Here is a 228,283-nt window from a genome sequence, read left to right on the forward strand (position 1 = left end):
CTCCCGCAGCGGATGGCGGGCCAGCACCGCGTCCACCTCCGGCGTCAACGCCGCCGCCAGACGGGTGGCGACCGGCAGCGAGTCGTCGCGCAAGGTCTCCGCCGCCGCCAGCACCGCGGCACGCCCCGGACCCTCGGGCACACCGGCGGCCAGCTTCTCGTGCAGGTCGCCGCCCTCCTCCAGCACCAGCCCGGTGTCGATGCCCGCCGGGATCTTGATGCGGGCGGTGCGCCGCCAGGTGGCCACCGGATCGCTCCAGGCCTCCACCCGATACGTCCAGTGACCTTCGCAGGTGGGTGTGACCTCGGCGCCCCAGCGGTCGGAGCCGGGGGCCAGTTCCCGCATCGGCGTCCACGGGCCGTGCTGGCCCTCCGGATCCGTCAGGACGACATTGGCGGCGACCGCGTCATGACCTTCTCGGAACACGGTCGCGGTGACCTCGAACGTCTCCCCGACGACCGCCTTGGCCGGGCGCCTTCCGCACTCCACCGCCGGGTGGACGTCCCGCACCGGGATGCGGCCGATGGCCGGAATCGAACTCATGGGTCTCACCTCCGCCGTGCTGGAGACCGGGCCTTCGGCCCGGTCGAGGGATACAAACTGCGACATATGCGTTGAGCCGCAGGGGGGATCTACCTCCCTGCGGCGAGATGCTGTTGTGCCTGCGGGGGCCCGCGCCGCTCGGCCGCACCCGTTCGGGGCCGCTCGTTCTGCTCCCGGAGATAGGCGCCCAGGGTGGACCCCAGATAGCGCTCGGCGGCGTCCGCGGCCTCGCGGGCGCAGCGCTTGCCCATCAGCACGCACAGGGTGTAGCCCGAGTCCTCGAAGGTGGCGCGCACCGCGCGGTCGGCGGGGGACGCGAGCATGACGCGTTCCCAGGCCCGGTACCGCCGCAGTTGCCGGGCCACTTCGGCTTTGGCCGGTAGCAGCATGACGCTCTTCACTTTCTCCGGGGCTCGATCGCACGTCTCCCGACCGTCGGGCGGCCGCGCGTGGGCACGCACGGATCCGTTACGGGTATCGAGGTCTTCACACATGGTGCACGGGTGGCGACTCAGCGTCTTGTTGGATCTTCAACCATGTCTGGCGGGCGTCCTTCGCCCCGGGTGCGCTCGTGTTGCACGAATGGTCTAGTTCGCCCACCCTTGAGGTGACTCAGAAGCGATCAACGCTCACGCTTCGCGTTCGGGGCTCGTCCCACAGGGGCGAGAAGGAGCGGGAGCTTCGCGGGTGAGGAGCCAACGAAGATGAAGACCGCAGTGCCCTGCTACTACCACCTCGATGTGGAAGTCAGCCCCGAACGGGTCGGACAGGTACGGCGCATCCTGGCCGCGCATCTCCGGCTCTGGGACCTCGAGACACTGGTCGAGCCCGTCACCAGCGGCGCCGAGCTGCTGCTGAAGGCCATCGACGAGCACGCCACGGACAAGAACACGTCGGTCGAGATGTGGTGGAACGGACAGCATCTGATCACCGCCGTGGGGGAGAACGACTGCGACCTGCGTCCCGACCAGGACCTGCGGACCTGTCTGCAGCGGATCGCCGCGATGAGCGACGGCTGGGGCTGCTGCGCCACGGACACCGGCAGCAAGGTCATCTGGTTCTCGCAGCGGGCCAGGGCCGGCGAACGCGTGCCCCTGGTGCCCCTGGCGCCCGCGCCGAGTCTGCGCGAGGTGCTCCAGGTGCCCCGCGAGATGCCGGCCCTGGCTCTCGCCGGGCAGGTGCGCGAGCCGGACGGCATCCTGGAGGATGCCCGGTGACGGCGAAGCGCCGCCGCAAGCCAGGGGTGCCCGTCTGGAGCGGGCACCCCTACCCATTGGGTGCCTCCTACGACGGGAACGGCACCAACTTCGCGCTCTTCAGCGAGGTGGCCCAACGCGTCGAACTCGTCCTCGTCGACGACGCCGGTGAGCGCCGCGTCCCGGTGACCGAGGTCGACGGCTTCGTCTGGCACTGCTACCTGCCGGACATCGGGCCGGGCCAGCGCTACGGCTACCGGGTGCACGGCCCATGGCATCCGCAGCTGGGCCACCGCTGCAACCCGGCGAAACTCCTCCTCGACCCGTACACCAGGGCGGTCGACGGGCAGGTGGACAACCACCCCTCCCTCTTCGAGCGCGCCCCGCACGGCCGGTCCCGGTCGGACAGCGCCGGGCACACCATGCTCGGTGTGGTCACCGACTCGGCCTTCGACTGGGGTGACGACCGGCCGCCGCGGCAGCCGTACGCCGACAGCGTGATCTACGAGGCCCATGTACGGGGCCTGACCCGCACCCACCCGGACGTCCCGCCCGAACTCCGCGGCACCTACGCCGGACTCGCGCACCCCGCGGTCGTCGAGCACCTGACGAAGCTGGGCGTGACCGCGGTGGAGCTGATGCCGGTGCACCAGTACGTCCAGGACGGGGTGCTGCAGGGCCGCGGTCTGTCCAACTACTGGGGCTACAACACGATCGGGTTCTTCGCCCCGCACAACGCCTACGCCGCCCACGGCACCCGCGGCGGACAGGTCACCGAGTTCAAGTCGATGGTGAAGGCGCTGCACGCGGCCGGCCTCGAAGTCATCCTCGACGTCGTCTACAACCACACCGCCGAGGGCAACGAGAAGGGCCCCACGCTCTCCTTCCGCGGCATCGACAACGCCTCGTACTACCGTCTGGTGGACGGCGACTGGGGCCATTACTACGACACCACCGGCACCGGCAACAGCCTGCTGATGCGCCACCCCTACGTACTGCAGCTGATCATGGACTCGCTGCGGTACTGGGTCACCGACATGCATGTCGACGGTTTCCGCTTCGACCTCGCGGCCACACTGGCCCGGCAGTTCCACGAGGTGGACCGGCTGTCGGCGTTCTTCGACCTGATCCAGCAGGACCCGGTGATCAGCCGCGTCAAGCTGATCGCGGAGCCGTGGGACGTGGGGGAGGGCGGCTACCAGGTGGGCAACTTCCCGCCGCTGTGGTCGGAGTGGAACGGCAAGTACCGCGACGCCGTGCGGGACTTCTGGCGCGGTGGCGAGCACACGCTCGGCGAGTTCGCCTCCCGGCTGACCGGTTCCGCGGACCTGTACGCGCACAGCCGGCGCCGCCCCCGGGCCAGCGTCAACTTCGTCACCGCGCACGACGGATTCACCCTGCGCGACCTGGTCTCGTACAACGACAAGCACAACGAGGCCAACGGGGAGGGCAACCGGGACGGCGAGAGCGTCAACCGGTCCTGGAACTGCGGCGTCGAGGGCGACACCGACGATCCGGGCGTGCTGGAGCTGCGCGCCCGCCAGCAGCGCAACTTCCTGGCCACCCTGCTGCTCTCGCAGGGCATCCCGATGCTCTGTCACGGCGACGAGCTCGGCCGCACCCAACGGGGCAACAACAACGCCTACTGCCAGGACAACGAGGTCTCCTGGGTCGACTGGGAGCTGACCGAGGAGCAGCGGGAGCTCGCCGAGTTCACCCGGTATGTCATCGCACTGCGGGCCGCCCACCCGGTGCTGCGTCGCCGCCGGTTCTTCCGTGGCGAGACCACGACCCATGCGCGTCAGCCGCTGCCGGACCTGGTGTGGCTGGCGCCGGACGCGCAGGAGATGACGGAGGAGGACTGGCAGCGCTCCGACGCGCACTCGGTCGCCGTGTTCCTCAACGGTGACGCCATCGCCGAACCGGACCCGTGCGGCCGTCCCGTCGTGGACGACTCGTTCCTGCTCCTGCTGAACAGCTACTGGGAACCGGTGGAGTTCCGGCTGCCCGACGTCATGTACGGCGAACGCTGGACGACCGTGATCGACACCGCCGAGCCGCACGGGCCGCCGGACGAGTCGGAGTTCAAGGCGAACACCGGGCTCCTGGTCGAGCGCCGCAGCCTGGTGCTCCTGTCGAGACCACCCTGTGCCCCGAAGCGGCGCGGGGCTGTGTCGGAACATGGCTCCGCCGCGGGGCGCGACAAGCCACGACGGCGCTAGAAGACGACCCACGAGACCACGTGGCACTTCTGTAGTCGCCCGGCGGACCCGGGGAGCGTCCCCTCAGCGCTCGCGGCGCGAGGTGACCGTGAACTGCGCGCCGTCGGCGTCGCGCAGCACGGCCTCGTCGCTGCCCTTCGACAGGACGCTGCCGCCGTGCACCTCGGCGGCCCGTACACAGGCCGCCACGTCCTCGACCGCGAAGTGGATCTGCCAATGGGGCCGGATGGTGGGGTCCGGCGCCGCCCCCAGCGCCCCGGACTCGATGCGCGCCACGATGTCGCCCTGGCTGCGCAGCACCACCTCGCCGCCCTCGTACTGGACCTCGCAGCAGCCGGGCCGCTCCGAGGCCCAGTCAAGGACCTCGCCGTAGAAGATCGCGGCGTCGAAGGCGTCGCGAGTGTGGAGTCTGATGAATGCCGGGGCCGCGTGCCGCCACTTCTCCCAGTCGGCGATCAGGACCCCCTCCCAGATCCCGAAGGTCGCCCCGTCCCGGTCGGCGAGCAGGGCCGCCCGCCCGGGTGGGAACGAGATCGGGCCGACCGCGGCCGTCCCGCCCCGCTCCTGAGCGCGCGCCGCGGCCTCGTCCGCACTGGGCACGGCGAAGTACGGCGTCCACGCCACCGCCATCTGCCACATGTCGGCGACGGCGGCGATCCCGGCGACGGGCGTGCCGTCCACCATGGCCATCCGGAAGCGGTCCCCGAGCTTGGCGGAGCGCCACTCCCAGCCCAGCACGGCCCCGTAGAAGTCCTCGGTGGCGTCGACGTCACGGCTGGTCAGGCTCACCCAGCACGGCGCTCCGAACACGGAGGCCGAGGTGACGATGCGCGTCACGCCGCGCGGGCGTGAGGAGTCGTGGTTCATGGCAGTTGCGTCCTGGTCTCGTCGATCGGCGGCCACCGGTCTGGTACCAGTGTCCAACCGGAACCGCACGATGCGCCTGCCGAGTACCCCGTGAGTGGTGGCGAAACGGGTGCCCGGGTGGCTGTCGCCGGTGGCGGCGGGCCGGGTGAGTGCCACTATGGACGAGTGGCACAGGTACCGCATGAGCCTGCCGACGAGACGGATCGCATCTTCGCGCTGCAGGAAGAAGTCGATCAGCTGAAGGAAGCCATCGTCTCGCACGCCGTCGTGGACCAGGCGATCGGGATGATGGTCGCGCTGGGCCGGGTGACGCCGGAACAGGGATGGGCTGTGCTGAAGGACGTCTCCCAGCACACGAACATCAAGCTCCGCAATGTCGCCGAGCTCATTCTCATCTGGGGGCGCAACGGGGACCTGCCCCCAGAGATCAAGGCCGAACTCGAGGACGCCCTGGACCGCTACGGCCCCACGCAGATCCCCGAGGCCCCACCGGAGCGGTGAGGCGACGGGGTCGCGTGCGGCCGAACGGCAGGGCGCTCAGCTGGTCTCCGCGAGGAGCTCCTCGCGGAGCTGGTCGAAGCAGCCGCTGAGCAGCCGGGAGACATGCATCTGCGAGATGCCGAGCTGCTGGGCGATGCGGCTTTGCGTCATGCCCCCGAAGAAACGGAGATACAGGATGGTGCGCTCGCGCTCGGGGAGCGCCTGCAGACAGGGCCTGACCGCCACGCGGTCGACGACGACGTCGTAGGCCGGGTCGGGGCCGCCGATCGCGTCCGTCAGGGCGTATCCGTCGGTGCCTGGCATCTCGGCGTCCAGCGACAGCGCGGTGAAGCACTCCAGCGCCTCCATCCCGGTGCGCACCTCGCCCTCGCTCAGGTGGGCGTGCCGGGCGATCTCGGTGACGGTCGGTCTGCGCCCCGGGGTCGTCTGGGACAGTTCCTTCGCGGCCTGCCGCACTCTGTTGCGCAGGTCCTGGACCCGGCGCGGCACATGGAGCGTCCACATGTGGTCGCGGAAGTGCCGCTTGATCTCACCGGTGATGGTCGGCACCGCATACGCCTCGAAGGCGTGACCGCGGGCGGGGTCGTAGTGGTCGACGGCCTTGACCAGTCCGAGGGCCGCCACCTGGTAAAGGTCCTCCAGGGATTCTCCGCGCCCCTTGAAGCGGACGGCGATCCGCTCGGCCATGGGCAGCCAGGCCTGGACCAGTTGGTCCCGCAGCTGCCTGCGTTGCGGCCCTTCGGACAGCCGTGCGAGCCGGGCGAAGGCCTCGGCGGTGTCGGGGGCATCGTCGTGCGGATGGGGTTTCGTGCTGGCGCTGGCGACACGCATGGTGCGCACCTCCCTGAGGCGGTGCATGGGGGGACGGGCGCCATGGGAGATGCGGCTCGGACCTGCGGAGACATCCGGGGCCCGACCGGCTCCCACGGACGTGCCTCCTGTCCGAAGCACTACATACTGATGCCCGTAATCTGTGCATCACAAACAAATGCGGACATTACGGACGGACTGTTGTCGGCTTGACCGCTCCCCTTGGGTTCATTACCTCTGCTAAAGAGATAATCTTCGTGATGTGGAACCGGAAACCTTCCCGGACGAGCTGATCGACGCCCTCCTCGGCGTCCAGCGGCTCGTCCGGCGCCGCCTGCGCCCGCAGATCGCCCCGCAGCTGCGCGGCGCCGAGGTCGAGCTGCTGCGCCTGGTCGTCACCCGGCCCGGCATCGGCATATCGGACGCCGCCAAGGAGCTGTACCTGGCGGGCAATTCCGTCTCGACGCTGGTCAACCAGCTGTCCCGGCAGGGCTATCTGGTCCGCGAGACCGACCCCGCCGACCGGCGCGCCGCCCGGCTGATGCCGACGCCCGCGGCCGAGGCCCGGCTCGCCGAATGGCGCAAACGGCGCGCCGAACTCGTACGCGGCGGGCTGTCCCGTCTCGACGACACGGACCGCGAGGCACTGCACACGGCGATCCCCGCCCTGTGCAGGCTGGCCGACACCCTGCACGAGGAGGCCGAGAAGACATGACGCGGAACGCCGACACCGGGCAGGCCGAGGCCGTCACCTGCAGCGGACTCGCCTACGCCTTCGGCGAGACGAACGCGGTCGACGGACTCGAACTGTCGGTGGCCGAGGGCGAGGTCTTCGGCCTGCTCGGACCCAACGGAGCCGGAAAGACGACCGCCATCCGCTGCATCACCACCCTGCTGCCGGTCCCCGCCGGAATGGTCCGCGTGTTCGGCCACGACGCGGCCAAGGACCGGATGGCCGTACGGCGCCTGCTGGGCTACGTGCCGCAGCAGCTGTCCGCCGACGCCGGACTCACCGGCCGCGAGAACGTGGCCCTGTTCGCCCGTGTCTTCGACGTGTCCCGCGCCGAACGCGCCGAACGGGTGGGCCAGGCCCTGGCCGCCGTCGGTCTCGCAGATGCCGCCGACCGACTGGCCGGCACCTACTCCGGCGGCATGGTCCGCCGCCTCGAACTCGCGCAGGCGCTGGTCAGCGCCCCCCGGCTGCTGATCCTCGACGAGCCGACCATCGGCCTCGACCCGATAGCCCGCACCGGAGTGTGGGACCACATCAACGCCGTGCGCGCCGCCACCGGCATGACCGTGCTGGTGACCACCCACTACATGGACGAGGCCGACCAGTACTGCGACCGGGTCGCCCTGATGCACCGCGGCCGCATCCGGGCCCTCGGCACCCCGGAGGAGCTCAGGGAAGGGCTCGGGCAGCGCCGGCGCGCCGCGGGCGCGGCGGCCACCGACCCGCTGCCCACCCTGGAGGACGTCTTCCGTGACGTCGCGGGCAGTGGACTCGACGACCAGGCAGGAGGTTTCCGCGATGTCCGAAGCACCCGCCGCACCGCGCACCGCGTCGGCTGACCCCGACCGCGCACCCGGCATCGACCTGTTGCTGCGGCCGCCCCGGCCCCGCGCGGGCTGGCGGCTGCTGCCCGCCCGCGTGTTCGCGATGTGCGCCGTCGAACTGCAGAAGCTGCGCCACGACCGCACCGAGCTGTACACCCGCGCCGTGCAGCCCGCCCTGTGGCTGCTGATCTTCGGCCAGACCTTCACCCGCATCAAGGCGATCCCCACCGGCGGCATCCCCTACGTGGACTACCTGGCGCCCGGCATCATCGCCCAGTCCGCGATGTTCATCGCCATCTTCTACGGCATCCAGATCATCTGGGAGCGCGACGCCGGCATCCTGAACAAGCTGCTGGTCACGCCGACCCCCCGCTCGGCCCTGATCACCGGCAAGGCGTTCGCGGCCGGAGTGAAGTCCCTGATCCAGGCCGTCGTCGTCATCCTCATCGCCGCGGTGCTCGGAGTGGCGCTGACCTGGAACCCGCTGAAGCTGCTCGGGGTCGCCGCGATCGTGGTCCTCGGATCCGCGTTCTTCTCCTGCCTGTCGATGAGCATCGCCGGCATCGTCCTCAACCGCGACCGCCTCATGGGCTTCGGGCAGGCCATCACGATGCCGCTGTTCTTCGGCTCCAACGCCCTGTACCCCGTGTCCGTCATGCCCGGCTGGCTCCAGGCCGTCAGCAAGGTCAACCCGCTGAGCTACCAGGTGGACGCCCTGCGCGGCCTCCTCCTCGGCACCCACGCGCATGTGGCCCTCGACTTCGCGGTGCTGCTCGTGGCCGGCGCACTCGGCATCACCGCGGCCTCCTCGCTCCTCGGCCGGCTGGCCCGCTGACGACGGCCCGCGGAACGTGATGTGCCCCACGCACATGTACACGTCCGTGGGGCGTGTTCCGACCGTTGTTCCTGCGCACGGCTTGATCAGTGATCAAAGGGGGTGAATGCGCTGGCCACAGCGCATTCTGCTCATTTGACAGTGCCCTGAGCGCACAGATAGGAAGCAGCTCTCTGAGGTCGATGAGGTGGATTGTGTACGAGCCGAACGTGGTCGGGGACTGGCAGGAGTACGACGAGCATGCCGGCCTGCGTGTCCGCGTCCACCGTCTGGAAGCCGCCGAGCCCCCACGCGGCCGCGACGACGCAGCGGCCGGGCTGACGTACTTCAGCCTCCGGGTCACCGTCGAGAACCGCGGCAGCCGCTCCTTCGGCATCCACCTCGAGGACGGCCAGATCGACGTGCGCCTGGGCCCCGACGGGGAGGCCGCGTTCATCGACTGGCGCAACTCGCAGTTCATCGAGGGCTTCGACGTCTACCCGCTGCGCCGGGCCACCGCCGTGCTGTACGCGGCCGGCCCGGACGCCTGCCTGAGCCAGGTCGACGTGCAGATCCAGCTGCGGGTCGAGGAGGAGTGGACCGACCGCCGGCTGTGGACGGGCGGCATCGGCCTGCACGAGGAGCCCGTCGGCGCCCACACCTGCGGAACCCGGGACGGCGGGCTGGCGCACCAGGTCAGCAACTTCCTCCGCGACCAGGCCGAAGAGGGAACCGCCTGACCCCGGCCCCGCCCCGGAGCACGCTCAGTGCGGGATGCCGTCGATGATCTCGCGGGCACCCTGACGCAGCAGCGCCACGGCCACCGACGTGCCCAAGGTGGCCGGGTCCAGCCGTCCGGCCCATTCGTGGGCATTCAGGCGGGTCTTGCCGTCCGGGGTGAACACACAGGCCCGCAGCGACAGTTCGCCACTCGCCTCCACGCGCGCGTACCCGGCGATCGGGCTGTTGCAGTGGCCCTGCAGGACGTGCAGGAACATCCGCTCAGCGGTGGCCTCCTGGTGTGTGTGCGGGTCGCCGAGCCCGCTGACCGCGTCGATCAGTTCGCGGTCGCCCTCACGGCATTGCAGGGCGAGGATGCCCGCGCCGATGGACGGCATCACCGTGTCCGGCGACAGCACCTCGCTGATCACGTCCTGGCGCCCGATGCGTTCGAGACCGGCCGCGGCCAGCAGCAGCGCGTCCGCCTCGCCGGCCGCCAGTTTCGCCAGCCGGCGGTTGGCGTTGCCGCGGAACGGCACGCACTCCAGGTGGGGGTGGGTGGCGGACAGCTGCGCCACCCGGCGCACCGCGGAGGTGCCGATGCGGGTGCCGGCCGGCAGCTCGTCCAGGGTGAGGCCGTCCGGGTGCACCAGGGCGTCACGGATGTCGTCCCGCTTCAGGAACGCGGCGAACGTCGTGCCGGCCGGCAGCGGCCGGTCGGCGGGCACGTCCTTGAGGCAGTGCACGGCGAGATCGGCCTCGCCCGCCAGCAGCGCGGCATCCACCTCCTTGGTGAACGCCCCCTTGCCCTCCACCTGGGACAGGACGCCCATCCACTTGTCACCGGTCGTCTTCACCGGCACGACCTCGGTGCGTACGCCGGGATGCAGGACCGCCAACTCGGCGCGCACACGCTCCACTTGGGCCAGCGCCATGGGCGAGTCACGGGAGACGATGCGGATCATTTCGGGGACGGACATGCGGCCACGATAGACCGTCACCAACGGGTCTTTGACCACTACCGCCCCATTGGGGATCCGTATCACTCGGCAGGGACGACGGGCGTGCGCACACTCGCCGACGACGCGCGGGGACCCGGCCGGACGAGCAGCGCGAGCGCTCCCGCGCTGAGCAGCCCGCCGGCCAGAAAGGCCCCGCGCACTCCGACGACGGGCAGGAGAGCGCCCCCCAGCAGGGACCCGGCGGCCACGCCCACGTTGAACGCGGCCGAGTTGACCGCCAGCGCCGACTCGGTACGGCCCGGCGCCACCCGCAGCACCTGGCTCTGCGTCGCCATGAAAACGGGCGCGACCGATGCGCCGAGCAGCATGAACAGCGCGACCGCCGCCACTTGACTGCTCCCGGCCGCACACAGGCCGAGCAGCGCCGCCGCCTGGGTCGCCACCGGCACGGTGAGCGTGGCGCGCGGGAAACGGTCGAGGAGCGGCCCGGTGAGCGCGACACCGGCCAGGGCGGCCGCCCCGAACGCGAACAGCACGCCGCCCACCGCGTCCTTGCCGAAGCCGCCGACCTCGTCCAGGAAGGCGACGACATAGGTGAAGCCCGCGAACACCCCGGTCACCGACAGGGCGGTGGTCGCGACGACGACGAGAAACCGGCGCCGGTCCGGATCGGCACCGTACGCCGCATGACTCTCCTGGGGGCGGGAGGCCGGCAGCAGGGCGGCGATGACGACGAGTGACACGAGCGCGAGCGCACCGAGCACGACGAACGGCGCCCGCCAGCCGCCGTGTCCGCCCAGCCAGGTCCCGGCCGGCACGCCGAGCACCGTGGCCAGCGAACCGCCGACCGACAGCAACCCCATGACGCGGCCACGACGTTCCGGCGGGAACAGACCGACCGCGACCGGCCCCATCACCACCCAGAACGATGCCTGCGCCAGCGCGGTGACCACCCGCGCCGCCAGCAGCAGCCCGTAGGAGACACTCCCCAGCGCCGACACCCAGCTGGCCGCGCACAGCAGCCCCAGGAGCCCGGTGAGCAGGTACCGGCGCGGCACCGAGCGGGTGATGCGCGCGGCCGGCAGCGACACCACGGCCACCGTCAGGCCGTATCCGGTGACCAGCGTGCCCACCTGGCCGAGCGGCACCCGCAGATCGGCCGCCATGAGCGACAGCAGCCCCACGGGAAGGTTCTCGGCGGTGTTGAAGGTGAACGCCGCCAGCATCAGTGCCGCGACGACGGCGGCCCTGCGCCGCGCCGCGGGACGTACGCCGCCCATTCAGGTGTCCTCCGGGGTGTCGGGAAACAGCCGGGCAAGCGTGCCGCAGGCGCCGTGCAGCTTCTACTGTTTCGATCCGGACCGAATCGGATCCGCCGGGAACCGCTCACGGAGGCCGCCTTGCCGCTGACCCTGCACCTGGGCGCCGACGATCTGACCCGCTGCCGGTTCGCCATCTCGCCGATGTGCCAGACCCACGAGGCCCTGCGCATGCTGCGCCGACCCGCCCGGCACGGCTACCACCGCGCCTGGCTGCGCCGTCTTCGCCGTACGCTCGCCGGGCTCGACCTGTCGCCCCTGTGGCTGTTCGTGCCCCGCGCCGGCGGCTACACCCCGGACTTCCTGGGTGCGCCTCCCGAGGAGCCGTATCCCTCCATCGACGACGAACTGGCCCGGATGCGGGCCACCGACCCGGCACTCGCCCGCGCGGAGATGGTGCGCTCGCTCGCCGGCACACCGGGCCTCGCCGAGTCACCGCAGGGCCGCGCCGCACTCGACGACCCGGCCCGGGCCGTGCACCGCCTGGCCGACCTCACCGAACTCGCCTGGCACGCCCTGATCGCTCCTGACTGGCCGCGCCACCGTGCCGTCCTGGCGGCCGACATCGCCCATCGCTCACGGCAGGCGGCGGACGGCGGCCTCGACGCGCTGCTCGCCGGCCTGCACCCCGGAATCGGCTGGGCCGGCCAGAGGCTCACCCTGCACATGTACGGCGACCACGCGGACGCCCAACGCCCCGACGGACGCGGCATCCTCCTGATGCCCAGCGTGTTCGTCTGGCCGGACGTGGTGAGCGGCTTCGCCCGGCCCTGGCAGCCCACGGTCATCTACCCGGCCCGCGGCATGGGCCGCCTGCACGTCACCCCGGCCCCGCATCCGCCCGCCGCCCTCGCCCGCCTGCTCGGTCACCGCCGCGCCGCGCTGCTGGCCGACTTGAGGGTTCCCGCCTCCACGACGGAGCTCGCCGCGCGACACGGCCTGGCTCCCTCCAGCGTGTCGTCCCACCTGGCGGCCCTGCACACGGCGGGACTGCTCGATGCCCGGCGTCAGGGCTACTACGTGCTGTACGAGCGGACGGCCCTGGGGGACCGTCTGGCGGCAGGGGCGTAGGGCGATCCTGCCGGGTTCGGCCGCAGTGGGACGGGAACCCGGTGGCCGTCCGGACCCACCCCCAGGTCAGGAGGCCGACGTGCCCGATGCGCAGCACACGCAGCAGGATCCGACGACACAGCACCCGCGCCCTGAGTTCCCGGCTCAGGACCAGCCCCATCCGGGGTGGACCGGGCCCATGGACCCGCCCCCCGACCACGGGGAGAAGACGTATCGCGGCGCCGGCCGCCTGAAGGACCGCAAGACCGTCATCACCGGCGGCGACTCCGGCATCGGGCGTGCGGTCGCGCTGGCCTTCGCACGCGAGGGCGCCGATGTGCTCTTCACCTATTTGGAGGACGAGGCGGACGACGCACGCGAGACGTCCAGGCTCGTCGAGGACGCCGGGCGCAAGGCGGTGGCCGTCGCCTGCGACATCCGGGAGGAGGACAACTGCCGGGCGCTGATCGAGCGCGCCGTCACGGAGTTCGGGCGCATCGACGTCCTGGTGAACAACGCCGCCTACCAGATGTCGCAGCCCGACGGCATCGAGGCGATCACGACCGAGCAGTTCGACCGGGTCATGCGCACCAACGTCTACGGCATGTTCTGGCTGACCAAGTTCGCCCTGCCGCACATCCCGAAGGGCGGCAGCGTCATCAACTCGACGTCGGTGCAGGCCTACAAGCCCAGTCCGCACCTGCTGGACTACGCGACGACCAAGGGCGCGATCGTGACCTTCACGCAGGGGCTGGCCCAGATGCTCGCCGAACGCGGCATCCGCGTCAACGCCGTCGCGCCGGGCCCGGTGTGGACGCCGCTGATTCCCGCGACCCTGCCCGACACGGTGGAGTTCGGCAAACAGAGCCCGCTGGGCCGCCCGGCCCAGCCCGCCGAACTGGCCCCCGCCTACGTCTACCTGGCCTCCCAGGAGGCCGGCTTCGTCACAGCGGAGATCCTCAACGCGACGGGAGGCACCCCACTGCCCTAGCCGCCCCTGTATCCGGGGCATGGGAGGCGCCTGGGCGGGAACCCGCCCGGCCGTCCGGAACAAGGGAGTGGGAAACATGCATCATGAAGCGCATAGGCCGCCGCAGCGCATGTCCGCTGTCCGGGCCCATGACGACAGCGGGTCGGTGGTGGAGCGGTGGTCGCCGGTGGTGCGCAGCGTCATGACGGTGGCAGCCGCCGTCGTGGTCATGGCCGCGCTGTGGGCGACGGCCGTGTCCCGCTGAGACGCTCCGTCAGCGAGGGTCGCTGAGTACGTCCGTCAAGGGCACCGTGCGCTGGACGAGACCGTGGGCGACCTCGGTGAGCCGGCGGCCGTTGCGGGTCGCCCAGCTCCCCAGGGCCGAGCGGGCGTCGGGCAGGGACAGGCCGCCGTACTCGGCGATCATGCCGGTGGCGATGTCGACGGTCGCCTTGGCGGCCACGGCCCTTTGGACGCTGCTGCTGACGTCGGTGGGGCGCAGCGGGTGCGGGCTCCAGTTGACGAGGGCGACCGTGGTCACATCGGCCAGTGCCTGAGCCAGGTGCAGATCGAGCGCGGACAGTCCGCCCGGGGTGGTGACAAGGAGGTTCAGCGCGCCCACCGTCTGGTGATGCACGCGCATCGGCAGCGCATGCGCGGCCCGGAACCCGTGCTCTCGGGCGTACGGTGCCACATGCGGCCAGCGGTGGGCGCTCTCGCCGAGGTCCGGAGCGTCGATACGCTCGCTCTTGCGATAGCAGTCCACACAGGGACCTTCGTCGATCTGGAGCTGGAAGAACTCCGTCAGAGCCGCCCGCTGGTCGGTGACGGCCATCAGGCGCAGCTCGCCCCGCACTCCGGCGATCATGACCCCGACCGCGTCGGCGCCCACGAGGTCCAGGCAGTTCAGAGCCAGCCGATCGAGGAGTACGACGGGGTCGACGTCGTCGGCAAGGGAGTCGGCCAGTCCCACGAGCGCCTCGGCGAGCTGCTGTTCCCGGTTCATCACCGATCGCTCTCCCGTCAGTCGTCACCAGCGTCCCGCCGGCCTGCGTCCTCGGCGCCGCCCTCGGTCTCGGACCCGAGCCGAAGCGTGCGTACGAGGATGTCATGCGCCACCTCGGTCACCGTCCGGCCCTGGGCGAAAGCCCGCGCGCGCATCCGGTCCAGAGCCTGTTCGGCGCCCAAACGCAGCTGCACCATCACCATGCCGACCGCTTGGTAGACCTCACTGTGGTCGGACTCGGAAGCCTCCATCCACGACGCTACTCCTTCTCCGACCGCTCGTTCGTCCGCGTCGTATCCGGCATGAAGGTTCACGAGGGCGAACGTGACGGCGTCCCGCGCCCACAGCGCGATCCGCAGGTCCCGCGACGACAGCGCGCCGGGCGTGTGGCGATACAGGTCGAGCGTGCCGATCGTCGCCCCGCCCAGTCCGAGCGGCAGCGAGAACACCGCCCGCACGCCCAGCTCGACGGCCTCGTGGGCGAAGACGGGCCAGCGCCCCGAGTCCGGTGCTTTCGTCAGATCGTCCGCCAGCACCGCCGCGGCACGTTCGATCGCGGACTGGCAGGGGCCGTCCCCGAGCGTGTACTGCGCCTCCGCCAGCCGGGCCGCCGTCGAGTCGCTGGCACACCAGGTGGCACGCACCGTCCGGCCGCTCGCGATCGACACGGACGCGCCGGTGACGGGCAGAAGTTCCACGCAGGCGCGGCACAGCGCCTGGGGGACGTCGTCGGGACTGAGGCCCTTGGCCGCGGCCGTCAGCGTCTCGGTGACCCGCGCGCGCTCCTCGGTCTCGGACGGCTCCCTGTCACCGCTGGCTCCGTCAACAGACATGATCCACCAGTACTCCAACCGATGGCGCCGGGAGAACCGACACTTGTGTCGTGCCGGACGAGTGCCCTTGCCCCCCTGCACAAAACGGCATGCCGCTTCAGATGTGGCCCGGGGGAGCCTCCTGCCGTGCCGAGGCCTCGAGGTTTCCGGCCAGCCGCTGGGCCTGCAGCAGGAGGGCGCCGTAGGCCGAGGCCTCCTCGGGCTCGCCCCGGACCAGGTCCGGCAGCTGCCGGCGCAGGTCGTCCATCGCCGCGCGCATCTCCCGTACGGCCTGCCGCAGAGTGTCTTCCCGGCCCTGGCCGGCTCCGCCGTCCGCGGAGAGCCGCACGATCCGGGCCGCCTGGGCCAGGAAGTCGGCGTAACCGCGGATCAGGGGCAGCCGGGACCAGTGCGCCTGCCGGTCCCGGGCGGCCGCCTCGTGCAGGGTGCGGGTGAGTTCCGTGGTGTGTACGGCGGCGTGGTCCAGTACGGCCGTCGCCTCCTCGTAGTCCTTGTTCGGCCGTGACGAGGCGAGGGTGCGGCGGCGCACGTTGCCCCACAGGCTCTCGCGGCTCCAGCCGACGGCCGACCGGCACTGCGTCACGAGGTGCTGAAGGTGCAGGGCCTGCCGATGCCACGCCTGCGTCTCGTCGACGCCCCACTGCCCGTCGACGAGACGGCCGCCCGCCGTTTCGAGGAGCCTGCCCGTCTCCTGGGCGGCCTCATGGATCGTGGCGTGCGCATTGCGCAGGTAGACGGGTGGCCGGATCAGTGCGTTGACGGTGATGCCGACCGCCGCTCCGAAGACGGCCTCGCCGATCCGGGCGGCGCACCCGGTCAGGCTGACCTGGGTGTCGGTGAGGACGAAGAGTGCGCCGGTGGCCGTGTATATCCCCTGCCGTCCGAGCCGTGACCACGAACTGAGGAGCACCACCAGGGGGAGGACGAGACCCATGGCGCCCATCCTGTTGTGCATCAGCAGCACCAGCAGCGTGGCCATGACCGTTCCCGAGGCGATCGCCGCCAGCTGCTGCAGGGCATGGGCGACGGACTGGTAGACCGTCGACTCGACGAGCAGGATCGCAACCCAGGGCGCCACGAACGCCATGGGCGCGTGCAGCCACCAGCCCACCACCGCCCAGGACGCCCAGGCGGCGAAGGCGGCCTTCAACGCCTGCGCGGCGAGGTCCCGTTCCCTGCCCGGTTGTTTCCATGCGCGTTGTACGGCCCGTGCTGCGCTCCGCATCTTCTTGGACAAGGTGAGAACGATCAAAGGACGAGGGCCAGGGCGAAGGCGAGGAAGAACGCCGCCACGAGCACGGTCACCACGAGGATCACCGCCAGCGGCGCCTTGGCCCAGCCCTTGGTCGGGTTGTGCACTTCGCGCGGACCGGCCTCGGGCAGGCTGCTCTCCGCAGGAGGCGTCTCGCCCGGGGGCACACCGCCTCCGGGTTCCAGCCCCGTCGTACGTTCGGGCTCGGGGTCAGGGTTTGTGAAAGTCATGGCATCCGAGTCCCCCTGCACTGATCGGATATCACCAAAACGGGACGATTGGGCTCTCCGTCCCCGGCCCCGCGCCCGTCGGCCGTCCCCTGCTTTGGGTGGATCCACCTGGGCACTCGTCGGATGTTCGACAGGAGGTGCTGTGACGCAGAGCGACGCTACGGCGGATGTCGCACCCGAGTCGGTCGACACGGCGCTGCTGGACGTGGTCCGGGACTGCGGGGCGTCCAGGGGCCTGCTCTACGTCCTGCCTCGCAACGGTGACGCCCTGTGGCTGGTGGCGTTGACGGGGGCTCCGCGTGAAATGGCCGTTCCGTGGACCCGGGTGGGCGTGGCGGACTCCCTTCCGGTGGCGGACGCCGTGCGGTCCGGCCGTCTGGTGTGGATCAGCGACATGGAGGACATGGCCCGCCGCTATCCGCGCACCTCACTCGTGCTGCCGTACGCCTTCGCGCTGGCGGCCGCGCCCCTCGCCGCCCGGGGTTCGGTCGTGGGCGGACTGGTGCTGCTGTGGCCCGCCGCTCATCCGCCGCGGCTCAGCGGCACGGAGCGCGCTGTCATCGATGCCGGCTGCCGGCGGCTGGGCCGCCGGCTGCACGAGGCGGCGGACCGCAACGCCCTGCCCCCGCCGGGTGAACCGCGGATCCTGCCCCACCCCTCCCGCGCCAGTGCACTGCGCGCCGAGGGCAGCGAACAGGCGGCGTTCATCGCCCGGCTGCCGGGCGGTGCCTGCGCCCTGGACGACACCGGCCGGTTCACCTTCGTCACCCCAGAGGCGGCACGCCTGCTCGGCGCCGACGCCGACACCCTGCTGGGCGCCCTGCCGTGGGAAGCGCTGCCGTGGATGGACGTCCCCGAGATCGAGGACTCCTACCGGTCGACGCTGGTGAGTGAACGGCCCACCACCTTCAGCGCAGTGCGCCCGCCGGACACCCGGCTGGTCTTCGCGCTCTACCCAGACCCGTCCGGCATCAGCGTGCGGATCACCCGCAGCGACCCCCGCGACGAACTGTCGCCGAGCCCGGCCAGCTCCCACACCGCCCCCGCCGACCCCGCCGGGACGACCGAACCCGCCGTGCGCGGACCGAGCCGGGCCGGCTCCCTGTACCACCTGATGCACATGGCCGCCACGCTCACCGAGGCCCTGGGTGTCCAGGACGTGGTGGACCAGGCCGCCGACCAGCTCATGCCCGCGCTCGGCGCCACGGCCATGGCCGTCATGGCGCCACGGGGCGGCAGACTGAGAATCCTCGGCCACCGCGGCTACGACGCCGAACTCATGGAACGCTTCGACCACATGCCGCTGAACGCCCACACGCCCGCCGTGCGCGTGATGGAGACCGGCAGTCCGCACTTCTTCCGGGGCTTCGACGAACTGAGGCGGTCGTATCCCGAAGCCGTCCACTTCGACGACAAGACGTCCTGGGCGTTTCTCCCGCTGATCGCCTCAGGGCGGGCCGTCGGCTCGCTCGTCCTCGCCTACGACCGCCCCCGGCACTTCCCGCCCACCGAGCGCGCCGTGATCACCGCGCTGGCCGGCCTCGTCGGCCAGGCCCTCGAACGGGGCCGCCTCTACGACACCCAGTTCGCCGTGGCCCATCAGCTCCAGGCCGCGCTGCTGCCCCGGCATCTGCCCTCCCTGCCCGGGCTGCGGGTCACCGCCCGCTATCGGCCGGCCGGCCACGGTGTGGAGGTGGGCGGTGACTTCTACGACCTGATCCGTCTGAACGACACCACCGTCGCGGCCGCGATCGGTGATGTCCAGGGACACGACATCGACGCGGCGGCCCTGATGGGCCAGGTCCGTACCGCCGTGCACAGCCAGGCGGCGGCCGGTGCCTCCCCGGGGGACGTGCTCGGGCGGACCAACCGTCTGCTCGTCGGCCTGGACCCCGGACGGTTCGCCAGTTGCCTCTACGCTCACCTGGATCTGGGCCGCCGCGGCCTGTGCCTGGCCAGTGCCGGCCACCCGCCTGCCGTGCTGCGCCATGCCGACGGCCACACCGAGGTCCTGAGTCCGCCTCCCGGACTGCTCCTCGGCATCGACGACCAGGCCGACTACCAGGCCGCCGAGTTCCCCCTGCACCCCGGCTGCGTCCTCGTCCTGTACACGGACGGACTCATAGAACGGCCCGGCGTCGACCTGGACGACGCCGTCCGCACGCTCGCCGAACTCATTGCACGCACCGATCCGGAAGACCCCGACGCCATGGCCGACACCCTCGTTCGTCACGCCTTTGCCCCCGCCGACGACGTGGCCCTGCTCATCGTCCACCTCAACGGGGCCACGTCCGGCCAGGCCGGGGGCGGCTGAAACCGTGTCGCCCCGGCGGCCCGGGGGTACCCGGACGTACGCACGGGCGGGGGCGGACAGATCCGCTCGTGTCCCCTGACGCCGGGAATCGTGAAGGGAGCGCCCATGGTGCACGACGCGCACGGCGCGGCCCGCGCCGACGACTCGGGCCCCACCGGCCTGCGCCTGGCCCCGGGGGAGTCCTCGCCCGCCCCGGGGCCGGACGAGGACGACCTGCCCCGTGACCGTACCCAGGCGATCCTGGAGGCGACCAAACAGGTTGCCGCCCTGCTCAAGCAGAAGGAGCACAGATTCGCCCTGGCCGGAAGCGTGGCGGCCTACGCCCACGGCGTCAGCCGAAGGCTGCAGCACGACGTCGACTTCTGCGTCCTTCGCGAGGACGCCGACACCGTGGCGGCCACGCTGCGCGAGGGCGGTCTCACCGTCCACCATGCCCCGGAGGACTGGCTGCTGAAGGCGCGCTGTCTCGGCCAGAGCGTCGACATCATCTTCGAACTGTCCGACCACCCCGTCACCCCCGAACTGCTCGCGCGTGCACGGGAGTTGCCCGTCGACTCGGTCCGTATGCCGGTGCTTTCGCCGACGGACCTGCTGGTGAGCCTCCTCAAGGCCTTCTCGGAACACCACTGCGACTTCGGGGCCGTACTGCCGATCGCCCGCTCGCTGCGGGAGAAGGTCGACTGGCAGGAGGTACGGCGAACCTGCGGCGACCGGCCCATGCCCGCAGCCTTCCTGTTCCTCCTGGAACGCCTGGATGTCATCGATGCCGAGCCGGGGCAGCGAGCCGAATCCTTTAAGGAACAGCCATGAGCGAGCACACGGCCCCGCCCTCCTCCGGCGCCCCGGCCGGCCTCGACTACCGGGTTGCCCACCTGACCGAACGTTTCGCGGAAGGGCTGCCCGGCGAACTGGGTGTACGGGCCGAACTGCGCGGCGAGGCCGTTCTGCTCACCGGCACGGTCCCCTCGGCCCGGTGCCGTGAGGACATCCTGCGCATCGCCCGCGAGGCCTTCCCGGACGTGCCGCTGCACTGCGACATCGTCACGGCGCGAACCACACCGCCCGACGACGCGGAGGACCTCGCATGACCCGGGTGGCGGCCGTCGGCGACATCCACCTGGGGGCGGAGAGCCACGGTCTGCTCCGCCCCGCGTTCGAGACGCTGCCCGAGTGCGCGGATCTTCTGCTGCTGGCCGGCGACCTCACCCGCCACGGCACACCGGAGGAGGCCTTGGTCGTCGCCAAGGAGATCGAGGACCTGGCGGTGCCGGTGGTCGCGGTCCTCGGCAACCACGACCATCACGGCGGGTGCCCGGACGCGGTGACGGCCGTGCTCGAGGAGTCCGGCGTACAGGTGCTGGAAGGGCGGTCCACCGTGGTGACCTGCGGCGACACCCGTGTCGGGATCGCGGGGACCAAGGGGTTCGGGGGCGGGTTCGCGGGCAGGTGCGCGGGAGAGTTCGGCGAGCCCGTCATGAAGGAGTTCGTCAGGTACTCCCGCCGCTGCGCGGACGGCCTGCGGGCCGGGCTCCGGGAACTGGCCCGGGCGGAGTGCGACGTGCGGATCGCACTGACCCACTTCTCACCCGTGCCCGACACGCTGGCGGGTGAGCCGCTGGAGATCTATCCGTTCCTCGGCAGCTATCTGCTGGCCGAGGCGATCGACGACGAGGGCGCCGACCTCGCCGTCCACGGACACGCCCATTCCGGCACCGAACACGGGATGACCAGCGGCGGAGTACAGGTGCGGAATGTGGCACAGCCGGTCATCGGGCGGGCGTTCCACGTCTACAACCTTCCGGCGCGAGAAGCGAACCGGTCGGCGGACCACGCGTGAGCCGCTGGGCATTCCGCAGGCGGTCGTCTCAGATGTCGCGCCGCTCCAACGGCCGTACCGCCGGGCCCTGCAGGATCTGCCCGTCGGGGGCGAAGCGGGAGCCGTGGCAGGGGCATTCCCAGGCCTGTTCCGCGCGGTTGAACGCCACGAGGCAGCCCAGGTGGGTGCAGCGGGCCGACACCGCCTGCAGCTGACCGTTCTCGTCACGGTGCACGGCGCACTGCTGCCCGCCCACCCGCACCACGGCACCGCCGCCCCGCGGAATGTCCGCCGTCGAAGGCCCCGTCGGCGCGGGCAGCCGGTCGCCGACGAAGTGGCGAGCCACCTGCGCCTGATGCTTCAGGAACGAGCCTCCCTCGCGGACCACGGAGAGCAGCCGGCGCGGATCGTAGAGGCCGGCCCAGGGGACCTCGCGGCCATTGACGAGGTCGCTGAGCAGACGGCCCGCCATGATGCCGCCGCTCAGCCCCCAGCCGCCGAACCCGGTGGCCACGTAGGTGTGACGGCTGCCCAGCCAGAGCGGTCCGACGAGCGGCACGGAGTCGGTGGCGTCATTGTCCTGCGTGGCCCAGCGGTGGCTGATCGCGAACCCCGGGAAATGGCCCACGGCCCAGGTGGAGAGCCGCGCGAACCGCTCCTCGACATCGGCGGTGCCGGGCGTGAAGTGCTCGCCGGTGACGATCAGCAGGCGTTTCCCGTCACGGTAGGGCGCGCTGCGTACGGACCGGGTGTTCTGCTCCGGAGTGATGTACATGCCGCGCGGCGCCCGGTCCTCGTCGATGGTGCCGGCGACGACCAGCTCGCGGCGCGGGGAGAGCCGGGTGAACAGCAGAGCACGGTCGAAGACCGGGTAGTGGGTGGCGACCACGACCTTGTCCGCCCGCACCGACACCCCCGCATCCGTCGCCAGGACACAGGGCTCGCCCTCCGTGAGGCCCACGACGCGTGTGTGCTCGTACACGGCGCCGCCCCGCCGACGCAGGTCCTCGGCGAGGGCCAGCAGGTATTTGCGGGGATGGAACTGGACCTGTTCCGTCACCCGGACCGCACCGGCGACCTGGAAGGGCAGCTCGGTCTCGGACACGAACTCGGCCGCCAGACCCGCCTCCCGCGCCGCTTCCGCCTCCGCCTGCAGCTTTCCCAGCAGCCGGGGCTGCTCGCCATAGGTGTAGGCCGCGGCCTCTTCCCAGTCGCAGTCGATGCCGAGTTCGTCGACGATCTCGGCGGCGTGCCGGATCGCGGCGCTCTGCGACTCCGCGTACAGGCGTGCCCCCGTCGGGCCGCGGGTGCGGCGCAGATGGTCGTAGGTCAGCGTGTGCAGTGCGGTCAGCTTGGCGGTCGTGTGCCCCGTGACCCCGGCCGCGAGGCGGCCCGCCTCCAGGACGGCCACCTTGCGTCCCTGCTGGACCAGCTCCCACGCCGTACTCAGGCCCGCCATGCCACCGCCGACCACGGCGACGTCCACAGCGACGTCACCGGACGGCGGGGGAGCGGGTTCACCGGGCGGCGCCGTCTCGAGCCAGTACGATCCGTGAACGTGCGTCTCAGCGGTCATGAACGCCGAGTTCCCGCCCCGGTGCCCCGGACACACCTGCGGGGGTCACAGCCACGAGGTGAAGCGCTCTCCGCCCCTCTTGGCACGGCACAGCAGCCGGAAGGCCTGCAACAGCGTGAAGGGCCACAGGCCGGCGAAGCACCAGATGACGACCGGATCCGAGGTGAGGATCCCCATGACGACGAGGAACAGCGAGGCGCACGCCAGCAGGGCCACCGACAACGGGAGCCAGAGCCGGGAGCCCGGCTCGCCGCGCATGCTTCGGGCGAGGCGCCGGTCGCAGCTCAGTTCCGCTTCGATACTTCGCAGGGCGAGCCGTTCGTGCGGCGACAGCACGACATCATCGGGGTCCGGATGCTCAGCCATGGCCCATCGAGTTCCCCGCACGGGCTGACTGACGCCTTTGCTGGGTACCCGGTGCCACGCGCACACGCGCAGGAGGCCGGTCGCCCGGCGCGGCCGGCCCCGGCAAGGAGCGGGCAAGGAGGCATCGATGGGCACGGTCAAGGAAGCAGTGGACGTGGAGGTTCCGCTGCACATGGCGTACAACCAGTGGACTCAGTTCGAGGAGTTCCCGAACTTCATGGAGGGCGTCGACGAGGTCAGGCAGCTCGACGACCGGCACAACCACTGGACCACCAGCATCGGCGGGGTGCGGCGCGAGTTCGACACCGAGATCGTCGACCAGCTGCCGGACGACCGGATCACCTGGCGGTCCGTCGGCGGCGACACGCAACAGAGGGGATCGGTCCGGTTCGAGCGACTGGACGACACGCACACCCGCGTGGAACTGGTGATGGAGGTCGAACCCAGCGGGGTCGCCGAGCAGAGCGCGGACGCGCTGGGCCTGATCGACCGGCGGGTGAAGGGGGACCTGCGCCGCTTCAAGGACTACGTGGAGGGCGAGGGCGGCGCCACCGGCGGCTGGCGTGGCCGCATCCGGCCCGAGGACCCCGGCACACCGCTGTGACGGTTGGCTGCCGGTCCCGCGAGGGCTCGTGATGCGTTGACGAGGGAGAGGAGCGAGGGGACATGACAGACCTGGACGCGTTCATGAGTCGGCTGAGTCCCGATATGTGTGTCGTCACGGCCGCGGCGGGCACGCAGCGGTCGGGCTGTCTGGTCTCCTTCTCCTCCCAGTGCTCGATGCGGCCGGTGCGGTTCGTGGTGTGGATCTCCAGGGCCAACCACACCTACTCGGTGGCCCGTGCCGCGGACTGCCTGGCCGTCCATCTGCTCACCCGTGAACAGCACGAGCTGGCAGCCCTGTTCGGCGGGGAGACGGGTGATCGGACCGACAAGTTCGCGCATGTGCCCTGGACGCGCGGACCCGGCGGCTCGGTCGTCCTGGAGCAGGCCGCCGCCTGGTTCGTGGGCAGCGTCGAGCAGCGTGTCGAAGGCGGCGACCACATCGGCTTCGTCCTGGCCCCCGAGGACTGGGGCAGCCGCGCGGACGGCCCCCTGCTCCGGCTCGACGACGTCCGGGACATCAGCCCCGGCCACCCCGTATGACGGCGTATCCCCCCAGGTTCACCGTCCCGTGACGGTGTCTCAGACGGCAGGGGTCAGACCCGGTCGTCCGGCATGTCCGCCGACGCGTCCTCGGGGGCCAGGTCGGGCCTCAGGCGCAGCCAGGACGGCTGGCGCAGCAGTCCCGCCCGGGTGCGGGTGCTGTAGCGGACCTCGCCCACCAGCCGGGGTACCACCCAGTGGGCCCCCGCGACCGACGGCGCGGGATCGAAGGGGCACACATCGGTCGCGGCGGCCCGCAGCAGCGCGGCGAGCTGCGACCGCTCGGCCTCGCTCCAGCCGGTGCCCACACTCCCGACGTACCGGAGGCGCCCAGCGGCCCGCTGCCCCACCAGGACGGCGCCGGGCAGCCCCGACAGCCGTCCCTTGCCGGGCAGCCAGCCGCCCACCAGGACGTCCTCGCTGCGCATGTTGCGGATCTTGATCCAGGCCCGGGAGCGCACCCCGGGCTCGTACGCCGAGTCCAGCCGCTTGCAGACCAGGCCCTCCAGACCGTGCTCACGGGTGGCCTGCAAGGCCTGTTCACCGTGCCCGACCAGGGCGGCCGGGGTGGACCAGAACGGGCCGTGGAGCCCCAGCAGCTCCAACTGCTCGCGCCGCCGGGCATAGGGGAGAGCCGTGAGGTCCTGGCCGCCCAGGTGCATCACGTCGAACAGGATGAGGTGCACGGGCGCCTTCGCTGCTTGCCGTGCCGCCCTGGCGGGTGCGTGCGCCAGCCCCATGCGGGGTTGCAGCAACTGGAAGTCGGCCCGGCCCTGTTCGTCCAGTGCCAGCACCTCCCCGTCGAGCACCGCAGGCGTCGTGCCGAGCGCCTCGCCCAGCGGTCGCAGCTCGGGATAGGCGGCGGTGATGTCCTCTCCGGACCGTGCCCGCAGCAGGATGCTGCCGTTCCCTTCGAGATAGGCCACCACGCGCTGGCCGTCCTGCTTGGTCTCGTAGGCCCAGCGGGAGTCCTGCCCGGCGGGGGGCAGGGAACCGGGGGTGGCGAGCATGGGCGGGATCAGGGGGAGCGTCACGGGGTGAGTTGTCGACGGTGTGGTCCGCCGCCATTCGCCCCGACGGCCGGGTTCCCCTGAACGGCGCTGCCGGAGGCCGGCTGCGAACGGCGCCGCCTACAGGCTGCTTGCCGGCGTCAGGAGGTCGTCGAGGCCCACCCTGCGGAAGAACTCCGCGCGGACACGGTCGGCCACGGCGGAGACGACCTCGCTGCCGTCGCGGCTCGGATCGACGTGAACACGCAACGGCCGTCTGCCGGGCGGCAGTTCGACGGTCCGCACGACGGCGTCGGCCACCTCGGTGACGTCGGCGTCCGGCGGTATCAGCCCGGACAGTCGCACGTTCACGTCGTTCATGAGCGTCTTGTAGCGGGCGTCGTAGGCGGCGGCCCGGTCGGCGTCGGCCGGTGAGCCGGCGTGGGCGAAGTGGTTCGTGCCCGAGGTGAAGGCGCCAGGTACGACGATCGAGGTGTCGATCCCGAACCGTATGAGCTCGGCGGCATAGCTCACCGCGAGGGCGTCCATGGCGGCCTTCGCCGCGAAGTACGGGGCGAGGAAGGGCGGGCACCCGCCGCGCGTGCTGGAGGAGCCGATCCACACCAGATGTCCCTGTTCCTGCGCGCGCATCCGGGGCAGGGCCGCCCGGTTGACGCGCTGGGTGCCGAGCACGTTGGTGTCGTAGACATCCGCCAACTGCTCGGGGGTGAAGGCCTCGGCCGGGCCGAGCACCATGTGCCCGGCGTTGTGGACCAGGACGTCGAGGCGGCCCTGTTCGTCGACGACGCGAGCGACGGCCGCGTCCGCGCTGTCCTGCCGGGTCACGTCCAGTTCCACGGCATGCAGGTCGACTCCGTGCTCGACCGCATGGGCGGCCAGGTCGGCGGCGGCTTGAGCGTTGCGGCTGCCGAGGGCGCGCATGCCCGCGTACACCGTGTGGCCGCGCTCGGCGAGCGCGCGGACGGTGAGGGCGCCGAAACCGCTGGAGGCGCCGGTGACGAGAATGACCTTGCTGTCACTCACGACTGTTCCTTTCCTGCTTTCGAACTCCGGGATTTCGAAGGACGGAGCGGGCCGTCAGATGATGCCGCCGTTGGCCCGCACCACCTGTCCGTTGATCCAGCGGCCCTCGGGGCCGACCAGGAAGGACACGACGCCCGCGATGTCCTGCGGCGTCCCCAGGCGTTCCAGCGGCGGCTGCGCGGCCAGACGGGCGATCGTCTCCTCGTCCTTGCCGTCGAGGAAGAGCTCGGTGGCGGTGGGCCCCGGCGCCACCGCGTTCACGGTCACGTCACGGCCGCGCAGCTCCCGGGCGAGTATCAGCGTCAGCGCCTCGACCGCCCCCTTGCTCGCGGCGTAGGCGCCGTAGCCCGGGAAGGCGAGACCCACCACCGACGTGGAGAAGTTGACGAGCGCCCCGCCCGGGCGCAGGCGGCGGACGGCCTGCTGGTCGACGACGAACGTGCCGCGGATGTTGGTGTGGTACAGGGCGTCAAGCTCACCGAGGTCGAGTTCGGCAACAGGGGAGAGGAGCATCCGTCCGGCCGCGTGCACGACCGCGTCGATGCCGCCGTAGGTGGCCTCCGCCAGGTCGAACAGGGCGGCGACCGCCGTCTCGTCGCCGACGTCCGCGCGGGCGGCGTACGCCGAGCCGCCTGCGGCCTCGATGGTCTTTACGACGTCGTCGGCCGCGTCCTTGTTGCCCGCGTATCCGACGACGACGGCGAACCCGTCGGCGGCGAGCCGCTCGGCGACCTGCCGGCCGATGCCGCGCGACCCGCCGGTCACGATCGCGACGCGCTGGTCCATGGGGGACTGAATGGGCATGGTTGCATCCTTTGCGTGTATCGCTGCTACGCACTGTTCGTATCGACGATAACACGGGTTCGTAGCGTCGGTACCGGCAATTTCGTATCGACGCTACGGATGGCGTACCGTGGACCCATGGATGCGAGGGAAAAGATCCTGGAAGCGGCCAGGGACCTGCTGGCCAAGGCGCCGGTCGCCGATGTCTCGACGCGTGCCGTGTGCGAGGCGGCCGGGGTGGGGGCGCCGATGCTCTACCGGCTGTTCGGCGACAAAGCGGGGCTGCTGGCTGCCGTGGTCGACCGGGGCTTCGAGGAATACCTCGCGTCCAAGCGGGCGGCGCGGCCCAGCGACGACCCGGTCGCCGACCTCAGGAACGGCTGGGACAACCACATGCGTTTCGCGCTGGAGCACCCCAACCTCTACCGCCTGATGTACTCGCCAGAGCTGACGGCCCCGCCCGCGGCGGCCCAGGAGGCGCACGCCCTGCTGCACGGCATCCTCGAACGCTGCGCCGCCGCAGGCCGGCTCACCGTCCCGCCCGCCCTCGCCACCCAGATGATCATGTCCGCCAATGTGGGGGCGGCCCTGTCGATGCTGACCAGGCCCGAGCAGTACCCGGACCCGCAGTTCTCCGAGCGGCTGCGCGACAGCGTGCTCGCCTCGCTGACCCGCCCGGCCGGCACGGCCGAGCCGGGAGAGCAGGACAGCGCCGTCCCGGTCGCCGCCGCCACGCTCGCGGCCCGCCTGCGGGCCGCACAGTCCCCGGTCTTCACACCGGCGGAGTCGGCTCTGCTGGAACAGTGGCTGGACAAACTCTCCGCAGGCTGAGCCCGCAGCCCGCAGCCCGTGGTGCTCAGCGCTGCGCGGGTCGCGACGCCTGTGCGAGCCCCGACTGATAGGCGATGACGACGAGTTGGGCGCGGTCGCGGGCGCCCAGCTTCGTCATCGCGCGGTGCACATGGGTGCGTACCGTCAGCGGGCTGACGAAGAGTCTCTCGCCGATCTCCTCGTTGGAGTGGCCCTCCGCCACCCAGGCCGTCACCTCCCGCTCGCGGGCGGTGAGCGCACCGAGGTCCTCGGACGCCCTCGGCGGGGCACCCTGTGCGGGGGCGGACAGGAAGCGCGTGATCAGCACGCGCGTGGCGAGCGGGGAGAGCAGTGAATCGCCCGCGGCCACGGTCCGGATGCCGTCGAGCAGCGCGTCCGCGGTCACGTCCTTGCCGAGGAACCCGCTCGCGCCGGCCTGGAGCGCCTGGGCGACGTGCGCGTCGATCTCGGAGGGGGTGAGGATCAGGACGCGCGTGCCCGACAGTTCGGGGTCGGCGCAGATCGCTGTGGTGGCGGCCAGGCCGTCGGTGCCGGGCATGCGGATGTCCATCAGGACGAGGTCGGGGCGGTGCACGCGCGCGAGGGCGACGGCCTCGGCGCCGCCGGTGGCCTCGGCGACCACCTCCATGTCGTCACAGGAGTCGATCAGGATCCGGAACGTGGCCCGCAGAAGGGCCTGGTCGTCGGCGAGCAGCACGCGGATGGTCATGGTGTCCGTTCTTGTCGTCTCATGGTCCCCGTTCCGAGGGGCACGGGGTTCTGGGCGTCAGGGAGCGGTGGGGTGCAAGGGCGGGCGGGTGATGACCTAGAAGCCGCCCTCCAGGTGGCGACCGGCCGGGAGGGTGCCGACGGACTGGGCACGCTCGCGCATGCCGATCAGTCCGAGGCTGCGTTCCGGGTCGGGGCCCGTGGTGTCCGGCCGGTGCGCGCCGGGCAAGCGGATCTCGCTGCCCGGGAGGAAGGCGGCGACCAGGAACGCAGCCGTCATGGTGTCGACGGTGCGCGCAGGTTCGCCCGCGTATCGCTGCCAAGGGATGCTCATCGCGTCTCTCCGGTCGGGTCCTGGAAGCCATGGTGGGCGATGCCGGCCGGGAACGACGGGCGAGACCGCCCGTGTCCTGCCCCGCGGGTGACCCTCTCGGAGGAAGGGCACGAGGTCAGACGCAGACGGACTCCTGTACGACGGCCTCGGCCGCGGGCGGATCGTGCAGGCCCTTGCGGGTGAGTGCCCCGCCTGCCTATGGGGTTGTTTGCGTCAGGCAGGCGTGGGTGGATTACTTGAGTCAAGCAATAGAATGAGATTTACTTGAGTTAGGCAAGTAGAACGGTAGGGTGAGTGACATGCCTCCCTCGTCCCTCAACGGCACCATCGGAGACAGGTCGGCGCTCGCTCGCGGGGCCGGACAGCATGTCCTGGTCGTCGCGGGTGAACCGGACCTCGCCGAACTGCTGTCGACCACCCTGGAGTTGGCGGGCTACCGGATCAGCCTGGCCGGCACCGGGGCGGAGGCGCTGGCGCGGGCCATGGAGCAGCGCTTCGACCTCGTCGTCCTCGATGCCACGCTGCCCGACCTGGCGGGCCTCGGACGGGAGCGCCGCCCGCCGCCCGCCCACCGCCCGCCGGTCCTGTTCCTGACCGCGTACGACTCCCTGGACCGGCTGCTGCCCGAACTCGGACTGGGGGAGAAGGACTACGTCACCAAACCGTTCCGGGTTGCCGAGGTCCTGGCCCGGATGCAGGTCCTGCTGCGCGGCCCGAACCGCGGCCCGCGCCGGGACGGTGCCTTCGCCTACCGTGACCTCGTCCTGGACGACGCCCGATGTCAGGCACGGCGCGGGATACGGGCGTTGAAGCTCACGCCCGCCGAGTACCGGCTGCTGCGCCATCTCCTCGTCAATGCGCACCGGGTGCTGTCCAAGGAGCAGATCGGCCGCTACGTCTGGGGCGACTTCCGCGGCGGCAATGCGATCGAGCAGCTTGTCTCCCGTCTGCGCCGCAAGGTGGACCGCGAGACACCGGTGCTGATCCATACCCGCAGGGGCTTCGGATACTGGCTGGGTGTGGCGGACGGGGAGGAGTGACGGGGCGGCCCGGCGGATGAGAGCAAAGGGTCGGCGGGGTCTGCGCGACCTGTGTGAGGGCAGTGGTATGTGACATGCCACTGCCCTCATGGCTTCCGTGTAGGCACTCGCTCGCTCCTGTCAACTCAATTCGTACCTAGGGAAGTTGGCAGGGATCAACACGCTGTCTCGGCACCGGCCCGCCCCCAATTCGCGATGTGATCAGGACCACGTCAGCCTCCTGTCAGGGAACTGACCGGAAGGCGTCAGCCCCCTCTGTTTGCATGTGCTCATCGAGGCCTCGACCACCTCACCCCGGCGCTCCGCCCCGATCGGAGCCCCCACCACCGAGGAGAACCATGGCCGACACACCGGCCGGACTCGCGCCCGAAGCGACGGCCGCCGTCCCGGAGTTCCCGATGCCCCGCGCGAGCCGCTGCCCCTTCGACCCGCCACCCGCCCTCAAGCACCTGCAGGAACAGGCACCGCTCACGAAGGTGCGGCTGTGGGACGGCAGTGAGCCCTGGCTCGTGACCCGTCATGCCGAGCAGCGGGCCCTTCTCGGCGACCCCCGGGTCAGCGCCGACACCGGCCGGCCGGGCTACCCGACCAAGGCCTCGCCCGAGGCGGGGGAGGGCAAGCTCAGCTTCATCATGATGGACGACCCCGAACACGCCCGGCTGCGCCGGATGGTGACGGCGCCGTTCGCCATCAAGAAGGTCGAGGCGCTGCGGCCCGCCGTACAGCGGATCGTGGACGGACTGATCGACGACATGCTGGCCGGCCCCCGACCCGTGGACTTCGTCGAGGCGTTCGCCCTCCCGATCCCCTCGCTCGTCATCTGCGAACTGCTCGGCGTGCCCTACGACGACCACGCCTTCTTCCAGGACAACACCAAGACCATGGTCCACCGCGGGGCCACCCCCGAGCAGCGCGGGCAGGCGAGCCGGGAGGTGGCCGGATACCTGGCGGCCCTCATCGGCAGGCGGCTCGCCGAACCGAAGGACGACCTGCTGTCGAGCATCGCCGGACGCATCACGGCCGGCGAGATCGACCACCAGCAGGCGACGGAGATGGCGCTCCTGCTGCTGATCGCGGGCCACGAGACCACCGCCAACATGATCGCGCTGGGCACCCTCGCCCTCCTGGAGAACCCCGGCCAACTCGCCCTGCTCCGCGAGAGCGACGACCCCAAGCTCGTCTCCTCCGCGGTCGAGGAACTGCTGCGCTATTTGCACATCACCCACCTGGGACGACGTCGTGCGGTCACCGAGGACATCGAGATCGCCGGCCAGGTCATCAAGGCGGGCGAGGGCGTCATCATGGTCAACGAGATCGCCAACCGCGACCCCGAGGTCTTCCCCGACCCGGACCGGCTCGACATCACCCGCGACGCCCGCCGGCACGTCGCCTTCGGCTTCGGCGTTCACCAGTGCCTGGGGCAGCCGCTGGCCCGGATGGAACTCCAGGTCGTCTACGGCACCCTCTACCGGCGCATCCCGACGCTGAAGCTCGCCTGCGCCCTCGAGGACGTCAGGTTCAAGAACGACGCATTCATCTACGGCGTGCACGAACTGCCCGTCACCTGGTGACGGTTCCCGCTCCGCAAAACCGCGGCGAACTCCGCGAACGAACAACAACTCATGTGAGGAAGGGGATTGACATGAAGGTGGAACTGGAAGCCGACAAGTGTGTCGCTTCGGGGCAGTGCGTGCTCGCCGCGATGGACGTCTTCGACCAGGACGAGGACGGCATCGCGATCCTGCTGGAGGACACGCCCGCGCCCGAACTCCTCGACGACGTCAAGGAGGCCGTCGCGGTCTGCCCGGCCGCCGCGATCCGGCTGGTCGTGCAGTGAAGCGGATCGCCGTCGTGGGTGCCTCGGCCGCGGGACTCGCGGCGGCCGAGACGCTCCGGCGCGAGGGTTACGACGGCACCCTCACCCTTGTGGGCGACGAGCCGCAGGCCCCCTACGACCGCCCGCCGCTGTCCAAGCAGGTGCTGGCCGCGGAGTGGGAGCCCGAGCGGCTGGCCCTGCGCCCGCCCGCCGACCTGGCCGCGCTCGGCCTGGACCTGCGCCTCGGCGTCGCCGCAAGAGGCCTCGAACTCGCGGGGCGCACGGTGCAGTTGGCCGACGGCACCGAAGTGCCGTACGACGGGCTGATCGTGGCCACCGGCGTACGTCCGCGCCGACTGCCCGGTGCCGACGCGCATGTGCTGCGCACCCTCGACGACGCACTCCTGCTGCGGGACCGGCTCGAGCCGGGGGTGCGCCTGGTCGTGGTGGGCGCCGGGTTCCTCGGCGCCGAGGCCGCCGCCGTGGCCTGGCGGCTGGGCGCCAAGGTCACCCTGCTGGAACCCGCGCCCGTGCCGCTGGCCCACGCCGTCGGCGCCGAGGTCGGCTCGATCCTCACCCGCGCGCATGCCGAGCGGGGCGTGGACCTGCGCTGCGGGGTCACCGCGAGCGAGGTGACGCAGAACGGGGTGCGGCTCGCGGACGGCGAACTCGTCGAGGGCGACGAGGTGTTGGTCGCGATCGGATCGCAGCCCAACACCGAGTGGCTGGAGGGCAGCGGCCTGGCCGTCGGTGACGGCGTGGTCTGCGACGAGTACTGCGAAGCCGCCCGGAACGTGTACGCGGCCGGTGACGTCGCCCGCTGGCACAACCCCTTGTTCGGCACCTCGATGCGGATCGAGCACCGCACCAACGCCGCCGAACAGGGCATGGCCGCCGCCCGCAACCTACTGCGCCCCGTCGCCCGCAAGCCGTTCGCCCCGGTGCCGTACTTCTGGTCCGACCAGTACGACATGAAGATCCAGGCCTACGGCTGTCTGCGCGGGCACGACGAAGTCGCCGTCGTCCACGGGGACCTGACCGAGGGCAGGTTCGTCGCCGCCTACCGCACCGGCGAGCGGGTGAGCGGTGCGCTTGCGGTGGGCATGCCGTCCAAGGCCCTCCGGCCGTGGCGGCAGGCGATCGCTGCCGGAGCCGTCTGGGGCGAGGCCGTGCGCACCGACGCGACCGTGCCGGGGGTCTGATCCTCAAGGGGCGGCGGGGCCGGTGAGGTACCGTCCTCGCTCGTCGTACGGCCAGACATTGGGCACACAGCCGTGCATGCCCTTGATCTGCTGCATCATCGCCGGGGCCGGCTGACCCGGGCCGGGACAGGTGACGTGGCCGTGTCCGAGGAAGTGGCCGACCTCGTGGTTGATGATCAGCGCGTGGTAGGCGGTGACGTCCTTGGCGTAGACGGGGGTGGCGAGCAGCCAGCGTTCCAGATTGACCATCACCTTGTGGTTGACGCTGCAGTTGTACGTGCCTTCGGTGTCCAGACCCGCCTCGGCGACGCACGTCTTGTCCACCGTCCCGGGGGTCGCGACCCGTACGACGAAGTCGGTGGTGCCGCCGGAGACCCGCTGGAACGCCGAGTGGCCGTCGGCGGTCCAGCCGCGCCGGTCGGCGAGTATGCGCTCCACCTCCTTGGCGACGGCGGCGGCGGACACGTCGATGTCCTTCTCGACCTCCACCCGGTAGCGCAGCGCCGTGCCGGTCCCGACCTCGGCGCTCCCACCGGCCGCGGTGACGAACGTGCCCGGCCCCGTGGCCGGGATCTTCGGGGCGGGCGGGTTGGAGGCGCTGTGGGACGGGCTGGGCGACGTCGTGACGGGGCGGGGTGAACGGGAGGACTCGGAGCCCGACTTCGCGTGTGCGGAGGGCCGGGGCCGGTCGTGGTGCGTGTCGGCTGACGTCCAGCCCACGGCCGCGAAACCGGTGATGCTCAGGACGGTCAGCGCGGCCAGGCCTCCCCACATCTTCGTCCTCGGGCGACGAGCGGCGGCGTGCGAGACACCGCCCCGACGACGGCGACTGGGAGAGCGAGTTGCTTTGTGCGCGGTCATGGTCGTTCAGGTTGTGATCGATATGTGATCGGATCTGGCCCGAGTGATAACGAAAAGGTAACGCCCTGTCGGCTGCGGGCACATATGATCATCCGGTAACAGAGGCCCGGAGGGCCGGGGGAGATACAGATACTGAGCCCATGCCGCGAGTTCTGCTGATCGAAGACGACCGTGCCGTGCGGGAGGGCGTCGCCCTTGCCCTGCGCCGTCAGGGGCACGAGGTCGCCTCCGCCGTGACGGGGGAGGAGGGGCTGGAGCTGGTGCGCTCCTTCCGGCCCGATGTCGTGGTGCTGGACCTGATGCTGCCTGGTATGCCCGGCCTTGACGTGTGCCGTGCGCTGCGCGCCCTCGACCAGACGCTGCCGATCATCATGGCCACCGCGCGGGGCGACGACGAGGACATCGTCGTCGGGCTGGAGGCCGGAGCCGACGACTACGTGGTCAAGCCCGTGCAGGCCCGGGTGCTGGAGGCGCGCATCCGAGCCGTGCTGCGCCGCGTGGCCGGCGCACCCGGCGAAGGCATACCCAAGCTCGACAGCTACGGGGACCTGACCGTCGACCGGGCCGGCTTCTCGGTCACCCTGAAGGGCGCGCCCGTGGCGCTCGCCGCCTCCGAACTGCGGCTGCTGATGACCCTGTCCGCCTCACCCGGCCAGGTGTTCAGTCGGCAGCAGCTCCTGGAAGCGGTCTGGGAACACAGCTACCACGCCGACGCGCGCCTGGTGGACGCCTGCGTCAAACGGCTGCGCGCCAAGATGGGCGAACCCCGCTACATCGAGACGGTGCGCGGCTTCGGCTACCGGTTCGCCTCCCTGTGACGCGTACGCCGAAGGCCCGAGGCGCGGTCGCGAAGCGCTTCAGGATGCCCCAACTGCGCGGCCTGCGCACCCGGTTGGTCGTCGCGTTCGCGCTCGTGGCGGCGCTCACCGCGGCGACCACCGGCGCCCTGAGCTTCCGCGAGGCGCGCACCGGTCTGCTCCAGCAGAGCCAGGACACGGTGATCGCGCAGCTGCGCGCCCAGGCGAACCGGCTCGCCCCCGAGGTCGTCGCGCCGCCGGACGAGGCCGAACTGCGGCGGTTCGCGGCCGCCATGGCCGCAACCGACCCCTCCGGGACCTGGCGCGTCATGGCCACCTACCGCAATCTGAGCGCGACCTCCTTCACAGGCGACCGGTTCGAGGAACTCACACCGGCTCTGCGCAAGGCGGTGGACACCCGGCCGGCCACCGTCTTCCAGCGGGTGAACAGCGGTGACCACACCGCACTCGTCGTCGGCATGTCGGTCACCTTCGCCGGAGGCGTGGGCGACTCGGGCCTGCAGGTCTTCCTGATCGTCGCGCAGACCAAGGAACAGGCGTACGTCGACGCCCTGGTCACCGCCATCGAACGGGCCACCGTGCCCGCCCTGGTGCTGGCCGTGCTGCTGGCCCTGCTCGCCGCGCGCGGGGTGCTCAGGCCGGTGCGGGCGCTGCGCGGCGCCACCCGCAGCATCGCCGAGGGGCGGCTGGACACCCGGCTCGCCGTCGACGGCTCCGACGAACTCGCCGATCTGTCGCACACGTTCAACGAGACCGCTGCCGCCCTGGAGGCGTCGGTGGCCGAACTGCGCGGCATGGAGGCCCGGGCCCGCCGGTTCGCCGCGGACGTCTCGCACGAACTGCGCACCCCGCTGGCCGCCATGTCCGCGGTCACCGACGTCCTCGACGAGGACGCCGCCCGCCTCGACCCGGACACCGCCACCGCGGTCCGGCTGATCAGTGAGGAGACCGTGAAGTTGGCCCGTCTGGTGGACGATCTGATGGAGATCTCCCGCTTCGACGCAGGCGCCGCTGCGCTGCACCTGGACGAGATCGACCTCGCCGAGTCGCTGCGGCGCACCCTCGCCGCCCGCGGCTGGACCGACCTGGTGGACACCGAACTGCCGCCGTCCGACGCACTGCGCGGGCGCGTCGACCCCCGCCGCCTCGACGTCGTCGTGGCGAACCTGGTCGGCAACGCCCTGCGGCACGGCGCCCGCCCCGTCCTGGTGCGTCTGGCCGAGGCGGGACGGCACGCGGCGGAGCGACGGGCGGTCATCGAGGTACTGGACAGCGGACCCGGCATCCCCGACACCGTGCTGCCCCATGTCTTCGAGCGCTTCTACAAGTCGGACGCCGCCCGCACCCGCACCGAGGGCAGCGGCCTGGGCCTGGCGATCACCGCCGAGAACGTCCGAGTGCACGGCGGCAGCGTGCGCGCCGCGAACCGGCCGGAGGGCGGCGCCGTCTTCACCGTCGAACTCCCGCTGCACAACGAGCAGTCGGCGCAGGGGAAGGCCGGCGGCGACGCGTGGGGACGGGGGAGCAGACCATGAGAGCCGCACGCAGATCCGCATTCCTGATGTGGCTTCCGATGCTGGGCGCGCTCACCTCCTGCGGCATTCCCACGACCGGCGTGGTGGAGGCGGGCGGACCAGCGAGCGGGGTCGCGCCGAGGCTGCAGGTCTACTTCGTGGCCGGCCGCACGCTGCGCGGTGTGGACCGCAGGCTTGCCGGGCCGGTCGATGTCGAGTCGGCCGTACGCGTGCTGTTGAAGGGGCCGACCCGGGCGGAACAGGCCGAGGGCCTGTACACGGTGCTGCCGCCCGAGGCGTCCATGATGTCCCGGGTGACGGTGACGTCCCGCGGCGGTCGCGTGACCATCCGGCTGTCCGCCGTTCCGGGAGACTCGGGCAACCTCGCCGCGGCCCAGCTCATCTGTACGACCGTCGCGGCGCAACGCGTCATCACTCCGGAGGCCGGCCCCGAGCCGGTGACCGTCACCGGCCCAGGCGGACTCGACATCCGGGGAACGGGAACACAATGTCCCGCCGGGCCGGGGGCGTAGTGCGGTCCTCGTCGTGGGGCCGCAGTACGCAGGGGAGACGCCCGCAGCCGATTACTTGAGTTACGCAACAAGATGGTAAACTGGAGCGCATGTCCACTCCACCGCTCCCCGAGATCCCCGACACCCCCGCCTCGGACGAAGTGATCGAGATCGAGCGGGCGCTCACCCGCATCACCTACCTGAGCACGCGCGCCAGGCAGCACGACCGGCTGATGGCCCTGGCCGGTGTGCCGCTGGACCGCGCGGCCGTGGCACTGCTGCGGCAGGTCGCCGATTCGGAGCCGCTGCGCCCGGGGGAGCTGGCCGCCCGGCTGGGAGTGGAGGCGTCCCACGTCACCCGCACCGTGCAGCAGCTGCAGAAGTCCGGCTATGTCACCCGCGTCCCGGACCCCGACGACCGACGCGCCCAGCGCATCGAGCTGACCGAGGCCGGGCAGCAGGCCATCGACCGCATCCGTGAGGCCGGTTCCCGGGGCATGCAGGTGGCCCTGTCCCACTGGGAGCCGGAGGAACTGCGCCAGCTGGCCACCCTCTTCCACCGCATGGTCGACGACTTCCTCGCCGCCGCCGTCGAGATGGAGACGCGGGAGCAGACGACCGCGCCGGCGGGTACCGCCTGATCCCACGCAGACCTCACCCGGAGGCCGCGCGGGGGCGCCGCCGCACGGCCTCCGAGTCCACGGCCGCAGCAGGCTCCCGCAGACCGCACAGCAGAAGCCGGCCCAGGGCGGGCAGCACGATCAGCGGGACCAGCGCGGTCCGCAGGGAGGTGGCGTCGGCCAGCGCCCCCAGGGCAGGGGCGGCCAGCCCGCCCACGCTCACCGTCAGCCCCAGGGTGACCGCGCTCGCCGTACCAGGCCGCCGCGGCAGGAAGTCCTGGCCGAGCGTGATGTGCAGCGCGAAGGGGACGTACAGGCCGGCCGAGGTGAGCGCCACGAAGAGATAGACCACCGGGCCGGGTACCAGGATCACGCCCGCGACGGCCAGGACGGTCAGCGCGTACGACCGGCGCACCACCGCGACCCGCCCGAACCGGTCGGCGAACCGGCCCCCGGCCACCGTGCCCAGCGCACCGCCCCCGTACAGCACCAACAGCGCCGCCGTTCCGGCCGCCTCCCCGCCGCCCGTCCGCTCGCGGACGTAGAGCGAGACGAAGGCACTCAGTGCGACGAAGACGATCGAGCGGCACCCGATCGCACCGGAGAGCCGCAGGAAGGAAGCCCAGCAGCAGCCGATGCGCCTGCCCACCCCCACCGACCCGCGGCTGGTCGCCGTCTGCGCGCTCGTCCACGCCCACCCCGCCGACCCGCGCACCCTCGCCGCCCTCGGCGCCGCCACCGGGGCCGGCGAACGCACCCTCAGCCGCCTCTTCCGCCGAGAGTTCGGCATGACCTTCCCGCAGTGGCGCACCCAGTCCCGGCTCTACCACGCCCTGCGCATGCTGGCCGACGGCACCCCCGTCACGACCGTCGCCCACCACTGCGGCTGGTCCTCGGCCAGCACCTTCATCGACGTCTTCCGCCGCTCCTTCGGCTACACCCCGGGCGCCCACAACCGTCGCACGCAGGACCCGACTTCCGGCCGGACCCGGCCGCCGGAACCACCCCTTCTACCCTCGGGTAACATCCGGCAGCAGGTCATCAGAGGAGGAACCGTGCCACGGTCCGAACGCTCGCCCCTGCTGCTCGCCGGCCTGCTGGCCGCCGCGGGTGTCGCCCACTTCGCCTCGCCGCGCCAGTTCGACGAGACCATCCCCCGGGCCCTGCCGGGCAGGCCCAGGACCTGGACATACGCCAGCGGCGCCGCCGAGCTGGCCCTCGCGGCGGGCATCGCGCTGCCCCGCACCCGCAAGCCCGCGGCCCTCGCCGCCGCCGCGTTCTTCGTCGGCGTGTTCCCCGCCAACGTCAAGATGGCCGTCGACTGGCGGCACCGCCCCACCCCGCAGAAGGCAGCGGCCATCGGACGGCTGCCGCTGCAGGTGCCCCTCGTGCTGTGGGCGCGCAGCGTCGCGAAGAGCGGGGAGGGCCGCTAGGTGAGCGAGCCCGTGAAGGTCGGCGACAAGATCGACGACTTCGAGCTGCCGGACGAGACCGGCACCACCCGCACCCTGTCCGAGCTGCTCGCCGACGGACCGATCGTGCTGTTCTTCTATCCCGCCGCCCTCACCCCGGGCTGCACCGCGGAGGCCTGCCACTTCCGTGACCTGGCCGCCGAGTTCGCGGCCGCCGGCGCGCGGCCCGTGGGCATCAGCGGTGACTCCGTCGAGAAGCAGCAGGAGTTCACCGGCCGCCACGGCCTCGGCATGCCGCTGCTGTCCGACGGGGACGGCACCATCCGCGAGCGGTTCGGCGTCAAGCGCGGCTTCAGCCTGGCCCCCACCAAGCGGGTCACCTTCGTCATAGCGGAGGACCGCACCGTCCTGGAGATCGTCCGCAGCGAGCTGCGGATGAACACCCACGCCGACCGGGCCCTGGCCGCCCTGCGCGACCGGCAGAAGTGACGGCAACCGAAGCGGAGGGCCCGTCCGGCCCTCCGCTTCGGTTGAAGCGGTGCGACAAAAGAACCATCCTGAACTATATGGAGCACGTCCCCGCTGCGGCGATCGTCGATGCCCGGGGCATCGTGACCGGGTGGAGCGAAGGTGCCCGGCGGCTGACGGGATACCCGGCCGAGGAGGCCGTGGGCCGCGCAGTCCAGGACCTGCTCGCCGAGGACCCGCCGCCCGGCGCCGTGGCTTCCATGGCCGGCACCGTCGTCCTCCGGCACCGTGACGGCTCCTCGGTGCCTCTCGCCCTCCGCGCATGCGCCCTGTCCGGCGGGGACGACTCACCCGACCGGTACGTGGTGACCGCCGAGCGGCCCGGCAGGCCGGAGCCGACGCTCGCCGGGCAGGCCTTCCAGCAGGCCTCCATGTCGTTGTCCGTGTTCGACACCGACCAGCGCTATCTGCGGCTCAACGACGCTTCCTGCCAGGTGATGGGCGTGCCCGCCGAGGCCCTGGTCGGCCGGTACTTCATGGACACCGTTCAGGACGTCGGGTACAACCGGGGATTTCTGCGGCATCTGGAGCTGGCCGTCGAGACGGGCAGGCCGGTCCGCTACGAGAGCTACGCGCACGCGCCGTCCTCGAACCGGGAGCACGCCTGGACCACCGAGATGTGGCCGGTCCGGGACGCCGACGGCAATGTCATCGGAACCGGCATCGCGGCCTTCGACAGCACCGAGCAGTACTGGGCCCGGGAGCGTCTGGCGCTGCTGAACGAGGCGGCGGCCTCCATCGGCACGACACTGGACGTGGTGCGCACCGCCGAGGAACTCATCGAACTGCTGGTGCCCCGCTACGCCGACTTCGCCAGCGTCGACCTCCTCGACTGGGTCCTCGGCGCCGATGAGCATCCCGAGATGCCGGGGAGAGACGTCTTGCTGCGCCGCGTCGCCCACGGCTCGGTCACCGAGGGCACGCCCGAAGCGGCCGTGCACGTGGGCGACACCGACTTCTACCCGTCGTTCTCGCCGCCCGCGAAGGCACTGGGAACCGGGCGGGCCGTCCTCAGCCACGCGGGCGAACCGGATTTCCTTCGCTGGGTCGCCGAGCGCAACGCGCGAGCCCCCGGGGGACGCCCCCACCGCAGGGGCGTGCACTCGATGCTCGCAGTACCGCTTCGGGCTCGCGGCACCACGCTCGGCGTCGCGGTCGCCGTCCGCATCGCCCATCCGGACGACTACGGCGCCGACGACGCCGTCCTCGCCGAGGAACTCGCCAGCCGCGCCGCCGTCTGCATCGACAACGCCCGCCGCTTCTGCCGCGAACGCACCACCGCACTGGCCCTGCAGAACAGCCTGCTGCCGAAAGGGCTGCCCGGACAGGCGGCGGTCGAGGTGGCCCACCGCTATCTGCCCTCCGATTCACTGGTCGGCATCGGCGGCGACTGGTTCGACGTGATCCCGCTCTCCGGCAGCCGTGTCGCCCTGGTCGTGGGCGACGTGGTGGGACACGGCATCGCCTCCTCGGCGACCATGGGCCGCCTCTGCACCGCCGTACGCACCCTCGCGGACGTGGACCTGCCGCCGGACGAACTCCTCACCCACCTCGACGACCTGGTCACGCACCTGGCGTCGGACGACACCGGCGACGAGGTCGCGGAGCTCGGCGCCACCTGCCTCTACGCCGTCTACGACCCCGTCTCGCGCCGCCTCGACCTCGCCGCAGCCGGCCATCCGCCGCCCGCCCTGCTGCTGCCCGACGGCACGGTGAGCCTCGTCCCCATGACGGCCGGACCGCCGCTCGGCGTCGGCGGACTGCCCTTCGAGTCGACGGAGCTGGAACTGCCCGAGGGATCCGTCGTCGCCCTGTACACGGACGGTCTGATCGAGGACCGCGACCGCGATGTCGACCACGCACAGGCCGAACTGTGCCGCGCGCTGGCCGCCCGCGCCGACACCCTCGACATGATGTGCGACACGATCCTCAAGGCGGTGCTGCCGGAGGAGCCGAGCGACGACGTGGCGCTGCTGCTGGCCCGTACCCGGGCGCTGGGCGAGGACCGGGTCGCCACCTGGGACATCACCCCCGATCCGGAACACGTGGCCGCGGCTCGGCAGGCGGCCACCGAGCAGCTGACCGCCTGGGGCCTGGACGAGGCCGCCTTCGTCACCGAACTGGTCGTCAGCGAACTGGTCACCAACGCGATCCGGTACGGCGCGCCCCCCGTCCAGTTGCGGCTGATCCGCGACCGCAGCCTCATCTGCGAGGTCTCCGACGGCAGTTCCACCTCACCGCATCTGCGCCGGGCCCACGCCTTCGACGAGGGCGGCCGCGGACTGCTGCTGGTCGCCCAGCTCACCCAGCGCTGGGGCAGCCGCCAGACGGGCCGGGGCAAGACCATCTGGGCCGAACAGACGCTGCCCCCGGTCTGAGAGCCCGTGTCACTGGAAGGGGCAGCCCGGGTTCGGCACGTCCTCCGAGTAGGGCGCGCCGTGCGGGAGGATGTACAGCACGTCGAGGACGAGCGGCGTGTCGCCCTCGTTGCGCCCGAGGTGGACGTCGCCCGGCCCGCCCGGCTCGCGGACGGTGGTGCCGGTCTTGTACACGCCGTCCTCGGAACAGTCCGAGTGGTAGTGGCTGAGCGTGCCCTGCCGGACGAAGCCGTAGACCGTGCCGTCGTGGTAGTGCCAGCCGGTGGCCTGCCCGGGCGGGACGGTGATCTCCCGTATGACGTAGTCGGTGTTCCCGACGGTGGTGGTGCTGATCAGCTTGGCGGTCACTCCCGGTCCGGGAGGAGTGGCGCCGGCGGAGCCACAGGTCAGGACGGTGCCGGCGACGACCGCGCCGACGACGGCGGTACGGAGCGCGTTGCGCATGCGGAAAGGCCTCCCGGGACGAGGGACGAAGATCGAGTACCGCCGTGAAGATAGAGGCCCGGGCGGCCTGGTGGGGCCGGAACGAGTCAATCCGCCCCGGAACTCCTCCAGTTGGCCATGCCCCGCGCTCTCAGATGGCCGGCCGCTCCCGCACGACGTCCTGCGGCTTCTTGTCGTCCCGCAGGCCCAGGAACCGCGGATGGCGCAGCATCCCGTCCCGCGTCCACTCGGTGAAGTCGATCTGCGCGACCAGCTCCGGCCGCACCCATCGGGCGCCCGCCTCACGCACGCGGCCCTCGAACGGCGGGCCGTCGGTGCGCAGTTCGTCGAGCCGCTCCCGCAGCGAGAGCAGGGTGGCGCGGTCGAAGCCGGTGCCGACCTTGCCCGCGTACCGCAGCTTCCCGTGTTCCTGGTAGCCGAGGAGCAACGCCCCCAGGCCGACCCGGCTGCCGGACGGTTCGGTGAACCCGCCGACGACGAACTCCTGCCCCTGGGAGCACTTGAGCTTCAGCCAGTCCGTGGACCGGCGCGGCTGGTAGTCCCCGTCGGCCCGCTTGGCGATCAGGCCTTCCCAGCCGTGGGCGCAGGAGACGGCCAGCAGGTCGGCGCCGCCCTCGTTGCGATGGGAGGTCAGCCGCAGCGGAGCGCGGTAGGTCAGGGCGCGGCGCAGCAGGGACTTACGGGTCCTGAGCGGCAGCCGGGTGAGGTCGGCTCCCTCCAGCCCGAGCAGGTCGAACACGTAGTACGTCACCGAGACTCCGCTCGCCTCGATGTCCGCTCGGCGTGTCAGGCCCATGCGCTGCTGGAGCCGGGCGAAGTCGGTGCGGCCCCGGGTGAAGGCGACGACCTCCCCGTCCACGGTGAAGTCCGTGCAGGACTGGGCGGCGAGCGCCGCCACGATCTCCGGATACGTGTCGTTGAGGCGACGCCCCGTCCGCGACAGCAGCGTGACCCGCCCGCCGTCCCGCACCGCCAGCAGACGCACGCCGTCCAGCTTCCGTTCGAAGATCCACCCGCTGTCGAAGTCCCGCCGGTCACTGAGCGTCGCGAGCATCGGCCGGGCGGCCAGCTCCACGCCCGGGCGCCCCGTGCGCAGCAGCCCCTGCTCCTTGTCGGGGAGCGAGCCCAGCAGGCCGGACACCGACGCTCACTGCTCCCCGGCGGCCGCCGCGACCTGGGCGAGCGTACGGCCGCTGCTCACCGAGCGGGCCCGCCGCGGATCCGGCGTGCCGTGCCCGTGGGCCGCTCCGCCCGCCTTCACCAGCAGCCAGGCCTCCTCGGTGTCCCCGTCCTTCCCGCCGCGGAAGCGGGTGAGGGCGTACTCGCCGTGCAGCTTCGACCCCTTGAGGCGGAAGCGGGCATGCCCGCGCTCGAGCGACTCCCCGAAGTCGACGGGCCGCCCCTTGCGGTCGTGGCTGAGGGGCTCGTAACTGCCGTGGTCCCACACGATGACGGTGCCGCCGCCGTACTCGCCCTGAGGGATCACACCCTCGAACTCCTCGTACTCCAGCGGATGGTCCTCCGTGGGTACGGCGAGCCGCTTGTCCTGCGGATCGCCGGAGGGGCCCTTCGGGATCGACCACGACTTCAGCACGTCGCCGACCTGCAACCGGAAGTCGAAGTGCATGGTGCTGGCGTCATGGATCTGCACCACGAACCGGGGCTCGGCACCCGAGGCGGCCGACCGCCCCTGCGGTTCCTTGGTCCGCCCGAAGTCGCGCTTGCCGCGATACTCCCGCAGCCGGTCCTGCTCACCCACCTCCGGCTCCTTTCGTGCGCCCTGCCTCGTGGGCCCCGGGTACCCCGCGGGCGGCTCAGAACTCCTCGTGCACCTCGGGGTCCCCGCCGAGCCGCCGGTGGGCCCGGTCGGCGATCGCGTCCAGCTGGGCGGGGTCCAGTTCGAAGCCGAACACGTCGAGGTTCGCCCGCTGCCGCCCGGGGTCGGACGACTTCGGGATGGGCACCGCGCCCAGCTGGGTGTGCCAGCGCAGGACCACCTGGCCGGGCGTCACGCCGAGGGCTTCGGCGATGCCGATGACGACGGGGTCGTCGAGCAGGCCCTTGCCGCGGCCGAGGGGCGTCCAGCTCTCGGTGCGGATGCCCTTGGCGGTGTGGAAGGCGCGCAGCTCCTCCTGCGGGAAGAACGGATGGAGTTCGATCTGGTTGACGGACGGCAGCACCCCGGTCTCCTTCTCCAGCCGCTCGATGTGCTCGACGGTGAAGTTGGAGACGCCGATGGAGCGGACCAGGCCCTCCTCGCGCAGCTTGATCATGGCCCGCCACGAGTCGACGTACTTGCCGACGCGGGGGAGCGGCCAGTGGATCAGATACAGGTCGATGTACTCCACGCCCAGCCGGCTGCGGGACTCCTCGAAAGAGGCCAGGGTCTCCTCGTAGCCGTGGTGCCGGCCCGGCAGCTTCGTCGTCACCACGACCTCCTCCCGGGGGACACCGCTGCGGGCGACGCCCCGCCCGACCCCGGTCTCGTTGCCGTAGTTGGTGGCGGAGTCGACCAGGCGGTAGCCCAGGCGGAGGGCCTCGGAGACGGCCCGTTCCGCCTCCGCGTCGGACATCGGCCAGGTGCCCAGGCCGAGAGCGGGGAGAGTCGTGCCGTCGTTGAGCGTGTGCGTGGGGACACTGATCACCGTCAGGCCTTTCCTCGACTGTGCCGTACCCCCAGCGTCACGGATAGGGTGAGCTGTGATCAACCGGACGGGTGGGGGATGAAGGCAGCGCACGGGATGGGCAGCACCGAGGACAAGGGGGCGGGGGGATCCGGACGGCCCACGTCACGCGACGTCGCCCGGCTCGCCGGTGTGTCGCACACCGCCGTTTCCTTCGTCTTCAACGGCCGCGCCGAAGGCAACCTCTCGCCCGCCACCCAGGAGCGCATCCGCCAGGCCGCCGCCCAGCTCGGCTACCGCCCCGACCCCGTCGCCCGCGGCCTGCGCCGCCGCCGTACCGCCGTGATCGGCCTGATCACCGACGAGATCGCCTCCTCGCCCTTCGCGGGCCGGCTGCTGCGCGGCGCCATGGAGACCGCCTGGGGCAGCGAGCACCTCGTGCTGACCGTCGACTCCGGCGGCGACCGCGCCAAGGAGGACGCGGCCGTCGCCGAACTCCTCGACCGCCGGGTCGACGGCATCATCTACGCCGCCATGTCGCTGCGCCGGGTCCGCGTCCCCGAGGGCCTGCACCGCACCCACTCCGTCCTCGCCAACTGCCTGCCCGAGGACGACTCCCTGCCCGCCGTCATCCCCGCCGAGCGCGCCGGGGGCCGCACGGCAGCCCGGCTGCTGCTGGAGGAAGGCCACCGCAGGGTCGCCATGATCGGCGGCTGTGACGACATCGCGTCGACGGAGCGGCTGCGCGGCTTCCGGGACGCCCTGCGCGCGGAGGGGATCACCGTGCCCAAGGAGTGGGTGGTGCGCAGCGGCGGCGAGATCTCCGGCGGGTACGAGGGGGCGCTGCGCATCCTCGACGGCGCCTCGGCCGACGGGCGCCCGACCGGCGTCTTCTGCTACAACGACCGGGTCGCGGCGGGTGTACTGCACGCCGCGACCCGCCTCGGCATCGCCGTCCCCGGCGACCTCTCGGTGGTCGGCTACGACGACCAGGAGCACATGGCAGCCTTCCTCTCCCCGCCCCTGACCACGGTCGCCCTGCCGCACCGGGCCATGGGCGAGGCGGCGGCCCGGCTGCTGCTGGACGCCATCGACACCGGCCGGACGCCACCTGCCACCGTGCGACGCCTGGCCTGCCCGGTGATCAATCGGGCGTCGCTGGGGCCAGCTCCCACCAGGTGACGGCGGTGACCGGCTGTGCCCAGGTCGCGTCGGCCGCGGGTGGACCCGCTCGGTGGCCCCTCGGGCGCCGCTCCGGCCTCCGCCGGTGACGGCTTCGGCATTCCCTGCTGTGGCCAGGTCGCGCCGGTCGCGGGGCGCAGGTGGGCCCGCTCGGTGATTACTCGGGCGTGGGTGGGCCCGATTTCCACATGGCGACGGCGTTTCTTGCTCGTGCCAGGTCGCGGGGGGCGCGGGTGGGCCCTTTCGATGATTACCGGGGCGTGGGTGACCCTGGTCTACACGTCGCGACGGCTTCCGCGTTCCCTGCTGCCCCCACGTCTGCCCCTCGCGGGGGCGCAGGTGGGCCCCTTCGGCTGTCACGCGGGTGCTGGACCGGCTTCCGCCCGGTGAGGCTTCCGCGGTCCCTGCTGCGGCCAGGTCTGCCCCTCGCGGCGGCGCAGGTGAACCCGTTCGGCTGTCACGCGGGTGCTGGACCGGCCTTCGCCCGGTGAGGCTTCCGCGTTCCTGCTGCGGCCAGGTCTGCCCCTCGCGGGGGGCGAAGGCGGACCCGCTCGGTGATCACTCGGGCGTCGGTGGGACCAGCTCCCACGCCGTGACGGTTTCCGCGTTCCTGCTGCGGCCAGGTCTGCCCCTAGCGGCGGCGCAGGTGAACCCGTTCGGCTGTCACGCGGGTGCTGGACCGGCCTTCGCCCGGTGACGGCTTCCGCCTTCCCGCTACGGTCAGGTCTGCCCCTCGCGGGGGCGCAGGTGGGCCCGTTGGGCTGTCGCGCGGGTGCTGGACCGGCTTCCGCCCGGTGAGGCTTCCGCGTTCCCTGCTGCGGTCAGGTCTGTCCCTCGCGGGGGCGCAGGTGGGCCCGTTCGGCTGTCACGCGGGTGCTGGACCGGCCTTCGCCCGGTGAGGCTTCCGCGTTCCCTGCTGCGGTCAGGTCTGTCCCTCGCGGGGGCGCGGGTGGGCCCGTTCGGCTGTCACGCGGGTGCTGGACCGGCCTTCGCCCGGTGAGGCTTCCGCGTTCCCTGCTGCGGCCAGGTCTGCCCCTCGCGGGGGCGAAGGCGGACCTGCTCGGTGATCACTCGGGCGTCGGTGGGACCAGCTCCCACCCTGTGACGGCTTCCGCGTTCCCCGCTACGACCAGCTCCCGTACATCGCCCGCGCCCAGATAGACCCGCTCGGTGACGGTGACCCGGTCGTCGACGAACAGCTCGAACAGTGAACCGTCGACGAGCACCCGCACCTGCCGTGCGGGTGCCCGCACCACGATCGGTGCCGACCCGTCGGGCCGGGCCCGCGGCCAGTCGCCGCGATCCAGCGTCACGGTGCCCTCGTCCGGGTCCAGCCGGACCGTGAGCCGCGCGCCGGACGCCGACCGCAGCAGGCCCACGGTGGTGCGCCCGTGTGCGGTGACGGTCAGGTCGTACGACGGAGGGAGCGCCACCTGGGCGGGGGCGGTGACGAACGGCTCGGCCGCGCGCAGGAGTTGCAGCTCCGGTGCCGGTGCGACCCGCAGCGCGCCGTCGGGATGGACGTCCACGACGCGTGGTGCGGTGAGCACCCCGGCCCAGCCCGCGTGCTCGACCTCGCCCTGCGCGCGGGCCTCCCAGGACCAGCCCCACATCAGGGCCCGGTCCGGCTCCTGGAGCACGGCAGGCGCGTAGAAGTCCCGCCCATGGTCGAGCCGTCCGCCGGTCCGCGCCTCGAACCGCAACTCCCCTGAGTCGTACGGCTGAAGACGGCCCGTCAGGTAGCCCGTGGCGCAGGGATCGCCGTCCCACAGCGACAGCACGAGCACCCACTCGCCGCTCGCCGTCGCGTACAGCTGCGGGCACTCCCAACCGACCGCCTTGTCGCCGAAGACGTCCGCGGCGACAGGGTCGTTGCCGTCGAGGAGCACCCCGGCGAAGCGCCAGTCGAGCAGTTCGTCGCAGTCGAAGAGCAGGACCGAAGGGGTCCCGTCCGCATGACCTGCCCCGACCAGCGCCCACCGCCTCCCGCCGTGGCGGAACACGAACGGGTCGCGGAACATCACCACGTCCAGACCGGCGGGCGGGCCGGTCACCACGGGTGTCGGCAGCGGCTTCCAGTCGGTCAGCGTCTCGTCGTCCGGCACCACCGCCCGCGCCAGACAGATGGCGCCCAGTCCGGCGTGATCGCGGTCGACGCCGGTGTACACGGCGGTCGGCACCCCGTCGTCGTCGACCACGCAGCCGGACCAGCAGCCCGCCTCGTCCGGGCCGTCGGGCGTCGGCGCGAGCGCGACCGGATGGTGCTCCCAGTGCGCGAGATCGGCGCTGGAGGCGTGACCCCAGTGGACGTTCGTGTGCACGGGCGCGTCAGGGTTGTGCTGGTAGAAGAGGTGGTAGCGGTCCCGCCAGCGGAACGGCCCGTTCGGGTCGTTGATCCAGCCTGCGGGCGGACGGACCCTGAAGCGCGGGGCGTCGGTGCTCAACGATTGACTCCTGCGGACGTGATGCCCTCGCGCAGAGGGCGCTGGCCGACGACGAACACGGCGACGGCGGGGATCATGGACAGGACGACACCGGCGAGGACCACCGAGATGGAGCCGGTGCCCAGGTTGCCCTGGAGGGAGACCAGGCCAAGCGGCAGCGTGTAGTTCTGCCCGGAGGTCTCCAGGATCAGCGGCCGGAAGAACTCGTTCCAGTGGTAGTTGAAGGCCAGCACACCGACGATGGCGAGGCCGGGAGCGGCAAGCGGCGCATACACCGACCGGAAGATCCGCCAGGGCCCGGCACCGTCCAGCATGGCAGCCTCGCCCAGGTCCTTGGGCATGCCCAGGAAGTACTGGCGCATCAGGAAGGTGCCGAACGCCGTCGGGAAGGCCGGAATGATCAGGCCGAGCAGGGTGTCGGTCAGGCCCATCGACTTCAGCACCAGAAAGACCGGCACGATGGTCACCTGCAGCGGCACCATCATCGTCGCCAGCACCAGCCCGAACAGGGGCTTCTTGAAACGGAATTCGAGACGCGCGAACGCGTAACCGGCAAGCCCCGCCGTGACCATCTGGCCGACCGCGATCAGCGCGGTCACCAGTGTCGAGTTCAGGGCGAGCAGCCACACGTCGATCTGGTCGAACACCCCGCGGTAGGCCTCGGCCGTCGGATGCGTCGGGATGATCTTCGGGGGCAGGTCGAAGGACTGGGCCGGGGTGCGCAGCGAGGTCGACACGGTCCAGATGACCGGGCCGAGGGTCAGCAGCGCACACACCGCCAGGGCGGCGATCCGGGCCCACGGCCCGAGGGAGTACCGGGCGCGGCTCAGGGACAGGGTTGCTTGGCTCATGGAGGTCACCCGGCTCACTGGTAGTGGACGAAACGCCGGCTGAGCCGGAACTGCAGAGCGGTCACCGCCATGATCAGCACGAACAGCAGCACGCCCACCGCGGACGCCTCACCGAAGCGCAGCTGCTCGAACGCGGTCTCGTAGATGACCATCACGACGGTGCGGGTGGAGTCGCCGGGCCCGCCGTTGGTCAGCACATACGGCTGCTCGAAGACCTGCAGCGCGTTGATGACACCGACCACGGTCGCCACCAGCAGCGTCGGCGACAGCAGCGGCAGCGTCACATGCAGGTGCTTGCGCAGACCGGTCGCACCGTCCAGGGAGGCCGCCTCGTGGATCTCCTTGGGGATGTTGTTCAGACCGCCGATGAACAGCAGGAACGAGAAGCCGAACTGCTGCCACACATAGACGATGATCACGGTCGCGAGCGCCGCGTGCTCCGAGGTCAGCCAGGGCACCGGCGAGATCCCGACCAGCCCGATCAGCCAGTTCACCACCCCGAAGTCCTGGTTGAACAGGTACTTCATCACCACGGAGATCGACGCGGCGGACAGCACCAGCGGGAAGAAGAACGCCGAGCGGAACACCGAGCGCAGCCACCCCGGCATCCGCCCGTTCAGGGTGAGCGCCAGCGCGAGGGCGATCAGGAGCTGCGCGGCGACCGCGAAGACCATGAACACGAGCGTGTTGAGGAAGGAGACCCGCACGGTCGAGTCGGTGAAGACCTCACGGTAGTTGGCCGTCCCCGCGAAACTCGGCGAGTCGATCACGTTCCAGTGGAACAGGCTCAGCACCACCGAGCCGACGATCGGCACGACCGTGAACACGACGATGCCGACGATCGTGGGTGCGAGGAAGAGGGCGGCGAGCAGTCGGGTGCCGCGGGTGCGCAGAGGTGAGGGCCGCGAGACGTCCACGGCCGGCGTGGCGGCCCGCGGCCGTACGGCGGGCACCTGGGTGTTCGTCATGCGTCACGCTCCATGGCCTTCTCCAGGTCGCCCTGCATCCGGCGCAGTGCGGGGCGCACCGAGCGCGGTGAGGCAAGGGCGGTGCCGGTGTGCTTGAGCAGCACCTCGGTCACCTCGGCGACCTGCGGCGGGGCCGGGATCGGCCCGGTGTCCGGGAACTTGTCGAGGGTGTCGTAGAAGACCTGCCAGTGCTTCGGGCCGGTCTCCCGGTAGCGGGCGGCGGTCAGCATCGAGCGGCGCGCCGGGGTGGTCTGGTTGGTGTCGAACAGCCGCATGAGGGTGTCCCGGCGGGCGGCGTACTTGATGAACTCCCAGGCCTCCTCTTGCCTCTTGGAGGTGCGCAGCAGCGCATAGCCCGCCGCGCCGAACTGGTGGCGCTGGGTGCGCCAGCGCGGGAAGAACTGCACGTCGAAGCCGTCCGCCTTCATCCCGGCCAGGTGCAGGCCGCCGGCCCAGAAGCCGCCCGCCGGGGTGACGCCGACCCGGCCGGTGGAGAACACGCCGACGAGGTTCTGGCCGTTGCCGCCCTCGGGGCGGGTGCACAGGCCCTCCTGGATGAGGGAGGCGAGATAGTCGTACGTCTCCTCCACGCGTCCGGCCGTGGCCTGCGGGCTCGTCCAGCGGAAGCCGCCGCCGCGGCCCTGCCGCTGGGCGGCCGGATAGAAGGAGTCCCACAGCCAGGCGCCGCCCGGCGCCTTGGACTCCGTGAGCAGGTTGGTGCCGCCCGCGAAGAGCCAGGGCACCACGCCGCCCCACAGCCGGTTGGTCCAGAAGTACGGCGTGAACTGCGAGCCGCTCGATCTCTTCATGGCCCGCAGCAGCGTGGTGAAGTCGTCGCGGGTCCAGTCGGGCGCCGGGAAGTCCGCGCCCGCCCGCTGGAGCACCTGCCGGTTCAGATACATGTCGGCCGCGTTGAACTCGACGGGCAGCTGGTAGAGGTGCCCCTCGTACATCATCGACTCCACCAGCGAGGGGTGGACGTCGGCGAAGTACTCCTTGAGTTCGGCCGCGTCCCGCTGCACCCAGCGGTCCAGCGGGACCCCGAGGCGCTGCGCGAACAGCTGTACGCCCTCCGTGGCGACGTAGACGAGGTCGGGCGCGGTGCCCGCCGCGATCTGGGTGAGGATCTTCGCGAAGAAGTCCGACCAGTCGACGGCCTGTACGGCGTTGATCCGCAGCTTGATGTCGGGGTGCACCTTCCGGAAGCCTTCGGTGAGGGTGCGGATGGCCTCCGGGCCGTAGGCGGGGCCGAGGGTGGCGACGACGAGGGAGCCGTCGTCACGGCCGGGGATGTCGGCTCCGGTGAGCCGGTCCCAGCTCGCGGCGGTGCCTGCCAGCGCGGCGGCCCCCGCTCCGTAGGCCCCGTACCGCAGCAAGGTGCGGCGGGTGACGTGCGAGTCGGTCATCCAACATGCCTAACTCGTGTTAGATCAGGGTCGATGCCCCAGATGATGGAAAGCCCGCGACGGGCCTGTCAAGATGCGTGCACCCCTTGACCTTTAACGAGTTAGGCCGCACAGTCCTGCACCACATGAGCCGCCGTTCTCCACTCGACGACGAGAGGAACGAAGAGTGATGCGTGGGATGTCCCGGAGAGCCCTGCTGGCCGGCACCACTGCCGGTGGAGCCGCCGTGCTGTTGCCTGCGGCGCGGGCCACCGCCAAACCCAAGGCGACCAAGGCGGGTTGCGCGAGCTATCGCGCCGCCTACCACTTCACGGTCCCCGACGCCTGGAAGAACGACCCCCAGCGGCCGGTCTGGATCGACGGCGAGTACCACTACTACTACCTCTACAACGCCGACTACCCGACCGGCCCCGTCGGCACGGCCTGGCGCCTGGCCACCAGCACCGACCTGGTCTCCTTCACCGACCGCGGCGTCGCCGTGCCGAAGGACACCACCTTGAACGGTGACGTCTGGTCGGGCTCGGCGGTCGTGGACACCGACAACACGGCAGGCTTCGGCGCCGGTGCGGTGATCGTCATCGCCACCATGTCGCCCGGTGGCGGGACCGACCACCAGGAGCAGTTCCTGTACTACTCCACCGACGGCGGCCGCACCTTCACCAACCACGGCACCGGCCCGGTGCTGCCCAACCCCGGCGTCGCCGACTTCCGCGATCCCAAGGTGATCCGCGACGAGGAACGCGGCCGCTGGGTGATGGCCCTCGCCGAGGGCACCAAGGTGGGCTTCTACCACTCCGCCGACCTCAAGTCCTGGACGTACGCCGGTGGGTTCGTCAAGGACGGGATCGGCACACTGGAATGTCCCGACCTGTTCCGCATCACCGCCGAGGACGGGACGGTGAAGTGGGTGCTGGGCGTCAGCGCCAACGGCAAGGGCTCGGGGCTGCCCAACACGTACGCGTACTGGACCGGCGCCTTCGACGGCAGCGCCTTCACCGCCGACACCCCCGACCCGCAATGGCTCGACCACGGCTGGGACTGGTACGGCGCCGTCACCTTCGAGAAGCGGAACACCAACGGCACGCCGGACCCCGGCGGACGCTACGCGATCGGCTGGCTGAACAACTGGGACTACGCCAACACCACGCCCACCATCGACTGTGACGGCTTCAACGGCACCGACTCGATCGTGCGCGAACTCACCCTGAAGCGGGACTCCGCCGGCACCTACTACCTCGCCTCCCGGCCGGTCGCCGCCCTCGATGCATACGTCTCCCGCACGGTGAACCTGGGCGATGTGACCGTGGACGGCACCAAGGTGCTCGACTACACGGGCATCTCCTACGAGCTCACCACGGAGATCACCTGGAACCAACTCACCGGCGCCGGGCTCCAGTTGCGCCGCTCGCCCGACGGCGGACGCCATATCGACGCCGGCATCTACAACGACTACGCCTTCCTGAACCGCCGCAACACCGTCAACCCGGACGCCTCCGGCAAGTGGCAGGAGAGCCACACCCCGTTCAGCCGTTCGGCGGGCACGGTGAAGCTGCGCATCCTCGTGGACCGGACGTCCGTGGAGATGTACGTCGACGACGGCCGGTACGTGCACTCCAGCGAGGTGTTCCCGTACCTGGTCGACACCGGTCTGGCGCTGTTCACGATCGACGGGACGGCGGTGTTCCGGAACACGGTCATACGGGAGTTCGACATGTGAGCACGACCGCCTCGCGCCGCGGAAAACCCTGTGGAGCCATCGCGGCCGGACGCGCAGACTGGACGAGGCAGGAAGGAGGACGACATGCCGACGGCCGAAACCGTCGCCCTCGTCGACGCACTGGGCAGTGAGCCACGGCGACCGGGTGCCTTTCGTGAACTCCTGCGGCGCGGGGCGGAGGCCGTGCCCGACATCCGCCGAGGCCTGAGGCACCCGCTTCCCCGGGTGCGGGAGGAATGCTGCAGGCTGCTGGACCAACTGCTGGTGCCCGAGGCGCTGGACGAGCTGACCGCCATGCTCGACGACCCGGACGCCCGGGTACGGGTGGCGGCGCTCCACGCCCTGTCCTGCGACCGCTGCAAGCCGGACGCGGACGCCTGCCGCCCCCACCGTGCCGCGCTCCAGCCGCGCGCGATCCAGCTCCTGCACCACGACCCGCACCCCCACGTCAGGGCCATGGCCACGGAACTCGTCGGACTGTGGGTGCACAGCTCCCCGCAAGCAGCAGCCGCCCTGGCCCGCGCCCACGACGAGGACCCCTCACCGGCGGTGCGCAAGAAGGCGGGCTGGTACGCGCCGGGCGGCACCGTCCATCGCCGGACGGTGCCGAAGACTGCGCGTATGTCCCGGGCTTGATCGGCAGGCGGTCTCATACGTCCGGCAGTTGGGGGCGGGTCGGCCTCGCTGGGCGAGTCGGGTGACGTCTTGGCGGGGGCCGTGGCGCATGCGGAGGAGCGGGATGGGGGCGCAGGGTGGCCGTCGTATGGGAGGGCGGGGTGGTGTGCGTCCGGCGGTGCCGTCCATCGCCGGACGGCGCCGAAGCCCGCGCGTAGGTCGGGCCGGATCGGCAGGCGGTTTCACACTTCCGGCAGTTGGGGGCCGGGTCGGTCTCCTCGGGCGGGTCGGGTGGCGTCTCGGTAGCGGCCCCGGCGCGTCCCGAGGTGCGGGATGGGGGCGGAGGGGGTTGTCGCGTTGGACGGTGGGTTGGTGCGGGTGATCGCCGGACGGCGCCGAGGCCCGCACGTATTTTGCGGGCCTGCTCGCTAGAGCCTCGAACGTCCCGCAGTTGGTGGCCGGGTCGGGTGGCGTCTCGGCAGCGGCCCCGGCGCGTCCCGAGGTGCGGGATGGGGGTGGAGGGGGTTGTCGCGTGGGACGGTGGGTTGGTGCGGGTGATCGCCGGACGGTGCCGAAGCCCGCACGTATCTTGCGGGCCTGCTCGCTAGAGCCTCGAACGTCCCGCGGTTGGTGGCCGGGTCGGTCTCCTCGGGCGGGTCGGGTGGCGTCTCGGCAGCGGCCCCGGCGCATGCGGAGGAGTGGGATCGGGGCGCAGGGTGGCTGTCGCATTGAAGGCGGATGCTACGCGCCCGGCGGTGCCGTCCATCGCCGGACGGCGCCGAAGACTGCGCGTATGTCCCGGGCTTGATCGGCATGAGGTTTCACACGTCCGGCAGTCGGGCCGGGTCGGCGTCACCGGCGAGGAGGGCCTCATCTCCCAGCGCGCCCCCCGAGCCAGTGGAGGAGCGGGACCGGGCGCAGGACGTTCGTCGTAGTCCCTGCGAAGATCGGATACGGCGACCGGCCGAGCGGAGCCGGTCCGGGTGATGGCGGAGTGCGCATGACGAGTGAGCGGGATGCGGTGGCGGGTGTCGAACGGACCGCGGGTATTGAGGTGACACCGGTTGCCGGGCACATCGGGGCCGAGATCGCGGGCGTCGACCTGGCCGGTGACCTGGACGAGGCCGTGGTCGCCGCGATCCGGGCGGCGGTGCTGCGCTGGAAGGTGGTGTTCTTCCGCGGGCAGCGGCTGGACCACGCCGGGCACGTGGGGTTTGCGCGCCGGTTCGGAGAGCCCGTCGTGCTGCGCAAGCGGGGCGGCGCCTCGCCGCCGGACTTCCCCGAGGTGGAGACCACCGCCGACCGGCTGGAACTGGGCGGGAAGTTCGGCATGGAGCACGAGGAGTGGCTGCAGCGCCGCCGGCACACCCTGCTGCGCGGCTGGCACTGCGACCACGGCGCCCGCATCGACCCGCCGGCCGCGACGATCCTGCGCGCGGAGACCGTCCCGCCGTACGGAGGCGACACGACGTGGTCGAACCTGGCGGCCGCGTACGCCGGACTGTCCGGACCGGTACGGGAGTTCGTGGACGGGCTGCGGGCCGAGCACCGGCTGGGCGTCGGCTACCAGCCGAGGCCCGGCGACGACGCCTATCTGCGCCACCTGCTGGACCATCAGGTCGCTTCCGTGCATCCACTCGTGCGGGTCCACCCGGAGACGGGGGAGCGGGTGCTGTTCGTCAACGGCTACTACCTTGAGCAGATCACTGACGTCTCCCGCCCGGAGAGCCGGGCGCTGCTTGACATGCTGCTGGAGCAGGCGGTGCGGCCCGAGTACACGGTGCGGTTCCGCTGGGAGCCGGGCAGCGTGGCCTTCTGGGACAACCGGGCCACCATCCACCTCGCTCCCAGCGACAACGCCCACCTGGGCTTCCCCCGGATCATGCACCGGGTGATGCTCACGGGGGATGTCCCCGTCGGCGTGGACGGCAAGCCGTCGCAGCCGCTCGTCGGGACCGAACCCGGCCGCTGGTGACGCAGGGCCTCAGGCGGCGGGCTGCCAGCCGAGCGCCGGCCCGAGCCGCGTGGCCATGTCGGTGAGGATCTGCACATAGTCCTCGTGCTCGAAGGTGAACGGCAGCGCGAACGCCACCTCGTCCACCTCGCGGAACGCCGCATGGGCGTGGAGGCGTTCGGCGATCTCCTCGGAGCTGCCGACGATGTCCGGCGCGAACATCAGTCGGGCCGGGCCCTGCGGCGAGGCCGTGCGAGGGGTGCGCTTGGCCGCGAACTCCTCGTATTTCGCGCGCTGTTCGGGCGAGGCGGAGTCGGTGGGGATGACGACCAGGCCCTGTGAGACGCGGGCGTCGTCGCCGTCGGGGTGATGGGCTCGGAAGGCCCGGATGTGGGACAGCTGGATCTCCGCGAAGTCCGGGTCCGCCTCCCCGCCCCCTCCCTGCGGGCTCTCCGCCTTGACGACACTGCTGGTGAGGAAGTTCATGCCCTGCTCACCGGCCCAGCGCGCCGAACTCAGGCTCCCGCCGCCGTACCAGAGACGCCGGCCAAGACCGGGGGAGTGCGGCTGCACCCGGTCCGAGAACACCTCGAACCCCTCGACCCCGCTGAAGTCCGTGGCGCTCTTGCCGCGCACGAAGTCCAGCAGCCGCCGCACCCGCTCGTAGGAGAAGTCCTCGGCCTCCGCCGTGTCCGGATACAACGCCTCCTTGACCTGGTCGTAGTGCATCGGCGGGCCGACGCTCACGCCGGGGTTGATGCGGCCCCCGGACAGGATGTCGACCGTCGCCAGGTCCTCGGCCAGCCGCAACGGGTTCTCCCAGCCCAGCGGGATGACCGCGGTGCCGAGCTCGATACGGCTGGTGCGCTGCGAGGCCGCCGCCATGACGGCGACGGGGGACGAGATGCCGTACTGGAGATGCCGGTGGCGCAACCACGCGCTGTCGAAGCCGAGCCGCTCGCCCAGCTCGATGATCTCCAGCGTGGACTCGTGGCCGCGCCGCGGATCCGCCTCGTCGAACAGGCCGATGGTCAGGAAACCGAGCTTGCGCAGGGGGCGTGAGGTCGGCGGCACGGGCTCCTCCATGGTTGTTTGATGTATCAAGTATTACGGCTGTGCCAACCAGGCGGGCATGGGAACTGTTCCCCGTGCGCGGGTCAAGATCAGGTCATCTCAGGTCAGCGGAATCGTGACCTCGTCCTCCAAGGGAGGTTCGATCTCCTGCGCGCGGTTGCCGGTGGCCGCGTAGCAGCGCAGGTGGATCGCCTCCGGGGTGACGTCCAGACGCAGGAACTGCTTGAAGAACGGCGGGCTGTACGTCGCCGAGCTCGGCGAGAACAGCTGTGTGTAGATCTTGCGCACCGGGAGGCGGAAACGCGACGTGCGGTCGGGGCGGCCGCCGGCGCCGAGCAGACTGGCCACGATGCGGATACGGCGGGTGACGCGAACCTCTCCGCCCGGCGTACGGGTCGGCGGTATGCCGAGCCGCTCGGCGATCACGGCCATCGCCTCGTCCTCGGTGAGGGTGAAGAAGCGGCGCAGGTGCAGCCGCCGCCCGTAGAGCCTGCTGTAGAAGGCGAGGGAATCACCGCGCAGCGGATAGCAGCGGAAGTCCCTCTCGGTGACGCCCGCGATGCCGATACGGGGGATGGTGTGCGTGGCGTGCATGAACGCCCCGCCGCCGCCGGAGACGACGTACTGGATGGTTCGGCCGTCCACCTGGACCGGGTAGCGCTGGTAGTTGTGGATGTCGCCGCCGATCGCCGCCACATAGTGGTGGTCGGGGTCGCGGACGATGTCGTCGACGGTGCCGTGGCCGCCCTCGATGGTGCAGGGGTGGTGTTCTCCGTCGACGTACAGGGGCGATCCGGTGATGAGGATCTTGGGGCGGGGGCCCTGGGAGACCTCGCGCAGCCACGCGCCCTGTTCGGCGTCGATCGTGCCGAGCAGGCCGGTGTCGATGCCTATGATCCGCAGGGGTCCGGCGTCGATGGCCCAGTACGGGCCCGGCTGGACGGCCTGCTGGGCCTGCGCGGAGCGCAACTGGCGTGCCTCGTCCAGGTGTTGACCGTCAGTGGGGCGCGGCCGGTGCCACAGGAGCGAGCGCACCCAGGCCCGGCTCAGGGGGCGCGGTGCCGGCTCGGGGGCGAGGGGCGGGGCGTCCCCGCAGAAGACGCGCATGAAGGCGCCCAGGTCCTCGTACCAGTCGTGGTTGCCGGGTATCGCGTAGATCGGCGCCTGATAGTCCCGGTAGGGGCGGAAGAACTTCGTGGCGTAGTCGTCCGCGCTGCCCACCGGGTAGATCACGTCGCTGGCGACGACGGCGAAGTCCGTGCCCTGACCGATCTTCAGGAACCCTGGTACGACGGCGTACTGGGGATCGTCGCCCTCGCCGGTGTCACCGATGACCATGAAGGAGAACCGGTCCGCATCCGTGCGCCGGATTACCTTGTCGGCGGGCGCACCGGCCGCCTCGCGCTGTGCCACCCATCTGCTGCGCGTACGGCCCGTGGGGTCCCCGAACCAGGAGGCCACTACGCCATTGCGGGCGGACCACAGCGTCTTGGGATTGAGCCAGGAGAGCTTCTCGACGTGCTGCGGCATCAGCCGCTTGTAGTCACCGCGTTCTGTGGTGCCCCAGCCGGCGCCCTGGGCGGTATCGCGTGAAGAGTCAGACACCGGTGAACCGTAACAACGGTCAAGTGGCGGACGGGAAGAGGGTCTCGGCCTTCGGCGCGCCGGACCGGGCATGCCTGCGGGCGTCTGGGCCGCGCGCGGCACGGGACGGCGCTTTGCGGTAACCCGCCGGGGAACTACGGCAGTCGGACCGCCGAAGCTGCCAAGGAGCCGGCCTGTGGACGGCCTGTCATCCGACCCGGCGTTCGGTGCGCCTCGAACCGCCGTCGCGGGTGCCGCCCGGCGCACCCGGCTTGGCCCTGCCGTCTCCGCCGCCGCGGCACCCGGCGGCAGTTCACCACTCGCGGCTGGGCGGCGGTGCCCACTGGGGCGCGGGCGGGGCGGCGGTCCCGTACTGATCCTGCCGGGGCCGTGCAGGAGCGGCCCGCCCGCCGTACGGGTCGATGCTGTGCTGGGGTGCGGGCTCTGCAGCCTTGTCGGCGACGGAGGTTCGCCGCGCTGGGGCCGACCTGTTCCACTCGCCGTCGCCCAGTACCAGAAGCGGGTCGAACATGACCACCACACCGGCCAGCAGCAGGAAGACGGTCGGCCCCAGGAGCATGGGCAGCAGTAAGGAGGTGGGCGAATCGCCCGTCCAAGCCCCGCTTCTGTCGCCGTGGACATGGACGCTGACGGCGGCCATGGCCGTGTAGTGCATGCCGGAGACCGCAACCCCCATGACCAGACTGGCCCCGAGACTCGTCATGAAGCCCCGGACAGTGACAGCCGCCCACAGTGCGGCTGTCGCGGCGACGATCGCGACGGCGACGGACAGGGCGACGGTGAGCGGGTCGTACCGGACGTCCCCGTTCACCTCCACCGCCGCCATGCCGAGGTAGTGCATCGCGGCCACGCCGAGACCGGTGACCACGCCCGCGACACCCAGCGTGACCTTGCCGGCACCCCGATAGCCGACGATGAACACGCCGATGCCGACCACGACGATCGACACGGCCAGGCTCAGCAGCGTCAGCCCGGTGTCATAACGGATCCCGGTCTCCTCGACCTTGAATCCGAGCATGGCGATGAAGTGCATCGTCCAGATCCCACAGCCGATCGAGGCGGCCCCGAGCGCCAGCCAACCCGGCTTCCAGGACCCCTCGTTCAGCAGGGACCGCACGATGCACCGCAGTCCCAGCGCCCCTCCCAGGCAGGCCATCAGATAGGCCGCCACCGGGGTCACCGCACCATAGCGGAACCCGTCAATCGTGCCCTGCATCTGCCAACTCCCCCCAGAGCCCTGGCAATTTGTGGAGCCAGGTCTACGGGTAAGAGCCGCGTAAATGCAAGGGCTTACCATTGGTAACTGAATAACTCTCAACTATCAGGGGTTGACCCCGGTCGCAAAGGGGCGAGTTCCAGCCAGCCGTCGACGCCTTCGGGCCATGCACGGCTTGCGACCGTCACCTCCAGGGCGCGTACCCGGCGCCCACGCGCGCCGGACTCCGCGGAAGTCGCCGTCCTGCGTGCCACCAGAGCCCGCTCGACCCCCTTGCGGCCGCCCGAAGCGCTGAACCACGAGTTACCACCATGTTATCGAACACCCAAGCGCACCCCAGGCGTTGGGTGGCCGGAAGCCAAGGGGTGGCAAGGATTCAGTGAGGTCATTGATTCTTCACTTTGTATTTCTACCCGCATAGACCCGGTGGTGCTGTCATGCACACACCCGCCCGGAATCCCGGGCCCATCGCGGGAGAACCCCCATGCGTGCCATGCGCCGCCTCACCGCCACCACGGCATCCCTCACCCTCTCCGTCGCCGGCCTCATCATCGGCACGGGCTCGGCCGCACACGCGGCCGACTGCTCGCAGTCCTACCTGCCGCTGCCGGACCCGACCTGCCAGCCCGGCGCCTACAACCCGGACGTCACCCAGTCCACGATCGACTCGACGATTTGTGTGTCCGGCTGGACCGCCACCGTGCGCCCCTCCAGCTCGTACACCAACGCCCTGAAGGTCAAGCAGATAGCGGAGTACGGCTACTCCGACACCAGTACGGCGGACTACGAGGAGGACCACCTCGTCCCGCTCGAGCTCGGCGGCGCTCCCAAGGACGCGCAGAACCTGTGGCCGGAGCCGCGCTACGGCGACGAGACCGCCGCCAGCAAGGACTCGGTGGAGACCAAGCTCAAGAAGGCCGTCTGTGCCGGCACGGTCACCCTCGACGACGCGCGCAGCGCCATCGCCAGTGACTGGACCACCGCCCTGTCCTCCCTCGGCCTCAGCTGACCCTTCGGCGGCACCACCCGGCGGTCTGCCCGCATCCCCAGCGGGCAGACCGCCTGGTCGTACAGGGCCGTACAGAGTCGCACGCGTCAAACAGAGGGATAACCCTCGAATGACCGGAACCCTGCTGACATGGACCGGTCAAGACTGTCATCCTCCTCCCCAACCGCCGCGCCCACCCCCCACGTTCTCACCACGCAGTGACGATCCCGCACAGCTCGGCTCGTCCCGGTCAGTACACCCGTCTGCCCGGTCTGTCACCGGCCGCCCCACGCGGCCGCAGCAGTAGGAGAACGAGTGAGACGCATCCCCCGCAAGCGGACAGCGGTCGCAGCCCTGGTCTCCACCGCGGCCTGCCTCGCCGTCGGCATCCAGTCGGTCCCGGCGAACGCGAAGCCCGCCGCCCCCCATCCCAGCCCCCTCCGCGCCGGGGGACTGGAGGCAAAGCTGACCCCGGCGCAGCGCAGCGCACTCATCAGGAGCGCCAAGCAGAAGGCGACCGCGACCGCCCGCACGATCGGCCTCGGCGCCAAGGAGAAACTGGTCGTCAGGGACGTCGTCAAGGACAACGACGGCACCCTGCACACCCGCTACGAGCGGACCTACGCCGGTCTCCCCGTCCTCGGCGGCGACCTCGTCGTGCACACCCCGCCGGCCTCCCTGGCCGCCGGGACGGTGAGCACGACCTTCAACAACAGGCACACCATCAAGGTCGCCTCCACCACAGCGAGCTTCACCAAGGCGGCCGCGCAGACCAAGGCCCTCAAGGCGGCCAGGTCCCTCGACGCCCGGCGGCCCACCGCCGACAGCGCCCGCAAGGTCATCTGGGCGGGCACCGGCACCCCGAAGCTCGCCTGGGAGACGGTGGTCGGCGGCTTCCAGGACGACGGCACGCCCAGCCAGCTGCACGTCATCACCGACGCCACCACCGGCAAGGAGCTCTACCGCTACCAGGGCATCAAGACGGGCACCGGCAACACCCAGTACAGCGGCACGGTCACCCTGAACACCACGCTGTCGGGATCGACGTACCAGCTGTACGACACCACCCGCGGCGGCCACAAGACGTACAGCCTCAACAACGGCACCTCGGGCACCGGCACCCTGATGACCGACTCCGACGACGTCTGGGGAACCGGTTCGGGGTCCGACACGCAGACGGCGGGCGCGGACGCGGCCTACGGTGCGCAGGAGACCTGGGACTTCTACAAGAACACCTTCGGCCGCAGCGGCATCAAGAACGACGGCGTCGCCGCCTACTCCCGCGTCCACTACAGCACGGCGTACGTGAACGCGTTCTGGGACGACAGTTGCTTCTGCATGACCTACGGTGACGGCTCCGGCGGCACCCACGCCCTGACCTCGCTGGACGTGGCCGGCCATGAGATGAGCCACGGCGTCACGTCCAACACGGCAGGGCTCGATTACACCGGTGAGTCCGGCGGCCTCAACGAGGCGACCTCGGACATCTTCGGCACCGGCGTGGAGTTCTACGCCAACAACGCCTCCGACCCCGGCGACTACCTCATCGGCGAGAAGATCGACATCAACGGCAACGGCACGCCGCTGCGTTACATGGACAAGCCGAGCAAGGACGGCTCCTCGGCGGACAGTTGGTACTCCGGCGTCGGCAACCTCGACGTGCACTACTCCTCCGGCCCCGCGAACCACATGTTCTACCTGCTGTCCGAGGGCAGCGGCACGAAGACCATCAACGGCGTCACCTACGACAGCCCGACCTCCGACGGCGTCGCCGTCACCGGCATCGGACGGGCCGCGGCCCTGCAGATCTGGTACAAGGCGCTGACGACGTACATGACGTCCAGCACCGACTACGCCGGAGCCCGCACCGCCGCCCTCAATGCGGCCGCCGCGCTGTACGGAACCGGCTCCACCCAGTACGCCGGTGTCGGCAACGCCTTCGCCGGCATCAACGTCGGCAGCCACATCACCCCGCCCTCCTCGGGCGTCACGGTCACCAATCCGGGCAGCCAGTCCTCCACCGTCGGCACGGCGGTGAGCCTGCAGATCTCGGCCGGCAGCACCAACAGCGGCGCGCTGACCTACGCCGCGACCGGACTGCCCACGGGTCTGTCGATCAACAGCTCCACCGGCGTGATCTCCGGGACCCCGACGACGGCCGGCACCTACAGCACCACCGTCACGGTGACCGATTCGACCGGCGCCACCGGCACCGCCTCCTTCACCTGGAGCGTCAGCTCAAGCGGAGGCGGCGGCTGCACCTCGGCCCAACTCCTCGGCAACCAGGGCTTCGAGTCGGGCAACACCACCTGGACCGCCACCAGCGGCGTCATCACCAACGACAGCGGTGAGTCGGCCCACGGCGGCTCGTACTACGCCTGGCTGGACGGTTACGGCTCCACCCACACCGACACGCTGTCCCAGTCGGTGACCATCCCGAGCGGCTGCAAGGCCACGCTCACCTTCTATCTGCACATCGACACCTCGGAGACCACCAGCAGCGTCGCCTACGACAAGCTGACGGTCACCGCCGGATCGAAGACCCTGGCGACGTACTCGAACCTCAACGCCGCCTCCGGGTACACGCAGAAGTCCTTCGACCTGTCGTCGCTGGCGGGCTCGACCGTCACCCTGAAGTTCAGCGGTGTCGAGGACTCCTCGCTCCAGACCAGCTTCGTCGTCGACGACACCGCGCTGACGACCGGCTGATCCCGCCCACGGATCCGGGCCTCACCCTCGTCCGCCGCGGGGTGAGGCCCTTCGTCGTCAGTTGAACGGGTCAAGGGTCAGGTCCGCCTGCTGGGGGCTGCCGTCGTGGACGAGCGACTCGTGGTTGCCGACATCGTCGAAGGCGAACGCGTAGGCCTTGCCGTCGGCCATCTGCGCGTGGATCGCGCGGGCGTACTGGTTGGTCACCGAGTCCTGGTAGAAGTTCACCGAGGACGTGTCGGGCTGGTTGGGGTCGACCAGCAGAGTGGAGCGGTTGAAGCCGGCGCACAGGGTGCGTGAAATGGGGCCGCGTACCTGGTCGTTGGGTGCGTCGAGCAGTTTGTGGCAGCCGAAGACGCTGTCCGCGTCCGGTTTCTGGAAGGTCGTGACCACGGTGCCGGAGCCGTCGGTGAAGTTCATGACGCCGCCCGAGACCCTGCCGTAGTACTTGGTGTTCGGCTGGTCGCCGAACGGTGTCACGGTGAGGGTCGCCGATGTGTACTTCTGCCAGACGCGGTTGATGTAGTCGTCCATCACGGACGCCGGCAGCGCGCCGGACTCCAGTCCGTGTCCTGGTGCCAGCGCCCGCAGCACCGTCCCGTCGGAGCGGGTCTGGATCAGCCCGGCCCAGCCGCCGGGCTTCCCGCGCAGATCGTTCAGGACGCCGTTGTAGCCGCCCGGCTTGAGGTGTCCGGTGGTGGTCGTGCTCCCGCCCGCCCCCTGCACGCCCACCGCGTAGGGCGCGGAGAACATGTCGACCTGTGTGCTGTTCAGCCACAGGCCGGAGTCGTTGAGTGTGTACTCGGACCAGTTGAACAGCATGTCGTGGTTGGGGTCGCTCGGATTCTGCACGGCGGGCTGCACGAGACCGCCGGTGGTCAGCTTGAACACCAGCTTCTGCCCGTAGGAGAAGTAGATGCGTCCCGAGAACTTGGGGATCCGGATCGTCTTCGACTGGCCGGAGGCCGGTCCCGCGATCGACGCGTCCGGCGCGGGTGTCGGCGGATTGCCGCCGGCCGGCCAGGCGTGGAAGGTGCCGTTCGCGTCCGCCCAGCCCTGCTGTCCCGTCGAGAGCAGGGTGCCGATCGTGTAGACGTAGACCGCGTCACCGCGGCCGGAGTTGTTGGTCACCTGCAACGGGATCGTGTCGGGCACCGCCGCCTTGGCGGACGAGGGTGCCTGGATCGCGATCACCGCGGCGACGAGTGCGGCTGCGGCTGTGGGGGCCGTCAGACGACGAGTGAGCTTGTGGTGCACGCTCCACCTCCGTGTGTGGGGTCACTCGAGGGGATGGGCCGAATTGGTCCGGACCTGTTGTGAGAGCGCTCTCAAACTGGCACCGGAGTTGCATGCATGTCAATAAGGGTGACGTGAGGGAAAGAAAAGGCGCCCGCGGGATGAACCCGCGGGCGCCTGCGGCAACTTGTCAGAACGTCCGCTGAAGAAGGTCGAGGAGCGCTTCCCAGTGACGCTCGGCGGCCTCCTTGTTGTACGAGGAGGTGTCGGCCTGCGTGTACCCGTGCTGCGCGCCCGGGTAGACCTCGCAGCGGTGCCGGACACCTGCCGCGGTGAGCGCGTCCTCCAGGCGCTGGATCTGCTCCGGGGGAAGCGACGGATCGTTGTCGGCGTGCCCGAAGTACACCTCGGCGGTGATGTGCTCGACCACGGAGTGCGGGCTGTCCGGCGCCTCCGTCGCCAGCTGACCGCCGTGGAACCCGGCCGCGGCGGCGACCCGGTCCGGGTAGGTGCCGGCGGTGATCAGGGACAGCCGCGCCCCCATGCAGTAGCCGGTCAGTGCGACCGGGCCGTCGGCGACGAGGGGCGATTCGGCCATCCACTGCAGATACCCGGCCGCATCGCGCTTCGCCAGGTCAGGGGTGACGGACATGACCAGCGGGCCGACCTTGCCCCAGATCTCCGGGCGGGCGGCCGGGTCGATGAACTCGGGCAACTCGACGACGGGCGTGCGGCCGTGCCGGTAGAAAACGTTGGGCACCAGCACCGTGTAACCGGCCTCGGCGAGCCGGTCGGCCATCGACTTCAGGTGGGGGCGGATCCCGAACGCGTCCATGTAGAGCAGGACGCCGGGCCGGGCACTGCCGTCGGCCGCGTGCGCCACATAGGCGTCCGCGACGCCGTCCGCGGTGGGGATGTCAACGGTGGTTCCTTGTACGGAGGTCATGGGGGCTGCCTCTCTGCGCGCTCGGCGCCGACCAACTCATGCGGCCCGACGGGCCGGTCGCGGTCATCGTTGCACGTGCCACCCAATCCGACGAAAGGGCCCCCGGCCTGGGGAGACGCTGGAGTTCACTCGAACCGCGAGGTGTCCCCGGCTCCCCGCCGTACGATCTCCGCCTCGCCGCCCGAGAAGTCGATGACCGTCGTCGGCTCGGTGCCGCAGTCCCCGGAGTCGACCACCCCGTCCAGCACATGGTCGAGACGGTCCTTGATCTCCCAGCCCTGGGTCATCGGCTCCTCCTCGTCCGGCAGGAGCAGCGTGCTGGACAGCAGCGGCTCGCCGAGCTCGGTGAGCAGGGCCTGGGTGACGACGTGGTCGGGGATGCGCACACCGACCGTCTTCTTCTTCGGGTGCTGCAGCATCCGCGGCACCTCCTTCGTCGCCGGCAGGATGAAGGTGTAACTGCCGGGCGTCGACGCCTTGATGGCGCGGAACACGTCGTTGTCGACCCGTACGAACTGGCCGAGCTGCGAGAAGTCCTGGCACACGAGGGTGAAGTGGTGCCGGTCGTCCAGGCGGCGGATGGTCCGGATCCGCTCGATGCCGTCACGGCTGCCCAGCCGGCAGCCCAGCGCGTAGCAGGAGTCCGTCGGATACGCGATGAGCGCATCCGCGCGGATGCTGTCGGCGACCTGGGCGATGGTGCGCGGCTGGGGGTTTTCGGGGTGCACGTCGAAGTACTTCGCCATTCGCCGAGCTTATGCCGTGCCGACCTTGGCGACGAACGCGGCGACGTTCGCCACGGTGCGCCGGATCTTCTCCTCCAGGGTGATCGTCTCGTGCAGCCGCGCCCCGACGCCCGCGTCCCGCTTGCCCCGCACATACAGCGAGCAGGCGAGGTCGCTGCAGATATAGGCGCCGATCGAGTTGCCCTGCTGCCCGGCCTTGCCCGCCTTGGGCGCGACCATCAGGGAAACGCCGCCGGAGTGGGTGGTCAGGCACATCGAGCACATGCTGCGCCGTGCGTGGCCCACGGTGGCGCCGGCGCCGCGCAGTGCGACGGCTCTGGGCCTGCCGTCGCTCCACTCGGTGACGAGGTAGGCGCGGTCGGGTGCCTGGGGGTCGCGCCAGCCGAGGAAGTCCAGGTCGCCCCAGGGTCGCTCGGCCAGGTCGCGGGGCACGGACAGACGCTTGGCCTCGCCCTTGGTGCAGTTCAGGAAGGCGGCGCGGATCTCTTGCTCGGTCAGCGGTTCCATAACCCCACGCTAATTTGCCTAAATGCTTTAGGCAAATGCATAATCGGCTCGGGGACTGAGTCTGGCGAGAGAGGAGGGCGGCCATGGTGCGCGTCGGGCTGACCACGGAACGTGTGGTGCGGGCAGGAGCGGAGCTGGCGGACGAGGTCGGCTTCGACCAGGTGACCGTCTCCGAGCTGGCCCGCCGCTTCGACGTCAAGGTGGCGAGCCTGTACTCGCATGTGACCAGCTCCCAGGACCTCAAGACGCGGATCGCCCTGTTCGCCCTGGAGGAGCTCGCCGACCGGGCCGCCGACGCCCTCGCGGGCCGCGCCGGCAAGGACGCCCTGATCGCCTTCGCCAACGCCTACCGCGACTACGGCAGGGAACACCCCGGCCGCGCGGCCGCGGCCCGGCTACGGCTGGACCCCGAGACCGCGGCTGCCAGTGCGGGCGTCCGGCACGCCCGGATGACACGCGCGATCCTGCGCGGCTACGACCTGACGGAACCGGACCAGACGCATGCCGTACGGCTGCTTGGCAGCGTCTTCCACGGCTACTCGAGTCTGGAGACGGCGGGCGGCTTCAGCCACAGCGCCCCCGACTCGCAGGAGAGCTGGACGCGGATCCTCGATGCCCTCGATGCCCTCCTGCGCAACTGGCCCACCGCCCCGACCCTTTGATCGACAGGCTGAGGACATGCCCACCGAGCACGACTGGATCACCACGCCCGTCACCGCCGAGCTGCTGCGCGGCGCCCTCGACATCGAGCGCACCGAGCACGGCGTGCTGCCGCACCGGCTGCCCGCTTGGGCCCGCGCCCAGTGCACCGATCCGCAGCTGGCCAGCGCCGAGTCCCAGCCCACGGGCGTACGGCTGGCGTTCCGCACCCGCGCGACGGCCGTCGAACTCGACGCCCTGCCCACCAAACGCGACTACGTCGGCGCCCCGCCCCGTCCCGACGGCGTCTACGACCTCCTCGTCGACGGCCGCCCGGCCGGCCGGGGCAGTATCGCCGAGGGCAACACCGTGACCATCGACATGGTCGCCGGCACGGCCGAACTGCGGCCCGGCTCCGTGGGCACGCTCCGCTTCCCCGACCTGCCGGACGGGGAGAAGGACGTCGAGATCTGGCTCCCGCACAACGAGACCACCGAACTGGTGGCCCTGCGCACCGACGCCCCCGTGGAGCCCAGCCCGCCCAGCGGCCGCAAGGTGTGGCTGCACCACGGCAGTTCGATCAGCCACGGCTCCGACGCCGCGAGCCCCACCACCACATGGCCCGCATTCGCCGCCTCCCTGGGCGGCGTCGACCTGATCAACCTGGGTCTGGGCGGCAGCGCCCTGCTCGACCCGTTCACCGCACGCACCCTGCGCGACACCCCGGCCGACCTGATCAGCGTCAAGATCGGCATCAACCTGGTCAACACCGACCTGATGCGCCTGCGCGCCTTCACCCCCGCCGTCCACGGCTTCCTCGACACCATCCGCGAAGGACACCCCACGACACCGCTGCTGGTCGTCTCGCCCATCCTGTGCCCGATACACGAGGACACTCCCGGCCCCACCGTCCTGGACTTCACTTCCCTGAGCGACGGTCAACTGCACTTCCAGGCCATGGGCGATCCCGGGGAACGAGCGAGCGGGAAACTGGCCCTCGGCGTCATCCGGGACGAGCTGGCCCGTATCGTGACCCAGCGGGCGGTCGAGGACCCGAACCTCAAATACCTTGACGGCCGCGAGCTCTACGGCGAGTCGGACCACGACGAACTGCCCCTGCCCGACCAGCTCCACCCGGACGCCGACACCCACCTCCGCATCGGTGAACGCTTCGCCTCGCTGGCCTTCGCTCCGGGCGGCGCCTTCGCAGGCCACATCGCCTGAAAGGCCCTCTCCCGTCGCACGCACCCGTAGGCACGCAACCACCGGGCACCCGTGAGGTAACGTCCCCGACCGAAACGCCGAGGTCGATGCGATGGACGAGGAGAAGGCCGAGATGGCAGGCCGAAAGGACGGGGCCCGCCCTGACGAGGTGACGGGCGCCGACGGCGGGCCGACGTGGGCGCAGGAACTGCTCGACCACCTGCGCCCCACGGGCCGGGACATCCGCAGGGTCGTCGCCTGGCTCGCCGACGCGGTGCAGGGGACGGCCTGGCTGCAGGACGGCACCGGTCGGCTCCTCGCCGGAACGCCGACACCGCTGGACGAGAACCTCCTCGCGGACCTCGTCTCCGGCCGGATCGCCTCCGCGGCCTGGGACGACACCGGACGTCATCTGCGGCTCGTCCGGGTGGAGCAGCCGCAGCCCGCCCCCGTCGGCGTACTCGCCGTGTGCCGTCCGGCCCCCTTCGACCGCCGGGCCTCCGAGATCGTGACCCACACCGCCCAGGTGGTCGAACTCCTGCTCAGGGCACGGGAGTCGACCACCGCCGGACGCCGCCTCCAACGCGCCACCTCCGATCTGCGCCTGGCGATCCTGCAACTGCTGATGGTCGAGGACACCGTCTCCGCCCGCCGCGTCGCCGCAGGTCTGTGGCCCGGCCTGCTCGACACCGACACCGCCTGCGTCTACGTCCTCGAGGGCTGTGCCGAGGACCGCGACCGGCTCGCCGAGGAATGCCTGACCGCGACGGAGGAGCAGGTGCTGGTCGTGCGCTGTCCCGCCGTCGATGCGCACGTCATCGTCGTCGCTCCCGACGACACGGCCGCCGGGGAACTGCGCTCCCTGATCGGCCGCTGGCCGGGCACCTTCCTGGGCGGCAGCGCCCCGCAGAACCTCGCCCGCACCGCCACCGCCTACGGACAGGCCGTGAGTGCGCTCGCCGTCGCCCGCTTCCGGTCCGACAAGCAGGCCGTGTACGCCGAACGCACCCACCCCGAGCGCCTCATGGACCCCGCGCAGCTGCACGGCTGGACGACCCATGTGCTGCGTCCGCTGGACACCCTGGCGCACCACACCCGCGCCGAACTCCTCGCCACCACCCGGCTGGGCCTGGAGTTCACCGCCGTCAACGCCGCCAAGGTGCTCGGCGTCAGCCGCAACACCGTGCGCGCCCGCATGGAACGCGTCGAGGCACTGCTGCAGACGGACTTCTCCGATCTCGCCGCCCGCGCCGTCGTGCACCTCGCGCTCAACACCTGGATCGGCCTCGCGACGGAACACCACGAGACCGGCCCCGCCGCAACGGGGCACCCCCGGCTCGGCGAGCTGCTGTCCGGGCCCGCCCTGCGCGCCTGGGCGAGCGACCTGCTGGCACGTCTCGATGCCGACGCCCGTGATCTGCGGCGTACCCTGCGCACCTGGATCGCCGCCGGGGGCAACGCCGAACGCGCCGCGCAGATCCTGGGCGTGCACGCGCAGACGGTACGGGAGCATGTGCGCAGCGCGGAACCCGTCCTCGAACGCCAACTGCTCGCCGCCGGCAGCGACCTCTACGAGGTCGTCCTCGCTCATCTGGCCCTCGGCGACCTCGACCATCCCGACGTGCGCCGGGCGAACCGGGACCATCCGGACTCACCTGTGCACGGGTGAGCCGTGCGGACACCGCAGCGGGCATCGACGCGGTTCACAACGGATCCACCCGGCACGTAAGTTCGACGAACCGCGGGGGCACGACCGGAACGGGGGACCGGTCGGGCCCCCTTGCGTTTCTCCGCGCGCAGCCGCACCGGCACTTCCTGCCGGCCGTACGGCACCTGCCGCAACTCGCCCTCGCGGCCCCTTCACCCGGGTGCACCGACGCACCGATGCGCACCGATCCCGAACGAGCGGCGAACCGAACCGGCAGCGAAGCGTTCCCCTGCCCGCATCTCGTCGGTACGCCGCCCCGGGCGAGGTCGCGCCTCGGACGCGCGATTCGATCGTCACAGCAACAGATTCCGCATCTCACTCTTGATGAGTCAAGGATTTCCGTCGTACGCTCCACATATTCCGTCGTTCTCAGAGTTCGGGGATCCCATGGACCGCGCCCGTTTGCAGGACCTGCTCGCCCGTGAGATGGAGCAGGCCGCCCATCGCTGTCCGCGTTCGAAAGACGCCTATGCACAGGCCGACCACCTCTTCGGGCGAGTGCCGATGACCTGGATGAACAAGGCGGCGGGCGCCTTCCCCCGCTACCTGGCCACCGCCCGCGGCGCCCGCGTCACGGACATCGACGGGCACGAGTACGTCGACTTCTGCCTCGGTGACACCGGAGCGATGGCCGGTCACTCCCCGGCGGTCGTGGCCGATGCGGTCCAGCGGCGGTTCGCCGACCTGGGCGGGGCCACGGCAATGCTGCCCACCGAGGACGCCGAATGGGTCGGTGCCGAGCTGACCCGCCGCTTCGGCCTCGCCCGCTGGAGCTTCTCGCTGACGGCGACCGACGCCAACCGGTGGGCGATCCGGCTCGCCCGCGCCGTCACCGGCCGCCCCAAGATCCTGGTGAACAGTTACAGCTACCACGGCACCGTCGACGAGTCGCTCATCGTCGTCGGCCCCGACGGCAGGGGAGCGGCCCGCCCCGGAAACGTCGGCGCCCCCTGCGACGTCACGCTGACCAGTCGCGTCGCGGAATTCAACGACCTGGAACAACTGGAGCGCGAACTCGCCCATGGTGATGTCGCCGCCGTCCTGATGGAACCCGCCCTCACCAACATCGGCATCGTGCTGCCCGAACCCGGCTACCTGGAGGGCGTCCGGGCGCTGACCCGCCGCCACGGCACCCTGCTGATCAACGACGAGACCCACACCTTCTCGGCCGGCCCGGGCGGCTGCACCGCCGCCTGGGACCTGGAGCCCGACCTGCTCACCATCGGCAAGGCGATCGGCGGCGGCATCCCGGCCGGCGCGTACGGCCTGTCCGCCGAGCTCGCTGACCGTCTCCTCGACCGCGCCGACCTCGACCTGGTCGACATGGGCGGCGTCGGAGGCACCCTGGCCGGCAACGCCCTGTCGGTCGCCGCCATGCGCGCCACACTGGAACACGTCCTGACCGAGGACGCGTTTGCCCGTATGACCAAACTGTCCGAACGCTTCGAAGCGGGGGTACGCGCGGGCATCGACGCCCACGCGCTGCCCTGGTCGGTCAGCCGGCTCGGCGCCCGCACCGAATACCGCTTCGCCTCGCCTGCACCCCGTACCGGCACCGAGTCCGCGGCCGCCACCGACCCCGAACTGGAGGACTTCCTCCACCTCTACCTGGCCAACCGGGGCATCCTGCTGACCCCCTTCCACAACATGGCGCTGATGTGCCCGGACACCACCGACCAGGACGTCGACCTGCACACTGAGGTCTTCGCCGCCGCCCTGGCCGACCTGGCCGGCTGAGCGGCACCGACGGGACCGGGCAAGCAGAGCCGGAACAAGGAGAGCGACGCACGTGGACGACATCGACCGGGCCATCCTGCGCGAACTGCAGACCGACGGGCGCATCGCCTACGCCGACCTCGGCCCCAAGGTCGGCCTCTCGGCCTCCGCGGCCCGCCAGCGCCTGCAGCGGCTGCTGGACACCAAGGCCGTGCAGGTCGTCGGCGTCACCGACCCGATGTCCATGGGCGGGCAGGCCATGGCCCTGCTCGGCATCGGCGTCGACGGCGACCCGCGCGCGGTCGCCGACGAACTGGCCGCTCGCTCGGAGGTCGTCTACGCGGTGCTGACCTCCGGCGGCTTCGACCTGTTCGCCGAGGTGGTCGCGGCGGGCCCGCGCGAACTGCTGGACTTCGTCAACGACGTCGTACGGCCGATCGAAGGGATCCGGCAGATCCAGTCGTTCCCGTACTTCGGCATCCATACGCACCGTTTCCTGTGGGACGTCGGCTGATTGCCTGGTGCGGGACGGGTACTCGGACAGCTCCGGAAGGACTACCGCTGGAGGAGGCCCGCATGACCAGCAGCACGGAGACCGGCGGCGTGACCGGTACGCCGGACAAGGACTACAACCTCATCTGGTACGTGGAGGCGTGCCTGAGCAACGCCCTGCGCCTGGAGACCTACATCCAGGACGCGGAGCGCGAGAAGGACACCGAGGTGGCCGACCTGTTCCGCAAGGCCCAGGCGGACAGCCGCAAGGGCGCGGAAATCGGCAAGGGGCTGCTGCGCGGACGCCTGAACGGCGGCTGACACCGGCTTCCCGACCTCAGGCCCGGCCCCCGTGCACGCCACGGGCGGCCGGGCCTTCCGCATGCCCAACTCCCGTTCGATACCCAGCGTTTACAGAGTTCGGGTCGACGGGCCGAACAGAGTTGCTACAGTGCTACTCGCCGGTAGCAAGTCGTACGGGGCACGGGGAGCCGGCGTGTCGCCACTCCCCGGACGGATGGTCGAGTCGCGCAGTCCGGCAAGGGGGCCGGGCCGCTCGCGGCTGCTGTGCACACGTCTCGCGCAGCCCTCGAACTCCAGTTCCCCGCCCGCCGATTCAGACAGGTGAGACTCTTCCCATGGCCCGTTCCCTGGTCGACTTACTGACCGAGCACGCCACGCAACAGCCCGACCGGACCGCATACCGCTACCTCGTCTCCGGCGACTGCGACGGAGAGATCCAGGAGATCACCTACGCCCGGCTCGCCCGCCGCTGCCGGGCCGTCGCGGCCTGGCTGCAGGAGCGCGGGCTGACCGGTTCCCGCGCCATGCTGCTGCACCCGCCCGGCCTGGGGTTCATCGCCGACTACCTGGGCTGCCTCGCCGCCGGTGTGGTCGCCGTGCCCGGCGTGCCCCCGCAGGGCCGGGCGGACAACCATCGCGCCCTGACCCGTATGAGGCGTCTGCTGGCGGACGCGGACGTCAAGGTGATCCTCGGCGGCCGTGACGTGGTCACCGCCCTGGCCGGCATGGCGGAGCACCTTCCCGAGCTGGCCGACATCACCTGCCTCACCACCGAGGACATCCCCGACGAGGCCGCCGACGCCTGGCGCGCCCCCGACCTCACCCCCGACTCGGTCGCCTTCCTCCAGTACACCTCCGGCTCCACCTCCGCCCCCAAGGGTGTGGCCGTCACCCACGGCAACCTGCTCGACAACGAGCGGATCATCACCGAACGGATGGGCCACACCCCGCAGGTCATCGAGGAGTACGACCGCGAACTGGTCGTCAGCTGGCTGCCCGTGTACCACGACATGGGTCTCATCGGACCGGTCCTGAACACCGTCTACCTCGGCCTCACCACCACCCTCTTCTCCCCGCTGCACTTCCTGCAGCAGCCCGACCGCTGGCTGAAGGCCATCAGCCGCTACCGCCCGCACACCAGCGGCGGACCCAACTTCGCCTACGAACTGAGCCTGAAGCACGCCACCGACGAACTCGTCGACGGCCTCGACCTGAGTTCGTGGAAGGTCGCCTTCAACGGCGCCGAACCGATACGCGCCGCCACCCTGCGCCGCTTCACCGAGACCTTCGCCCCCGCGGGCTTCAGCCGCAAGGCCTTCTACCCCTGCTACGGCCTCGCCGAGGCGACCGTGATGGTCACCGGCGCCTCCGTGGATGCCCCGCCCACTCTCCTCTGGGCCCAGGACCTCGGGCCGCACGCCGGCGAGGCGGATGCGGCCGCGGTCGGCTGTGGCCGTCCCGGCCCCGGCCTCACGGTGACGATCGCGGACCCGGAACAGGGCACGGAACTCCCCGAGGGGCATGTCGGCGAGATCTGGGTGAGCGGAGCCAGCGTCGCCAAGGGCTACTGGCGCAACGCCCTGGCCACCCGCGAGACCTTCCGCGCCACCCTGCCCGGCCGCGAAGGCCGCTTCCTGCGCACCGGTGACCTCGGATTCCTGCGCGACGGCGAACTCTTCGTCACCGGCCGCCTCAAGGACCTGATCGTCATCGACGGACGCAACCACTACCCGCAGGACCTGGAGCTGTCGGCCGAGATGTGCCACCCGGCACTGCGCCCCGGCTGCACCGCCGCCTTCTCCGTCCCCGCAGACGACGGAGCCGAAGGGGAGCAGGTCGTCCTCGTCGCCGAGGTGGCCCCGGACGCCGCGGGCGACTCGGAGAAGATCACCGACCTGATCCGCAGCGCGCTCGGCGAGGCCCACGGCCTGTCCGTGCGCGAGGTCGTCCTGGTGCACCCGGGCACCATCCCCAAGACCTCCAGCGGGAAGATCCAGCGCCACGCGACCCGGACGGCCCACCTGTCCGGCTCCCTCTCGTCGGTCACCGCACCCGCCGCGCGCTGACACCACGCGCCTGCCCGCGCCGCCCAGCGGCACAACTCCCGTACAACGCCCGTCCGGCCACCGGCGGCTCCGTCATGCCCCCACGCGGCCGTATCGCTCGTACGGAAAAACACACCGAGCCCGAGTTCACGAGGACACCTGCCCCGATGCCTGCCAACGAGTCCGCGAAGCGGCCCGCCGAGCCGTCCCTCACCACACCGCAGAGCGTGCGGACCTGGCTGATCTCCGCGGTCGCCGAGACGGCCGGGCTCGACCCGCTGACCGTCGACCCGCACCGGCCGATCGCGGAATTCGGCCTGGGATCACGCCAGTTGGTGACGCTGGCGGCACAGCTGTCCGAACGGATCGGTCGGAGCCTGAGCCCGTCGCTGATCTTCGACCACCCGACCGTCGCGGCGCTGGCCGAGGCGGTGCTCGGTGACGCTCCCGACGCGACGGGGACGGCCGGCCCCCTGCGGTCCGACCGGTCCCCACGGACGGACGACGACATCGCGATCATCTCCATGGCGTGCCGCTTCCCGGGCGGCGCGGACGACCCGGAGGCGCTGTGGCAGCTGCTGGCCTCGGGTGAGGACGTCCTCACCGAAGTACCGCCCGGCCGTTGGAACAGGCAGGGGCTGTACGACTCCGACCCGGAGGCCACCGGCACGGCGTATTCGCTGCGCGGCGGCTACCTGACCGGCATCGACCGTTTCGACGCGGCCTTCTTCGGCATCTCCCCGCGCGAGGCAGCGGCCATGGACCCTCAGCAGCGGCTGCTGCTGCAGACCGCCTGGGAGACCGTCGAAGGCGCCGGAATCGTGCCGGACACGCTGAACGGCAGCTCGACCGGGGTCTACGTCGGCCTGTACGACAGCGGCTACCTCGCCTCCGCCTCACTGGGGCAGCTCGACGGCCACGTCGGCACGGGCTCGGCGTCCAGTGTCGCCTCCGGACGCATCGCCTACTCCCTCGGTCTGCAGGGACCGGCGGTCACCGTCGACACCGCCTGCTCGTCCTCGCTCGTCGCCCTGCATCTGGCGGCGCGGGCGCTGGCGGGAGGCGAGTGCGACCTGGCGCTCGCGGGTGGTGCCTCGCTGCTGGTGACGCCCCGGGCGCATGTCGAGTTCAGCAGGCTGCGCGGGCTGTCGCCGTCCGGGCGGTGCAGTCCGTTCTCCGCGGATGCGGACGGGGTGGTGTGGTCCGAGGGCTGCGGGCTGGTGCTGCTCAAGCGGCTCGCGGACGCACGCCGCGACGGCGACCGCATCCTTGCCGTGATCAAGGGATCCGCGATCAACCAGGACGGGCGCAGCCAGGGACTGAGCGCCCCGAACGGTCCGGCGCAGGAGCGTGTGCTGCGCGCGGCCCTGGACGCGGCCGGACTGCAGCCCGGCGACCTGGACCACGTCGAGACCCACGGCACCGGCACACCCCTGGGCGACCCCATCGAAGTCCGGGCGCTGGCCGCCGTCTTCGGCCCCGACCGCCCCGCGGACCGGCCCCTCGGCATCGGCTCGCTCAAGTCCAACATCGGTCACGCGCAGGCCGCGGCGGGCATCGGCGGCATCATCAAGACCGTGCTGGCCCTCCAGCACGGCGTCCTGCCTGCGACACTGCACGCCGCCACTCCGACCGGGCACGTCGACTGGGCGGACAGCGGCCTGAGCCTCGTCACCAGCCCCCGGGCGTGGCCCCGCGACGAGGAGCGGGTGCGGCGGGCCGGGGTGAGCGCGTTCGGGATCAGCGGGACGAACGCGCATGTGGTCCTGGAGGAGGCGCCTCAGGACCCCGGCCGGCCCGGCGCCGACGAGCCGACGGGGCAGACCCTCTTCCCGGTCTCCGCCCGCAGCCCCGAGGCCCTGCGTGGACAGGCGGAACGCCTCCGGCAGGCGCTCGCCCGGCAACCGCGGCTGCCGTTGTCCGCCGTCGCGTCGACACTCACCCATCACCGCACCCACTTCGAGCATCGGGCCGTCCTCCAGGCCGCCGGCCACGACGAACTGCTCGACGCCCTGCGCGGACTTGCGGCGGCAGAACCGGACCCAGACCTGACAATCGGCCCCCAACAGGCGCTGACAAGCGGAAAATTGGCCTTCGTCTTCCCCGGCCAGGGGGCCCAGTGGGCGGGTATGGCCCGTGATCTGCTCGACAGCGACCCGGTGTTCGCCGACGAGCTCGACCGCTGCGACGCTGCCCTGCGCCCGTTCACCACCTGGTCGGTCACGGCGGTCCTGCGGGGCGATGCCGCCGCGCCCTCGCCCGCGCGCGTGGATGTCGTCCAGCCGGTCCTGTTCGCCGTGATGGTGTCCCTGGCCGCCGTGTGGCGGGCGCGCGGCATACGGCCGGACGCGGTGATCGGGCACAGCCAGGGAGAGGTCGCCGCGGCCTGTGTCGCGGGGGCGCTCAGTCTCAACGACGCCGCCGCCGTGGTCGCGCTGCGCAGCCAGGTCCTGACCGAGCTGTCCGGCACCGGAACGATGGCGGTCGTCGCCCTCCCGTACACCGAGGTCGAGTCCCTCCTGGCCGCACTGGACGGCCGGGTGTCGGTCGCCGCCGTGAACAGCGGCCGCTCCACGGTGATCGCCGGCGACGCCGCACCAGTCGAGACCCTCCTCGCCGACCTCGACCGGCGGCAGGTGTTCGCCCGCCGTCTCGACGTCGACTACGCCTCCCACACGGCCCACGTGGACCCGGTCCGCGCGTCGATCCTCGACGAACTCGACGGCGTCACCACCTGTCCGACGTCCGTCGCCTGGTACTCGACGGTCACCGGCGAACCGGTCACCGAAGAGCTGGAGGCCGGCTACTGGTACAGCAACCTGCGCGAACCGGTCCGCTTCGGGCCGACCGTGCAGCGGATGGCGGCCGACGGTTACCGCTGCTTCGTCGAACTGAGTCCCCACCCCTCCCTGCTCACCGCCGTCACCACCGTCGGCGAGGAAGACGGCCACGACCTGGTCGCCGTCGGGTCGCTGCGCCGCGACGAACCCGGCCCCGCCTGCCTGGACCGCGCGACCGCCGAACTCCACGTCCAAGGCCGCCCGATCGACTGGCGGCGCCTCGTGCCCGACAGGGGTGCCGCCGACCTGCCGACGTACGCCTGGGACGCACAGCGCCACTGGACCGAACCCGACACCACCGCGAACGGACCCGCCCTCTTCGACCGCGCCCCCCACCCGGTCCTCGGCATCCAGTTGCAGTCGGCCGACGCAACCCGCTGGACCTTCCGCAACGAATGGTCCCCGGCCACCGCCGCTTGGCTGCCGGACCACACCGTGTTCGGACAGACGGTGGTGTCCGGCACCACCCTCATGGAGCTGTGCCGCGCCGCGCTCGCCGTAGCCCGACCCGATGCCCGCGACGATCTCGCCGACCTGCTGCTGCTCGCGCCCCTGACGCTGCCCGTTTCCGGCACGGTCGAGGTGTCGGTGGAGGTGGACACCTCCGCCCCCGTGCCGGAGATCACCGTGCACAGCCGCCCACGCGGCCAGGAGACGGCCGGCTGGACCCTGCACGCGACCGCGTCGGCGGCCGGACCCGGCCCCGAGGAGCCGAGCACGCCTGCGCCCGTGTGGCCGCAGGCGGCCGATGAGGTCTGGGGCGAGGACACGTACGAGCGGCTCGCCGCGCTCGGGCTCGGCTACGGCCCGGCCTTCCGAGGCGTGCGGTCGGTCGTCGCGACCGGCGAGGACGAACTGCTGGCGCGGCTCGCCCTGCCATCCGGGACCGGGGATGCGGCCGAGGCGTATCCGCTTCATCCGGCGCTCCTGGATGCCGCGTTGCAGGCGGCCGCCGCCTTCGACACGTCCGCGGGCCGGGCGCTGCTGCCCGTGGCGGTGGGCCGCTGCGTCCTCCCTCCGGGCGGGGCCGGCGAATTGACCGCGGTGGTGCGGCGTACCGGTGGCTCCGGGACGGACCTCGTCCTGGACGTGGCGCTGTGGGACGCGGACGGCATCCCGGCAGGCCGCCTGGAAGGCGTACGGCTACGGGCCGCCGACCCGTCGGACCTGCGCGCGGGCTCGGAGCACGCCCGGCACCTGTACGAAGTGGCGTGGACGGCACTGCCCGCAGCGCCCGCCGCAGGCGAGCGGGCGGCCTGGACGGTGATCGGTGACCACTCGGACCCGGACGTCGAGGCGATCGTACGCGGCCTCATGGCGGCGGGAGTCGAGGTGCGCGAGTCGGGTGCCGACACCGTCGTACGGCTGTGGCCGCGCCCGGCAGTGGACGCCGAACAGGCGGCCGTGGCAGGCGAGTTGGCGGCTCAGGCCCTTATGGAAGTGCAGGAGCTCATCGCCCTCGCGCCAGGCGAGGCGCCCGCGCGGACCCTCTGGGTGACCCGTGGTGCGGTCGCGACCGGCGACGCCGACACTGTGCCGGGTCTGGCGCAGTCGGTGCTGTGGGGCTTGGCCCGCAGCACCCGCAGCGAGCACCCCGATCTCGGACTGACTCTGCTCGACCTCGACCTCGACGGCGACCTCGACAGCGCTCACGCCGCGACCGCGATGGTCGCTGCCATCACGTATGCCGAGGAACCGGAAATCGCCTTGCGAAACTGCGAGTTGCTGGCCCCGCGACTGGTGCGCGCCCGCCCGGCCGACGTGCTGCGGATCCCGGCCGGGGACTGCTACCAGCTGACCGGCATTCCGGCCGAGGTCACCCTGCGCCCGGCGGTGCGTCAGGCGCTCGGGCCCGCCCAGGTGCGGATCGAGGTGCACGCCCTGGGCCTGCATTCCCCACACATCTCCTGCGCCGGTGTGCTCGCCGAGGTCGGCCCCGAGGTCGAGGGCCTGGCGTGCGGTACGCGGGTCGTCGTCCTCGCCGAGGCCACGCCCGGGTCCGAGCTGGTCGCGGACGCGCGGCTGGTCGCCGTGGTTCCGGAGGAGCTGTCGTTCACGGCCGCCGTCGCCGTGTCACCCGCGGCCGGGGGTGAGCGGTTGGCCGAGGCCCTGCGTGCTGCCGTCCATGCACCCGGGCACCCCCAGGTCTTCCCGGTCACCGCCGCGCGCGAGGCGGTACGCCGCCGAGAGGTGTCCGGGCGCTCCGTCATCCTCGACCTCGTCGGCCGACCAGCTCTCGTGCCCACCGACGGCACGGTGCTGATCACCGGCGGCCTGGGCGCCGTCGGCCGGCAGATAGCCCACCTGCTGGCCGAACACGGAGTTCCGCGGCTGCTGCTGGCCTCACGTCAGGGGACAGCCGACCCGCGCGCCGCCGAGGTCGTCGAGGAGCTGGCCGCACTCGGTGTCGACGTCGAGGTGGCCGCCTGTGATGTCGCGGACGCGACCGCCGTGGCCGATGTGCTCGCCGGCGTCGGCGACGCGTTGCCGCTGCGCGGTGTGGTGCACTGCGCCGGAGTCCTGGCCGACGGCGTGATCGCCGAGCTGACTCCCGAACGACTCGCGCAGGTGCTGCGCCCCAAGGTCGACGGCGCAGCCCATCTGCACCAGCTGACCGCCGAGCTGCCGCTGGAGCTGTTCCTGCTGATCTCGTCGGCCGCCGGCGTCGTCGGCAACGCCGGGCAGGCCAACTACGCGGCCGCCAACGTCTTCCTCGACCAACTGGCCCACCACCGCAGGGCGCTGGGCCTGCCCGCCGTCTCGATCTCCTTCGGCGCCTGGGCCGGCGAGGGCCTTGCCGCCGAACACGCCGACCTGGAGCGGATGGCCCGCCTGGGCCACCACGCCCTCACCCCCGAGCAGGGCCGCGCCCTCGCGGAGCTCTCCCTGCGCCGCGGCACGCAGCACCTGCTCGCCTGGCACCTGGACCTGCCCCGCCTGCGCGACAACGCGGCGGCCACCGGCGCGCTGTGGACCTCCCTGCTGTCCTCGCCGCGCCCCGACCGGCAGGCAGGCCGGGGACTGGCAGACCGTCTGGCCCGGCTGCCGGAGACCGAACGCGCCGCCCGGGTCCGGGAGCTGGTGTGCGAGGAGGCCGCCCGCGCCCTGGGCCTGCCCTCGCCCCGGTCGGTCCGCCCCGACCAGCCGCTGCGCGACCTGGGCATGGACTCCGTGACGGCCGTCGACCTGCGCAACCGGCTCGGCAGCCGCATCGGGGTCCGGCTGCCCGCCACCCTGCTCTTCGACCACCCCACTCCCGCCCGCCTCGCCGATCACCTGCTCGGCACCGTGCTCGCAGCGGACGGCGGCAGGCTGCGCCCCAGTGTGCCGGACGGGCCGCAGGCCCGCACGACGGCGGCCGCGTCCGACGAACTCGTGGCCGTCATCGCGACGGCCTGCCGCCTGCCGGGGGCGGTCGGCTCCCCGCAGGAGCTGTGGCGGCTGGTCGCGGAGGGCCGTGACGCGGTGGGCCCGTTCCCCGCCGGGCGCTGGGACGTGGAGGCGCTCTACGACCCCGACCCGGAGGCGCCGGGCAAGTCGTACGCCCGCGAAGGCGGCTTCCTCGACGACATCGACTCCTTCGACGCGGCGTTCTTCGGCATCACACCGAAGGAGGCCGAGGCCATGGACCCGCAGCAGCGGCTGCTGCTGGAGACGGCCTGGGAGTCCGTGGAACGCGCCGGGATCGTGCCCGCCGAACTGGCGGGCAGCACCACCGGCGTGTACGTCGGCATGTTCGCCGGGGACTATCTGGCCGGGGCGCGGCTCGACCAGCTGGACGGTTACGTCGGCACCGGCTCGGCCCTGAGCGTGGCCTCGGGCCGGCTCGCCTACACGCTCGGGCTGAACGGCCCGGCCCTGACCGTGGACACGGCCTGCTCGTCCTCCCTGGTGGCGGTGCACCTGGCGGCGCAGGCGCTGCGCTCCGGCGAGTGCGACCTGGCCCTGGCGGGCGGGGTGACGCTCATGGTCACCCCGCAGACCTTCGTGGAATTCAGCCGGCTGCGCGGTCTGTCCCCGACCGGCCGGTGCCGGTCCTTCTCGGATGCAGCCGACGGCGCGGTCTGGGCCGAGGGCGCCGGAATGGTCGTACTGAAGCGGCTGAGCGACGCCCGCCGCGACGGGGACGAGGTGCTGGCCGTACTGCGCGGGACCGCGGTGAACCAGGACGGCCGCAGCCAGGGGCTGTCCGCACCGAACGGTCCGGCGCAGGAACAGGTGATCCGGCGGGCCCTGGAGCTGTCCGGACTCGCCCCGGCCGACATCGACTACGTGGAGGCCCACGGGACCGGCACCACACTCGGCGACCCCATCGAGGCGAACGCCCTCGCGGAGGTCTTCGGTGCCTCGCGCCCCGCCGGTCGGCCGCTGTACCTGGGTTCGCTCAAGTCCAACATCGGCCATGCGCAGGCGGCTTCGGGCGTGGCCGGGCTGATCAAGGTGATCCAGTCGCTGCGGCACGGGCTGCTGCCCCGCACACTGCATGCCGACACCCCCAGCCGCCATGTGGACTGGGCCGACAGCGGGCTGCATGTACTGCGGGAGGCGGTGGCCTGGCCGGCGGGCGAACGGCCGCGGCGCGCCGGAGTGAGCGCCTTCGGTATCAGCGGAACCAACGCCCATGTGATCGTGGAGGAGGCGCCGCCGGTCGACCCGCCCGCTGCGCGGGGCGAACCCGCGCCGTCCAAGTGGCTGTTCGTGCTGTCGGCGCGCACGGACGACGCGGTGCGTGGGCAGGCCGCACGGCTCGCCGAGCACCTGAGCGGTGACACGGCGCTGCCGGACGTGGCCCACACTTTGGCCAGGCACCGCAGCCACTTCGAGCGGCGCACGGCGCTGGTGGCAGGTGACCGGGACGAACTGCTGGCAGAACTGAAGGAGTTGGCCGGTGGGCGACGGCCCGTGGCGGCGCGTCGTGAGGAGCTGTCCGGCAAGGTGGCCTTCGTCTTCGCCGGGCACGGCGGCCAATGGCCCGGTATGGGCGTGCAGTTGGTGGCCGACTCGGATGCCTTCCGCGAGGAGTTGGCCCGCGTGGACGAGGCGGTCCGCCGGCACGCCGGCTGGTCGGTCCTCGACGTCCTGCGCGCCCCGGAGGAGCTCGCCCCACTCGGCCGGACCGAGTACCTGCAGCCGACCCTGTTCGCCGTCAATGCGGCCCTGGCCGCCGCCTGGCGCGCGCTCGGTGTCGCCCCGGACGCCGTGGTCGGGCACAGCCTGGGCGAGATCACCGCCGCCTACAGCGCGGGCGCCCTGACACTCGGGGACGCCGTGGCGGTGGTGTGCGGGCGCGCCCAGACGGCCGTACCGCTGGTCGGCAAGGGCGGCATGCTCGCCCTGGAGCTCTCGCGCACCCGGGCGGAGGAGCTGCTGGAGCCGTATGCTGGGCGGCTGTTCGTCGCGGCGGTCAACAGCGGGCAGTCCACGGCCGTGTCCGGCGACGCGGACGCGCTGAGCGACCTGCTCGGCCAGTGCCAGGAGCTGCAGATCCCGGCGCGGCGGCTGTCCACCCCCTTCGCCTCGCACACCCCCCTGATGGCAGCGCTGCGCGACGAGCTGCTCGACCGCATCGGCACCGTCCGGGGCACGCCGACCGCGACGCCGCTGTACTCGACCGTCACGGCACAGTCCGTGCCGGGAGACCGGCTGGATGCCGGTTACTGGTACCGCAACCTCAGTGAGCCGGTCCGCTTCGGGGACACGATCCGGCGGATGCTGGACGACGGGTACCGGTACTTCGTCGAGCTCAGCCCGCACCCCTCGCTCGGCTCCGCCATCGAGTCGGTCGCCGCAGAGGCCGGATTCGACGCCGTGAGCGTCGCGTCCCTCCGCCGCGAGGAGGGCACTCTCGAGGACCTGCTGCACAGGGTGGGGGAGTTGTACACGGCCGGGCACATCCCCGACTGGCAGGCCCTCTTCCCGGCCGGCCGTCGCGTCGACCTGCCCACCTACGCATTCGCCCGCGAACGCCACTGGCGTACACCGGCCTCCTCGACGGGCGGCCTCTCACCGCTGCTCGGCACGCACATCGAGGCCAGCGACGAGGCGGACCGCCACATCTTCCAGACCGAGATCGACCTGCGCGACCACCGCTTCGCCTATCTCACCGACCACCGCGTCACCGGCGAGGTCTGGCTGCCCGCCGCGGCCTTCCTGGACATGGCGCTTGAGGCCGCATCGGCCGTGCAGGGCGGCGGCGAAGTGGCCCTGGCCGACGTCCGGTTCGACCAGCCGCTGCGTCTGGACGCCCAGCGGCCGGTGCGGCTGCAACTGGTCCTGCGGCCCGCCGAGGACGGCGCGCGTCACTTCACCATCGCCTCGGCCGCGGCCTCCGCGCGCTGGGAACGGCATGTCACCGGGCGCGTCACGCCGGTGAGCGGCGAACGAGCCCCGAACGAGCGCGAAGCACCGGCTGCCGTGCGCGAACAGTGCGGCCAGGAGGCCGACCTGCCCGCCGTTCACGCCCAACTCGCCACCCTCGGCATCGAATACGGGCCGGCCTTCCGAGGTCTGGAGCAGGGCTGTTCCGGGGAATCCGCCGCGTGGGGAAAGCTTGCACCGCGGCCCGCCGCCGGTCATCTGCTGCACCCGGCCGTCCTCGACGCCGCCTTCCACACGGCCGCCCTGCCGCGCGACACACCCGCAGGCCGGGCCTTCGTCCCCGCCGGAGCCGGACGGCTGCACTTCACCGGACGCAGGACGACCCCCGTATGGACGACGTGCCGACTGCGCTCCGTGGACGGCGACAGAGCAACCCTCGACCTGCGACTGTACGACGAGGACGAGCAGCTCCTCCTCGCGGTCGAGGAGTTCGAGCTCGCCGCGCTCTCCCCCCTGGACGGCGCACTGTTCGAGACCCGCTGGCAGCCGCGCCGGCCTGCAAAGCAGGCGCCCACCCAGGGCAGTTGGCTGATACTGGCGGACGAGACGGGCGTCGCCGCCGAACTCGCCGACCGGCTCGACGCTGCTTCGGTGCCCCATGTGATCGCCCACAGGGGCAGGGCGTACGACGTCCAGGGCCGCGGCCGGTACGTGCTCGACCCGGCCGATCCGCAGCACCTGGGCCGTCTGCTCGACGACGCCTTCGCGGACGCGGCACCCGAGCGCATCGTGCAGCTCTCCGCGCTCGACGCCCCGGCGATCGGCGATGCGCGCACCGCGCGGGAGGCGGCGCGGCTGTGCTGTCTGAGCACCCTGCATCTGGTACGGACGCTCACCGACCGGGCGCAGGGCCCGGCGCCCCGCCTGTTCACGGTCGTCCGCGGCAGCCAGGCCGCCGGCGACAGCACCCAGGTGACCCGTCCTGAACAGGCACTGGCCTGGGGCTTCGGGCTGGCCCTCGCCCAGGAGCACCCGGAGCTGAGGACCACCCTGATCGACTTGCCGCCCACCGACGGCGTGGACGCCCTGTGGACACAACTGCGGTACGCCGACGACGAACGCCTCCTCGCGCTGCGCGGCGCGGACCGCCTGGTGCCGCGTCTGGCCCGCACCCGTCCGGACGACGGCGCCCGCGACGGCGCCAGCCCGGACGGCGTCCACCTGATCACCGGCGGTCTGGGCGGCCTCGGCCGCGTCGTCGCCGAGCGGCTGGCACGGCGCGGCGCCCGCAAGCTGGCCCTGCTGGGCCGCAGCGCGCCGACCCCGCAAGCGGCGGCCTGGATCCAGGGCCTGGAAGAGCGTGGCGTCACCGTGCACGTCGTCCGCGCCGACGTGGCCGACCGCTCCGGTCTGACGGCCGCCCTGGACGCCGTACGACGGGAAGCCGGAGCGATCACCACGGTCGTCCACACCGCGGGCGTCCTGGACGACGCCACGGTGGCGAATCTGAGCGACGAACGCGTCCTGGACGTCCTGGCCCCGAAGGTGCTGGGCACCACCCTGCTCACCGAACTCGTCCCCGAGGCCGAGAACCTCGTCCTGTTCGCCTCCGCGGCCGGCCTGCTCGGCTCGGCCGGGCAGAGCCCCTATTCGGCGGCCAACGCCTTCCTCGACGCCTGGGCCCACCACCTCTCCCTCGCCGGGAGACGCGCGCTCAGCCTGGACTGGGGCGCGTGGACCGGCGTCGGCATGGTCGCCGCCGACGCCACCCGGGCCGTGGAAACCAGCCGCTCGGGCCTCGTCGCCTTCACTCCCGCCGAGGGAGGCGAAATGTTCGACCGGGTCCTGGCCACCGAACGCCGCCAACTCGCCCCCCTCGCCCTGGACTGGGAACTGCTCGCCCTCGACCCCGACGCCGGACGCACCCGCCCCCTCCTCGCCGACCTGGCCACGGTCCCCACGGGTCCGCAAGGCTCCGACGACCTGGTCCAGCAGGTGTTCGCGGCCACGACGCACGAACAGCGCACCGAACGGCTCGAGGCATATGTGCGTGCCAGGGTCGGCCAGGTCTCCGGCGGCGCCGTCGATGCCCTGGCCACCACGGCCCTGAAAGAACTGGGCCTGGACTCCCTCATGCTGGTGCGGCTGCGCAACGCCTTCGCCCGCGAGCTGGGCGTCGAACTCCCGTCCACGGCAGTCTTCTCGGCCACCGACATCCGAGGCCTCGCCCAGGCCCTGGCCGCAGCCCTGCCCGAACGCGGCACAGCGGCGCCCCAGACCGAAGCGGCCACCGAAGTGCCGGAGAGCGAACTACGCCCGGCCACCCGCGACGTCGTCCGCCTGCTGCGCAGCGCCCGCCCGGACATGCCGGCCGCGGCCCATGCCGTCGGCCTCGCCGTACGGCTCACCACCGCGACCACCCGTGCCACGCTGACCGGCATCCTCACCCGCCTGGCCGCCCGGCACGCGGCCCTGCGCACCGCGATCGTCACGGGGAGCGAGGGAGGCAGGCAACTGCGGGTGGAGCGGGAGCCCGCCCAGCCGCTGCTGCGCTGGACGGCCGTACCCGCAGCCGAGGAACTCGACGCCGCCGACCGGCTGCGCCGGCTGCTGGAGCCGCCGTTCGACCTCGCACAGCCGCCGCTGTGGCGGTTCGAACTCCTCGACGGCGGTGAGCGCGGCCAGATCCTGCTGTACGGCGCCCACCACGCGGTCAGCGACCTGCAGTCCCTGCTGCTGGTGGCCGCCGAGACCGACACCGAGCTGTCCGGCACCCTCCTCACGGGCACGGTCACCAACCGCGACCTGGACCTGCTGATCGAGGCGCAGCAGCCGGCGGAGGGCCCAGGAACCGGTGCGGCCGAGTGGCGCGAGGCCTTCCACGGCAGCGAGCGCCTCGACCTGACGCTCACTCACCCGCGTCCGGCCGCACGCTCCTACCGGGCCGGCAGCGTGAGCGTGGCGATGCCCGACGGCCTCATGGAACGGGTGTCGGCGGCCGCGAGCAGCCTCGCCGTCACACCCGCCGCCTTCTGCCTGGGCACCCTGACCGTGCTGCTGGCCAGGCTGCGGGAACGGGAACGCTTCGTCCTCGCCGTGCCGGTCGACACCCGTATCCACGCCGACGCGTTCGACGCGGTGGGCTTCTTCGGCGTACCGGTGCCCTTCCCCGCCGAAGCGAGGGCGCAGGAGCGGATCGAGGACGTGCTGCGCCGCACCGACAGCCGCCTGGAGAAGATCCTCACGAAGGGCGCGATGTTCTCGGACGTCCTGCCGGTGCTGGCCAGACAGGGCCTGTACCGGGCCGACGCGCCGCTGGTGGAGGTGTACTTCAACTACGTCCGGGCCGCGGGCACCCTCACCGGCCTGGACGTGCTGCCGGCGGGGACCGGCTACTCCGACCTCGACCTCATGATCACCGTGACGCCGGAGGCCGGCCGGATCCGGCTCGACCACAACCTCGACATCCTCGACACGGCCACGACCGCCGGGCTGGGGGAGGAGCTGGTGCGGCTGCTCGCGCAGACGGCCGAGGACGCCTCGCAGCCCGTGGGTACGACGCCTGCCCTCGGCGAAGAGGCCCCCGCGGCGTCCGCTCCGCGCCCTGCACTCGCCCTCGCCGCCACCTTCGCCCTCGGCCACCTGCCCTCCATGTGCGAGGCGGCCCTCAACGACAGCGTGCCGGACGGCACGGCGACGACCATTGCGGAAGCCCCCTACCACCACGTGCTGTCGAGCCTGCGGGATCCTTCCGGCGTCTTCGCCGACCCGGCGACGGCAGTGGGCGTGGTGCTGCTGCGCGCGGCGGACCTCGAGCGGTTCGGGCCGGTGGACGACGCGCTGCTCGCCGAGCTGCGCACCGCCTACCCCGCCGCCCTGCGGGCCTTTGCCGAGCGCACCCGTAAGCCGGTGATCGTCGGCTTCCTGCCCGCCGCACACACCCCGGAGCGGTTGCAGCGCTGGGAGCGGGAACTCGCCGCCGAGCTGGCCGAGTTGCCCGCAACAGCCGTACTCGGTCCCGACGAGTGGACCAGCCTGCACTCCGTCGATGAGCGCTTCGACGAACGCACCGATCGCCTGGCCCACCTCCCCTTCACCCCTCAGTTCCAGGCGGCCGTCGCCCTGCGCCTCGCCGGCGTCGTGCAGGCCGTGCGCCGCCCCGCTCCGAAGGTGATCGCGGTGGACGGCGACGAGACCCTGTGGGGCGGGGTGGCCGGGGAGATCGGCCCCGGGGCGGTGGACCTGACCGGCCCCCGGGCGCTCCTGGCACGCAGGTTGCTCCAGTGGCGTGCGGCCGGCGCGCTGCTGGTGCTGGTCAGCAACAACGACGAGGACACCGTACGGGCCGTCCTGGACCGCCCGGACAGCCTGCTGAAGACGGAACACTTCAGCGTGCTCTCCGCCGCCTGGGGCCCCAAGCCGGACCGCCTCGCCGAGGCGGCGCACACGCTCAACCTCGGCCTGGACAGCTTCCTGTTCCTCGACGACAACCCGGCCGAGATCGCCAAGGTCCGTTCGGCGCAGCCCCAGGTGCTCTCGGTCACCTGCCCGCCGACCCCCGAACTCGAGGCGTTCCTGGGGCGGTTGTGGCCGCTGGTGCCTTCCGCGGCGACGGCCGAGGACGCGCTGCGCGCCCGCTTCTACGAACAGGAACGGGAGCGGGACGCCGCCCGCGAGCAGGCCGGCTTCGAGGAGTTCCTGGCCGGGCTGCAACTGGAGGTCGACATCAGGCCCCTGACCGCCACGGACGTCCCGCGGGCCGAGCAACTGGTGCGCCGCACCAACCAGTTCACCCTCCACCCGCGCTCCGACGACGGCCTCGACGTCGCCCGCTGGCGCGAGCACGGCGAGGTGTGGACCGCGGCGGCCCGGGACCGGTTCGGCGACTACGGCCAGATCGCCCTCCTCGCCCTGCGGGCGGACGGCGACCTGCTCGACGTACCGGCCTGGCTGATGAGCTGCCGCGCCCTCGGCCGGGGCGTCGAGGAACGCCTGCTGCAGTGGCTGGCCGACCGCGCCGGGGAACTCGGCTGCACCAAGGTCCGGCTGACCGCGCAGCGCACCGAACGCAACGCACCGGCGCGCCGGCTGCTGGCCGCCCTGGGCGGGGGAGCGCAGGACGACCAGCGCCTGGAGTGCGTGGTCACCCCCGAACACCTGCGGGCGTTCCGCTCCTGGCAGCAGTGACCGGTGACGAAGCAGACATCAAGAGGAGAGGAACCGCGGAAATGGTTGCTGACATGGTGAAGGGCACTCATGCGTGAGACGAACGAGGACGCGTCGGCGTACGCAGGTCGGCGGGCGACGGCGGAGTCGATCGAGCGCGGCGGAGGCGGACTCAGCGTGAGCGACCTGCTGGCAAGGGTCGTGCCGGCTGCCGTGCCCGCGCACTCCGCCACGGCCGCGGACGGGGCACCCGACACGGATCCGTCCCCGGATGTCGACGTGCTGGCCGCGGTCATCGCCGCGGCGGCGGGCCGTCATCTGCCCGAGGGCCATCTCGCGCCCGACGCCGACTTCTTCGACGCCGGCGGCAGCTCCGTGAACGCGGTGGAACTCGTGGCGGAGCTGGAGGAGGAACTGGGCATCGAGGTCGATCTGGACGAGGTGTTCGCCGACGCCCGCCCCAGCAGCCTCGCCCGCCGCTGGGCAGGTATCCCCGGAATCAGGGCCGTCGCCCCCACGGTCAGCACCGCGGGACACTCGACGGCCGGGACGACCACTGCGCTGCCCGTCCCTTCCCCGCGCACCCCACCGCTCCCGGTCCCACGGCCGGCCGAGCCTGTCCACGCGCCGCACACCACCGCCCGGCGTGAAGACCTCGACCAGATCCTGGCCGACCTCGCCCTTGCCGACCGGCTGCCGTTCATCGCCGCTCCCGAGCCGCTGCCGCCCCGCCGGATCCTGCTCACCGGCGCGACAGGCTTCCTCGGCAGCCATATGCTCCTGGACCTGCTGCGCCACAGCGACGCCCATGTGTACTGCCTGGTCCGCGCCGCCGACGAGGAAGCGGCCCGGACCCGGCTCGGTGAGGCCCTGCGCAGCTACCGGCTGCCCTGGTCGACGGAGGTCCGCCGCCGTATCACCGTGCTGCCCGGCGACATCCGCCACCCGCACCTGGGCCTGAGCGAGGAACGGTGGAACGAGCTCGCGCACGAACTGGACGGCATCGTCGGCGTCGCCGCGGCCGTGGACTTCCTGCGCGGCTACCAGTCACTGCGCGCAAGCAACGTCCTCGGCACCCTCGCCCTGGCCGAACTGGCGGCCGCCGGCCGACCCAAACCGCTGCACCACATCTCCTCCATCGCCGTCTTCAACGAGGTCGGCATCACCTCCATGGGCGAGGACGACCCCCTGGCCCACGCCGACCGCCTCATCGCGGGCTACGACCAGACCAAATGGGCCGCGGAAGTAGCGCTGCGCCGCGCCCGCGACCACGGCCTGATCGTCACCGCGCTGCGCCCGGGCGGCATCGGCGGCCACACCAGGACCGGCGCCTACAACCCCCAGGACCTCTCCAGCGGCCTCGTCTCGGCCTTCGGCCGCTTCCGTACCGTGCCCGCCTTCCGCTATCTCAACGTCGCCCCGGTGGACTGGGTCAGCCGGGTCGCCGTCGGCGTCATCTGCGAACCCGACGCCTGGGGCTTCGACTACAACCTGACCGGCGTGCCCAACACCCTCGACGACGTCGTACAGGACATGGCCCTCGGCGGCATGCACGTGCGCGTCAAGGACTGGGACGACTGGCGCACCGACGCCCTGGCCCGCCTGGAGGCGGAACCGATACCCGAACTGACCTTCCTGTCCCGGGTGTTGCAGAGCCCCAGCGCCCTCAAGCTGTGCGAGGCGACGCTCAAGGGACCGGCGGCCACCGGAGAACGCACCGCCCACCTCGTCGAGGCTCTCGGCCTGCCCCCGGCCACCCGCTACGACGCCCGCGCACAGCTCAAGACCTTCGAGCGGCTGGCGGGCGACGGTCTGGCCCGGCTGCCGCACAAGGACGACCAGCCCTACCTCTGGTTCACCGAGACCACCGAGGGCCAGGTGGGCCCGGTCGCAGCCGCCGCCGACACGCCCTGCTCGATGGCCCTCACGCTCTCCATCGCGAGCATGCACCAGCTGGTCACCGAGCGCCGCATCGACGTACGCGGACAGCTCACCTGCCCGGCCGTCCACCCCGGCCCGCTCACCGTGGAACGCGGCGACGTGTGGATCCGCCCCGATGAAGGCATCCCCGAACACCACGGCCTGACCCACCAACTCCTGCGCTACCGGCTGCTGTTGCGCGACCCGGACGGCGGCAGCTGGTGGCTGGAGGGCCGCAAGCACGCACGCGCCCGCCGCGACCTCTGGCGCCAGACCCGCGCCCTGACCGTCGAGATCGGACGCGAGGGCGAACCCGCCCTCCTGGCGGGCGAGTTGGTCGTACCCGCGGACAGCTACGTACGCGACCAGATCGACGGCATCCAGGTCGACCCCCGTCTCACCGGCCGGGAGCAGCGCGCCGCCAAGCTGACCTGGCTCGCCTGGTTCGGCCTCCAGATGGGCCGCGGCCTGCTCGGACCCTTCACCCGGGCCGCCGCCGACCTCCTCGACCTGCGCCGCACCCCGCACCCCACGGAGCACAACCGATGATCTTCAAGGCCACGAAACCCACCACCAGGCCGGCCCTCCGCAAGGTCAGAACCACCCCCACCCTGCGCCCCCTGCACCACCGTCTCGACCCGCGGAGCGTCGAGGAGATCGACTTCCACGCCCGGGACGGCGTCCGCCTCGGCCTGACCCGTATCGACACCGGCGAACCGGACCGCCCCGCAGTGCTGCTGCTGCACGGACACACGGCCTCCGCCGACATGTTCCTGCTGCCCGAGATCCGCAACCTCGTCGACGTCCTGCTCGACGACGGCTACGAGCCCTGGCTGCTGGACTGGCGCGGCAGCTGCCGCCTGCCCTACAACGCCACCGGCCGGAAATACACGTACGACGACGTCGCCCTGTACGACATCCCCGCCGCCGTCTCCCACATCCGCGCCCGCATCGGCGAGGAGCGCCCGCTGTTCGCCGTGGCCCACTGCATCGGCGCCCTCACCCTGTCCCTGAGCATGACGGCGGGCCTGGTACCGGGCCTGGCGGGCGTGGTCGCGCAGGGCGTGTTCCTCACCCCGAAACTCGCCGGCCGCACCTCGCTGCGCATGTCGCTGGCCGCAGAACTGCTGAAGTCCCGCCTCGACCACATCCCCGTCGACTTCCGCACGGTGGGCCTGCGGTCCAGGTACACGCCGCTGTTCGCACTGGCCTCCCGCAAGGCCGACTGCCCCGACCCCACCTGCCAGATCCTGCACCACTCGGCCTGGGGCACCGGTGCCTCGCTCTTCGTCCACGAGCACCTGACCGCGACCACCCACAACCGGCTGGCCGACCTCCTCGGCCCGGCACCCCTGTGGATCCTGCCGCACCTGCGCCGCATCGAACTGGCCCGCACCGTGGTCCGCTGGCACGACACCGACCACCGCTACGCGGCCCTGCCCCCCAACGCCCTGGACGCGGCCGGCCGCATCGACACCCCGCTGCTGCTCCTGGCGGGCAGCGACAACGGCCTGTGGCTGGACTCCCAGCAGCTGTGCCGCGACGTCCTGGCCCGCCGCCACCCGCACCTGGACGTGACCTACACGGAGATCCCCGGCTACGGCCACCTGGACACCTTCATCGGCCGGGGCGCCGCCCTCGACGTCTTCGGGCACATCCTCGACTTCCTCGGCGAACGCCGGTGACGAGGGCCCCGCCGACCGCTAACGTACTCGCCAGTAACTGCACTGTTCTCCAGGAGGCACGATGCCGCAGCTCGAAGTCGACGGCGCAGCGCTGACGTACGACGACGAGGGCCCCCGCGACGGCGACGGCGTGCCCCTGGTGTTCATCCACGGCTGGACGGCCGACCGCCACCGCTGGGACCACCAGATGGCGCACTTCGCCGAGAAGCGCCGGGTGATCCGCCTCGATCTGCGCGGCCACGGCGACAGCAGCGGCGCGGGGGTGCCCACGGTCGCGGAACTGGCCGACGACGTCCTCGCCCTGCTCGACCACCTGGACGTCGAGCGGGCCGTGCTCGTGGGGCACTCGATGGGCGGCATGATCGCGCAGACCATCACCCTCGACCACCCTGAGCGCGTCGAGCGCCTCGTGCTGGTCGGCTCCATCGCCCGCATGACCTACAGCCGCGGCCGGGGCCTGCTGATGGCGGCCTCGACGCTCGTCCCCTACAAGCTGTTCGTCGCCACCAACATCCAGCGCGCCTTCGCCCCCGGCTACCCCCGGGAGGAGGTCCGCGCCCACATCAAGGCGTCCGCCGCCACCCCGCGCGAGGTCGTTATGACGCTCTACGGCGCCATGCGCGCCTTCGACGTCCTGGACCGGGTCGGGGAGATCCGCGTACCCACCCTGCTGATCCACGGCTACTACGACATCCAGCTGCCTGTGCGGCAGATGCTGCGCATGGCCAAGGCCTACCCGGACGCCGAGGTCCGCATCATCGACGCCGGCCACGAACTGCCGCTGGAGAAACCGGCGGAGCTGACCACCGCCCTCGAGCGGTTCCTCGCCCGCGGGTGAGGTGATCAGCGGGCCAGCCGGGCCCGGACCCCGCCGACCGCGGCGGCGGGCCGGGCCGTGGCCCGCACGGACCGGCGTACCAGATGGGCATCGCGCCGCAGATCATGGGCGGCATGACGGCCACGCCACGCCAGCGAGGGAGCACCTGCCGTGTCGTCGGCCGCGATCAGCAGACCGCCGAGCATCGACAGGTTCTTGAAGAAGTGGATGCGCTGCTGGGCGCGCTCCTCAGGGTCGTCCGCCTCCCAGAAGCGGTGACCCGCAAGCGTCGTCGGCACCAGCGTGGCCGCGATGGCCAGCGCGGCCGGCCGCGGCAGTCGGCCGCTCGCCAGCAGCAGACCCGCCACCACCTGTACGGCCCCGTTGAGCCGTACGACCTGCTCGGTGCGGTCCGGCAGGGCGTCGACCCGCTCGGTGACCGGCTGGACGACGGGCTCGGCCACCGGAGCGACCTCCTCGGGAGCGCGCAGCGTGTTCAGACCACCGGAGACGAACATGGAGGCGAGCATGGGGCGGCCGACCATACGCAGAAGACTCATGACCTGCTCCAAGGGGTGGGCGCGTGCAGAGACCCACCGGGTTCCCGCGCCTTTGTGGTCGATGCCACGTCACCGGACCGGATGCGGGCATGTCCCTGTCCGAGCCGGCGAGCTACCGTTTTTCCCAACCCCTTGCTCGCTCCCCACGCAGTACGGACGGCTCCCGCAGTGCTCGCAGACCTCTCCCCGCTCATCGCGGCGACCGCCCAGTGGCTGACCTGTGCCTACCCCTCGGGTGGCGGCGCACTGGCCTCGGCCCTGTGCGAGGTCCAGGCCCGCCAGGCCGTGACGGTCGCGGCCTGGCTGCGCTACCCCACCCCGGTGGACGCGGCCCTCGTCGGCATGGCGGGCCCCGGAGGATCTGCCCGGCTCGACTGGATCGCCGGCGCTGACGACCCGGGCGACCACGACACGGACGCCCACGCCTGGCGCACCTGGGTCGACGAGGTGGTGGCCAGCTGGGCGGCCTGTCTGCTGAGCGACCCGGAACTGGCCGGCCGTGCGGTGGCCGCTCTCGCCGAGGGCAGCCATACGGCCCAAACGCCCGCCGCGTTCCGGCGCCTGGTGGCCCCCGACGAGAGCGACCGGCGGGCAGCGGCCCTGCTGCGCCACCCCGACCTGCTCGCCCCCGTGACCGCGCTCCATCAGGACCAGCTGATGACCCTGCTCAAGCCGGGACAGCCCGCCTGAGAGCAGGCGGTCCAGGTGGCGGGCGGTCTCGTCACTCGTGCTTGCCGCGTCCGCTCAGCGCATCACGCATCCGGTCGACCAGCCCGGCCCCCGGCGCCAGCAGCTTGTTGGCCGGAGGCGTGTCGGGTGCGGAGGGGTGCGGCCGGGTCGGCGCCAGCTTCTTGGCCTGGCGGACCTTGTCTCCCAGCTCGTCGAGGGCCTCCGCCGAGCATGCCGTGCGCAGCTGCGGGAAGAGGTTCTCCTCCTCGTCGGCGATGTGCGCGCGCACCTCGCTCATCAGCCTCCCCACGAGACGGTCGAACTCGGCGTCGCCCGCATCGCAGCTCTCCAGATCCTTCATGATCTGCTCGGCCCCGGCGTGGTCCTCGATCTCCCGGTCCGCCATGGTGTCCCCGTTGACGAGGTGTTCCCGCACCGCCGGGTACAGGTACTCCTCCTCGGCCACCGAGTGCCGGACCAGTTCCATCGTGGCCTGGTCGGCGTACACCTTCCGAGTCTTGTCACCGGACGGCAGCGCCTCGATCCGGCCGAAGAGCTCCTCGACCTCCCGGTGATCGGTCATCAGCTCGTCGATGACGTTTCCACCGTGTCCCATCCTGTTCACCTCCAGCCAAGAAGCGGCGGCTCCCCGTCCGGATCCGCCGGAGCCCCCGAGTGCCCCGTCCCGCAGCGGGTTAACGGTGTGGGAGGCCGACTTGTTGGAACCCGCACAGAGACACACACGTACCTGGAAACCTCGGGAGGCCGGTGTGGCAGACGCGGTGGACGAGGCGCTCGGACGGGTGATCAGGGAGGTGGACGACCGCGCGGAGCGGCTGTGGGAGGTCGCCCTGGCCCTGCACGCCGACCCCGAGTACGGATTCGAGGAACACCGGGCGGTGCGGCTGCTGAGCCGCGAGCTCGAACGTGAGGGGTTCACGGTGCAGCGGGAGCTCGCCGGACTGCCCACCGCCTTCGCCGCGCGGGCCGGAACCGTGCGCCGGCCGGCGGTGGCCCTCCTCCTGGAGTACGACGCCCTGCCCGGGCTGGGGCATGCCTGCGGCCACAACCTGATCGCAGCGGCCGGCCTCGGCGCCGCACTCGCGGCACGGGCCGTACTGGGGGACGGTGCAGGGGCCGTTTGGGCCGTGGGTACGCCCGCGGAGGAGGGCGGCGGCGGCAAGGTCACCGAGACCGAGGCGGGCGTCTTCGACGACGTCGACGCCGCCCTGATGTTCCATCCCGGCGTCCACAACTGGCAGTGGGCGCCCCTGACCGCCCAGACGCAGTACCGCATCGGCTTCCACGGCCGCGCCGCCCATCCCACCGGGAACCCCACCGAGGGCATCGACGCCCTCGCGGCCCTCATCCAGCTGTTCAACGCCCTCGCAGCGATCGGCCCGCGCCTGCCGCAGGGGTCGCACGTCCAGGGCATCATCACCGACGGCGGCCTGGCGACGAATATCGTCCCCGAGTACGCGGAAGGCCTGTTCGGGCTGCGCGCCGCGACGACCGCCGCGCTGGAGGATCTCGCGGGCGAGGTGCTGACCTGCGCCCAGGGCGTGGCCCGCGCCATGGGCACGACGGTCACCTTCGGACGGGCCACACCGCGCTACGAGCACTTCCGCGACAGCGCGCCCCTGTCTCAACGGTTCGCCCAACACCTGGCCCGTGCCGGCATCGACCTCACACCACCGGCGCCCGGCGTCTTCCTGGGCTCCTCGGACATCGGCAACGTCAGCGGACGCGTCCCCGCGATCCACCCCTTCGTCGCGATCATGGACCCGGAGGGCTCCGACCACACCCCCGAATTCGCCACCGCGGCAGCCTCCGACCGCGCCCGCCGCGTACTGCTCGCCGCGACGGAGGCCCTGGCCTGCACAGCGGTGGAACTCCTGCTGTCGCCCGAACTACGCGAACAGGCCTGGCGCGAGCACGGGGGCAGTGTCGCGGCCGTGGCCCAACGCTGACGCGCCCAGGACGCCCCGTCGCCGATCTGTGCTGGGCGCCGCCCGTCATCCCGCGAGGGCATTGAGACGGTCCGCCCGTCTTGGACCGGCGGGCATGTGCTGTTCGATCTCTGGGGGACTGGGCGGGGTGCGGCGTGGGCGATGCCCGGACCTTGCGCGCCTCCTGAAGACGGGAAACGCCGGAAACCCCGCGGGCCACGTTCTGTGTCGCCCGTCATCCCGGCAGGGTGTTGAGGCGGTCCGCCTGTCTGGACCGGCGGGCATGTGCTGCTCGATCTCCGGGGCCAGGCCGGGTATGGCCTGGACGATGCCCGGATCCTGCAGCGCTTCCTGAGCGCCGGGAAGTCGTCGGGTGTTCGGTGCCGCCCGTCATTGCGGCGCGGGCGATGCCCGGATCCTGCAGCGCCTCCTGACCGTCTGGAAGGACATGAACGGCGGCCCCGCTCTGCCAGAGCGCAGGGTGTCCGCATCGTGCTGGGCCAGCAAGGCGAGTGCTCTGGCCCGGCTCCAGTCCGATTGCAGTAGGGCCTCTCGCAGGGGCGGCCGTCTCCGCCAGGCGATGACGTGTGGAGGCGGTGGTCTGCCGGTAGGCCCGCGCGAGGCTGTCCTGCGTCGCGGAGTCGAGTGGGATGAACGCTCCAGCGGTTCGCACACCTTTCCGTACGGCGGCGCACCCCGCGCGCTCAGGGCGTGAGCAGCCGGTCCTGTTCCACCGGGGGCGTGCCGCCGTGCCAGGGCAGGGCCTTGCCGAAGCGCACCAACTCGCCGTAGAGCGCCGGATCGACGGGCTCGGCGAAGACCAGGTCGAGCACGGCTCGGGCGGCCCGGGCGGGCGACTGGGCGCGGCTGTAGTCGCTGAACCAGGGGCGAGAGGTGGCGGTGTCGACCATCCCGGGGCACACGGAGGCGATCAGGGTGCCGGTGGCGAGGTCGCGCTCGCGGCGCTCGGCGGCCACCGCGCGGACGGCGGCGACCTGGGCGACCTTGGAGGGCACGTTCAGCCAGCGGGGCCAGCCCGCCTCCTCGGCGGTCTTGTCGTGGATCCGGCTGCGCCAGGACTCGACGGCGGACTCCACCTGGTCGAGGCTCGCGCCGTCGAACAGATGGTGCAGCCGCGGGTCGAGGTGGCCGAGGGTGCCCAGGCTGCTGGCCACCACCAGCAGACGGCCGCCCGGGCGCAGGATCGGTCCGAAGGAGCGCAGGATCGCGTGGGTGGCGGTGTTGGAGACGTCGATGAACTCGTCGGCCCGCGCCGCCTGCGACTCCTCCGGCAGCACACGCGCGACCGCATTGGAGATCACGACGTCGACACCGCCGTAACGGGCGCGCAGGTCCTCGGCGAGTGCCGTGACGGCGCCGGTGTCGCTGACGTCCAGGACCCGGCCCTGAACCCGGCTGCGGGTGCCGGGCAGTTGCGCCACCGCGTCGGCGGCGTCCGCCACGCGCCGCTGGTCGCGGCCGGTGAGCAGCACCAGGTCGTCCGGGCTCATCCGGGCCGCCAGCCCCTCGGTCAGTGCGCGGCCCAGCCCTTGGTTGGCGCCGGTGACGAGAGCGATTCGCGAAGCATTCATGCCCCCACGCTAAGAACGCCAGGCTCCATGAGTCCAACGAAAGTTGGGCACAGTTAGTATGCGTAATCGTCATGGACTTCACGGATGTGTCGCTGACCGCGCTGCGTGTCCTGCGCGCGGTGGCCGAACAGGGCACCTTCACCGCGGCCGCCGCGACGCTGGGCTACACCCAGTCGGCGGTGTCCCGGCAGATCGCCGCGATCGAACGGGCGGCAGGTGCGGAGCTGCTGGAACGGCGGCGCGACGGAGTACGCCTGACCGCGGCAGGGCGCGTCGTGATGCGCCGTGCGACGACCGTGCTCGACGAGATCGATGCGACCGCGCGCGAATTGTCCGGCCTGCCCGAGCAGTCCGGCACGGTCCGCCTGGGCTGGTTCCCCAGCGCGGGAGCCGTCCTGCTCCCCACGGCCCTGGCCATGTTGCGCCGCACTGACCCGGGCCTCGACGTCGTCAGCCGGGAAGGCACCACCCCGACGCTGGTACGCGCCCTGCGCGCCGGCACCCTGGACCTCGCGCTCCTGGCCTCGATGCCACCGTTCCGCCCGCCGGACACCGACTCGCCCCCGCTCGCCCTGCAGACGCTCAGCGAACGTGCCCTGCATCTCGCCGTGCCCGCCGACCACCCCCTGGCCCGCGGCGACTTCGTCGATGTCGCCGACCTGCGCGGGCAGCGCTGGATCGGGAGCACAGGCTCAGGTCAGGACCGGCTGATGGGGGTGTGGCCCGGCCTCGACGAGCGACCCGAGATCGCTCACACCGCCCGCGACTGGCTGGCCAAGCTCCACCTCGTCGTCGCCGGCTGCGGCCTCACCACCGTGCCCGCGACACTCGCCCCCGCCGCGCCGCCAGGCGTACGCATCCTCCCGGTCCGCGGCGGCCCCCAGGAACAACGGCGCCTGCTCCTCGCCCGCCTCCCGCACCCACCCACGGAACCGGTCATACGTGTGGCAGCCGCCCTACGGGCCGCAGCCCTCAACGCCCCCGGCGCCCACAGCTGACACAGCATCGGGCCCGCGTAGCGCGCGGACCCGATGCTCGAAACCGTGATGCAGCCGGCGCTAGGCGCGGGGCCGCTCGAAGGTGAGGAGCAGGCCCTCGACCGCGCCGGGGCCGATACGCCCCTTGACGTCGGCGGAGGTGATCGCCTTGAGGCCCCAGCCGTCCTCGGCGTGCTTGTTGAGAACCTTCTCCAGCTTGTCGCTGTCCAGCGCGTCACCGATCAGCGACTCCCGGAAACTGACGACCTTGTACTCGTAGCTGTAGCCATTGCTCATGCCTGCGTGCCCTCCGGTGTGTTGTCGCACTGCCCAGGGCCAGCCAATCATGCTGCGAGGCCGAACACACTGGCGGCAGGACCTCTCCGAGCATGGTTTCGCCGAGAGCCTCGACTGGCGGCCCGTCCGGTTCGCGCAGCAGGTCTCCTTCCACCAGGGGCATGAGCCGTCCGATCGCGATCGGCACGACATGACTCAACTCCGCCGGGTCTTCGGGACCGCCACCCACTTCTGAGCCGGAAGAAGGAGGCATGGTCCAGCGACCATTCCCTCTGACAGGATCGGAGCCATGCCGATCGATCCGCTCCTGGCCAGAGCCCGCCGACTCTGGGAGGACCTGGCCGCAGTGCCGGTCCCCTTCCCGCCGATCGGCGATGTCAACGTGGCCGTCTCCCCGGAATCCGGGATGTGCCCGGCGGGCTGGGTCGGCGTAGTGGCCCTGGGCGGATCGGCGATCGTGACCGCGCCCGACGACAGCGCCGCTGCGATCGTTCGTGACGCATTGCGGGACCTTCCGGTGCAGGCCGTCGTGGACGCGGATTCAGTCCGTACGGTGCTGCCCGTGAGCAGAGTGCTCGGTCCGGCGGTGTTGGCGTACCTGTCCCCGGAGCGCTTCCGAACGGTGCACCACGATGTGCCGACAGTAGATCAACTACCGCCCAACGAACGGGAGTTGAGGAAGCTGGAAGAGATGGCAGGACCCGAGGACGCCGATGAGGCCGGTCTGGACGAGATCACCTCGGCCGCGTTCGTGGTCCGTGAACGCGGGCAGGTGGTCGCCGCCGCCGGATACCGAACCTGGCCGGGCAGAACCGCCCACATCTGCGTACTGACCGCACCACAGGCGCGAGGGCGCGGACTTGCCCGGGTGACGGGCTCCGCAACGGTCGCCCACGCCCTTGCCGCTGGGCTGCTGCCGCAATGGCGCGCCCGGCGTCCGGCCTCCCGACGCGTGGCGGCCGCACTGGGCTTTGCAGAACTGGGCGCACAACTCAGCGTCGAAATGGCCCGGCACCCCCGCCCTCGACCGTGAACCTCCACGCGCGGGAGGCGGGTGCGCATCACGCGAAGGATGCGCACCCGCCCGTGGGGACAGTTGCCGTCAGCAGCAGCGGCTGTGCGGGTGCTCCTCGCGGTGGCGGGCGCGAAGAACCTGATATTCGCGGCGGGTGGGCACCGGAGCGAACGGGTGGTGGCGTCGATGCCGCTCGCAGTAGCGGTCGTACTCCGCCTCCCCGGTCAGCTCGCGCAGATACCAGCGCACTCTCCGCGCCCAGCCCCGAGCGTTCATGAGCCCGCCCCCACCAGGGCCTCGCCGGCCTGCTCGGGCCGGTCGATACGGGACTCGACGTACGGCGATTCCGTCGTCGGCAGCGGATGCGGCGACCGTACGGCACGGACGCACACCACCGCCGCGTTGACGATCACCACGGCGACCAGCAGCAGGAACAGGGCGATGAGGACGCCGTCGACGGTGGAGTTCGTCACCACGGTGTGCATGTCGCCGAGGCTCTTGGCGGGCGGCAGGACCTGGCCGGCGTCGATGGCGTCGACGTAGCGCGCCCGCTGGGCGAAGAAGCCGACCTTGGGGTCGTCGGAGAAGATCTTCTGCCAGCCGGCGGTGAAGGTGACCGCGACCACCCAGGCCAGGGGGACGGCGGTGACCCAGGCCCAGCGCAGCCGCCCGGACTTGATCAGGACCGTGGTGCACACGGTGAGGGCGACGGCGGCGAGGAGCTGGTTGGCGATGCCGAAGAGCGGGAAGAGCTGGTTGATTCCGCCGAGCGGATCCGTCGCCCCGGTGTAGAGGAAGTAGCCCCAGGCGGCGACGACCAGACCGCTGCACAGCCAGATGCCCGGCTTCCAGTTGACCCGGCCGAGCGGCTTGAAGACGTTGCCCAGCATGTCCTGGAGCATGAAGCGGCCCACTCGGGTGCCGGCGTCGACGGTGGTGAGGATGAACAGCGCCTCGAACATGATCGCGAAGTGGTACCAGAAGGCCTTCAGCGCCGTGCCGCCGAAGACGCCGGAGAAGATCTCCGACATGCCGACGGCGAGGGTCGGTGCACCGCCGGAGCGGGCGATCAGGGTCTGTTCCTCGACGGCCCCGGCGGCGTGGGTCAGCTGGTCGGGGGTGATGGTGAAGCCGAGGCCCGCCACCGCGTGCGAGGCGGACTCGGCCGTCGTGCCCAGCAGGCCGGCCGGTGCGTTCATCGCGTAGTACAGGCCCGGCTCCAGGGTCGCCGCGGCGATCAGCGCCATGATCGCCACGAACGACTCCATCAGCATCGCGCCGTAGCCGATCATCCGGACCTGGGACTCCTTCTCGATCAGCTTGGGAGTCGTGCCGGAGGAGACCAGAGCGTGGAAGCCGGACAGTGCCCCGCACGCGATGGTGATGAAGAGGAAGGGGAACAGCGCCCCGGCGAACACGGGCCCGGCGCCGGTCGAGGCGAACTTGCTGACCGCGTCGGCCCGCAGCACAGGCGCGGCCACCACGACGCCCACGGCGAGCAGCGCGATGGTGCCGATCTTCATGAAGGTGGAGAGGTAGTCGCGCGGCGCGAGCAGCATCCACACCGGCAGCACGGAGGCGACGAAGCCGTATCCGACCAGGCAGAACACGAGCGTCGTCGGGCTGAGGGTGAAGACGTCGGCGAGCGAGGAGTTCTGGATCCAGCTGCCGCCTGCGATCGCGAGCAGCAGCAGGGCCACCCCGACGAGGCTGGCTTCGACGACCCGGCCGGGCCGGATGCGATGCATCCAGACACCCATGAACAGGGCGATGGGGATGGTCATCGCCACGGAGAAGGTGCCCCAGGGGGAGTGGGCGAGCGCGTTGACGACCACGAGTGCCAGTACACCCAGCAGGATGATCATGATGGCGAAGACGGCGATCAGGGCCGCGGCCCCGCCGGCCCGGCCGATCTCGTCACGGGCCATCTGCCCGAGCGACTTGCCGTCGCGCCGCATGGACAGGAACAGCACCACCATGTCCTGCACGGCTCCGGCGAAGATCACCCCGGCCACGATCCACAGCGTGCCGGGCAGATACCCCATCTGTGCCGCAAGGACCGGCCCCACCAGTGGTCCGGCGCCGGCGATGGCGGCGAAGTGGTGGCCGAGCAGCACCCGCCGGTCGGTGGGGTGGAAGTCGACGCCGTCCTCCAGGCGCTCGGCCGGAGTGGCCCGGCGGTCGTCCGGCTGCAGGACGCGGCGGGCGATGAAGCGCGAGTAGAAGCGGTAGGCGATGGCGTACGAGCCGAGCGCGGCGACGGCCAGCCAGACCGCGGAGATCTTCTCGCCGCGGGCCAGCGCGAGGACGCCCCAGGCGACCGCCCCCAGCAGCGAGACGGTGGCCCACAGCAGGAGCGACCGCGGTGACATGCGGGAGCGGCCCGGACGTGGCGGCACCGGGAGACCGGTTCCGGGCATGGCGGATGGGGGCATGGCGGCTCCTCACCTCAAGGGCGATCAAAAGGGTGATCAAAGGGCGATCGAGTGGCAGAAAAAGCTGTTCGGATCAGGGACCGTGGCGATCGCGCCTGGTCAGCGCATAGGCGACGAGCAGGCAAAGACCGCACCCCGGCACCCAGGCGAGCTGGTACCAGTAGAAGAACGGCGTCCCGGCAAGGCGCGGGCCCGCACCGGCGTACCAGGGGATCCACAACAGACCCGCGGCGGGTGCGAGGAGCAGTACGGCGATCGCGACGCGCCGTAGCCGGTGATGACCGGTCCGTGCCATGACCTGCGCTCCTTTCCCCGTCGCTGTCGGTCTGTGCAAGAGTTGCCCACCCCCCGGAAGTGGTTGACAGCGAATGTCAGGGAGATTTCCCGCCGGTTTTCTGTCATCGGAACGGGCCGCGTGCGCAACTCTCCGGCAAGGGCTCAGGCACACCAAGGACGGTGACCCATGGCGGACGGTGCCATGACCGCGACGTTCCTCGCCGTGATCGGCGGGGCGTCGCTGCTCGCCTTCACCGCACGGCGCCTGCCCCCCACCGACCGGCTGCCGTCCCTGGAGGGCTGGGCGCTGGCCGACCGCGGCCTCGGCCCGGTGTGGACCTGGCTGCTGCTGGGCGGCACGATCTTCACCGCGTACACCTTCACCGCCGTACCAGGACTCGCCTACGGCAACGGGGCGCCCGCCTTCTTCGCGGTGCCGTACACGGTGATCGTCTGCCCGCTCGCCTTCGTCCTGCTGAGCCGCCTGTGGACGGTGGCCCGCCGGCACGGGTACATCACCACCGCGGACTTCGTGCGCGGCCGCTACGGGTCCCCGCCGCTGGCGCTGGTGGTCGCGCTGACCGGCATCCTCGCCACGATGCCGTATCTGGCCCTCCAACTGCTCGGCATACGGGCGGTGTTGACGGCCGGGGGAGTGTATCCGCGGGGCGTGACCGGTGACCTGGTGATGGTGGCGCTGTTCGCGGGGCTGGCGGTGGCCACCTACCGGCACGGGCTGCGGGCACCCACGGTCATCTCGGCGCTCAAGGCCGGTGCTGTCTTCGTGTCGGTCACCGCCGTGTGCTGGCTGGTCCTGGAGCGGCTAGGCGGTCCCGGCGCGGTCTTCGACGGCGCCGCGCGTCGCCTGGGCGGCACCGACGCGGCCCACTCCGCCCTGCTGCTCTCACCCCAGCAACAGCCCGCCTACGCCACCCTCGCCCTGGGCTCCGCGCTGGCCCTGCTGATGTACCCGCACGTCCTGACGGCCGGGTTCGCCGCCGACGGTCCCCGCACCCTGCGCAAGGTCTCCGTGGCGCTGCCCGCCTGGACCGGGCTGCTCGCCCTCTTCGGCTTCCTCGGCATCGCCGCCCTCGCGGCGGGCGTGCGGGCTCCGAAGGGCGGCGCCGAGGCCGCCGTGCCGATGCTCGTGGACCGGCTGATGCCGGCGCCGCTGGCCGGGCTCGTGTTCGCCGCGATCACCGTAGGGGCGCTGGTCCCCGCCGCCGTGATGTCGATCGCCGCCGCGACCAGCTTCGTACGCAATGTGTACGTCGAGTACGTCAACCCGACGGCCACACCCAAGCGGCAGGTACGCATCGCCCGGGCGGTCTCGCTCACCGCGAAGGTCGGCGCGGTGGCCTTCGTGTTCGGGCTGCGCGACCAGGACGCGATCAATCTGCAACTGCTCGGCGGGGTGTGGATCCTGCAGATCTTCCCCGCGGTGGCCATCGGCCTGTTCACCGGCCGCCTGCATCCGCGCGCCCTGCTGGCCGGCTGGGCCGTGGGCATGGCGGCCGGCACCTGCCTGGTGGTGCGGGAGGGCTTCTCGTCCGTCGTGCCCCTCGGCTTCGGCGATCGGCCGCTGCAGATCTACGCAGGCCTCGCGGCACTCCTGCTCAACCTGGTCGTCGCCGTGGCCGGCACCGCGGCCCTCGAACGCCTCGGCGTCCCGCGCGGCGCCGACGCCACCCACCTGCCGTCCCGCCTGACCGTCAGGCGGCGCCCCGAGACGGGAGCGAACAACCCGTGAGACGCAGACAGCACCCCCGCGTGACGGTGCCGCAGGCCACGGCGGCCGCGGTCACCGAGCCGCGCATCCCGCAGCCCCCGGCCGCACCGCCCGGCGCCGCTGCCCTCACGCCCCCACCGCGGGACCCGGCCGACCTGGAGCGCGAGGCCGCCCTTGCCCGTCTGTTCGAGGTGCACTACGCATCGATGCTGCGCCTTGCCGTGCTCCTGGGCGCCGACGACCCGGAGAACGTGGTCGCGGAGGCGTACTACCAGATCTACCGCAAGTGGCGCCGATTGCGGGAACCCGGGGCGGCGGAGGCCTATCTGCGCTCCACGGTGTGCAATCTGACCCGGATGCGGATACGTCATCTGCAGGTCGTCCGCAAGCACGTCGAAGGGCCGCCGAGCGAACTGGTCGCCTCCGCGGAGAGCACCGCCCTGCTCCACGACGACCAGCGCGCCCTGATCGACGCACTGCAGCAACTGCCCGCACGGCAGCGCGAGGCACTCGTCCTGCGCCACTGGCTCGGACTGAAGGAGAGCGAGATAGCCGCCGCCATGGGCATCTCCTGCGGTTCGGTCAAGACACACACCGCGCGCGGCATCGCCGCGCTGAGCCAGGTGATGGAGGCCCGGCGATGAACGACACCTCACCGGACCGCACGGAACAGGAGCTGCGCGAGGCCCTTCAGGCCCTGGCCGGCGGTGTGCAGGCCGCCCCCGACGCCTACCGCACGGCCCGCGGCGACTGGCTGCGCCGCGAGCGGCGCCGCCGCCTCGTGCTGGCCGCCCTCATCGCTGTGGTCTTCACCCTCGCCACCCTGATCGGCCTGTGGGTCCTCAACCAGACACCGACCCATCCCGGCGTGATCTTCTCCGGCACGGGCGGTTCCCATGCTCTGGGCGACACGGCACTGGATCACATCAAAAGTCATCGATTCACCTGATAGTGAAGGAAGGGTGCATAGCGCTAAACTCCCGCAACCTACAACGTGGGGAGGGCCCGGGCATGCGGCGGTGGGCCGAGTTCGTTCTGCGACATCGCAAGGCGGTTGTGGGGTTCTGGGGACTGGTGCTCGTCGCCGGCATCCTCCTGGCCGGCCGGACGACGAACCGGCTGACGATCGACTTCTCCCTGCCCGGACAGCCCGGCACGGTGACGGCCCACCGCATCGAGCGCGCCTTCGGCAGCGGCGGTGACACGAACCCCTACCTGGTCGCGGTCACCCTCCCCGCGGGGCAGACGGTCACCGGTCACGAGAAGGACGTCGGGCGGGCGTTCACGGCCGCCGGCACAGCCGTCCCCGGCCTACGGGTGATCGACGAGGCGAACACCGGGGACAAGGCGTTCCGGACGAAGGACGACCGCACGGCCTACGCCCTGGTGTTCTACCGGTTCAACCCGTCCCCCAAGCAGAGGCTGCTGACCGATCCGATCCGGTCGGCGGCGCAGCACGCCGTGCCGGCGGGGTCCGCGGTCGGCGTGACGGGGGAGGACGTGCTGGCCTCCGGTGGCAACAACGGCGGCGGGCCGGGTGTCCTCGGGGAGACACTTCTCGGCGCCGTCGGCGCTCTGGCCGTACTCGCCTTCGTGTTCGCGTCCTTCCTGGCCCTGCTGCCGCTGGTGGTGGCCGCGGTGTCGATCCTCGCGACCTTCGTGATGCTGCTGCCGCTCACCTATGCGACCGATGTGTCGTTCATCGTGCAGTTCCTGGTCGCCCTCATCGGTCTGGGCGTGGCGATCGACTACTCGCTGTTGTTCGTCACCCGCTGGCGCGAGGAGCGCGACCATGGCCGGGACAACCACGACGCGGTCGTCGTCGCGATGGAACGCGCCGGGCACGCCGTGCTGTTCAGCGGCGTGACCGTCGCGATCGGCCTGCTGGCGCTGGTGGTCCTGCCGGTGCCGTTCATGCGGAGCATGGGGTACGGCGGAGCCCTCATCCCCCTGGCGAGCGTGCTGACGACGCTCACACTCACCCCGGCGATCCTGGGCGGCATCGGCCCCAAGGTCGACTGGCCGAAGATCCGGCACGAGAACCGGGCCAGCCGCTTCTGGAGCCGGTGGACCACTGCCGTCGTGCGACGCCGCTGGATCGCCGCCGCCACCGCGCTGGCCGCACTCTTCGCACTCACCGGAGTCTTCCTCGGCATCAAGATCGGCCTCGCCTCCTCCGAGTCACTGGCCAAGAGCGGCCCGGCCTACGAGACCCTGCAGACCCTGGAGCGCGGCGGTGTGCCGACCGGCGCCCTGACCCCCATGGAGGTCCTGGTCCGCACCGACCAGGCCCGCACGGCGGCCGCCAAGCTCGCCGGCGTCGACGGTGTCAGCAGCGTGTTCGTGCCGTCCGGACCGGCCGGCAACCGCGCCGGGCAGAGCATCGTCGTGGTCGTCCCCGACCACGAGACCGTGAACTCCAAGAGCGTCGGCGTGGTCAAACGGGTCAAGACCGCCGCGGACGGCCTGCCCGGCGTCCTCGGCGTCGCCGGCATCGGCGCGGCACAGATCGACTTCATGCACGCCGTGTACGGCAACTTCCCGCTGATGCTCACCATCATCGCGCTGCTGACGTACGTCCTGCTGGTGCGCGCCTTCCGCTCCCTGCTGCTGCCGCTCAAGGCGGTCCTGCTGAACCTGATCTCCCTCGCGGCGACCCTCGGCCTGATGGTGATCTTCTGGCAGGACGGTCACGGCTCCGACGCGGTCTTCGGCATCGCCGCCACCGGTGCGATCACCTTCTGGATCCCGCTGATGGTCTTCGCATTCCTGTTCGGACTGTCCATGGACTACGAGGTGTTCATTCTGTCCCGCATCCGAGAGGAGTACGACACCGGCCGCTCCACCGACGCCGCCGTGATCGAGGGCCTCGGCCGCACCGGTCGGCTGGTCACCAGCGCCGCCCTGATCCTCTTCCTCGCCTTCGCCGCGCTCGCCTCCGGCCCCGGCACCGATCTGAAGACGCTGGCCACCGGCCTCGGCATCGGCATCCTGCTGGATGCGACCATCGTGCGGATGTTGCTGGTTCCGTCGCTGGTTTCGCTGTTCGGCCCGTGGAACTGGCAGCTGCCGGGCTGGGCGGCCCGTCTGCTGCGGGTGGCGCCGTCGCATCCGCACCCGGAGACGGTGACGCCCGTGGCGCAGCAGCGCACGGGCTGAACCCCCGGCGAGCAGACGGTCGCCGCGCCGCGGATCCCTCAGGTGTGCAGGTCGGCGGCCTGCTCGTCACTGCACGCCTCGGCCTTCGCGGCGGGCCACTGCGCCAACGAGATCATCCCCATCACCCGGCGGATCAGATAGAAGGCCAGAGGCAGTTCGGCGAACGCGGCCAGGGCCGCCGACAGCCAGATCTCCGGGGTGCCGAAGGCGAGGGACACGTCGAACCACGCGTCGCAGACCAGCAGCAGCGCCGTGGCGAGCGCCGCCACGATCACGGCGCGGTGCCGCAGCCACCCGAGAAGCGCGGTGGACGCCATCGCGACCACGAGCAGGACGTCGAACCCCACCCAGGTGACGCGCCAGTGATGGACCTGGTACCCGGAGGGCAGCGTCGCCGCCAGCAAGACGGTCCAGGGGACGAGAGCGACGGCGCAGACGGTCAGCAGTTCCAGGGTGTGCCGCCGGTGCCGGCGTATCCGGTCGAGCAGATCGCCGTCCGGAGTCGGTGCGGCGGCCCGTATGAGGTTGCCGGTCTGCGTGTCGCTCATGCCGCCCGTTCCGTTCTCGCCTGTTCCTGGGTGACGCCGGTCGGGGCCGCTGTGGCAGGCGTCCAGTGGTGGAACAGCAGTACCGCCGGATTAATGCCCGCCGCGAGGACGGCGGGGGCTGGTCGCGGAAGGGGAGCGCACTGCTGCCCATGTCATGTCGTGACGTTCGCGCTGCTGTGTGACGCGTCTTCGTCGACGTGCGGCGTGACGGCGCCTCCTCCAGCGGCGCGGTCCATCTGGCGCCATTCGGGCCGCAGTCCCGTGAGGTTCGTCGTCAGGAAGTACACGGTCCCGCAGGCCAGCAGTACCGGCACGAGTCCCACGGAGGCCACCGCCGCCCCCGCGAGCAGTCCGCCGAGAGGGATTCCGGCCCAGGCCAGCGAGTCACCGAGCGCGTTGACCCGCCCCAGCATCCGGCGCGGCACCCTTTCGAAGAGGACGGCCCCCAGCACCGGGTTGAGGAAGCCCGACCCGAACCCACTGACGGCGAAGACGGCCAGCACCGCCCCAAGGGGGCATCGACGGCGAGGATCAGGAATCTCGGCGCCCCGGCCAGCAGAAACCCCGCGAAGAACACCGCCCTGCGGGGCAGCCGGTGGGCGGCCACCGCAGCGATCAGGCTTCCCGCGACCGCCGCCGCTCCAAGAACTCTTTGCGGTCTCCCGCCAGGCTTGACGGCCGGTCCAGCGCTCGATATGTACATGCCAGAGGATTGGTATGGACCAACTCTGCCGCTTCGAGCGCCACCAGGCGCCCACCCCCCAGTGGAGGCAGCACATGCGAAGACCATCGGTACTTCTCACCCTGTTCACCGGGCTGCTCCTCCTGATCCTGGCCCCACCCGCCTCCGCCGCGGGCGCACCCGACGCCGCCTTCTCCAAGACGTCGACGTGGGACGGCGGTTACCAGGGCGCATACACCATCACGAACGCCGGCAGCACCACCCTGTCCGGCTGGAGCGTCGAGTTCGACCTGCCCTCCGGCACCACCGTCGGCTCGTACTGGGACGCCCTGCTCACTCAGAGCGGCAGCCACTACACCTTCAAGAACCGTGAGTACAACGGCACCCTGGCGCCGGGCGCGTCCGCTTCCTTCGGATGGGTGTCCAACGGCACCGGCACGCCCACCGGCTGCAAGCTCAACGGCGCTTCCTGCACGGGTGGTTCGAGCACCGACACCACACCGCCCAGTGTCCCGGCCGCAGTGACCGTGGGCTCCGCGACCGTCTCCTCCCTGACCGTGCGCTGGAGCGCCGCCACCGACGACTCGGGATCCGTCGCCGGATACGAGATCTCGCGCGACGGCGGCACGCCCGTCAGCGTGACCGGCACCTCCTACACGGCCACCGGCCTGCAGGCCGCCACGACCTACGCCTTCCGCGTGCGGGCCCGCGACGCGGCGGGGAACGTGTCCGCCTACTCCGCGGCCGTCAGCGGCACGACCTCCGCCGGCGGCCAGCCGCCGAGCGGCGGCCTGTTCACCGCCCCGTACATCGACATGGGGGCGTGGCCCACGCCGAGCATGCCCGACATGGCCTCGGCGAGCGGCGTGAAGAACTACACGATGGCCTTCATCACCGCCTCCGGCTGCAAGGCGATGTGGTTCAACGCCTACGATCCGCGCGACGGCTGGGCCAAGGACCAGATCGACGCCGTCCGGGCCGCCGGGGGAGACGTCAAGGTGTCCTTCGGCGGCGCCAGCGGAATCGAACTGGCCCAGGCCTGCGGCTCGGTGGACGCGCTGTACGCCGAGTACAACGCGGTGGTGAGCGCCTACAGCCTGAAGTACGTCGACTTCGACATCGAGGGCGCGGCCACCGCGGACCCGGCCTCCGTCGCCCGCCGCTCCCAGGCCCTGGCGCGCCTGCAACAGGCCCACCCGGGCCTGCGGATCTCACTGACGCTGCCCGTCCTTCCGGAGGGGCTGACCTCGGACGGCCTGAACGTGGTGCAGTCGGCGCGCGATGCCGGAGTCGACCTGGACGTGGTGAACGTCATGGCCATGGACTACTACCGCAGCGTCGACTACGGCGACGCCGCCGTCCAGGCCGCACAGAGCACCTTCACCCAACTGAAGTCGCTCTACCCGAGCAGGACCGACGCCCAGATCTGGGCGATGGTCGGAGTGACACCGATGCTCGGACAGAACGACGACGGCCACCTCTACGACCAGGCCGACGCCCGCCAGCTGGTCTCCTTCGCCCAGGGCAAGCACCTGGGCGAACTCGCCTTCTGGGAGGCCACCCGGGACCGCAACGCCTGCACGGGCGCCCTCTACCAGTGCACCAACATCACCCAGTCCCCCTACGAGTTCGCGAAGATCTTCGCCGCCTACACCGGCTGAAGCTGCGTCCGCGCCCGCCCCGCGGGCGGGCGCGGGCAACGGTGCCATGACGTAGATCACGTCAGGCTACGGCTCGATCTTGGAATGCGCGGCCTCCTGCCGCTGCTGCACTGTTGATGGGCTTGCCCTGTTTGGGGGTGCGCAGGGCAATGGTGCTCGACGCGGCCGGCCGTGGGATCTGGACGACCTCGGCGGTTCTCCGCTCCCTCGTCCCCGCACTGCTTGCGTTGAAAGGTTCACCCGCACCATGCCTCTGGCTCTGCTGGCCCTGGCTGTCGTCGCCTTCGGCATCGGCACCACCGAATTCGCCACGATGGGGCTGCTGCCCCAGATCGCCGACGGCGTCGGTGTGTCGGTGCCCCACGCCGGCAACCTCGTGTCGGCGTACGCGCTCGGTGTCGTCGTCGGTGCCCCGGTGCTGACCGGCATCGGTGCGCGCATACCGCACAAACGGCTCCTGCTGCTCCTGTCGGGGCTGTTCGTGGTCGGCAACATCGCCTCTGCGCTCGCCCCCGACTTCGGTCTGCTGTTCGCCGCGCGTTTCCTGGCCGGGCTGCCGCACGGAGCCCTGTTCGGCGTCGGCGCGGTCGTCGCCTCCCGGCTGGTCGCCCCCGAGCGAGCCGCCCGCGCCGTCTCCAGGATGTTTCTCGGACTGACCGTCGCCAACATCGTCGGCGTGCCGGCCGGCACCGCCCTCGGTCAGCAGTTCGGCTGGCGGTCCGCCTACGGCGCCGTCGCCGTCATCGGCCTCGTCGCCCTCGCCGCGCTGGCCCTCTTCGTCCCCCACCAGCCCCGAGGCAGCCAGTCCGGCATCCGGCACGAGCTGCGGGCCATGGGCAACCGGCAGGTCGCGATCGGCCTGGGCACCGCCGTGGTGGGATTCGGCGGGTTCTTCGCCGTCTACAGCTACCTGGTGCCGATGCTGACGCACCTCACGGGCATCTCCGACTCGTCGACCACCCTGGTCCTCGCGCTGTACGGCGTCGGCATGACGCTCGGCACCCTCATCGCAGGTCCCCTCACGGACCGCGCCCTGCGCCCGACGCTCTACGGGGGCCTTGCCCTGCTCGCCGCAGCGCTGGTGACCTTCTACTTCACCGTCCACAGCACCGTCCCGGCCCTGGCGACGATCACCTTCATCGGTGCGATGGGCGCCTTCGTCACCACGCCCGTCCAGATGCTCCTCATGGCCAAGGCGAAGAACGCCCCCACGATGGCCGCGGCCTCCAACCACTCCGCCTTCAACCTGGCCAACGCGGGCGGCGCCTGGCTCGGCGGACTGGCCATCTCGGCAGGCTGGGGCTGGGCGTCCCCCAACCTCGTCGGCGCAGCCCTCGCGGTGGCCGGCCTCGGCCTCGCTTTCACGGGCGGCCTCATGGACCGTGGCGGCCGACGCTCCGAGGTGATCACTTCCTCCGCCGCCGAAGCCGCGACGGAAACGGAACACGCCGCGGCGGCCCGCAACGGTGAGCCGTAAGCAACTCCCAGGGGCCGTCCTGGCGTGGTTGTGGGGGAGGGCGGGCGCGAAGGAGGCGGATGTGCAGTTCACCGAGGTGACCGGCCCGGCCGCGGTGCGATCGGCCGTGATCAGATCGGGGGAAGGCTCGCCTGGTACCCACGCCCTGGTCGCGTCGTACGAGCGGCTGGACGGTCATGAACGCCTGGGACTGGTCGTGCAGGACATCGACTTCGAGGCGCTCGGACGGCCCGTGGTGTGCCCCGGCATGAGCGGTGCGCAATTCCGGAAGGGTTCCGGCGGCTGCCCCTATGGTGGGCATGGTGGTGCCGGCCATGACAGCAGGCATGCGGCTGCTGGGGACGCGTCGCCGGCTCGCCCGGCACCTCGCGGTGGAGGACCTGATGAGCGAGGGCGAGGAGGCCGTGGCGGACTTCTGGCCGGGCCTGGACGACCTGGTTCTCCGGCGCCGCGACCGCTCGCCGGCCCAGGCCCTGTTCGACTTCGACCGGGGCTACGCGGGACGAACCGGCCCGTTCACCATCGCCGTCGTCTACGGCGCCGCGCCCATGCGCGTCGCCTCCGAGACCCTGACCGGCATCGGCTACCACGCCGCGGACGCCCAGTGGATCACCGTGTTCACCCTGGACCCATGATCCCGGTTCGCGGTGGGTGTGGGCCGGCTTGAGCGGGCGCGGTGGGGATACCCGGCGAGTATGACCAAGCTGCATCTTCCAGGCCGGAAACACCAGCACGGCACCGACGAGGCCCCGGCGTCCCGGACGCCGGTGCCGTCTCCGGAGGAGGCAGGACCGGACCGGGAGGTCGAACGGGCTGCTCCGGCCTCACCGACGAAGCTGCCGAAGGGGGCCTGGGCCGCCGTGCTCAAAGGCAGCCTGAAGGAGTTCAAGGACGACGAGCTGGCGGACCGGGCCGCGGCGCTGACCTACTACGGCGTGCTGTCCTTGTTCCCGGCTCTCCTGGTACTGGTTTCCCTGCTGGGGATCACCGGCAAGTCGGCCACCGACAAGGTTCTGAGCAACCTCAGGCAGCTGGCCCCCGGCTCGGCACGCGACATCATCACGCGGGCCGTCGAACAACTGCAGAACAACGCCGGGACCGGCTCGGTGATGGCCCTGGTCGGCATCGTGCTGGCGGTGTGGTCGGCATCCGGGTACGTGGCCGCCTTCATCCGTGCTGCGAATGCCGTCTACGAAATGCCGGAGGGCCGTCCGGTGTGGAAGGTCCTGCCGGTGCGTGTCGGGGTGACCGTGGTGCTCATGGTGCTGGCGGTGATGAGCGCGCTGATCGTGGTCTTCACCGGTGGGCTGGCCCGCCAGACGGGGCAGGCGCTCGGGATCGGGGACACCGCGCTGACGGTGTGGTCGATCGCCAAGTGGCCCGTTCTGGTGTTGCTGGTCACCGTCATGATCGCGATCCTGTACTGGGCCACCCCGAACGCCAAGGTCAAGGGCTTCCGGTGGATCACGCCGGGCAGCCTGCTGGCCCTGGTGATCTGGCTGGCAGCCTCCGCCGGATTTGCCTTCTACGTCGCCAACTTCGCCTCGTACAACAAGACCTACGGCACCATGGCCGGCGTCATCGTCTTCCTCGTCTGGTTGTGGATCAGCAACCTCGCCATCCTCCTTGGCCTGGAGTTCGACGCCGAGAGCGTGCGGCAGCGGGCCATCGCCGGCGGCCTTCCGCCCGAGGCCGAGCCCTACACGCAGCCGCGCGACACCCGGGCCTGGGACGAGGAGGACATGCGCCGCCTGGGGGACGTCTGACCAGTCAGCGCGCGAGGCGGTGCTTCCTGCCGCCCCGGCGGAAACGCACGGCGCCGTACGTGAGGTCCGCGACCAGCACGACGGCACCGATGATCAGCAGATAGAACAGACCGTGCGCGGCGAATCCGATGATGCCCAGAACGAGGGCCACGAGGACGAGGAACAGAAACAGACTCATCGGCGCTCCAGTGGCGTCATCGCCTTCTCGGCGGCGGCTCAGCGACGGGCCAGACGGCGTTCGCCGCCTGCTCCCGGTGCATAGTCAAGTTCGTAGTGCGCGAAGACCTCCGGCTCGTCCGTGGCAGGCAGCTCGCCGTCGGTGTCGATCGCGGGAGCCTTCTTCACCACGTCCTTGGGATGAGTGATCTTGAGATAGCCCGGCCCGACGGTCGCACCGGAGAGCGGCACGAAGACCAGGCGCCGACGGGTGGGAAGACCCACGGCCACCGTCGCGAAGAAGGGCTGGTCGGTCGCGGTGTCGACGTAGACCGCCTCCAGGGTGCCGATCTTGTGGCCGCGGGGGTCGACCACGCCGTGACCACGCCACTCACGAATGTCGCCTGCCTCGAACATCATGGACCTCCACCTGAGGTGTACCCCTCATCGTGTCCCTGATGTCCCCGCCGACAGCCGCGGCGTGGTCAGTGCCGTTCCGGATCGAATTCCAGTACCTGTGTGAGCCGGATGTTGTTGCCCGAGGGGTCGCGGAAGGACGTGTCGATTCCGTACGGCTGCACCGTCGGCGGGTCGTTGAACTCGACCCCTCGGGCGGACAGCTCGTCATAGGCGGCCTTGCAGTCGTCGGTCTCCAGGAACAGCGTGCCGCCCGCACCCTTGGCCACCAGATCGGACAGCTGGGCACTGCTCGCCTCATCCAGCATCGGCTGCCCCGGTACGGGCATCAGCACCAGCGCCGGGCCGTCACCGCCGGGCGGAGCGACACACAACCAGCGGAAGCTCCACGCCTCCATGGTCACTTCCGCCCTGACCTCCCAGCCGAGCTTGGTGGTGTAGAAGTCAAGCGCCTCGTCCTGATCGTGCACCCAGAACTGAGCATTGGCTATCTTGATCGTGGCCATGGCCGCTCCTTGGTCGATTGCCTGGGAACGACGCTAGGCAGTCGGCGATGTCGTGTCTTCTCGAAACGTGCGGTGCTGCGGCCGTGCATAGGCCATCGCCACACAGCGGGGGATGCGCACATGCCGCGCGGCGGGCGGATGAGCCGCCCGGTAGGCCTGCGGGGTCGTCCCGTACATCCGGCGGAAACTCGTCGTGAACGAGCCGATGCTCTGCGCGCCGACGGCGACGCCGACCGCGGCCACCGTCCAGTCGGTCGCAAGCAGCAGCGCGGCGGCCCGTTCGAGGCGGCGCGTCAGCAGATACTGGTGCGGCGACTCGCCGAACGCGGCCTTGAAGCAGCGGCTGAAGTGGGAGGGCGACAGTGCGGCGGCCGCTGCCATGTCGGCGACGCTGAGCGGCTCGCTGTAGCGGGCGTCCGCGAGATCCTTGGCACGGAGCAGATGACGACCGATCGGGACGTGGACCACACACCTATTGTGCGGTCAGCGGTAGGTAGCTGCGGGAGAAGGTTGCCGAGGCACCGGTCACTTCATAGTGCGCATCGATCTCGGAGGTCGGCCGTGCGCTGACCCGTGACCGCACGAGCTGCGTCGAGGAACGCCGGCCGATTGTCCTCCAAGGAGCCACGCACGCTTCGTGGGATTCGTCCCGCTCGGCCGGCCTGCTGAACGCCGCGCGTTCCGCCTCGGCCCCCACTTCAACGAACCGTTCCAGCAGCGCCAGCCGTTCCGCCCGCCGGGCCTGCGACAACCTGACCTGGCGGTCATCGTGCCACACCGTCGATCTATGAGATCGATCAAGCTGTGGCTCCTACGACTTCAGCAAGCCAGCCATTGTTCGGCGTGTCGGAGTCGGTGGCGCGCATCAGCCCACCGTTGTGAGGACTTGGCCCGTGGGGCGGGTGCCGTCGTAGGCGTAGATGTGCACCTTGGCAGCGGCGCCGGACTGCGCCGGGACGAGGGAGAGGGCGACGATGCGGCCGTCGCCGTCCTTCGCCACCTTGCGGACGCGCACCGAGGAAGCCGGAGAGACAACGACCGTACGGCCGTGGGAGCAGTCCGAGGAGACGGAGACGACGCGCGGCGGCGGACCGCTCGCGTCCCGGGTGGTCGTGGCGGGGAGCCGGTCGCCGGCCGGAGCGGAGGGCATTCCGCGGGTGGAGGTGGTGAGCCGGGTCGTGCCAATGCCCTCGGCACCGCTCCAGAAGGTGACCCCGCACAGCTTCAGCGGGGGCGCGCCGCTGCGGACGTCCGACGGCGAGCAGCCGGTCGCTCCCACGACCAGGACGGCAAGGAGGGCCGGAACGATGGCGAGCCATGCGCCGCAGGCCCGGGGCAGGCGGGGACGGCGTCGGCGGTGCGGAGGTCGGGACATAGACGTCACCTCATACGCGTAGGGTGCCGAGCCGGGCGTCGGCCTTGTCCGGCTCAGCCGGTGCGGTTGCCGCTGAAGTTGATGGTGCAGTCGCTCATCTGATGCGGATGTCGGAGGTCGGGGTGGAACCCGGAACTGAAGTCGGAGTCGCTTTCCGCGCCCCTGCTGAGACGGCGGAGACGCCGAAATCGTTCAGCGGCGGTGGAGCCGGAAGTGCCGGAACCGTCTGGGTGATCGAGCCGCGGTCGTCGCGGCTCATACCCCAAGGGCGTGAACTGGACGCGGTTCGGTGAACCGGACGCCCAAAGCACATCCACGAGGAGCGCTGCTTGTAGCAAGCCAGAGTGTCGATGTCCGCCATCTGGCGCAGTCGCGCATGATCAGGGGCCGGACCTGGAGCGGAGGCGGAGTTGAGCGTCATGGGTGTGTGGGTCATCGGGGCGCTGCCTGACCAAAAGACAAAAGAGTTGCTTCAAGCAGCGGTTCAGGCCTCGCCGCCGACACCGATGCCGGCGCACGCTGATGTGGCCGGCGAACTGGCTTGGTGGCGGAGCACGGCACCGGAGTCTCTGTTCAGCGGGTCCAAGACGTCTGCCGGCAGTTGGGTCGCTCACGACGACGCCTTCCGGCTGAGCACACTTTTCGACAACTGCTATGACGACTCCGATGCGGTGGAGGCGCTGCGCGACGCTGTTGTGGACCGGTTCCCGCCCAAGGGAGACGAAGGTCTGTTCACCGCTGTGGCGCGCAAAGCCAGCCCCTTCTCGGCCCTGGCCTACGCGCTCGGCCCCGATGCGGTGCTGCAACTACCGGGCTGGTTCGGGGACTTCCTCCTGTACGCCGAGGAGGTCCGCGCCCAGCTTCCTGCGGCCGAGGAGGCCCTTGCCCTGACCGGAGCCCGGCGGCGTGGGGCAGTCGAGCGGATCCACCGGTGGATGACCGGTCTGGGAGACGATCCCGACCACGACGCCGAGGAGCTCCTGGACGGCCCCCTGCGCGTTCTCCGCCATGCTGTCCGCACCGGGCAGGGCGCGGCTGGCCTTGTCCGCTGGTACTGACGGTATGGAACTACTTCCGACGTTGTCCCGGCCCGCCTGCCCGAAAGGTCGCCGGTACTCCCACGGCGGGTGGGCTCCCGCCGCACTTCCGCAGGTGGGAGACATCTATGGCACAAGCAGGGGCATTGGCACGGCGTCGGACCGGCGTCATGGGGGTTCTGGTCGGAGCGACGGTGGCCGCGGCGGTGTCGTGGGCGTGGCCCCCTGCTTGGTTCCGCACCCCAGTGCGGCCCGTGCCCAAGGTGCTGCACAGCTTCGCCCTCGAGTTGCCCCAGGGCGCGCATCACATCGCGTCCAAGGATTACCGCGCAGACCGGGGCGACGAAGCGTCGATTCGCTTCACCGTCACCCGGCAGGAACTGGCGCAGTTCATGTCAACGCTGCGGACCGGGACAGTGTCCGGTCCATCGTCTGCGGAGCCAGATGAACAGCGCGGCGCCGGTGGCCGTACGGAGGTGGAGGCAGCGCGCTACGAGGGGTTCAGGCCACGAGCAGGCGCAGGCCCAGCTCTGCGGCGGCGAGGGCGATGAGGTCCCGGTTGCGTTCGGCCCACCGGCCCGAGGAAAGGTCGTCGCGGAGGCTGTCCACCGCCCGCTGCTCGGCCTGCGGCCCGACTCTGGTCCACACCGATACCGCGCGGCGCACACTTTTTTCCAGGTACGCCTCTGGTCGGCGCCAGTGGGCCTCGAAGAAGCCGTCGGCGCAGTCCCAAGGGATGAGCACCGGCTCCGCGCGGCCCCCGATCGCGCGGGTCATGTCGGCCAGTGAAGGCCAGCCGACGAGAAGGTCAGCGAACTCAGGCAGATAGTCGCGGGTGAGCCAGAACCGCTGAAGCGAGCCCGTCGTACCGGCGTCGTACGTGAATACCACCACGCGGCGGGCCACCCGCCGCATCTCGCGCAGCCCAGCAACCGGGTCCGGCCAGTGATGAACGGTGCTGACCGCCATCGCTGCGTCGAAGGACTGGTCAGCGAACGGCAGGCACTCCGCACTGGCGGCCACGCATGGCGCCGAACCCGCGGGACGCTGCGCCCGCATCACCGCCGACGGTTCCACGGCCGTGACCTCGCGGTCCAGGGGCTCGTAGGAGCCGGTGCCGGCCCCGACGTTCAGTATCGTCCGGGCGTCCCCGAGTGCTTCCCAGATCCGCGCGGCGATCCGCGGCTCGGTGCGTCGCTTCGCTGGGTAAGCGGACCCGATGGCTTCGTACAATTGCGCGCCGAACACTTTCAGTTGATCCTCCGGCGTCGTTTTGATCCCCAGGACTCGTGCCTCCAGTTCCTTGTCGATGGCCGTCACCATGGCGGCAGCGCGGTCGCGCTGTTCCTGCAGCAGGCCGCGCAGCCGGCGCAGGTGCGCGACCGCGTCGGTGGCCGGGTCGTCAACCAGCTCCGCGATCGCGTGCAACCCGAATCCCAGCCGCCGGTAGCCGAGCACCTCCCGCAGCCGCTCCACGTCGCCCGCCGAGTAGGCCCAGTACCCGGCCGAGGTCCGCGCGGACGGTCGCACGAGGCCGATCTCGTCGTAGTGATGCAGCGTGCGGACGCTCACGCCGGCCAGCTCGGCCACGCGTCCCACGGTCAGGTGTTCCTCCACGCCACCGACAATGCGGCATGACGCCACGTGAGGGTCAAGCCCATCGCTCCCGGTATGCGCGTGGCTCCATCGCCACGCCGACCAGTAGTACTGTCCGCGCAACGTCGCGCGCGCCCGCATCCCCTGCGAGAAGGGCATCCGCTGGTGGAGGGCGTCCCCTCTCCGCTGAACGGCTTCAGGTGCTCAGGCCGAGGGCTGCACGACGACCTGCTCGCCCTCTCCGTCCGGTGCCTCGAAGTTGGTCAGGTAGCGGCTGAACAGCGTCTCGTCCACTGTGACGGAGTTGGGGCCTTCCTCGCCGTTCCGTGCTTCAAGGCGACGTTCCAGGGTCGCTCGATCGGCCTTGAGGTGGATCAGTTCCCATCGGCCGCCGTGCTTCTCGATCAACACCTTGTAATCATCACGTGCGGCGCGACTCCAGAAGCTGTAGTCCACCACCACATCGCGCCCGGCCAGCATCAGCTCGACCAGTTCCTGACGCTGCTCGCGGCGGACCTCTTCCTTGAGCTGGTCGAACGCCTCCGCTTCCAGCACCAGGCCGGCGTCACGCTGCCCGAGTCGCTGCCAGACCACCTCATCGATCGACAGGCGAACGTAACCGCGTCGCACCAGATCCATCGCGTAGGTGGTCTTGCCCGCTCCCGGAAGACCACACATCAGTACCACCGTGCTCAATCGCTGCGTCACGGAGCCCTGGTCACCGTGCTCCACCTGCGAAAACTCGCGACCACGGACCTCCTGGGCCAGCTCTTCAACACCACCGTCATGACCATCAGCCGCGCAGTGAAAGACATCCGCCTGCTCCTGGAAGCCCATGGTGTTCATCTCCCCGACTCAACAGCCCGTTTCCGCACAGGAAGGCATCGCCAGGTTCCTCGCCCCGGACAAGACCAAGGTCAAACCGACATGTTGATTCCCGGCGAGCCCTAAGTCGGCGGCGGTACAGCTGGCGGTCGCCGAATCGGCCGTCTCCTTTCTGACGGCCGTCGGCGTCAGCCGCGAAGGCCAGCAGACCGTGCCGGGCCGATATCTGGGCCCGGGTGCTGCCAACCTCGGCCCGGTTACTGCGCTTCCTCAGATTGAGCCTCTTCCTGCTGCTGTGATGAGGTGGTGTCGGGGGCGACGTAGTAGACGGAGCTGCCCTGCTTGGTGCGCTGGGCCTGGCCCCTGGCGACGAGGTTTTCCAGGGTGGTGCGCACCACGGTGTTCTTGATCCCGCGCTCGGGGTGGGCCTGGTCGAGGGCAGCGGCGACCTCGGCCGTGGAGCGCGGTTCGCTCTGCCCGGCGAGGTGTTGGCGGATCAGCTCGACCAGCGAGGGCTGTGTCGTTGGCGTATCCGCGACCGGGGCCTTACTGGCCGACTTTCGCGTTCGTGCGCGGCTGGGGGCAGCGCTGGATTTCTTGGCGCGGGCGGTACCACTGGACCGCGTGGCAGCCTTTTTGCGCGGAGCGGGCACGGTGGCTTGTTCGGGCGCGGTGGCAGGCTTGTCGGGGCGGAGAGTGATGCCGAGTGCCTGCTGCATGTTCGTCAGCACGGTGTGGTCGTGCTGCAGGGTGGTCAACTGCTCCTGCAGCGCGGCGATTTCTCCGCTGATGCGTTCCTGCTCTTTGAGGTTGCGCTCGAGGTCGCTGGTGACCTGGGCGGCGTATTGCGAGGTCAGTTCCGTCGATGTGGTTGTGTTCTCGGGCATGATGGCGACCTTTCCTTGACGTCGCGGCCGAACGGGCTGCGGCGGCCACAGCGAGCCCAGGGGAGTGACCCCTGCGTGCTGCACGACGACATGGGCGGCACCGCAGCACAGGGCGTGGCGTGTAGAGATAGTACGGACAGGGGGAGCAGATTGTTCCGCACAGCATCCGCCTATCTGGCCGAACTGTTGGTCGCAGAAGGCGGTTGCCTCGACCGAGGCAACCTCGGTCAGTCGTCCGAGTGGTGTACCAGGGACGCCGGATGTTGACCGTGGGACTTGTTCCGCCGGGTCGCGGCAACGGCACTGCGCCACAGCAGCGCGCCGCCGATTGCGGTCAGAGCGACCACTGCGAGAGGCGGACGCCGATGGTGAGGACGCGCTGCAGTGAGGTCGCGGCCGCGTATCCCGCTCCCGCTTCGGCTATCGCCCACACGCAGGCCGCGCCGACGCTGTAGGGCGCGATACGCCGGTAGGACAGGTGGGTGGCGCCCTCATCGACCGCTATCTCGCCACCACCCAGCGGGAGGCCACCGCTGCCCGTGTCTGCCTGGACCGGCTCCCCCAGGAATGCGACGTGAAGGCCCTGCTCGACCGGGGTGACACGATCATGGCCGGGGCACCGTCAAGGCCCACCTGAGCCGCATCCTGACCGCGCTGGAGGTCACCAACCGGGTCCAGGCCGCAATCGTGGCCCGTGACGGGTGCAGACACGATGGGCTTTGCCCTCGCACCGGGTGTCAGGCAGACGGCCCTTTGGGTTGGCGCCGGCCCGGTGGCGGGGGATCTTGGGGGATCGGATGGAGCGGGTCGTCGATGAGCCCGCGCACACGGTGCAGCTCAGCGAAGTGATCCACAGCCATCTCATCGGCCGCCTCGGTGAGTGCTCTCAGCGCAGGAACGAGCCCGGCGCGCGCCTCTGCGGGCAGTCGTTGCACCAAGGCGCGGATCTCGGTGCGCCGGTGTGTGAGCACCCGGTCGACGACGTCGCGCCCGGCATCGGTGAGACACAGGCTGATCTCACGCCGACTGTCCGGATTGGGTTTGCGGTCGAGGAGGCCGGCGGCTTCCAGGCGTTCTGCCATGCGCAGGGCAGTGGACGGGTTGACGCCCAGCGTCGATGCCAGGGCAACGAGCTTGAGCGGCCCGTGGGAGTCCAGCACCACCAGCGCACGCAGTTGGGGGAGCGTCAGAGAGTCGTCCGTGTGCGCCAGGGAGCGGGCCGAGATCGCGATCAGCAGCCTGGACGCCGCCATGATGGCGAGGGTCACCTCCTCGGCCTGCTGGTCGAGTTCCGCTCGCAAGGGCGGTTCGCCGGGGGGCTTTCGCTGCTCGGATTCCCGCGCGGCCATTGTGTTCGTTCCACCTCTCCGTCCAGCAATCAGGTGGTGGGGTGCCGTCGCTCGTTGTGCCAGGCGATGGCGCTGCGGATCTGCGCCTCGTGCAGACCTGTTCGGCAGGCGAGTTGTACGAGGGTGAGAACCGGCGGACCAGTGGTGAGGACGCGGGTGATCTTCGCGACCCAGAGCTCTTCTTCCACGAAGGGGCGACTCCGGTACATCTGTTGGAGGATTTCGAAGTGGTCGTCGTTGCATGCGGTGATGAGACGAAGCCCGTCGAACCAGTCATGGGACGGATGCACCGAAGAAGAATCCGGAGCATGACCGCGCACCGCCTGGTCGTCGGGGAATGTCGTGCCGCACAGATCGCACAACTCCAGGCGTGACGCCAGGGGCTGCCGGCTGTGTTTCCTCCGTTTCCACATCGGCACCCTCCAACACGACGGCCGTTTCTCATGTGCTGCTGCGACAAGACGACTGCGGGGTCGTCTCACGGGTGGGCCGGTCCACGCCCGGGAGCGAGGGCCGGCCGACTGGTGGTCAGGAACGGCCGCGCGCCATGGCCATGGCCGTCGTCATGAGACCGAGTACCACGGCGACAGCGCCCGTGGCGGTGTTGCTGGCGATTGTGCCCGTGGTCGTCGTGGCGTGCTGGATCACCCAGGGCGCGATGATGGCCCAGGCTCCGATGGCGGCCGCGGCCCAGCCCATGCCGAAGGTCCGCTCGAAGACCGAGCCGAAGCCCAGGGCCAGGACCGCCAGTGCGATCCCGGTGACGAGGTTGCTGACGGCCAGCGGGTTGCCGTTGAACCCGATCACCCACGGTGAGATCGCGAGGTACAGACCGGTCAGCAGCGTGAGGCCCTCTGTCGCCTGCGCGGACGGCTGGGCCGAGATCTCCGCAGCCCTGAGCCGCATGGCCTGGATATCGGGATGTTCCTCTATGCGCGAGTGCATGGCCACGTCGGCCACCTTCTCCCATTTCCCTTGTCGGATTCCTTGTCTTTCGCGTATCCCCCCGGCAGGGGAGTCAACCATTGGATAGTGCAAATATTTAGGTTTGTCTGGTCAGCCCGCGAGCAGGCCACGCCGGAGAACGGCGCAGGTTCGCTCGAGCAGCCGGGACACGTGCATCTGTGAGATGCCGACGACTTCCGCGACTTGCTTCTGTGTCAGGGAGTTGAGGAAGTACAGCCTCAGAATGGATCGCTCGCGGGCCGGAAGCTTCGCGATGAGAGCCCGCAGGGCCACGAGGTCCGTGACGCGCTCCAGTCGGGGATCGTCGCCTCCCAGCATCTCCGCCAAGGACAGGCCCTGCTCGGGACCTCGCAATGCGTCCATGGACACGGTGTTGCGCGCCTGGTCGGCCCGCAGCGCGAGACGTACTTCGGACTCGTCGATCCCGGTGGCGCGGTGCAGCTCCCGGACGGTTCCGCCGTCGGCCTGCCCGGACCGGCTCATCTCCTCCTGGGCCAACCGTATGCGGTGGTGCTTCTCCTGCATGCGGCGGGGCACGTGCACCTGCCAGGTGTGATCGCGCAGGTGCCGCTTCAGTTCCCCGTCGATGGTGGGCACGGCATAGGCCAGGAAGGCGTGGCCGCGTCCCGGGTCGAACCGGTCCACGGCCTTGACCAGTCCTACGCAGGCCACCTGGTAGAGGTCCTCGCGGTTCTCCAGGGGTGCTCCGTAACGCCGGGCGAGGCGCCTGGCGACCGGGAGGAACGCCCTGATGACGGCCTCGCGCCGGGCTTCGCGTTCCGGTCCCGGCGGGCAGGCCTTCATCCGGCGCACCTGTTCGTCCCCGTCCCCGGGTGACCGGCCGCCCGGGGACGGCACTGACCGGAGCGCGGGGGTGGGGGGATTCGTGGTGACGTCCATGAGCCGCACGCGCCTTTCGGGGCTTGCTCGTGGTGGCTGAGCCGAGGGGCTCGGTCTTCGTGCGGTGCCCGAGTGCCCCTCTACGTTTGCCTTATGCAAAAGTTTCGGCGCGATGGCCCGGCGGGCCCGGACCAGGGTTTACGGCGGGGGTGGCCCGGCAACCCCAAGGGCCCACCGTTCCTACTCCGCTTCAGGAGAACACCATGACCAAAGTCGCCGACTACGTGCTCCAGCGCCTGTCCGAGTGGGGTGTGGGGCGGGTGTACGGCTATCCGGGTGACGGGATCAACGGGCTGCTGGGGGCCTTCGACCGGGCGGACGGTCAGCCGGAGTTCATCCAGGTCCGCCATGAGGAGATGGCCGCGTTCATGGCCTGTGCGCATGCCAAGTTCACCGGCGAGGTGGGCTGCTGCACGGCGACGTCGGGCCCCGGGGCCATTCATCTCCTCAACGGGCTGTACGACGCCAAGCTGGACCACCAGCCCGTGGTCGCGGTGGTGGGACAGCAGAAACGGCTGAGCCTGGGATCGCACTACCAGCAGGAGGTCCATCTGGACCGGCTGTTCGCGGATGTCTCGGAGTTCTGCGAGATGGTCGTGCACCCCGGACAGGCACGGCATGTGATCGACCGCGCGTTCAAGACGGCGCTGACCACCCGCGGAGTGGCCACGGTGATCATTCCGGACGATGTGCAGGAGGAGGACGCCCAGCCCTCGCCGCCGAAGATGCACGGCTCGGTCTTCTCCAGTGTCGGCTGGAGCCGGCCCCGGCTGCTGCCCGACCCGGACGAACTGCGCAAGGCCGCGGACATCCTCAATGCCGGAAGCAAGGTCGCCATGCTCGTCGGCCAGGGCGCCGCGCACGCCGAGAGCGAGGTCGTCGAGGTGGCCGAGCTGCTGGGAGCAGGCGTGGCGAAGGCGCTGCTGGGCCGGGAGGTCCTGCCCGACGACCTGCCGTTCGTGACCGGCCCGATCGGTCTGCTGGGCAGCAAGGCCAGCGACAACATGATCCAGGGCTGCGACACCCTCTTCATGATCGGCAGCAGCTTCCCCTACTCCGAGTGGCTGCCCGACGAGGGGCAGGCGAAGGGGGTGGAGATCGACATTGACGGACGCATGATCGGCATCCGGTACCCGATGGACGCCCACCTCGTCGGTGACTCCAGGGAAACCCTCAAGGCGTTGATCCCGATGCTGCAGCGCAAGGACGACCGGAAGTGGCGCGAGAAGATCGAGAAGGACGTCCGCGAGTGGAACGACCTGTGTGACCGGTGGGCCGGCGAGCACTTCGGCAACACCATCAACCCCCAGGCCGTGGCGGCCGAGTTGTCCCCACGGCTGCCGGACGGCTGCATCCTGACTGCCGACTCCGGCTCGGGAACGAACTGGTGGGCGCGGCATCTGAAGCTGCGTACCGGCATGCAGGCGTCGCTGTCGGGGACCCTGGCCACGATGGGCCCGGGCACCCCGTATGCGATCGCGGCCCGCTTCGCCTACCCGGACCGCCCGGTCATCGCCTTCGTCGGGGACGGCGCGTTCCAGATGAACGGCATGAACGAGATGATCACCATCAAGCGGTATCTGGACCGGCTGTCGGGGCCCGCTCCGTTCATCTTCTGCGTGTTCAACAACCATGACCTCAACCAGGTCACCTGGGAGCAGCGCGCCATGGCCGGCGACCCGAAATACCCCGGCTCGCAGGAGATCCCGGACGTCCCCTACGCCGCGTACGCCCAGCTGCTCGGACTGAAGGGGATCGTGTGCGACAGCCCGAAGAAGATCGGGAAGGCGTGGGAGGAGGCCTTGGACTCCGACGTGCCGGTGGTGCTGGAGTTCAAGGTGGACCCGGAGATCGCCCCGATCCCGCCGCACATCATGAAATCCCAGGCCAAGAAGGCCGCCAAGGCGGCCGTGCACGATCCGGAGAGGACCGGCATCGCCGTCAAGGGCGCCCGCCAGAAGCTCACCGAGCTCGCCGAACACCTCCCCGGCCGGGGCGAGAAGTGACCCGCACACGACGGGCCGGCGGGGCGGGCCGTCCCGAGGTGGTGGTGGTCACCGGTGCAAGCGCCGGCGTGGGTCGCGCCACGGCCAGAGCCTTCGCCGCCCGCGGGGCGGCCGTGGCCCTGCTCGCGCGCGGCCAGGAGGGCCTGGAGCACGCCGCCCAGGAGGTGCGGGCCGCCGGCGGGCGGGCCCTTCCGCTGGCCGTCGACGTCGCCGACGCCCAGGCCGTGGAGGACGCCGCCCAGCGCGTGGAGAACGAACTCGGGCCGATCGACGTGTGGGTCAACGCCGCCTTCACCACGATCTTCGCGCCCGTGGTGGAGATCCGCCCGGAGGAGCTGAAGCGGGCCACGGAAGTGACGTACTTCGGCTTCGTGCACGGCACCCAGGCCGCGCTGCGGCGCATGCTGCCGCGCGACCGGGGCGTCATCGTGCAGGTCGGCTCGGCCCTCGCCTACCGCAGTGTGCCGCTGCAGGCGGTGTACTGCGGTGCCAAGCACGCCATCCAGGGATTCACCGACGCCCTGCGCTGCGAGCTGATGCACGACCGCAGCCGGGTGCGGGTGACCAGCGTCCACCTGCCCGGACTGAACACGCCCCAGTTCAGCTGGGTGCTGACCCGGCTGCCGCGGCACCCGCAACCGGTACCTCCGGTCTATCAGCCCGAGGTCGCCGCCGAAGGCATCCTGTACGCGGCCGATCACCCCGCCCGGCGCGAGTACTGGGTGGGCGGATCGACCGTCGCCACCCTGCTCGGGCAGAAGGTCGCCGCCGGCCTGCTGGACCGGTACCTGGCCCGCACCGCCTACGACTCCCAGCAGACCGACGATCCCCTCGACCCGTCACGGCCGGCGAACCTGTGGAAACCGGCCGACGACGCGCACGGTGCCGACCACGGCACGCACGGCGTCTTCGACGACCAGGCGCACACCCGCAGCCCTCAACTGTGGCTGTCGCGTCACCGCCGGCCCCTCGCGGCGGCGGTGGCCACGGGCACGGCCGGAGCGGTCGGCGCTGTGCTCGCCGCAAGCGTGCGCCGCACCTCTCACGGGGACGGGCTCGAAGCATCCTTGAGGCGGACGGCGCACTCCAGCAGCAGAGCGTGGACGAAGGCCTGGGGGAGGTTGCCGCGCAGCTGGCGCTGACGCACGTCGTACTCCTCCGCGAACAGCCCGGACGGCCCGCAGGCCGCCCGGGTGCGTTCGAACCAGCGCAGGGCACCGGCCCGGCCGCCGAGGTGGTCGGTGGCCAGGGCCATGGTGAACCCGCACAGCAGGAAGGCTCCCTCCACCTCGCCGAGCGGTGACCCGGGGTGGTCGAAGCGGTAGAGGTAGCCGTCCTCGGCCAGCTGCTCCTCGATGAAGGCGCGGGTGATCGCATTGCTGGGATCGTCGGCGCTCGGGACACCACGGGCCAGCGGCACCAGCAGGGCGGCTTCGGGCCCGTCGTCGTCGGCGGCCCGCCGCCAGCGTCCGTCGCCGCGCAGACAGCGTCGACGGGTCTCGGCGTAGACCACGTCGGCGATCTCCGAGCAGCGGCGACCCGCCCCGCCCGGGAACACCTCGGCGATGCGCCGCAGGCCGCACACCACACTGAGCCGCGAGTGGGTCCACCACCGCTCCTCCAGCTCCCACAGCCCCGCGTCGGGCCGCTGCCAGTTGCGCTCCACGGCGTCCACCGCCACGCGCGCGGCCCGCTCCGCCTCCCGGGTGAGCCGGTCGTGGCGGGCGGCGGCGGCGAACAGCTGGAGCGCCTCACCGAAGGTGTCGAGCTGGAACTGGGCGGCCGCCTGGTTGCCGATCCGGTCACTGCCGCCCGGGTAGCCGGGCAGCGGCAGGGAACGCTCGTCCGGCACCGGCCCGCCGTCGACGGTGTAGGCGGGATGGACCCGCTCACCGTCGTCGAGGACGCGTTCGGCGGTGAACCGCACGGCGCTGTCGAGCAGATCGTGCGGCCCGTGCGCGGCGACCGCGAGGCCGGCGTAGCACTGGTCGCGCAGCCAGGCGAAGCGGTAGTCGTAGCTGCGACCGGTGTTGGCCCGCTCCGGCAGGCTCGTGGTGGCGGCGGCGACCATGCCGCCCGCGGCGCTGGTCAGGCCCCGCAGCACGGCGTAGGCATGCCGGGCATCCCGCGGCGCCGCGAGATCGGAGCAGTCCGGCACGGCTTGTTTCCACGCCCTTTCGGTCGCCTCCCACAGTTCCCGGGGGTGCAGCAGGGGCGCGTCTTGTGTGGTCCCGAGCTCCAGTACGATGTCGTGCTCCTCGCCCCTGTGCAGGACGAACTCGCCGCGCAGCGGGGCTTCAGGCCCCCACGTCGACCGGTGGGCTCCCAGGAGCCGCAGCCGCAGTCCTCTGCCCTCGGCCGTCCACACCTCGCCCTCCAGGCGGGGGTGGCGCATCCGCTCCGCGCCGAAACCGGGACGTGCGTCGAGCGTCAACCGCAGCCGTGCCTCGCCCTCTTCGACCCGCATACGGCGCAGCAACACCAGGCGACCGGGGGACGTAGGCATCGCCAACGCGTCACGGCACTCGATCACGGCATCCCGGGTCAACCAGCGACTCACCCTGATGAGGGTCCCGTCCTCGTAGTAGCCGCCCCACACCCGCCATCGGTCCACGGGCTCGACCGCGAAGTATCCACTGCCTCCGATCAGCGAGGAGAACACCGCCTCGCTGTGCCAGCGCGGTGCACACAACCAGACGATCCTGCCCTCCGGGTCGACCACCGCGCCCCGCTCACCGTCGGCGAGGACCGCATAGCCTCGCAGGGCCCACGGAGGGCAGACGCCGTCCGGCAGAGCCTCGGGCATGTCGGATCTGTCCATCATGGCCCTGGGAATATCCCGTCCGGGCCGACAGGAAACCGGAATCCGCCCCGTCCGTCACCACGAAGCCGACGGCGATGACGAAGTCGGCGAGGGCCGCCGTCCGCCACCGTGCGCTGGTCAGGGCCAGGCCGGCCATGCTGACGGCGTGCAGCGCATCCGTCGCGGCGGCCCAGACGGGCGGCAGGACGCCGCGAGCGCTGAGCAGACCCTGCCCGACATGGCGGGCACCCAACACCCGGACGGCTGCACTGCCGGCCCGGTCCGGCCCGGTCCCGGGCAGGTGCCGCAGCACCGCATCCGGGAAGATCAGCAGCACGGTGCCCCAGCCGAGGCGCACGACGGTCGCGGCCCTCATCGCTCATCCCTCCTCATGGGCCATCCTCGTGACGGCATCCACACATGGCTGTGCCGGGTCGCGGCGGTGAGCAGCGGGGCGATCGCCAGGACCAGGGCCAGCCCGGTCAGCAAGCCGTACAGCGGAGGCCCGGGGCGGGCGATGCCCGAGGCGATCAGAAGTGCGGGGGCAGCCGCCGGGGCATGGTGGGCGTCGAGGACATGAAGCAGGAACAGCGTCAGCCCCACGGCCAGGGCCTGAGCGCCGATCTGCCGTGCGGTGTCGTGGTGCTGGTCGGCGACGGAGGGGTGGTCCCACAGGCCGAACACGGCCAGGCAGCCCAGGCCGACGGCCACCGCAAGGACATGGCCGGACACGGCATTGCGCCATCGCGCGCCCACCGAGCCCGGGTGCGCCAGGAGCACATACGCCGTCGGTCCCAGGGTCGCGGTGAGGGCCACCCAGCCGGCGAGACGGCCGATCGCACCCACACCGGCGAGCAGCAGGGCGGACAGGACGAAGAGGCGGAAGCCCCCGACGAGCCGCTCGCTTGCGATGCGGCGACGACCCTGCCCTGTCAGCGTCGGCTTGACGTCCTCGGCAACCATGGTCGTTCCCTCCGTTCGGCTTTCGTCGACCTCTCCGCCCGCTGGTCAGGACGCGGGATAGGCGATCGTCGACAGCAAGGCGTTGGCGGCTTGCCTGCTGTCCAGACGTGTGTGCTGGACGACGACCGGCACGTCGCTCACGAGGACCGACGCGTAGTCCGCCCCTACGCTGAGGGAGCCGTCGTCCGCGAGTTCGCCGAAGCGCTGGTGCAGCGTGCGTCGGGCCGGCACCGTGACGGCGTAGGGCCCGGCGGGTTCGCGGTCCGGGAAGAACAGGGTGATCTCCACATGCGCGTCCTGGTCGCCGGTGTTGAGGATGCATGCCGTCTCATGGCTGGCCATCGATTCGGGGCCGGTGCTGGATTGCGGGATGAACCCCTCAGCGATGGCCCAGACATGGCGCCCGATGTGCTCCACAGTGCCTACCTCCTTCGGCTGGGAAAGAAAAACGGCTTCCCCGGGATGTCAGGGATGGCGGGGGTGTCGGGGGTGTTCGGTGGCGGCCGAGGAAGTCCCGCAGCGCCTCTCGCCCGGTGGGTGCGTCCGGCGACGGCGTGGCCGAGTCGGTCACCGGGCCTCACGTGGCGGAGCCGCGCAGCACAGGGCGCGAGGGGAGATCTGCTCCGGCTGGGGCGTCCTCGCCCCCCTCGCGGGGATGAAGAGGGTGCCGCGGCGGCGGTCCCGGTCGCTTCGATCCTCGTATCCCGGTGCCGGGGCCGTCGTGTCGGTGGCGGCTGCCTGTTCCGTTCGCGGCGAGGTGTCGTACGGCGGCGACGGTGTGCTGGTGAGGGCGGTGCGGGGCGGTGGCTGGTCCGATGCGCCCTGGGCGCCGGCACGCATTCGTCGAGGGCCTCGCGCAATCGCGCGAAGCAGTGCGCCAGGATGCGCGAGATCTGCATCTGGGACACGCCGACGGCATCGGCGATCTGCTGCTGCGTCCGATCCTCGTAGAAGCGCAGGTACAGAATGTGGCGTTCTCGCTCCGGCAGCCGCTTCAGGGCGGTGGCCAGCGCGAGGGTGTCGACGGCGAGACCCAGCGCGCTGTCCTCGGACCCGATCAGGGAGATGAGGGGAGAGCCGCCCCCGTTGTCCGTTTCGGCGTCGAGGTACCGCGGGCTGCACTCGCGTACCGCACGCAGCGTCGAGATGACGAGGGGCAGTCCCAGGCCGGTGTGTTCGGCGACCTGCTCCGCGGAGGGCCGCTGCCCGCCGTGCCGCTGTTCGAGTTCCTCGACGGCCTGGAAGACCTGGCTGCGTGCCTCCTGGATGGGCCTGGGCAGCCGCATCAGCATGGTCCGGTCGCGCAGGTGCCGTTTGATCTCGCCGACGATGGTGGGCATCGCGTAGGACAGGAAGGCGTGCCCCAGGGTGGGGTCGTATCCGTCGACGGCTTTGATCAGCCCGAGGCAGGCCACCTGGACCAGGTCGTCGAAGTCCTCCCCGCCGGCGCGGAACCGGCGCGCCGCCCGGCGGGCCACGGGCAGTAGCAGCTGGATGACCCTGTCTCTCAGCGCGGCGCGCCTGGGCCCTCGCGGGAGCGCCGCGAGGTCGCGCATCAGTGCGTCGATGCGCTCCGAGGACCAGTCGACAGCCCTGGCAGGGGAGTGCTCCGGGCGCGTGGAGGTGGCTGGGGAAAACATGGGCCTTTACCAAGTCGCCGGTCGTGGGGGATGGGGTATGCCGGTGGGGGCTGCGCCTACCGGGCCGTGGGCCGTCGCAGGCGCACGTACGAAAACGTGGATACAGCCAAGATGACCACCGCCCTGTGCGAGCCGCTCCGTTCGTGTCGGTCCCTGAAGTCACCCGGTCGTACCGCCGTGAAACCAGCGATCACGTCACCTACGACGAGCAGCAGACAGGTGAGGGCGTAGCGCCCCGCCGACGTCGGCACCGACCGCCTCGGCGCGCGCCGCATGCTTCAAAAGCCGGGCCTCGGGGGACTCACGCTTGCGCACCGGGCCCAGCGGAGGGAAGCGACGTATGAATCAACGGCATGTCTTCGGCCAGGTCTTCACCCTGGAGACGGCCATCGCCTCCTTCGTCTTCGTGACGATCCTCGTCCTGCTGCTCGTCGCCGTGGTGCGCCGCCGCGCCCGCCCGGGCACGGAACCCTCGCAGCGGACCGAGCGTCCGCGTCTGGAGTCGTACTACCTCGGTGCACTCGGCGCCATCGCGGTCTTCCTCGTCGTCTTCACCGCTCTGGCCAACCAGCGTCAGCAGCAGTCCGATCACCACCTGCCCACCACGCACGTGGACGTGACCGCCTTCCAGTGGTGCTGGAGCTTCGGCTACCCGGACTCGCCGGGCGGCAGGACGGCGGTGTCCGGCACCTGCCGTCACGGCGACCTGCCCACCCTCGTGGTGCCGACCGGGCGGAACATCAAGGTGCGGCTCACCTCGAAGGACGTCATCCACTCGATGTGGATCCCCGCGCTGCGCTACAAGATGGACGTCTTCCCCAACCACCACAACAGCTTCACCCTGGCCTTCGACCGCGAGGGCCGCTGGCGGGGCCGGTGCGCGGAGTTCTGTGGGCTGCGCCATCGCACCATGGACTTCTGGATCAAGGCCGTGTCCCCCGACGAATTCCGGAAGTGGGTCCAGAGCCACGCGGCGGGCGCCACCGGAGCGGCCGCATGACGACCGAACTGGAGATGAGTGGTAAAGCCGCCGGATCGCCCCGCCCGGGCGGCTGGTTCGGCTGGATGACCTCCACCGACCACAAACGCATCGGCCTGCTCATCATCGGCACCTCACTGGTGCTGCTCTTCCTCATGGGCGTGCTCGCGCTGCTGATGCGCGGTCAGCTGGCCCAGCCGGACGAGCAGTTCCTCCCCGCACAGACCTACAACCAGCTGTTCACCATCCACGGCTCCGGCATGATCTACATGGTCATGACACCGTTCGCGCTCGGCCTGGGCGTCTACCTGGTGCCGCTGCAGATCGGGGCGCCCGCCATCGCGATGCCGCGCACCACGCTGCTGGGCTACTGGCTGTATGTGATGGGCGCGGTGACCATGCTGGCCGGGTTCGCCACTCCGCTGGGCGCGCACGCCGACGGCTGGTTCTCCTATCCGCCCATGGCCGACAGCGAGCACTCGCCGTCGGTGGGATCGGACCTGTGGATCGTCGGGGTCTTCCTCGCCGCCGTCGGCGTCATCCTCATCGGCTGGAGCGTGCTGTGGACGGTGCTGCGCAAGCGCACCCACGGCATGACCATGCTGCGGATGCCGGTGTTCTCCTGGTCCATGGTGGCGACCTGCCTGATGGTGGTCGGCGCCTTCCCGGCGCTGCTCGCGGCGCTGACCATGCTGGCCGTGGGGCGGGTGGACCCGTCCGTGTTCGCGTCCAACGTGTGGAACATCGGCTACCAGCACATCTTCTGGTTCTACGGCCACCCGGTCGTCTACGTGATGTTCTTCCCGTACCTGGCCGCCGTGGGCGAGGTCCTCGCGGTCTTCTCCGGGCGGCGCTTCTTCGGCTACAAGGGCACGGTCCTGGCGCTGTTGGCGTTCGCGGCCCTGTCGATGAGCGTGTGGGGCCACCACATGTTCGCCACCGGGCAGGCCGCCAACAACTACTACTCCCTGACCTCGATCGCCCTGCTGATGCCGGCCGGGATCGAGTACTTCGCACTCATCGGGACCGTGTTGGGCGGCCGGCTGGTCTTCCGCACGCCGATGCTGTTCGCGCTCGCCTTCATCCCGCAGTTCCTCATCGGCGGGCTCACCGGAATCATGGTCGGCACCCCGGTGATCGACTACCACGTCACCGACAGCTACTTCATCGTCGCCCACCTGCACTACGTGCTCTTCGCAGGCAGCGCCTTCGGGCTGTTCGCGGCCGTGTACTACTGGTTCCCGAAGGCCACCGGGGTCCTGCTGCGCGAGGGGCTGGGCAAAGTCCACTTCTGGCTGCTGGTGGTGGGCACCAACCTGACCTTCCTGCCCATGTTCGGCCTCGGCTATCTCGGCATGCCGAGGCGCGTCTCCAGCTACTCCACGGTGGACGGCTTCGGCCTGCTCAACCTGCTCTCCAGCTGCGGAGCCGCCGTACTGGCCGCGGGCATGCTGGTCTTCCTGTTCAACATCCTGGAGTCCCTGCGCAGCAAACGACCCGCAGGCGACGACCCCTGGCACGGCCACACCCTGGAATGGGCCACCTCCTCCCCGCCGCCAGAACTCAACTTCACCCCCGAGCACCCGCTGCCGCCGATCACCAGCAACGCGCCCCTGCTGGACCGGCACAAGCAGGCACGTCCCGCGAACGCATCGGCCGCCCGCGCAGAGGAGACCCGGAAGTGATCAAGAGATATCCGGGCTGGGCCGTGATGGCCGGCTGGGGACTGGCCAACGGCGTCCTCGCAGCCGTCCTCGCCATCTACCACGAAGCACTGACCGCGGTCCTGCTGTACGTCGGCGCCGTGATCCTGATCGAGGCCGCCGCGCTGGCCGTCCTCATCTCCTCCCGGCGGGGGACGAGGGAACAGACGAACTACCGGGTGCCCTACGCGGGCGGTGCCGCCGTCCTGCCGGCGGCGGTCGGCCTGACCCTGGCCGCGCTCAGTCTCGCCTACGGGCCCTGGATGCTGTCCTTGGCGGTCCCGCTGCTCGCGGTCGCGGCCGCCGTGGCGATCCACCGGGGAGCGTGGAGGCGATCGCGGTGAACGGCATGCACCAGTACGGCATGGACGCGGAGGTCGCCGCGATGGCGGTCTCCGGGCTGCTGGTGTCGGCGGTGGTGCCCGCGGCGATCCACGCCACCCGGCACCGTGCGGTGTGGAGCAGGCTCTCAGTGCCGGCCGCCGCTGCCCTCCCGGGATTCGCCGCACTGCACGCGGTGATCGCTCTCGCCGGGCAGCGCGGAGATTCTCTCGTGACGCATGTTCTGCTGGAGATGCTGCTGCTGGGCGGAGCGGTGCTGTTCTGGCTGCCCGTCCTCGGCGAGCGGCACCGGCTGAGCGATCCGGCCCGCTCGGTCTATCTCTACCTGGCGATGCCGCTGCTGGACCTGCCGGGGGTGGCCATGGTGGCGCTGGGCCATGTGGCCGGCGGCCTGGCGATGATCACCGCCATGCTGCCGATCGGGCTGGCCGCCCTGAGGATCACCTGGCGCTGGGTCACGACGGAGGAACGCCTGGCCCAGGCGCAACTCCCCGGCGAGTGACGCCGACCTGACGGTGATCGCGCAGGCCGCCCCGGCACCACACCGGAACAACGGCTCTTCACCGGACGAGCAGGCACCCGTACAAGAAGCCCTGCAGCCGGGTGGGGAGCTACTCGCCTTCTTGTTCCTCGGCCTGGGCGGGATCGGCGGTCACGGCCGCAACGTAACGGCGCCCCTCGTCCGTCAGCGGGACCTCGACCCGCCTGGCGAAGTACCAGCGGCTAAGCGCCCGCCGCAGCCAGCGTCCCACCGGCTGGTACCAGTGGCCGACGTGCTCGAGGGGCAGCGGCGTGTCCCGGACGATCAGCCTGGTCGCCTCCTCGCGGGACATCCGAGTGTGGCCCCGCAGATAGGCCCCGGCGGTGGTCTGCCGCACCTGCTCCGTCACCCCGCCCTGCTCGACGCGGGCCCGGTCCAGCGCCTGCAGGCCCAGGCACAGACGCTTCGTGGCCCAGAACCCGAGGACGGGCAGGACGACGACGCAGACCCGGAAGGTCCAGGTGATCAGTTCCAGCGGGATCTGGAACACCTTGGCCAGCACGTCCTGGCCGCCGGCCGCCAGCAGGACGGCGTACCAGAGGATGCCGGCCACCCCGAGGCCGGTGCGGGTGGGCTGGTGCCGCGGACGGTCGCAGAGGTGGTACTCCTTGCCCCCGCCGGTCACCCAGCGCTCGAAGAACGGGTAGAGGTACAGCACGGCGAACAGGGTCAGCGGCAGCACCACGCCGGGCAGGAACACGTCCCAGATGACGGTGTGTCCGGCGAAGTCCGTCTCCATGGCCGGCGTCAGACGCAGTGCACCCTCCAGGAAGCCCACGTACCAGTCCGGTTGGGCGTCGAGGGAGGACTGGTCGGCCCGGTAGGGGCCGAAGTCCCAGATGGGGTTGATCTGCATCACCGCGGAGAGCACGGCCAGCAGCCCGAACAGGATGAAGAACAGGCCGAGCGACTTCGTCGTGTACTGCGGGTAGAGCGGCTTGCCGACGACGTTGCGGTTCGTGTGCCCGGGGCCGGCCCACTGGGTGTGCTTGAGGTAGACCACGAGACCGAGATGCACCGCGATCAAAGCGATGAGCAGCCCGGGAATCAGCAGGATGTGGGCCGCGTACATCCGCGGGACGATCTCGTGTCCCGGGTACTGGCCGCCGAAGACGAAGAAGCTCAGATAGGTGCCCACGATCGGGATCGACAGCACGATGCCCTGGGCCGTGCGCAGTCCGGTGCCGGACAGCAGGTCGTCGGGCAGGGAGTAGCCGCAGAAGCCCTCCAGCAGCGACAGCATGAAGAGGGTGACCCCGATGGTCCAGTTGATCTCACGAGGACGCCGGAACGCTCCGGTGAAGAAGATCCGCAGCATGTGCACGGCGATGGCGGCGACGAAGACCAGGGCCGCCCAGTGGTGCATCTGACGGACCAGCAGCCCGCCCCGCACGTCGAAGCTGATGTGCAGCACCGACGTGTACGCCTCCGAGGCCGGAACGCCCTGCAGCGGTGTGTAGGAGCCGGTATAGGGCTGCTCCGTCATGACCGGGTGGAAGAAGAACGTCAGGAACGTGCCGGTGAGGACCAGGACGACAAAGCTGTACAGGGCGATCTCGCCCAGCAGGAAGGACCAGTGGTCGGGGAAGGCCTTGCGCAGGAACGTCTTGGCCGCCTCCGACACCGGCAGGCGCCGGTCCACGGCCGCCAACAGGCGTTCGCCGCGGGTGGGCTTGGGTTCCGGATGCAGCAGCTTCCGCAGGAGCGACAAGGACAGTTCACCTCCGGATGGCCCGCGCGGCCGGGCCGGTCCCGCCGGAAAGGGGGCTGAGGCCAGGGGCGGCCGCGACGGGAGTCCCCGGGCGCGCCGGGCTTGAAACGGCGGTCTTCGGCGGGCGGCATCGCGGCGCATGGCCGCAGCTCGCATCGGGGTGGACGATTGGGTACGCAGCCTCGGCCGGCGGCCGGATGGCGGTTCCGGCGAGGTTGACGCCGCGCTGTAGTCCCGGGGGCGGCGATGTTCATCCGGCCGGCCCCGGGGGCGTCGGCCGACCGAATGACTTTTGCATAGGCCAAACAAAAACGGGGGACCCTCGGCGGTGTCCACAGCCCGCAGCCGACCGCCCGAGGCTTCACATGTCGCCCCTCAGCAGTCCCCTCGCTCCGGTGGCGCGGGTGAGCAACGACGCGCGCCTGTCCTCCCAGCTGATCGACGACCTCGTCGCCGGCATCAGTCGGCTGCCACCCGGCCCGGAACGGGACGCTGCCCGCGAGGGCGTGATCCGCCGGCTCCTTCCGCTGGCACGCCGCATCGCCGCCAAGTACCGCACCTCCGGTGGCGAGGACCAGGACGATCTCGTCCAGGTGGCCTGCCTCGGACTGATCAAGGCTGTGGACGGCTACGACCCCGAGCGCGGACACGCCTTCCTGTCCTACGCGCTCCCCACCGTCACGGGGGAGCTGAAACGGCACCTGCGCGACAGGACGGCACTGGTGCGGCTGCCGCGTTCGCTTCAGGAAGCCCGGCTCCGAGTGGTCCACGCCCAAAGGGAACTGGAGCAGCGGCTCGCAGGACGCGCGCCCACTCCGGCGGAGATCGCGGAAGTCTCCGGTCTGTCCCCCGAGGCGGTCGTCGACGCTCTGCAGTCGGACACGGCGGCGTACCCCCGTTCTCTCGACGCGCCGCCGCCGGGAGCGGGCGACTCCTGGCCCGACCCCGCCGAGGTGACCGGGGACTGCGATCCTGCCCTGGAGTTCGCGGCGGACCGGGTGACGCTGATGCGAGCCCTGCAGCGGCTCCCCGTCAGGGAGCGACGCATCCTGTTCCTGCGTTTCTTCCACGATCAGCCCCAGCAACAGATCGCCACGGCTGTGGGCCTCTCGCAGATGCACGTGTCCCGCCTCCTGGCCCGCTGCCTCGCCCGTCTGCGGGAGGAGCTCGAGGGCGGTGCAGCGGCTGCCGAGGCCGACTCTCCCGCGCATACCGACCCGCGCACCGCAGAGCGGCCGACGGACCAGCCGAGGCACACGAACAGCACGGACCAGGCACGCCGTGTCCCGGGTCAGGCACCCGCCCACGGGGACCAGCACCACGCCTGCGCCGCAGCGGCCACCCCGCACACCGACCAGGCCTCCACCGAAACGGTCACGCCGCCCGGCCGCCGCCACGACGGTCCTCACAGGTGGCCGGCCCGCCGCGCCGCAGGCCGCCGATTCACCGGCCCGTGGGGCGCCGTTGGGGCCGTACGGCCCGTGGACGGCCTGTGGGCACGGCCGGTGCGGAACCTGCGGCGGCCGCCACCGGGTGTGCGGCTTCGATGCCGTGGACGGCCGCAGGGACGATCGCGCCGTTTACGAGGTCGAGCCGTGGGTCACCCACTGGTGACGACAGAGGGCATGTTCAAGGGAGCGCGTCATGACGCTGATGGCCGACTTCGTTCTGCAGCGCGTGTCCGAGTGGGGCGCGAGCGGGATGTACGGCAGTCCGGGGGCGGGGAACAGGACCGGCACAGGCGTCCAGGGCGCCCGCCGGAAGCGCACTGAGCTTGCCGAACACCTCCCCGGACGGCACTCGTGAGCGGCGGCACGGCGGCGGGAAGGCCGAAGCTGGACACCTGCCGTATCGACGGCGTGGATGTCCACGCCTTCGAGGTGCCCACCGACGGCCCGGACGGCAAGGAGCAGGACGGCACCCTGGAGTGGGACTCCACGACCATGGTCCTCGTCCAGGTGCATGCCGCGGGCGCGACCGGTGTCGGATACACCTACGGGGACGTGTCGGTCGCCTCCTTCGTGGACTCCAAGCTCAGCTCTGTGATCGAAGGGCAGGACGTCACCTCGCCCCCCGCGCTGTGGCACCGCATGGCCGCACAGATCCGCAACGCGGGACGCCCCGGCGTCGGCGCCATGGCGTTGTCCGCCGTCGACGTGGCCCTGTGGGATCTCAAGGCCAGACTGCTGGGCCTGCCGCTGATCCATCTGCTGCCGGCCTACCACGACCGGGTGCCGGTGTACGGCAGCGGCGGCTTCACCAACTACGCGCTCGACCGGCTCACCGAGCAGCTGTCCGGATGGGTCGCCCAGGACATCCCCCGCGTCAAGCTCAAGACCTCGCGCCAACCCGAGCGCGATGCCGAGCGGCTGACCGCCGTACGGAAGGCGATCGGCGACGAGCCGGAGATCTTCACCGACGCCAACGGCGCGCTCGCCCGCAAGGAGGCCCTGTACTGGGCGCGCAGGTTCCATGACGAGTGGGATGTGCGGTGGTTCGAGGAACCCGTCAGCTCCGCCGACCTGGAAGGCCTGCGCATGCTGCGCGAGCGCGGCCCGGAGCGCCTGGAGATCGCGGCGGGCGAATACGCCTTCACCGCGCGCGACTTCGTGAACCTCCTGGAACCTCCCGCCGTGGACTGCCTCCAGGCCGATGTGACCCGGTGCGGCGGCATCACCGGCGTACTGGAGACCGCCGGTCTGTCGGCGACCCGGGACATCGACCTGTCCGCGCACTGCGCCCCGGCGATCTCGGCGCACGCCTTCTGCGCGGTGCGCCGGATGCGGCACCTGGAGTACTTCCACGATCATGTGCGGCTCGAACAGCTGGTGTTCGACGGCACCCTGTCACCCGTCGGCGGCGCACTCCGCCCCGACACCGGCCGTCCGGGGCTCGGACTCGAGGTCAAGTGGGCCGACGTAGAGCCCCACCGCGTGTACGGACAGCGACCCGCCTGACCAGGCTCGCAAAGGAGAGTGGAGACCCGATGGCGAACGCAAAGCGCCGGGCGACGCGTGACATCCCGGCCAAGACCCACCCCGAGATCGCGGGGCCTCCGCGCGCGAGGCAGCGGCTCGACGTCGGAAAGCTCGAACGGGCCCTGCGCAAGGCCGTGGACGGCGAGGTCCGCTTCGACGCGGGTTCGCTGGGCCTGTACGCACAGGACGCGTCCAACTTCCGTCAGGTGCCCATCGGCGTCGTCGTCCCCCGCACGCTCGACGACGTCGTCGCCGTACACAAGATCTGCCACCGCTTCGGCGCGCCGGTCCTCAACCGCGGCGGCGGGACGAGCCTTTCCGGCGAGACGGTCAACGAGGCCGTCGTCATCGACCACTCCAAGTACCTGACCCGCATCGGGGACATCGACCCCGACCGTCGCCTGGCCACCTGCGAGCCGGGCGTCATCAACGAGGAACTCAACCGCCACACCGGCAAGCACAACCTGGTCTTCGGACCCGACCCCTCCACCCACTCCCGCTGCCTGATCGGCGGCAACATCGGCAACAACTCCTGTGGCATCCACTCGGTGCAGTCACAGCTGTACGGGCCGGGCCCGCGCACCAGCGACAACGTGCACGCCCTGGAAGTCGTCACCTACGACGGCGCCCGCTTCTGGGTCGGGGTGAACGAGGAGGAGCAGCTCGACGACATCATCGCCGAGGGCGGCCGAAAGGGCGAGATCTACGCCGCCCTGCGCGACCTGCGGGACAAGTACGCCGACACCATCCGGGCCGGCTTCCACTCCGCGGAACAGGTGCCGCGCCGCGTCTCCGGCTACAACCTCGACGAACTCCTGCCCGAACGGGGCTTCAACGTCGCCCGTGCCCTGGTCGGCACCGAGAGCACCTGCGCCACCGCCCTGCAGGCCGTCCTCATGCTCACCCCCGCCCTGCTGCAGCGCACCACCGTGGTGGTCGAGTACGCCGATCTCGCCGAGGCCGCCGAGGACTGCATGGAGATCGTCGAGCGGTTCAGGCCGATCGGTCTGGAGGCGCTGGACGACGAGCTCATCCGCGACCAGCAGCTGCAGAACATGAACGTGGAGGACATCCAGGAACTGCCGCACCCGGAGGGCGGGGCCTGGCTCGTCGTGCAGTTCGGCGCCGACACCACCGAGGAGTCCGTCGCGCAGGCGCAGAGCTTCGTGCGCTGGCTCACCGACGACCGGGGCTACGCGCCCGACCGTGTCCGCACCGCCAAGAGCAAGCAGGAGGGCGGCACCAGCGAACACCTGTGGGCGATCCGGGAGAGCGGCCTCGGCTCGACCGCCTTCCCGCCCGACGGCAAGGACCACTGGCCCGGCTGGGAGGACTCCGCCGTACCGCCCGACCGGATCGGCGAGTACGTACGCAAGCTGCGCAAGGTCATGGAGCGGCACGGCATCACCGGCGCGATGTACGGCCACTTCGGCCAGGGCTGCATCCACAGCCGGCTCAGCTTCGACCTGCGCACCGCCGCCGGCCTGGCCACCTACCGGGCCTTCATGGAGGACGCCGCCGATCTCGCCGTGTCACTGGGCGGCTCGGTCTCCGGCGAGCACGGCGACGGCCAGCAGCGCGGGGAGCTGTTGGAGAAGCAGTACGGGCCCGAACTCGTCCAGGCGATGCGGGAGTTCAAGGCGATTTGGGACCCGCAGGGCAAGATGAACCCCGGCAAGGTCGTCGACCCGTACCGCATGGACGAGAACCTCAAGCTGGGCACCGACTACAACCCGCCGCGGTACCGCACCAAGTTCGCCTACGAGGAGGACGGCGGGGACTTCGCACACGCCACCCTGCGCTGTGTCGGCATCGGCAAGTGCCGGGTGCCGCAGGCCGAGACGACAATGTGCCCCAGCTACCAGGTGACCCGCGAGGAGAAACACACCACCCGCGGCCGGGCCCGTCTGCTGTTCGAGATGCTCCAGGGCGACGTCATCACCGACGGATGGCAGTCCGAGGAGGTCAAGGACGCCCTCGACCTCTGTCTGGCCTGCAAGGGCTGCACCAACGACTGCCCCGTCAACGTCGACATGCCCACCTACAAGGCGGAGTTCCTGCACCACCACTACAAGTCGCTGCGCCGCTGGCGCCCCCGCTACGCCTACGCCTTCGGGTTCATCGACCAGGCCGCCCGGATCGCCTCCCGCGTCCCCGAACTCGTCAACTTCGCCACCCACACACCGGGCCTGGCCCGGATCGCGAAGCTCGTCGCGGGCATCGACCGCCGACGCCCCCTCCCACGCTTCGCGCCCATGACCCTGCGGGAGTGGTTCGCCCGGCGCGGCGGCACGACCAACCCCGCGGGCCGGCCCGTCGTGCTGTTCCCGGACACCTTCAACAACCACTTCCACACCGGCGTCGGCGTGGCCTGCGTCGAGGCCATCGAGGCGGCCGGCTGGCAGGTCATCATGCCTGAGCAGCACATCTGCTGCGGACGGCCGCTGTACGACTACGGCTTCCTCGACGCCGCCGAACGCTATCTGCACCGGGTCCTGGACATCCTGCGCCCCCACGTGCGGGCCGGCACACCGATCGTCGGCATGGAACCGAGCTGCCTGGCCGTCTTCAAGGACGAACTGCCCAAGCTGATGCCGCACGACAACGACGCGAAACGGCTGACGCAGAACGCCTACCACTTCCCCGAGTTCTTCCAGACCTTCGACATCAAGCCCCCCGCGCTGGACGGCAAGGCACTCCTGTGGGGCCACTGCCACCAGCGAGCCACCGGCGGCATGAGCCCGGAGCAGGAACTGCTGGAGAAGATGGGTCTGGAAGTGCAGAACCTCCAGGGCGGCTGCTGCGGTCTGGCCGGCTCCTGGGGCTTCGAATCCGGCAAGTACGAGATCTCCCTGGAGTGCGGAGAGCAGGCACTGCTGCCCGCCGTGCGCGACGCGGAGGACGACTGCCTCGTCGTCGCGGACGGTTTCTCCTGCAAGACACAGATCAAGCACGCGAAGACCGGACGGCAGGCGCTGCATGTCGCCGAGGTGATGAAGCTGGCCCGGGAGAAGGGCCGCGAGTCCGTCACCCGGAAGCCCGAAGGTGGCGTGTCTTCTCTCCCCAAACCGCCGCTGCGGGAGCGGGCAGTGCGGGTCTCGGCCGCCGCGGCACTCGTGGCCGCGGTGACCGGTCTCGGTGTTCGGGCCGCCCGCCGCTAGGGGCGGGTCGGAAGCGGGCCAAGGGACGTGTGGCGGTGGCCATGGTCCAGAGCTAAGAGCACCGGCCAGGAGTGTCCCGAGCCTGCTTCGAGGTGGCCGGACGCCACGAGTTCGGGGCCGAGCACCGCTGGACGCTTCCGAACTCGCCGGCCACGTCCGGTCCACCTCGTTCCTACCGCCCTCGACTGCCTGGACGGCCCCTGGACACGAGCTTGGGCAGCACACGAGAACTGCAGAAGCCGAGCGTTTCATGGACCTGGGCAGCGCGGGCCTCCACCAAGTTGGCAGGGGCCCGCGGCCCCACAAGGCCTACCGTCGGATGACGGCCTGGCGGCCCGGTCTCACTTCAGGTGCCGTTCGAAGAACTGGGCCACGCCTTCGCCCGCGAACTGCGGGACGCCGGTGTGCCCGCCCATATTGGCGTGCAGGGACTTCTCTTGGGAGCCGAAGGCGTCGAACAGGTCCAGGGCCGCCTGTCGGTCGTTCCCTTCGTCGTCCCACTGCAGAAGCACGTGCAGCGGAATGGTGACCCGGCGGGCCTCCTCGAACAAGGCGCGCGGCACGAAACTCCCGGCGAAGAAACCGGCGGCCAAGATCCGCGGCTCGACCACCGCAAGGCGCACCCCGATGGAGATCACTCCCCCCGAGTATCCGACCGGACCGCCGACCTCTGGCAGCGACAGGAGGGCGTCCAGGGTGGCCTGCCATTCCGGGACCGCCCTGTCGACGAGCGGGAGGATCAGGGCGTCGATGATCTGGTCGCTGACCGGCTCGCCGGCTTCCATGGCCCGGCGCAGGTCGGCGCGTGCCTGCTCGAGGGCGGCCCAACGGGGCCGGTCACCGCTCCCGGGGAGCTCGATGGTGGCCGCGGCGAAGCCGTCCGCCGTGCAGCGCCGGGCCCGCGCCACCAGTCGGGGGTACATCCTGCGCTGCCCGCCGGGGTGGCCGAGCAGGATCAGCGGTGTGGGTGCGGAGGCGGATGCGGGCGTCCACAGGATGCCGGGGATCTCGCCGAGGGTGAATTCGCGTTCCACGACACCGTCGTCGAGGTGTTGTTCGGAAGTGAAGTGAAGGGTCATGGTCGTGCCTTTCGGGAGTGCGCTTCAACGGCGCTCCCGGACGACCTATCGCCCGACCGTGACCCGCAAGGAGAGCACCCATGTCGATTCGTTCACGGGTACCACCTCCTCGTTCTCTCGCACGGCCAACGCGAAAGTAGCAGGGGGCGCCGTGGTCCGCCAAACGGTTTTCTTGCGCAGCACCGTGCTTCCGACGGTCAGAAATGACGCTCCGTCAGCTCATTGCTCGACTCCTCCGGGAACAGCGCGGCCAAAGCCGGGTCATGAGCCGGGCGTCGGCCCCGCCGCTCCGTAGCGAAGACCGTCGAGGAGGAGGTCGAGGAGGCGGCCGGCCCGTTCGCGTTGGTCGGGAGCGCTGGTGATCAGTGCGACGCCGGCCAGGCTGAAGCCGACGTCGAAGGGGTCGATGTCCGGGCGCAGGAGACCGGTGTCGGCGCCGGCGCGCAGCAGGGTGCCGAGCGCGGTGCCGAGCTTGTCGAGGGTCTCGGCGAAGGGGTCGGCGCCGGATGCGACCGCGGCCCGCAGGGCGTCCGCCATGCCCTGCTTGGCCGTCAGGTAGTCGATGAAGTCGTCCATCCACAGCCGCATCGCCCGGTCGGGCGGGTTCTCGGCGAGCAGCTTCGCGGCGCTGTCGCAGACACGGGCCAGCTCGTTGCGGTACGTCGCCTCGATGAGCGCCTCGCGTGTGGGGAAGTGGCGGTAGAGGGTGGCCGAGCCGACCCCCGCGGCCTTGGCGATGGTGTCGATCGCGACGTCCGGGCCCTTCTCGGAGAAGGCGCGCACGGCCGCTTCGAGGATGCGCTCCCGGTTGCGGCGGGCGTCGGCGCGCAACACGCTCGGCTTGCTGGTCAAGGCTGCTCCCTTCCTCGGGGACCAGTCTAGCTGGACAACCGGGGAGTTCCCCGCTTACCGTTGCAGATAACTGGGGAACTCCCCGGTTACGGGTGTCGGCCCGTCGTGCGCCCAGGCAAGGAAGAGCCTCATGACCTCCCCGAAGACAGTTCTGATCACCGGTACGTCCTCCGGCATCGGCCTGGCCGCCGCCGTCGGCACCGCCCGGGCGGGCTGGACGACCATCGCCACCATGCGCGACACCGGCAAGGCCGATGCCCTCCTCAAGGCCGCCGCCGAGGCGGGTGTCGCGGACCGGATCCGGATCAAGCGCCTGGACGTGACGGACTCCGCCGGCATCACCGCCTGCCTGGACGAGGTCGTCGCCGAGCACGGTCGCCTGGACGCGCTGGTCAACAACGCCGGCGCCGCCCAGGTCGGCACCATCGAGCAGAGCAGCCTCGACGACGTCCGCGCGGCCATGGAGGTCAACTTCTTCGGTGTGGTGGCGGTGACCCGGGCCGCCCTGCCGCACCTGCGTGCCTCGAAGGGCCGGCTGATCACCGTCACCAGCGTCGGCGGCGTCGTCGGCCAGCCCTTCAACGAGGCGTACTGCGCGGCCAAGTTCGCCGTCGAGGGCTTCATGCAGTCCCTCGCGCCGGTCGCCGCCACCGTCGGCGTCGATGTCACCGTGGTCGAGCCGGGCGCGGTGGCTAGCGAGTTCGTCGCCAATCTCGGCGTGGACGTCCCGACGCTGCTCGCCACCGCCGGTCCCTACAGCCAGGCGCTCGAGGCCTACCTCACCCGCACCCGGCAGTCGTTCGGCAACGCCCAGACCCCGGCCGAGGCAGCCGCCCCGATCGTCGACGCCCTGACCGCCGCCCGCCCGCCCTTCCGCATCCAGACCTCGCAGTGGGCCCGCGACTTCGTCGCCACCACCCTCGCCGACCTCGACGGCTCCGCCGTCCAGGCCCTCACCACCACCTGGGTGCGCTGACCGCCCGCCCCGCCTCCGGGGTGCCCAGCCGTACCCGGCCCGGGCCGAAGACCGGAGCGCACCGGACGCACCACCGACCAGTCACACACCGCGGGACGACCTGCCACAGCAAGGAAGATCACCATGGAACTCCGCACCCTCGGCAGCCAGGGCCTGACCGTCTCCGCCGAAGGACTCGGCTGCATGGGCATGAGCGCCTTCTACGGCAGCACCGACGAGGCCGAGTCCCTCGCCACCATCGACCGCGCGCTGGAACTGGGCGTGACCCTGCTGGACACCGCCGAGGGCTATGGCCCGTTCCTCAACGAACAGCTCCTCGGCAAGGCCCTCGCCGGCCGCCGCGAGCAGGCCGTCGTCGCCACCAAGACGGGCATCGAGTTCACCGACGACGGCACACGCGTCGGCCACAACGGGCGCCCCGAGTACATCCGGCGTTCCCTGGACCGCTCCCTGCGCCACCTGGACACCGATTACGTCGACCTCTACTACCTGCACAGGGTCGACCCGCAGGTGCCGATCGAGGAGACCGTCGGCGCCATGGGCGACATGGTGACCGCCGGCAAGGTCCGCTACATCGGTCTGTCCGAGGTCGCCCCGCAGACCATCCGCCGCGCGCACTCCGTCCACCCGATCACGGCGGTACAGACCGAGTACTCGCTGTTCGAACGGGGCATCGAGGAGGACGGGGTCATGGCCACCCTGAACGAGCTGGGGATCGGCCTGGTCGCCTACTCGCCGCTCGGGCGCGGGTTCCTCTCCGGTGCGATCGCCAGTCCGGACGACTTCGCCGCGGACGACTTCCGCCGGACCGACCCGCGCTTCCAGGGCGAGAACTTCGCCCGCAACCTGGCTGTGGTCGACGAGGTCCGCCGGATCGCCGCCGCCAAGCAGGTCTCGCCGTCACAGCTGGCTCTCGCCTGGGTGTTGCACCAGGGCGCGGTCGCCATCCCCGGCACCAAGCGCCGCCGCTATCTGGAGGAGAACGTCGCCGCCACCGCTGTGACGATCAACGACGAGGACTTGGCCGCCATCGAAGCCGCCGCCCCACACGGCATCGTCTCCGGCGACCGCTACGCCCCCGAGCTGATGCGGAACCTCAACGGCTGACCCCTAGGTTGACGCCCCTTTACGCCCTTTGGCGGGCGAGATCTGCTGGTCGGCCCGGCGAAACGCATGCCGGCCCAGGAACGCAGCTTCCGGGACAGCCACCCTGACGCCTGCCCGAATCCCTTTTATCCGGAGCCTGTCGGACTCCTGTCGTGGGCGGGTACCGACAACGGTGCCCACGTGTGCTGGCTCACCGACGGGCAACCGGACGAGTGGACGGTCGTCTGCTGGAATCCGCGAGGTTCGTACTACGACGCGCATCCCGTGGCTGCGACGACGGCGGCCTTCGATGGACAGCGGCGCACTGCGGCGAACCATCCGTATCAGCTGGCGTCGGGGCGCATCGCGGCCGTGGTGACCGCGGCGACGGTGAGAGGGTCGGTGAGCGGGCGGCCGAGTAGCTGGGCGAGGTCGGGGCTGGTGGTGCTGAGGAAACCGTGGCGGACGCTGGTCGCGATCGAGGCGAGCATCGGCGGCTGAAACGGCAGTAGTGCCCCGTTGGCGAGGAGTTGGGCCCGGTACTCCCCGAGCCCGATGGTCCGGTGCGCGACTCCGAGGGATTCGGCGATGTCGGCGGCGCTGATCGGTTCGCCGACCAGGTCGTAGGTCTTGCCAGCGTGCGGAATCGGATTGCTGGCTACGACGGCTGCGGCCGCGGCCAGGTCCGCCCGCGCCACAGCGGCCAGCTCGCCGTCCGCGAACGCTGATTCCACACCGTCAGCAGTCCAGGTCAGGAGCGCCCCGAAGAGTTCGGCGTACAGCCCGTTGCGCAGGATCGTCCACCCAAGTCCACTGACCTTGATCAGCTGCTCGGTTGCCCGATGGGCGAGCGCGAAGCCGAGGTGGTCACCGTCGCCGGTCAGGCTGGTGTAGACGACGTGGTTCACGCCATCGCGCACCGCAGCGTCCACAGCTGCCTGGTGCCGAGTGATGACCTGGTCGTCCTCGGCGTACCCCGCCGAGACGAGGACCAGCGTAGAAACGCCGGTGAGGTCGAGGCTCGCGGGGTCGTCGAAGTCGAGTCGCCGCTGCCCTTCTGCGGGCGATCGAGTGCCACCCAGGGCGGGCATGTGACGCTCTGTCAACTCTCGGAGAGTGAGAGAGGCGAGCTGTCCGTTCGCTCCGGTCACCATGATCATTGTGGCTTTGTCTCCTGCCGTGGTTCTCTTCAGTGAGCTTCTTCGAGTTGGCCACCGATCGGGTGATGGGCCGTGAAGCGCAACGAGCGAGGCCCCCGAGCTGTTGATCGAGGTGTCTGACGTCTCAATCACGTTGCTCGGGGGCCTCGTTGGTCATCCATCCTGCCGCACTCGACCTTCCGCAGGCACTCGTGGAGTGGGTCACCATGCTGATCGTCACCCGTGAGGGCGACCGACGCTGCAAACTCCGCCCGTCCCAGCGCGCGATGGTGGCACTGGTGTACCTGCGCGAACACACCACTCTCGCGAAGATCGCCGCTGGATTCGGGATCAGCGAGTCCACCGCCCACGCCTACACCAGAGCGGTCGTCGACCTGCTCGCCGAACGTGCACCGGGCCTGTTGAAGACGCTGCGCGAGCACGAACCCGACTTCGTCCTGCTCGACGGCACCCTCACCGAGTGCGACCGGGTCGGCGACGGCCGGGCCGACTACTCCCACAAACACCGGCGCCACGGTGTGAACGTGCAGGTGGTCACCGACCCGGGCGGCCGGCTGCTGTGGCTCTCGCCCGCTCTGCCGGGCCGCACCCATGACCTGACCGCCGCCCGCACCCACCGGATCATCCGGATCTGCGAACGCCAGGGCGTTCCCATCCTGGCGGATCTTGCCTACCAGGGCGGTGGCTCCTGGCTGACCACGGGCGTCAAACGCAGGCCCCTGCAGGAACTCACCCCCACCGAGAAGACCGTCAACCGGGCCCTGGCCGCGGCACGGGCACCGGTCGAACGAGGCGTCGCCCGCCTGAAGTCCTGGCGGATCTTCCGCAGAGCCCGCTGCAGTCCGAACCGCATGACGTCAATCGCCAAAGCCGTCCTCACCCTGGAGCGGCAACGCTGAAGAAGCTCAGTAACTACGCTGAGATCTTCAACCGGCCCGGCTCGTCCCACAAGGAGGCAATTTCGTGTCAGTGACGCACACCGAGGTAACCGCTGGACCCGCTGAACTCGAACCCTGCGGACGGCAGGAGCACCCCGACTGCGGGATCCGCGACGTCCTCGACCGGGTCGGTGACAAGTGGTCGGTCCTCGTCATCGTCGAGCTCGCCGGTGGCCCGCGGCGCTTCCGGCAACTACAGCGCGCCATCGATGGGATCTCTCAGCGCATGCTGACGCTTACGGTGCGCCGGCTGGAGCGAGACGGTCTGGTCCTTCGGACCGTGTATCCGACCGTGCCGGCCCAGGTCGATTACAGGCTCACTGAGACGGGCGCAAGCCTGACCCACCTCGTCAAGGCACTCGCCGACTGGTCACTCGAACACCGGGCCCACATCGCTCGCGCCCGCGAGTCCTACGACAGCGAGCACCCCGACAATGAGATCCGCTGATCGGCGAAACGTCATCAACCTCCTGACCCGCAATACCCAGTGCGTTGACCTCGAACGTCCGCCTGGTGAAGGAGGCGAAGACCAACGTGCTACGCAGCAGGGCACACCGAACGCGAACCTCGCGTACGCCCCTTGGGCGGGTCGTGGGTCCGAGCGGAGCTATCGACCTGGCCAGGTGGACCGCCAGGTGGCCGGGAGGCCGCTGATCGCCGGCGGCCGTCCCGTACGGCATCCACGATGTGGCGACGGTGCTGGGGTCGGTCCTTCGGCGCGTCGGTCGGGACCGTGCCGGTGGTGTCAGGCCGCCACAGGCACTCAGCCCGCGCTGCTCCTCATGAGTGATCGTCAAGACCTGCGAAGGGGATTGTCGCCCCGCCTTGCGTCGCGGTCGCGCCGAGGGGGAGTTTCGCCACTGCGCAGGCCGTGGCTGCCTCAGGCGAAGTCTGCGGCGGTGATGCCGTCGGGATGTCCGGACGGCCACTCCACCAGCTCGATCCGGTAACCGTCCGGGTCCGTGAGCCACGACGTCTTCGGGCCGTGAGGGCCCCCCGGGTACTGGAGGGGCTCGGGACTCAGACCGGCTTCGGTCAGCGTTTCCAGTGTGGTGGCGAGCCTCTCCACCTGGATCGCGAGGTGGTCAAAACCGCTGCCCACGTCGACCGGTCCGGCGCCGGGGCGGTAAACCAGTTCGAGCGAGGCTGCCGGTTCGTCGGGGAACTTGAGGAGCACGAGGCGAGCCCCGTCGCCGACCTCTACCCCGCCCAGTTCGGCGTAGCCCAAGGCGCTGTAGAAACCGAGCGAGCGGTTCAGGTCAGTGACGCGGTAGGAGACGAAGAGCGTCTTCACGCCGCCTCCTCGGGGCGATGCACCCGGTAGCGGAGATGCGTCACGTCTTGGTCCTCGTGCCGTCGGACGAGGTCGAGTTCGATGTGATCGCCACCCAGGTGATCGAACAGCCGTCGGCCTTCCCCGAGGAGGACCGGAACCAGGTGAATCTCCATCTCGTCCATCTGCCCGGCTCGGAGAAGTGCCTGTGCCGCACCCGCCCCGTGGACCATGACCGGCCGGTCCCCTGCGGCCGCCCGAGCCTGACGGGCGCAGTCCTCGACATCGGTGACGAAACGCGCGCAGCCCGGTGGCACGTCCCCGTCGTCCACCTGGTGGGTGAGTACGAAGATCGGCACGCCGTCGTGGTGGTCGCCCTGCCAGCGTCCGGCGAGTTCGAAGGTCCGACGGCCGGAGATCACCGCGCCGGTCGCCAGCGCCTCGCGGTAGACCTGGCCGCTCGGACCGTCGGAGTGCCGGTTGTCGAGCCAGTTGAAGAGTCGTCCACCGTCGCGTCCGAGCTCCTGTCCTGGCCGATCGTCCGGGCCGACGATATAACCGTCGAGCGACATCGACATGTACAGCCGAACGGGGCTGTTCATCCTGGCCTCCCTCTCTCCTCCATCGGGATCCGGCGTTTCCTGATGCCCCGGTGGGGGGTGAGTGTCAGAAGGAAGACTTCAGGCAACCGGGAAACTCATCGGCCCGACCCGCCGGCCTCCAGCCGGGCTGAAGGGGGCTTCAAGACCCTGGCCAGTGCGACAGCGGCGCTGCCAGCGTCCCGGGTGACCTTGCCCTTGGTGCATGGTCCTGGTCCTCGGCGTTGTACGTCTCCTACGGGGCGTCTTCGCGCCGGGCCCAGCACCTGCCCAGCGCCTTTGGTGTAGCCGTCGTCCGTCGCCATCAGTTCCTTGGTGCCGCCAGTGCGCACGCGGTGTCCTGGCCCCCGTGTGGCATCTGTACTTCAGGGCCGGAAGATCCGGTCCAGGTGGTAGTGGAGGACGGCCGTGGCGGATTCGGGGTCGCGCTGGCCCACCAGGACGCTGGTGCCGAGCCCCGCGGACATGGCCAGCAAGCCAACGGCTTCGGCATGGGTGTCAGTGCCCGCCCGGAGAAGTCCGGCGTCCGCCGCCTGCTGCAGCAGCTCGGTGAGGGTGATTTCGGCGGCGTCCGGATCCTTGATGAAGGGCTGGGCCGCGAGGGCCTCGTCGGTCACCGACAGCACGGCGTACGAGGTGTAGAGGTGATGGAACAGGCGGCTCTCTTCATCGACCGGCAGGGCCGCCGTCAGCAGCGCCTCGATCACCGCCCGCGGCCCGGGGTCGTCACCGGCGGCGCGGACCTGGGCGGTCACCCTTTCCCCGAACCTGTGGGCCAGATGCCGCAGTCCGAACAGGAGCAGCTTCTCCTTGGACTCGAAGTAGTACTGCACCAGCCGTAGTGAGACGCCCGCCTCGGCCGCCACGTCCCGCATACCCACAGCGTGCAGTCCTTGTCGTCCGGCGGCCCGGACGAGGGCCTGCGCGATCTCGGTGCGCCGTTCTGCGTGATCCACGCGCTTGGGCATGCTTCGACTCTCCGTTCCTCGGATCGCGTCTCCGATTTTGATGATACAGCCGTACCATGTTTATGGTACGTTTGTATCACTAAGATCGACTGCCCAGGAGGTGGCCGTGCCCGAGCCCACACCAGCCCGTCCCCAGCCCGATGTCGGCCGCTTTGTCAGCGACGCCTGGCGTGCCCGCTACTTCGCAGCCTGCGACGCGGTCTACGCGCTGGGTGTGCCCGCGTCCGCTGAGCGAGACGTGGAGACGTCCTTCGGGACCACGCACGTCTACCGCTACGACCCCGAGGACCCGGTCGCCCGCGAGCGCACCCCCGTCGTCCTCATCCACGGAGCCGGCTCCTGCTCCGCCATGTGGTACCCGAACACTCCTGCCCTCAGCGCCGAAAGACCCGTCTACGCCATCGACACCCCGGGCGACCCGGGCCGCAGCGTGCAGCGCGCGCCCATCCATGAGCCCGAGCGCGCCGCGCAGTGGCTGGAAGAGACGCTCGCCGGCCTCGGGCTCGACCGTGTGCACCTCCTCGGCTCGTCGTACGGCGGATGGCTCGTCCTGAACCAGGCATACCGCGCGCCCGAACGCCTCGCCTCGGTCACACTGCTCGACCCCGGAGGCCTGGAGAAGGTGGGACTGCGCTTCTTCGTGTGGATCTTCGCCAGCCTGTTCGCCACCTTCGCCCCCAAGGCGCTGCGGCCACGGCTCGCTTCCTGGCTGGAACAACCCGTCCTCGTCGTCCCGGAACTGCGCACCATGATCCGTGCCGGAGTTCGCGCCTACCGCATCCGCCGGCCCGTGCCGCAACCCCTCACCGACGCCGAACTGGGAGCCATTCGCACGCCGTTGTACCTGGTGCTCGGCAGGCGCAGCCTCCTGGTGCACCCCGACCGGCAGGTCGAACGCGTGCCCCGGCTGATCCCCGGCGCACGGGCCGAGATCATCTCCCGGACCGGCCACGGCCCGCAGATCGACCACGCGGAGCTGACCAACCGGAAGATCCTCGGCTTCATGGATGCCACCGACGTCGGCCTGCCGACAGCGCGCTAAGTACACCGCCCGGCGGGTAACGAGCGAACCCAGAGACGGACCGCGGCTACCGTCACGGGGCCGTGAAAGTCGTAAGCCCGCTTGTCGAAGCAGGTTTCTGGCGGTGGGTCCGCCGGCAGCGGCGCTCAGGAATGGTGCACCCCGACCGGCAGGTCGAATGCGTGCCCCGGTTGATCCCCATTCCGCCCAGGACCGAGACCAAATGTGGGCCGTCGCCTCCACTGGCCGGGCGTGACCAACAGTGCCAGAGGCCGCAGCCCGCCTTCACCAGCTCACAGCTGTCGCGTAAGTGCTGCCCCGTCAGGCGAATGGTTCGACGTGTGACACTGTCGCCATGCGATGGGGTGCTTTCGGGCGTGGGAGGCGGGCTCCGCTTGCCGTTGCGGTGGGGTCCCTGGGGGTGGCATCGGTGGGAGGCTGCTCGCTGGCCGGCGAGATCTCGGACGCCGGCCGGATCGATGCCGCGCCCGTGCGGGTCCACGGTGTCGTCGACCGCGTGGTGCAGGTCAAAGGCGGCAGCGATATCCGGGTGTCCTACCAGGTTGACGGTGAGCGGTTCGCCACCGAGGACCTCCCGCTGGGACAAGGGGCCGGGTTGACCGATCCCGCGGTCGGCACAGTGGTTTGCCTTGAAGCCGCCGCGGAGCACCCGGAGACGGTGCGGCTGTGCGGGCAGAAGTATCCAGGCGGCGACAACATGATTCCCACAGAAGGCCTGGTGGTGTTGGCGGGCGCAACAGGCGCCCTGATGTCCGCCGGTTGGATCGTGGCGGTCGCCCGGCAGGAGAAGCGTGAACGGGAAAGATCATTGCGGGGCAGCGTTTAGGTGGATCATTGTGCTCAGCCCGCCGCGTGAATGACCGAGGGCTTCATCCGGCGGTGTTGGACGGGCTGGGTGTACTCACCGGGTTTCCGTGGTGCCTGCTTGCGAGCACTGCGGCGCGCAGGTGGGCGCGGCACACGGTGGAATCCACACTCGCCATGAACCAGCCGACCCGGACCACCGTCACCTGCACCCTGCCCGAGCCGGCCGCGCACACCCTCGCCCTGACCCCCACCGCATCGCGCTCTTCGATGTCCTAGGCCTGCGACGCGCTCGGGTTCGCGCGCTCACTCTGGCCAGCGGGTGTCGGTGGGGGACTGGTTGTGGCGTGGTGCTGTGACGTGCAGGTCGCGCCAATGACTCGTCCGCGTTGAACGCCGACGTCTGGACTGCCGAGGGGCGGCGGGAACAGCCGGTCCGGTCGGCACGGTTGTATCGCCGAGGGGCCGGAGCTGCTGGGGTGGGGAACGCGGAGGCCGCATGGTCGTCCGCCCCACTGGGATCCGGGCCTCAAGATCGCGGCACGCCTGCCGCGCTGCTTGGACCAAGACGTATTTCTGCTGAAGGAGTGTTTCATGACTGACCGGCGCTTGACGCTCATGGCAGTACACGCCCACCCCGACGACGAGGCCACCGGAACCGGAGGGGTTCTTGCGCGGTATGCGGCGGAAGGCATCCGCACGGTTCTGGTGACGTGTACCGACGGCGGTTGCGGTGACGGACCGGGAGGCGTCAAGCCGGGCGAGCCCGGGCACGATCCTGCGGCAGTCGCTTTGATGCGTCGTCAAGAACTCGAGGAGAGCTGTGATGTGCTGAAGGTCAGCGATCTGGAGATGCTGGGCTATGCCGACTCCGGGATGATGGGCTGGCCGAGCAACGACGCGCCTGGCTCCTTCTGGCGGACACCCGTGCAGGAAGCCGCGGCCCGCCTTGCGGAACTCATGCGGCATTACGAGCCTGATGTGGTCGTCACCTATGACGAGAACGGCTTCTATGGCCACCCCGACCACATCCAGGCCCACCGCATCACCATGGCGGCGCTGGAGATGACCGAGCTGACACCGAAGGTGTACTGGACCACAGCGCCCCGCTCGATGATGCAGCGGTTCGGCGAGATCATGCGCGAGTTCGGCGAGGGCATGCCGGAGCCCGATCCTGCCGAGGCCGCCGCGCTGGCCGAGATCGGCCTCCCCGACGACGAAATCACCACGTGGGTCGACACGACCGGGTTCAGCGGCCAGAAGTTCGACGCGTTGGCCGCGCACGCCAGTCAGGGCGAGAACATCTTCTTCCTCAAGATGGGCAAGGAGAGGTTCGGCGCGCTGATGGGCATGGAGACCTTCGTACGTGTCCAGGACGCCACCGGCGCGGTGGTACCGGAGAACGATCTCTTCGCCGGACTGCGCTGATCTGCCCGTCCGACCGGCCGGGACAGCGCATTGATCGGCCTGGCGTGATCGAGCGGGTCACACATCCGGCGGCTGGTCCGCCCGAGTTCCGCTCCGGCAGCCCGCGTCCAAGCCCCGGCTACGGACTGGTCCGGCTGTGGCGGATCAAGAGCGGCCCGGCTTGGTGATGACGACCGCCGTCAGGCCCCCGCGCTGGGGCCTGACGGCGAGTGACGTCAGGCGGAACTGCCGGCGTCGTCGAAGTCGGTGGAGGACGACAGCTCGGCCCATGCCGGCATGTCGCGCTCGAAGGCGTCGCGTCCGGCCTCGACGAGCCGAAGCGCGTCGGTGCCGAGGAGCAGTCGCGCCGGCGGCTGCTCGGCCGCCACGATGCGTAGCACCGCGGCGGCGGCCTGGTCCGGGTCGCCCGGCTGGTGCCCGCTGTCGTGGATGCGCCGGGCGCGCAGCGGCTCGAACAGCTCGTCGGAGTCGGCGATCACACGAGGGGGGCGGATCATCGAGCCGTCGGCCCAGTCGGTCCTGAAACCGCCCGGCTCAACGGGGGTGACATGGATGAAGCGGCGTTTGCCGAGACTTGTGCTCGCCGCGCCAGGACTCGATCTGCTCGATGACCCATGCCTGGAGTCGCGTTCGGACTCCGGTGCGTACCCGACGGCCAGTCTTGTAGTCCCGCATTACCGTGTAGCCGCCAGCGACTTACTCATGCGCTGGCGCATGCGCGAGAGATACCCATCTCAGCGGCGGCGTGGGCAATGAGATGTGTCTGGTACCGCTTCACGAGTCGCCTACGGCCCTCGACGCTCAGAGGCGAATTCGCGTGAGGCACTCGTCGTCCGCTCGAAGTCTGGTGACGGCAGGCGCGACGCCTGTCGTGCGCGCCTGCCACATTGCGGCCTTTCACTCCTGCGGTGCGACGCGGATACGGTTCCCGTCAGGATCGGCTGCAAGGAAGGTGAGCCCGAACCCCGCATCATGAGGCTCGCGCAGGATCGTGACCCCCTTGGACTTCCACTGCTCAAAGGTCACGTTGAGTTCCTCTGGTCCACCGCCGATGGCCAGGCAAACCTCACTGGTGCGCGGGACGTCCGGTGACAGATCCTCGAACTGGCCAGACCACAGACCGAGGTCAGCGCCTGGCCCGAGGTCGAAAGTGACGTACCCCGAAGTCTCGAACGAGGGGCTCATACCGAGGAGGTCGCCGTAGAAACGAGCTGCGGCGGGAGCGTTGTTCACGTAGACGATGGACACGACGGATGCGGGCATGGTGGTTCCTTCTCACAGGTCGTAGGTACGCCCGCCAGCCTGACCGGGAAATGTGCCGCATCGTGTCGCAATTCCTGAAAAAATTTGGGGTGTGACCCCAGACCGCTTCTTCACCCTGATGCTGCTCCTCACATCGAGGGATGCCGTGACCACACAGGAACTCGCCTCAGCGCTCGGGGTGTCCCTTCGAACCATCACCCGAGATCTGAACTGGCTCCGCGACGCCGGTCTGCCGGTGACCGCACACCGGGGTCGCCTGGGAGGCGTGACCATGCTGCCCGGATACGGATTCGACCTCACGCGACTCACTCCGGGCGAGCGTGATCACCTGTCGCTCATTGGGCTGGATGAGAAGCAACGTGCGGAGCTGAACGCATCGGTCGAAAGCCAGCGGGCGCTCTCCAAGATCGCCGCTACCCAGCCACGTCGAGATCATGAGCTCCTGCCACTCACCGACGTAGTGCACGTGGACAGCCGTCCCTGGCGCCAGGCACGAGCTGTCGGCACGACTCCGGCTTCGCTGATCGGTGCGGTGCGACGAGGTCGCCGGCTACGGGTCGAGTACGACAGCCCGCGCGAGTCATGCCCACGCGAGCTGGTCGTGGATCCCTACGGGCTGTTCGCCAAGGCTGGCATCTGGTACCTCGTAGCCGACTGTGCCCGAGTGCCACGGATGTACCGACTCGAACGGATCACGACGTGGAAAGAAGTCGACCAGCCACGACGGATCCGCGAGAGTCAGACCCTGGCCACCGTCGCTGCAGCGCTCATTGATCAGTGGGAGCACAACCACGCGATAGAGGTCAGCGCCACCATCGACCAGACCCAGATCGAGCGAGCGCAACGGATCTTTGGCCTACGACTCATCTGGGACGACCATGAAGAATCCGCCACCGGCCGCAAGGTAACAATCCGCTTCCAGTACCTGGAGGACGTGCGAGCGCTACTGCCGTTCGGGAGCGCCATCACTGTGCACGGCCCCACCGAAGCCAGGGCTCACCTTCGCGTCCTCGCCACCAATCTTGCCCACCACTATGCGCCGTCACCAACGTCCTGACCCGCGACAACTAGGCCCTGTCCGGCAGACCTTGGTTGATGGTCGCCAGCAGGCGTGTGACCAGGGGATTATGGTCACTCTCGCGCCAGGCGACGGCCACTCGTGTACGGTCGGTGCCGGGTTCGATCCTGCGGAAGGCCACGCCTTTGAGGCGGATGCGTCGGATGCTCGCCGGGGCCAGAGAGACGCCCAGACCGGTTTCCACGAGGGCGCACACGGTTTGCCACTCCACCGCGTGCTGGACTACCTGCGGTGTGAACCCTGCTGCGGTGCACAGGCCGATGATCTGGTCGTGCAGTGTCGGGCCGACTGTGCGGGGCAGCAGCACGAAGGGCGAGTCCGCCAACTGCGCAAGCCGTACGGTCCGTTGGGTGGCCAGAGGATGGGTGGACGGCAGCACGGCCACGAAGGGCTCGCTGAGTACCGTTCTGAAGCCGAGCTCTGTCGCGTCGGTGGGCGGTTCGCGCAGTAGACCGATGTCGATGGTCTTGCCGATCAGGGCGGCGATCTGCGGAGCGGTGGTCATCTCGCGGATGTCCAGGTGCACGCCGGGAAACTGGTGACGGAAGGTGCGCAGTAGGCCAGGCAGGATCGTCAGTGCGAGGGAGGCGGCGAAGCCGATCCGCAGACGGCCGACCTCGCCGCTGCCGACGGCCCGGGCTGCGGCCAGGCCGTCCGCGAGGTCGGTCAGCGCCCGCCGGGCGGCGGGCAGCAGTTCGCTGCCGGCTGGGGTGAGGGTGACAGGCCCTGGGGCGCGGGTGAACAGCGCGTGGCCGACCTTGTCCTCCAGGCGGCGGATCTGCTGGCTCAGCGGCGGCTGGGCGATGCCCAGACGGGCGGCCGCGTGGCCGAAGTGGAGTTCCTCTGCGAGCACGACGAAGGCGTGCAGCTGCGGTAGGGGGAGTTCGGGGCGCTCCATACGCCTAGAGATATCAGACCATGCATGCGGCCGTATTAGACGTATCAGTGCTGGTCATTTAGCGTTCGGGGCATGACAGAGCGACGCGCGGTCCTCAGCGGCTCGTCCTTTGAGGAGAAGATCGGCTACGCCCGTGCCGTAGTCGATGGCGACTGGGTGCATGTGTCCGGGACGACCGGGTTCGACTACGCCACCATGACGATCTCCGACGACGTGGTGGAGCAGGCCGAGCAGTGCCTGCGCAACATCGAGGCCGCGCTGGCCGAGGCGAATTGCACCTTCGCTGACGTGGTGCGCGTGCGCTACCTACTGTCCAGCCGCGAAGACTTCGAACCCTGCTGGCCGGTCCTGCGCCGCTGCTTCGGCGAGGTTCGGCCGGCTGCCACGATGCTCGTGTGCGGTCTCGCCGACCCGCGGATGAAGATCGAAATAGAGGTGTATGCGCGGCGGCGCATCCAGGCCCACGTTGGTGCCATGAGAGATCAGCCGGAAGCGCCTGTCGTGCCCGTCGAGGCGTATGAACCCCCGTATTACATGGCTGTCTTCACCACGGTGCGCACCCAGGACCAGAGTGACTACAGCGAGACCAGCGCCCGCCTGGAAGACCTGGTGAAGGACGTCCCCGGGTACCTGGGGATGGACCACGCGCAGACTCCGGGCGGGCTTGGTATCACCGTCAGCTACTTCCGTGACGCCGACGCCCTCACCCGGTGGCGGACCAATGTCGAGCACCGCGCCGCGCAGCAGCGCGGGCGAGCGCAGTGGTACCAGAGCTACACGCTGCATGTGGGGAAAGTGGAACGGAGTAACGGGTTCGCGCGAGCGGAGCTTCCGCAGAGCCCGGCAGCAGGCTTCCAAGGAACCGCGGACGAGGCGGGCGTTGGCAGTGCCATCGCAGAGTGATCAACGGGATTCTGTTCCGGCAGCGGACCGGTAGGGCGGTTCCAGTACAGCCCACTCATCATCCGAAAGGTGACCCCTTGCCCAGAGCCTGGTGAGGTGGTTGGTGTCGAGGCTGGCCGCCTCTGGACGGTGGGAAGCAATCATGATCGGCTTGGGACCTGACCTCTTTGATACGCCATGTCACTGTCGATGCCGCCGACCCGTTCGTTCTTGCGGGCTTTTGGGCCCAGGTTCTGGACGGCTCGCTGGGTGACGACGACTTTCCCGGGGATCCGGAAGCCGTGGTCACGACTGCTGCAGCCACCTTGCTGTTCGTCAGGGTCGATGACCGCAAGTCGGTGAAGAACCGCGTTCATCTGGATCTCCAACCCCAGGACCGCACCCGGGACGAGGAGGTCGAGCGCCTGCTCTCGCTCGGCGCCACACTTCAGGGGGACCACCGACGGCCCGACGGCACCGGGTGGGTGACGCTGCATGACCCCGAGGGCAACGAATTCTGTGTGGAACTCAGCGCGGCGGAGCTGGCGAACGGTTGATCTCCGATGGCGGCCACCGCGTGAACCGCGCTCGCGACGGCCGGTCCGGTGGCCGCTCTTCTCCGGAATCACGTGCTGGATACGCGCCGCCGTAAATACCTGCGATCTTGCTGCTGCCGTACACCTTGTGGGCCGCGACGGTGAGCAGTCGCTTTCTGGGGCCTCCTGGTGGCAGCCGTGGCACTGGATAATGTCCACAACTGGCTCGAACCGGGGGCAATCCGCGCGCTGCCCCGTGGTGATAACCCACGACAGTGGGCGGCATTTCCCGTCCGCACTCAGATAGAGCGTTGTGGTCAGCCCACCGCAGGAACGGCCCAAAGCCTCGCCTGCCACACCGCCTCCCTCAGGCAGGGGCGCACGCGCATGCCCACGCCCGGGACTGACCCTGGAACGACCCCTTATTGAGGCGTTGGGCGGTACGGCAGCGCACTGGTGAGCGCGGACCCACGTGGAGCCGGCGGCGATGCTGCTGGTGCGCGTCTGGGCCGGATGCGGTCGTGGTGGTCTGTCGGCTGGGGTGTGGATCGGCGGCAGTCACGTCGTCCGGAGTGGTCTGGCTCCTCAAAGAGGATTCCTTGTCCGCTTCTCGGGCGCGCGTGTCGTGGTGCGTGATGCCTTTGACCGCCCTGGGCGTTGGGTCCGCGACCTGGCCTCATCGCCAGGGCCCCAGGGAGTCAGCAAACCCTTAACGTTTCCGGGCCTGTTCGAGGTTCGTCCGGTGGGGGCCGGACAGCCAGTGCGCGTGTGGTCCCAGGCGCGGGTCGAGGGGTTCGTTTCCTTGCCGGAGCGCGTCGACGTAGGCGTGGTCGGCCGCGAGGCGGGCCGCCACCTCGGGTCCTTCGGCAATCGTGCCGTGGCCTGGGATCATGACGTCGGCGTGGGCGGCGGCCTCATCCAGCCGGTCGAGTGCCGTCTCGTAGGCGGTCACCTGTCCGTCTTGGCGGACGTCGAGGAGCGGGATGAGCACGTCGGAGAGCATGTCGCCGGCGAGCAGGACGCCCCGATCGGCGAGGAGGACGGCCGCGTGGCCGATTGCGTGCGCCTGATGCTCGATGATCTGGCCCGGGACGGGGGCGCTGGCGGCGGGCAGCGGGGTGACGAGCGCGACCAGGTCGAGGGGGATGCCGGAGGCGCTCTGCGCCGCCATGGCCTGGGCCCGTTCACGGGCTTGGCCGGCAACGCGGGCGGCGGCCGGGGTGGCGTAGCGGGGCACGTCGCCGAAGCGGGGATGCCACAGCAGGTGGTCCCAGTGGGGATGGGTGCAAAACCCGGCGATCACCGGGATGCCGAGCCGCTCCACATCGTCGGCGAGCTGGTTCAGCTCCGAGCCGTGGATGCCGGGATCGATCAGGACCAGTCCGTCCTGTGCGCGTACGACGACGGAATTGGCCCAGACCCACTCGCTCTGCCGGACCCAGACGCCGTCGGCCACCTCATGCAGCGTGCCCATCTCCACTCCTATCGGCTGGTTACGGTGCTGAGACTGCGCCCCGCTGCCAAACTCATCGCTTTCCGGCCGCCCGGGCGCGATGTCGCGGATGAGGCGGAAGACGTTGCCTCGCGCGGTGCCACCGCGGCCAGGCCGCACTTGCCTCTTCGGGGACGGTATGTGACGTAACGCCACATGTATCGTCACTTGGGGGTGGCGGGAGCACGGCCGAGCCCTCGGGACACGCGCAGTCCGCTTCCCCCATCCGAAAGCGGGTGCAGATCCCCTGGGGCGATCTGCACCCATGTCGATCTTCACAGTGTGAGAGGTGTCGACGTCTTTGTGCAGGACCCCGATAGGATGCGGCGCTCAATTCAACCGTGATCAAGCATGGAGGGGGCACGGGATGCTATTGACGTGCCGGATTTGTCGGCAGCGTGGAGTTGCCTTTGACGGAATCAAAGGGCTGTGTCCTGTCTGTCAGCAGAAGAGCGACGAGGCGAAGCCGCCTCAGCGTCGCGGGCGCAACGACAAGGCGGCGTTGCTGGTCCAGTCCAAGGTGAGTCCCGGGCGGGTCTCGCTGTCGGGCCCACTGCTTGTGGTGCTGGCTGCGGCCGCGGTTGCCATCGGCAGCGAGGCGGTGCGGTTTTTCGCCGAGCGCACGCGGGCCCATGAATGGGCCTTGGCCGCCGCTCACCGTGGCTATGACCAGCAGGCCGTGCACAACGCACTCCAGACGATCAACACCACGAACATGCTGCGCTTCGTCGCTGTCATGGCAGTTTTGTATGCCTACCAGCGGTGGGTGCGTGCCGGCCACGCGAACGCCATGTCACGTACCGACATCGGGCTGGGATGGCTCAGAGCCCTGCCCGGCGGCCGCGGAGTCGTCTGGACCTACGGCGCGTGGTTCCTGTCGGTCTTCGCCGCGTTCTACGTCTCGTTCGTGGTCAACTCCGACCTCCGAACGCCCGGCGATTACGAGACCGCGGCGGACGTCGACGCCGGCTACAGCCTGATCCGCATAGTCCTGGCGGTCCTGTTGAGCGTGTTCGTCGTGCAGTTGACCCTTGGGCTGAACAAGCTGCTGGCCACGCCGCAGACGACGGACGTGGCCGACCGGCCGTTCGAACTGCAGACCAGCGACGAGGAGTAACGCGCCACGCCTGGCCGCTGCGCCCCGGGGGAGCGCAGCCCGCAGTGTTCCGATGAACCGGAAAGGTGCAGATCCCTGAAGGGATCTGCACCCAGGAAATACTCGCTCCCGGCCGCGCTTCGCCGGTAAACGCCTCCGGTCATCCCGTTGCACGGCTGCAAGTTGGACGCCAACGCTTGGGCCGTCACCGCTGGACCAGCGAATTCACTATGAGACAGCTGATAGGACGTCGTCTCCATTGGCTCCATGTCTGGCTGACCTGCTTCGCACTCGTACGCACGAGGGCGAAGCAGCGCCTCGCCTCGTTCGCATACCGTCATGCGGAGGGGAAGCCGTCAGACGAAGTAGGACAGGTTCACGAAGAAGGCGATGTAGGCGATGGTAAGGATCGTCACGAATATGGCGAACCACCAGAAGTGCACCTGACGCCACGGCACCTTGGCGCCGGGGAAGCGGCTGCGGAACTGGGGCCAGGTCAGCATTCCCAGTTGCCTGACCGGTGCCTGAGCCGGTGGGGCGGTCAACCGCCCGAACAGGCGCCGCAACGGCTCCTCTTCCCACAAGCGGGTGTCGAGAACCAAGGGCGCGTCGTCCACCGACGTGATCACCAGGCGGTCCTTGTGGCCGTCCACGGGTATCCGAACGTAGTGCAGGCCGGTGACGTCGGACTCCAGAGTGAGCAGCACGAGCCGCCCCCACCGGTCACGGACGCTCAGCACACCGTCTTCCAGGGCGACGGCAGCTTTCGCCCGCCGCAGTGCCAGCCCTCCGGCGAACCACACCAGAGGGACAACCACTGCCAGTATGGCGACGATCATGCCCGGCCAGCCCGCCCCGGGCGAACTGCCGCGTCCATTGGCCAGCCGGAGCCCGAGGCGTATCGTCCCCAGGCCGATGGGCACCGCTCCGCCGAGCAACGGAGCCTTGTAGACCCTGTTGTCGGCTCTGACCTTGATCGGCGCATACGAAGAATCCGTCATCTCAGCTGACATCGGCCGATCGTGGCATTGCGAACAGCTCGTCTGTTCGGATTTGACCAGAGCTATAGCATCCGTCGGCCCGTTGCACTCCTTTGAACGTTGCGAACAGTGAGGAGAGTGCTGCGGCGATCCGGGAGGTTCGAGCGTCGCGCCCGGATCCTGGACGCCACTGTCGAAGCATTTCGCGCAATGGGGCTTCCGCGCCTCCTCGCTCGCCCGGCTCGCCAAGGGCTCGTCCAGGTCCTACCGGCACAGCAATGAGCAGGACGCCGAACGCCTCTTCTCCATCGAACCGCCAACGGTCGTAGGCCCCTTCGACTCCCTGATCGACCTCACCCGGTACAACAGCCAACAGCCCGGCCGCGCCGGGATGTTCAACGTCCTGGCCACCGAGGCGGGGGAGCGGGGACCACGCAGCCCACGCGTACTTCATGAGCCACTACCGCATGGCCATCGACAAGAACGCAGGGTGTCGCGGGCCGCGGTATCGTGCGGCGAACTCGAGCCGGACACCGACTGCGAAAGTCTCGCCCCGAGATCGCCGCCACCATGGACGGTCTGCAACTGCAGTGGGCGCTCGCCCCCGAGACGTACGACATGACCGGCCGCCTGAGCAGCTACCTCGACCGCCTGCTGTGCTCCCTCAACTCTCGCGGCTGGAGGTCGCGGATGCCGTCGGTCGTTGGACTGCTGGAACAGCATGAGCTTGCTGCTCACCGAGGCGTGGACGAGCTGCGCGAGGACGCCGACCGCGTCCAGGCCGAGTTGGACACGGTCGAGCAGGAGTGGCCGAGAGATAACGCCGAACTCGCTCCGGACGATTCACAGCATTCCCGAACCGGTGAGCGACACAATCACATGGCGCTATAACCGAGTTGATCCTCCAGCAGCACGAGCACGTCAACTGCGGCAACAGGGTCTCCCGGTTCTCGATCGGCTTCGCAACCCCGAGCTACCAAGAGGCCCTGTTCTCATGCTCGCAGCAGTTGCGATCACCTGATCGAGACTCCCGTTGGACGCGCACCCCTCAAGGTCGGAACGACAACAACTCTTCATCCGCACAGCTCGAAACAGGAGGACATCGCGGCCCGGAAGGGAGGGCGTCCACCCTGGCGCCGCCACTGAGTGCTTACGGCCGTTCGAGAAATGCGAGGGCTTGCGCCACGAACTGCTCGTGGAACTGGAAGATGCCGCCATGGCCCGCGTCGGGGTAGATCACCAGCTCGGCGTTCGGCAGTCGTCGCGCCAGATCGGCCGAGTTCGATGTCGGCACCATCCTGTCGCTGTCGCCGTTGGCGACGAGCACGGGATGGTGGACGCGGGACAGATCGTGGGGCTGCTCCAGGCCCCAGCTGTGGATGGCCTTGAGCTGGGCGCCGTACGCGGTGAGGGAGATCGCCTTGTCCCGGCCTTCAGTGCGCTCCTTCAGACGGGCCAGAAATTCTTTTCCGGCCCCACGCCCGTTGGCGGTGCGTGTGAAGAACAGGAACTGCTTCGGGTCCTGAAGGGTGAACAACGCCCGGAGGGTATCGAGATGCGACACCCGTGTCACGTTCTTGATGCCTTCACCGCCCGCCGGACCGGTACCGGTCAGGATCAGCCTGCGGACGAGTTGCGGATCGGTCTGAACGATCACCTGGGCGATCATGCCGCCCATCGAGAAGCTGAGGATGTCGACGCGCTCGAGTCCGAGCGCCCGGATGAAGGTGACGGTGTCCTGCGCCATCTCCTGAATGGTCTTCGGCGTCGATCCGGTGGTGGCGCCGACACCCCTGTTGTCGAACGTGATGACCCGGTGCCTGGCGGCGATGCCGTCCACGACCCGAGGGTCCCAGTTGTCCAGGACCGCAGCGAGGTGGGTGATGAAGACCACCGGGACGCCGGTCCTGGGGCCGAGGTCGCGGTAGGCGAAGGTCACTCCGCCGGCGGTGACGGTGCGGGTCGATGCGTTCTTGTACGAGGTCACCACTTCGCCTCTACATGTTGTGCGTCGTTCACGGCTGTGTCCTTCGGTTCGGGGAGCTGCGCACAGGTCCATTAGGTCTCTTCGCCGCGGCTGCAGGCTGCTGGTCGACGGTCGGCAGTTGACATTCGAAGGAGCCGCGTCCCTGCGGGGCAGGGCCTTTCAGCCTCACGTCGATGATTAAAGTATGACCGTAATTTAATTAAGCGCAAGCCGACGAAACGAACTAGACGACACCAACGCCGGCATCAGGGAGGGCCCCGGCGCATCGCTCGGCTCTGCACATCGCCGGGCGGACCCCGTCACCCCCAGGTCGGCGTCTTGAGAAGAGGCGGGGTGTCGTATGTACCGGTGAACGGCCGGGGTGTCCTCGCGCTGCGAAAGAGGCACTTGACGAACGGGGTGAAGATCCGTCGCCGACTTAGGCGCTGTTTGATGGGGAGTCTGGATAGCGGCCGAGGCCACGGGTCTCCGCCAGCAGTGTGAAAGCCTGACCTGATGAGTGCTGACTTCGTCGACTGGCCGTCGATCGCGGCCGACGACTTCCCCTTCCCTCAGGCAGTACCGACAACTCTGCTTGCCGACAAGCTGTCGGTCATGCTGCTCTCGCCCGACCCTGAGATCCGCGACGACTACGCTTACACCGCAGCCGCCCGCTGGATCAGGGAAGGACATCTCGACGACGTTCTCGAGGCGCTCGGCGACACCGCCGCCAGCCGATTCATCCACCCCGAGGTACAAGTTCGGACCTTTGCACCGCTGATCCTCTGCTGCGTTCTGATGCGTGGACACACTGTCCCCGGCCTCCTGCCCAAGCAGGCTGCGGAGCGCTGGTATGCCGAGTTCGTGGCCTGGTATCCGGTAGAGCAGGACACCCGCGGCTGGGACGACTCCCTTGGCTGGCTGCATGCCGTCGCACACGGGGCCGACGCTGCTGCCGCGTTCGCGAAGGCCCTGCCCGACCGCCGCACGGAACTACTTGAACTCTGTGCCCGCAGGATGACGGCCGCGCAGAGCGACTATCGATACGCGCAGCTGGAGGACGCGAGGCTTGCGCGGGCGCTCCTGCGTATCCTCCAGGCCCCCGGCCTGAACCTCGAGCAGGCCACCGGCTGGCTGACCGTGGTTGCGGAGGCCCTGGACGGAGGAGGCCCCGGGCCCGTCCCGGTCTGGGCGTTCAACACCTTTGCCACCCTCCAGTCCCTTTACCTGCACCTGGCTCGAGGCCTCGTGGACGAAGGCATCCCGCCGCATGCCGAAGCGGTTGCCGCGCGTACCGCCGATCTCCTTCGCCTGCCCTGCTACTGGCTCGCCTGATACGGCAGCTCCGGCATCAACGCGGGCCGTTTCTCCTGCTGCGCGTAGCCTTCGCCGTGGTTTCACCTGGTCAGTCGGCGGTAGCTGATGAGGGTGGCGGCTATGCCGACGAAGGCGAGGAAGTGCTGGGCCTTGCGTTCGTAGCGTCGGTGCAGGCGGCGGCATCCGGCGAGCCAGGAGACCGTTCGTTCGACGACCCAGCGGTGGCGGCCCAGTCGGGTGGAGGACTCGATGCCCTTGCGTGCGATGCGGTGCCGGATGCTGCGCTTGCGCAGCCATCGGCGTAGATGGTCGTAGTCGTAGCCCTTGTCGGCGTGGAGCTTGGCCGGCCGCCGTCGGCGCGGCCCGCGACCGGGAGCAGATGGGCGGGATCCCCCGCACCAGCGGTTCCAGGCCGAGGCTGTCGTGCGTATTGGCGCCGGAGATACCCAGGGACAGGGGCAGTCCATTCCGGTCGGTGATCAGGTGGATCTTCGATCCCGGCTTGCCGCGGTCGGTCGGATTCGGTCCGGTCAGTGGCCCCCTTTTTTGCCGCCCGGACCCTGACGGAGTCCATGGCGCACCGCGACCAGTCCAGCTCGCCCCGGGCACCGAGCTCGTCGAGGATGACGCGGTGCAGCCGGGCCCAGACCCGCTTCCGGCTCCACTGGGCGAAGCGCCGGTACACCGTCGGCCAGGCGGGCCCGAACACCGGCGGCAGATCGTCGCCAGGTACAACCCAATGTGGCCACGAAGATGGCCGCGGCTAGCATTCGCGGTCACCGGCCCGCCGTCGTCCACCGCCCTGCGGGCGTTGACCTGTATAGGGAGCCACCCGCCGGAACAGCGTCCACAACTGGTCCGGCACCAACCGCTCCCCAGATCTGTCATGTACGGATCAACGAGTGATCACGCCATCAGAAACGACGTCTAAGGACAGCGACAAGCCGGTCGACGTGGCCGTCGTCGACCATCTGGCGGGGCTCCCAATGGAAGAGATCCTCGCCTTCGAACACCGTTTGTCCTGTCTGCGCGACGCGGTCTACCGCTGGGACGTATGGGCGGCCGCCTACCTCCTCGGCAGGGGCTGCTCCGATGACCGGTTCAGCGACTTCACGGCAGGTCTGGTGGCACTCGGACGTGAGTGGTACGAATGGGCAGTTGTCTGTCCTGACGCGCTCGCCGAACATCCTGCCGTGCGTATCGCGGCGGCCGACGGAGACCAGGACGTCATCTTCGACGAAGACTTCAACTTCGTATCGTCAAGGGCGTATGCGCGACTGACCCGTGACTCGGACGCTATTGGGGAAGCCTGGGACGTCCATACCGAGGCTCACGCCACGACCGAGGAGGATGGCGAGGGCATGGGCGAGTCGTTCGACTTTGGAGATGCCCAACAGTTGCGCCGACGGCTCCGCGGCTGGCTGCGCTCTATCTCGGTCCTGTACCCGACTGACACACGGAGGGGCCCGCAGATTTCGAATCCTCCGCGTGAGGGGCGCCGCGTCGGCCGGTGGCTCGTAGCCCCAGCCGATGGCCGATCACGGGCACCCGGAGCCGCCGATCATCAGGAGTTTTGCGCCCACCACGAACATCAAGGCTGGTCCGAGGGCCCGTGGGGTCCGCCGTCGGATGGGTCCTGACGGCCCGCCGGTGGTGAGTGAAGACGCCCGATGATTCGGGCGTCCCGTGATCGGCAACGAGTTCGTCAGATCGGTGCCTACTCGCAGGCCGCGTAGTGGTCGGTCGGCGCACCGGCGCCGACGCAGTGGAGGTCGACGAGGGGCGTGCCGTTCGAGAGGATCAGGGCCTGCTGAGGGGCGTTGACGGTGACCGTGGATGACGAGAAGCCGTCTCCACCGCTGATGACCGTGTTCGTGTCGGCGGAGGCAACTCCTGCACTACCGCAGAAAGCGCTGAGGGCGATTGCCGTGATGACTGCGAACTTCCTGGACAACTCGGTTCCTTCCTGAATTCAAGCATGTGCATGCTTGCGTCCCGGGCGGATACAGATACACATCCCGGGTCCGGTCTCCTCCACGATGGCTGGTCTGCGGTGTGTGCGCGCGAGGAACACCGCCAAACAGTGGACTCGGCAACGCGCGGTGAGGCCCGCGATCACTCGCCGGCGGAACTTCGGCTTGACCGTGAAGGCCACTGCACTCAACGCGTTCCGAGGGGCACCCCTCCCGAGGCCGATCCACGGACCGTCTTGAGTATTGTTCCGTCCGCTCAGGGAATCCTTGAGGCCATGAGGCTGGCCAGCCGACGACGGGTGGCTCGACGCCGTAGCGAGGCGAAGGCTGAGAGTTCGCGGCGCATTGCCATGAGGCACAGTTCCCACTCCGCCTCGTTGTCATACGCGTAGGTCGGCGATCCGGCGACCTCTTCGTCGCTGGCGATGACGGGGGACTTCCAGGCGTCTGAACGGTACGGACCGACCTGCCTTCTCGTACGGTTGAGTAGATGCTTGTACGACTCGGCGACGACAGGTGAGTCCAGGCTGAGGACCGTCTCGTGGTAGCGGCGGCGTGCGGCGTCGGCGCTGAGTCGCTCGGATATACGGGCGCGTGTTGCCGCATCGGGTCCTTCGCGCCGCTGTATGAGGTACGGGGTCTGTTCGTACTCACGCATTGCCTCCAAGGCCGACGCGAAGAGGTCGGCCCGGCGCTCCCGTCGCCTCTGGTGCTGGTTCACCCAATATCCGGTGAGGGCAACCAGTGCGGTGACTACTCCAGTCAACAATGCGATCATTTGAGTGGCGTTCATGACCGTATCGACCTTCGCTGTTTTCGTGGGGTGCGGTGAGGCCGTGAGGCGGGGCGAGTTTGACAGAGTCGGCCGCGGTTGCGGCCGCATGAGAGAAGCATCGGCGGTGTTGTAGCCGACGTCCAGAAGGAGGGCTCGTCGATGCTTCCGGCTTTGACCGTACCGCCTTTTCTGTTTGCCGTGTTGGAGAAGCTGAAAGGTCTGGCAGGGAGCCCAGCCACTGGGCGAGGGCAGGCCGCAGCGACGGACGCTGGACCCATGACCTGCGTGTTATCGAATCCGCGTCATCGGCCGGGAGTTGACCTACGACGCTGGTGGAGAGCCGTCGGTGTCGGCGGCAGGCGTTACCGTGTCCTACGTGCAGAGGTTCACGATCACTGTGACCCCTGCCTGATGACTTAGGTTCTTCACCTCACCGCGGAGGGCCTGCGCGGACGGCTGGGCCCCAAGCCAGGCGAACCCCCTTTGGCGACCGCTGAAACCTACGCGGCCAAGTTCACCCGCATCACACGCGAGCACCGGCACCCCAACAGCACTCCTCGAGACCGAGATACGCGACTTCCGCGCCGGCGCCACCGAACTCGCCCACGACATCACCGCCCGACTCATCTTCGGCCTCAACGACGAATGGGCCCGAGACCACCGCCTCGAACACATCGAAGACGACAACCCGCCCTACGCCCGGCGCCTTTGGGCCTTCCTCGCCCGCCGCGCCATCCCCCCGTACGAGGCCACGGCCGTCCCCGCACTCACCCTCCTCGCCGCAGCTGCCTGGTGACAGGACGACATCCCCACCGCCCGCTACGCCCTCAGGCAGGCCCTGACCCTCGACCCCCACGACCAACTCGCCGAAGCCCTCCACGAAGCCGTCAATCGCGGAGTGGACGCCACCAGCCTCCTCCCCATTGCCCGCAACGCGAAGGCCGAGCGATTGGAACGGACACAGATGGGAACGGACACAGATCAACGGCCCTCGCACGAACTGAGGGAAAAGCAGCGGCGGCCACGATTCCCCCAGGCCGCCGCGTCCTAGCGTGCAGATACTGCCGACATACCCAAAGTGCATCTCCGAACCCGCCGCCGGGGGCCTGGCCGCGGCTTGCCGGTTTCGGGATTCCACAGAAGGACCCGGCCGTCAGGCCCACTGCTGGCAGAAGCCAGCAGCCGGACACCTTCGACATCGCGACGCACACCGAGTACATGCCGTAGAGATGCCACAAGATGTCGACGGTCTACGACAGCCGACACCGCTACGCCTGGGACACGGAGGCGATGTCGGTGTCCAGCTGTCCGACGAGTACCTGATCGTGGGCTTCGTCGGCGATCTTCCTGGCCTGTGCGAACCGGCGCAGCGCCGCGACGGTCGCGCCGCCGGCGGATTCGACCCGGCCGAGTCCTTGCAGTGCCCTGGCCTCGCCCCGGCGGTCGCGTAGTTCATGAGTCAGTTCCTGGCTCCTGCCGAAGGACCGTGCTGCCGCGCCCAAGTCGCCGTTGTCGAGCTCGGCCTGCGCGAGACCGCGCCAGGCGTATGCTTCGGCCCGTCGATCCCCGAGTCGCTGGAACTCCGCCAGTGCGCGCTGGAACAGCGGGATGGCCTCGTCGAGACGTCCCTGGCCGCCGCGGACGACCGCCAGACTGCGCAGTGCCTGAGCGGTGAGCCGACGGTCCCCGGCACTCTCCAGCTGCTCGGCCGCGGCGGTCAGCCGCTGCGCGGCGACGTCCCATGTGCCCCGGTTGCGGTAAATGATGCCTTGCGCCAGCATGACGGCGGCCATGCCGTGCTGGTCACCGGACGCCTCATACCCGGCCAGCGCCTCCTCGTAGACGGCCAACGCCTGATCGGGTAGACCCAGGTCGCGATGGAGTGCCCCGGTGTCAAACAGCGTGATCGACTCTGCCCAGCGGTTCCCCGAGCGGCGGGCTGCGGTCAGAGCCAGTTTCACCGCCACGTCCCAGTCGTCCCAGATGGCGAGCATTTCATAGAACGGTGCGGCGATGTGGGTGAGTTCCCACGCCGCGTCCCAAAGCTGCCGTTCGTGTGCGAACCGCACGCAGGCCCCGAGGTTGTGCCGCTCGGCGATGAACCATGCCACCGGGTCACGGAGCAGTTCGTCGCGGTGCTGGGCCTCGACCTCATGGCGCGGATGTGTACTGGTCTTGCGCACCTCGCCCGGCTGGAATCGGTCCTCCGCTTCGGCGGCGAGCGCGAGGTAGGCGCCCAGGAGCCGGTCGACCGCGGCGTCGGCTTCGGGTTCGGGTTGTTCGCGCGCCAGTGCGCGCAGTAGGTCGTGGAAGCGGTAGCGGACGACGCCGGTCTCGTCGGGGTCGATGGCGTCGAGCAGTTGGGCGGACACCAGCGCGTCGAGGAGGCGCTCGGCGTCGCGCAGCCCAACGTCCATGAGTGCGGCCAGCGGCCAGGTCGCGAAGTCGGATCCGGGGAAAAGCCCGAGCAAGCGGAACGCCCGCTGCTGCTCGTACGGTAGGCCCTGATAGCTGATCATGAATGTGGAGCGGACATCGAGATCTCCGATCTCTAAGTGGTCGAGCCGGTGGCGCTCGTCTTCCAGGCGGCCTGCGAGGGCAGTGAGACTGAGGTCCGGCCGCTCGGCAAGGCGTGCCCCTGCGATGCGTATGGCCAGCGGCAGGTGACCGCACAGCGCCACCAGCCGCCGTGCGTCCTGCGGGTTGTCCGCCACCCGTTTCGGACCCGTGATCTGACCCAGCAACTCGACCGACTCGCCGGGTTCCAGGAGGTCGAGGACGATCGAGTGGGCCCCCTCGATGCTGCTCAGCGAGGCACGGCTGGTGACGACCACTGCCGAGCCCGGCCCGCCGGGCAGAAGCGGCCGGACTTGTCTGGGCCCGTTGGCGTTGTCCAGGACGATGAGCAGTCGGCGTCCGGCGGTCAGGGTGCGAAACATCTGTTCGCGGTCATGCTGGGCCTCGGGGATCGCGCGCGGCTCGGCCCCCAGCGACCGGAGGAAGGTGCCCAGCACCTCGGCCGGTTCCGCAGGCGTGGCGTCGTACCCGCGCAGACTCGCGAACAGCTGCCCGTCGGGGAAGTCGGCTGCCACGCGCTGTGCGGCGTGTACCGCGAGCGTCGTCTTGCCCAGGCCTCCCCTGCCGGAGATGGCGACGAGCGGCCCGGAGATTCGACCCTTCTTGCGCAACAACTGGCCCAGCTCGGCCAGTTCAGGCCCACGGCCTGTGAAGTCGGATATGTCGCGGGGAAGTTCCCTGGGTACCAGATGTCGTGGCGCCGGTGGCCGCACGACGCTGTCTGCCTGAAACCACGCGAGTGCTCCGCCGAGCAGCGCGGCCACCCCGGCGAACCCGAACTGCATTGGCCCGACATCGCCGAGCACCTGCCACCCGGAGGCGACCGCGGCGAATGATCCGGTGGCGCTCGCCACTGCCCAAAGTCGCCGCGCCACCCGTGAATTCACATCGCGCATAGTAACCGAGGGAATGACCCAGCCCGGACCCCGTCCACCGCCGACTGCTCCGCCTCGGGCCGTACCACCGCGAACTCGGCGGCGCCGCCCCGTACCGGACCTCGTACCGCTACACCGACGGCGGCCTGCGCTCCACGGAGACCAGCCACGCCTCCACCGGCGACACCACCGGGACGCACTGCTGCGGCGACAACGCTCACCCGCACGGCCTGACCGCCACCACCACGGCCACTTCATGCACGTGTGTGATCGGGACGTACGCCTACGACGCGACCGCCAACACCACGGCCGCCCGAACGGCACCCACACCCAGAGCCTTGCCTGGAGCCCCGAAGGCCAACTCGGCCCCCTCACTGCGAAGTCCGGCTCCGGCGCCATGAAGAGCACCACCGGCCACCTCTGCGACGCCGACGGCACTGTCCTGATCCGCCGCAACACCCGCGGAGACACTGTCCTCTACCTCGCCGACGGCACGGAGGTACACCTCGACACCTCCACCTCGACCGCCAAGTACGGGGCCCAGCGGTACTACAACGCCAGCGGCCAGGTCAACGCTTTGTGCACCAACAAGACCGGCGCCGAGACCCTCTCCTGGCTCGCGTCCGACCAGCACGGCACCAGCAGCATGGCCTCGACGCCACCAGTCAGGCGGTCACCAGGCGATACAGCACCCCCTTCGGCACCTGTCACACCGACGGCGCCGGCATCTGGCCCGACGACAAGCCATTCTCGACGGGCTTCTAGTAACTCGGATGCGCAGGAGACGCTCGGGGAGAGTCGTGTGCCCTCGGATCAGAAGCTGCTCAGGGCAGGAAGACGTCGGCCGGATTCGGAAGATCACGGATGGTCCTCAACGGACTCATGATCCGGCGGCCGCGGTCGACCGCATCGGGACGGTCAGGACATCGTCCACTGTTGGCTGGTGGCGCCGGTGCCGGTCAGCTGGACGATGGCGGCACCCGCGGCGGTGGAGGAGGAGTCCACACCGATCTGCAGTGCGCTGCCCATGTTGACGAGCATGAACTTGGTGCCGGTGAGGCTGCCGACGAGGTCGGCGGCGAACTGCTGGTTGGCGCCGCCGTTGCAGGTCCACTGCTGCAGTTGGACGTTTTCCGCGGTGGACTTGCTCGGGACGTCCAGACACAGGCCGCTCTTGACGCTGACGAGCGTGTAGACGTTGTCAGCCACCCGGTTCAGCGTCCACTTCTGGTTGTCGCCACCGTTGGACTGCCACTGGATGACCTTGGCGCCGCTGGTCGTGGAGCCGCTCGCAACGTCCATCAGCATCGAGCTGCCCGCGTTGGTGAGCGTGTGCACCCCGTTGGTGGGCACGCCGGAGTTGGGGGTCCAGGTGCCGGCGCCGGTGTCGAGCGACCAGCTCGGGTACTGGCCGACGTTGACCACCGTGCCGCGGATGGTCATCGGCAGCCAGATCAGCTGTGAGTTGCCGAGATCGCCAGGGTTCCACCGGTCGCCGGCGTAGATGTAGGTACTGCCGGAACTGCCCTGCACGGTGATGATGTTCGCTGTCTGGCTGTTGTACGTGTGGGTGCCCGGTGCCGCGAAGTTGCGCATCGGCGCCCATGGGCCGCTCAGCGACGTCGCGGTGGTGTAGACGTTGTCGTTGGTGTTCCAGCCGGTCAGGTGCGAGGCGAGCAGATAGTAGACGCCGTTGGCTTTCACCATGGCGGGCGCCTCGTAGCTGTTGGCCGAACCGCCGCTGCCCAGCAGGGCCACGCCGCTGTCCACGGAGAGGTAGTCGGCGGAGAGCTTGTAGATGTGCAGACCGTTGTTGCGGTCCTCGCTCAGCAGGTAGCCGGTGCCGTCGGTGTCCTGGAACAGGCCGATGTCACGGCTCAGGTTGCCCAACGGGCGGAAGCTGCCCCGGTAGCTGTAGGGCCCGCAGGGGGTGCTGCTGGTCGCCACACCGACCCTCGCGTCGGAGTAGTTCATGCTGTCGATGTGCATGTACATCACGTACGTGCTGGTCGACGCGTTGTAGATGACCTTCGGCCGCTCCACGATCCGGCTCGGGCCCAGGTCGCCACTGGCCTGCTTGGCCAGGGCCACCCCCTGGTGGGTCCAGTTCGAGAGGTCGGTCGAGGTGTAGCAGGGGATGTCCTGGAAGGACGTGTCGGACGAGGTCTCCCCGGTCTTGTCCTCGCCGAAGCCGTACCAGGTGCTGCCGACCTTGATGATGCCCAGGCCGTGCAGCTGGAGCGTGTTGCCGTTCTGGTCGGTCCTGGTGGTGCCCAGGGTGAACGAGACGGAGGCGGCGTTTGCGGGCGCGGCGGGCAGCAGCAGTGCCGTGAGGCCTCCGAGCAGGGTGAGGAAGACTCCGGCGACTGCCCGCCACCGGCTGCGCGAGGGTCTGGGGTGGGCTGCTCGATTCGGCATGCTCTGCCTCTCCTTCGAGGTCCTGACATGACGTCGTCCGCATGGCGAAACTGCCTGGCGGCGCGTTGGGCGGGGGAGTTGGGGCCGCGAAGAACGGCGAACGCGGCCAACATGGGGGAGCGGCTGGGCCGTTCAGTGGGAAATGAGAGCTTCCTGTTCGGTTCGGTGTCAAGGTGTGCGATCGATTTTGTTCGTTCAAGACGGATACGGCCGGTCGAGGCGAGGGGTGCGATGATCAGTCGACTCCGTCTCGGTGCGCACATCAGCGCCCACGTTGCCCTATCCGTCGGGAACCTGACGCCTGGTAAAGGTGCGCCTCGCGCTGTTGACCTACCCGGAGTACTGCCGTAGAACTGCCCGATGTTGGTGGGAAACCGTTGGTTACTGTGCGGTTGTGTTGAGGTCGGTCTCCCGCTCCAACGAACGCCGGTCACCCCACGGAGAGGCGTACTGTCATGCAGCTACCAGCACGTTCGGTGTCCCGCCGAGGACTGCTCAAGGGCGCGGCGGTCGCCGCCGGCACGGCCGCGGCCGGCATCGGTGCGGCGGGCACGGCCGCGGCGGCGGACACCTCGGTCACCGCGACGGCACCCGACGGCAGCACCACGATCACGATGTCCCTGACCGGCGGTGCCCTGAGCTGGTCGGCCAGGCGCAGAGGCGCGTCCGTCGTCGACACCTCGGCCCTCGGCCTGAAGCTGAGCGACGGGACGATGCTCGGCCGCAGTGGCACGCTCATCACCAACTACCAGCACTGGACTGTCAACAACACCTGGACCCCGGTCTACGGCCGCAACGCGGCCGTCCACGACTGGTACCAGGAGATGCGCTGGAACCTCCAGGACGCCGCCACCCTGATCAACTTCAGTGTCCAGCTGCGTGCCTACCCCAGCGGTGTCGCCTTCCGGTACGTGCTGCTCGACAAGGGCACCGCCACGATCGCCGACGAGCTGACGACGTTCGTCTTCCCCGACAGCACACTCGTCTACAGCTACCGGGACGAGGACCCGTACAACCCCGTCGCCCCAGGCTCGATCCCGTCCACCGGGACCTCCGGTACCGACACCGGCCCGCTGACCGACCTGCCGCTGACCGCGACGTATGCGAGTGGCGGGCTGATCGCCTGTGTCTGCGAGTCGTCCCGGGTCAACTACCCCCGGCTGATGCTGAGTTCGGTGTCCGGGCAGCCGAACACGCTGGCCGCCTACCTGATGGAGCACACCGCCCGGGGAAGCGGGACGGTCCAGACGACATCCACGGTGACCACTCCGTTCGCCACCCCCTGGCGCGCGGTGGTGACCGGCTCCACCCACGCCGAACTGGTCGACAACGCCGAGCTGGTGCTCAACCTCGCCCCCGCGGGCGCGCTGGCCGACACCTCGTGGATCAAGCCCGGCAAGGTCTTCCGCTGCCAACTCACCACCGCCGACGGCATGGCGGGCGTCGACTTCGCGGCCGCCCGCGGGCTGCAGTACATCGAGTACGACTCCGGCTGGTACGGGCCGGAGCACACGACGACCGACGCCACCAAGCCCATCGCCGCGATCGACCTGCCGTCGGTGATCTCCCACGCCACGAGCAAGGGCATCGGCGTCATCCTCTACGTCAATCCCCTCGCCGTACCCGACGCGGACTCGCTGTTCGCCCTGTACCGCAGCTGGGGCATCGCCGGCGTCAAGCTGGGCTTCATCAACGACGGCACACAGGCCATGACCAACCAGATCATCGCCTGGGCCAGGACGGCGGCGAAGTACAAGCTGCTGCTCGACACGCACGACGACGTGCGGCCGTTCGGCTACGAGCGGACGTACCCCAACTGGATCAGCCTGGAGGGTGTGCGGGGCAACGAGCACTTCCCGACCGCCTCGCACAATGTCACCCTGCCGTTCGCCCGGAACGTCGGCGGGCCGATGGACTACACCATCTGCTACGGCCAGTCGCGGGACCAGACCACCAACGCCCACCAGATGGCGATGGCCGCGGTCTTCTACCAACCGCTGAACTTCCTCTACTGGTACGACTCACCGTCGAAGTACTCCAACACCGCCAACTGGCCAGGCCTGCCGTGGTTCGACGCCATCCCCACCACCTGGGACGAGAGCCGCACCCTCGGCGGCGCGATCGGCCAGTACGTCGCGGTAGCCCGCCGCAAGGGCACCACCTGGTACCTGGGCGCCATGACCAACGAGTCGGCCCGGACGCTGTCGCTCCCGCTGTCCTTCCTCGGCAGCGGCAACTGGACGGCGACGGTCTACGCCGACGGCACGCCCGGCACCTCCGCCTACCAGACCCCAGTCGTGGTGAGCAGCCGGACCGTCACCTCGGTGACCGTGCTCCCCGTGACCATGGCCCCCTCCGGCGGCCAGGCGGTGGTGCTGAAGCCGAGCTGACGCCGGTCCGGGCCCGCCAGTGAGCATGAGGATGCCGGCGCTCTCCGTTGGGGGCGTCGGCATCCCTGTCGCTGCGGGGCAGTGCGTCATGCCGGAACGACGACCAGGTGGGGTCGACGAGCCCGGCGATCTGGCGGAGGGTTGCGTCTGCGGCGAACTGACTGTCGCCGTCGTTGCAGGTCGGCACTGCCAGTGTCTCGTCGGCCACCAGTTTGCCGACGCCGGACTGAGCCTGTTTCTTCGCCCGCTGGCTCGAGCCCGCCCTCTGCGGCGCGGGTCAGCGCTGTGATTCGGATTCCGCCGTGGACAATCTCTCCGGTGCCGTGCCGTCGGTGACGCTGAGGTCCTGGATTCCTATGACGGACAGCAGTTCCAGCTGCTCGGCTCCCCGGCTTCCGGGCGGCGCGGTGAACCACAGCAGACGTTGGCGTCCGTCCTCGCTGAGGAGGTTGTAGCAGTCGAGTTCGATGACGCCGAGCGTGGGGTGAACGATCTTCTTGTGGTCCATGCGGCGCACCGCGACGTCGTGGGTGTCCCAAAGGGCTGCGAACTCCTGGCTGCGGCGGCGTAGCGCGGCAACCATCTTCGTGACCTCCGCGTCTCGTCCGCGTCGGGCGGCTGCTGCCTGGAGGTCGGCCACGAACACCCGGGAGTGGTGCGGATGGTCCTCGACCGGGTACCTCTCGCGGGTTTGCGGGTCGGTGAACCAGCGGTACACGAAGCTCGCTCCCGGGCCGCGGTGTGCGGGGGACTTGCCGAGGAGGTTTTGGGCCAGGTCGTTTTCCACCAGGGTTTCGTGCAGGTCGGTGATGACGCGCGCGGGGGTGTTGGACAGCCGGTCCAGGAGTCCGAGGAGCGCGGGCTGCACGTGTGCCGAAGGTCCGTGTGCAGGCGGGGGGACCGGCCGTTCGGCCAGGTGGAACAGATGGTCGCGCTCGTCGCCGTTCAGGCGCAGGGCTCGGGCGAGGGCGGCCAGGGTCTGGGGCGAGGGCTGTACGCCGTTCTTCGCGCTGCCTCGTTCCAACTCGGTGTAGTAGTCTGCCGACAGCCCCGCCAGCTGAGCGACTTCCTCACGGCGCAGTCCGGGGACGCGCCGGCGAGGGCCATGGGGGAGACCGACATCGGCGGGGCGGATGCGGTCGCGGCGTGTCCTGAGGAAGACGCCGAGTTCTGGAAGGTTCACCCCTTCATGGTCGCTCGCGCGCCAGGCCGTAGCCAGGGGGTGGCATCCCCTGGGTGGACGCAGCCCTGGCTAGGGGTGGAAGACCGGCCGATCGTTGGGGACGCCGCAGTGCGACGGCGAGACCGCGGCCCGACCCGCATCCACCACAGGAGTCAGTAATGCCCATCCCACTTCCCTTGACGGCCTCGGTGTGCCGGCCCGGCCCTCCGCCTCACCCCGCGGCGCGATCGTCACTGGGGGCTCGCGTGGCATCGGCCGCCAGCCCGTCAGCCGGCCGGCCGCCGACGGGTACGGCGTCGTGGTCGACTGTGCAGGCACCGGATCTTCGCCGAGCGCGGCCGGCCGGACGGGGTCAGTCACAACGCCGGACACATGGTCCTGGGCGATGCCGAGACGTTCACCGCCGAGCAGTTCGCGGACCTGCCCGACGTGAACGTCCTGCGTACCCCTTGCGTCAACCGCGCTGCCCCGCCCAAGTCGCGTGAGCAGGGCCCGCGGTTGCTGGTGCGGGTCGGCGGCTCCAGCGCCCGCGGCAGCTGATCGTGGTGCCCGGTGCGTTTCACCACCGGCACCAGACACTTCGCCAACTCAGGCGCCCCTCACCGACGCCGACCGTACGGAAGCCCACGACCAGCGTCACCGACTCCCGATGTGCCATCCGGGCAGGCGCCTGGCCGTGCTCATGTCTTCGGACATGCCGAAGCCGCCGACGCCGTCGCGCGCCGGCGAAGTCGCTTCCGCGGTCGCCGACCGCATGCGCGCCGACTTCTTCCTCCGAATTGGACCAAACAGCCTGCTCACTGCAGGAAGTTCCCTGTAACGCCACCTGAGAAAAGGAACAACCAGCCATGCCTTTCGCGAATTTCAAGGTCCCCGAGAAGACCCTCACCCCCAGGCAGAAGGAGCTGATCGTCGTCCGTACCACCGAGCTGTACGTCGAGATCTACGGCGAGCGTGCCCGCGAGAACACCATGGTTCTGGTCGAAGAGGTCGCCGACGGCGGCTGGGGTATCTCCGGCAGCGTACTGACCCTCGCCATGCTCGGTGAGGCGATACCGACCGACACCAGCGGCTCCTGACCACACCCCCGGCGGCTATTCGCCAAGACAGCACCGTGAAACCCAGGGCCGCCGATCGCACCCGGCGGCCCTGGGCCGGTCCTATGCAGCGCAAACGGGTAAGGCAGGACCGGCGTGTGACGGGCGGCCGGATCCTCCGGCCCCGGGTGCGGCGCGGACCCGGCCGGCGACGTCACGGAAGGCGGGCATACCGAGGTCCACGACGGTGGACGGGCGGGCCTGTTCGGCATCGAGTTGGGCGAGTTCGTCCTGGGCTATGGCGACGCTGACTTCACGCCCTTCCCGTGCACCTTGGAGGTTGGGCCATCCCCAGGGCTCTGATCTGCAGCTCTTTGCAGCCGGTACTGTGACTGCGCATGACCGACACCGAGATCGAGATCACCGAAGACCTGGTGCGTGACCTGCTGCAGGAGCAGCATCCAGACCTGGCAGGGCTGGCCATCCGGGAGGTGGCGGGCGGCTGGGGCAATCAAATGTGGCGCCTCGGGGATGACTTGGCGGTTCGCATGCAGCGCATGGACCCCACTCCGGAGCTCCAGCTGAAAGAGCGGCGATGGCTACCCGTGCTGGCCCCGCGATTGCCGCTCCCGGTGCCGGTCCCGGTGCGGTTCGGCGAACCGTGCGAGCGCTTTCCCAAGCATTGGACCGTGATGACGTGGGTTCCCGGCCAGCCGCTTGACCACGGCTCGATCAGCCGCGGCCACCACGCGGCCGACACGCTGGCGGGCTTCCTCCGGGCGCTCCATGTGGAGGCGCCCGCGGAGGCGCCGACCTCCGGGCACTTCGGTGCCCATCCCAGGAACTGCACCGACGGCTTCGAGGACTTCTTCCGGGCCGTTGTGCCTGAACACATCGCTGCTGACGTCCGGGCCGTCTGGGACGACGCCGTTACGGCCGACGCGTGGGAGGGGCCGCCGGTGTGGGTGCACGGCGACCTCCATCCCGCGAATGTCGTCGTCTCGGACGGAACCCTCTCGGGCATCGTCGACTTCGGTGCCCTGGTCACCGGCGACCCGGCGTGGGACCTCGCCGCCGCATGGGTGCTGCTGCCCGCGGGCATGGCCTCACGGTTCTTCGACGTGTACGGACATGCAGACGAGGCGGCGATCCGGCGCGCCCGCGGGCTGGCCGCGATGAAGAGCCTCTTCCTGATGCTCATGGGGGACAACGGGGATCGGGGCCTCCCCGGCGGAAAGCCGCACTGGGGACCCGCAGGCCGGGCGGCACTTGGTCGTGTTCTGCAGGGCGTGTGAGGCACGATTCTGTAAACCTGTTCTCGATCGTGGGTGAGAGCGATGCCGGCAGCCCACCTTCGGCGTTGGCCGGCCCCGTCGATGCCAGCGCATCGGTCAGCAGTTTGCGGATCGCTGTCGGTGTGAAAGCGCGGCGCTCGCAGCTACTCCGGCGCTGGAACAGCAGCGGCATCGGCGGGTTTGGGACGACCTCGCCGGTGGCCGGGAGCCAGTACTGGCTGATGCTGTGGTGCGTGAATTCCAGGACCCCGTCGCTGCTGGGCATCGGTACTGCAGGCTCGGTGTCTCCTGGCGCCTGGAGCAGGCCGGTGGCTTCACGGCGTCGGCCGGTGGTGCTGACCAAGATGGGAACGACGGGCAGCCGCTCGCGGTTGAAGGCGGTCCGGTGGCGCGGCGTGTCTCCCATTGAGGACGCCGTGCGGCAAGGATGACGGGTCATGACGATCGTGTTCCGGGTCCCCGCCGGTGGTGCCGAGCGGGTGGGGTTCGCCTACTCGCCGACGATGGAAGCCGTACTGAGTCTCCATGTGCTGGTGGAGCCCAAGCACCACCCCGTCCAGCACGGCTGGGTGCGTGCGATGCGCAGGCTGTCCCCGGCGCTGAAGCGGGAGATCGAGGCTTTCTCCTACGCGGTGCGCTCGTACTTCCCCGAGTTCCTCTTTCCGCAGCCGACCGGCCAACTGGCGGACTTCGAAGACGAACTGGCAGGCCTGCGCGGGGCGGATCCGGAGCTGGTCCGCCTGGAGTTCGCCGTCCCCCTGCTCACGCCCTGGCCGGGCGGTGGCGAGGGCAGAGATCCGCAGCTGCTTGACGAACCGGAGGTGCGTGGCCTGTTGCGGGAGCGAGTCGCCAGGGAAAGCGACGAAGCGATGGCCGCGATGCTCCTCGATGACCCCGGCGCGCTGCTCGAACGGTTCCTGAGCATGCTGGAGCGTTACTGGCGGGAGGCCTTCGAGCAGGAATGGGCACGGCTCGAACCCGAACTCGCCGCCGGCGTCAGTGAGGCCGGACGCCAGATCGAGGAACGCGGCCTCTACGGGATGCTCCGCGGGCTGTGGCCGGAAGTGCGCAGCGATCCGCGCGCTGAACGCTTCTGGCTGGAGCGGCCGCACGACCACGAGGTCGCCATCGGCCCGGACGACACCCTCGTCCTCGCCCCCAGCGCCTATGTCTGGCCGCACGTACGCGTCAACTGCGACGGTCCGTGGCCACTCGGGCTCGTCTTCCCCGTCTCCTCGATCGTCCGCGAAGCCCGCCCGAGGATTCCGCCGACCAGACTCGTCGGAACGCTCCGCGCGCTCGCCGACGACACCCGGCTGCGCGCCCTGCGACTGCTCGCCGAACGCCCGCGCAGCACGCAGGAGTTGGCCCCGCTCGTCGGCGTCAGCGAGGCCGCCCTGTCCAAGCACCTGCGGGTGCTGGCGGAGGCGGGCCTGCTGGAGCGCCGCCGCGAGGGCTATTACGTCCTGTACCGGCTCGCGCCCGGACAGGTGGCGGGCCTCACCCCCAGCCTGGAAACCTTCCTGCACGGCGACAGTGAGAGTGACTGATTAGCCATCTGCCTAATAACTGGATCAGAGCCCCGAAGGGAGCCGACAGTGGCGGCATGTCACTGCTGAGGGACCGCAACTTCCTGCTTCTCTTCGCCGGCCAGGGCGTCTCACGCTTCGGCGACGGCCTGTACACCGCCGCGACCGCGTGGCTGGCCTGGTCACTGACGAAGGACCCCGCCGCCGTCGCCATGGTGAGCGTCTCCGCGTTCGCGCCCGCGTTCGTGGCCACCTTCGTTGCCGCCTCGTATGCCGACCGCTGCGACCGCCGGAAGCTGATGATCGCCACCGACCTGGCCCGGCTCGCCGTGGTGGCCGTGGCTTTCGTCCTGCTCTCTCTCAACCTGCTGAACCTGGCCCTGCTCGTTGCGACCACGGCACTGCTGGCGCTGATCGGCGCACCATTCGCCCCGGCCCGCAACGCCATCGTCACGCAGATCGTGCCGGACGACCGCCTCCAGCAGGCCAACGGGCTGCTGCAAGTCGCCTTCCGCGCCGCCTTCTTCGTCGGACCGCTCATGCTCGCGCCGTTGCTGGCCTTCGGCTCCCTCCAGTCGGCGCTGGCGGTCAACGGACTGACCTTCCTGGGCTCGGCGGCCGCCGTGGCTGCCATCCATGTCACTCGCCCCGCCCCGACCACCGGTCAGACCGGGCTGTGGTCCGATCTCGGCGCCGGGCTCAGGGCAGTGCGGGCTGCCCCCGACGTTCTCGTGGTCATCGTGACCTTCGTGCTCGCCCTCGCCCTGACCAACGGCTTCCTGACCGTCGGGCTGGTCGCGGTCGTGGGACAGGGCGGCCAGTACGGCCTGCTGCTCGGCGTCGCCGGGGTCGCCGAAGTGGTGGGCGCCCTGTTCCTGGCCGGACTGCGCATCCGCAGGCTCGCACTGGCGGCGGTGCTGGCGTGGGCCCTGCTCGGGATCTTCCGGGCCCCGCTGGGAACAGTCACCTCCCATGCTGTGGCGGCGGTTCTCCTGACCGCCACGGGGCTGGCCTCGGCCCTCACGGACATCCCCTTGATCGCACTGGTGCAGCAGCGCATACCGAGCCACCATCTGGCGAAGGCGCTCGGCCTGTGGGAGGCAGGGGTGGCAGGAGCCCTTGCGGTCTCCCCCTTTGTCGCCTCGACCGCCATCACCCTCACCGGAGCCGCGGACGCCTTCCTGCTCTCGGGTGCCGCCGTTGTCGTCCTGGCCGTGACCGCCGCGCTCACCCTCGCATGCGTCGGCCCACGGCAGCCGGGTCAGGAGCCATTCGTCATGGCGGACGGCACGGCCAGCGTTGCGGGGCCGGAAGAGACAGCGGTGAGCACGGCCAAGCCGGAGTGACTGCGCGGATCACCGCTGTGCGGCACGTCAGCTCAGGACGCTGTTGACGCAGCCTGACACCGAGCAAGAACCCCATTCATACGTGCACGCGGTGCGCTGGCCGGCGACCTCCGCGCCCCTCCAGCCTGCTGCCGCCCCCATCGAGGCGTCGAGGGAGGAACTGGAGGGGCTCTCGCTTGGATGGGCACCATGACCCGCGACGACCTTGAGCGTGCGGCGTTCCAGGACCAGTGCACGGAGGCGATCGCGCAGATCATCGAGGCCAAGCGGGCGTGGCGGCCACCCTTCCGACTACGTGCTCAGTGTGTCTGTCCCCACCGCAAGCGAGCCGTTTGCGGACGCAGTCGAGCAGTTGAGGGACGAGAGCCCGCATCTTGGAGGGTGTCGTCACGGTCGGTTCAGCACGACCGAGTTGACCGGCGTCAGGTTGTAGACGCCGAACTCGTTCAGCCCGATGGTGACTGTGCAGTCGGCGCCGTTGTAGCCGTTGCACAACTGGGCGGTGGCGTTGGCGCTGCCGTACTGGTTGTTGAGCACATAGTGGTAGCCGAACTGGTTGCTCAGATTGTGGGCGCCGTAGCTGTAGAAGATGTTCGTCGGTGAGCTTGTGTGGATGTCTGCCCCTTCGGGGTAGATGCACACCGCCCCGCCCGGGCAGCCGTACACGGTCCTGTCGTTGGCGTGCGCCGAGCCGGTGCCCGCTGCTGCTATCGCGGCCGTGGCGAGCGCGAGCGCGGCGGCGCCGCGTGTGATCCTGCGCATCGTGGTGTCCCTCCGTCCGGGCCGACTTCCGTCGACCGTCACCACCGGTACTCGGCGCATGCCGGACCGGTCCCTCTGCGACGCGCGCCGGGCTCTGTCCTGCACCAACGTGCTGGCGTACCCGGCACTCCAGCAGATCCACCATCCCCATGTGCCGGGTCGCGACCTGCCGTCGTCGCACCAACCCTCCGACGGGTACGCCCCCTCGTCCATGAATTCGATCCTGTTCAAAGCGCTGTCGCTGCGCCTGGGCCTCAACGTGATCGCGCCCCGGTGATCTGCGAGTTGAGGCACTGGTGAGCCGGTCGCGACCCCGTGTGTCTTCGGGCATGCGCGATCCAGGCGAGCGACCACGTTCGGGAGACTCCGACCCTGAGCGCGACCACCCGTAGGAGGCCGTGCCGGCGAACACACACTGCCAGGTATGAACTCTCGCCCATCCCGCTGTCAGTGGCGTGTGCGACAGTCGGGAGGTGATCGACAGTGAGCGAGGCTTCTTGGAAGGCCTGGACGACGTGGATTGGGCCGAGCTGGGGCACGCGTACGGGAGAGCGCAGGACTTACCTGGACAACTCACCGCGTTGTGCGGCCAGGACGAGGCCGCCCGTGAGAGCGCCTTGACGTCCTTGTTCGGCAACATCTTTCACCAGGGCACGCGATACTCCGCCTCACCGTACGCGGTGCCCTTCCTGGCCCGTATCGCCCTGGCCGGGCCCCGCCCAGTCCGGGACGGGGTGCTCTCGCTGCTGATCAGACTCTCGATCGACTGGCACGACGAATACGACCTACCCGGCGGCATCGACATCAAGGCTTGGCGGGCTGCAGCCGCCGAACTGAGCATGGACGAGGCATTGGCTTGGTACGACGAGCAAATAGCCGCCGAGCCGGACGACGACAAGCGCAACAGGCTCAAGGAGATCCGTGCGGAGTGGGCCGCTGGCCGGCTGATGGACTCCCGGGCGAGTGCCCTGCTCTCCTACGACGCGGTCCGCGCCGAACTACCCGGGCTGCTCCCGCTCCTCCACGATCCCGCCCCTGCCGTCCGGACCAGGGCCGCCTACCTGTCGGCCTGGTTCCCCGAAGAGGCCGCCACCGTACTGCCATGTCTCCTGGACCGCCTGCAGGTCGAGGACTCCGTGACCGTGACGGCCACCAATCTGGTGGCGGTCGGTCTGCTCGGTGACATCACCCTCATGTCATGGCTCTGCCCGTACCTGGAGGCCACGGAACCCTTGATCCGCTGGGCGGCGGCGACCGCGCTGGCCCGGATCGGCAGCGCCGAGGGCGCCACGGGACTCGGTGCCGATCTGATGGGACGGGTGATCGCCGAACTCACCACGGCGGCGGCCGACACTCCGAAGCAGGCCATCGACTACAACGAAGGCGACATCCCCGGCTACATAAGCCGCTCGCTCCTGTCTCTTGCTGACCATGACCGGGAAAGTGTGCTCTGTGGCGTGGCCGACTGTCTGACAGCGATGCCCAGCAACCACACGGGCGCGACAGCGAAGACCGCATTGGACGTCGCCTTCCCCGAGCCCCTCCGCGACGGCCTCGCTCCATTCGTCGGTGAGCTCACCGAGGGGCAACAACGCTTCCTCCAGGCGGTGGTGACGGCCGGGCCCTGGGGGGCGTACGGGAAGGAGCTCGAAGGCAGCCTCAAGAGTCGGCGGCTCCCTGACACCCGGGCGGCGCTGCGCGTCTACGTGGGCCTTCCGAACGATGGCCAGGATGAGAGGACTGAATGCGTCTGGGGTTGAGCGGCGGCGACTGGCGAGTGTCAAGCTCCGTGCCGCGTCCGACTCTGACCCGACATCAGCTGTGAGATTCCGACACGAAGGCTGAGGCCCTTCAGGTCCCGCTGACTCGACAAGACCCCGATACACGACAGGGACAAACCAGTTCAGGGACCTGATCCGCGAAAGCGGACAAGATCCCTGAACTGGTTTTGGAGGCGTCTCGGTGTCATCGGCATTGGCCTGCGGCCTGGTCAGCACGGCTCGCCAGACTGTCGCGCTGCCGTCAGCGGAACAACCCACAGACCGTCTGCACGGCCCGTGCTCCACCGGTTGGTCTCGCCATGGGGCGCTGGTCTGCACCCGTCGGCGACTCACGTCGATCAGCCCTCCTCGACATGCGGACGGCATGCCGACCTGCACAACAGGGCACAGCGGTCCCCCGTTCTACGACACGGCCTAGAAGGCGCTGTTGTCGCAGCCCATGGACGAGCCGGCGTGGGTGTTCTGCCCGCCCGAGTTGCCCTCGCCGCCGAGCGCGTTGCCCAGCGCGCCGTTGAGGACGCCGACTTGGCCGAGGACATCGACGTTCAGGTCGTGCGACTTGCAGTGGGAGCTCTGCAGGACGTTGCCGCCGTGACCGTCGTCTCCGGTGGCGGTGGCGGTGCCGGCGCTCAGGAGTCCAACGCTGCCGAGGGCGACCGTCAGGACGGCAGCCTTGAGAAGCTTGTGCATATCATCTCCGATGGAGTGAGGACAGTACGATCCGTAATGGATCGACTTCGTACAGTGATATGACGTTAATATGAACAATCGCAATGTGATCGACTGACACGCCGGGGTTTGCGATCGGCCAGATCGCCCGAGCCGCGAGACGCGATCGACACACGACCTTGATCGAGCGCACCTCCGCCGACCGCTTCGAACACGTCGGCATCGCGCAGTCACGGGGCTCGGCACCCCCACACCGCAGACCGACCCGCACCGAGAACACCCAAGTCCGCCTAGGCGTATGAGGCCTGGACCTTGAGACCGGCGCTGCGCTGCGCACGGTTGGCCGGCGGGGACTGCTTTCTGCGGTATCCATTCTCTGCTACACGCCATGCCCTCCGGACCATCGAGTTCGGACTGCGGCATGTCCTGCAGACCGGCGCGCCACTGGCGAACCAGTACACCGTCGGCCGCTCGCGGGCGGATGCCCACCACGATCACGCCCGGTCGATGTCCTCCTCGGCTGGAGGATCCGGGCGGCCGGATGATGGGGGTGGGAACCTCGGTGATCGACGTCAGCGAGCGTCACCAGGCAGGGATCGAGGCGGACGGGCCCGGCGCCGCCTGGCGCTGATCGCGAAGGTGTCCGCCCGTGTGGGTACCACGCTGGAGGTCGAGCAGACCGCGCAGGAACATGGTGGGCGCCGCGGTTCCCGGCCTTGAGTATCTCTGAGCCAGGCGCCGAGATCCCCAAAGAGTTGGGGTTCCGGAGCCGGCTTGGTGCGCCGAGGATTTTCCGTATGGACATCATTGAGCAGAACAAGCAGACGGTGACCGCTTTCATCGACGCACTGTTCACCAGGGGTGACCTGTCGGCCGTCGACGTCTACCTCGCCGAGGACTTCGTCAACCACGACCCGCCGGTCGGCGTCGGCCCGGACCGGGAGGGCATGCGGGCCGCAGGCGCCCTGTTCCGGCAGGGGTTTCCCGACTGGCATTCCGACCTGGGTCTCCTCGTCGGCGAGGGAGAACTGGTGGTCGAGCAGTTCACCGCCTCCGGCACCCAGCAGGGCGAGGTGATGGGCGTCGTGGGTGACGGGCGCACCGTGGTCCTGAAGGGGATCAACATCTTCCGGGTCCGGGGCGGCCGGATTGTGGAGCGCTGGGGCCGTCTGGACGACCTCGGACTGTTGCGCCAGCTCGGGCTCGTGCCGACACCGGCCTCGGCGTAGCGTCGACGTCATGGCCACCGGCATCCGGGAGCGACGCGTCGAGCGGCTGATCGACCGCTGCTACGCGGGCCTGGACCTGCCCGAGCTCACCATCGAGGTGCTACACCGTTTGCCGGACATCCTCCCTCTGGAGGCTGTCTTCTTCGCGTCCGTCGATCCGGCGACCCTGCTGTTCACCTCGATGGCGGCCCAGGAGCCCTTGGACGGCGCCAGTTCCCTCTTCCTGGACAACGAGTACGGGCGCGAAGACGTCAACAAGTTCACCGCGCTCGCCCGAGGGCCGGACACGGTCACGTCGTTGGACCGAGCCACTCGGGGTCAGCGCTCCGAGAGCGCCCGCTACCGGGAGATCATGGCCGGCCTGGGCCTCGGGGATGAGCTGCGGGCCGCCCTGATCGCCGGGCGCGACTGCTGGGGCGTGCTGTGCCTGCATCGGGCCGACGGGCGGGCCGGCTTCTGCGGCCAGGACCTCGATGTGCTGAGGAAGATCGCCCCGCACCTGGCCGAGGGCCTACGCCGCACCGTCGTCCAGGAGACGCTGAAGCGAGCGGGGCCCGCGACACCGGACACTCCCGGCGTGATCGTGCTCGACCTGGAGCTGGCCCTCGTCTCGATCAGCCCGGACGCTGAGCAGTGGCTCGCCCGGCTGCCAGGCCCCCGGATCGTGGGACTGCCCGTACCCGTGTACTCCGTCGCCGCGCGCCTGGCCACACCCGAGGACGTGCCGGAAACGGCCGCGGCGGACCGCCACGGATCCGTCCGGCTGCGGACGAGCGATGGTCAGTGGCTGTCTCTGCACGCCACCCGGCTGCGGGGCCCCGTGGGGGAGCAGATCGGCGTGGTCGTCGAACCTGCACCCGCCGCCGAGATCGGATCCCTCATCCTGGCCGCGCACGGCCTCACCCCGGCGCAGAACCGGGTCACCGCCCTTGTGCTGGAGGGCTGCTCGACCCGGGAGATCGTGCAGCGGCTCCACGTTTCCGCCTACACCGTCCAGGAGCACCTGACAGCCGTCTTCGCCCGATTCGGCGTCCGCAGCCGACGGGAGCTCATCACCGCGCTCCTCTCCTCGCACCGACCGAACCAGGAGGAGTGACGCGCAGGCCTTCCCGGCGGCGGGCTGCGGCCTAGCGCTTGGCGTAGCCGGTGTAGCCCTGGAAGCCGAGGACTACGCACTTCTGGTCGCCGACGACCCGGGCACCGTGGGCCGGCGGGCAGACCAGACCATGAAGTCGCCCGGGCCGAACTCACCACCTGGCCGTCGTCCGTTCTCGCCGCGAGTGCTCGACGGAATCACCCAAGTGGCCGCCAGCACTCGGTGCACCAGCGGGCGCGCTGACCTCCTTGGTCCACGGCGCGGGTTTTGCCAGGACGTCGACCAAATCTCAGGGTGTCAAGGCGCAGCGGCGCCAAGGCCCCTGGTCGGGGCGAGGAGGAGACGCTGCCAACAGTCGGCCAGCCAGGCCTCGTAACGGGCAGGAGGCCAGCCCCGGTCCCCGACCAGAAGGCACTAGCCCTGGGGGGAGTTGGTCGCCCAGATCATGTCTGCCACCTCGGCGAGGGAAAGCTCGGGGCGCAGCTCGCCGGTGGCGGCTAGATCGGCGCGAACTCGCGCGTGTTGACTGCCCGGCGGTGGGCGATGCCCGGGGAGTGCTCGTCGCGCAGCGCGCCGGCGTAGATGGAGATCTTCGTCGCCGCGTCCAGCGCCTCGCGGATCGCCTGTACGTAGGCGCGCTGCTGGGCCGGGATCGCGTGCCCGGTTCCGGACAGGGCGGTCTCGATCAGTTCGCGGAAGAGCGCGGGTTTGCGGCCCGTGGTGGCGCAGACGTCGTGGAGCGCGACACCGGCGCGCTCCATGACGTGCTTCATGGCCGTCTCCTGGTAGCCCTGCTCGGCGAACAGCTCCCGCGGCAGCGAGCACGGCACCGCGGGTGGCGGCGGCGGACTCCTGGCGGCGACTGGCGTCAAATGCCGTGCCGCTCGGCCGACACCTCACCGAGGAAGTCCTGGTCCTCCCCGGAGGTCCACGTCGGTCCTCATGAACCTCCAGTCGGCCCCGGGCGCGGCCTTCCAGCCATGCACGGATGATCGCGCCCGCACCGACGGTGCCGCGGTCGAGGTCAGGAGGTCACGACATTGAACGCGGGATAGATCTTCGGCTGAACGTCCGGGGCGCCGACCTCCTTGAGCATCGGCATGAGAAACTCCCCGAACTTTTGGAAGGCGTCCTCCGACTCCCAGACGTCCACGACCAGCCAACCGTTCGGCGTGGGACCGGCCGCGTGTGAGATGAGGCCCGGGACGGGCCAGTCGGACGCCTTCTTGACGCCTCCGCGCCCGCCGGTGATTTGGTTGGTGCCCTGCTCGTACATGGCCTGCGTCATGCCAGGCGCATCGAATACGGCGATGATCGCCACAGCGAACTCCCGTGCGAGAATGCGAAATCGGACGAGCACCAGTCGAGCATCCCGCGGGATCCGTCGCGCGCTGGTCTAGGGCGGACGAGTGAGGCCGACCCGGTAGGCGATCGAGTGGTCAGGCGGCTGATCCGTCGTGCCCGCCATGGTCGCTGCCGGAAGGCTTCACCGTTGTCGGCTCCACGATTTCAACCGGGAGTTGCCGCCGCTGCGCTCCTGGGCGCCGGCGGAGCATTCTTGATCGCAGCTGTCGACACCGCCCCGAGGTGACACCCCGGCGCCACGGCCAGAGCCGATCGATGGCCGGCCCGAACGCTTTGTCCCGGGTCCGGAAGAGCGCCTCGGCGAGCAGGCGTACGCGGGGCGCGACGTCACGATGGTCCAGAGAGGACAGGCCGATCTCGTTGGATCGGTGGACCACATCCCGGACGGTGTCCTCGTGGGCGTGCGCCAGCTTCGCGATCACCGGCGCACGATGACGTACACCCCGACCTGCCTCAAGGCCCAGGTGCAGATTTCTGCCACGATTGGCCCAGTCAGACACTCTTCAAATGGACCACAGGTCCGGCCCACTGGCTGCATAGTGTCGACACCAATGTGGCTGGGACCACGAGCGACCTCTGTAGGGCATCCCGAGGTGGACACTCCTGCCTGCTGTGGTTTTCCGGCCCGTGCTTCCCGGTCGGCCGGACGAAGTGAGAGGACAAAGACCTGCTGTGAAGGCATGCGGAGTGTCCGGGGCCGAGAAGGAAGTCGCCCTGCTGGAGTTGCCCGAACCGTCATCTCCCGGGCCCGGTCAGATCCTGGTGGCGGTTGAGGCTGCAGGGGTCGGCCCGTGGGACGGACTACTCAACGGTGCTGGGTGGGACGTGGGGCTGCGCCCCCCGGCGGCGCTGGGAGTGGAGGGCGCGGGCAAGGTGCTGGCCGTCGGCCCGGGTGTCACCGAGTTTGCCGTGGGCGACCGGGTGCTCGCTCACGAGGCCCCGCTGCCCGGAGGAAGCGGCTTCTGGGCCGAACGCGTTCTGATCAACGCGGAGCACGCGGCGGCCTGCCCACCCGGACTGGACGCCGTGCACGCCGCGTCGCTGCCGGTCAACGGACTCACCGCGTGGCAGACACTGGAGAAGCTGGACCTCAGCCGAGGACAGCGGCTCCTGATCACCAACGGAGGAGGCGCCACCGGAGCCCTGGCCGTCCAGCTCGCCGCGGCCAAGGACATCGAGGTGACCACGACCGCATCTGCCGCCGCCATGGAGCGCCTGCTCGCTCTGGGAGCGATGGAACTCGTCGACTACCACGACCCGAACTGGTCGGCCAAGGTACGCGGCGGGTTCGACGCCGCCCTCATCATTGCCACCGGCACGGCGGACGCCGCTCTGCCTTTGGTGCGGGACGGCGGCCGGCTGTGCTCCCTGACCTCGGACGCGCCCGCAGAGGAACGAGGCATCACGAGTTGGGACCTCTACGTCGAGCCCAACGCCGCGCAGCTTGTCCAGCTGGCGGAGCAGGCCGCCGCGGGAGCCTTGAAACTCGCACCGGAACCCGTGCCGCTGAGCGAGGGACCGGCTGCGTTCGCCCGGGCGGTTGCAGGACGGGCCGGCGGCAAGAAGATCGTGCTCACCCAGGCATGACCGGACCGGACACCGCCCGATCCCTTGGTACGGCGGCACAGGGCGTGGTGAAGCTGCCCGGCACGGCGACCCAATGCGGAGCTCGGGGTGCCGGGCGAGGACGTCGCTGAAGACGAGCCGGGCGGCCAGTGCGGGTTCCCCGGGTTGCCGAGGAGGTTGGACGGTAGGACGGCGTCAGCCGAGGGGGGCAGTTCCAGGGTGCAGGACGAGGCCCCGGCCATCCCCGGCGCCAGTCCCACGAGCGGCTGATCGCCCTCGATACGGGTGCCGGGGCGCGCCGCGGGCCTCCCGGTGGTCGTGGCGCAGACCGTGGTGGTGGACCGCGGCCACTGTGAGTCCGCTGACTGCGTCGAGCTTGAAGCAAGATCGTTCACACAAGGCGCCGTCACAGGCCGGACCTGTCGCCGCTTGAGACTGCGGTCGACTGCTGCGCGTCTGTCATAGCCGGCCCGGCTTCGGCCGTTGGCGTGCCGGGATCCGGAGGGTGAATCGGGCGCCGCCGAGGGGGCTGGGACCCGAGGTCAGGGTGCCGCCGTGTGCGTGGGCGATCCAGGAGGCTATGGACAGGCCGAGACCGGTGGAGCCGCTGCCGCTGTGGTAGCGCTTGAAGAGGGAGTCTGCAAGTCCCGGTGGAATGCCGGGGCCTGCGTCGTCGAGGGTGAGGGTGCCGTCGGCGGTGACGGTGATCTCGACCTCGGCGGGCCGGCTGGGGGCGTGTCCGTGGGTGAGCGCGTTGCCCAGCAGGTTGGCGACGGCCCGCTGCAGGAGCTCGGGGTCGCCGACCACCACCGTCTCTTCGGCCCGCACGGTGACCTGGTGCCCGTCGGCAGCGGTGTCGTCGACGACGGCCTCCACGAGTTGGTCGAGGCGCAGGGGCTCGCGGCACACTTGGGCGACCCCGGCCTCGAGCCGGGCGCGGGTGAGGAGGGCGTCGAGGAGGTCGCCCATGCGGGTCGCCAGCCGGACAGTTCGGCGCAGGGCGGCGTCGCGGTCCTCGCCGTCCTGGTGAAGGGCGATCTCGGCGAGGGCGCGCAGGGAGGCGGCCGGGGTACGCAGGTCGTGGGCGGCCTCGGCGAGGAAGGCCTCCTGCTGCTGGAGAGCGGTGAGTGCGGGCCGGGTCGCCCGGCCGGACAGCAGGTGGCCGATGGGGGCGGACAGGGCAACGAGCAGGGCGCAGCCGACGCTGAGCAGGAATGCGAACCTGCGGTGTTCGGCTTCGTCGGTGGTGGTGTCGGCTGCGGCCACGACCGTCCCGACGGGCTCGTCACCCTCGAGGCCGGGGAAGGCCTCGGCGCGCAGGCGTACGTGATGGCCGTCTTCGGTCTGCCCGTCGGCCTCTGCGGAGTCACCGTCCCTGATTGCGGCGACGGCGACGGCCCGCAGGTCCGCCTCCCGCACACGGGAGCAGTGGCCGCCGGCGGCGCGCGTGACGGCGAGTTGGGCGCCTGTCCGGGAGAACACCGTCACCTGTGGGCAGGAGGCGTCGAACCCGTCGACCAGGTCGCCGAGGTCGGGCCGGGTGGGGTCGCGGAACCCGATCACGGAGATGACCTCGGCCGTCTGCACGCTGAGGTCGTCGTCGGTGCCGGCGCGCCAGGCGGTGTCGTTGTTGCGGATCGCGAAGAGGGTCAGGCTGACCAGGCCGATCGCACTGGTGAGGGCGAAGACGGTGCTGAGCCACCACCGCAGCCTGCTGATCCGGGTGGTGGCGGTCATCCGGCCTGGTCTGCTGCCTCGAGCCGGTAGCCCACGCCGCGGACGGTGTGGATCAACGGTGGATCGCCGAGCTTGCGGCGCAGTTGGGAGACCAGGACCTCGACGACGTTGGAGTTCGGTTCGGCCATCTCGTCCCAGCATTTCTCGATCAGGACGGTCCGCTGCACGGCCTGGTCGACGTGAGCCGCGAGGATTTCCAGGACGGCGAACTCCTTGCCGGTGAGCATGAGCCGCACGCCGGCGCGACGGGCCTGACGCCGCGCGGTGTCGATCTCGAGGTCGCCCAGAACGTGCACGGGAGGCCGGAGTTGGCCGGTACGGCGGCACAGGGCGTGAACGCGGGCCACGAGTTCGGGCAGCGCGAAAGGTTTCACCAGGTAGTCGTCGCCGCCCCCGGCGAAGCCGTCGACCCGGTCCGTGATGGAGTCCCTGCCGGTGAGAAACAGTATCGGCACGGTCTGTCCGCTGCGGCGCAGGTCGCCGACTAAGCCGAGAGCGTCGCCGGCGGGCAGCATCCGGTCGAAGATCACGCAGTCGTACCGGGTCACGAAGAGCGCCTCGTCAGCGGCGGGAAGGTCCGCAACGACGTCGACCGCCAATCCGGCACCGCGCAGCGCCGCGGCGATGGCGAATCGCAGATCAGGGTCGTCCTCAACTACCAGTAGTCGCACGCGGCCAGGATAGCCACGCCGCCAATGGCCGGAAGTCTCTCATCAAATCCTCATCATCACTCAGCAAGTCTCCAGCACTGCCGGGGAGTTGAGGAGAGGCGGTGAAGAGTTGAGGCGGGCGTTTGTGTCCGGGGGAGCACCGGACGCGGGAAGCAGGCCGAGGGCGAGACGCGCCGAGTGCAGGGCGTCCACGGTCCGGCTTGCGTGGATGTCGGCACTGCCCGGTGCTGCTGTCCGTCGCCGGGAGCCGGCCGCCTTCGGCGTCCGTGTACAGCACGGGGTCACAGTACCGACCGCGTCGTTGGAGGGCCGGCAACAGGCCGTCGCGGACGCGGAAGCAATGCGTGCGCCGCCCGCTGCGGGTCGGCGAGCTGTCGCTCGCTGACGACTTCGCGAGCAGCCGGCGGCAGCCGGACGCTTCCGCGAGCAGTACGGGCGGTACCGCAACGTCCATCTCCTGGCCTCCGGGCGGAACGGCCTGACGAGGCGGGATATGACGCTCATGCCGAGCAGACATGTGTCTTCGTCTTCGCACCACAGCACAGGAGTCCACTTCATATGGCACGTATCTTCATCGTCGGTTCCGGTGTCGTGGGGACCGCTACCGGAAAAGGGTTCCTCCACGCCGGTCACAAGGTGACGTTCATCGACGTCGACGAGCAGCGGCTGGAGGCATTGCGCTCGCAGGGCCTGGACGCGCACAGTGACCTCGACCTGATGGCCGAGCCGAGCTCCTTCATCTTCCTCACGCTGCCGACACCCAACGTGGGTCACGCCTATGACATGTCGGCCTTCGAGACGGGTTCGGCTTCCGTCGGCAGGGCGCTGCGAAAGGCCATCGAGTCCCACGTGGTGGTGGTGCGGTCGACGGTTCCGCCGGGCACGGCGGAGGGGTTCGTGGAGCCGACGTTGCAGGAGTATTCGGGCAAGAACCCGGGTGACGGGTTCACGGTCGCGAGCAACCCGGAGTTCCTGCGCGCCGCCTCGGCAGTGGAGGACTTCCGGCATCCCTGGATGACGGTGGTGGCGTCCCGCAGCGCCCGGACCCGGGAACGGCTCGGTGAGCTGCTCAGGCCGTTCGGCGGTGACCTCCGCCTCTTCGCCAATCCAGCGGAGGCCGAACTGATCAAGTGCGCCCACAACATCTACAACGCCACGAAGATCAGTTTCTGGAACGAGATGTGGCGGGTGAGCAGGGAACTGGGGCTGGAGCTGGACCCCATCGCCCAGACCGTGGCCCGCTCCGCGGAAGGCTCCATCAACCCTCTGTACGGAATCCGCGGCGGCGCCCCCTACGGCGGGGTGTGTCTGCCCAAGGACACCCAGGGCTTCCTGGGCGTGGCCGAGTCCGTCGGCCTGCGCATGCCGCTGCTCAGGGCAGTGATCGAGGTCAATGACCAAATGGCCCGTGAGGCCGGCGGACAGGCCGGTGCGCTGAGCCCGAACGCGGCGTAGCTCGACGCCTTCGCAAGACTGCCGGGGCCCGGGTGTGGTCCCCCCAGGCCCCCCTCGCCTGCCCATCCGGGCCCCGGCTTCCCGCCCGTCCCGCTCAGCGCTCGCTGCGGCCCCACACCCGGGGCCGGCGCCGCCCGTCATCTGTACGGAACCCACGAGAACAGGCCCCATGAACGGACTTTTCGACGGCACCCTGGTGAATCTCCGGTACTACCTCGTCTATCTGCCGCTGGGCGTCCTCGGCCTGGTGCGGTGGAGCTGCTGGCTGGTACGTCGGGCGCCGGCCGCGCTGTACAAGCCGGTCCGGAACGACTTCCGGCTTCCGATGAGCGTCGTCGTCCCGGTTTACCAGGAAGATCCGGTGATCTTCGCCCGGGCGATCGACTCCTGGCTGGCCAACGATGTGGAGGAGGTCATCCTCGTCATCGACGCGACCGACCGGGCGTGCCAGGACATCGCCTTCCGGTACCCGGTGAGCGTCGTCATCACCGACGTGCCCGGCAAGCGGGACGCCCTGGTGCGCGGCTGGGAGGCGGCCCGTACGGACCTGGTCGCCCTGGTCGACTCCGACACCATCTGGGCTGATGACGTGGCGGCCGAGGCATGCAAGCCCTTCGCCGACCCGAGGATCGGCGGGGTGGGCACCCGCCAGAACGTCTACAACCCCAAGGGCTTCCTTCAGCGGGTCAACGACATGTACCTGGACTACCGGTACTTCGACGAGAACGCCGCGCAGAGCGTGATGGGCCGGGCCGTGTCCTGCCTGTCGGGGCGCACGGCCGTCTACCGCCGGGAGTTGCTGCTGGAGATATCCGAGGACTTCATGGCCGAGACCTTCATGGGCGTGCCCTGCATGTCCGGTGACGACAAGCGGCTGACCACGCTGATCCTGGAGCGGGGGCACCTGGCCTTCATGCAGCGCTCCGCGCGGGTCTGGTCGACGTTCCCGGGCACTCTGCGGATCTTCCTCAAGCAGCGTCTGCGCTGGGCGCGCAACACCTGGCGGTCGGATCTGCGGGCGCTGTCGCGGCGCTGGGTCTGGCGCCACCCGTTCCTCGCCTTCACCCTGATCGACAAAGCGGTCAGCAGTTTCACGCTGCTGTTCGCCCCGGTGTTCATGACGCTCGCGGTGGTCCGCCAGGACTGGTTCTTCGTGGCCTGTCTGGCCGCGTGGTGGTGGGTCAGCCGGGCCATGAAGATCCTTCCGTATCTGGTCCGGAAGCCGTCCTCGTTCTTCCTCGTCCCCGGCTTCGTCCTCCTGTCGTTCGTGATGGCCGTGGTCAAGCTGTGCGCCCTGGCCACCATCCGCAAGCAGCGCTGGCTCACCCGTCAGGTCTCCGTGGAGAACGGCGTCGTCGTACGCACCGGAAACAGTCGGCCCATGGCCATGGAGAGCGAGGCAGGCGCGTGAGCCGCGTGTTCCGCAGCGGGTACTCGGCCGTGACGGTGTTCATCGCCTTGGCGGCGGCCTTCGGTGCGGCGCCTCCGGCACAGGCGTCCGATCCCGCGGCGTCGGATCTCGCCGCCTGGCAGCGAACCGGGCAACCTGACCGGCTCCTGGTGATCCGCCCGGGAGTGGTGGATCTGGTGCGCCACGGCGTGCTGGAGTCCCGCCGTATTTCCGGGTCCGGCGCGGTCCCCCTGAGCTGGCTGGTCACCAACACCGGCTCGGAGTGGATCGACCGGCACGGCGACGACCTCTCCGTCGTACAGATCAGGGCCGCTGTTCTGCTCAGCCCCGGTTCCGGCCTGCGGATCGGAGCGGTGACCAAGAAGGTGCTGTTCACCGCCGGCGACTCCACGGCCTCGGCGACATGGATACGGGGCAGCAGGGCGACGCTCGACATCCGCGACACCACCCTGGCCGTCACCGGCCCCGCCGGCGGCACCACGGTGCGGCCGTACATCTCCATGGGAGCCGGAGGCCGGCTCGACATCACCGACAGCACCGTTTCCGGCTTCGGGCTCACCGGTCGGGCCTCATCGCGCTTCTCCGGTGTCACCTGGGGGAGGGGCAGTACCGGATCCGCCGTCGGCGCCAGGTTCGAAGGCAACCGCACCGGCCTGCGGCTGGAGGGCTCCACCGGTGTGCGCCTGAACAACGTCACGGTCGAACACTCCCTGCAGGACGGGGTCGTGCTGAGCGGCGACACCGGCACCTCCGTCGCCGGGCTCACCTCTCGGTCCAGCGGTCGCCACGGCGTCGTCGTCGGCGGCACCGCGAACCGAACCCTGTCCGGCATCACCACCCAGGACAGCGCGGGCATCGGAATCCGGGCGACCCCGCAGAACGGCCTCGTCCTCAACGGAGTCCAGTCCCGTTCCGACCGAGGAGGTGGCATACGACTGCTGTCCTGCGCGCAGTGCACGATCACCGGCGCGGCCGTGCAAGGCACGCAGGTCGCGGTGGCCGTCACCGGCCCCGGCAGCAAGGCGGTCGTCAAGGCGCCCCGCCTGACGGGCAGCCGCACCGGGCTCTCGTTGGACGAGGACATCGAGTCGGCCACCGTCACCGGCGGCACGGTGAGCGGTTTCCAGCGCGGCATTGCGGTCTCCGGGCCCAAGGTGACCGTCACCGGGACGCGGATCGAGAACTGCCTCACCGGAGTCTCTTTGAACGGCAAGGCCCGGCATGCGGTCTTGCACGACGTGAGGATCGACGACTGCAGGACCGGGATGACGGCCAGTGCCACCACCACCGATGTGTCACTGACCGGGGTGCAGGTGAGCAATGCCTCCGGGAAGGGTCTGACGTCCGCATCACCGGGGCTGCGGGTCACAGATGGCCACGTGTCGGGGGCGAGCACGGCCATCGACCTGGCAGCGCCGGCCCTCCTCGACAGAGTGACCATCACCGGAGCCCACCGGGGCATACACCTCGCCCGAGGAGTCCGGGCGGCCGGGACAGCGTTGGACGTCCTGGCCGAGCGCAAGGGCATCGAAACCGACGGGGGTGCCGTCATCGACATCACCGACTCCCGAATACGCGCTCCGCTCGCCCTGGGGGGCGCAGGTCGAATCCTGCGCCACGGCCGCACGGTGGTCACTCTGCCGCCGTTCCCCTGGCTCGGCGGCGCGGCCATTCTCGCCCTCCTCACGGCGATCGCGCTGCAGACCGTCCACCAGGTGCGCCATCGCCACACTCCCCGGCCTCAAGTCCCGCGCCACGTACGCAATACCGCGTGACGGCAAGAAAAGAACAGGAGCGCGTTCATGCATGCGAGGCGGCTCATCGTCTTCGGCGGGGCGGCGGCGCTCGCCCTGCTCGTCACCTTCCTGGTCTCGTTCGCCGCCGGTGACGACACCTCCGAGCACCGAGGGCGCAACGTATCGCCGAGCCCTCCGGCCGCCATCAGGCTCAGCGACGACATGGCCGGCGTGCGGCAGTTCTTCGGCTCCCAGGTGCGGCCCGCAGAGCGGGGTTCGTTCGGGCTGTCGCGGGCGGTGTTCCTGCCGCGGCCTGACAGCCGCCTGGGACGCGTGGTGCGGGTGGAGTACCCGGCCGGATCGGCCAGTCCGACGGTGTCCCGGGAGTTCGACCGGCCGGAGGGCGGGGCACAGCTGTACCTGCCTTTGACGGCCGGGCCCGCCGACATGCTGTATCTGCGCTACTACGTGCGGTTCCCGCGCGGGTTCGACTTCGTCAAGGGCGGCAAGCTGCCCGGTCTGTACGGCGGCACCGTCACCAGTGGCCGACGCATCCCCAACGGCGAGGACGGGCTGTCCACCCGGTACATGTGGCGCCGCGGCGGTGACGCCGAGGTGTACGCCTACCTGCCCACCTCGGTGGAACACGGCACGTCGCTGGGCCGAGGCGCGTGGCGCTGGCCCACAGGCCGCTGGGCGTGTGTGGAGCAGGCCGTCCGGCTCAACACCCCGGGCCGCTCCGACGGCACGATCGACGTCAGCCTCGACGGCAGGCGGGCGCTGCACTCCAGCGGCCTGGAGTTCCGCACCGCAGGCCGGCTCGGCATCGACGGGATCTTCTTCTCCACCTTCTTCGGCGGCTCCGACCCCAGTTGGGCCACCCCTCGCAGTCAGTACGTCGACTTCGCCGGCTTCGCCGTCTCCACCCGTCCCATCGGCCCGCTGCGGGGAGCCTGATCCACCCCGTTCACGCCTTGGTGTTGGTGCTGGTGAACAGCGGGTCGAAGTCCGGCACGGCGCTGGGCTACGTGAATATTCGCAGCTGATGCGGGGCGATATGGCGGTCATCTGGCTGGCCTCGACGTTCTGCGGCCTGGACGAGACCGTGTGGCAACTGATGCTCGAAGGCGACATGAGTGCCCGTCAGACCTTGGCCCTCATCAACGCGATCCTGCTGTGCGGAGTGTCTGCCTGACTCCTCGCCTGGAACCGCTGTGTCCCCCGGCCAGACATAACGGCTACGGAGGCTCGGCAGCCCGGCTGTCCGCGCTTGCTCGGCATTCACCGGACTGCGGCGGCGGCGATCGGTCCGCCGACGTCGCGCCGTAAGCTACTCCGCGGTCCGAAATCACGGGAGGCGTGTGTGGGGCGCGAAACAGTCCTCAGCGGCCGCTACGAGCTGGTCGAGAAGCTCGGGCAGGGTGGCATGGGAACGGTCCATCGTGGGGTGGACCGGCAACTGCGCCGCACCGTGGCCGTCAAGCTGCTCTCCTCACAGTTGGCTCACGACCCGCAGTCGCGAGCCCGCTTCCGGCGCGAGGCCCACGCGGCTGCCGCGCTGAACCATCCGGCGGTGGCCACCGTCCACGACGTCGGCGAGGAGCCCCACCCGGACGGCCCGCGACCCTACCTGGTCATGGAGTACGTGCAGGGGACCACCCTCGCCGAGGTCCTGCGAGACGGCCCGCTGTCCGTCGCCGAGGCGATCGACACTGCCTGCGCGGTGCTGGACGCGCTGGGGCACAGTCATGAACGCGGCATCGTGCACAGGGACGTCAAGCCCTCGAACATCATGCTCACCGGACCCGGCACCGTGAAGGTCCTCGACTTCGGTATCGCCAAGGCGTTCACCGAGGCCGCCACTCGCATCACGGGCAGCGGCGCGGCCATCGGCACCCCCGCCTACCTCTCGCCCGAGCAGATCAGCGGTGCGGAGATAGACCACCGGGCCGATCTGTACGCGATGGGCTGCCTGCTGCACGAACTGCTGACCGGCCAGACCCCGTTCCGCGGCGACTCGCCGTTCGCCGTCATGCACCAGCACCTGTACGCCGAACCGGAGCCGGTCTCCCGGCTCCGGCCGCAGATACCGCCGGCGGTGGACGCAGTGCTCCTGCGCGCGCTGCGCAAGGACCCGGCGGAACGATTCACCGACGCGGGGCAGATGCGCGCGGCCCTCGCCGACGCCCTGACACAGTCCTCCGTTCCGACAGCCCGGGCCACCATGCCTCCGCCTGAGCCCCAGGGGACACCGTCCGGCGGCCGAACCGCTCTCCGGGACAAGTTCCGGCTTTCACTTCGCCCTTCAGCCGACAGCGCTCTGGCTCTGCTCGGATGCCTGCTCTCGGTGCTGTGCGCCCGTGGCCACCTGGTGGACACCGCCCACTTCGGCCAGGTCGCCCTCGCCGCGGCCGCGCTGGGTGTGCTGACGCTGCCGTGGTCGGCACGCCTGTCCTGCGCGGTCGGCTGGGGGCCGGTGGCCGAGGCCGTGGCGGTCAACTCCCCACTGCGGCGCGCCGAGTTCGGCTGGCACCACGCGTACGTCGCCATCTTCGCCCTGCTGGCGTTGACCGCTCTCTGGTGCCTCGTCAGCGCGGTACGCAGCCGGCAGAGCGGCGCCGGCTCACTGGTCGCGTTCTGGTTCAGTGCGACCGCGTCGATCTGGTACTTCCTCGACGACCTCCGCAAGCTCTTCGTCTTCTACCTGCTCCTGCCGTTGGTGGCCCTTGCCACCGTCTCGCGGGAGACCGTCGCAGTCGCGCGACGCCGAACCCGTGACAGGCGGGCAGCAGGGGAAGAGCCGGCTAGCGGCGTGACGCCACCCGGCCGCAGGCTCACGGCCACGTCGACCCGGAGCTTCAGGGCGTGACGAGGTCGGCGGACCGGGAAGAGGTCCGCAATTCAGCCGAGGCAGGCTTCACCCGGGCTGCGGCGCTCGCCGAAGGCGGCTGAGGAGGCGCGCCGGACTCTACTCATAGCCCAGGCCCGGCCTGTCTGCCGGTACTCCTACGTGGGGGTCGGCTCGACGCCGTTTCGCAGGGGAGTGGTCTGCAGCAGGTCGTCGAGGCGGTCGATCTCGTGGTGGATGAGGGGGAGAGGCTGCCCCTCACGGCGCGTCGCGTCCGAAAAAGGGCACCGTTGGGCAGCCGTTGCAATCGAGTTCACAGTTGCGGAGGTTCGGCGGCTCCTGGCAGCTTGTCGTCCCCGACCGTCTCACCTTCGTGGCCGCCGAGGACGACACGCACGATCGAGGGGCGGCCTGCAGAAGGCCGCCCACCGCTCCGCGGCCCTTAGCCCTAAGTCACCTAAGAAGCCCGCAGGTCAGACGGAGTACGGCTGCTGTTTCAGCCGGTCCTGGATCAACCGGTGGCCAAGGTCAGGCCATAGGCCTGGAGTATCGGGTTGACGGGCTGGAAGTAGGTGGTTCCGCCGACGGTGCAGTTGCCGGAGCCGCCGGAGGTGACGCCCTGGGCCTGGCTGCCGGAGATGAACGAGCCGCCGGAGTCGCCGGGCTCGGCGCACACGCTGGTACGGGTGAGGCCGAACACGCTCCCCTGCGCGTAGTTGACGGTGGCGTTGAACTGCCGGCCCCTGCCGCAGCGCCAGCCCGTGGTGGAACCGGAGCGGCAGACCGAGGAGCCGATGGGGGCGACGTCGGAGCCGGAGACCGTCACTGTGTCGCCGGCGTAGTTGTTGGCCTGGGGCTGGGTCGTCCAGCTCGAATCGGCCTGCACCCACGAGTAGTCGTTGCCCGGGAAGGTCGAGCCCTGGAAGGTTCCGATGGAGGTGCCGTCTGGAGCCGCGGCGCTGGAGCCCGCTTGTCCGCAGTGGCCGGCGCTGACGAAGCCTGGCTGGCCGTTCTGGGTGACCGGGAAGCCGATCGAGCAGCTGGCGGCGCTGTTGATGAAGTAGGCGTCACCGCCGCGGAGGTCGGCCAGCGGTCCGGGGGCGTCCGAGGCGCGGACGACTCGGACGAGGGCGTGGTCCACTCCGGACCTGGCGAGGAAGTCCTTGGTGCGGTCGGTGTCGGTGTCGGTGGACTGGACGACGACGGTGTTGGCCGCTTGGTCGACGTACCACAGCGGCGTGTTCTCCGGGGCGGCGGTGCGGGCCGCCTGTCCAGCATGGCCCTGGCCCGGTCGAGCGCGGCGAGGGAGTTCCGGACGATCCGGGCTCGACCACCGCGCGCGACTATGGTCCGGGCGGCGGCGGGGTCGGTGGTGGCGCCCGTCAGGGTGGTGTCGGAGCCGCTGAGCCAGGCGCCGGCCCAGCGCTCGCCGAGCGCCTGCTTGAGCGCTTCCTCCGTCGCGGCGGCCCGGGCTTCGCCGGCCAGGCGGGCCGCGGCGGCCTGCGGAGTGAGGCCGAGGTCGCGCTGGAGAGCCGGGAGCAGGGCGGCGGGTACTCGGAGCGCAACCTCGTGATGGGCCGTCATGGCCTTGGCGACCGCAGTCTCATCCCGCCACGCCGCCGCCGTGATCAATGCTGACGAGTTCGGGACTCACTCACGTTTGTCGTGGAGCTTTGTACTTCCATCAGGTGTCGGCCGGGTCCGGGCCACGCAGGGCGCCGGTCAGCGGGGCCACTACGCGCCATCCCGTTGTCTCGTACAGCGCCCGACCCTCTGGCGTCGCGCCCAACACGCCTGCCGTGGCCCCCTGCTCTGCGGCGGCGTCGGTGAGCCTGTGCATCACCAGGCGCCCCAGGCCGCGGCGCTGGTGGGCCGGGTCTGTCTCCACCTGGTCGACGACGGCAGTGGGGCCGGTGACGGCGATCTGGCCGCGCGCGGCGAAAGCTCCGTCGACGGTGCGGACCAGGGCTCGGGTGACACCGGCACGTGTCCAGGTGCTCATCTGGTAACCCTCGGGGTTCGGGCCCGGGGCGCGGGTGAGGGCGACGGGTAGGAAGGCGGACATCAGGTAGCCGGATCCGCCGGCGAGGTGCCAGCCGGGGGCGAGCCAGGGCTCGAGTGTTTCCGGTGGAACAAAGGCCTTCAACCAGACGCCGGGTGTGGTGGCGCGCTTGGTGATCTCGTAGACGGTTGCTTCGTCTGCAGAGTGCAGAACGTGGCGCATGACGTGTCCGGGTAGGCCCACGTCGACGGTGAAACCCCAGGCAGATGGCACAGGTTCGGCTGCACCGCGCGAAACGGACCAACCGTGAACCCATGCCCGTACAGCCTCGACCGTGTGCGCGAAAGGCAAGACTTCCCCCTCGTAGGTAACAGGTGAACTAATAGAGTGATTATTACATCAGAGGGGTGTGGTGGATGGTGAAGGACGCCCAACGTCGGCAGACCCCCTGCAAGGCTTCCTCACCTCCCGCTATGGCCGAACACTGGCCCCGACGGCGCAGCGGCTCACATCACCGCCCACGCAACTCACGTACACAGCCAATCCGGATCGCCGGCCGGGGCGGCGGCACGCAGCGCCGCTTCGACCCGGCGGTTGCTGGTCATGGATGCCGTGACGGCCGTCATCGCCAGGAGGAGGACGGCGGCGGCGTAGAGCGGGGTGCGGATGTCGTAGGTGGTGGCCAGCCAGCCGCCGAGGAAGGCCCCGATGGGGGCGGCGCACATGGCCAGCATTCGGGAGGTGGAAGCGACCCGGCCCATGAGGTGGGCCGGGACGATCGCCTGTCTCAGGGAGGGCCCGAGCACCATCGTGGCGCCCATGCCAGCCCCGCAGACGGCGAGCGCCAGCCCGGCCACGTACGGGTTCGGGGCAGCGGCCAGGCCCAGGATGGCAAGCCCCTCGACGGCGGCTGTGCAGGTCAGTGCTGTGCCGGTGCCGAGTCGTCCACCAAGGTAGGAGGCGATGCCTGCACCGAGCAGGCCGCCGGTGGCCTCCGCCGTGAGGAGCAGGCCGAAGCCGTAGGTGTCGATGCCGAGGCGGTCGTGCGCGAAGAGGGCGAGGACGGTCTCCACGGCGAGGAAGGCGACGTTCCCGACCGCCGGGCGGAGCGCGAGCCCGAGCAGCACCCGGTCCCGGAAGACGTGCGAAGCCCCGGCCCGCGCCTGCCGAAGCAGCGACTCGCGGACCTCCGGCACAGGTCGGGGCATGGCGGGCAGCGTACGTACGAGTAGTGCGGAGAGCATGAAAGACACCGCGTCGGCGAGCAGGGGAACCGCCCGCCCGAGCGCGAGCAGGGCACTGCCCGCAGGCGGCCCCGCGAAGCCGGACATGGCGGTCTGGGCGCCGCGCAGGCGGGAGTTGGCGCGCTCCAGTAGTGCGGGTTCGCGGCCGAGCAGATCCGGCAGATAGGCCGTGGCGGCCGTATCGAAGAAGAGTCCGCCGACGCCGAGGAGGAAAGCGACGGCCGCGAGCAGCGGAATGGTCAGCACGTCGAGCGCGGCCGCCGCCGCGGGTATCCCGAGCAGCGCCGCACGCGCCGTGTCCGCGACCCACATCGTGCGCCGGCGGTCCCAGCGGTCCACCAGCGCACCGCCGAGCACCCCGAAGAGCAGCCACGGCATCGTCCCGGCGGCCGTGACGACGGCGAGCGCCATCGGATCCCGCGTCAACGTCAACGCGATCAGCGGCAGCGCGGCCTGCGTTACCCCGTCGCCGAGCGAGGACACCGTCTGGGCAGTCCACAGCCGTCCGAACCCGATCGGCAACTTCAGGATCCCCGAGGTCACTTGGCGTTCCCTTCGACCTGCTCGCGCGCTGCCGGGTGGAACAGTGCGAAGACGAGCGACGCGTCCGGCAGCGAGGGATCGGACAGCTCCTGGTACTCGTCCGCGAGAGCCTGCAACCGAGCCCCCAGCTCCGCGAACTGCTCCTCGGTGAGCCGCAGATGCGCCATCCGCACGTGCCGCTCGAGATCCGCCGGTGACGCCTCCAGGTCCGCCACCGCATGCCGCATCAGCACATCCGGCCCTCCCTCGCCTGGGTCCGGCAGCACGATCGCCCGCGCGGCCATCGCGTAATACCGCTCGGTGACCCCCCGCACCTTCCGCGTCCGAACCACCTTCACCAGACCGGCCCGCTCCAGTAGCCGCACGTGATAGCTGGAACTCCCCTTCGCAAGGCCAACCCTTTCGGCGATCTGCGTAATCGTCGCCGGCTCGAAGCGGAGTACGGCCATGATCCGGTGACGCGTCAGATTGGAGACGGCGCGCAGCTGCTCGTCAGTGGTGACGTGAAACGCCTCGGGAAGATCATCAGTAGGCATGCGAACAATGGTCAACGATTCTTGACCATTGCGCAAGGGGATTTCGCGCGCTGCTCGGCGTCTCGCCGGGCACGCTCGACAACCACATCCCGGATCTGCGTGCCGGCCTCAACTGCTCACACCCGAATGTCGAGGTCTGAGCCATCGAGGCAGCCAATTGGCGAGTTCCGACAAGGAACTTCCGAACCAGGAGAGCAAACGGATGACATGCCTTGCGCCACAGGCGTTACGATCAATACGGCGCTCACCCAGAGCCGCTGAGCTGCGAGGACTCCGTCGCGAGTCCGCCTCAGGTTCGGCGACCTTCAGAGAAGGAGCTGTCTGTCCTGGGGATCAACGCTCGCGGCACGGAGCCCGGGCCGTGATCCACCAGACGCGACCGGGAAGGGGGGCGTCAGACCAGGGAGAACTTGGCGACGTACTCGTCGAAGGGCTCGATGCCGACTTCCGCGCGGAGTTCGTCCATGCGCTCGGGCTCCACACAGGGCCACGGAACCGGTGCCCCGTCCTTCACGCCGGCGATCTGAGTGCCGTAGACCTGCTCGCGGCCCTCATTGACCAGCGTGCGGTCGCGCAGGAAGGCCAGCTCGCGCGGGCTGGCCGACCCTGCCGACACCGCCTGCTGCATCAGCTGGAGGGCGCGCCGCTGAACGTCGAGCTGCCGGTCGGCGTGCTGAGCGATGAGCCATGCTGCGCGGGCGGCCTCCTCGCCGACCAGTTCCGCCGTCGGCCAGCCGTACTCGTCCATGATCTCGTTGAGCCGGTCACCGTGCCGGGCGGTCAGCCGCCGCCAGGCCAGCTGCTCGGCGGGGTCGTCGCTGTTCGCGCGGACTGCCAACTGGTGATCGGCCGCAGCCATGTCCGTGAGTTCCGCTGTCAGTGCGGCAACGTCGTGCGCCACTCTCAACTCCCAGGTCAGATCCGTGCTTTGGGTCCGCCCGCAAGCCTAGAGGTGCAAAACGGATGTAAAGATCATTCCGGAGAACGGTGACAGGCGCCTCGCCGCACCGGGATAATGGATCTACCCCCGAAGCCAAAGCCGGATCGCTGCGACGGTCACGGTGCCCTGGAAGACATAGACACGCTTGTCGAACCGCGTGGCCACAACCCGGAAGTTCTTGAGGGCGTTGACCGTCCGCTCGACTGCGTTTCTGCGGTTGTAGGCCGTCCTGTCGAAGCCGGTGGGCCGTCGGCCCTTGCTGCCGCGGCGTTGGCGGTTGGCCCGCTGACTCTTCGGCTCGGGGATGGTGTGGTTGATCTGCCGTCTGCGCAAGTAGCGGCGGTTACGTCGGGAGGAATAGGCCTTGTCGCCGCCGAGGTGCTCAGGCCAGGTGCCGGGGCGTCCGCCACTGAGCCGGCCGACATGTATGCGTTCCCTGACGGGGATGAGCTGCGGGGCGTCGCCCACTGGCCTGGGGTGACCCGCAGGGCCGGAGGACGGCGTCCACCTTCTCCGGCGAGGTGAATCTTGCAGGTGAAGCCGCCCCGGGAGCGTCTGAGTCCCTCGTCGGGGCGGTGCTGCCGGGGCGTGCGTCTTTTCCCGGCATCCGCGGCGGTTCCTTGCGTGCTCCGGCGGCGTGCTCATGGGCCCGGCAAGTGGGGGAGTCCACACTCACCATGGACCAGTCGATGCGGCCCTGGGCATCCGCGTCGGCCAGAACGGCCGCGAAGATCTTGTCCCACGTGCCGTCCGCCGACCAGCGCCACCCTGAACCGGTTCCGGCACAGGACCCGTTGGTGATCCCGCGGTGACTGGCCCGACGCCCGCCGCGCTGCCCGGACTTGGGCAGATGCGGCTTCAGCCGGGCCCATTCCTCGTTCGTGAGATCTCCCCGCCCACGGACATGCCAACGCGTCGTAGCGCGAGAAGTCACATGATCTGCCGGACGGACCTTGGGGTGCGCAGCCACGCAGGAGGACCGGGATCGTCTTGTCCGAGCTCTCCTCGATCTGCTCGGCGGAGAGCGCCCCGCTCAACGCCAGGGCGGTCAGGCCCTGCAGCGCGGCGGTGAGCGGCATGGCGAGGCGGTTCGTCCAGGGCGTGTGCCGACAGTGGTTGCTCAGGGCCCGAACCGTACAGGGCAGGGCTCGGAAGCGCGCGGGCGATGCTGACCGGCCTCGGTGCACATCAGGGGACGTAGAAGTGCGTCCGGTGTGGCTCAGCGTGTGACGTCCATGCGCTGTGTGCCGATGACCGACAGCAGCCGTAGCGCCTCTTCGGAGGGCGAGCCTGGAGCCGCGGTGTAGATCACGACCTGCTGGTCGCGGTCGGTGATGTCGAGGACGTCGCAGTTGACGGTGACGGGGCCGACCAGCGGGTGCTGGAAGGTCTTGCACAGGGTGAGCTCGGCGGACACGTCGTGGGATTGCCACAGGCGGGTGAACTCTTCGCTTCCGTCGAGGAGTTCGGCTACCAGCTCGGCAACCTCTGGATCGTCGGGGTAGCGGGCGGCGGCGGCGCGCAGCCGCTGCGTCGAGATGCGGGCGAAGGCGTCCGCGTCCGACACTCCGTACAGCCGCTGCCCCTGCGTGGGCGGGCCAAGAAAGACACGGCGCACGAGGTTGCGGTCGCGTCGCGACAGGGCGGAGAAGTCCTCCATCAGGGCTGCCGCCAGATCGTTCCAGGCCAGTACCTCGAAGGCCGCGGACGTTACGGTTGCTGCGGCCTGCGGCAGCCGGTGCAGCAGGTCGAGGATGCTCTGCCGTACCTGGCGCGAAGGCCCGGCCGAGGGGAGCGGCGGTGTGCCGGCCAGGTGATGGAGATGGTCGCGTTCGGCGTCCGTCAGGCGCAGGGCCCGAGCCAGTCCGGCCAGCACCTCGTGGGATGGGTGCGGCGCCCGGGCCTGCTCCAGCCGTGTGTAGTACTCGGTCGAGATGTGCGCCAGCTGCGCCACCTCCTCACGGCGCAGGCCCGGGGTGCGGCGGCGCGGTCCGGCGGGCAGCCCTACCTCGGCAGGGGTGATCCGCTCGCGTCGGCTGCGCAGGAAGTCGGCCAGTTGTCGTCGGTCCACCTCTCCAGTGTGCGGGGGCGCCGGGCCGCGGATCCAGGTACCGCCGGTGCCTGGTTGCGCTTCGCGGACGGGCGCAGGCTTGGCGCCATGGACAACACACCTGTCACCGGTACATCCACCACGCCTGCCGCCCTGGGCCTGCTGGCCGACAAGGTCGCCTTCATCACCGGTGCCGGACGCGGCATCGGAGCCGCCGCGGCTCGGCTCTTCGCTCGCGAGGGCGCCCGAGTGCTTCTCGCGGCCCGAACGGAGGACCAGCTGCAGGCGGTGACCGCGGAGATCCGGGCGGCGGGCGGCACCGCGGAGTACGTGGTGTGCGACCTGGCCGACGCGGCCGGCGTGCGCGCGGCCGTGGACCGCGCCGTGAACGTCTACGGCCGGCTCGACATCGCCTTCAACAACGGCGCGACGATCCAGCAGCCCGGCCCGATGCACCAGCTGCCGGAGGCCGACTTCGACCGCCTCTACGACGTGAACCTCAAGGGCGTCTGGCTGGCCATGGTCGCCGAGATCGCCGCCATCCGCTCCACCGCCGGGACCGGCGCCATCGTCAACAACTCATCTGTCGGCAGCCTGATGGGCAACCCCGAGCTGCCCGTTTACGGTGCGATGAAACGGGCGGTCAACAGCCTCACCGAGTCGGCTGCCGTCACCTACGGCCCGGAAGGCATCCGCGTCAACGCCATCGCTCCTGGCAACACGGCGACCGAGATGATAAGCACCTGGGAAAAGGGATCACCCGGTCTCCGGGAGCGGCTCACGGCGCACACCCCGCTGGGCCGCGCGGCCGACCCGCAGGAGATCGCGCAGGCCGCCGCGTGGCTGCTGAGCGACCGCTCCTCCTACGTGACCGGCACGGTCCTCCGGGTCGACGGTGGCGCGCGGGCCTGAGCCAGGGACGCCCCTATCCCTGTTCACAGCCACTTGATCGCCGCTACTCGGGCGGGCGGCGTGGAGAAACGGGCTGGGAGGAATCCAGTACCGCGCTCCGCGCCGACCCCACCACGACGCCGCCGCCGACGGAGAAGACCGCGACTCGGAGACACCGCTCAACATGGTTACATTGTCGTCTCGATGAACGCAGTCTGCGCCCTAAGTTCTTTATTTATGACGCATAAGTCACATTGATCAGTCGATTCGACACCGGCTTGACAGGTGTCTCCTCCCGTCCGATGGTGGAACTCCTGACCGATAGGAGGCACTGTGCACGAGCACGACGAGTACCTGTACTTTCTTCGCCGAGCCTTCGACGGCATGCTCGGCGCCCTGGAAGAACTGGGTGATGACCTCGGCAACACCGCGCCGCACCTGCCCGGGGCCAACTCCCCGTACGCCATCGCGTACCACTGCGTTGCCGTGGCCGACTACTGGCTGGGCCACGTGATCGCGGGGCGCCCCGTCGACCGCGACCGTCCCTCCGAGTTCACGGCGAAGGGTGACGTGAGGCGTCTGCGGACGCAGGTCGACGCGCTCTTCGACCGCCTGCAAGCAGACCTCCGCGAGGTGCTGCCGTCGCAACCGCCGCGCAACACACCCTCTGACGACTCCGAGGGGCCGGACCGTCCCCTGAGCGTGCGGGGCGTCCAGCTTCACGTACTGGAGGAACTGGCCCAGCATCACGGGCAGGTGCAGATCACCCGGGATCTGCTGCGGGCGGGGGTCCTGGCATGAGGCCCGCAACCGCTCGGGGGATGCCCGGCTTCGACGACCTCGACCTCGACCGGCTGCGCGTCCGCGGCAGCGTGAAATGGCACCGTCCGGAGCAAGACGTCCTGCCGGCGTGGGTGGCCGACATGGACTTTCCCACCCCGCCGCCGGTGGTGGCCGCGCTGCACGAGGCCGTCGACCGCCAGGATCTCGGTTACCCGGACTGGCCGGACGGCAGTCCGCTGCGCTCCGCCTTCGCCAAGCGGATGGCCGAGCGCCACGGATGGGCCGCGTCGGCCCACCGCGTGCGCGAGCAGACCGACCTCATCCAGTGTCTGCAACTCGTCCTTTCCCTCGCAACGTCGGACGGGGACGCGGTGGCGGTGCACATTCCCAACTACCCACCGTTCCTGTCCACGTTGCGCACGATGAACCGGCGGATCGTGCCCATCCCGATGAAGGACACCGACGACGGCTGGCGGATGGACTTTGCCGCCATGGACACCGCGGTGAAGCGGTCCGGCTGCAAGGCACTCGTCCTGGTCAACCCCCACAACCCCACCGGCCGGGTACTGACGGCCGATGAACTCGCCGAGATCGCGGCCATCGCGCGACGACACGATCTGCTCGTCATCAGCGACGAGATCCACGCCGAGCTGACCTACACGGCCCATTGGCACATCCCCTTCGCGAGCCTGTCCGACGACGCCGCGCGCCGCACCGTGACCCTGACCTCCGCGACCAAGGCGTTCAACCTGGCGGCCATCCGCTGCGCCGTCACGCACTACGGCCCGGACCGCCTCCTCGCGCTGCGGGACGCACAACCGCCCGACCTGTACGGCGCCGTCTCACCCCTCGGTGTCGTCGCCACGCTGGCCGCATGGGAGCACGGCGACGCCTGGCAGCGCGATCTCCTGACCGTGCTGGACCGCAATCGCCGGCGCGTCCGCGACGTGGTACGCGACCGGCTCCCGCTGGTCCGCCACCACTTGCCCGAGGCCACGTACCTGACATGGCTGGACACCCGGCCGCTCGGCCTGGGGGAACCGCCGGTGGATAAGGTGCTCAGGGACGGCCGGGTCCTGCTCGACGGCGGCGCGCCCTTCGGTCCGGACGCCGAGGGGTTCGTGCGGCTGAACTTCGCCACTTCGCAGCAGGTGCTCGACGAGATCCTGGGCCGGGTCGTCGACGCACTGGGCGGCAGGGAGGGGTGACGACGGTACCGGACGCCACCTGGCACCATGGCCGTGTGGATGATTTCGTCTTCGTCAGCGGGCGGCTCTGCCTGGACCTCGCGGGCACGCTGCTGTGGCGACGAAGCCGACGCACCGAACTGCTGCGTTCCCCCGACGACCTGCGACGCTGGATCCTCCAGGCCGGACTGCTCGACGCGCCCGGCCTTTTGGACGCACGCGCCCTGTCGAGAATGTGCCGCCTCAGGGAAGCGGTGTACGCGCTGGTTGGCGCATGGCCCCTGACACCGCCTGCGGACAGCGAGGTGCGGGACGCTCTCGCCGAGGTGAACGAGATGGCCCGGCTGCCGCTGCCGAGGCTCCAACTCGACGAGGACGGTCGCCTGGCACGTACCGGGGGCATCGACGAAGCGCTCGGCGCGGTGGCACGGGACGCAGTGGAGCTTCTGGGCGGCACCGACTTCCCTCGCGTGCGGGAATGCCTCAACGAGGACTGCACCCGGCTGTTCGTGGACCTGTCGCGGTCCGCCAACCGCCGCTGGTGCGGCATGAGCGAGTGCGGGAACCGACACAAGGTGGCCAACTACCGCAAGCGGCGGCAGGGGACAGCACGCTGACCGCCTCCGAGCATCGCCTGCCGCTCGGTAGCAGCACCTGCCGCACGGGATCGCAGGCCCTCGGTGGCCACCCGGCGAAGGTAGACGGCGGCCGGGCATGGTGCTGGGCCGTGTGTGAAAGTGGATCTTGAGGCGTGGATGATCTTGGTTCATGGCGAGGGCAGATCTCACGGACGATCAATCGGCGGCGCCGGAGCCGTTGTTGCCAAAGGGCGTGAAGGCAGGTCGGCCGCCTGTCTGGTCTGGGGGGCGGCTCATCGACGGCATACGGTTCCGGGCCCGGACCGGTGTTCCGTGGCGGAACGTACCCGTCGAGTACGGGCCGTGGGGCCGGGTCTACGACCTGTTCCGCCGGTGGCAACGGGATGGCACCTGGCACCGCGCCCTCACCCAGCTCCAGTCCGTATGCCGTGCCCATCAGCATGCGGCCGGTGCCCCGGAAGGGGGTGACCTGCAGAGGGAGCCACCGGGTGGTGTCTTCACCGAGTCCGGTGATCAGGGGCTGGGGCGTTCGCGCGGTGGGTTCACCACCAAGGTGCACCTGGCCGTCGAGCAGCGGAGAGGCCCATGTCGATCGTGGTGACGGCCGGGCAACGTGGAGACTGGCCCCAGTTCGCGCCGGTGCTGGAGAAGATTCGCGTGCCTGGCATCGGACCGAGCCGGCCACGCGTCCGCCCCGATCGCGCGCGGGCCGACAAGGCGTACGCCTCCCGCAGAAACCGAACCTACCTGCGCCGACGCGGCATTCGCTGCACCATCCCGGGACAAGGCCGACCAGGCCCGCAACTGCAAGAGACTCGGCGCTCGCGGCGGCCGGCCGCCCAATTCGACACCGAGGGCTAAAGGCTCGACACGCGGTCGATGTGGCATCAATCGCCTCAAAAGGCATCGCGCCGTGGCCACGAGATACGACAAGCTCGCGGTCTGCTATGAGGCGACCGTGTCCCTCGCGGCCATCAACGATTGGCTGTGACCACATACGCGCACCGCCCTTTCGATAACCCGTTGCCCAGGGGCCAATCGGCCAGCTACGTTCACCCCGCCGCCTGCATTGGTGCAGGCCGGCGCTGTCGACAAGGAGGTGTGGAGCACATGCGCTGGAGTTCCCGGGAGTTGAGCTCGCGTACTGACCTTTGCCGCCTCCTCACGACGGAGACACCTTGTCCCTTCTCATCACCCCACTGACCGACCCCGCTGAGGGGCCGCACAGCCGACGTCTCGCCTGGTTGGCGTCGGACGCGGACTCCAACCCTGCCGGGACGGTTTTTCTGCGCCTGTTCAACGGCGGACAAGAGCACCTGGCCGAGCTCGACCTCCGTGTTCATCCCTCGGAGCGCCGCAAGGGCGTCGGCACCCGGCTCCTCAACGCCGCCGTGGCCACTGCCCGGGACAACGCCCGACGCTGCGTTGTCGCGCAGGCAGAAGCCGGATCGCCCGGCGATCACTTCCTGGCGGCACGCGGATTCCGGAAGGTCCTCACCTTGAGGTTCACCCGCTTGCCACTGACTGACGTGGATACCGCCGTCCTCTCTGAGATCATCGAGCGTCCGCATCCCGGCTACCGGCTGATGTCATGGCAGGGAACAGTCCCCGACGACCTCGCCCAGACGTTCGCCGCCTCACGCCGCGCCATGGACGACATGCCCATGGACGACACCGACTACGGCACCGTGACCTGGGACGTGGACCGCGTGCGGGCCGCGGCGAAGGCCGTCGAACAACGCGGCGACCACCTGCACACCGTCGTCGCCATCGACGCCTCCAACGGCTCGATCGCCGGGTTCACCGAACTCGTCATCCCCGGCAACGGCACGGGTGACGGCCAGCACTACGGCACCGGTGTGCTGCCCGAGCACCGTGGACACGGCCTCGCCCGATGGATGAAGGCCGAGTCGATCCGACAGGCCCACAGGAACTATCCGGACCTCGGCGGCCTCCTGACCGACACCGCTGACAGCAACACGCACATGAGACAGATCAACGACGGTCTCGGCTACACACCCACGCACACGAGACACCAGCATCAGCTCGACCTTTAGCAGAGAGCGGACGGGCCGGACCGGGGCATCACCCCGCCCGGCTTGCCCGCACTTTCGATACACGCCCCAAAGCGTGTTGCAGAAGGACGTGAACAGGTCATCTCCGTTGTATGGCTGGGTTGTTGAGAGCCGAGCGGGTATGGGTGGAAGCGTTCACGGGGCTGCGGAACGATCAGTTCGGTCGGTTGCTGAGGGTGGTGCGTGCGCGTGGTGGTGGCGGTTGTGGATGGGGGCGGCCGTGGCGGTTGCCGCTGGCCGAGCGGGTGCTGCTGGTGGCGATCTATTACCGCACGAACCTGACCACGCGGCAGCTTGCCCCGCTGTTCGGTGTCTCGCCGGCACCGTCTGCCGGGTGATCCAGCGTCTTGGCCCGCTGCCCGCGCTCGAGCCCGTCAGCGCTGCGCAGGATGCGATCGAGGGCTTATAGATCGTGGACGGCACCCTCATTCCGGTACGAGACCGCACGGTGGGCACGTCCTCACGCAACTACCGGTTCCCGGCGAATGTACAGGTCGTCGTGGACGCGGACACGCGCCTGGCGGTGGCTGCCGCCCGGCCGGTGCCGAGCACGACCGCGGATGCGAAGGCCTGGCGGGAGTCGGGTCTGCCCGAGCGGTGCCAGGGCGTCACCGTGCTCGGCGAGGGCGCCTGTATCAACACCGGCCTGATCGTCCCGCACCGCAAACGGTCCGGGCGCCCGCTGCTGAAGGGTGAGGAGGAGGACAACGCCGCGCACCGCAAGGTCCACGCCCGCGTCGAGCACGTGATCGGCCGGATGAAGAATTACAAGATCGTCCTTGACTGTCGGCAACACGGCGACGGCCTCCATCATGAGGTCCAGGCCGTCGCCCGCATGCACAACTTTGGCTTCGCCGCATGACCGGATGCGTCAACACCCCAGCCCCCGGCTGCCTGTTCACGGCTTTCTGCAACACGCTTTAATCCTGCACCGTTAGGTCCTGGCTCTGTTTCTGCCTGCGGCGAGCAGGCGGCCGCAGGTGATGTAGGTGCCGTCCCAGCAGCGCAGCAGGTCCTGCAACGCGTCGAGGACTTGGTAGAGGGTCAGGCTGTCGTGGGGGTTTTGGGGTCGTAGCGCCGCAGGGTGAGGAAGGCCTGTGCGGCGGTGAAGAGGGTGACGTGGTGGTGCCAGACGCGCCAGGTGCGGCCCTCGAAGTGGTCCAGGCCCAGGCCGTGTTTGAGTTCACGGTAGTCGTGCTCGATGCGCCGGCGCATCTTGGCGAAGCGCACCAGGTCGGAGGTCGTCCCAACATGCTCTTGACCAGCACAAACGCCTAGACCTAACGAAGCACTACTAGGTGTTTCGGATCGGCGGAGGGAAGCAAGGCCGGGCACATGCCGAGGCCGGTCCGGTCCGCTTCCACTGCATCCGGGCGGCGTCATTTCCGGGGCTGGGCCTTCTACTTCGCCGCCACGATGCGCTCCACTGCGGCCGTCACCAGTTGTTCACGCTCTTCCTCCGTGAAGACGTCCGGGAGGGTGAGCTGCTCAACGATCAGCCAGTTCAGCGTCAGTATGAGCAGCTTGACGGCCGTGGCGTCGCCCGGGAGGCCGGAAGCCTCGTGATAGGCGACATTGGCGTCGACGTCGGCTCGGACTCGCTCAGTGAGAACCTTGCGCAGTTCGGGGCGGCGGCTGGCCTCAAGGCGGAGTTCCAGCAGCGCGAGGTAGCCGGTACGGAAGGAGGTGACGCGGCCGACGAGTTCGCGCATCAGTTCAGCGTAGGTCTCCCGGTCGCGGTCGGCCGCCTGCTGGCGGGCGATCGTGGCCTCATCCGGCTGGAGTCGCTCGTAAACCCGGGCGCCGGCCTGAGTAAACAGATCGTCGCGGCTGGCGAAGTAGTTGGACGCCGTACCGACGGGAACGGCCGCCTCGGCGTCCACGGCCCGGAAAGTCAGCCCGCGCGCGCCTTCCCGGGCCAGCACCTCGATCGCCGCGTCAACGAGTGCCGCACGCCGCTGGTCATTCCGTCTCGCCATTGACACCACTCCAGGTGTAGTACTACGTTCAAACCACTTCAAACAGAGTACTACACGTGGGGGAGCCACTGTGCGAAAGCTCGTGTACTACATCGGCGTCTCGCTCGACGGCCGCATCGCCGGCCCCAGCGGCGAGTTCGACTTCTTTCCGCAGGGCAACGAGCAGCAGGCCACCGCCTACTCGGCCTGATGAATGCGCTGTACCCGGAGACCATCCCGACCGCTTACCGCGCGGCCGCCGGCGTCACGGACCTACCCAGCCGGCGTTTCGACACCGTCATCATGGGCCTCGGTACCTACCGCCCCGCCCTCGACAGCGGGATCACCAGCCCGTACGCGCACCTGCGCCAGTACGTGGTGTCCAGTAGCCTCAAGCCCGACACCGACCCAGCCGTCACCGTCGTGCCGAGCGACCCGCTCACCCTCGTCCGCGGGCTCAAGGGCGAAGTGGACGCCAGCCGGGACATCTGGCTCTGCGGGGGCGGCCGGCTTGCGGGCACCCTGCTGCCCGAGATCGACGAGCTGCTGATCAAGACCTATCCGGTCGTTGCTGGCACCGGAATCCCAGTAGTCGACGGTGCCTTCGACCCCACCGTCTTCGACGTCGCCGAGCGCACGGCCTTCCCCAACGGGGCCACTCTCACCCGCCTCGCCCGCCGCTAGGCGGTTCTGGTTCAGCGGGCGGACGCTTTCGATTCTGCCCACTGTTCGGCTCCTCCAAGGTCATGACATAGCTTTGAGCGATGCACGCTGTGTGAGGTGCGAGAACGGGGGAACTGTCCACGGCGTGCGGCGCGTGTATGCCCCTCATTCCTTGGAAGTAACTCATATTTTGGGTGCTTGTAGGCCTGAAGTAAGGGCATCCGGTTGCCAGGAGGTTGATAACGATGGTTCCCCTGCTTCTGGTTCTTCTGCTGGCTCTGATCCTCTTCGGCGCGGGCTTCGCCCTGAAGGCACTGTGGTGGATCGCGGTGATCGTGCTCATCGTGTGGCTGCTCGGCTTTGTCGTCCGCTCTGTGGACAGCGGAGGCCGCAAGGGACGCTGGTACCGCTGGTAGACGAAGGACACCGGCGCGAGGAGCGCGCCAGGCGCGAGCCATGAGTGGGCCCGGCCGATACGGCCGGGCCCACGGGCGTGCAAGGGAAGCCTACGTGCGGCAGTTGGGAGAGATCCGGGCTATCGGGTGCACCGGAGGGTACGTGAGCCATGCACCGGCCCCTCGGACTCAGCAGTGGAACCCTGCTCCTCCTGTCTGCGGGGTCGATGCGTATCGGGCGTGCCCTCTGGTTCGGCCGGGTGGCCGGGTCACGCAGTTCGGTGCCGGCGACCGCGTCCGCAGACAACACGCCATCCATCTCGACCGTGTACATGCACGCCAAGCCGACGATGCGGGGTGCGGCAGTCTGTGGTTCCTGCACTTCGTGCACTACGCCGCCGACTGGTGTGGAGTTTCCCCGGGCTGATCGTGTAGAGCTGCAGGCCACGGCCGAGGATGTGCAGAGTCCCCACGGCACCGCGAAGTAAGGGGTGGTGACGATGTTGACCGCGTCCACCGAACTGAGCAATGGCAGGCCATCGCGTAAGTCTCCCTGGTGAACGGGCAGTTCGACGGGAGGAGTGCGCGATGGCCTTGTCCCAGTCTGAGCTCATGTGGCTGCCTGAGTCACTACAGCAGCGTCATCTGCCAAGGCCGCTGGGCCGTCACGAGGCCGGGCCGGCACTTGGAGTGGCAGGCGGGGGCCTGAGCCGCGGGCCGCGTCGGCTCTGGTCTACCCCCGCGGAACCGGCGCACTCGCGTACGGCGTCCTCACCCGCGAGCGCTGGGAGTTGATGCGTGAGTGGGTCGGCCCGCTGCACCAGGCGCTCGCCGTGCCGCTGGGGATCGCGGAGCAGACCGACCCGCGATGGCGCAGTCCCTGCCCGACAGCGGCGCCGCCGCCGTCGTCATGTCTCGGGCTGTGAAGGCTCCATCTGGCGCAGGCAGTACACGCACCTGGACTCCGAATCGGCGCGGCCTATGCACCGCCGGCAGTCCCCACGCTCACGCACCGGCCCCCGGCCGTCCGCGCCGCCCGTCCCTCGCCTTGCGCGGCGTCACGCGCCAGCTGCGAGACCTCGGAGGCGGGGCGCGCGTCTTCATCGTGGCCGGTATCCACCGCCAGATCGACGGCGAAGCAGTCGTCAGTGCCGCACACGACAGCCACTCCTGTAGGCATTCGATCCGGCTCTCAAGCCGCAACTGCGCCCAACAAGACCGTCTTGTTGATGGGAACGTCCTCGCACTGGCGTCTCCCATCGAGGCGTTTGACGCCGAGCCCAGGCATCCATGCCCTCGCGCCCCCCGGTCGGTGGGAGGATCCCAAAACGAGGGTGCGCGGGCGACGTTGCGGGAAGAATGGCCGCCATGACGTACGAAGGCTCCTCCATCGACCCGGCCAGGCCCAGCATCGCCCGCGTGTACGACTACCTGCTCGGCGGCAAGGACAACTACGCCGTGGACCGTGAGATCGGCGACGTATTCAAGCGCGACCTGCCCGGTTCGGTGGCCATCGCCTTCGCCAACCGCGCGGCCCTGACCCGGGCGGTCAGGGAGATCGCGAAGAACACCGGCATTCGGCAGTTCATCGACCTGGGCAGTGGCCTACCGACCGCCGACAACGTCCACCAGGTCGCGCAACGGCACGCCCCCGAGTCCCGGGTCGTCTACGTCGACATCGACCCCCAAGTGCTGGTCCACGGCCGCGCACTGCTGGAGAACAACGACCGGACCCGCGTCGTCGCGGTAGATGTGCGCAACCCCGAAGGCATCCACACTCACCCCGACACCCTGGAGATCATCGATTTCACTCGTCCCGTCGCCGTCATCCTCAGCGCCATCCTCCACCACGTCAACGATGACGAGGACCCCGCTGGCATCGTCCGCTACTGGCGAGACCACGTCCCCTCCGGAAGTTACTTCTTCATCAGCCACTTCCGCTCCGGCAACAACCCGGAGACCGCGGAGGCCGAGAAGGTCCTCCAGCAGACGTTCGGCCGGGGCCGGTGGCGCACCGACGCAGAGATCGCCTCCCTGCTGGACGGTCTGGAGATCCTCGACCCCGGGATCGTCCCTGCATCCCTGTGGCGTCCCGAGGAGAGCGACAACCCGTGGAACAGCGGCGCAAGACGAGAGCTCACGGTCTGGGAACACCTCATCGCCGCCGGACTGGCCCGGAAAGCCTAGACGTCATCCCCGAATGAGGTCGGTATGGCAAGCGGGTGTCGGGGTGTGGGGCCGGCCGATGGTCCATGGACGCGGGTCGATGGTGTGAAGCTTGCTGACTTCGGAGGGTCTGGTCGAAAAAACCATTCCTTGACCGTCGCGTCACACCAGCGCCATCCGCCCTCCCCGCAATCGGCGAGACACGTTGGTAGCTTCCGCTTGTGGTCGTCGTGCCGACCGGCCGAGAGGCGGAAACGGCGGCTGCCCTTGCTCCTTCGTACGGGCGGACGTCTCCGACATGCCCGTCCGCCTACGCACCCCCCTGCCAGAGCGGGCGGACGGGCGCAATGAACTGCTCGCCTCGGTCGGAATGTTGAAAAGCGCGCGGGACCGAATGGGCGGAGCCCCGAGGGTCACTTGTTCGGCGGGCGGCCCATCACCCCGAGCTGGGCTGCGATTTCGGCCAGGCATGCCGGTTCCAGGGCGGTCAGTGGGGCAATGACGTCCTCGGTGAAGCCGTGGGCCAGGGAGCGCTTGACGAGGTCGAGGGACGGTGGGGAGGTGACGGCCGCGGCGAGGGCAAGGCAGGTGGCGGCATTGTCCTGGAGGTCGTCGATCAGGGGAAGAGCCTCGGTCAGGAAGCCTGCGGTGAGCATCGTTTTGACCAGGTCGGTGAGAACGCCCTCGGCCAGAACCCCGGTCAGCTGGCGGGCTTCGGCGTGGTAGCGATCCCAAAGGTGCAGGCTGACGACTGCTTCCAGCGGCACGGTATGCGTCGCGTAGTGGGCGCCCGTGACCAGGGCGGCGTTGTGCAGGGTATCCACAAGGCGGGTGAAATCCTCGGTGAGGCCCGTGGCCCGGCAGGCTGCTGTGAGCCAGGGATGGGCCCACAGGCCGTTGTCCAGAATTCCGCCCGGGTCTGCGTTTTCGGCGAGTTGGGCCGTGATGTCGCGGCACAGGTGCTGGTGGCCGACGTCGCACATGTCGACGATCATGGCGGCTGCCTGTTCCTGTCTGCGGGCACGCTCCTGCGCGGAACCCGCGGGCATGGGCAGGGCCGTTTCGCGGATCAGGGAGAGCGCCGAGGGGATGTCGTCCGACAGCAGGTGCGCGCGCAGCTCGAGGGGGCGGCCGGCAAGGTCGCTCTTGGCGAGCGGGCGGGCCAGCTTGAGGGCCGCGTCGGCGTGTCCGGCGCGCAGGTGGAAGCAGATGAGCTCGAGAGTGACGCGGGTACGCCAGCCGGACATGCTGGGGTCCGTCGATTTCTCGATGCCTTCGCTCACCTGGGCGAGGAGCAGGTCGAGGTCGGCTGTGCGGTGTTTGCCGCGTGCTTCGACGCCTCTGGCGGCGGCCAGCAGCATGTCCGTATGGTCGATCGGCTCTGCCTCGAACCGTGCCGCGATCGTCCGGGCGTGGTCGAGGTGGCCGAGCCGGGCGGCTGCGCTTGCCACGGCCTGAGCGTTCCACGTGGCCCTTACGTCGTCGCTGTCCTGCAGCACCGTGTGGAGGGCCAGTTCCAGAGCCGGTGCGGCCAGGTCCGTTCGTCCGGCGGTGCCGGCGGCCCGGGCGAGGGCCGCAAGGACGGTAGGCGGCGGTGCGTTCCTGGTCTCGTCGAGGGCCGCCTCTGCCTCGCGTACCACGCAAGCGGCGTCCTGGGGCGTGTCAGAGTCGAGCAGCGCCAGGGCGATCTCCGTGAGGCAGTTTGCACGGGTGCCGGGATTGGCGACGTCCTGGGCCAGAGAGATCGCCAGTGAGAGGTGACCATTGGCCCGCGCAGACGTTGCCGCGTCGGCGAGCAGTTCGTCGCAGGCCCCGGGCTGTCGAGGATCAAGGCCATGGGCGGCAAGGGCGGTATAGGCAAGCTCGACAAGATCGTGATCGGAACGGTCCGAGGCGAGCAGGCGGCGGGCCCGGTCCTCGTCCTGGTAGGCGGCCGATTCCACGAGCTCCGAGGCGGGGAACTCATCGTTGAGGGCGGTCAGGAGTGCCTCGGGTACGTTTCGGCGGCCGCCCTTGGCGAAGTGCTCGCTGCAGGCGGTGAGGAGCGCTCGTTTCCTGCCGTCCCGGTCAAGGCCGGCGACGTGGCGCAGGAGATGGTCGAGGTCGCCGAGAACGGCAAACGCCGGCGCGAGGAGGCCGCAGAAGTCGGGGCGGTCCTCGGTGTCGGCGTGATCGATGGCCTCCTCCATGAGGGTCCGTGTCAGCGCGGGATCGATCTCGGCCAGTGCGTCGGCGACTGCGGTGAGGAACCAGCCTCGCTCATCGCCGCTGTCGATGACGGCTCGGCGCGCGAGATCGGCGGCGCCCGCATCGCCGTGCCGCGCAAGCGCGAGGGCTGCGCGCACCGTGTGTTCCATCTGCTCCAGGGGCAACCTGCCCGGTACGGCCATGGCTTCGTGGATGAGGCTGCGTGCCTCGGCCGGCTGGCTGTCCAGCAGATGCTCGCCGATCGCCAGCAGAGCGTCGGCTTGCACGTACACGTTTTGCCGGGTACGGGCGAGCTGGATGCCCTGCTCGACTCGGCCGAGGCGTACCAGCAACAGCGGATACGTCGAGGACATGGCGAAGTTGTCGTCCTCGATGCGCATGCGCAGCAGCGACACCCGGGTCAGCAGGCTGAGGTCACAGTCGGGGGCAGCTCCAAGGAGCCTTGCCGCGCTGGACAGTTCGGACAGCGCGGCCAGATCGCCGTTGGTCCGGCAGTACAGCAGGGCGCGACGCGCGGGGGAGGCCAGGGCTGCCAGCGTTCGGCCGGCACCTTCGGTGAGCAGGAGGGTCGGGTACGCCTCGGTCAGGTAGTCCGGGGTGTCGTCGGGCCAGTCGGCCGCGGCGAAGCCGAGGGCCCAGCTGTCGATGGCGGTGCGGATGTGGGCGAACTCTTCGGGTTCCAGGTCCTCCTCGACGGCGGCGGCCAGGGTGTCATGGGCGAGGGTGTACCGGGTTGGCGTACCGGGGCGCGGCTCTACGACCCGGGAGAGCCCCCGTTCCAGGGCCTTGCGGATCGCCAGCGGGCAGCCGTTGACGATCGAGGCGATGTCCCTGCTGCTCAGCGCGCCGCCGGCGACCGTCATCGTGGTGAGGACGGTGCGCGGGACAGCCTCGGCGAGTACGTGATCCAGCTCTTGGCGGGCGCGCAGGAGCAGGCTCGTCGCTGCGGGGAAGGGTGTCAGTACCTGGCGGCGGCAGGTGCGCAGTGGGTGGCTGCCGTCCACGTCGAGCGGCACGTCGGGATGCCGGCTCGTCACCAGGACGTGGGCGGCCGAGCCGAGGGCGGTCGGCAGCTGTGAGGCGATGCTGGGCTCGGCCAGGTCACGGTAGTCGTTCTCGTCCAGGCCGTCGACGAGCAGCAGCAGGCAACGCCCGGGGATGCGCATCGCGCGTTCCCAGAGGCTGAGGAAGGCGGCCGCGTCCGGTTCGGCAGGCGGGAACTCGCCCAGCAGGGCAGCGAGTTGGTCACACACGGCCCGGTGGAACTGATGGACACGCATCTGCCCATCGCGCCGGGAGATGACGAACGACACCACATCCAGCCCGGGATGGGACGCGGTGGCGAAGTGGGTGACCAGCGACGTCTTTCCCGCCCAGGGACCGGCCGTGAGCACGAGGTAGGGCTCCGGCCCGGTCGCGAATGCCAGGAGACCGGCGAGCTCCCGGCTGCGGCCGGTCAGTTCGTCGCACCGGGCTGCGTACTGGCGCAACATCGCCTCGTAGGCCGGACGACGCCGCTCCTGCTGGCGCAGGGACTTGGGAACGACGCCGTGCGAGGCCAGCAGCTGACGTGCGGCGGTGGCACTCGGCTCGGGCTCACGCTCGCTTTCCGCGCGCGGCTCGTACGCGCCGATCACAGCCGCCAGCCGCACGCCCTCCAGCCCGCCCGAGCGGGCCGACTCCACAACGACGCCGACAGCCGACCCCTCACAGACCACGCCCGCGCCCGAGAAGCCACTCCACTCCCGCGCTTCCAGACGGCGACCATCCGCCCGATGCAGCAGCAGACGGCCCCGCTTCATACTCGACCCGAGCGGGATCACCCCGTCGATCTGGTCACTGTCGCGCCAGGTCGCTGTGTCCGTGTCCGTCCAGCTCTGATGGCGCGGAAAGCCGATCGCGGTGAACGCAAGCCGTCCGTCGGCCTCGTCCGGTATCACTCCGATGGCCATCGAAGCGACCTCATCAAGGGGCCCGTCCGGGCCGAGTTCGACAAGCGCGACGTCCAGCCGGGCACCTCTCCACACCGTGCGCCCGGTGACAACGATCTCGGTGGGCGCGCCGCCGGACAGCCGTACCCGGACCGTCCCACCGCCGTCGACCACGTGCCCGGCCGTCACCACCAAGGACGTCGCCAGCCGCAGCCCCGAGCCGTACGCGGTGCCGTCGTCCTGCTCGACCAGGACCTCGGCGCACCGCCCGGCGAACACGTCCGCCACCGCGTGCCTCAGCGCGGGAGTTCGGGCAGTCGGTCGGTGACCGACAGCGGCCGGCCAGGCTCGTCGGTCGGCGTAAGGGTCATCCGTACACGCTGTGTCCGGCCGCCGGTGCGCTTGCCGTCGGCGCCCGCTTCGACCACCCACAGCTTCAGCCCGCCACGCCCGCCTGCCTCGCGCGTCATCGTGAGCTCGCACTCCAGCTCCACAGTCCCGACGCCGAACTTGACCCCGCGCCCTGCCCCTTCCTGCTGTGCCGTCTCCAACTGCTCGCGAAGTACGCGGATGTAGTCGGCCAGGGGCACGCCCTCGGGGTCGCTCATCAGATGCTGCCTCCACGTATGTCGATAGCGACGAGTCTGCCAGGCGGCATCCTTCGTAGGCGAACCGGATTCGTCGACCTTGACGCGCGGGGACCCCTTCCGGCACGGCACCTGTGCAGGTTCCACCCTACGCCGGGCGGGTGATGGTGGAGGCGGTGCCAACTGTGGTCGAGGTCCCCAAGACCGCGATCACCGCCCTACTGAAGGAATCGCGTGGAGCTGATCTCCAGCGCCGAGCACAACCATTTCTTTGAGACCTTCACGTCCGATGCCGTCCACCTGGAGCTGAGGTACGACTACTCCGTCCCGGACGAAGAACACGTCCGCGACGAACGCCACGTAGACAATCCCGGACCAGGTGGCCACGTAGGTGAAGTCGGCCACCCACCGCTCGTTCGGGCGGGATGCGGTGAAGTCGCTTCGCAACAGGTCGACAGCCCGCTGGTGGCCGTCATCCCGGAGGGTGGTGCGGATCTTCTTCCCTCGTCTGGCGCCCTCAAGGCCGAGGTCGCGCATCAGCCGGGCGACGGTGCACCGGTGTGCCTTTGGAGGCTTCGCGATGCCGTTGCCGCCAGGCCTTCTGGACCCCCTAGACATTGAAGTTGTCCGTGTGAACGGGGCTGACCTGCGTCTTCAGCTCCGCGTCGCGCCGTGTCCGGGCGCTGGGAGTGCGGTTCTTGGCCGCGTCGTTAGGTCCTGGCCATCGCCGGCTTCGGCCTTGCGGACGCCGGTCCGTGCCGTCTCGGCCGCACCGATGCCCAGCGTGGCTGCGACTGCGTTCATCGCGGCCCGCTCGGGCGGGTAGGGGGACGGGCGTGCCCTGGCTCGGTCCTCTCAGGGGAATCGAGCCTCGTCAGACCCAGCGCGCATGAATCCGCCGGGGGGCACGGCCCGCGCCCTGTGAGTTGCCTCACCCAGTGCTGTCTGCTTACGGTCCGAACTGCCTGGCCAGCGCTGGCTTTTCGCGCTCGGGGCCTGAGTGATGGCCGGATACGTCAGTGATCTGTCATTGCAGCCAGTCCGCAGGTCGATACAGGCTGTGATCGTGTTTGAGCGACGTGTTGTGGTGGTGGTGTACGCGGACGCAATGGCGCTGGACATCACCGGACCCAGTGAAGTGTTCGATACCGCCAACCGGTTTCTCGCCCCGGCGGGAGCTCCCTACCGGCTCGACTTCGTCTCCGCCGAAGCACCACTGGTGCGGACGAGTTCCGGAATGATGGTGGGGGCCTCGCCGCTGGAGGCGGGGCAGGGCCCGATCGACACGCTCCTCGTGCCGGGCGGGTGGGGCCTCAACAGTGCGCTCCGGGAAACGGCGTTGATCTCTTGGATCCGTCAGGCAGCGGCCCGATCCCGAAGAGTTGCCTCCGTGTGCGGCGGTTCCTTTCTGCTCGCCGAGGCCGGCCTGCTCGACGGCAGACGTGCGACCACGCACTGGGCGTACAGCGACGCGCTGGCCCACCGCTATCCGGACGTGACGGTGGACCCGGAGCCGATCTTCGTGTGGGACGGCCCCTTTGTGACCTCCGCGGGTGTGTCGACGGGGATCGACATGGCGCTGGCTCTGGTGGAGGCCGATCACGGTGCGGCGCTCGCGCTGCAGACGGCACGGTATCTGGTGCTGTTCCTCAAACGGCACGGAGGACAGGCGCAGTTCAGTGCCGTGCTCGACGCCCAGTTGGCCGACCATCCGCCGATCCGGGCGGCGCAGGAGTGGATTCTGGAGAATCTGCACAACCCCTTACCGGTCGCCGAGATCGCCCGGCGAGCCAACATGAGCCTGCGTAACTTTGCCCGCGTTTTCAGGCGTGAGGCGGGCACGACCCCCGGCCAGTACATCGAACGAACGCGTATAGCCCGCGCCCGCGAACTTCTGGAAACCACCGACCTGACGATCGGCCAGGTAGCGCGCCGCTGCGGATTCGGCGCCACCGAGACCTTCTTCCGCTCCTTCGGGCGAACCCTCGGACTCACCCCGAAGGAATACCGCCACCGTTTTCAGCTCATCTCGCCCTCCGGCTTCATCGACCCGCACCACGAGACGGACAGGAGCCCCGTATGACCACGACAACCGCGGACTTACCCGAGGCAGGAACGGTACGCCTGGTCGACTGTCTGGTGGGGGAGCTCGCCCGGGCCGGCGCAACCCACGTGTTCGGGGTCGGCGGCGCGAACATCGAGGACCTGTACGACGCGCTTCACCGCGCCGGTACCGTCCGCGGCGTCGTCGCCAAACACGAGTTCTCCGCCGTCACGATGGCTGACGGATGCGCCCGTACCACCAGGCGCATCGGCGTCGTGGCCGCCACCTCGGGCGGTGGTGCCTTGAATCTCCTGCCTGGCCTGGCCGAGGCGTACGCGTCCCGGGTGCCCGTGCTGGCCCTGGTGGGTCAGCCGCCGACCGGCCAGGAGGGCCACGGGGCGTTCCAGGACACCAGCGGCAAGGCGGGCTCCTTCGACGCCCGGGAGGTCTTCGCGCCTGTCTCCCGGTTCTGCGCGCGGGTCGATGAGGCGGACTCACTCACGGAGTTGCTGCGCCGGGCGTTGGCGGCGGCGCAGACCGATCCGCGGGGGCCGGCGGTCCTGCTGCTGCCCAAGGACGTGCAGCAGGCACGGATCCAGTTGCCCGGCCGCGGCGCGGCACAGACGCCGAGCGTGCCGACGTCGGAGCCGACGGCATCGACGGTGCTGCTCGACACGGTGGCCGTCACCGCCGCGGCCAACACCCTTCGCCGGGCCGACCGCGTCCTGGTCATCGCCGGTGAGGGGGTTGCCGCCACGGACGCGCGTGCGGAGGTGGCCGAACTGGCCCGGCGCTTGGGCGCGTGGGTCGCGGTCACCCCCGACGCCAAGGACGTCTTCGACAACAGCGATTCCCGATTCGCAGGTG

Annotated in this window: 203 protein-coding genes and 13 pseudogenes (1 of these 216 cut by a window edge); 116 read left to right on the top strand and 100 right to left on the bottom strand. The window is 70.1% G+C overall.

What is annotated here, in order from left to right:
- Nucleotides 1–543 (bottom strand): maltotransferase domain-containing protein (locus ABD355_RS09830; protein WP_344399776.1); only part of this gene is annotated, 543 nt, incomplete at its 3' end.
- A gap of 89 nt (nucleotides 544–632) precedes the next feature.
- A complete protein-coding gene (locus tag ABD355_RS09835) occupies nucleotides 633–932 on the bottom strand; it encodes a DUF5133 domain-containing protein (protein WP_344399777.1) in 300 nt (99 codons plus the stop codon).
- 315 nt (nucleotides 933–1,247) lie between these two features.
- Between ABD355_RS09835 and ABD355_RS09840 the strand changes: the two genes are divergently transcribed.
- A complete protein-coding gene (locus ABD355_RS09840; RefSeq protein WP_344399778.1) occupies nucleotides 1,248–1,760 on the top strand; it encodes a pep a2 in 513 nt (170 codons plus the stop codon).
- On the top strand, nucleotides 1,757–3,961 hold the full coding sequence (gene glgX, locus ABD355_RS09845; RefSeq protein ID WP_344399779.1) for a glycogen debranching protein GlgX: 2,205 nt from the start codon (nucleotides 1,757–1,759) through the stop codon (nucleotides 3,959–3,961). Before ABD355_RS09840 ends, glgX begins: the two co-directional genes overlap by 4 nt.
- A 63-nt stretch (nucleotides 3,962–4,024) precedes the next feature.
- Here glgX and ABD355_RS09850 read toward each other — a convergent pair whose 3' ends face one another.
- Nucleotides 4,025–4,828, bottom strand: a complete 804-nt coding sequence (locus ABD355_RS09850) for a VOC family protein (RefSeq protein WP_344399780.1) — start codon at nucleotides 4,826–4,828, stop codon at nucleotides 4,025–4,027.
- A gap of 165 nt (nucleotides 4,829–4,993) precedes the next feature.
- Between ABD355_RS09850 and ABD355_RS09855 the strand changes: the two genes are divergently transcribed.
- Entirely contained in the window at nucleotides 4,994–5,329 is a 336-nt protein-coding gene (locus tag ABD355_RS09855) for an ANTAR domain-containing protein (protein ID WP_344399781.1), read from the top strand.
- A gap of 36 nt (nucleotides 5,330–5,365) precedes the next feature.
- Here ABD355_RS09855 and ABD355_RS09860 read toward each other — a convergent pair whose 3' ends face one another.
- A complete protein-coding gene (locus ABD355_RS09860) occupies nucleotides 5,366–6,160 on the bottom strand; it encodes a SigB/SigF/SigG family RNA polymerase sigma factor (protein WP_344399782.1) in 795 nt (264 codons plus the stop codon).
- 241 nt (nucleotides 6,161–6,401) lie between these two features.
- Between ABD355_RS09860 and ABD355_RS09865 the strand changes: the two genes are divergently transcribed.
- The 4 genes from ABD355_RS09865 to ABD355_RS09880 all read left to right on the top strand — a co-directional run bounded on the left by ABD355_RS09865 (nucleotide 6,402) and on the right by ABD355_RS09880 (nucleotide 9,250).
- The gene (locus ABD355_RS09865; RefSeq protein WP_344399783.1) at nucleotides 6,402–6,854 is read left to right on the top strand and encodes a MarR family winged helix-turn-helix transcriptional regulator; all 453 of its coding nucleotides are present in this window, start codon (nucleotides 6,402–6,404) and stop codon (nucleotides 6,852–6,854) included.
- A complete protein-coding gene (locus ABD355_RS09870; protein WP_344399784.1) occupies nucleotides 6,851–7,711 on the top strand; it encodes an ATP-binding cassette domain-containing protein in 861 nt (286 codons plus the stop codon). The genes ABD355_RS09865 and ABD355_RS09870 overlap by 4 nt, the downstream gene beginning before the upstream one ends.
- Nucleotides 7,671–8,531, top strand: coding sequence for an ABC transporter permease (locus ABD355_RS09875; RefSeq protein WP_344399786.1), 861 nt, complete (start codon nucleotides 7,671–7,673; stop codon nucleotides 8,529–8,531). Before ABD355_RS09870 ends, ABD355_RS09875 begins: the two co-directional genes overlap by 41 nt.
- 194 nt (nucleotides 8,532–8,725) lie before the next feature.
- On the top strand, nucleotides 8,726–9,250 hold the full coding sequence (locus ABD355_RS09880) for a hypothetical protein (RefSeq protein ID WP_344400098.1): 525 nt from the start codon (nucleotides 8,726–8,728) through the stop codon (nucleotides 9,248–9,250).
- A gap of 24 nt (nucleotides 9,251–9,274) precedes the next feature.
- Here ABD355_RS09880 and hemC read toward each other — a convergent pair whose 3' ends face one another.
- Together hemC and ABD355_RS09890 are read right to left on the bottom strand one after the other, a co-directional pair.
- Nucleotides 9,275–10,210, bottom strand: a complete 936-nt coding sequence (gene hemC / locus ABD355_RS09885; RefSeq protein WP_344399789.1) for a hydroxymethylbilane synthase — start codon at nucleotides 10,208–10,210, stop codon at nucleotides 9,275–9,277.
- Nucleotides 10,211–10,272: 62 nt separating this feature from the next.
- Nucleotides 10,273–11,472, bottom strand: a complete 1,200-nt coding sequence (locus ABD355_RS09890; RefSeq protein ID WP_344399790.1) for an MFS transporter — start codon at nucleotides 11,470–11,472, stop codon at nucleotides 10,273–10,275.
- Nucleotides 11,473–11,592: 120 nt separating this feature from the next.
- On the opposite strand from ABD355_RS09890, the gene ABD355_RS09895 reads away from it, so the two are divergent.
- From ABD355_RS09895 to ABD355_RS09905, 3 genes are all read left to right on the top strand, one after another.
- Nucleotides 11,593–12,582 carry an ArsR/SmtB family transcription factor gene (locus ABD355_RS09895; RefSeq protein WP_344399792.1) on the top strand — a complete coding sequence of 330 codons (990 nt, stop codon included), beginning with the start codon at nucleotides 11,593–11,595 and terminating at the stop codon, nucleotides 12,580–12,582.
- A gap of 79 nt (nucleotides 12,583–12,661) precedes the next feature.
- A complete protein-coding gene (locus tag ABD355_RS09900) occupies nucleotides 12,662–13,552 on the top strand; it encodes an SDR family oxidoreductase (protein ID WP_344399793.1) in 891 nt (296 codons plus the stop codon).
- Nucleotides 13,553–13,661: 109 nt separating this feature from the next.
- On the top strand, nucleotides 13,662–13,796 hold the full coding sequence (locus ABD355_RS09905; RefSeq protein ID WP_344399794.1) for a hypothetical protein: 135 nt from the start codon (nucleotides 13,662–13,664) through the stop codon (nucleotides 13,794–13,796).
- A 9-nt stretch (nucleotides 13,797–13,805) separates the two neighbouring features.
- On the opposite strand, the gene ABD355_RS09910 is transcribed toward ABD355_RS09905, so the two are convergent.
- The 4 genes from ABD355_RS09910 to ABD355_RS09925 form a co-directional block, all read right to left on the bottom strand.
- Nucleotides 13,806–14,537, bottom strand: a complete 732-nt coding sequence (locus tag ABD355_RS09910) for a GAF domain-containing protein (protein WP_344399795.1) — start codon at nucleotides 14,535–14,537, stop codon at nucleotides 13,806–13,808.
- Between the two features lie 17 nt (nucleotides 14,538–14,554).
- Nucleotides 14,555–15,370, bottom strand: a complete 816-nt coding sequence (locus ABD355_RS09915; protein ID WP_344399796.1) for a GAF and ANTAR domain-containing protein — start codon at nucleotides 15,368–15,370, stop codon at nucleotides 14,555–14,557.
- Between the two features lie 97 nt (nucleotides 15,371–15,467).
- Nucleotides 15,468–16,607, bottom strand: a complete 1,140-nt coding sequence (locus ABD355_RS09920; protein ID WP_344399797.1) for an FUSC family protein — start codon at nucleotides 16,605–16,607, stop codon at nucleotides 15,468–15,470.
- Nucleotides 16,608–16,618: 11 nt separating this feature from the next.
- Nucleotides 16,619–16,852 carry a DUF6480 family protein gene (locus tag ABD355_RS09925; RefSeq protein WP_344399798.1) on the bottom strand — a complete coding sequence of 78 codons (234 nt, stop codon included), beginning with the start codon at nucleotides 16,850–16,852 and terminating at the stop codon, nucleotides 16,619–16,621.
- A gap of 142 nt (nucleotides 16,853–16,994) precedes the next feature.
- Here ABD355_RS09925 and ABD355_RS09930 point away from each other — a divergent pair, with 142 nt between their 5' ends.
- The 4 genes from ABD355_RS09930 (at nucleotide 16,995) to ABD355_RS09945 (ending at nucleotide 21,003) form a co-directional block, all read left to right on the top strand.
- Nucleotides 16,995–19,166: a SpoIIE family protein phosphatase gene (locus tag ABD355_RS09930; protein WP_344399799.1), complete on the top strand. Its 2,172-nt coding sequence runs from the start codon at nucleotides 16,995–16,997 to the stop codon at nucleotides 19,164–19,166.
- Nucleotides 19,167–19,271: 105 nt separating this feature from the next.
- Nucleotides 19,272–19,976: a nucleotidyltransferase gene (locus ABD355_RS09935; protein ID WP_344399800.1), complete on the top strand. Its 705-nt coding sequence runs from the start codon at nucleotides 19,272–19,274 to the stop codon at nucleotides 19,974–19,976.
- A complete protein-coding gene (locus ABD355_RS09940) occupies nucleotides 19,973–20,254 on the top strand; it encodes a BON domain-containing protein (RefSeq protein WP_344399801.1) in 282 nt (93 codons plus the stop codon). Before ABD355_RS09935 ends, ABD355_RS09940 begins: the two co-directional genes overlap by 4 nt.
- Nucleotides 20,251–21,003 carry a metallophosphoesterase family protein gene (locus ABD355_RS09945; protein ID WP_344399803.1) on the top strand — a complete coding sequence of 251 codons (753 nt, stop codon included), beginning with the start codon at nucleotides 20,251–20,253 and terminating at the stop codon, nucleotides 21,001–21,003. The genes ABD355_RS09940 and ABD355_RS09945 overlap by 4 nt, the downstream gene beginning before the upstream one ends.
- 28 nt (nucleotides 21,004–21,031) lie before the next feature.
- Here the strand turns inward: ABD355_RS09945 and ABD355_RS09950 are convergent, their stop codons facing one another.
- The gene (locus ABD355_RS09950) at nucleotides 21,032–22,558 is read right to left on the bottom strand and encodes an FAD-dependent oxidoreductase (RefSeq protein ID WP_344399805.1); all 1,527 of its coding nucleotides are present in this window, start codon (nucleotides 22,556–22,558) and stop codon (nucleotides 21,032–21,034) included.
- 45 nt (nucleotides 22,559–22,603) lie between these two features.
- On the bottom strand, nucleotides 22,604–22,924 hold the full coding sequence (locus ABD355_RS09955) for a DUF3040 domain-containing protein (protein ID WP_344399806.1): 321 nt from the start codon (nucleotides 22,922–22,924) through the stop codon (nucleotides 22,604–22,606).
- Nucleotides 22,925–23,051: 127 nt separating this feature from the next.
- Between ABD355_RS09955 and ABD355_RS09960 the strand changes: the two genes are divergently transcribed.
- Nucleotides 23,052–23,528, top strand: a complete 477-nt coding sequence (locus ABD355_RS09960) for an SRPBCC family protein (protein ID WP_344399807.1) — start codon at nucleotides 23,052–23,054, stop codon at nucleotides 23,526–23,528.
- 62 nt (nucleotides 23,529–23,590) lie between these two features.
- Nucleotides 23,591–24,070, top strand: a complete 480-nt coding sequence (locus tag ABD355_RS09965; protein WP_344399809.1) for a flavin reductase family protein — start codon at nucleotides 23,591–23,593, stop codon at nucleotides 24,068–24,070.
- A gap of 53 nt (nucleotides 24,071–24,123) precedes the next feature.
- Here the strand turns inward: ABD355_RS09965 and ligD (ABD355_RS09970) are convergent, their stop codons facing one another.
- The 3 genes from ligD (ABD355_RS09970) to ABD355_RS09980 form a co-directional block, all read right to left on the bottom strand.
- A complete protein-coding gene (ligD, locus tag ABD355_RS09970) occupies nucleotides 24,124–25,104 on the bottom strand; it encodes a non-homologous end-joining DNA ligase (protein WP_344399810.1) in 981 nt (326 codons plus the stop codon).
- Nucleotides 25,105–25,200: 96 nt separating this feature from the next.
- Nucleotides 25,201–26,103 (bottom strand): SDR family NAD(P)-dependent oxidoreductase, encoded by a 903-nt coding sequence (locus ABD355_RS09975; protein ID WP_344399811.1) that lies wholly within the window; start codon nucleotides 26,101–26,103, stop codon nucleotides 25,201–25,203.
- Between the two features lie 54 nt (nucleotides 26,104–26,157).
- On the bottom strand, nucleotides 26,158–26,907 hold the full coding sequence (locus tag ABD355_RS09980) for an SDR family oxidoreductase (protein WP_344399812.1): 750 nt from the start codon (nucleotides 26,905–26,907) through the stop codon (nucleotides 26,158–26,160).
- Nucleotides 26,908–27,024: 117 nt separating this feature from the next.
- On the opposite strand from ABD355_RS09980, the gene ABD355_RS09985 reads away from it, so the two are divergent.
- Nucleotides 27,025–27,717: a TetR/AcrR family transcriptional regulator gene (locus ABD355_RS09985; protein ID WP_344399813.1), complete on the top strand. Its 693-nt coding sequence runs from the start codon at nucleotides 27,025–27,027 to the stop codon at nucleotides 27,715–27,717.
- Nucleotides 27,718–27,742: 25 nt separating this feature from the next.
- On the opposite strand, the gene ABD355_RS09990 is transcribed toward ABD355_RS09985, so the two are convergent.
- Together ABD355_RS09990 and ABD355_RS09995 are read right to left on the bottom strand one after the other, a co-directional pair.
- Entirely contained in the window at nucleotides 27,743–28,426 is a 684-nt protein-coding gene (locus tag ABD355_RS09990) for a response regulator (RefSeq protein WP_344399814.1), read from the bottom strand.
- Between the two features lie 96 nt (nucleotides 28,427–28,522).
- Nucleotides 28,523–28,759 (bottom strand): ATP-binding protein, encoded by a 237-nt coding sequence (locus ABD355_RS09995; RefSeq protein ID WP_344399815.1) that lies wholly within the window; start codon nucleotides 28,757–28,759, stop codon nucleotides 28,523–28,525.
- A gap of 299 nt (nucleotides 28,760–29,058) precedes the next feature.
- Between ABD355_RS09995 and ABD355_RS10000 the strand changes: the two genes are divergently transcribed.
- From ABD355_RS10000 to ABD355_RS10015, 4 genes are all read left to right on the top strand, one after another.
- Nucleotides 29,059–29,799, top strand: coding sequence for a response regulator transcription factor (locus ABD355_RS10000; RefSeq protein ID WP_344399816.1), 741 nt, complete (start codon nucleotides 29,059–29,061; stop codon nucleotides 29,797–29,799).
- A gap of 338 nt (nucleotides 29,800–30,137) precedes the next feature.
- Nucleotides 30,138–31,370, top strand: a complete 1,233-nt coding sequence (locus ABD355_RS10005; RefSeq protein ID WP_344399817.1) for a cytochrome P450 — start codon at nucleotides 30,138–30,140, stop codon at nucleotides 31,368–31,370.
- A 71-nt stretch (nucleotides 31,371–31,441) separates the two neighbouring features.
- The gene (locus ABD355_RS10010) at nucleotides 31,442–31,636 is read left to right on the top strand and encodes a ferredoxin (RefSeq protein WP_344399818.1); all 195 of its coding nucleotides are present in this window, start codon (nucleotides 31,442–31,444) and stop codon (nucleotides 31,634–31,636) included.
- On the top strand, nucleotides 31,633–32,817 hold the full coding sequence (locus ABD355_RS10015; protein WP_344399819.1) for an NAD(P)/FAD-dependent oxidoreductase: 1,185 nt from the start codon (nucleotides 31,633–31,635) through the stop codon (nucleotides 32,815–32,817). Before ABD355_RS10010 ends, ABD355_RS10015 begins: the two co-directional genes overlap by 4 nt.
- Nucleotides 32,818–32,820: 3 nt before the next feature.
- Here the strand turns inward: ABD355_RS10015 and ABD355_RS10020 are convergent, their stop codons facing one another.
- Nucleotides 32,821–33,591, bottom strand: a complete 771-nt coding sequence (locus ABD355_RS10020) for a DUF3152 domain-containing protein (protein ID WP_344399820.1) — start codon at nucleotides 33,589–33,591, stop codon at nucleotides 32,821–32,823.
- A 227-nt stretch (nucleotides 33,592–33,818) separates the two neighbouring features.
- On the opposite strand from ABD355_RS10020, the gene ABD355_RS10025 reads away from it, so the two are divergent.
- The 4 genes from ABD355_RS10025 (at nucleotide 33,819) to ABD355_RS10040 (ending at nucleotide 37,163) form a co-directional block, all read left to right on the top strand.
- A complete protein-coding gene (locus ABD355_RS10025) occupies nucleotides 33,819–34,496 on the top strand; it encodes a response regulator transcription factor (protein WP_344399821.1) in 678 nt (225 codons plus the stop codon).
- Between the two features lie 44 nt (nucleotides 34,497–34,540).
- Nucleotides 34,541–36,031, top strand: a complete 1,491-nt coding sequence (locus ABD355_RS10030) for a sensor histidine kinase (protein ID WP_344399823.1) — start codon at nucleotides 34,541–34,543, stop codon at nucleotides 36,029–36,031.
- Nucleotides 36,028–36,543 carry a GerMN domain-containing protein gene (locus ABD355_RS10035; protein ID WP_344399824.1) on the top strand — a complete coding sequence of 172 codons (516 nt, stop codon included), beginning with the start codon at nucleotides 36,028–36,030 and terminating at the stop codon, nucleotides 36,541–36,543. The genes ABD355_RS10030 and ABD355_RS10035 overlap by 4 nt, the downstream gene beginning before the upstream one ends.
- An 89-nt stretch (nucleotides 36,544–36,632) precedes the next feature.
- Nucleotides 36,633–37,163: a MarR family winged helix-turn-helix transcriptional regulator gene (locus tag ABD355_RS10040; protein ID WP_344399825.1), complete on the top strand. Its 531-nt coding sequence runs from the start codon at nucleotides 36,633–36,635 to the stop codon at nucleotides 37,161–37,163.
- 13 nt (nucleotides 37,164–37,176) lie between these two features.
- Here the strand turns inward: ABD355_RS10040 and ABD355_RS10045 are convergent.
- A pseudogene (locus tag ABD355_RS10045) lies at nucleotides 37,177–37,767 on the bottom strand (MFS transporter); the annotation flags it as partial.
- Between ABD355_RS10045 and ABD355_RS10050 the strand changes: the two are divergent.
- The 4 genes and pseudogenes from ABD355_RS10050 to ABD355_RS10065 form a co-directional block, all read left to right on the top strand.
- Nucleotides 37,766–38,104: pseudogene (locus ABD355_RS10050) on the top strand (helix-turn-helix transcriptional regulator); the annotation flags it as partial. The pseudogenes ABD355_RS10045 and ABD355_RS10050 overlap by 2 nt on opposite strands.
- A gap of 93 nt (nucleotides 38,105–38,197) precedes the next feature.
- Nucleotides 38,198–38,575, top strand: coding sequence for a DoxX family protein (locus ABD355_RS10055; protein ID WP_344400099.1), 378 nt, complete (start codon nucleotides 38,198–38,200; stop codon nucleotides 38,573–38,575).
- Nucleotides 38,576–39,043, top strand: a complete 468-nt coding sequence (locus tag ABD355_RS10060; RefSeq protein ID WP_344399826.1) for a peroxiredoxin — start codon at nucleotides 38,576–38,578, stop codon at nucleotides 39,041–39,043.
- 77 nt (nucleotides 39,044–39,120) lie between these two features.
- A complete protein-coding gene (locus tag ABD355_RS10065; protein ID WP_344399827.1) occupies nucleotides 39,121–41,460 on the top strand; it encodes a SpoIIE family protein phosphatase in 2,340 nt (779 codons plus the stop codon).
- A gap of 9 nt (nucleotides 41,461–41,469) precedes the next feature.
- Here the strand turns inward: ABD355_RS10065 and ABD355_RS10070 are convergent, their stop codons facing one another.
- The 4 genes from ABD355_RS10070 to ABD355_RS10085 all read right to left on the bottom strand — a co-directional run bounded on the left by ABD355_RS10070 (nucleotide 41,470) and on the right by ABD355_RS10085 (nucleotide 44,549).
- Complete coding sequence (locus ABD355_RS10070; RefSeq protein WP_344399828.1) at nucleotides 41,470–41,904, bottom strand: cupin domain-containing protein; 435 nt, start codon at nucleotides 41,902–41,904, stop codon at nucleotides 41,470–41,472.
- A gap of 130 nt (nucleotides 41,905–42,034) precedes the next feature.
- Entirely contained in the window at nucleotides 42,035–43,045 is a 1,011-nt protein-coding gene (ligD, locus tag ABD355_RS10075; protein ID WP_344399829.1) for a non-homologous end-joining DNA ligase, read from the bottom strand.
- 6 nt (nucleotides 43,046–43,051) lie between these two features.
- Entirely contained in the window at nucleotides 43,052–43,663 is a 612-nt protein-coding gene (locus tag ABD355_RS10080) for a DNA polymerase ligase N-terminal domain-containing protein (protein ID WP_344399830.1), read from the bottom strand.
- Between the two features lie 55 nt (nucleotides 43,664–43,718).
- Complete coding sequence (locus ABD355_RS10085; RefSeq protein WP_344399831.1) at nucleotides 43,719–44,549, bottom strand: aldo/keto reductase; 831 nt, start codon at nucleotides 44,547–44,549, stop codon at nucleotides 43,719–43,721.
- A 96-nt stretch (nucleotides 44,550–44,645) separates the two neighbouring features.
- On the opposite strand from ABD355_RS10085, the gene ABD355_RS10090 reads away from it, so the two are divergent.
- Nucleotides 44,646–45,710, top strand: a complete 1,065-nt coding sequence (locus tag ABD355_RS10090) for a LacI family DNA-binding transcriptional regulator (RefSeq protein ID WP_344399832.1) — start codon at nucleotides 44,646–44,648, stop codon at nucleotides 45,708–45,710.
- A 1,067-nt stretch (nucleotides 45,711–46,777) separates the two neighbouring features.
- Here ABD355_RS10090 and ABD355_RS10095 read toward each other — a convergent pair.
- The 4 genes from ABD355_RS10095 to ABD355_RS10110 are packed head-to-tail and all read right to left on the bottom strand — an operon-like array spanning nucleotide 46,778 to nucleotide 51,379.
- On the bottom strand, nucleotides 46,778–48,154 hold the full coding sequence (locus ABD355_RS10095) for a glycoside hydrolase family 32 protein (RefSeq protein WP_344399833.1): 1,377 nt from the start codon (nucleotides 48,152–48,154) through the stop codon (nucleotides 46,778–46,780).
- Entirely contained in the window at nucleotides 48,151–49,005 is an 855-nt protein-coding gene (locus tag ABD355_RS10100) for a carbohydrate ABC transporter permease (protein ID WP_344399834.1), read from the bottom strand. The genes ABD355_RS10095 and ABD355_RS10100 overlap by 4 nt, the downstream gene beginning before the upstream one ends.
- Nucleotides 49,006–49,019: 14 nt before the next feature.
- Nucleotides 49,020–49,973 (bottom strand): carbohydrate ABC transporter permease, encoded by a 954-nt coding sequence (locus tag ABD355_RS10105; RefSeq protein WP_344399835.1) that lies wholly within the window; start codon nucleotides 49,971–49,973, stop codon nucleotides 49,020–49,022.
- On the bottom strand, nucleotides 49,970–51,379 hold the full coding sequence (locus ABD355_RS10110; protein WP_344399836.1) for an extracellular solute-binding protein: 1,410 nt from the start codon (nucleotides 51,377–51,379) through the stop codon (nucleotides 49,970–49,972). The genes ABD355_RS10105 and ABD355_RS10110 overlap by 4 nt, the downstream gene beginning before the upstream one ends.
- Nucleotides 51,380–51,548: 169 nt before the next feature.
- On the opposite strand from ABD355_RS10110, the gene ABD355_RS10115 reads away from it, so the two are divergent.
- The 3 genes from ABD355_RS10115 (at nucleotide 51,549) to ABD355_RS10125 (ending at nucleotide 55,686) form a co-directional block, all read left to right on the top strand.
- Nucleotides 51,549–53,096, top strand: a complete 1,548-nt coding sequence (locus tag ABD355_RS10115; protein ID WP_344399837.1) for a glycoside hydrolase family 32 protein — start codon at nucleotides 51,549–51,551, stop codon at nucleotides 53,094–53,096.
- Nucleotides 53,097–53,180: 84 nt separating this feature from the next.
- Nucleotides 53,181–53,732: a HEAT repeat domain-containing protein gene (locus tag ABD355_RS10120; RefSeq protein WP_344399838.1), complete on the top strand. Its 552-nt coding sequence runs from the start codon at nucleotides 53,181–53,183 to the stop codon at nucleotides 53,730–53,732.
- Nucleotides 53,733–54,711: 979 nt separating this feature from the next.
- A complete protein-coding gene (locus tag ABD355_RS10125) occupies nucleotides 54,712–55,686 on the top strand; it encodes a TauD/TfdA dioxygenase family protein (protein WP_344399839.1) in 975 nt (324 codons plus the stop codon).
- 9 nt (nucleotides 55,687–55,695) lie between these two features.
- Here the strand turns inward: ABD355_RS10125 and ABD355_RS10130 are convergent, their stop codons facing one another.
- From ABD355_RS10130 to ABD355_RS10140, 3 genes are all read right to left on the bottom strand, one after another.
- Nucleotides 55,696–56,739 (bottom strand): LLM class flavin-dependent oxidoreductase, encoded by a 1,044-nt coding sequence (locus ABD355_RS10130; protein WP_344400100.1) that lies wholly within the window; start codon nucleotides 56,737–56,739, stop codon nucleotides 55,696–55,698.
- A gap of 99 nt (nucleotides 56,740–56,838) precedes the next feature.
- Nucleotides 56,839–58,344: a metallophosphoesterase family protein gene (locus ABD355_RS10135; RefSeq protein WP_344399840.1), complete on the bottom strand. Its 1,506-nt coding sequence runs from the start codon at nucleotides 58,342–58,344 to the stop codon at nucleotides 56,839–56,841.
- Nucleotides 58,345–58,636: 292 nt separating this feature from the next.
- Entirely contained in the window at nucleotides 58,637–59,560 is a 924-nt protein-coding gene (locus ABD355_RS10140) for an MHYT domain-containing protein (protein WP_344399841.1), read from the bottom strand.
- A 484-nt stretch (nucleotides 59,561–60,044) separates the two neighbouring features.
- On the opposite strand from ABD355_RS10140, the gene ABD355_RS10145 reads away from it, so the two are divergent.
- Entirely contained in the window at nucleotides 60,045–60,569 is a 525-nt protein-coding gene (locus ABD355_RS10145) for a hypothetical protein (protein WP_344399842.1), read from the top strand.
- A gap of 294 nt (nucleotides 60,570–60,863) precedes the next feature.
- Nucleotides 60,864–63,257: a M4 family metallopeptidase gene (locus ABD355_RS10150; protein ID WP_344399843.1), complete on the top strand. Its 2,394-nt coding sequence runs from the start codon at nucleotides 60,864–60,866 to the stop codon at nucleotides 63,255–63,257.
- A gap of 57 nt (nucleotides 63,258–63,314) precedes the next feature.
- Here ABD355_RS10150 and ABD355_RS10155 read toward each other — a convergent pair whose 3' ends face one another.
- From ABD355_RS10155 to ABD355_RS10170, 4 genes are all read right to left on the bottom strand, one after another.
- Nucleotides 63,315–64,514 (bottom strand): glycoside hydrolase family 64 protein, encoded by a 1,200-nt coding sequence (locus tag ABD355_RS10155; protein WP_344399844.1) that lies wholly within the window; start codon nucleotides 64,512–64,514, stop codon nucleotides 63,315–63,317.
- A 169-nt stretch (nucleotides 64,515–64,683) separates the two neighbouring features.
- Nucleotides 64,684–65,439 carry a dienelactone hydrolase family protein gene (locus ABD355_RS10160; protein WP_344399846.1) on the bottom strand — a complete coding sequence of 252 codons (756 nt, stop codon included), beginning with the start codon at nucleotides 65,437–65,439 and terminating at the stop codon, nucleotides 64,684–64,686.
- 125 nt (nucleotides 65,440–65,564) lie between these two features.
- A complete protein-coding gene (locus tag ABD355_RS10165; protein ID WP_344399847.1) occupies nucleotides 65,565–66,185 on the bottom strand; it encodes an L-threonylcarbamoyladenylate synthase in 621 nt (206 codons plus the stop codon).
- A gap of 9 nt (nucleotides 66,186–66,194) precedes the next feature.
- Nucleotides 66,195–66,692 carry an FBP domain-containing protein gene (locus ABD355_RS10170; protein WP_344399848.1) on the bottom strand — a complete coding sequence of 166 codons (498 nt, stop codon included), beginning with the start codon at nucleotides 66,690–66,692 and terminating at the stop codon, nucleotides 66,195–66,197.
- Nucleotides 66,693–66,775: 83 nt separating this feature from the next.
- On the opposite strand from ABD355_RS10170, the gene ABD355_RS10175 reads away from it, so the two are divergent.
- The 11 genes from ABD355_RS10175 to ABD355_RS10225 all read left to right on the top strand — a co-directional run bounded on the left by ABD355_RS10175 (nucleotide 66,776) and on the right by ABD355_RS10225 (nucleotide 93,565).
- Nucleotides 66,776–67,354: a TetR/AcrR family transcriptional regulator gene (locus ABD355_RS10175; protein WP_344399849.1), complete on the top strand. Its 579-nt coding sequence runs from the start codon at nucleotides 66,776–66,778 to the stop codon at nucleotides 67,352–67,354.
- Between the two features lie 16 nt (nucleotides 67,355–67,370).
- Nucleotides 67,371–68,555 carry an SGNH/GDSL hydrolase family protein gene (locus tag ABD355_RS10180; RefSeq protein WP_344399850.1) on the top strand — a complete coding sequence of 395 codons (1,185 nt, stop codon included), beginning with the start codon at nucleotides 67,371–67,373 and terminating at the stop codon, nucleotides 68,553–68,555.
- Nucleotides 68,556–68,667: 112 nt separating this feature from the next.
- Entirely contained in the window at nucleotides 68,668–70,203 is a 1,536-nt protein-coding gene (locus ABD355_RS10185; protein ID WP_344400101.1) for a helix-turn-helix domain-containing protein, read from the top strand.
- A gap of 426 nt (nucleotides 70,204–70,629) precedes the next feature.
- A complete protein-coding gene (locus ABD355_RS10190) occupies nucleotides 70,630–71,979 on the top strand; it encodes a transaminase (RefSeq protein WP_344399851.1) in 1,350 nt (449 codons plus the stop codon).
- Between the two features lie 52 nt (nucleotides 71,980–72,031).
- The gene (locus tag ABD355_RS10195) at nucleotides 72,032–72,472 is read left to right on the top strand and encodes an Lrp/AsnC family transcriptional regulator (RefSeq protein ID WP_344399852.1); all 441 of its coding nucleotides are present in this window, start codon (nucleotides 72,032–72,034) and stop codon (nucleotides 72,470–72,472) included.
- Nucleotides 72,473–72,534: 62 nt separating this feature from the next.
- Nucleotides 72,535–72,771, top strand: coding sequence for a hypothetical protein (locus ABD355_RS10200; RefSeq protein WP_099926203.1), 237 nt, complete (start codon nucleotides 72,535–72,537; stop codon nucleotides 72,769–72,771).
- A gap of 317 nt (nucleotides 72,772–73,088) precedes the next feature.
- Nucleotides 73,089–74,819, top strand: a complete 1,731-nt coding sequence (locus tag ABD355_RS10205) for a fatty acyl-AMP ligase (RefSeq protein ID WP_344399854.1) — start codon at nucleotides 73,089–73,091, stop codon at nucleotides 74,817–74,819.
- A gap of 146 nt (nucleotides 74,820–74,965) precedes the next feature.
- Nucleotides 74,966–89,143: an SDR family NAD(P)-dependent oxidoreductase gene (locus ABD355_RS10210; protein WP_344399855.1), complete on the top strand. Its 14,178-nt coding sequence runs from the start codon at nucleotides 74,966–74,968 to the stop codon at nucleotides 89,141–89,143.
- A gap of 69 nt (nucleotides 89,144–89,212) precedes the next feature.
- Nucleotides 89,213–91,591: an SDR family oxidoreductase gene (locus tag ABD355_RS10215; RefSeq protein WP_344399856.1), complete on the top strand. Its 2,379-nt coding sequence runs from the start codon at nucleotides 89,213–89,215 to the stop codon at nucleotides 91,589–91,591.
- A complete protein-coding gene (locus tag ABD355_RS10220; protein ID WP_344399857.1) occupies nucleotides 91,588–92,727 on the top strand; it encodes an alpha/beta hydrolase in 1,140 nt (379 codons plus the stop codon). The genes ABD355_RS10215 and ABD355_RS10220 overlap by 4 nt, the downstream gene beginning before the upstream one ends.
- Before the next feature lie 61 nt (nucleotides 92,728–92,788).
- A complete protein-coding gene (locus ABD355_RS10225) occupies nucleotides 92,789–93,565 on the top strand; it encodes an alpha/beta fold hydrolase (RefSeq protein ID WP_344399858.1) in 777 nt (258 codons plus the stop codon).
- Between the two features lie 5 nt (nucleotides 93,566–93,570).
- Here the strand turns inward: ABD355_RS10225 and ABD355_RS10230 are convergent, their stop codons facing one another.
- A complete protein-coding gene (locus ABD355_RS10230) occupies nucleotides 93,571–94,104 on the bottom strand; it encodes a DoxX family protein (protein ID WP_344399859.1) in 534 nt (177 codons plus the stop codon).
- A 168-nt stretch (nucleotides 94,105–94,272) separates the two neighbouring features.
- On the opposite strand from ABD355_RS10230, the gene ABD355_RS10235 reads away from it, so the two are divergent.
- Nucleotides 94,273–94,794, top strand: coding sequence for a hypothetical protein (locus tag ABD355_RS10235; RefSeq protein ID WP_344399860.1), 522 nt, complete (start codon nucleotides 94,273–94,275; stop codon nucleotides 94,792–94,794).
- Nucleotides 94,795–94,825: 31 nt separating this feature from the next.
- Here the strand turns inward: ABD355_RS10235 and ABD355_RS10240 are convergent, their stop codons facing one another.
- A complete protein-coding gene (locus ABD355_RS10240; RefSeq protein ID WP_344399861.1) occupies nucleotides 94,826–95,389 on the bottom strand; it encodes a hemerythrin domain-containing protein in 564 nt (187 codons plus the stop codon).
- Between the two features lie 154 nt (nucleotides 95,390–95,543).
- On the opposite strand from ABD355_RS10240, the gene ABD355_RS10245 reads away from it, so the two are divergent.
- Nucleotides 95,544–96,743 (top strand): amidohydrolase, encoded by a 1,200-nt coding sequence (locus ABD355_RS10245; protein ID WP_344399862.1) that lies wholly within the window; start codon nucleotides 95,544–95,546, stop codon nucleotides 96,741–96,743.
- Between the two features lie 683 nt (nucleotides 96,744–97,426).
- On the opposite strand, the gene ABD355_RS10250 is transcribed toward ABD355_RS10245, so the two are convergent.
- Nucleotides 97,427–98,314, bottom strand: a complete 888-nt coding sequence (locus ABD355_RS10250; protein ID WP_344399863.1) for an SDR family NAD(P)-dependent oxidoreductase — start codon at nucleotides 98,312–98,314, stop codon at nucleotides 97,427–97,429.
- 71 nt (nucleotides 98,315–98,385) lie between these two features.
- On the opposite strand from ABD355_RS10250, the gene ABD355_RS10255 reads away from it, so the two are divergent.
- Nucleotides 98,386–99,312, top strand: coding sequence for a LysR family transcriptional regulator (locus ABD355_RS10255; RefSeq protein WP_344399864.1), 927 nt, complete (start codon nucleotides 98,386–98,388; stop codon nucleotides 99,310–99,312).
- Nucleotides 99,313–99,372: 60 nt separating this feature from the next.
- Here the strand turns inward: ABD355_RS10255 and ABD355_RS10260 are convergent, their stop codons facing one another.
- A complete protein-coding gene (locus ABD355_RS10260) occupies nucleotides 99,373–99,588 on the bottom strand; it encodes a DUF4177 domain-containing protein (RefSeq protein WP_099926191.1) in 216 nt (71 codons plus the stop codon).
- 49 nt (nucleotides 99,589–99,637) lie between these two features.
- On the opposite strand from ABD355_RS10260, the gene ABD355_RS10265 reads away from it, so the two are divergent.
- Both ABD355_RS10265 and ABD355_RS10270 read left to right on the top strand, forming a co-directional pair.
- Nucleotides 99,638–99,823 (top strand): hypothetical protein, encoded by a 186-nt coding sequence (locus ABD355_RS10265; RefSeq protein ID WP_344399865.1) that lies wholly within the window; start codon nucleotides 99,638–99,640, stop codon nucleotides 99,821–99,823.
- A gap of 54 nt (nucleotides 99,824–99,877) precedes the next feature.
- The gene (locus ABD355_RS10270; RefSeq protein WP_344399866.1) at nucleotides 99,878–100,621 is read left to right on the top strand and encodes a GNAT family N-acetyltransferase; all 744 of its coding nucleotides are present in this window, start codon (nucleotides 99,878–99,880) and stop codon (nucleotides 100,619–100,621) included.
- A gap of 69 nt (nucleotides 100,622–100,690) precedes the next feature.
- On the opposite strand, the gene ABD355_RS10275 is transcribed toward ABD355_RS10270, so the two are convergent.
- The 3 genes from ABD355_RS10275 to ABD355_RS10285 all read right to left on the bottom strand — a co-directional run bounded on the left by ABD355_RS10275 (nucleotide 100,691) and on the right by ABD355_RS10285 (nucleotide 103,333).
- Nucleotides 100,691–100,879: a YbdD/YjiX family protein gene (locus tag ABD355_RS10275; protein WP_344399867.1), complete on the bottom strand. Its 189-nt coding sequence runs from the start codon at nucleotides 100,877–100,879 to the stop codon at nucleotides 100,691–100,693.
- Nucleotides 100,876–103,038, bottom strand: a complete 2,163-nt coding sequence (locus ABD355_RS10280) for a carbon starvation CstA family protein (protein ID WP_344399868.1) — start codon at nucleotides 103,036–103,038, stop codon at nucleotides 100,876–100,878. Before ABD355_RS10280 ends, ABD355_RS10275 begins: the two co-directional genes overlap by 4 nt.
- Before the next feature lie 73 nt (nucleotides 103,039–103,111).
- Nucleotides 103,112–103,333, bottom strand: a complete 222-nt coding sequence (locus ABD355_RS10285) for a DUF3311 domain-containing protein (protein WP_344399869.1) — start codon at nucleotides 103,331–103,333, stop codon at nucleotides 103,112–103,114.
- Between the two features lie 168 nt (nucleotides 103,334–103,501).
- Between ABD355_RS10285 and ABD355_RS10290 the strand changes: the two genes are divergently transcribed.
- The 4 genes from ABD355_RS10290 (at nucleotide 103,502) to ABD355_RS10305 (ending at nucleotide 108,202) form a co-directional block, all read left to right on the top strand.
- The gene (locus tag ABD355_RS10290; RefSeq protein ID WP_344399870.1) at nucleotides 103,502–105,064 is read left to right on the top strand and encodes a sodium:solute symporter family protein; all 1,563 of its coding nucleotides are present in this window, start codon (nucleotides 103,502–103,504) and stop codon (nucleotides 105,062–105,064) included.
- Nucleotides 105,061–105,687 carry a sigma-70 family RNA polymerase sigma factor gene (locus ABD355_RS10295; RefSeq protein ID WP_344399871.1) on the top strand — a complete coding sequence of 209 codons (627 nt, stop codon included), beginning with the start codon at nucleotides 105,061–105,063 and terminating at the stop codon, nucleotides 105,685–105,687. The genes ABD355_RS10290 and ABD355_RS10295 overlap by 4 nt, the downstream gene beginning before the upstream one ends.
- Entirely contained in the window at nucleotides 105,684–105,992 is a 309-nt protein-coding gene (locus tag ABD355_RS10300; protein ID WP_344399872.1) for a hypothetical protein, read from the top strand. The genes ABD355_RS10295 and ABD355_RS10300 overlap by 4 nt, the downstream gene beginning before the upstream one ends.
- A gap of 62 nt (nucleotides 105,993–106,054) precedes the next feature.
- Nucleotides 106,055–108,202, top strand: coding sequence for an MMPL family transporter (locus tag ABD355_RS10305; protein ID WP_344399873.1), 2,148 nt, complete (start codon nucleotides 106,055–106,057; stop codon nucleotides 108,200–108,202).
- 38 nt (nucleotides 108,203–108,240) lie between these two features.
- Here the strand turns inward: ABD355_RS10305 and ABD355_RS10310 are convergent, their stop codons facing one another.
- Nucleotides 108,241–108,750, bottom strand: a complete 510-nt coding sequence (locus ABD355_RS10310; protein WP_344399874.1) for a hypothetical protein — start codon at nucleotides 108,748–108,750, stop codon at nucleotides 108,241–108,243.
- 152 nt (nucleotides 108,751–108,902) lie between these two features.
- Nucleotides 108,903–109,444 (bottom strand): annotated as a pseudogene (locus ABD355_RS10315) (MFS transporter); the annotation flags it as partial.
- An 83-nt stretch (nucleotides 109,445–109,527) separates the two neighbouring features.
- Between ABD355_RS10315 and ABD355_RS10320 the strand changes: the two are divergent.
- The 4 genes from ABD355_RS10320 to ABD355_RS10335 all read left to right on the top strand — a co-directional run bounded on the left by ABD355_RS10320 (nucleotide 109,528) and on the right by ABD355_RS10335 (nucleotide 114,336).
- Entirely contained in the window at nucleotides 109,528–111,093 is a 1,566-nt protein-coding gene (locus ABD355_RS10320) for a cellulose binding domain-containing protein (RefSeq protein ID WP_344399875.1), read from the top strand.
- Between the two features lie 247 nt (nucleotides 111,094–111,340).
- Nucleotides 111,341–112,570, top strand: a complete 1,230-nt coding sequence (locus ABD355_RS10325) for an MFS transporter (RefSeq protein ID WP_344399876.1) — start codon at nucleotides 111,341–111,343, stop codon at nucleotides 112,568–112,570.
- 314 nt (nucleotides 112,571–112,884) lie between these two features.
- Nucleotides 112,885–113,205 carry a hypothetical protein gene (locus tag ABD355_RS10330; protein ID WP_344399877.1) on the top strand — a complete coding sequence of 107 codons (321 nt, stop codon included), beginning with the start codon at nucleotides 112,885–112,887 and terminating at the stop codon, nucleotides 113,203–113,205.
- A gap of 60 nt (nucleotides 113,206–113,265) precedes the next feature.
- Nucleotides 113,266–114,336, top strand: a complete 1,071-nt coding sequence (locus ABD355_RS10335; RefSeq protein WP_344399878.1) for a YihY/virulence factor BrkB family protein — start codon at nucleotides 113,266–113,268, stop codon at nucleotides 114,334–114,336.
- 4 nt (nucleotides 114,337–114,340) lie between these two features.
- Here the strand turns inward: ABD355_RS10335 and ABD355_RS10340 are convergent, their stop codons facing one another.
- The 5 genes from ABD355_RS10340 to ABD355_RS10360 all read right to left on the bottom strand — a co-directional run bounded on the left by ABD355_RS10340 (nucleotide 114,341) and on the right by ABD355_RS10360 (nucleotide 116,790).
- Nucleotides 114,341–114,514, bottom strand: a complete 174-nt coding sequence (locus ABD355_RS10340) for a hypothetical protein (protein WP_344399879.1) — start codon at nucleotides 114,512–114,514, stop codon at nucleotides 114,341–114,343.
- 38 nt (nucleotides 114,515–114,552) lie between these two features.
- On the bottom strand, nucleotides 114,553–114,909 hold the full coding sequence (locus ABD355_RS10345) for a PRC-barrel domain-containing protein (protein WP_344400102.1): 357 nt from the start codon (nucleotides 114,907–114,909) through the stop codon (nucleotides 114,553–114,555).
- 68 nt (nucleotides 114,910–114,977) lie between these two features.
- Nucleotides 114,978–115,415, bottom strand: a complete 438-nt coding sequence (locus ABD355_RS10350) for a VOC family protein (protein ID WP_344399881.1) — start codon at nucleotides 115,413–115,415, stop codon at nucleotides 114,978–114,980.
- Between the two features lie 33 nt (nucleotides 115,416–115,448).
- Complete coding sequence (locus ABD355_RS10355; RefSeq protein ID WP_344399882.1) at nucleotides 115,449–115,883, bottom strand: helix-turn-helix domain-containing protein; 435 nt, start codon at nucleotides 115,881–115,883, stop codon at nucleotides 115,449–115,451.
- Nucleotides 115,884–116,280: 397 nt separating this feature from the next.
- Nucleotides 116,281–116,790, bottom strand: a complete 510-nt coding sequence (locus ABD355_RS10360) for a hypothetical protein (protein WP_344399883.1) — start codon at nucleotides 116,788–116,790, stop codon at nucleotides 116,281–116,283.
- 410 nt (nucleotides 116,791–117,200) lie between these two features.
- Between ABD355_RS10360 and ABD355_RS10365 the strand changes: the two genes are divergently transcribed.
- Nucleotides 117,201–117,848 (top strand): hypothetical protein, encoded by a 648-nt coding sequence (locus ABD355_RS10365; protein WP_344399884.1) that lies wholly within the window; start codon nucleotides 117,201–117,203, stop codon nucleotides 117,846–117,848.
- 480 nt (nucleotides 117,849–118,328) lie between these two features.
- Here the strand turns inward: ABD355_RS10365 and ABD355_RS10370 are convergent, their stop codons facing one another.
- Together ABD355_RS10370 and ABD355_RS10375 are read right to left on the bottom strand one after the other, a co-directional pair.
- The gene (locus tag ABD355_RS10370; protein WP_344399885.1) at nucleotides 118,329–119,417 is read right to left on the bottom strand and encodes a methyltransferase domain-containing protein; all 1,089 of its coding nucleotides are present in this window, start codon (nucleotides 119,415–119,417) and stop codon (nucleotides 118,329–118,331) included.
- A gap of 210 nt (nucleotides 119,418–119,627) precedes the next feature.
- Entirely contained in the window at nucleotides 119,628–120,101 is a 474-nt protein-coding gene (locus tag ABD355_RS10375) for a P-loop nucleotide/nucleoside kinase family protein (protein ID WP_425585727.1), read from the bottom strand.
- A gap of 36 nt (nucleotides 120,102–120,137) precedes the next feature.
- On the opposite strand from ABD355_RS10375, the pseudogene ABD355_RS44605 reads away from it, so the two are divergent.
- A pseudogene (locus tag ABD355_RS44605) lies at nucleotides 120,138–120,357 on the top strand (ISAzo13 family transposase); the annotation flags it as partial.
- A gap of 148 nt (nucleotides 120,358–120,505) precedes the next feature.
- Here ABD355_RS44605 and ABD355_RS10380 read toward each other — a convergent pair.
- The gene (locus tag ABD355_RS10380; RefSeq protein WP_344399887.1) at nucleotides 120,506–121,135 is read right to left on the bottom strand and encodes a hypothetical protein; all 630 of its coding nucleotides are present in this window, start codon (nucleotides 121,133–121,135) and stop codon (nucleotides 120,506–120,508) included.
- 490 nt (nucleotides 121,136–121,625) lie between these two features.
- On the opposite strand from ABD355_RS10380, the pseudogene ABD355_RS10385 reads away from it, so the two are divergent.
- A pseudogene (locus tag ABD355_RS10385) lies at nucleotides 121,626–121,834 on the top strand (DNA-binding response regulator); the annotation flags it as partial.
- Between the two features lie 38 nt (nucleotides 121,835–121,872).
- On the opposite strand, the gene ABD355_RS10390 reads toward ABD355_RS10385, so the two are convergent.
- The 4 genes from ABD355_RS10390 to ABD355_RS10405 all read right to left on the bottom strand — a co-directional run bounded on the left by ABD355_RS10390 (nucleotide 121,873) and on the right by ABD355_RS10405 (nucleotide 124,254).
- Nucleotides 121,873–122,484 (bottom strand): MarR family winged helix-turn-helix transcriptional regulator, encoded by a 612-nt coding sequence (locus ABD355_RS10390; protein WP_344399888.1) that lies wholly within the window; start codon nucleotides 122,482–122,484, stop codon nucleotides 121,873–121,875.
- Between the two features lie 29 nt (nucleotides 122,485–122,513).
- A complete protein-coding gene (locus ABD355_RS10395) occupies nucleotides 122,514–122,774 on the bottom strand; it encodes a hypothetical protein (protein ID WP_344399890.1) in 261 nt (86 codons plus the stop codon).
- Nucleotides 122,775–123,012: 238 nt separating this feature from the next.
- Nucleotides 123,013–123,429: an SPW repeat protein gene (locus ABD355_RS10400; RefSeq protein ID WP_344399892.1), complete on the bottom strand. Its 417-nt coding sequence runs from the start codon at nucleotides 123,427–123,429 to the stop codon at nucleotides 123,013–123,015.
- Between the two features lie 111 nt (nucleotides 123,430–123,540).
- Nucleotides 123,541–124,254 (bottom strand): sigma-70 family RNA polymerase sigma factor, encoded by a 714-nt coding sequence (locus tag ABD355_RS10405; RefSeq protein WP_344400104.1) that lies wholly within the window; start codon nucleotides 124,252–124,254, stop codon nucleotides 123,541–123,543.
- Nucleotides 124,255–124,553: 299 nt separating this feature from the next.
- Between ABD355_RS10405 and ABD355_RS10410 the strand changes: the two genes are divergently transcribed.
- Nucleotides 124,554–126,356, top strand: a complete 1,803-nt coding sequence (locus ABD355_RS10410) for a thiamine pyrophosphate-requiring protein (RefSeq protein ID WP_344399893.1) — start codon at nucleotides 124,554–124,556, stop codon at nucleotides 126,354–126,356.
- A complete protein-coding gene (locus ABD355_RS10415; RefSeq protein ID WP_344399894.1) occupies nucleotides 126,353–127,498 on the top strand; it encodes an SDR family oxidoreductase in 1,146 nt (381 codons plus the stop codon). Before ABD355_RS10410 ends, ABD355_RS10415 begins: the two co-directional genes overlap by 4 nt.
- Here the strand turns inward: ABD355_RS10415 and ABD355_RS10420 are convergent.
- From ABD355_RS10420 to ABD355_RS10440, 5 genes are read right to left on the bottom strand one after another with little or no spacing between them, the layout of a single operon-like run.
- Entirely contained in the window at nucleotides 127,399–129,162 is a 1,764-nt protein-coding gene (locus ABD355_RS10420; RefSeq protein WP_344399895.1) for a glycoside hydrolase family 15 protein, read from the bottom strand. The genes ABD355_RS10415 and ABD355_RS10420 overlap by 100 nt on opposite strands.
- On the bottom strand, nucleotides 129,089–129,535 hold the full coding sequence (locus ABD355_RS10425) for a hypothetical protein (RefSeq protein ID WP_344399896.1): 447 nt from the start codon (nucleotides 129,533–129,535) through the stop codon (nucleotides 129,089–129,091). Before ABD355_RS10425 ends, ABD355_RS10420 begins: the two co-directional genes overlap by 74 nt.
- Complete coding sequence (locus ABD355_RS10430; protein ID WP_344399897.1) at nucleotides 129,532–130,122, bottom strand: HPP family protein; 591 nt, start codon at nucleotides 130,120–130,122, stop codon at nucleotides 129,532–129,534. The genes ABD355_RS10425 and ABD355_RS10430 overlap by 4 nt, the downstream gene beginning before the upstream one ends.
- 45 nt (nucleotides 130,123–130,167) lie before the next feature.
- Nucleotides 130,168–130,539: a sensory rhodopsin transducer gene (locus ABD355_RS10435; protein ID WP_344399898.1), complete on the bottom strand. Its 372-nt coding sequence runs from the start codon at nucleotides 130,537–130,539 to the stop codon at nucleotides 130,168–130,170.
- A gap of 5 nt (nucleotides 130,540–130,544) precedes the next feature.
- Complete coding sequence (locus tag ABD355_RS10440) at nucleotides 130,545–131,762, bottom strand: sigma-70 family RNA polymerase sigma factor (protein ID WP_344399899.1); 1,218 nt, start codon at nucleotides 131,760–131,762, stop codon at nucleotides 130,545–130,547.
- Nucleotides 131,763–132,102: 340 nt separating this feature from the next.
- Between ABD355_RS10440 and ABD355_RS10445 the strand changes: the two genes are divergently transcribed.
- Genes ABD355_RS10445 through ABD355_RS10460 form a run of 4 tightly spaced genes read left to right on the top strand, consistent with a single transcriptional unit; the run spans nucleotide 132,103 to nucleotide 135,288 of the window.
- Entirely contained in the window at nucleotides 132,103–132,762 is a 660-nt protein-coding gene (locus ABD355_RS10445) for a cytochrome c oxidase subunit II (RefSeq protein ID WP_344399900.1), read from the top strand.
- Entirely contained in the window at nucleotides 132,759–134,426 is a 1,668-nt protein-coding gene (locus ABD355_RS10450; protein WP_344399901.1) for a cytochrome c oxidase subunit I, read from the top strand. Before ABD355_RS10445 ends, ABD355_RS10450 begins: the two co-directional genes overlap by 4 nt.
- Nucleotides 134,423–134,788, top strand: a complete 366-nt coding sequence (locus ABD355_RS10455; protein WP_344399902.1) for a hypothetical protein — start codon at nucleotides 134,423–134,425, stop codon at nucleotides 134,786–134,788. The genes ABD355_RS10450 and ABD355_RS10455 overlap by 4 nt, the downstream gene beginning before the upstream one ends.
- Before the next feature lie 5 nt (nucleotides 134,789–134,793).
- Nucleotides 134,794–135,288 (top strand): cytochrome c oxidase assembly protein, encoded by a 495-nt coding sequence (locus tag ABD355_RS10460; protein WP_344400105.1) that lies wholly within the window; start codon nucleotides 134,794–134,796, stop codon nucleotides 135,286–135,288.
- A 109-nt stretch (nucleotides 135,289–135,397) separates the two neighbouring features.
- Here the strand turns inward: ABD355_RS10460 and qcrB are convergent, their stop codons facing one another.
- Nucleotides 135,398–137,029 (bottom strand): cytochrome bc1 complex cytochrome b subunit, encoded by a 1,632-nt coding sequence (gene qcrB, locus ABD355_RS10465; protein ID WP_344400106.1) that lies wholly within the window; start codon nucleotides 137,027–137,029, stop codon nucleotides 135,398–135,400.
- A 413-nt stretch (nucleotides 137,030–137,442) separates the two neighbouring features.
- Here qcrB and ABD355_RS10470 point away from each other — a divergent pair, with 413 nt between their 5' ends.
- The 3 genes from ABD355_RS10470 to ABD355_RS10480 are packed head-to-tail and all read left to right on the top strand — an operon-like array spanning nucleotide 137,443 to nucleotide 143,177.
- Entirely contained in the window at nucleotides 137,443–138,810 is a 1,368-nt protein-coding gene (locus ABD355_RS10470) for a sigma-70 family RNA polymerase sigma factor (RefSeq protein ID WP_344399903.1), read from the top strand.
- A 30-nt stretch (nucleotides 138,811–138,840) separates the two neighbouring features.
- Nucleotides 138,841–139,995 carry an enolase C-terminal domain-like protein gene (locus tag ABD355_RS10475; protein WP_344399904.1) on the top strand — a complete coding sequence of 385 codons (1,155 nt, stop codon included), beginning with the start codon at nucleotides 138,841–138,843 and terminating at the stop codon, nucleotides 139,993–139,995.
- Between the two features lie 29 nt (nucleotides 139,996–140,024).
- The gene (locus ABD355_RS10480; protein ID WP_344399905.1) at nucleotides 140,025–143,177 is read left to right on the top strand and encodes an FAD-binding and (Fe-S)-binding domain-containing protein; all 3,153 of its coding nucleotides are present in this window, start codon (nucleotides 140,025–140,027) and stop codon (nucleotides 143,175–143,177) included.
- Nucleotides 143,178–143,518: 341 nt separating this feature from the next.
- Here the strand turns inward: ABD355_RS10480 and ABD355_RS10485 are convergent, their stop codons facing one another.
- Together ABD355_RS10485 and ABD355_RS10490 are read right to left on the bottom strand one after the other, a co-directional pair.
- Entirely contained in the window at nucleotides 143,519–144,256 is a 738-nt protein-coding gene (locus ABD355_RS10485; RefSeq protein ID WP_344399906.1) for a dienelactone hydrolase family protein, read from the bottom strand.
- Between the two features lie 261 nt (nucleotides 144,257–144,517).
- Nucleotides 144,518–145,108, bottom strand: a complete 591-nt coding sequence (locus ABD355_RS10490; RefSeq protein WP_344399907.1) for a TetR/AcrR family transcriptional regulator — start codon at nucleotides 145,106–145,108, stop codon at nucleotides 144,518–144,520.
- A gap of 70 nt (nucleotides 145,109–145,178) precedes the next feature.
- Between ABD355_RS10490 and ABD355_RS10495 the strand changes: the two genes are divergently transcribed.
- Together ABD355_RS10495 and ABD355_RS10500 are read left to right on the top strand one after the other, a co-directional pair.
- Nucleotides 145,179–146,084 carry an SDR family oxidoreductase gene (locus ABD355_RS10495; protein WP_344400107.1) on the top strand — a complete coding sequence of 302 codons (906 nt, stop codon included), beginning with the start codon at nucleotides 145,179–145,181 and terminating at the stop codon, nucleotides 146,082–146,084.
- Between the two features lie 123 nt (nucleotides 146,085–146,207).
- Nucleotides 146,208–147,191 (top strand): aldo/keto reductase, encoded by a 984-nt coding sequence (locus ABD355_RS10500; protein WP_344399908.1) that lies wholly within the window; start codon nucleotides 146,208–146,210, stop codon nucleotides 147,189–147,191.
- A 323-nt stretch (nucleotides 147,192–147,514) separates the two neighbouring features.
- On the opposite strand, the gene ABD355_RS10505 is transcribed toward ABD355_RS10500, so the two are convergent.
- Entirely contained in the window at nucleotides 147,515–148,330 is an 816-nt protein-coding gene (locus ABD355_RS10505) for an NAD(P)H-binding protein (protein ID WP_344399909.1), read from the bottom strand.
- 149 nt (nucleotides 148,331–148,479) lie between these two features.
- On the opposite strand from ABD355_RS10505, the gene ABD355_RS10510 reads away from it, so the two are divergent.
- Nucleotides 148,480–149,229: a transposase family protein gene (locus tag ABD355_RS10510; protein WP_344399910.1), complete on the top strand. Its 750-nt coding sequence runs from the start codon at nucleotides 148,480–148,482 to the stop codon at nucleotides 149,227–149,229.
- A 64-nt stretch (nucleotides 149,230–149,293) separates the two neighbouring features.
- On the top strand, nucleotides 149,294–149,716 hold the full coding sequence (locus ABD355_RS10515; protein WP_344399911.1) for a winged helix-turn-helix transcriptional regulator: 423 nt from the start codon (nucleotides 149,294–149,296) through the stop codon (nucleotides 149,714–149,716).
- Between the two features lie 432 nt (nucleotides 149,717–150,148).
- Here the strand turns inward: ABD355_RS10515 and ABD355_RS10520 are convergent, their stop codons facing one another.
- The 3 genes from ABD355_RS10520 to ABD355_RS10530 all read right to left on the bottom strand — a co-directional run bounded on the left by ABD355_RS10520 (nucleotide 150,149) and on the right by ABD355_RS10530 (nucleotide 152,108).
- Nucleotides 150,149–150,562, bottom strand: coding sequence for a VOC family protein (locus ABD355_RS10520; protein ID WP_344399912.1), 414 nt, complete (start codon nucleotides 150,560–150,562; stop codon nucleotides 150,149–150,151).
- Nucleotides 150,559–151,143: a dihydrofolate reductase family protein gene (locus tag ABD355_RS10525; RefSeq protein ID WP_344399913.1), complete on the bottom strand. Its 585-nt coding sequence runs from the start codon at nucleotides 151,141–151,143 to the stop codon at nucleotides 150,559–150,561. The genes ABD355_RS10520 and ABD355_RS10525 overlap by 4 nt, the downstream gene beginning before the upstream one ends.
- A gap of 362 nt (nucleotides 151,144–151,505) precedes the next feature.
- Nucleotides 151,506–152,108 carry a TetR/AcrR family transcriptional regulator gene (locus ABD355_RS10530; protein ID WP_344399914.1) on the bottom strand — a complete coding sequence of 201 codons (603 nt, stop codon included), beginning with the start codon at nucleotides 152,106–152,108 and terminating at the stop codon, nucleotides 151,506–151,508.
- Nucleotides 152,109–152,214: 106 nt separating this feature from the next.
- Between ABD355_RS10530 and ABD355_RS10535 the strand changes: the two genes are divergently transcribed.
- A complete protein-coding gene (locus ABD355_RS10535; protein ID WP_344399915.1) occupies nucleotides 152,215–153,150 on the top strand; it encodes an alpha/beta fold hydrolase in 936 nt (311 codons plus the stop codon).
- On the opposite strand, the pseudogene ABD355_RS44610 reads toward ABD355_RS10535, so the two are convergent.
- Nucleotides 153,147–153,422, bottom strand: a pseudogene (locus ABD355_RS44610) (hypothetical protein); the annotation flags it as partial. The gene ABD355_RS10535 and the pseudogene ABD355_RS44610 overlap by 4 nt on opposite strands.
- Nucleotides 153,423–153,550: 128 nt before the next feature.
- On the opposite strand from ABD355_RS44610, the gene ABD355_RS10540 reads away from it, so the two are divergent.
- Entirely contained in the window at nucleotides 153,551–153,976 is a 426-nt protein-coding gene (locus tag ABD355_RS10540) for a hypothetical protein (RefSeq protein WP_344399916.1), read from the top strand.
- Nucleotides 153,977–154,548: 572 nt separating this feature from the next.
- Nucleotides 154,549–155,382 (top strand): PIG-L family deacetylase, encoded by an 834-nt coding sequence (locus tag ABD355_RS10545; RefSeq protein WP_344400108.1) that lies wholly within the window; start codon nucleotides 154,549–154,551, stop codon nucleotides 155,380–155,382.
- 215 nt (nucleotides 155,383–155,597) lie between these two features.
- On the opposite strand, the gene ABD355_RS10550 is transcribed toward ABD355_RS10545, so the two are convergent.
- A complete protein-coding gene (locus ABD355_RS10550) occupies nucleotides 155,598–155,861 on the bottom strand; it encodes a Rossmann-fold NAD(P)-binding domain-containing protein (protein ID WP_344399917.1) in 264 nt (87 codons plus the stop codon).
- A gap of 418 nt (nucleotides 155,862–156,279) precedes the next feature.
- Nucleotides 156,280–156,645 carry a VOC family protein gene (locus tag ABD355_RS10560; protein ID WP_344399918.1) on the bottom strand — a complete coding sequence of 122 codons (366 nt, stop codon included), beginning with the start codon at nucleotides 156,643–156,645 and terminating at the stop codon, nucleotides 156,280–156,282.
- Nucleotides 156,646–156,736: 91 nt separating this feature from the next.
- On the opposite strand from ABD355_RS10560, the gene ABD355_RS10565 reads away from it, so the two are divergent.
- Nucleotides 156,737–157,702, top strand: coding sequence for a helix-turn-helix transcriptional regulator (locus ABD355_RS10565; protein ID WP_344399920.1), 966 nt, complete (start codon nucleotides 156,737–156,739; stop codon nucleotides 157,700–157,702).
- Between the two features lie 10 nt (nucleotides 157,703–157,712).
- On the opposite strand, the gene ABD355_RS10570 is transcribed toward ABD355_RS10565, so the two are convergent.
- Nucleotides 157,713–158,621 carry a LysR family transcriptional regulator gene (locus tag ABD355_RS10570; protein WP_344399921.1) on the bottom strand — a complete coding sequence of 303 codons (909 nt, stop codon included), beginning with the start codon at nucleotides 158,619–158,621 and terminating at the stop codon, nucleotides 157,713–157,715.
- A gap of 72 nt (nucleotides 158,622–158,693) precedes the next feature.
- On the opposite strand from ABD355_RS10570, the pseudogene ABD355_RS10575 reads away from it, so the two are divergent.
- Both ABD355_RS10575 and ABD355_RS10580 read left to right on the top strand, forming a co-directional pair.
- Nucleotides 158,694–159,356, top strand: a pseudogene (locus tag ABD355_RS10575) (Rid family hydrolase); the annotation flags it as partial.
- A 335-nt stretch (nucleotides 159,357–159,691) separates the two neighbouring features.
- Nucleotides 159,692–160,060 carry a VOC family protein gene (locus ABD355_RS10580; protein WP_344399922.1) on the top strand — a complete coding sequence of 123 codons (369 nt, stop codon included), beginning with the start codon at nucleotides 159,692–159,694 and terminating at the stop codon, nucleotides 160,058–160,060.
- A gap of 688 nt (nucleotides 160,061–160,748) precedes the next feature.
- Here ABD355_RS10580 and ABD355_RS10585 read toward each other — a convergent pair.
- Nucleotides 160,749–161,513 carry an MBL fold metallo-hydrolase gene (locus ABD355_RS10585; RefSeq protein ID WP_344399923.1) on the bottom strand — a complete coding sequence of 255 codons (765 nt, stop codon included), beginning with the start codon at nucleotides 161,511–161,513 and terminating at the stop codon, nucleotides 160,749–160,751.
- A 385-nt stretch (nucleotides 161,514–161,898) separates the two neighbouring features.
- On the opposite strand from ABD355_RS10585, the gene ABD355_RS10590 reads away from it, so the two are divergent.
- Nucleotides 161,899–162,648: a hypothetical protein gene (locus tag ABD355_RS10590; protein ID WP_344399924.1), complete on the top strand. Its 750-nt coding sequence runs from the start codon at nucleotides 161,899–161,901 to the stop codon at nucleotides 162,646–162,648.
- 335 nt (nucleotides 162,649–162,983) lie between these two features.
- Here ABD355_RS10590 and ABD355_RS10595 read toward each other — a convergent pair whose 3' ends face one another.
- A complete protein-coding gene (locus ABD355_RS10595) occupies nucleotides 162,984–163,640 on the bottom strand; it encodes a hypothetical protein (protein WP_344399925.1) in 657 nt (218 codons plus the stop codon).
- 537 nt (nucleotides 163,641–164,177) lie between these two features.
- Between ABD355_RS10595 and ABD355_RS10600 the strand changes: the two genes are divergently transcribed.
- A complete protein-coding gene (locus ABD355_RS10600; RefSeq protein ID WP_344399926.1) occupies nucleotides 164,178–164,498 on the top strand; it encodes a hypothetical protein in 321 nt (106 codons plus the stop codon).
- A gap of 259 nt (nucleotides 164,499–164,757) precedes the next feature.
- Here the strand turns inward: ABD355_RS10600 and ABD355_RS10605 are convergent, their stop codons facing one another.
- Complete coding sequence (locus ABD355_RS10605; RefSeq protein ID WP_344399927.1) at nucleotides 164,758–165,666, bottom strand: alpha/beta fold hydrolase; 909 nt, start codon at nucleotides 165,664–165,666, stop codon at nucleotides 164,758–164,760.
- Between the two features lie 423 nt (nucleotides 165,667–166,089).
- Between ABD355_RS10605 and ABD355_RS10610 the strand changes: the two genes are divergently transcribed.
- Entirely contained in the window at nucleotides 166,090–166,908 is an 819-nt protein-coding gene (locus ABD355_RS10610; protein ID WP_344399928.1) for a DUF2785 domain-containing protein, read from the top strand.
- 62 nt (nucleotides 166,909–166,970) lie between these two features.
- Here the strand turns inward: ABD355_RS10610 and ABD355_RS10615 are convergent.
- A pseudogene (locus ABD355_RS10615) lies at nucleotides 166,971–167,758 on the bottom strand (IS5 family transposase).
- 34 nt (nucleotides 167,759–167,792) lie between these two features.
- Here ABD355_RS10615 and ABD355_RS10620 point away from each other — a divergent pair.
- Complete coding sequence (locus ABD355_RS10620) at nucleotides 167,793–168,530, top strand: DUF4240 domain-containing protein (RefSeq protein ID WP_344399929.1); 738 nt, start codon at nucleotides 167,793–167,795, stop codon at nucleotides 168,528–168,530.
- A 77-nt stretch (nucleotides 168,531–168,607) separates the two neighbouring features.
- On the opposite strand, the gene ABD355_RS10625 is transcribed toward ABD355_RS10620, so the two are convergent.
- Together ABD355_RS10625 and ABD355_RS10630 are read right to left on the bottom strand one after the other, a co-directional pair.
- Nucleotides 168,608–168,844, bottom strand: a complete 237-nt coding sequence (locus tag ABD355_RS10625) for a hypothetical protein (protein WP_344399930.1) — start codon at nucleotides 168,842–168,844, stop codon at nucleotides 168,608–168,610.
- Nucleotides 168,845–169,119: 275 nt separating this feature from the next.
- A complete protein-coding gene (locus tag ABD355_RS10630) occupies nucleotides 169,120–169,656 on the bottom strand; it encodes a hypothetical protein (RefSeq protein ID WP_344399931.1) in 537 nt (178 codons plus the stop codon).
- Between the two features lie 475 nt (nucleotides 169,657–170,131).
- Here ABD355_RS10630 and ABD355_RS44615 point away from each other — a divergent pair, with 475 nt between their 5' ends.
- Nucleotides 170,132–170,434: a DUF4192 family protein gene (locus ABD355_RS44615; protein ID WP_425585728.1), complete on the top strand. Its 303-nt coding sequence runs from the start codon at nucleotides 170,132–170,134 to the stop codon at nucleotides 170,432–170,434.
- Between the two features lie 472 nt (nucleotides 170,435–170,906).
- On the opposite strand, the gene ABD355_RS10635 is transcribed toward ABD355_RS44615, so the two are convergent.
- Nucleotides 170,907–173,021 (bottom strand): ATP-binding protein, encoded by a 2,115-nt coding sequence (locus ABD355_RS10635; RefSeq protein ID WP_344399932.1) that lies wholly within the window; start codon nucleotides 173,019–173,021, stop codon nucleotides 170,907–170,909.
- Between the two features lie 987 nt (nucleotides 173,022–174,008).
- Nucleotides 174,009–175,508, bottom strand: a complete 1,500-nt coding sequence (locus ABD355_RS10640) for an RICIN domain-containing protein (RefSeq protein WP_344399933.1) — start codon at nucleotides 175,506–175,508, stop codon at nucleotides 174,009–174,011.
- 455 nt (nucleotides 175,509–175,963) lie between these two features.
- Between ABD355_RS10640 and ABD355_RS10645 the strand changes: the two genes are divergently transcribed.
- Entirely contained in the window at nucleotides 175,964–177,898 is a 1,935-nt protein-coding gene (locus tag ABD355_RS10645) for a glycoside hydrolase family 97 protein (RefSeq protein ID WP_344399934.1), read from the top strand.
- 277 nt (nucleotides 177,899–178,175) lie between these two features.
- On the opposite strand, the gene ABD355_RS10650 is transcribed toward ABD355_RS10645, so the two are convergent.
- A complete protein-coding gene (locus tag ABD355_RS10650; protein WP_344399936.1) occupies nucleotides 178,176–179,081 on the bottom strand; it encodes an MmyB family transcriptional regulator in 906 nt (301 codons plus the stop codon).
- Between the two features lie 372 nt (nucleotides 179,082–179,453).
- Between ABD355_RS10650 and ABD355_RS10660 the strand changes: the two genes are divergently transcribed.
- The 6 genes from ABD355_RS10660 to ABD355_RS10685 all read left to right on the top strand — a co-directional run bounded on the left by ABD355_RS10660 (nucleotide 179,454) and on the right by ABD355_RS10685 (nucleotide 184,288).
- Nucleotides 179,454–179,621: a hypothetical protein gene (locus tag ABD355_RS10660; protein WP_344400113.1), complete on the top strand. Its 168-nt coding sequence runs from the start codon at nucleotides 179,454–179,456 to the stop codon at nucleotides 179,619–179,621.
- A 308-nt stretch (nucleotides 179,622–179,929) separates the two neighbouring features.
- Nucleotides 179,930–180,160 carry a tautomerase family protein gene (locus tag ABD355_RS10665; RefSeq protein WP_344399937.1) on the top strand — a complete coding sequence of 77 codons (231 nt, stop codon included), beginning with the start codon at nucleotides 179,930–179,932 and terminating at the stop codon, nucleotides 180,158–180,160.
- 356 nt (nucleotides 180,161–180,516) lie between these two features.
- Complete coding sequence (locus ABD355_RS10670; protein WP_344399938.1) at nucleotides 180,517–181,413, top strand: aminoglycoside phosphotransferase family protein; 897 nt, start codon at nucleotides 180,517–180,519, stop codon at nucleotides 181,411–181,413.
- Entirely contained in the window at nucleotides 181,410–181,844 is a 435-nt protein-coding gene (locus ABD355_RS10675; RefSeq protein ID WP_344399939.1) for a hypothetical protein, read from the top strand. The genes ABD355_RS10670 and ABD355_RS10675 overlap by 4 nt, the downstream gene beginning before the upstream one ends.
- Nucleotides 181,845–181,850: 6 nt before the next feature.
- On the top strand, nucleotides 181,851–182,963 hold the full coding sequence (locus tag ABD355_RS10680) for an ArsR/SmtB family transcription factor (protein ID WP_344399940.1): 1,113 nt from the start codon (nucleotides 181,851–181,853) through the stop codon (nucleotides 182,961–182,963).
- 56 nt (nucleotides 182,964–183,019) lie between these two features.
- Complete coding sequence (locus ABD355_RS10685; protein ID WP_344399941.1) at nucleotides 183,020–184,288, top strand: MFS transporter; 1,269 nt, start codon at nucleotides 183,020–183,022, stop codon at nucleotides 184,286–184,288.
- Nucleotides 184,289–184,675: 387 nt separating this feature from the next.
- Here the strand turns inward: ABD355_RS10685 and ABD355_RS10690 are convergent, their stop codons facing one another.
- A complete protein-coding gene (locus tag ABD355_RS10690; protein WP_344399942.1) occupies nucleotides 184,676–185,050 on the bottom strand; it encodes a hypothetical protein in 375 nt (124 codons plus the stop codon).
- A gap of 1 nt (nucleotide 185,051) precedes the next feature.
- Between ABD355_RS10690 and ABD355_RS10695 the strand changes: the two genes are divergently transcribed.
- Nucleotides 185,052–185,327: a hypothetical protein gene (locus tag ABD355_RS10695; protein ID WP_344399943.1), complete on the top strand. Its 276-nt coding sequence runs from the start codon at nucleotides 185,052–185,054 to the stop codon at nucleotides 185,325–185,327.
- 196 nt (nucleotides 185,328–185,523) lie between these two features.
- Complete coding sequence (locus tag ABD355_RS10700; RefSeq protein ID WP_344399944.1) at nucleotides 185,524–186,810, top strand: HEAT repeat domain-containing protein; 1,287 nt, start codon at nucleotides 185,524–185,526, stop codon at nucleotides 186,808–186,810.
- A gap of 435 nt (nucleotides 186,811–187,245) precedes the next feature.
- On the opposite strand, the gene ABD355_RS10705 is transcribed toward ABD355_RS10700, so the two are convergent.
- On the bottom strand, nucleotides 187,246–187,521 hold the full coding sequence (locus tag ABD355_RS10705; protein ID WP_344399945.1) for a hypothetical protein: 276 nt from the start codon (nucleotides 187,519–187,521) through the stop codon (nucleotides 187,246–187,248).
- A gap of 776 nt (nucleotides 187,522–188,297) precedes the next feature.
- Between ABD355_RS10705 and ABD355_RS10710 the strand changes: the two genes are divergently transcribed.
- Nucleotides 188,298–188,729: an ester cyclase gene (locus ABD355_RS10710; RefSeq protein ID WP_344399947.1), complete on the top strand. Its 432-nt coding sequence runs from the start codon at nucleotides 188,298–188,300 to the stop codon at nucleotides 188,727–188,729.
- A 10-nt stretch (nucleotides 188,730–188,739) separates the two neighbouring features.
- The gene (locus tag ABD355_RS10715) at nucleotides 188,740–189,825 is read left to right on the top strand and encodes a helix-turn-helix transcriptional regulator (RefSeq protein WP_344399948.1); all 1,086 of its coding nucleotides are present in this window, start codon (nucleotides 188,740–188,742) and stop codon (nucleotides 189,823–189,825) included.
- 497 nt (nucleotides 189,826–190,322) lie between these two features.
- Here ABD355_RS10715 and ABD355_RS10720 read toward each other — a convergent pair whose 3' ends face one another.
- The 3 genes from ABD355_RS10720 to ABD355_RS10730 all read right to left on the bottom strand — a co-directional run bounded on the left by ABD355_RS10720 (nucleotide 190,323) and on the right by ABD355_RS10730 (nucleotide 191,612).
- The gene (locus tag ABD355_RS10720) at nucleotides 190,323–190,598 is read right to left on the bottom strand and encodes a hypothetical protein (protein ID WP_344399949.1); all 276 of its coding nucleotides are present in this window, start codon (nucleotides 190,596–190,598) and stop codon (nucleotides 190,323–190,325) included.
- A gap of 251 nt (nucleotides 190,599–190,849) precedes the next feature.
- Nucleotides 190,850–191,146, bottom strand: a complete 297-nt coding sequence (locus ABD355_RS10725) for a hypothetical protein (RefSeq protein WP_344399950.1) — start codon at nucleotides 191,144–191,146, stop codon at nucleotides 190,850–190,852.
- Between the two features lie 118 nt (nucleotides 191,147–191,264).
- The gene (locus tag ABD355_RS10730) at nucleotides 191,265–191,612 is read right to left on the bottom strand and encodes a hypothetical protein (RefSeq protein ID WP_344400114.1); all 348 of its coding nucleotides are present in this window, start codon (nucleotides 191,610–191,612) and stop codon (nucleotides 191,265–191,267) included.
- 265 nt (nucleotides 191,613–191,877) lie between these two features.
- Between ABD355_RS10730 and ABD355_RS10735 the strand changes: the two genes are divergently transcribed.
- Nucleotides 191,878–192,777: an NADP-dependent oxidoreductase gene (locus ABD355_RS10735; protein ID WP_344399952.1), complete on the top strand. Its 900-nt coding sequence runs from the start codon at nucleotides 191,878–191,880 to the stop codon at nucleotides 192,775–192,777.
- Nucleotides 192,778–193,215: 438 nt separating this feature from the next.
- Here the strand turns inward: ABD355_RS10735 and ABD355_RS10740 are convergent, their stop codons facing one another.
- Together ABD355_RS10740 and ABD355_RS10745 are read right to left on the bottom strand one after the other, a co-directional pair.
- Complete coding sequence (locus ABD355_RS10740; protein WP_344399953.1) at nucleotides 193,216–194,493, bottom strand: sensor histidine kinase; 1,278 nt, start codon at nucleotides 194,491–194,493, stop codon at nucleotides 193,216–193,218.
- Entirely contained in the window at nucleotides 194,490–195,164 is a 675-nt protein-coding gene (locus ABD355_RS10745) for a response regulator transcription factor (RefSeq protein WP_344399954.1), read from the bottom strand. The genes ABD355_RS10740 and ABD355_RS10745 overlap by 4 nt, the downstream gene beginning before the upstream one ends.
- 558 nt (nucleotides 195,165–195,722) lie before the next feature.
- On the opposite strand from ABD355_RS10745, the gene ABD355_RS10750 reads away from it, so the two are divergent.
- From ABD355_RS10750 to ABD355_RS10775, 6 genes are all read left to right on the top strand, one after another.
- Entirely contained in the window at nucleotides 195,723–196,619 is an 897-nt protein-coding gene (locus ABD355_RS10750; RefSeq protein WP_344399955.1) for a 2-dehydropantoate 2-reductase N-terminal domain-containing protein, read from the top strand.
- Nucleotides 196,620–196,788: 169 nt separating this feature from the next.
- Nucleotides 196,789–198,030 carry a glycosyltransferase gene (locus ABD355_RS10755; RefSeq protein WP_344399956.1) on the top strand — a complete coding sequence of 414 codons (1,242 nt, stop codon included), beginning with the start codon at nucleotides 196,789–196,791 and terminating at the stop codon, nucleotides 198,028–198,030.
- The gene (locus ABD355_RS10760; RefSeq protein ID WP_344399957.1) at nucleotides 198,027–199,805 is read left to right on the top strand and encodes a right-handed parallel beta-helix repeat-containing protein; all 1,779 of its coding nucleotides are present in this window, start codon (nucleotides 198,027–198,029) and stop codon (nucleotides 199,803–199,805) included. Before ABD355_RS10755 ends, ABD355_RS10760 begins: the two co-directional genes overlap by 4 nt.
- A 27-nt stretch (nucleotides 199,806–199,832) precedes the next feature.
- Entirely contained in the window at nucleotides 199,833–200,723 is an 891-nt protein-coding gene (locus tag ABD355_RS10765) for a polysaccharide lyase (protein ID WP_344399958.1), read from the top strand.
- 88 nt (nucleotides 200,724–200,811) lie between these two features.
- Nucleotides 200,812–200,961, top strand: a complete 150-nt coding sequence (locus tag ABD355_RS10770) for a hypothetical protein (protein ID WP_344399959.1) — start codon at nucleotides 200,812–200,814, stop codon at nucleotides 200,959–200,961.
- Between the two features lie 168 nt (nucleotides 200,962–201,129).
- Entirely contained in the window at nucleotides 201,130–202,635 is a 1,506-nt protein-coding gene (locus tag ABD355_RS10775; protein ID WP_344399960.1) for a protein kinase domain-containing protein, read from the top strand.
- Nucleotides 202,636–203,125: 490 nt separating this feature from the next.
- On the opposite strand, the gene ABD355_RS10780 is transcribed toward ABD355_RS10775, so the two are convergent.
- The 8 genes and pseudogenes from ABD355_RS10780 to ABD355_RS10815 form a co-directional block, all read right to left on the bottom strand.
- Entirely contained in the window at nucleotides 203,126–203,755 is a 630-nt protein-coding gene (locus ABD355_RS10780) for a S1 family peptidase (protein WP_344399961.1), read from the bottom strand.
- A 54-nt stretch (nucleotides 203,756–203,809) separates the two neighbouring features.
- Nucleotides 203,810–204,037 (bottom strand): annotated as a pseudogene (locus tag ABD355_RS10785) (hypothetical protein); the annotation flags it as partial.
- 261 nt (nucleotides 204,038–204,298) lie between these two features.
- Entirely contained in the window at nucleotides 204,299–204,838 is a 540-nt protein-coding gene (locus ABD355_RS10790; protein ID WP_344399963.1) for a GNAT family N-acetyltransferase, read from the bottom strand.
- 305 nt (nucleotides 204,839–205,143) lie between these two features.
- Nucleotides 205,144–206,403: an MFS transporter gene (locus ABD355_RS10795; RefSeq protein ID WP_344399965.1), complete on the bottom strand. Its 1,260-nt coding sequence runs from the start codon at nucleotides 206,401–206,403 to the stop codon at nucleotides 205,144–205,146.
- Nucleotides 206,400–206,939, bottom strand: a complete 540-nt coding sequence (locus tag ABD355_RS10800) for an ArsR/SmtB family transcription factor (protein WP_344399966.1) — start codon at nucleotides 206,937–206,939, stop codon at nucleotides 206,400–206,402. Before ABD355_RS10800 ends, ABD355_RS10795 begins: the two co-directional genes overlap by 4 nt.
- Before the next feature lie 394 nt (nucleotides 206,940–207,333).
- Nucleotides 207,334–207,840 carry a DUF6624 domain-containing protein gene (locus ABD355_RS10805; RefSeq protein ID WP_344399967.1) on the bottom strand — a complete coding sequence of 169 codons (507 nt, stop codon included), beginning with the start codon at nucleotides 207,838–207,840 and terminating at the stop codon, nucleotides 207,334–207,336.
- A gap of 120 nt (nucleotides 207,841–207,960) precedes the next feature.
- A pseudogene (locus ABD355_RS10810) lies at nucleotides 207,961–208,813 on the bottom strand (IS5 family transposase).
- A gap of 285 nt (nucleotides 208,814–209,098) precedes the next feature.
- Nucleotides 209,099–209,950, bottom strand: a complete 852-nt coding sequence (locus ABD355_RS10815) for a helix-turn-helix transcriptional regulator (RefSeq protein ID WP_344399968.1) — start codon at nucleotides 209,948–209,950, stop codon at nucleotides 209,099–209,101.
- Between the two features lie 87 nt (nucleotides 209,951–210,037).
- On the opposite strand from ABD355_RS10815, the gene ABD355_RS10820 reads away from it, so the two are divergent.
- The 7 genes and pseudogenes from ABD355_RS10820 to ABD355_RS10850 all read left to right on the top strand — a co-directional run bounded on the left by ABD355_RS10820 (nucleotide 210,038) and on the right by ABD355_RS10850 (nucleotide 216,326).
- Nucleotides 210,038–210,841 (top strand): SDR family NAD(P)-dependent oxidoreductase, encoded by an 804-nt coding sequence (locus ABD355_RS10820; protein ID WP_344399969.1) that lies wholly within the window; start codon nucleotides 210,038–210,040, stop codon nucleotides 210,839–210,841.
- Between the two features lie 312 nt (nucleotides 210,842–211,153).
- On the top strand, nucleotides 211,154–211,621 hold the full coding sequence (locus tag ABD355_RS10825; protein ID WP_344399970.1) for a mycothiol transferase: 468 nt from the start codon (nucleotides 211,154–211,156) through the stop codon (nucleotides 211,619–211,621).
- Nucleotides 211,618–212,811 (top strand): MalY/PatB family protein, encoded by a 1,194-nt coding sequence (locus ABD355_RS10830; RefSeq protein WP_344399971.1) that lies wholly within the window; start codon nucleotides 211,618–211,620, stop codon nucleotides 212,809–212,811. The genes ABD355_RS10825 and ABD355_RS10830 overlap by 4 nt, the downstream gene beginning before the upstream one ends.
- 35 nt (nucleotides 212,812–212,846) lie before the next feature.
- Nucleotides 212,847–213,407, top strand: coding sequence for a CGNR zinc finger domain-containing protein (locus ABD355_RS10835; protein ID WP_344399972.1), 561 nt, complete (start codon nucleotides 212,847–212,849; stop codon nucleotides 213,405–213,407).
- 151 nt (nucleotides 213,408–213,558) lie between these two features.
- Nucleotides 213,559–214,380, top strand: a pseudogene (locus tag ABD355_RS10840) (IS5 family transposase).
- A gap of 187 nt (nucleotides 214,381–214,567) precedes the next feature.
- Nucleotides 214,568–215,446: a GNAT family N-acetyltransferase gene (locus ABD355_RS10845; RefSeq protein ID WP_344399973.1), complete on the top strand. Its 879-nt coding sequence runs from the start codon at nucleotides 214,568–214,570 to the stop codon at nucleotides 215,444–215,446.
- 110 nt (nucleotides 215,447–215,556) lie between these two features.
- A pseudogene (locus ABD355_RS10850) lies at nucleotides 215,557–216,326 on the top strand (transposase family protein).
- Nucleotides 216,327–216,508: 182 nt separating this feature from the next.
- Here ABD355_RS10850 and ABD355_RS10855 read toward each other — a convergent pair.
- Together ABD355_RS10855 and ABD355_RS10860 are read right to left on the bottom strand one after the other, a co-directional pair.
- A pseudogene (locus tag ABD355_RS10855) lies at nucleotides 216,509–216,703 on the bottom strand (IS701 family transposase); the annotation flags it as partial.
- Between the two features lie 161 nt (nucleotides 216,704–216,864).
- A complete protein-coding gene (locus ABD355_RS10860) occupies nucleotides 216,865–217,443 on the bottom strand; it encodes a TetR/AcrR family transcriptional regulator (RefSeq protein ID WP_344400109.1) in 579 nt (192 codons plus the stop codon).
- Nucleotides 217,444–217,632: 189 nt separating this feature from the next.
- Between ABD355_RS10860 and ABD355_RS10865 the strand changes: the two genes are divergently transcribed.
- The 3 genes from ABD355_RS10865 (at nucleotide 217,633) to ABD355_RS10875 (ending at nucleotide 220,667) form a co-directional block, all read left to right on the top strand.
- Nucleotides 217,633–218,106: a dihydrofolate reductase family protein gene (locus ABD355_RS10865; protein WP_425585719.1), complete on the top strand. Its 474-nt coding sequence runs from the start codon at nucleotides 217,633–217,635 to the stop codon at nucleotides 218,104–218,106.
- 224 nt (nucleotides 218,107–218,330) lie between these two features.
- On the top strand, nucleotides 218,331–218,501 hold the full coding sequence (locus ABD355_RS10870; protein ID WP_191878482.1) for a hydrophobic protein: 171 nt from the start codon (nucleotides 218,331–218,333) through the stop codon (nucleotides 218,499–218,501).
- A 1,338-nt stretch (nucleotides 218,502–219,839) separates the two neighbouring features.
- On the top strand, nucleotides 219,840–220,667 hold the full coding sequence (locus tag ABD355_RS10875) for an SAM-dependent methyltransferase (RefSeq protein WP_344399974.1): 828 nt from the start codon (nucleotides 219,840–219,842) through the stop codon (nucleotides 220,665–220,667).
- Between the two features lie 392 nt (nucleotides 220,668–221,059).
- Here the strand turns inward: ABD355_RS10875 and ABD355_RS10880 are convergent, their stop codons facing one another.
- The 3 genes from ABD355_RS10880 to ABD355_RS44620 form a co-directional block, all read right to left on the bottom strand.
- The gene (locus tag ABD355_RS10880) at nucleotides 221,060–225,073 is read right to left on the bottom strand and encodes a trypsin-like peptidase domain-containing protein (RefSeq protein WP_344399975.1); all 4,014 of its coding nucleotides are present in this window, start codon (nucleotides 225,071–225,073) and stop codon (nucleotides 221,060–221,062) included.
- An 8-nt stretch (nucleotides 225,074–225,081) separates the two neighbouring features.
- Entirely contained in the window at nucleotides 225,082–225,393 is a 312-nt protein-coding gene (locus ABD355_RS10885) for a trypco2 family protein (RefSeq protein WP_344399977.1), read from the bottom strand.
- A 189-nt stretch (nucleotides 225,394–225,582) separates the two neighbouring features.
- Nucleotides 225,583–225,909, bottom strand: coding sequence for a hypothetical protein (locus ABD355_RS44620; protein WP_425585720.1), 327 nt, complete (start codon nucleotides 225,907–225,909; stop codon nucleotides 225,583–225,585).
- A 529-nt stretch (nucleotides 225,910–226,438) separates the two neighbouring features.
- On the opposite strand from ABD355_RS44620, the gene ABD355_RS10895 reads away from it, so the two are divergent.
- Nucleotides 226,439–227,455, top strand: a complete 1,017-nt coding sequence (locus tag ABD355_RS10895; protein ID WP_344399978.1) for a GlxA family transcriptional regulator — start codon at nucleotides 226,439–226,441, stop codon at nucleotides 227,453–227,455.
- On the top strand, nucleotides 227,452–228,283 hold the 5' end (the start) of the coding sequence (locus ABD355_RS10900) for a thiamine pyrophosphate-binding protein (protein WP_344399979.1). The gene runs 947 nt beyond the window's last position; 832 of the gene's 1,779 nt are visible here — the first part of the coding sequence; its start codon is at nucleotides 227,452–227,454; the stop codon falls past the right edge of the window. The genes ABD355_RS10895 and ABD355_RS10900 overlap by 4 nt, the downstream gene beginning before the upstream one ends.

Origin of the sequence: Streptomyces longisporus (genome assembly GCF_039532765.1) — a bacterium.
Classification (GTDB): domain Bacteria; phylum Actinomycetota; class Actinomycetes; order Streptomycetales; family Streptomycetaceae; genus Streptomyces; species Streptomyces longisporus.

Coding starts and splice junctions, on each gene's coding strand:
- ABD355_RS09835 (WP_344399777.1), bottom strand. CDS start 932: ATGCTGCTACCGGCCAAAGCCGAAGTGGCCCGGCAACTGCGGCGGTAC.
- ABD355_RS09840 (WP_344399778.1), top strand. CDS start 1,248: ATGAAGACCGCAGTGCCCTGCTACTACCACCTCGATGTGGAAGTCAGC.
- ABD355_RS09850 (WP_344399780.1), bottom strand. CDS start 4,828: ATGAACCACGACTCCTCACGCCCGCGCGGCGTGACGCGCATCGTCACC.
- ABD355_RS09860 (WP_344399782.1), bottom strand. CDS start 6,160: ATGCGTGTCGCCAGCGCCAGCACGAAACCCCATCCGCACGACGATGCC.
- ABD355_RS09870 (WP_344399784.1), top strand. CDS start 6,851: ATGACGCGGAACGCCGACACCGGGCAGGCCGAGGCCGTCACCTGCAGC.
- ABD355_RS09875 (WP_344399786.1), top strand. CDS start 7,671: ATGTCCGAAGCACCCGCCGCACCGCGCACCGCGTCGGCTGACCCCGAC.
- hemC (WP_344399789.1), bottom strand. CDS start 10,210: ATGTCCGTCCCCGAAATGATCCGCATCGTCTCCCGTGACTCGCCCATG.
- ABD355_RS09890 (WP_344399790.1), bottom strand. CDS start 11,472: ATGGGCGGCGTACGTCCCGCGGCGCGGCGCAGGGCCGCCGTCGTCGCG.
- ABD355_RS09905 (WP_344399794.1), top strand. CDS start 13,662: ATGTCCGCTGTCCGGGCCCATGACGACAGCGGGTCGGTGGTGGAGCGG.
- ABD355_RS09910 (WP_344399795.1), bottom strand. CDS start 14,537: ATGAACCGGGAACAGCAGCTCGCCGAGGCGCTCGTGGGACTGGCCGAC.
- ABD355_RS09915 (WP_344399796.1), bottom strand. CDS start 15,370: ATGTCTGTTGACGGAGCCAGCGGTGACAGGGAGCCGTCCGAGACCGAG.
- ABD355_RS09925 (WP_344399798.1), bottom strand. CDS start 16,852: ATGACTTTCACAAACCCTGACCCCGAGCCCGAACGTACGACGGGGCTG.
- ABD355_RS09935 (WP_344399800.1), top strand. CDS start 19,272: ATGGTGCACGACGCGCACGGCGCGGCCCGCGCCGACGACTCGGGCCCC.
- ABD355_RS09940 (WP_344399801.1), top strand. CDS start 19,973: ATGAGCGAGCACACGGCCCCGCCCTCCTCCGGCGCCCCGGCCGGCCTC.
- ABD355_RS09945 (WP_344399803.1), top strand. CDS start 20,251: ATGACCCGGGTGGCGGCCGTCGGCGACATCCACCTGGGGGCGGAGAGC.
- ABD355_RS09950 (WP_344399805.1), bottom strand. CDS start 22,558: ATGACCGCTGAGACGCACGTTCACGGATCGTACTGGCTCGAGACGGCG.
- ABD355_RS09955 (WP_344399806.1), bottom strand. CDS start 22,924: ATGGCTGAGCATCCGGACCCCGATGATGTCGTGCTGTCGCCGCACGAA.
- ABD355_RS09960 (WP_344399807.1), top strand. CDS start 23,052: ATGGGCACGGTCAAGGAAGCAGTGGACGTGGAGGTTCCGCTGCACATG.
- ABD355_RS09965 (WP_344399809.1), top strand. CDS start 23,591: ATGACAGACCTGGACGCGTTCATGAGTCGGCTGAGTCCCGATATGTGT.
- ABD355_RS09980 (WP_344399812.1), bottom strand. CDS start 26,907: ATGCCCATTCAGTCCCCCATGGACCAGCGCGTCGCGATCGTGACCGGC.
- ABD355_RS09985 (WP_344399813.1), top strand. CDS start 27,025: ATGGATGCGAGGGAAAAGATCCTGGAAGCGGCCAGGGACCTGCTGGCC.
- ABD355_RS09990 (WP_344399814.1), bottom strand. CDS start 28,426: ATGACCATCCGCGTGCTGCTCGCCGACGACCAGGCCCTTCTGCGGGCC.
- ABD355_RS09995 (WP_344399815.1), bottom strand. CDS start 28,759: ATGAGCATCCCTTGGCAGCGATACGCGGGCGAACCTGCGCGCACCGTC.
- ABD355_RS10000 (WP_344399816.1), top strand. CDS start 29,059: ATGCCTCCCTCGTCCCTCAACGGCACCATCGGAGACAGGTCGGCGCTC.
- ABD355_RS10005 (WP_344399817.1), top strand. CDS start 30,138: ATGGCCGACACACCGGCCGGACTCGCGCCCGAAGCGACGGCCGCCGTC.
- ABD355_RS10010 (WP_344399818.1), top strand. CDS start 31,442: ATGAAGGTGGAACTGGAAGCCGACAAGTGTGTCGCTTCGGGGCAGTGC.
- ABD355_RS10020 (WP_344399820.1), bottom strand. CDS start 33,591: ATGTGGGGAGGCCTGGCCGCGCTGACCGTCCTGAGCATCACCGGTTTC.
- ABD355_RS10025 (WP_344399821.1), top strand. CDS start 33,819: ATGCCGCGAGTTCTGCTGATCGAAGACGACCGTGCCGTGCGGGAGGGC.
- ABD355_RS10030 (WP_344399823.1), top strand. CDS start 34,541: ATGCCCCAACTGCGCGGCCTGCGCACCCGGTTGGTCGTCGCGTTCGCG.
- ABD355_RS10035 (WP_344399824.1), top strand. CDS start 36,028: ATGAGAGCCGCACGCAGATCCGCATTCCTGATGTGGCTTCCGATGCTG.
- ABD355_RS10040 (WP_344399825.1), top strand. CDS start 36,633: ATGTCCACTCCACCGCTCCCCGAGATCCCCGACACCCCCGCCTCGGAC.
- ABD355_RS10065 (WP_344399827.1), top strand. CDS start 39,121: ATGGAGCACGTCCCCGCTGCGGCGATCGTCGATGCCCGGGGCATCGTG.
- ABD355_RS10070 (WP_344399828.1), bottom strand. CDS start 41,904: ATGCGCAACGCGCTCCGTACCGCCGTCGTCGGCGCGGTCGTCGCCGGC.
- ABD355_RS10090 (WP_344399832.1), top strand. CDS start 44,646: ATGGGCAGCACCGAGGACAAGGGGGCGGGGGGATCCGGACGGCCCACG.
- ABD355_RS10100 (WP_344399834.1), bottom strand. CDS start 49,005: ATGAGCCAAGCAACCCTGTCCCTGAGCCGCGCCCGGTACTCCCTCGGG.
- ABD355_RS10105 (WP_344399835.1), bottom strand. CDS start 49,973: ATGACGAACACCCAGGTGCCCGCCGTACGGCCGCGGGCCGCCACGCCG.
- ABD355_RS10110 (WP_344399836.1), bottom strand. CDS start 51,379: ATGACCGACTCGCACGTCACCCGCCGCACCTTGCTGCGGTACGGGGCC.
- ABD355_RS10115 (WP_344399837.1), top strand. CDS start 51,549: ATGCGTGGGATGTCCCGGAGAGCCCTGCTGGCCGGCACCACTGCCGGT.
- ABD355_RS10120 (WP_344399838.1), top strand. CDS start 53,181: ATGCCGACGGCCGAAACCGTCGCCCTCGTCGACGCACTGGGCAGTGAG.
- ABD355_RS10125 (WP_344399839.1), top strand. CDS start 54,712: ATGACGAGTGAGCGGGATGCGGTGGCGGGTGTCGAACGGACCGCGGGT.
- ABD355_RS10140 (WP_344399841.1), bottom strand. CDS start 59,560: ATGCAGGGCACGATTGACGGGTTCCGCTATGGTGCGGTGACCCCGGTG.
- ABD355_RS10145 (WP_344399842.1), top strand. CDS start 60,045: ATGCGTGCCATGCGCCGCCTCACCGCCACCACGGCATCCCTCACCCTC.
- ABD355_RS10160 (WP_344399846.1), bottom strand. CDS start 65,439: ATGACCTCCGTACAAGGAACCACCGTTGACATCCCCACCGCGGACGGC.
- ABD355_RS10165 (WP_344399847.1), bottom strand. CDS start 66,185: ATGGCGAAGTACTTCGACGTGCACCCCGAAAACCCCCAGCCGCGCACC.
- ABD355_RS10170 (WP_344399848.1), bottom strand. CDS start 66,692: ATGGAACCGCTGACCGAGCAAGAGATCCGCGCCGCCTTCCTGAACTGC.
- ABD355_RS10175 (WP_344399849.1), top strand. CDS start 66,776: ATGGTGCGCGTCGGGCTGACCACGGAACGTGTGGTGCGGGCAGGAGCG.
- ABD355_RS10180 (WP_344399850.1), top strand. CDS start 67,371: ATGCCCACCGAGCACGACTGGATCACCACGCCCGTCACCGCCGAGCTG.
- ABD355_RS10185 (WP_344400101.1), top strand. CDS start 68,668: ATGGCAGGCCGAAAGGACGGGGCCCGCCCTGACGAGGTGACGGGCGCC.
- ABD355_RS10190 (WP_344399851.1), top strand. CDS start 70,630: ATGGACCGCGCCCGTTTGCAGGACCTGCTCGCCCGTGAGATGGAGCAG.
- ABD355_RS10200 (WP_099926203.1), top strand. CDS start 72,535: ATGACCAGCAGCACGGAGACCGGCGGCGTGACCGGTACGCCGGACAAG.
- ABD355_RS10205 (WP_344399854.1), top strand. CDS start 73,089: ATGGCCCGTTCCCTGGTCGACTTACTGACCGAGCACGCCACGCAACAG.
- ABD355_RS10210 (WP_344399855.1), top strand. CDS start 74,966: ATGCCTGCCAACGAGTCCGCGAAGCGGCCCGCCGAGCCGTCCCTCACC.
- ABD355_RS10215 (WP_344399856.1), top strand. CDS start 89,213: ATGCGTGAGACGAACGAGGACGCGTCGGCGTACGCAGGTCGGCGGGCG.
- ABD355_RS10220 (WP_344399857.1), top strand. CDS start 91,588: ATGATCTTCAAGGCCACGAAACCCACCACCAGGCCGGCCCTCCGCAAG.
- ABD355_RS10225 (WP_344399858.1), top strand. CDS start 92,789: ATGCCGCAGCTCGAAGTCGACGGCGCAGCGCTGACGTACGACGACGAG.
- ABD355_RS10230 (WP_344399859.1), bottom strand. CDS start 94,104: ATGAGTCTTCTGCGTATGGTCGGCCGCCCCATGCTCGCCTCCATGTTC.
- ABD355_RS10240 (WP_344399861.1), bottom strand. CDS start 95,389: ATGGGACACGGTGGAAACGTCATCGACGAGCTGATGACCGATCACCGG.
- ABD355_RS10250 (WP_344399863.1), bottom strand. CDS start 98,314: ATGAATGCTTCGCGAATCGCTCTCGTCACCGGCGCCAACCAAGGGCTG.
- ABD355_RS10255 (WP_344399864.1), top strand. CDS start 98,386: ATGGACTTCACGGATGTGTCGCTGACCGCGCTGCGTGTCCTGCGCGCG.
- ABD355_RS10260 (WP_099926191.1), bottom strand. CDS start 99,588: ATGAGCAATGGCTACAGCTACGAGTACAAGGTCGTCAGTTTCCGGGAG.
- ABD355_RS10265 (WP_344399865.1), top strand. CDS start 99,638: ATGCTGCGAGGCCGAACACACTGGCGGCAGGACCTCTCCGAGCATGGT.
- ABD355_RS10270 (WP_344399866.1), top strand. CDS start 99,878: ATGCCGATCGATCCGCTCCTGGCCAGAGCCCGCCGACTCTGGGAGGAC.
- ABD355_RS10275 (WP_344399867.1), bottom strand. CDS start 100,879: ATGAACGCTCGGGGCTGGGCGCGGAGAGTGCGCTGGTATCTGCGCGAG.
- ABD355_RS10280 (WP_344399868.1), bottom strand. CDS start 103,038: ATGCCCCCATCCGCCATGCCCGGAACCGGTCTCCCGGTGCCGCCACGT.
- ABD355_RS10285 (WP_344399869.1), bottom strand. CDS start 103,333: ATGGCACGGACCGGTCATCACCGGCTACGGCGCGTCGCGATCGCCGTA.
- ABD355_RS10290 (WP_344399870.1), top strand. CDS start 103,502: ATGGCGGACGGTGCCATGACCGCGACGTTCCTCGCCGTGATCGGCGGG.
- ABD355_RS10300 (WP_344399872.1), top strand. CDS start 105,684: ATGAACGACACCTCACCGGACCGCACGGAACAGGAGCTGCGCGAGGCC.
- ABD355_RS10305 (WP_344399873.1), top strand. CDS start 106,055: ATGCGGCGGTGGGCCGAGTTCGTTCTGCGACATCGCAAGGCGGTTGTG.
- ABD355_RS10310 (WP_344399874.1), bottom strand. CDS start 108,750: ATGAGCGACACGCAGACCGGCAACCTCATACGGGCCGCCGCACCGACT.
- ABD355_RS10320 (WP_344399875.1), top strand. CDS start 109,528: ATGCGAAGACCATCGGTACTTCTCACCCTGTTCACCGGGCTGCTCCTC.
- ABD355_RS10325 (WP_344399876.1), top strand. CDS start 111,341: ATGCCTCTGGCTCTGCTGGCCCTGGCTGTCGTCGCCTTCGGCATCGGC.
- ABD355_RS10330 (WP_344399877.1), top strand. CDS start 112,885: ATGACAGCAGGCATGCGGCTGCTGGGGACGCGTCGCCGGCTCGCCCGG.
- ABD355_RS10335 (WP_344399878.1), top strand. CDS start 113,266: ATGACCAAGCTGCATCTTCCAGGCCGGAAACACCAGCACGGCACCGAC.
- ABD355_RS10340 (WP_344399879.1), bottom strand. CDS start 114,514: ATGAGTCTGTTTCTGTTCCTCGTCCTCGTGGCCCTCGTTCTGGGCATC.
- ABD355_RS10345 (WP_344400102.1), bottom strand. CDS start 114,909: ATGTTCGAGGCAGGCGACATTCGTGAGTGGCGTGGTCACGGCGTGGTC.
- ABD355_RS10350 (WP_344399881.1), bottom strand. CDS start 115,415: ATGGCCACGATCAAGATAGCCAATGCTCAGTTCTGGGTGCACGATCAG.
- ABD355_RS10360 (WP_344399883.1), bottom strand. CDS start 116,790: ATGTCCCGACCTCCGCACCGCCGACGCCGTCCCCGCCTGCCCCGGGCC.
- ABD355_RS10375 (WP_425585727.1), bottom strand. CDS start 120,101: ATGTGTGGTCTTCCGGGAGCGGGCAAGACCACCTACGCGATGGATCTG.
- ABD355_RS10380 (WP_344399887.1), bottom strand. CDS start 121,135: ATGCCCGAGAACACAACCACATCGACGGAACTGACCTCGCAATACGCC.
- ABD355_RS10390 (WP_344399888.1), bottom strand. CDS start 122,484: ATGGCCGCGCGGGAATCCGAGCAGCGAAAGCCCCCCGGCGAACCGCCC.
- ABD355_RS10400 (WP_344399892.1), bottom strand. CDS start 123,429: ATGCACTCGCGCATAGAGGAACATCCCGATATCCAGGCCATGCGGCTC.
- ABD355_RS10405 (WP_344400104.1), bottom strand. CDS start 124,254: ATGAAGGCCTGCCCGCCGGGACCGGAACGCGAAGCCCGGCGCGAGGCC.
- ABD355_RS10410 (WP_344399893.1), top strand. CDS start 124,554: ATGACCAAAGTCGCCGACTACGTGCTCCAGCGCCTGTCCGAGTGGGGT.
- ABD355_RS10420 (WP_344399895.1), bottom strand. CDS start 129,162: ATGCCCGAGGCTCTGCCGGACGGCGTCTGCCCTCCGTGGGCCCTGCGA.
- ABD355_RS10425 (WP_344399896.1), bottom strand. CDS start 129,535: ATGAGGGCCGCGACCGTCGTGCGCCTCGGCTGGGGCACCGTGCTGCTG.
- ABD355_RS10430 (WP_344399897.1), bottom strand. CDS start 130,122: ATGGTTGCCGAGGACGTCAAGCCGACGCTGACAGGGCAGGGTCGTCGC.
- ABD355_RS10440 (WP_344399899.1), bottom strand. CDS start 131,762: ATGTTTTCCCCAGCCACCTCCACGCGCCCGGAGCACTCCCCTGCCAGG.
- ABD355_RS10445 (WP_344399900.1), top strand. CDS start 132,103: ATGAATCAACGGCATGTCTTCGGCCAGGTCTTCACCCTGGAGACGGCC.
- ABD355_RS10450 (WP_344399901.1), top strand. CDS start 132,759: ATGACGACCGAACTGGAGATGAGTGGTAAAGCCGCCGGATCGCCCCGC.
- ABD355_RS10460 (WP_344400105.1), top strand. CDS start 134,794: ATGCACCAGTACGGCATGGACGCGGAGGTCGCCGCGATGGCGGTCTCC.
- ABD355_RS10480 (WP_344399905.1), top strand. CDS start 140,025: ATGGCGAACGCAAAGCGCCGGGCGACGCGTGACATCCCGGCCAAGACC.
- ABD355_RS10485 (WP_344399906.1), bottom strand. CDS start 144,256: ATGACCCTTCACTTCACTTCCGAACAACACCTCGACGACGGTGTCGTG.
- ABD355_RS10500 (WP_344399908.1), top strand. CDS start 146,208: ATGGAACTCCGCACCCTCGGCAGCCAGGGCCTGACCGTCTCCGCCGAA.
- ABD355_RS10505 (WP_344399909.1), bottom strand. CDS start 148,330: ATGATCATGGTGACCGGAGCGAACGGACAGCTCGCCTCTCTCACTCTC.
- ABD355_RS10525 (WP_344399913.1), bottom strand. CDS start 151,143: ATGAACAGCCCCGTTCGGCTGTACATGTCGATGTCGCTCGACGGTTAT.
- ABD355_RS10530 (WP_344399914.1), bottom strand. CDS start 152,108: ATGCCCAAGCGCGTGGATCACGCAGAACGGCGCACCGAGATCGCGCAG.
- ABD355_RS10545 (WP_344400108.1), top strand. CDS start 154,549: ATGACTGACCGGCGCTTGACGCTCATGGCAGTACACGCCCACCCCGAC.
- ABD355_RS10560 (WP_344399918.1), bottom strand. CDS start 156,645: ATGCCCGCATCCGTCGTGTCCATCGTCTACGTGAACAACGCTCCCGCC.
- ABD355_RS10570 (WP_344399921.1), bottom strand. CDS start 158,621: ATGGAGCGCCCCGAACTCCCCCTACCGCAGCTGCACGCCTTCGTCGTG.
- ABD355_RS10585 (WP_344399923.1), bottom strand. CDS start 161,513: ATGGGCACGCTGCATGAGGTGGCCGACGGCGTCTGGGTCCGGCAGAGC.
- ABD355_RS10590 (WP_344399924.1), top strand. CDS start 161,899: ATGCTATTGACGTGCCGGATTTGTCGGCAGCGTGGAGTTGCCTTTGAC.
- ABD355_RS10595 (WP_344399925.1), bottom strand. CDS start 163,640: ATGTCAGCTGAGATGACGGATTCTTCGTATGCGCCGATCAAGGTCAGA.
- ABD355_RS10600 (WP_344399926.1), top strand. CDS start 164,178: ATGGACGGTCTGCAACTGCAGTGGGCGCTCGCCCCCGAGACGTACGAC.
- ABD355_RS10605 (WP_344399927.1), bottom strand. CDS start 165,666: ATGGACCTGTGCGCAGCTCCCCGAACCGAAGGACACAGCCGTGAACGA.
- ABD355_RS10610 (WP_344399928.1), top strand. CDS start 166,090: ATGAGTGCTGACTTCGTCGACTGGCCGTCGATCGCGGCCGACGACTTC.
- ABD355_RS10630 (WP_344399931.1), bottom strand. CDS start 169,656: ATGAACGCCACTCAAATGATCGCATTGTTGACTGGAGTAGTCACCGCA.
- ABD355_RS10640 (WP_344399933.1), bottom strand. CDS start 175,508: ATGCCGAATCGAGCAGCCCACCCCAGACCCTCGCGCAGCCGGTGGCGG.
- ABD355_RS10645 (WP_344399934.1), top strand. CDS start 175,964: ATGCAGCTACCAGCACGTTCGGTGTCCCGCCGAGGACTGCTCAAGGGC.
- ABD355_RS10660 (WP_344400113.1), top strand. CDS start 179,454: ATGGTCCTGGGCGATGCCGAGACGTTCACCGCCGAGCAGTTCGCGGAC.
- ABD355_RS10665 (WP_344399937.1), top strand. CDS start 179,930: ATGCCTTTCGCGAATTTCAAGGTCCCCGAGAAGACCCTCACCCCCAGG.
- ABD355_RS10670 (WP_344399938.1), top strand. CDS start 180,517: ATGACCGACACCGAGATCGAGATCACCGAAGACCTGGTGCGTGACCTG.
- ABD355_RS10680 (WP_344399940.1), top strand. CDS start 181,851: ATGACGATCGTGTTCCGGGTCCCCGCCGGTGGTGCCGAGCGGGTGGGG.
- ABD355_RS10685 (WP_344399941.1), top strand. CDS start 183,020: ATGTCACTGCTGAGGGACCGCAACTTCCTGCTTCTCTTCGCCGGCCAG.
- ABD355_RS10690 (WP_344399942.1), bottom strand. CDS start 185,050: ATGCGCAGGATCACACGCGGCGCCGCCGCGCTCGCGCTCGCCACGGCC.
- ABD355_RS10705 (WP_344399945.1), bottom strand. CDS start 187,521: ATGCACAAGCTTCTCAAGGCTGCCGTCCTGACGGTCGCCCTCGGCAGC.
- ABD355_RS10710 (WP_344399947.1), top strand. CDS start 188,298: ATGGACATCATTGAGCAGAACAAGCAGACGGTGACCGCTTTCATCGAC.
- ABD355_RS10715 (WP_344399948.1), top strand. CDS start 188,740: ATGGCCACCGGCATCCGGGAGCGACGCGTCGAGCGGCTGATCGACCGC.
- ABD355_RS10720 (WP_344399949.1), bottom strand. CDS start 190,598: ATGAAGCACGTCATGGAGCGCGCCGGTGTCGCGCTCCACGACGTCTGC.
- ABD355_RS10740 (WP_344399953.1), bottom strand. CDS start 194,493: ATGACCGCCACCACCCGGATCAGCAGGCTGCGGTGGTGGCTCAGCACC.
- ABD355_RS10750 (WP_344399955.1), top strand. CDS start 195,723: ATGGCACGTATCTTCATCGTCGGTTCCGGTGTCGTGGGGACCGCTACC.
- ABD355_RS10755 (WP_344399956.1), top strand. CDS start 196,789: ATGAACGGACTTTTCGACGGCACCCTGGTGAATCTCCGGTACTACCTC.
- ABD355_RS10765 (WP_344399958.1), top strand. CDS start 199,833: ATGCATGCGAGGCGGCTCATCGTCTTCGGCGGGGCGGCGGCGCTCGCC.
- ABD355_RS10770 (WP_344399959.1), top strand. CDS start 200,812: ATGCGGGGCGATATGGCGGTCATCTGGCTGGCCTCGACGTTCTGCGGC.
- ABD355_RS10790 (WP_344399963.1), bottom strand. CDS start 204,838: ATGCGCCACGTTCTGCACTCTGCAGACGAAGCAACCGTCTACGAGATC.
- ABD355_RS10800 (WP_344399966.1), bottom strand. CDS start 206,939: ATGCCTACTGATGATCTTCCCGAGGCGTTTCACGTCACCACTGACGAG.
- ABD355_RS10820 (WP_344399969.1), top strand. CDS start 210,038: ATGGACAACACACCTGTCACCGGTACATCCACCACGCCTGCCGCCCTG.
- ABD355_RS10830 (WP_344399971.1), top strand. CDS start 211,618: ATGAGGCCCGCAACCGCTCGGGGGATGCCCGGCTTCGACGACCTCGAC.
- ABD355_RS10860 (WP_344400109.1), bottom strand. CDS start 217,443: ATGGCGAGACGGAATGACCAGCGGCGTGCGGCACTCGTTGACGCGGCG.
- ABD355_RS10865 (WP_425585719.1), top strand. CDS start 217,633: ATGAATGCGCTGTACCCGGAGACCATCCCGACCGCTTACCGCGCGGCC.
- ABD355_RS10870 (WP_191878482.1), top strand. CDS start 218,331: ATGGTTCCCCTGCTTCTGGTTCTTCTGCTGGCTCTGATCCTCTTCGGC.
- ABD355_RS10875 (WP_344399974.1), top strand. CDS start 219,840: ATGGCCGCCATGACGTACGAAGGCTCCTCCATCGACCCGGCCAGGCCC.
- ABD355_RS10885 (WP_344399977.1), bottom strand. CDS start 225,393: ATGAGCGACCCCGAGGGCGTGCCCCTGGCCGACTACATCCGCGTACTT.
- ABD355_RS44620 (WP_425585720.1), bottom strand. CDS start 225,909: ATGCGCGACCTCGGCCTTGAGGGCGCCAGACGAGGGAAGAAGATCCGC.